Genomic DNA, 228,036 nt, shown 5'->3' with positions numbered 1-228,036 from the left:
TCTGCGCACCGACGCGGCCGGCCGGCTGCTCACCGACGAGACGCTGACCAGCATCGACGACGAGCGGATCGTCGCGGCCGGGGACGCGGCGGCGCCGTCGGGACAGCCGTACCGGATGAGCGCCTTCATCTCGTACTCGCTGGGCGCGCACGCCGCCGACACGGTGCTGCGCCGCATCGCGCGGGACCGGCCCGAACCGGCCGACCTGGCCTTCCTCGCCATGTGCGTCAGCATCGGCCGGCAGGCCGCCGTGTTCCAGATCGGCCGCAAGGACGACACCGCGACGCCGTTCCACGTGGGCGGCCGGGCGGGCGCCAGGCTGAAGGAGATCGCCTGCGAGGCGGGCCTCAAGCACCTGGCCACGGAGGCCAGGAAGCCGGGCTCGCACCACTGGCCCAAGGGCGGCGAGCAGCGCCGGATGCGGCTGGCGGCCGCGCGGCCGGAGGCGGCGGAGGCGGTACCGTCCGCCCGTACCTCATGATCGACTCGATCACGGGGGCGGGAGAGGACGACGGGGGAGCAGAGATGGACGCGGCACGGTCGACGAGACGGCAGGACGCGGCGGGCGGCCTTCCGGGCGCGGATCCGGCCACCCAGGTGTTCCTCGCCCACCGCAACCTCCTCTTCACCGTCGCCTACGAGATGCTCGGCTCGGCCGCCGACGCCGAGGACGTGCTCCAGGAGACGTGGCTGCGCTGGGTCAAGGTCGACCTGACCGGTGTCGAGGACCGGCGGGCGTACCTGGTCCGGATCACCACCCGGCAGGCCCTGAACCGGCTGCGCGCCCTCAAACGGCGCCGGGAGTCGTACGTCGGACCGTGGCTGCCCGAGCCGCTGCTCACCGCGCCCGACGTGGCCGAGGACGTCGAGCTGGCCGAGCGCACCTCGATGGCGATGATGCTGGTCCTGGAGACCCTCGCGCCCACCGAGCGGGCGGTGTTCGTGCTGCGCGAGGTCTTCGAGGTCCCGTACGAGGAGATCGCCACGGCCCTGGACAGGACCCCGGCGGCGGTCCGGCAGATCGCCATGCGGGCCCGGCGGCACGTCGACGCGCGCCGCCCCCGGGCCACCGTCCCGCCGGACCGGGCGCGGGCGGTGCTCGACTCGTTCCGGGCCGCCCTGGACGCGCGGGACCCGCAGCGCTTCCTGGACGTCCTCGCGCCGCACGTGGTGCTCCTGAGCGACGGCGGCGGTGTGAAGCAGGCGGCGCTGCGGCCGGTGCTCGGCGCCGACAAGTTCGTCCGGTTCACGCTCGGCGGCATCGCCAAGAAGCACGTCTCGATCGAGGCCGAGCCCACCGAGCTCAACGGCGGTCCGGCGCTCACCATGTACGTGGACGGCGAGCTGGACGGGGTGATGGCGTTCCGGATCGAGGACGAGCTGATCACCGGCGTCTACTACGTCCGCAATCCCGAGAAGCTGACCCGGCTGGCCGCCGAGACCCCGCTGACCCTGCGCTGACCCGGGCACGGTGCCCGGCCTCGCACCCGGACAGGTGCCCGCCGCGACCGAAGTCGCGCCGGGCACCGTCCCGTTGTCCGCCGGGACCGGCTCCCGGCGGTACGCCCTACGCGATCGTCCAGCGCTGGGTCGCTCCCCCGCCGTCCGGCTGCTGGGTGACCTGTGCGCCGTTCGCCGTGGACGCGGTGGTCAGGAGCAGGCCGCTGCCGACCGAGGCCACGGTGTACGTGCCGTCCGGCTGCCTGGTGGCGGTCCAGCGCTGGTTGGGGCCGCCGTGGCAGGTCCACTGGATGACCCGGGCGCCCGCGCTCGTCGAACCGCCCTCGATGTCGGCGCACTTGCCCGAGGAGCCGTTCCTGATCTCGTAACTGCCGTCGGCCTGCCGGGTGAACGTCCACTTCTGGTTGGCGCCGCCGTTGGGGGTCCAGGTGACCAGCTGGGTGCCGTTGGCGGAGCTGCTGTCGGGGTCGTCGAGGGCCTTGCCGCCGGTGGTGAGGGTGCGGACGCCGTCGAGCGAGCCGGTGGGGGCGTCGCCGGTGACGGTGAGGCCCAGGGTCTGTTCGGCCGCGGTGCGGCCCGCGCCGACCGGGCTGCCCGAGGTGTCGGTCCAGCTGCGCTGCGGGGTGGTCTCGGCGAGCCGCCCGGCGGCGGACGACAGGCCGAGCACGAGCCCGCTGTAGCGGTTGACCAGCTTGTACGTGCCGGTGGGGGTGTTGTCGGAAGCGGTGGCCCCGCGGATCACCCACCACTCCTGGCCGACGGTGGAGCCGCCGGGACCGGCCGCGGTGACGGTCGGCTTCGTGCCCCAGGCGCGGGTGGCGGGCGCGGTGGCGGCGACGCCGAGGAGCTGTCCGGTGGCGGCGTTGGCGATGCGGTAGGAGCCGTCGCCCTTCGCCGTGAAGATCCACGATTCGAGCGTCGAGCCGGTGGCGGCGGCGAGCGAGGTGGTGGCCGGTCCGCCCTGGACCTGGGCGAGGACGCGGCTGCCCGCGCCACCGCCCGCGCTGCCGATCCGATAGGTCTTGCCGGTGTCCACGGGTGCGGCGGCGGGCGTGCTGCTGTCGAGGGTCAGGTTGACGTACTCGCTGCTGGCTCCGCCCGAACAGCCGAAGGAGCAGTACGAGCGGAACGAGCGGCCGACGATGCCGGACGCGGTGCGGTTGGCCGGGTCGAGGAACCAGCGGTACCAGGAGGCGTTCTTGTAGGCGCTGCCGGTGTCGCCGAGCTTGAACCACTTCTGTGTCGTGAGGTCGGCGGTGGCGTACAGCTCCTGCGGCGCGTTGCCGCTCTGGTCGACGGCCTGCGGCTCGCCGATGTAGAGCCCGAGGTGGGCGTTGTAGGTGATGTCCATGACGAACAGCGGGGAGGTCGCCGGGGTCAGCCCGGCCGCGACCTGCTGGCTGACGGTGCCGGCGTTGGCGGGGTCGTACTCCTTGTTCGTCGGCACATAGCCGGTGGTGCTGCCCGCGCCGACCGGGACCATGGTGCTCTCCCGGCCGCCGACACCGGGCTGGGTCCAGGCGCCGCCGTACCACTTGCGCCATGAACTCGGCGCCATCTTCTCGGCGATCGGGGCGCGGGCCACGTGCCCGTAGAAGGCGGCCCAGCCGCCGCCCTTGTTCACGATGCGGGAGCCGTAGAAGGCGTAGAAGTAGCCGGACGCGGTGTCGACGAAGAGCCGGGGGTCGCCGGTGCCGTAGTGGTACGTCTGCTGCGGGAAGGCGGCGCTGTCGCCGCGCGCGGTGCTGTACGGCGAGGTGATGACGTGGTCCTTGACGGTCCAGGTACGGCCCTGGTCCCGGGACACCGCGTAGTCGACGCCGTCGTAGTGGATGCCGTCGCCGAAGGGCTGCGGGGTGAACTCGTTGTGCACCAGGCCGTACCAGTCGCCGGTGTCGGGATCGACCCACATGCCGGTCAGATCGCAGTAGTTGCGGTGCGCGTAGCCGCTGCCGGCCGGGGCCTGGGTGGACGTGACACCGGTCGGGCTGTTGTTGCAGCGCCATGTGGTGTCGTTGTTGCGGTCGTTGGAGTTCGCCGGGTTGACGGCGTCGCTGATCGCGCCGGACCGGGTGGCGGTGTCGAGGTCGGTCCCGGTGAAGAAGTTCCACTGCCGGGAGTCGCTCGCGCCGTAGAGGGCGTGCGCCTGCTGGAAGTAGAAGGTGCCGTCCTTGTCGACGTAGGGACTGGCCGGGGTGTCGTCGGGGTGGGTCCAGGAACCCTTGGCGCCGACGGTGACGGTGTACGTGGCGGCGGGGGCGGCGGCGGTGGCGGTGGCGGTGCCCTGGGTACGGGCGGCGGCCGGGGCGGGTGCCCCCGGCGGGGTCGCGGCGAGCGCGGTGCCGCCGGTGACGGCGAGGGCCGCGGCGGCGAGCACGCTCAGCAGTCTGCTGCGCGGAGGTGTCACGAGTACTCCCTGGGGTGAGGAGCGGTGCCGGGACGGGGCATGAGACATCAGACATGAGGCATGACTGATCCTGACGTGGCGTCAGAACAGTGCGGTGGGGCGGCTGGTGGCACGGACCCTAGGGGTTCTTTGACCGGTAAAACAAGGGCCGTGAACCGGCCGGATTCCGGTCCCCGAGGCCCGCTTGACCGGGGCGGGCGCCCCGGCTACGGTGCGACCCTCACGCGATCGGCGCGCCGGATCCGCCGGGCGCGCGGGCTTCGCGGGGTGCGCGGGGGCCGGGGACGAGGGCCGGGGACGAGCGTCGTCGGGGGACGAGGGGCGGGCACCATGGTGACCATGCGGGAGGTGGCGGAGCGCGCCGGAGTCACCAAGCAGACCGTCTCCAACGTCGTCACCGGACGGGTCGCCGTCCGCCCGGCCACCGAGGCGCGGGTGCGCGCCGCGATCGACGAACTCGGGTACGTGCCCAACCTGGTGGCCCGTTCCCTCGCCACGGGCAGCACCCGCACGGTCGGCCTGTTCGTGCCGACGGTGTCGGCGCCGTTCTACGCGGAGGTGGTCGAGGAGGTCGAGGACGCCCTCGACGAGCACGGCTACCACCTGCTGCTCTGCACCACCCGGCTCGACGGCGAGCGGGCCCGGCGCCATCTCGCCGGGCTCACCAGCCGCTCGGTCGACGCCCTGCTCATCGCGGGCGACCAGGGTCTCACCGGCCATCTGCCGCTGCTCGCGGACGCCCGCTTCCCGGTGGTCCTGTGCGCGTGGGAGGCGGCCCTGCCGGCCGGATTCCCGGTCGTCACGGTCGACTACGAGCACGGCGGGCGGCTCGCCGGACGCCATCTGCGCGCGCTCGGCCACACGCAGGTCGCGGTGCTCGCGAGTCCGGCCCACACGGTACGGGTCGAGGGCTTCCGCCGGGCCTTTCGCGAGGACGGCGTCCCGGTCCCGGACGCGGCGGTCCACCTGGCCGCCGAGCCGACGTTCCGCAGCGGCGTCGACACGGCCCTCGCCGCCCTGCGCGCGGACCCTACGGTCACCGCGCTCTTCGCCACCCACGACGTGCTCGCGGCGGCGGCCGTCGAGGCGGCCCGGGCCACCGGCCGTTCGGTCCCCGGCGACCTGTCCGTCGTCGCGCACGACGACACCCCCGAGGGCCTGCTGGCCCGCTCCCCGCTGACCAGCGTGGTGCTGCCGAAGCGGGCGATGGCCCGCCAGGCCGTCGAACTCGCCCTCCAGGCCCTCGCGTCGGGCCCGCACCCGGCGCCCGGCGCCGTACCGCGGCCCCGGCTGCTGCTCCCCGAGCTGGTGGTCGGCGCGAGCACGGCGGCCCCGGCCGCCGCGCCCGATCACGCCCCTGCCGATCACGCCCCTGACGGTCACTCCGCCGTCGATCACTCCGCCGTCGGTGTCGAGCCCGCCGGCCAGTAGCGGGCGAGGGCGCCCTCGCGGTACGGGGCGGGACTCACGCTGAGTTCGCCCGCGAAGGGCCGGTCGAGGACGACGACCAGGAGCAGGCTGAAGCCGATGAGGGCGGAGACCGAGGCGACGAAGAGCAACTGCACGCGCAGCTTGCGCATCCCGTACAGGAAAGTCAGCGGGATCAGGACGAGCGCACCGCCGAACGCCAGGACCTGGAGCAGCGGCGGGAGTTGCTGCTCGGCCATGGTGAGCCGGGCGCGGCGCTGTCCGGCGACGTCGTTGAGGTGGCCGACCGCCGCCTCGTAGAACACCTCCTCGCGCGACGACTTCGGCTCGTACGCCTGGAGCACGTCGTAGGCGTCCTGCAGTTTGACCGAGGTGGCGCCGTAACTGGGCCTGCCCGCCCGCATCCTGGGCCACTGGTCCTCGACGACGGCGTGGACATAGCCGCCGAGCGCGGTGTCGAGGTCGGCGCGGACGTGCGGCGGGAAGGCACCGCTGTCGCGGGCGATCAGGGCGACGTCGGTGGCCTCGCTGGCGACGATGGTCTGGGTGCTCTCCAACTGCGTCCAGAGGGTGACGATGACGAAGGCGAGGATGATCCCGTAGATCGCGCCGAACATCCCGAGCGTCACCCCGACCATGTCGTTGTGCTCGCCGCGCGCGAGCGACGGATACCTGCGGCGCAGCAGCAGACTTCCGGCCACGGCGGCGAGGACGGTGCCGCCGACGGTGACGAGGGCGAGGGTGACGGTGCTGAAGTGGTTGAGCAGCCAGAGCGACATGTGCGGGGAGTCTAAGGACGCGCCGGGGGACGCCCTGACGGACCGTTTCGCCGCGCGGGCGGGGGTGTTCCGCTCCCCCGCTGGTGGATCACGGCCCCGGCGTGGGCGGACCGCACGGGAGTCCACCCGTTCGAGTGAGGGGCGCATTCGGCCTGAATACGCCCCTCACCGGGCGGGCCCGCGTCAGCGCCCCCCGGGCGGCGGTCGCGGGCGTGCAGGGCCGCCAGATAGGCGTTGTACGCGGCCAGCGGGTCGTTCGCGTCGCCGCGGTCGATCCGGCGGTCGACGCGCCGCGCCTCCCGGGCGTCCGAGCGCACCCACTGCACGGCCAGGATGATCAGCAGGCCGGTCAGCAGGAAGTGCACCAGCATGGCCAGGTGCCCGAGGTGACTGCTCATCAGGGTCGGGAAGAGGGAGGTGAAGTAGACCGCGAAGGCGCTGCCGATGAAGAGGACGCTCGCCACCACCGGATGCGAGATCACCTTCACCCAGCGGCTGTGCAGGAGACCGAGGAGCAGTTCGCGGGGTCCTGAGCCGCCGCCCTCGGGCGCCTTGGGCAGGGCGCGCAGGGCGAGCGTCGCGGGCGCGCCGAGCACGAGCAGGATCGGCACGGTCATGGCGAGCAGCATGTGCTGGCCCATGTGCACGCTGAACAGCACTTTCCCGTAGACCGAGAGCCCGCTCATGGTGCCGACCACGGTCACCGCGAGGCCCAGGAACCAGGCGACCGTGCGGCCGGGCGGCCAGCGGTCGCCGCGCCGGGCGAGGGTGCGGACCCCGGCGGCGTACAGGAGTCCGGCGGCCGCCGTGCCGAACGCGAACAGCGGGTCGAAGCGCCACTCGGTGAACAGCGGCGTCCAGGGGAAGTCCCCGAGCGGGCGTGGCAGGGCGAAGCCGAGCGACTGCTCAGCCGGGGAGAGCCCGGTGCCGGTGCCCGTGCCGCTGCCGGTGGCGCTGGTGGTGTTGGTGGGTGGCGGGGTGCGGGAGAGGCCGACGGCGAGGCCGGTGGCGGCGGCCATCAGGAGCAGCTCGACGGCGGCGAGCCGTACGAACGCCCGCCGGGCCGTGCCGATCCCGCCTGCCCTGCCCCCGTTCCGGGCCGCTCCGCCGTCGGCATGGCCGCGCAGGGCGGGCAGCGTACGGCGCCGGTGCCACGCGCCGCACAGGCCGACGGCGCCGAGTGCGGCGGCCTTGCCGAGCAGCAGCCAGCCGTAGCGGCTGGTGAACAGCTCGCCGAAGCCATCGAGCCGGACGGTGGCGCCCGTGACCCCGCTGGCCGCGACGGCGAGCAGGGCCCAACCCGCGAGTGGGCTGAACCGGCCTACCACGACAGCCAGTTGGCCCCCGGTCACCGTGGCCCCGGCCGTCTTCCTCGGCGCGGCCACGAGCAGGACGAACAGCAGTCCCCCGGCCCAGACGGCGACGCCGGTCAGGTGCAGGGCGAGCGAGACCACCGCCGTGTCGTGCTGCGCGGCGGCGGCCGGGTGCCCGGTGAACGCGGGCGGCAGCAGTCCGGCCACCGCCAGCAGCAGCGCGCCGCGCGCCCACCGGATCGTCCCGGTGCCGAGGCACACGGTCGCGAGCACGGCGACGACGGCGACGACGGTCGCGTACGAGCGCCCCTGCGGGTCCGTGACGACGAAGTCGGCGACGACGGCCGGGGCGAGCATCCGGCCGACCGGCCGCGCGAACAGGTCGGAGAGGGTGAACAGGAGCGTGGCGGCGGCCCCCAGCGCCCAGCAGGCCGCCGCGACCGCCGCCCACCCGACGTACCGCGCCTGGACCCGGCTCAACCGGCCCCGGCCCTCGCCACCGCCGGGCAGCAGGACCACGACGAGGAGCAGCGCGCCGACGGTCGTCACGCCCGCCGCGTCCATCAGGGTGCGGGCGACGGGCAGTCCCCAACGGGTCACCGCCCCGGCGTCGACGATCCCGGGCACGGCGACGGCGCCGCCGCGCCCGGTGCGGAAGGCGACGACGAGCGTGGCCAGGGCGGTGGCGGCGGCCGTAGCGAGCAGGACGGAGGGGCGCCGCAGGGCCCGCCGTACGGCGTTCACGCGCGCCCCTTCCGGACCCGGCGGATCACGACGACGCAGCCTCCGGCGACGAGCAGGAGCCCGGCCGCGCCCGCGAGCGCGACCGGGGTCCCGTCGGACGTGGGCCTGGGACTGGGACTGGGGGCGGCACTGGGAGTCGGACGGGCAGTCGGACGGGGAGTCGGACTCGGACTGCTCGGGGCCGCGGCCCGGACGGTGAAGGTGTACGAGCCGGAGACCGGGTGCCCGTCGGCGGACACGACCCGGTATCCGACGGTGTACGTGCCCGGCCGCGCCGCTCCTTCCCTCAGGGGTACGGAGACCTTCGCACCGGCCACCTGGGGCGCGCCGCTCGTGAGCGCGGCCCCGTCGGCGGTGGTCACGGCGACCTGGGCGTACTTCGGGTCCATCGGGTCGCTGAAGGTGAGCGTCACGGACCGGGGCGGGCCGGACAGGACGGTGTTCGGGGTCGGGTCGGCGGAGGTGAGGCCGGTGTGGGCGGCGGCCGGCGGTGCGGCGGCGAGGAGCGCGGCGAGTGCGCCGAGCACGGTGGCGGGCAGCGCGGTGGCGGGCAGGGCGACGGCGCGGCGCGAACGGACGTTCATGCGGGGAATGCCTTCTGTCGGACGCCCCTGGCGCCGCGCGAGGACGGCCGGTCGGCCTGCCGCGCGGGCCGCCCGTCAGGGCGTGCGCGGGCGCGGTCCGCCGACCGGCGTCACCAGGGCGCGGAGCGGGGCGAGGAACTCGGTCACGGGGAAGGAGACGCGGGACCCGTCGACAGGAGGTGCCCGGCCGGGCTTCAGCCGGGTGAGGACGGCGCCGGTGAGCCGCCGGGTGCGGTCGGGGCCGCGCCGTACCGGCCCCGGGCCGTGGGGTGCGGGGGCGAGCGCGCACAGCCGGAGCCACAGCGCGCGCAGCAGCCGCCGCAGTCCCGCGTCGAGCACGGATCGGCCCTGCCACAGCAGGCGTTCGGTGACCCCGAGGACGCGGGCGGCGATGAGCAGCGTGACGAGGTGTCCGGCGAGCACGACGGTCGGCGGCGGCCCGGCGGCGGCGCCGTGTTCGAGCCAGAACGGCAGTCCGGCGCCCGTCGGCCGGCCGCTGCCGGGGAACGCGTACGCCAGATGGAAGGTGGTCTGGGAGGCGCCGAGCACCAGGGCGACCTGGGCGTCGGTGAGCCGCCGCCGGGTGAGTACGAGCGCCGACGGCACGGCGACGGCCGCGACCACGGCGACGATGACGGCGTCGGGCGCGTGACACCACGCAAGGAGGTGCCCGCCCCACGGCAGCAGCACACACAGCACCGCGAGCACCCCGGCCCGCAGCCCGCGCAGCACCCCGGCGTCGGGGTCCTGCCGGACGGTGCGGTGCGGGAGCATGGGCGGGGCGGGCCTTCGTCGGTACGGGTGCGGGTGCGGTGCACGTGAGCGTACCCAGGGTGGCCCCGCCCGCCGTAACCGGCCCGTACGTCCGTCGTTGGGCCGCCCATGAAGAAGATGATCACCGCCACCGCGCTCACGCTCGCCGCCCTCACCCTTGCGGCCCCGGCCCACGCCGACAACGACAGCGACTTCGGCGGCGGCGTCAACGCCGCCAACAACTGGAACTTCACCGCCGCCGCGGTCTGCATGCAGGAGGTCGCCGTGGTCCCGGTCCTCGGCGACTGGGTCGGCGACCACGCCAACAACTGCTCGAACGGCAACGTGATCGACCACAGCGGCCGCTGAGGCAGGATGGGCCTCCTCGACCACCGAGGAGGCCCACAGTGGGCTACAGCCTGCACGCACTGATCGCGGACGTCGCCTTGCTGCGCACCGTCGCGCGCGAACTCCCGGCCGCCCACGTGGCCCCGCTCCTCCAGGGCCCCGCACCGCGCCGGTGACCAGGCCCCGACCTCGGCTCAGCGCGGCGCGCTCGTCGACGCGTACGGCAGCAGCGCCATCTCCCGCGCGTTCTTGATCGCCGTGGCGACCGCGCGCTGCTGCTGGGCCGTCACGCGGGTGACCCGGCGGCTGCGGATCTTGCCGCGGTCGGAGAGGAACTTCCGCAGCAGGTCGGTGTCCTTGTAGTCGACGTACGTGATCCCGGCCGCGTCCAGCGGGTTGGGGCGGGACTTGGCGGGCTTGCGGGTGGCGGCTTCGGGGCGCCGGGGCATGGGTTCTCCTCGGGTGAGTGTTCGCGGGTGAGGGGACGGGGGGACGAGGGTGGCGGGGGCCGCCGCCTCAGGCGGCGTCGAGCAGCGGCCCGAACGCGGCCGGCAGCCGCCGCCAGGACTCGGGCCCCGCCCCGTACTCCGCGTCCGTCAGGAGGCAGGAGTCGAGCAGCTGCTCAAGCCCCTCCCGGTCGAGGCCGGGGGACGTGAAGACGAGGTGCTGGCAGCAGTCGCCGTGGTCCGGGTGCCAGTCGAGCGCCGCCGCGGCCCGCCGGACCGGCGGCACCAGCTCCCAGGCCGCGTCCGGCAGCGAGGCCAGCCAGGGGCCCGCGCTCTCGACGCACAGCGCGCCGCCGGCCGCCTCCCAGGCGAGCAGTGTGTCGGGCCGGTCGGCCAGCCAGAAGCGGCCTCGGCTGCGGGCCGCCGCACAGCACAGGTCCTCGAGGGCCGCGTACAGCCGCTCGGGGTGGAAGGGCCGCCTGCGGTGCCAGACCAGGGTGGCGACCCCGGACTCGTCCGGGTCGGTGTCCTGCGGCAGCAGCGCGCACGCGGGATGCTGCGCGGCGGCCGCCGCCTCGACGTCGAAGCCCGCGAACGCGGCCCGCGCGAGATCGCCCGATCCGGCGCCCACCCGCCGTGCCGTGGGGTGCAGTTGGGCGAGCAGCGCCCGCCCCTCGGCCTCGTCGTCCGCCGCGCCCTCGTCGCTGTCGACGAGGGCGAGCACGGGCGCGTACTCCAGTTGCCGGGCCCAGGTGTCGCCGACGGTCCGCTGGTCGGTGGGGGCGGCGGCGAGCCCGGCCTCGGCGAGGTCGTCGCCGTTGCCGAGGTAGGCGAGGACGAGCGCGGGGTCCACGGCGGTGATCACGGCGCTGACGGCGAGCGTGTCGCCGCCGCACGCGGCGATCACCTCGGCCATGGCCTTCGGCTCGACGGAGTCCCAGAGTTCGACGACGGCGAGCCGGGTCAGCCCGCCGTCGTCCGCGAGCCGGGTCAGCTCGGGGACCAGGTCCTCGCGCAGCGCGCAGCAGGCACAGTCGTTGACCAGCGGCGTCTCGCCACTGGAGACGGGTCCCGTGGCGTCGCGGACGGTACGGAGCACGGTGCCGTGCCGGGCCCCGGCGAGGTCGTGGTGGAGCGCCACGCTGCCGGGGACGGCGCGCAGCAGACGTTCGACGACCTCGCGGCGGGCGTCGGAGTGCAGCCCGGCGACGATCGCGACGGGGAGCTGGTTCCGCGGCCTGTCGCCCGTCATCGGCGGGCTCCGTAGCGGCGCTCGAAGCGTTCGACGCGTCCGGCGGTGTCGAGGACGCGCGCGGTGCCGGTGTAGAAGGGGTGGCTCGCGGCGGAGATCTCGACGTCGACGACGGGGTACGTCTGTCCGTCCGACCAGTCGATCGTCTTCTCGCTGGTCATGGTGGACCGGGTGAGGAACGCGGTGCCGGAGGCGAGGTCGCGGAACACGACGGGCCCGTACGGCGGGTGGATTCCGGGCTTCATGGCAGGGGCTGTCCTTCGTCGGGATACGGGTTGGTCAGGGGGCCTGGGCCTGGGCCTGGGCCTGGGCCGGGGCCGGGGCTCAGCGCTCCTCGCGGAAGTCGACGTGCCGGCCGACGACCGGGTCGTACTTGCGCAGCACCAGGCGGTCCGGGTCGTTGCGGCGGTTCTTCCGCGTCACATAGGTGAATCCGGTGCCCGCGGTGGAGCGGAGCTTGATGACAGGGCGGATCTCGTTGCGTGCCATGAGGCTAGTATATGGCAATGGTTTTCATTACCGATAACCGGTACTGATGTCCGTGACCGACGACCCTCGACCGAGGAAGGTGGCCCGTACCATGTCCGCCCACTGCCAACTGACCGGCGCCAAGCCGGGATTCGGCAACTCCATCTCCCACTCCCACCGGCGCACCTCGCGCCGCTTCGACCCGAACGTGCAGCGCAAGCGCTACTGGCTGCCCAGCGAGGGACGGCACGTCCGGCTGACCCTGAGCGCCCGCGCGATCAGGACCGTGGACACCCTCGGCATCGAGGCCGCGGTGGCGCGGATCCGCGCCCGGGGAGGGAAGGTCTGATGGCGAAGAAGAGCAAGATCGCGCGGAACGAGCGCCGCAAGCTGGTCGTCGAGCGGTACGCCGCCCGCCGGGCGGAGCTCAAGGAGCTCGTCCGCCGCCCGGCCACCCCGCCCGCCGACCGCGCCGCCGCCCTCGCCGAGCTGCGCCGCCAGCCGCGCGACGCCAGCGCCACCCGGGTCCGCAACCGCGACAGCGTCGACGGCCGCCCGCGCGGCTATCTGCGCCGCTTCGGCCTCTCCCGGGTCCGCACCCGGGAGCAGGCGCACGCCGGGTACCTGCCGGGGGTCACCAAGTCCTCCTGGTGAGCAGTGCGCCCGAGGGGTGCGCGAGCGAGGTACAAAAGAGGCCCGGCGTCATCGACGCCGGGCCTCTTCGTCAGCTTGTGCGGATCAGACCAGGTCTGAAAAGCGGCAAGGGGGTAAACCCTCTCCTCGCCACTATCAATGTATAGCGCAAGGGGGGCCTTGCGGCAAGGCCCCCCTCGTACCGCACAATCAACGGCCTACCCCCGGAACCTGCGTAAATGGGAGTTCTCACCTCGTGCGAACCAGTTCGTCCGCCTCGTCCTCCTCGTCGTCGTCCTCGTCCTCGTCGTCGTCCTCGTCCTCGTCGTCGTCCTCGTCCTCGTCGCCGTACTCGTCGGCGTCCGCACCCTCGTCGGCGTTCCACCTGTCCGACCGCCTCTCCGCCAAGGCCGACCCGACACTGATCGCCGCCGACGAGCAGCACTTCGCGGCGGTCGGCGCGAGCCTGGAGCAGACCGTCGCCGAGCTCTCCACCCGCCTCGACGCGGTGCGCAGGGAGCCCGGCGGCATGGGCCGGGAGGCCATGGAGCGCGATGCCGAGATCCACCGGCTGAGCTCCAGGATCCGTACGCTGCGCCGGTTCGGGCTCGACCTGTGCCTGGGCCGAATCGTTCCGGCGGGTGCGTCCGAGCCGGTCTACATCGGCCGCCTCGGCCTCACCGACAGCGAGGGGCGCCGACTGCTCGTCGACTGGCGCTCCCCCGTCGCCGAACCCTTCTTCGCCGCGACCCACGCCACCCCGATGGGCCTGGCCAGCCGCCGCCGCTACCAGTGGCACGACGGTCTGATCAGCGACTACTGGGACGAGGTCTTCACCGCCGAGGGCCTCGACGGGCACTCCGTCGCCCTCGACGACCAGTCCGCCTTCATCGCCAGCCTGGGCGGCAACCGCTCGGAGCGGATGCGGGACGTCCTCGCCACCATCCAGGCCGACCAGGACGCCATCATCCGGGCCGGCTCGCGCGGCGCGCTCGTCGTCGACGGCGGCCCCGGCACCGGAAAGACCGTGGTCGCGCTGCACCGCACCGCGCACCTGCTGTACTCCGACCCGCGGCTCGGCCACCGGCGCGGCGGCGTGCTGTTCGTCGGCCCGCACCAGCCGTACCTCGCGTACGTCTCCGACGTGCTGCCCAGCCTCGGCGAGGAGGGCGTGCAGACCTGCACCGTGCGCGACCTCCTCCCGGAGGGCGCGGCGGCGCGGCCCGAGGCCGACCCGGCCGTGGCGCGTCTGAAGGAGACCGCGGCGATGGTGCGGTCGGTCGAGCTGGCCGTACGGTTCTACGAGGAGCCGCCGACCCGTACCGTCACCGTCAGCACCCCCTGGGCGGACGTCCGGGTGACCGCCGAGGACTGGACGGAGTCGTTCGAGGCCGTCGAGGGCGTCCCGCACAACGAGGCGCGCGAGCGCATCTGGGAGGAGCTCGGCAACATCCTCCTGGAGCGGATCGTCGAGGCCGACCCCGACGCGGCGGTCCCCGAGGACCCGTTCCGCCGGATGCTGCGCAAGGACCGGGAGCTGGCCGACGCCCTGCACTCGGCGTGGCCCGTCCTGGAGCCGGGTGACGTGGTCGGTGACCTGTGGACCGTACCGGCGTATCTGCGGCTGTGCGCGCCGTGGCTCGGCGCGGACGAGGTGCGGCTGCTCCAGCGCGCCGAGCCGGACGCCTGGACGCTGTCCGACCTGCCGATCCTCGACGCGGCACGGCAGCGGCTCGGCGACCCCCGGTCGGCCGCGCGGCTGCGCCGCTACACCGAGGAACTGGCCTCGCAGCGCCAGGAGATGTCGCGAGTGGTCGACAACCTGATCTCGGCGGTGCGGGACTCCGGTTCCGACGGCGACGAGGGCCAGGGCCTGGTGCGGATGCTGAGCGGCGAGGACGCGAAGGTCAGCCTGGTCAACGAGTCGGTGCTGCCGGGCGCGGACCGTGATCTGCTGGCGGGCCCGTTCGCGCACGTCGTCGTCGACGAGGCGCAGGAACTCACCGACGCCGAGTGGCAGATGCTGCTGCTTCGCTGCCCGTCGCGCTCGTTCACGGTGGTCGGCGACCGGGCGCAGGCGCGGCACGGCTTCACCGAGTCGTGGCAGGAACGCCTGGAGCGGGTCGGCTTCGACCGGATCGAGCAGGCGTCGCTGAGCATCAACTACCGTACGCCGGAAGAGGTGATGAAGGAGGCCGAGCCCGCCATCCGCGCCGAGCTCCCGGACGCCAACGTCCCCACCTCCGTCCGCAGCAGCGGTGTCCCGGTCCGGCACGGCTCGGCCGACGAGCTGGAATCGGTCGTCGACGCCTGGCTGGCCGAGCACGCGGAGGGCGTCGCCTGCGTCATCGGCGCCCCGGACTTCCCGGCCCGCGAGCGGGTCAGCTCGCTCACGCCCGAACTGTCCAAGGGCCTGGAGTTCGACCTGGTGGTGCTGGTCGACCCGGAGAAGTTCGGCACGGGCATCGAGGGCGCGGTCGACCGCTATGTGGCGATGACGCGCGCGACCCGGCAGCTGGTGATCCTCAGCAGCTGACCACGGACGCCGTACGGGTGCCCCGCGCCCGGGGCGCCTCCGTCGCGGGCCCTACGACCGGTCGCCGACCGGTTCTAGGGCCCGCGGCCGTTACGGCGGACGGGGCGGCCCGCCTAGCGTCGGTCCATGGACAGGGACAGGGACAGCGACGCTGAGACGGACATGGGTACGGGGGCGGGTACGGGTACGGGGGTGGGGATCCCGCCGGGGGTGGCGGCCGCCGACCCCGACCCGACCGGTGTTCTCGACGAGGCGCTGGAGCAGCTGCACGCCGCCGGGCCCGAGCGCCTGGGGCGGCTCACCAATCACGCGCCGATGGCGGTGGAGGCGCTGGCCGCGCGGGGCCTGGCCGGGTCGGTGCACCGGTGGGTGGACCGGTACGCGCCGCGGCTCGAGGACTTCCCCGCCCCGGTCGCACCGGTCACCGCCGCCAACTGGCACGAGGCGCTCGGCGAGCCGCGGCGGGCCGCCGACTGGATCGGGTTCTTCGCACGGGAACTGGCCGCCCGCCCCTGGCGGGACGTGCTCGCCGAGTGGTGGCCACGGCTGCTGCCCGGGCTGTACGGGGGTTCCACGCATCCCGTCATCCGGGTCGGCCACGCCGTACGGACCCTGCTCGCGAGCGACCCGACCGCTCCCCGGCTCGCCGAACTCGGCCACGGGCTCGGCTACTGGGCCGCCCGGCACCGGCCGGTCGCCGAGCCGGCCCCGCTGCCGGGCGCGGCGGCGGCGGCCGACGCACTGGCGGCGGTGCCGCCGATCGACCGCCAGGACGGCGGCTTCCCCGACCGGCTCGCCCGGGTCGACCGGCTGCCGGTGTGGGCGGCGGCAGCGGGCGCGACCGCGCCGGAGGAGGCGTACGGGCACCTCACCGCGCTGGTCAAGGCGGCGACCCACCGCTACGCAAGCCACGGGCACGGCGACGAGACGATGCTGGTGCACGCGGCCACCGCGCCCAACGCCGTGCTGCGCGCGCTGCCCGCGCTCCCCCGCGCCCTGTGGGTGCCGAGCCTGCGGGCCGCGTGGACCGCGTCGGCCGCCGTGACGGCGATGTACTCCCCCACGACCGGGATCGAACCGGCGCCGGCCGCCGACGGCCTCACCGGCGAGGAGGTCTTCGCCCTGGCGCTCGCCCACGGCGACGAGCACGTCATCAAGTTCACCGACACCGCCCTGGACTTCCCTGACCCGCGCTCCCTGGCCGCCGCGCTGCGCGCGATCGAGCTGAGCACTCCGCTGACGTAGCCGGAGACGGGAGACCGGTGGCCGATGACCGGTAGCCGGTGGCCCGGAAGCCGTTCGAGTGGCGGATCGCGCGTCCGGCGCCTTCGTCCGATCATGGTGACACCGCAGGACGGCAGGACGGGCAGGACGAGGCGACGGGCGGAGGTCACGGCGGGATGAGTCGGGGACGCGCGGGTGTCACGGGATCGCCGGGAGCGAGCGGGCACGACGGTCACGGTGGTCGCGGTGAAGGAGTCGGGGGCGGCGGCCGAAACCGCGACTCCGGAGGGAACGGGGGCGGGCCGCAGGTCCGGCAGCTCGCCCTGAACAGTTCCGGCGGGGCGGTCACCCGCTGCCGCGACTTCACCGCCGCCGCCCTCACCGACTGGGGCTGGCTGCCCGCCGCGACCACCGAGGACCAGGAACGGGCGGACGACGTCCTCCTCATGGTCTCGGAGCTGGTCACGAACGCCTGTCTGCACACGGACGGCCCCGAGCGGCTGGTCCTCCGTCACACCCCGGCCACCGGCCTCTTCCGGGCCGAGGTCCACGACCCCAGCCCCACGCACCCCCGGGCCAAGACCTCCCGCTCCCCGGCGCTGCCGGGCGGCCACGGCCTCATGGTGCTCGGCCGGCTCGCCGGAGCGTGGGGTTCCGAGGCGAAGCCCGACGGCGCCCCGGGCAAGGTGGTGTGGCTGTAGGTGAAACACCCCTAAGGCGTTTCACGCCGACCTGGCCGGAACACGCTGCCGCAAACGGGAACCGCCGACGCGGTTTGGCACTCATGATCGGTGAACGAGTCGTCCGGAACGTCCGGGACGACCGCATCGAACGAGAAGTCGAGGCATTCCGTGCTCCGTTCGCCGCACCGGCAGCCGCACCACGAGTCGCACACCCACCACCTCCCCCACCGGCCCAGCCGCCTGGCCGTGGGCGCGACGCTGATCGCCGCCCTCGCCGGAGCCGTCCTCCCGGCCGCCGGTGCCTCCGCCGCGCCCGCGCACACCCCTGCGGGCGCGCCCGCCACTGCCCGTACGGCCCCCGCGCCCACCCCGGCACCCACCCCCGCGCCCGACATGGCCGGGGTCGAGGCCGCGCTCAACGCCGCCATGGCGAACGGCGCGCCCGGTGCCATGGCCCGGTTCACGGGCCCCGACGGCGTGCAGAGCCGTACGGTCGGTGTGATGGACCGGGTCGCGGGCACGCCGATGGACGTGAACGCGCGCTTCCGGATCGGCAGCGTCAGCAAGACCTTCTCCTCGGTGGTGCTGCTCCAGCTGGTGCAGGAGAAGCGGCTGGAACTCGACGCTCCCGTCAACCGCTACCTCCCCGGTCTCCTCCCGGACGACCGCATCACCGTGCGCCACCTGATGACCCACCGCAGCGGTCTCGCCGACTACACGGACGCGATGTTCAACCAGACCGTGCCCGGCTTCGAGGCCGTACGGAACAAGGTCTTCACGTACCAGGAGCTGGTCGCGCTCTCGCTCGCCGAGCCGCGCACCACCGAGCCCGGGGTCTCGTACAAGTACTCCAACACCAACTTCGTGGTCGGCGGCATGCTGATCGAGAAGCTGACCGGCCGTCCGGTGGCCGACGCGTACCAGCGCCGGATCTTCAAGCCGCTGAAGCTGAAGGGGACCTCGTACGTCCACCCCGACACCAAGATCAAGGGGCTGCACGCGCGCGGCTACCTGCACCCGGACGAGGAGGGCGCGCCGCTGGTCGACTCCACCGAGCAGACCGTGTCCTGGGCGCAGTCCGCGGGTGCGGTGATCTCGACCCCGGCGGACCTCAACACCTTCATGAGCGCGCTGATGAAGGGCCGTCTGCTGTCCCCGGCGATGCTCGACGCGATGCGGACGGTGACGCCGACGGACACCACCAACACCCGTTTCTACGGGCTCGGTCTGCGCCGTTACGACCTGTCGTGCGGCACGCAGGTGTACGGCCACACGGGCACGGTGCAGGGCTTCTACACGTACGCCTTCTCGACGAAGGACGGCCGTCGCAGCCTGTCCGCCCTCGCGAACACGTCGAACCACGGCGCGGCGAACACCGCTCTCGGCGGCACCCTTGAGGCGGCCTTCTGCGGTCCGAAGAAGCCGGCCGCGGCCGCCACCGGCAAGACGGCCTCGCCGTCGGCGCGTTCGGCGGAGTCGGCCCCGTCGGCATCCGCCTCCGTCTCCCCGTCGGCGCCGAGCGCGACCGACCACGCGGCGGAGCGCGACCTGCCCGAGCACCACTGACGCCACTGACGCCACCGACGTCACTGACGTCACTGACATCCCTGACGCACCCCGGCGCGCCTTAAGGGCCCGTAAGGCCCGTACGCCCGTAAGGCCCGTCCCTCGACGATTTCTTCCACTTTCGTTCGAGGGGCGGGCCTTTCCGCCACCTCCGGTTCATTCGGTCAACCACCGTGCGCCACCTGGATCTCATCGGGGCCGCCCAGCATCCCGGCCATGACCTCCGTCTCTCGCGCGCGTCGTGCCGCGTACACCGCCGCCGTGCTGCCGCTGTCCGCCGCGCTCGCCCTGACCGTGGCCGTCTGGCCCGCCGGGGCCGCGCCCGCCGCGCGCCACGACCACGGCCACGGACACGACCACTCGCACGACTCCGCGCCCGCCCGTGTGGTGTCCACGGCCACGCTGCCCGACATCCCGCTGGCCGCGTTCAGCAACAAGCTGCTGCCCGGCACCGTCGCCGACGACCGCGGGGTCGACCTCGGCGGCATCGGCAGCGACCTGTACCCGGCCGAGCGGCGCGGCGAGTACTGGACGGTCACCGACCGCGGCCCGAACGGCCAGATCTCCGTCGGCAAGGACAAGCGGCGCACCTTCCCGGTGCCCGGGTTCGACCCGGCCATCGTGAAGATCCGGACCGTCGGCGACCGGATCGAGGTGCTCAAGTCGATCCCGCTGACCACCACCTCGGGCAAGCCGGTGACCGGCCTGTCGAACCAGCCGGGCCGCGACGAGGCGCCGTACACCTACGACGCCGGGACCCCGCTCTCGTACGACCCGAACGGCCTGGACACCGAGGGCCTGGTGCGCGACCCGCGGGACGGCAGCTTCTGGCTGGTGGACGAGTACGGCCCGTCGCTCCTGCACGTCTCCGCGCGCGGCCGGGTGCTCGCCCGGCACGTGCCCAAGGGCCTGAACCTGACCGGCGCCGACTACCCGGTGATCGAGTCGCTGCCGTCGATCTACCTCACCCGCAAGATCAACCGGGGCTTCGAGGGCCTCGCGCTGCTGCCCGACGGCGACCTGGTGCTGGCGCTGCAGAGCCCGCTGCTCAACCCCGACAAGAACAGCGGCGAGGACTCGCGCACCACCCGGCTGCTGCGCTTCTCGCCGCGCAAGGCCAAGGTCACCGCCGAGTACGCGTACCGCTTCGACCCGGTGGGCGAGGTCGAGCCCGGCCAGACGAAGACCTCCGAGCTGAAGATCTCGGCGATCGTCGCGCTCGGCGGCGACCGTCTCCTCGTCCAGGAGCGCACCGACAAGGCCGCGCGCCTCTACGAGATCCGGCTGCGCCGCGGTTCGGACATCCTGGGCTCCGCCTGGGACTCGACGGCGACCAGCCCGTCCCTTGAGCAGCTCGCCGACCCGGCCGCGTCCGGCGTGCCGGTCCCGGCCAAGCGGCTGGTCGTGGACCTGGGCAAGGTGGAGGGCGTGCCCGGCAAGATCGAGGGCGTGGCGGTCGAGGGCTCGCGCACCCTGGTGCTGCTCAACGACAACGACTTCGGCATGACGGACGGCCCGGGCGCCTTCGACGCGAACGGCCGGCTCGTCGACAGCGGCATCGAGACCCGGCTGGTGCGGGTGCGGCTGGACCGCCCGCTGCGCTGACCCCGGCGGTTCCGGCAGGACGTGCGACGCGCGCGGCGGGTTTCCCGCCGCGCGCGTCGGCGTTCCCGCACATGCGACCCCAACATCCGCGCCAGACAGGGGCATTGACCGGGACGCGGGTTGCTTCTAACTTCTCGGTAACCCCCCTGATAGTCCAGAAAGGACTATGGGGGTGGGCGTGAGCCGTCCGGACGTTTCGGAGGGCTCGGAGAGGAGGAGGCGCGATGTCACGCACCGACACCCCGGGCCGCCGGGAGGTCCGCCCGGGGAGCGGGACGGAGGCCGCCCGCACAGGGGCCCGGACAGGGGGCCGGACAGGGGGCCTCGCGGGGGCCCGCCCGGGAATCCGCTCAGGGGTCCGCCCCGGGATCAGGCCCGGGGTCAGGCCGGGAGGGCGTCTGCCGGAATCCCGGCCGGGGGTCCCGTGGGGGCGGGTCGCCGCGATCGCGGTGACGGTCGTCTGCGTCGGCTACGCGCCGATCGCCTTCACCGAACTGTGGCCGTACGCCCGCCCCGGCGCGCCCGCACTCGGCGAGTGGCTGCTCGGCAGGTCGGTCTCGCCGGAGTACGTGGCGGCCGCGGTCCGGGACCGGATGGACCCGTACACCCGCAGTCTGCTGCCGTTGATCGTGCACTCGGTGCTCGGCGGGACGCTGATGCTGCTCGGCCCGCTGCAACTGCTCTCGGCGGTCCGGCGGCGGATCCGGCTGCACCGCGCGCTCGGCATCGGGTACGCGGTGGTCGTGTACGTGTCGATGGGCGGCGCGGCCGTCTATCTGGCCCGCACCGCGCCCGAACGGGCCTTCAGCGGCGCCGCGTTCTGGATCGTCCTTGCGACGGTCCTGGTCGGCACGGTCTTCGCGGTCACCTTCGGGGTGCTCACGGCCGTGACCGGGCTGCCCGAACTGCACCAGCGGTGGATGCTGCTCTGCTACGGCTATCTGATGACCGCGCCGCTGCTGCGCCTGGAGTGGGGCGCGCTGCCCGCGCTCTACCCGGGGCTCGGGCTCCAGGACGTCAACCGGGTCGCGATCATGCACCTCGGCCTCCTCGTGGTGTTCGGCGCGCTGCTCGCCTCCCGCGCGATGGACCGGCGCACCGACCACCCGCTGGTGACCGGCGGTTGGTTCCCGTGGCCGGTGACGGCCGCCGGGTACGCGGCCGCCGCGACGGGCCTCGCCCTGCTCACGTACGGCTTCCTCGGCCATGGCACCGAGGGCCGGCGGCTGCTGCTCGGCTACCTCGTGCCGTACGTGCTCGTCGTCGGCGTGCTCCAGCTGCGCGCCTCACGGGCAGCGCGGCGCGGGCACGTCTGGGCCCGCGAGGAGTGGCGGCTGCACCTGCTCGCGATGTGTCTGGCGCCCGGTCTTTCGGCGGGCGCGGCGCTGGTGTTCGAGCGGGTGATGCACCTCGACCCGCTGACCGCGCTCGTGGCGGGGGCGGGCATCGGCTGCGGCTTCCTGGCCTTCGCCGCGAACCTGCTGCTGAGCCTGCGGGTGCTGTACGGGCGCGAGGCGGCGCGCCGCGGGTCCCGTGTCGTCGGCGTCGACGCCGATGCCGACGCCGTGGCGAGGACAGGAGAGTCCGTATGAGCCGCGCCGAGCAAGAGCAAGAGCAAGAGACGAAGACGGAGATGGAGATGGAGACGGTGGGGATGCGGGACCGGGACGGGCAGTCCCGGCCCGCGTCGGACGGACCGGCGGGTCCCCCCGGTGCCGCCGGCCTGTCCCACCCGTCCCACCTGTCCGGCGGGCGGGAACTCGCGCCCGGGATCGTCGTGTTGAGCACGGCTGTGGCCCTGATCAGCCTCGGGGTCGGTGGTCTCCTGCTGGTCGCGAGTCTGACCGGGCGGGCGGCCGGGCCGTGGGTGTCGCCGGAGGCGTTGAGTCCGGGGCTGCTCGGGGCGGCGATGGCGGGGACCGCGCCCGCGCTGCTCACGGTCGGCCGGGCGGGGACCTGGGAGGAGGCGCGGACCCTGGTGTGGCCGCTCGCGGTGGTCCTGACCGGCCTGTTCGCCGTGTCGCTCCTGAACGCAGGGCAGCTGCGGATCGCCACCGGCGGCCCGCTGTTCCTGGCCCTGTTCAGCCTGGGCTGGGTGGCGACCCTGGCGCTGCTCGCGGTGGCCGCCGTGGTGTGCCTGACGCTGCAGTACCGCAGACCGCCCGGGGTGCGGCCCGCGCCGGTGGCGCCGCTGCCGGGCTGGTCGAAGCCGCTCCTCGCGGTGCTCGGCGCGGGCTGGTTCGGGGTGGGCACGGGGCTGTTGGTGGCGCCGGAGTTCTGGGGCGCGCTGGTGCCGTGGCAGGTGAGCCGGGCGGACGCACAGGGGCTCGGGGTCTGGGCGGTGGCGCTCGGGGTCGGCGTCCTCGGGTCGCTCGCCGAGGACGACCTGGCCCGGATCCGGCCCGCGCTGCTGGCCGTGCCGGTGGTCGCGGTCGCCTTCGGGGTGCTGCTCGCGGTGCGCGCGTCGGCGGTGGACTGGGGCTCGGGCGCGGCGTTGTGCCTGGTCGGTCTGGTGGCCGGGCTGCTCGTGACCGGGGTGTCGGGCCGCCTGTTGTGGAGCCGGCGGGGCTGACGGCCGGGCGGGGGAGGCTGGGCAGGCGCTGCTGGGCGGGGGCGGGCGGCCGGGGGCCGTGTACGGTCACCGCATGTCTGAAGTCCGGTTGACCACGCCCTCGTTCCTGGTGCTCGGCATCATCGACAAGCTCGGCGAGGCCAGCCCGTACGACGTGAAGGTGGAGGCGGCCCGGACGGTGGCCCCGTTCTGGCAGGTGCCGCACGCCCAGGTGTACGCGCAGTGCGACCGGCTCCTGGAGGCCGGGCTGCTCACGGTGGTCCGCCGCGAGGGCGGCCGCAACCGGCGCACCCTGCGGCTGACCGACGCGGGCACGGCGGCGCTGCGCGGCTGGCTGGACGACCCCGCGTTCGTCCCCGTGGAGGCGCGCGAACGCGGCATCCTCAAACTCTGGTTCGGCGCCAGCCCCCGCCTCCACGCCCCGGTCCAGGTCACCGCGCACACGGGGACCCTGGCGGAGTACGAGCGGCTCGCCGACGAGGTCGGTGAGCTGCTCACACGGGGCCAGCGGGAGGCCCTGGAGTTCGGCATCCGCTACGAACGGATGATGGTCGACTTCTGGCACTGGGTCGCGAACCGCGAACCGGAGCAGGGGCCGGGGGCGGAGCGGGAACCGGAGCCGGAGCCGGGGCCGGGGCCGGGTCCGGGGCTGGAGCCGGGGCCGGGGCTGGAGCCGGGGCCGGGGCTGGAGCCGGGGCCGGGAGCGTGACCGGGGTGCGGCACTAGCGCTGGGTGTCGGCCGCATCGGCGGCCTCGGCGGCATCGGCGAGGAGGCGGGCGAGCTCGCGGGGCCGGGTGGCCATCGGCCAGTGGCCCGAGTCGATGTCGACGTACGAGAGATGGGCGGCGCGGGAGAGTTCGGGGACCTCTCCCTCGGCGATCCACTTCTTCGCCTGGTCCGGGCTGAACTCGGGGCACACCAGGACGACGGGCACCTCGTACCGCCGCTCGTCCGTCAGCCGCACCACTCCCCTGGCGACCCCCTCGGGCACCGGATGGGCCGCGGCGGCGATCCGCTCGCGGGTGGGCCCGTCCAGGTCGGCGGCGTCGGGCCCTTCGAACGGTGCCCAGCCGGGGAACGCCATGACGCCGTCCTCGATCGGGAAGAGCTCCGCGTACGTCCCGCCGTCCTGGGTCGGGATGCCGCCGATCAGCACGACCCCGGCCACCTGCTCCGGCCGCCGGTCGGCCGCCAGCCAGGCGAGGCTCGCGGCGGCGGAGTGCCCCACGACCAGCGGCTTCCCCGCCGCCTTGTCGACGGCTTCGACGACGACCGCCACCTGCTCGTCGAGCGTCGCGGCCACCGCCCCGTCCCCCTGCCCCGGCAGCGTCGGCGCCACCGGCCGGTGCCCGAGCGCGACCAGCTCGGGCACCACGTCGTCCCAGGCGGACCCGTCCAACCACAGACCACCGATGAGCAGGATGTCCACGGCGCATCTCCTCGCATGTGTCGCATGTGTCGCATGCGTCTATCAGGGTTCGGCCGTCGGAACCGACCGTGCTCCGCACGCTATCGGGAGGGTCTGACAACGAGGACGCGAGCCCGACGGCCGCCGCGGACGGACGGGGCGCCGCGGGACGGTCAGGCCGTCCTGGCCGCCGTGACGAAGGCGCGGATGCGGGCGTGGTCCTTGACGCCCGGGGCGGATTCGACGCCGCTGGAGACGTCGACGCCCCAGGGGCGGGCCTGGGCGATCGCCTCGGCGACGTTGTCGGGGGCGAGACCACCGGCGAGGAGCCAGTGGCCTTCGGGGCGGGCATCGGTGAGCAGGGAGAGGTCCCAGCGGGCGCCGGAGCCCGCGCGGGGCGAGTCGAGGAGGAGGACGTCCTCGCCGTACGCGCCGACGCGGGTGTCCGGACGCTCCTTGAGGGAGGTGGCGCGCCACAGCCGGGGGAAGACGGCGGCGGCGGAGGCGAAGGCTTCCTCGGGGTAGGCGGGGCCGTGCAACTGGAGTGCGTCGACGTCGAGTTCGCGGGCGAGGCGGGCGGCCTCGGCGGCGGGGGTGTCGTTGACGACGAGGACGGAGAGCACCCGCTCGGGGGTGTGGGAGCGGGCGTGGGCGGCGAGGGTGGCGGCCCGGTCGCGGTCCAGGCCGCGGACGCTGGTGCCGCTGATGACGAGGCCGATCGCGTCGGCCCCGGCGTCGACGGCCACGTCGATGTCGGCGGTCGTGGCGAGCCCGCACACCTTGACGAACATGCTCCGCCCCTCCGGTCTTTCCGCTGTTCCCACGATCACGCCGCCGCTCCGGCGCTCGGCGCCCGATTCTATGGCCCCGCCCGGCCCCGGCCCTCGGCTCAGTCGAGGAGGCGGCGGGCGAGCAGATCGAGCGCGGCGGTGACCTCGCCGAGGCTGTCGGGGTCGTCGGTGCCGAGTGCCGCGGCGAGTTGGCGTTCGATGCTGGTGGCGCGCACCTCGGCGACGCGGGTCGAGACCTCGCCCGCCTGCCGGACCAGGGTGCGGCGACGGTCGGCGGGGTCGGGGGCCGTCTCGACCGAGCCCGCCTCCTTCAGCCGGGCGACGGCGGTGGAGACCTGGCTCTGCGGCAGGCCGGTGCGGGTGGCGATCTCGCCGACGGTGGTGTCCCGGTGGGCCGCGATGTCGCTGGCGACGACGAGGACGACGCGGTTGCTGCCGGGCTGGCGGGCGGCGCCGTCGCCCGGCGGCTCGGGGAGCGCCTCCTCGCCCAGCTTCATCAGGGCGCGGCCGAGGAGGAAGAGCTGGACTCCGTTCATGGGCGGGACCCTACCCCGACCCCATCGGCCTCGATACATCTCCCCCGATGCAGCCTCTTCGATATATCATCCTCAATACATCTAGACAGATGCATCGAGTTCGATGCATCATGGAGGCACAGGCCGCCGGGGACCCCCGTCGGCCGTGACAAAGGGGGAATCACCATGAACGCCGTCATGAGCGCCGCCAGGACCACCGGAACCGCCACGACCAGCCTCCGCACCACCCGCCACACCCTCGCCGTCCCCGGCGGCGCGCTGCACTACCAGCTCACCGGCTCCGGTCCGCTGCTGCTCATCGCGCAGAGCGGCGAGGGCGACGCCGACCGCACGGTGGACCTGGTGGCCGGGCTCGCCGACACCTACACCGTCGTCACCTACGACCGGCGCGGACTCTCCCGCAGCCGACCGGCGGGCGCGGAGCACGGGGCGAGCCTCACCGACCACGCCGACGACGTCGCCCGGCTGCTGCGCGCGCTCACCGACTCGCCCGTCCTGATGCTCGGTTGCAGCCTGGGCGCGCTGATCGGACTGCACACGGCGGTGCGCCACCCGGGGCTCATCGGCACCCTGATCGCCCATGAGCCGGTGGCGCCGCGGCTGCTCCCGGCGGCCGACCGGGCGCGGCACCAGGCCGAGCTGGTCCACCTGCGGGAGTTGTACGCGAGCGACGGCCTGGCTCCGGTGTTCCGCGAGATCGCCCGGACCCTGGGGATCGACACCTCGGGCAAGGACAGCGAGCCGGGCCTGACCCCGCAGCCGATGGACGCCCGGCGGATCGCCAACTTCGACCGATTCCTCCGCCACGACCTGACCGCGATCGTCCAGGACCCCCTCGACCCGACGCTGCTACGGGACTGCGGCACCCGGATCCTGCCGGCCGTCGGCGCCGGCACGCCGAGCGGGGTGTTCGACGTGGCCTGCGTCCGCGCCCTCGCCGAGCTGCTCGGCACCGAGGTCCATGTCTTCCCCGGCGGCCACAACGGCAACACGAGCCACCCGCGCGCCTACGCGGCCCGGATGCGCGAGCTGTTCGCCGAGGCGGCGTGACCGGTGTGACCGCCGTGACCACCGGGCGCCACACCCGTCACGCAGGCCACACCCGTCACGCAGGCCACGCAGGCCACAAGTGCCCTGCGTGCTGCCCGCGCTACGCGCCCTCGGGTTCCTCGGCGGGTTCGTCCTCGGGGGTGTCGGCGGCGTAGGGGTGGACGTAGCGGTCCGCGCCGTAGGGGGTGAACCAGGTGCCGAAGCCGAGCGGGTCCGGGGCCTCGTCGGCGGGGGTGCCGTCGGCGGCGTGGACGTGGGCGCGGAAGCGTTCGAGGGCGGTCTCGACGTCGTCGTCCAGGAGTCCGTAGAGGTCGAGGGCGACCCTGGCCTGGTCGAGGAGGAAGCGCAGGACGAGTTCCTCGGCGAGGCAGCCGAGGTGGTGGAAGCCGCCGTCGGTGAAGCGGGTGGTGAGGGCGACGGCGGTGACGAGGAAGCGGCGGGCGAAGGGTTCGTCGTAGTGGGCCGCGTGCCGGGCGGGCAGCCGGTCCAGGTGCCAGAGGTGGCTCTGGCAGGCGGCCACGTCGGTGTCCTCGTCGGCGAGCGTCTGCACGTCGTCGTACAGCTCGTCGATCAGCACCTCGGCGGCGTGCACCAGGGCTCCGGCGGCGAGTTCGGCGGTGTCGGGGCTGGCGCCGAAGGCCGCCGGGGGGAAGGAGCGGAGGCGGCCGGCCATGGCGCGGATCTCGGTCTCCGGGTCGGGGGCGTCCTCGCCGATCTCCGACCAGGTCCCGTCGTCGTGGTCGTCCGGGCCGCCGGGCCGGGCGGCGGTGTGCCGGGCGCGGCGGGCGGCCGGGTCGCTCGGTGGGGCGTCCGGGCCGTCGGCGGCGGCCAGGCTCTCCTGGACCCGCTCGGGCTGCAGCCGGACCTCGCTGGTCACCACCAGCCAGCCGGTCAGTTGCTCGGCCCGGTCGAGCACCTCCTGTGCGACCGCGCCGACCGCGTCCTCGGCCGCTTCGAGAGCGGGCGCGAGCACGGTCACGGTCACCTCGGCGCCGCGCGGGCGGGCGGCCACCACCACGTCGAGGACGTCCACCTCGACGCCGTCGGGCCCTTCGGCCCCGGCCACGGAGCCGAAGCCCCGCTCGATGAGCACGACGGCCCCGAACCGGCCCAGCGCGTCGAGGTCGGGGGCGTCGTCGGGTATGCAGGTCTCCACAGTCACGACGTACGTCACCCCGCAAGGGTGCCAGGCCGAGCGGGGCGGTTTCGAAGGGATTGCGGAAACCGGTCCTGCCTGGTGGTGCGGTTTCCTCCGTCCCGGGCCCGGGACGGAGCCCCGCCGAGGTCACGAGGAGGGGGGACGTGGTCAGGGAAACAGGTCGGAAAGGAGGAAGGAACCGAGGCATGGGTCGAGAGGGGATCGAGGTCGGAATCGAGGTCGGAATCGAGGTGAGGGACGAGAACGCGCCAAGGGGGCCGGGCGGGGCATCAGAAGTACGTCAGAGTGTGACCGGGGCGCTGCCCTCCGTGCACCCGGCGGGCATAGCTTCGGAGCAGGTCCCGGCGCGAACGACGCCGGGCGGGCTGCCTGCCAGGAGGAACCCCCATGACCCTCGCCCTGTACGGAGACGACGCCGAGCCCGCTGAACAGGTGCCGGACGGCCGGTCGCCGCTCTGCGTGCCCGTCCGGACGGTCGCGGGTGGCTGTGCGGCGCGGTTGTTCCGTACGCCGCACGGAGCCCGTACCGCCGTCGCGTTCACCAGCCCGGAGCGGCTGCGGGCGGCGCTCGGCGCGGAGCAGGCGTGGACGCCGTTGGCGGAGTCCGCGCTCTGGGCCCTCGTCAGGCCGCTCGGGGTCGGCACGCTGACCGTCGACCCGACGCTGACCCCCGCGCCACCTCGCCCGTGCGGAGGGCGGCCGCCCCGGCCCGTTGCGGTCCGCTGAAGGGGGGCGCGGCGATGACGCTCGCACCGTTGCCCCCGCTGGGCACCGGCACCGGGACCGGTATCGGGCCCGGGTCCGTGTGGCCCGCGTCGGCCGTGGAGGAGCCGCACGGGCGGCTGCTCGTCGGCGGGGTGGCGCTCGACGAGATCGCCGAGAGCCATGGCACCCCCGTGTACGTCCTGGACGAGGACGAGGTCCGGCGGCGCTGCCGGGCCTACCGGAAGGCGTTCCCGGAGGCCGAGGTGCACTACGCGGCCAAGGCGTTCCTGTGCCGGGCGCTGGCCCGCTGGGTCGAGGAGGAGGGGCTCGGGCTGGATGTGTGTTCCGCCGGGGAGCTGGAGCTGGCCGTCACCGCCGGGTTCCCGCCGGAGCGGATCCTGCTGCACGGCAACGCCAAGTCGCCGCAGGATCTGCGGGCCGCACTGCGGCTGGGAGTCGGGCGGATCGTCATCGACGGTCCGGCGGAGATCGCCCGGATCGCGGCGGCGGTCGGCCCGCACGAGCGGCAGCGGGTGATGCTGCGGGTGACGCCCGGGATCGGCGCGGGCGGTCATCCGAAGGTCAGGACCGGGGACGACGGCCAGAAGTTCGGGCTGTCGCTGCGGGACGGGCACGCGCAGCACGCCGTCGCCCGGGTGCTGGACCAGCCGCGGCTCGAACTGACCGGTCTGCACTGCCATCTGGGTTCACAGATCACCGAGGTGAAGCCGTATCTGGTGGCGGTGCGGCGGCTGGTCGGGCTGATGGCCCGCACCCGGGACGCGCACGGGGTGGTGCTCCGGGAGCTCGACCTCGGCGGTGGGCACGGCATCGCGTACCGGCCGGGCGATCCGGCGCTCGACGTCGCCGGGCTCGCCCGGCGGGTGCGGGCGGCGCTCGTCGACAGCTGTGCGAGCGCGGGCCTGCCGGTGCCCCGGCTGCTGGTCGAGCCGGGCCGCGCGGTCGTCGGCCCGGCCGGGGTCGCCGTCTACCGGGTGCTGGCGGTGAAGGCGACGGCGGAGCGGGTGTTCGTCGCCGTCGACGGCGGGATGAGCGACAACCCGCGCCCGGCGCTGTACGGGGTGCGGTACGCGCCCCGGCTGATCGGCCGCCGGTCGGGGGCCGATCAGCGCCGGACGACGGTGGTGGGCCGGCACTGCGAGGCCGGGGACGTGCTCGCCGAGGGCGTTCCGCTGCCCGCCGACGTGCGCCCCGGCGACCTGCTCGCGCTGCCGGTGGCGGGGGCGTACCAGTTGTCGATGGCGTCGACGTACAACCTGGTGGGCCGCCCGCCGGTGGTCGCGGTGGCGGCGGGCGGCAGCCGCCTGCTGGTCCGCCGGGAGACCCTGGCGGACCTGCGGGCGCGGGACGTCGGCCGGTAGGGGGCGGCCGACGGGCCGGGTCGGTTCAGGAGGCCAGGGCGGCGAGGACGCCCTGGCCGACGGCCTCGTCGCCGAGCAGCGCGTTGTGGTCGAGGCAGCCGGCCGGGCGGTTCGTGGCGCCGGTCAGCGGGACGCTGTCGTCCGGGTTGATCACCTCGTCGCAGTTGGACCAGAAGGTGGTGTAGGAGACGGCGCCGGGGGTCTCGTCGCCCTCGGCCAGGCGCTTCTGCACGTAGCTGCCGGGGGTCATGTCACGGCACGCCTGGTCCCACAGGGCGCAGGCCCAGGCGACGCTGGTGCCGTGGTTGGGTCCGGCGAGCGAGACCCAGTGGGCGACGGTGGCGGTGCCGCCGCCGAACTTCACGTACCAGCGGGTGGGCAGGCTGCCGAAGGAGTGGGCGACGATGTCGACCCGGTCGGCGCCGGTGGTGCGGCGCACCTCGTCGACGTACGCGGCGAAGCGTCCGCCCAGGGTCTCGTTGACGGAGACGTGGGTGTCGTAGCCCCAGCGGAAGATCTCGCCGTCGGTGTATCCGGCGGCTCTGAGGCGGCTGTCCAGGCTGCCCCAGACTCCGGGGTCGGCGTTGTAGCCGTGGACGAGGATCACCGGCCGGTGGGCGGCGGCCCGCGGGGTGGTCTGGGCCTGGGCAGCGGCGGTGGGCCCGGCGAGGACGGCGGCCAGGGCGGTGAGGACGGTGAGGAGCACGGGCAGGGGGCGGCGACGCATCGACGGACCTCCGGGGCGAGTGGCGCGACGGACGGTGAGGGAGAGTCAGATGGTGCGGCCGCGATGTTACCGCCGGGAACCCCCCACCACACCCCCCGTGTCGGGAACCACAGGAGGGCCCCCTGCCGCCCACCTGAAGGGTCGGGTTAGCATATGAGCACCGCCTAGCTCGAAAGATGCACTGTGACTGTCAACGAGGACTCGTTCACAAACTGGAAAAACCGCGAGGAGATCGCGGAATCCATGATTCCGATCATCGGGAAGCTGCACCGCGAGCAGGACGTCACGGTCCTCGTTCACAGCCGCTCCCTGGTGAACAAGTCGGTGGTCAGCATTCTCAAGACCCACCGATTCGCCCGCCAGATCGACGGCGAGGAGCTCTCGGTCACCGAGACCCTGCCGTTCCTTCAGGCACTGACGACGCTGGACCTGGGCCCGTCCCAGATCGACATCGGCATGCTGGCCGCGGAGTACAAGGCCGACGACCGGGGTCTCCCGGTGGCCGAGTTCACCGCCGAGGCCGTCGCCGGTGCCTGTGGCGCCAACAAGATCGAGCGCGGTGTCGGCCGCGATGTCGTCCTGTACGGCTTCGGCCGCATCGGCCGGCTCGTCGCCCGCCTGCTCATCGAGAAGGCCGGGTCCGGCAACGGCCTGCGGCTGCGCGCCATCGTGGTGCGCGGCGGCGGCGAGCGTGCCGCCGAGGACATCGTGAAGCGTGCCTCGCTGCTGCGCCGCGACTCCATCCACGGCCAGTTCCAGGGCACCATCACCGTCGACGAGGCGAACGGCACCATCGTCGCCAACGGCAACACGATCAAGATGATCTACGCCAACGACCCCTCCGAGGTCGACTACACGGCGTACGGCATCGACAACGCCATCCTCATCGACAACACCGGCAAGTGGCGTGACCGCGAGGGGCTCTCGAAGCACCTGCGTCCCGGCATCGACAAGGTGGTGCTGACCGCGCCCGGCAAGGGCGACGTGCCGAACATCGTGCACGGCGTCAACCACCACACGGTCAAGCCGGACGAGCGGGTGCTGTCCTGCGCGTCCTGCACCACCAACGCGATCGTCCCGCCGCTGAAGGCGATGGACGACGAGTACGGGGTGCTGCGCGGTCACGTGGAGACGGTCCACTCGTTCACGAACGACCAGAACCTGCTCGACAATTACCACAAGGCGGACCGCCGGGGCCGTTCCGCGCCGCTGAACATGGTCATCACGGAGACGGGCGCCGCCTCCGCCGTGGCCAAGGCGCTGCCCGACCTGAAGGCTCCGATCACCGGCAGCTCCATCCGGGTGCCGGTGCCGGACGTCTCGATCGCGATCCTGAGCCTGCGGCTCGGCCGTGAGACGACCCGCGAGGAGGTGCTCGAGTACCTCCGTGACGTCTCGCTGCACTCCCCGCTGAAGCGTCAGATCGACTTCACCACCGCCCCCGACGCCGTCTCGATGGACTTCGTCGGCTCCCGCCACGCGTCGATCGTGGACGCGGGCGCGACCAAGGTCGACGGCGACAATGCGATCCTGTACCTGTGGTACGACAACGAGTTCGGCTACTCCTGCCAGGTCATCCGGGTCGTCCAGCACGTCTCGGGCGTCGAGTACCCGACCTTCCCGGCACCGGCGGTCTGACCTCCGGTCCCGCGCGGGACACACACGCACACGCCGGACGGCGGTGGGGCAGCTGCCCCACCGCCGTCCGGCGTTTTCCGTGCCCGGGCGTGGTCCGGGCGCGCCCCGGGAACTCGGGGCGGGACTGCTACGTTCTACACAGTCGTAGAAGTTACCGACCTCTGGAGTGCTTGCACCATGGCCCTGTGGGACCGCATCAAGGAGTCCGCATCGACGATGCAGACCCAGCTGACCGCCAAGAAGAACGACCTCAAGAGCGGCGCCTTCCGGGACGCGAGCATGGCGATGTGCGCCCTTGTCGCCGCCGCGGACGGCACCGTCGACCCCGCCGAGCGCCGCCGGGTCGCCCAACTCATCGCGAGCAACGAGGTGTTGCAGAACTTCGACGCGACCGACCTGCAGCGCAGGTTCGACGCCAACCTGGACCGGCTGACCGCCGACTTCGACTTCGGCAAGGTGAGCGTCCTCCAGGAGATCGCCAAGGCCAAGAAGAAGCCGGCCGAGGCCCGCGCGGTCATCCAGATCGGCATCGTCATCGGCGGCGCCGACGGCGACTTCGACAAGACCGAGCAGGGTGTGGTGCGCGAGGCGTGCTACGCGCTCGACCTGCCGCCGCACGAGTTCGACCTGTAGGACGCACGGACCGGACCCGGCCCCGGTCTCACATCGGGGTCGCCGCCCTGAGCACCAGGAACAGGGTCACCGCCGAGTTGGCGGAGGACAGTGCCGACACCACGGCGCCGACCGCCGCCGACCAGACGGCGAGGCCCACCGCGGTGCTCAGCGGCGGCCAGGCGAGCCCCGCGGGCTCGGGCCGGAGCAGCGCCGCGACCCGGCGCGGCACCGGCCCCGGCTCCGCTCCCCCGCCGCCCGGACCCGCGACCGGGCCGGGGGCCGCCCCCGTACCCCCGCCGGACAGCTGACCCAGGGTGGCGAGGCCGGACACCGGGCGGGCCACCAGGGCGGCGCGCCCGATCGCGCGGGCCACCGCGCGGCGGCTGCCGACCGCGCGAGCTGCCTCCTCGTCGGCCCAGCGTTCGGCGGTGTAGCCGACGGCGGTGCGCAGCGGGCGCAGGAACGGGTTGGCCCGGGCGGCGAGTTGGACGCCGAGCAGATAGCGGTGGTGACGGCTGGTCAGATGGGCGCGTTCGTGGGCGAACAGCGCCCGGCGCTCGGCCGGGCCGAGCGCGTCGAGCATCCCGGTGCTGACCACCACCCGGTCGTGCCGCCGACGGCGGGGCCGGGCGAGCGCGGGTCCGCCGGGCAGCGCGTAGGCGTACGGCTCGGGGTCGGGCAGCACCGCGACCGTGCGCCGTCCGGGCAGCCCGGCCAGCGCGCGTTCGGCCCTGCGCCGCAGCCGCAGATGACCGGCGAGGCTGTGCAGACAGCCCGCGACGACGGCCACCAGGGCGGGGATCGCGGCGCGGCCGGCGATCTCGTCGTACGGCACCGCGGCCCGCACCTCCGGGTCGGACCAGCCGTCGGGCAGCGGATTGCCCGGGAGCTGGGCGGTGCCGACCACCATCAGCAGGGCCAGGCACAGCGTGCTGCACACGGCGAGGACCACGGCGAAGGCGGTGAGCAGCCGGGTCGCGGCGCGCGGGTGCAGCCGGTGCGCGGCGAGCCGGGCGACCGGCCAGGCGCTGAGCGGGAGCAGCAGCGGAAGGAAGACGAAGACTCCCATGCCCGCTAGTCTCCGCCCTCCTCGCTGTCCTCCGGTCTGTCTTCGCCCTCCTCGGCGAGGAGTTCACGCAGGAGTCGCTCGTCGTTCGGCGGCAGCGCGGTGACGAAGGAGGCGAGGACGGCCTTGCGGTCGGCGCCCGCGTCGAGGGCCTTGCGCATCCGCAGCGCGGCGAGTCCGGCCGCGTCCGCGACGGCGGTCCAGACGAAGGAGCGTCCGGCGCGTTCGCGGGCGACGGCACCCTTGCCATGGAGGCGGGTGAGGATGGTGATGACGGTGGTGTAGGCGAGGCTGCCGCCGAGGTGCTGGCGCACCCAGGCGACCGGGACCGGGCCCGGGGCGTCCTTGAGCACGGCGAGCACCTGGGCCTCCAGTTCGCCCTGTGCGCGCCTGGGCGCGGCGGGCTGTGCCGCCCCGTCGCCGCCGCTGTCCCTCACACCCGTGCCCTTCGCCGTTCCCGCGCCCGTACCCCGCGCTCTCCGGGCGGTCTTCCATCGTAACGAGCGGCGGCGCGGGCGGCGGTACGGGTGGGGAGGGTGGTGCCACGGCTCACCCACCGGCTCCTGAGCCCGGTCGGGGGTGTGGGTCCGGGGAGAGACGGGTGGGCCGTGACACCGGTTCGGGGCGGCGCGTCGCCGCGCCGCGGGGTGGAGCGGATCGCCGGGTGGAGCCCGCCGGTCGGCCCCGTCGGTCAGCTCCGTCGGGTCAGTTCGCGAGGCCCGGGTTGAGGCCGGGCGTGGTGCCGAGCGCGGGTAACGCGGCGGCGCCCTCGGGTTCGCCGGGGTCGGCGCAGGCCAGCGCGGTGGCCTGGCGCAGGGTCTCGGCGAGGTTCTCCCAGTCGAGGGCGGGCCGGTCGTCGCCGCGGGCGGAGACCAGCGAGGCGTTCCAGCGCATCCGGGGCACGCCCGGCAGCGGGCGCAGTCCGCCGGCCTCGCGCGGGGAGGTGGCCAGGGCCATCGGGAGCATGGCGCAGCCGAGTCCGGACTGGGCGGCGGCGCGGACCCCGGCCATGGAGCCGAGTTCATGGATCTCGGGCGGTCCGTCGGAGCGCAGCCGCAGGAACTCGGGCAGCCAGCGCTGGGAGGGGCAGTCGGGGTCGGCGATGACGACCTGGCGGCCGGGGGCGGCCGCCCCACGCATCCGGGACACTCCGGTGACGGGCACGAACTCGACCTCCTGGAGCCGGACTTCGGTGAGGTCGTCGGGCCGGTCGGCGCGCAGCGGGTCGGTCAGCGCGCCGGGCAGCGCGGCCGGGTCGTCGGCGTCGACGACGGTCAGCACGAGCGCGCCGTCGATGGTCCCGGCCCGGAAGGCGTCGTGGACCTCGCCGGTGCCCATCACCCGCAGCGCGAGCTGGACCCCGGAGAGGAGCCTGCGGCCGAGGTGGGTGAGCCGGGCGAGCTGCTGCCCGTACGCGAGCGCGGGCACCACGCCGACGGTCATCCGGGGCGGGTTGGCCGCCGGGCGGCGCAGCGCGACCTCCATCTCGCCGACGAGGTTGAGGATCTGGCGGGCGTAGTCGCACAGCACGGTTCCCGTGCGCGTGAGCCGTACGCCGCTGGGCAGTCGTTCGAAGACGGGCTCGCCCACCTGCCGCTCCAGGGCGCGCATCTGCGCCGTGACACTGCTCTGCGAGTACCCGAGGCGGCGTGCCGCCTGGGTGAAGGACCCGGTCAGGGTCACCTCGCGGAACGTCCTCAGGGTTCTTGCGTCGATGTCCACGTGTTCAACCCCCTCGCCGCCCCACCGGCGGCAGCTGGCACTCGGGTGGCCGGTCACGCCACCCGCTCGATCGCCCCAGTCGGTCGCACCACCGGGGTGCCGGACGCGCGTTCGATCCCGGCACCCCTGGACGGCCGCGAAGGACTTTACTCGGCGAGCTGCGCCGGGACCAACGGAAAGTCCAACTCCGGTTGCGCAACGTGATTGAAGAAGTTCGACAGCACGTTGAGCGCGACGTGGCCGACGATCTCGGCCAGTTCGCCGTCGGTGACGCCGGCGGTGCGGGCGTCGGCGAGGGCGGCGTCGCTGATCCGGCCGCCGCTCTCCATGATCGCGCCGGTGATCCGCAGCACCTGGTCCATGTGCGGGTCGCCGGAGTCGTGGCCCTGGCGGGTGGCGAGCAGTTCCTGCTCGCTGAGGCCGACCTTGCCGCCGCGCATGGTGTGCGCGGAGACGCAGTAGGTGCAGTCGTTGCGCTGGGCGATGTAGAGCGCCAGCTGCTCACGCTGCCGGGCACTGAAGCTGCCGCCGACCAGGGCCTCGCGCATGGCGAGGTAACCGCGCAGGGCGGCGGGGCCGTTGGCGAGGGCGGCGTACAGGTTGGGCAGCTTGCCGAGCTGCTTGAGGGTGCCTTCGAGCAGCTCGCGCTGCTCCTCGTTGGCGGTCTCGACGGTCAGTTGGGGCAGGCGGGACATGGAGCTCTCCTTGAGCCGGACCAAGACGGAACTGATCGGTACCATCACGACGGTACCGATCGGTTCCATCCCGCGCAACGGGAGGCGGGCACTCCGTTCCCCTGTTCGGAACCGAGTGGTACCGTTTGGCATGGCCACGAACGCGAAAGAACGGCTCCTCAGCGCCGCGGAGCGTCTTTTCTACGAAGAGGGCATCCGGGCGGTCGGGATCGAGCGGATCCTGTCCGAGTCCGGAGTCGGCCGCGCCTCCTTCTACCGGCACTTCCCCAGCAAGGACGACGTGGTCGTCGAGGTGCTGCGGCGCCGCGACGGCATGTGGCGGGCCTGGCTCGACGGCCGGATCGAGGCGAGCGCCCGCGACCCCGAGGAACTGCCGCTCGCGCTCTTCGACGGCCTCGCCGAACGGTTCGCGGCGGCGGACTTCCGCGGCTGCGCCTTCATCAACACCATGGTCGAGACCGCCGACCCGGAGAGCCCCGCGCACCATGTGGCCGCCGAGCACAAGGAGAAGGTCATCGCGCGGCTCGACGGACTGCTCACCCAGGCCGGGTACCGCGACCACGAGACCCTGGCCCGGCAGCTCGCCCTGCTCGGCGACGGCGCCATCGTGACCGCCCTGCGCGAGGGCACCACGGAGGCCGCGGTCCGCGCCCGCGCGGTCGCCACGGTCCTGCTGTCCGCGTCCGAGCGCGCCCCCGAGGACCCGCCCGAGCACGGCTCCGCTCCCGGTCCCGGCCGCCGGCCGGCCGCCGTACCCGCCGCCGGTACGGCCTGAGGCACCCGACACCCGGCGCCCGCGAGTCGCGGCAGCGCGTCGCGCCGGGAAGGACCGAAGTCCCGGAACGGCCGAAGTCCCGGAAACGGCCGGGGCCCCGCCCGAAGGCGGGGCCCCTGGCGCGCGACTCGGCTACAACACCCCGCCATCCGGGCGGAGTTCGCCGCGCCTGACCTTGCCCGAGCGGGTGCGCGGCAGCCGGTCCACCAGGCCGACGCCCTTCGGGACGAAGACCGGGGCCAGGCGGCGCGCCGCGAGCTCGATCAACTCCCGCTCAAGGACGGCGGGTTCGCAGGGCCCCACGGTCTCCACCACGGCGTACGGGGCGAGTCCGCCCCGCTCGTCCCGGCACGGGACGACGGCCGCGTCCGCGACCGCCGGGTGGCCGCGCAGCACCGCCTCGATCTCCATGGGCGAGATCCGGTGCCCGTACGACTTGAACACCTCGTCGATCCGGCCGAGCAGCCGGATCGAGCCGTCCGCGCGGCGCTCGCCCCGGTCGCCGGTCCGGTAGAGGCCGTCCGCGAACGCCTCGGCGGTCCGGTCCTGCCGGTCGGACACGTCGGCGTAGCCGCGCATCAGGCCAGGCGGACGGTCCGTCAGATCGACGCACACCTCGCCCTGTTCGCCGAGTTCGCCGGTCTCCGGGTCGCGCAGCACGATCCGCCAGCCCGGCAGCGGGTGGCCGAGCGGCGCGAGCGGCGCCGGGGTGTCCGGGGCGCGGCCGATCAGGGCGGTGGCCTCGGTCTGGCCGTAGCCGTCGCGGACCCGTACCCCCCAGGCCGCCTCGATGCGGTCGGTGACCTCGGCGGTCAGCGGCTCCCCCGCCGCCGTCGCCTCCCGCAGCCGGGGCGCGCCCCGGCCCGCCGTGACGTGCGGAAGCATCGCCCGCCAGGCACTGGGCGGGGCGCACAGGCTGCTGATCCGCTGGGTGGCGAGCACCCCGGGCAGCAGCTCGGGCGGCAGCCCGCCGTCCGGCGGGGCGACGACGGTGGCGCCGGCCGTCCACGGCACGAAGAAGCTGGACCAGGAGTGCTTGGCCCAGCCGGGCGCGGACAGGTTGAGGTGCCGGTCGCCGGGGCGCAGGCCGCTCCAGTACAGGCTGGAGAGGTGGCCGACGGCGTATCCGGCGTGCGAGTGCTCGACCAGCTTGGGCAGCGAGGTGGTGCCGGAGGTGAAGTAGCAGAAGGACGGGTCGGCGCTGGTGGTCGGCCCGTCCGGGGTGAACGGGCGGCGGGTGCGCGGATCGCGGGTGTCCGGGTACGGCAGCCAGCCGGGCACCCCCGCGGCGCCCGGTGCCATCCGGATCCCGGGCACGGCCGCGTCGCCGGTCAGGCCGCCGACGAGGCGGACGAGCCCGGGCGCGCAGATCACGTGCCGGATGCGGCCGCGGACGATCCGGTCGGCGGCCTCGTCGCGGGTGAGGTCCTGGTAGCCGGGGACCACCACCGCGCCGAGCTTGACGCAGCCGAGCAGGGTCTCCCACAGTTCGGCGCGGGTGCCGAGCAGGATCAGCACCCGGTCGCCCCGGCCGACCCCGGCAGCGGCCAGGGTCACCGCCAACTCGTCGGAACGGGCGGACAGTTCGGCGAAGCTCACCCGGTCGACGACCGGCACGGAGCCGTCCGGCGCGGGGGCGCCGAGGATCTCCAGGGCGGTGCGCCGATTGCCCTCGGCGACCACGTCGAACCATTCCAGCGCCCAGTTGAAGTGCTCGGCCCTGGGCCACCGGAACGCGGCCGTGGCCGCCTCCCGGTCGCCGCGCAGCCGCAGCAGCAGGTCCCGGGCCGCCCGGTACTCCTCGTGGGCGGCCGTCCTGCGGTGCGCGAAGCGCCCGGTGGGCCCGGCCTCCCCCGCGTAACCCTCGTGGCCCGCGCGGCCGCCGTGGTCGTCCTCCTCATGGCCGTCGCGCGGCCTGGGCACGGTCGCCGTCATCCCGCCGCCCCCACCAGGGCCTCGGCGATCGCGTCGGCGTCCTTGGTGAACGACCCCCAGGGGCCCGGCCTGCCGCTGCCCACCTGGGTGAACCAGCGGGTGTGCTCGCTCGGGATGCCGAGCACATGGACCGTGGGGTCCGGGGCGCCGTCCGTGCCGACCGGGTGGAACGGCGCGGCCGTGCAGTCCATCCCGCCGGTGCGGAACTCGCCGCCCCTGGCGGTGGACCCGTCGGCGTTCACGAACGGGCGGACCAGGCCGTCCGCGTACAGCCCGCGGATCAGCGGGTCGCGGTCGGCGGTGATGTCGGTGCTCGGCAGCCGGGCGTCCACCAGGACGTCCAGCTCCGCCCACGAGTTCTCCACCTGCGCCGACTCGACGGTGAACCGGCCCGCGACCGGGTCGGTGCCGAACCGGACGCCGGGGCCCACCGGGTCGAGCACCCCGGCGGCGAGCAGTGCGAGGAACTGCTCGGAGCGCAGCTGCGGCGGTCCGGTCGACACCATGGCGGCGACCGGGCCGAACTCGGCGAGGAACCAGCGGTGCGACTCGGGAGTGAGCCCGCCGAAGTCCACCACGTTGCGGATGGTCTGCCGGACGTCGCGGAGCACGTCCGCCGCCGCCTTCATCGGCCCGTCGGCGTTGCCGAGCCGGGCGTCGCCGAGGTCGGCGCGCAGCCATTCGCACAGCACCTTGTGGAACTCGGCCGGTGAGCCGAAGCGCCGGTCGTGGAACGGCCGGGCGAGCACGCCGAGCCGGGTGAGCGGCTGCGGGTCGACGCGGTAGCCCGCGGCGAGTCCGCGCAGCACGTCGAGGTCCGGCGCGAGGGCCAGTGCCTCCTCGGCCCGCTCGGTGAACTCCCGTGCCGCGTCCGGGCCGTGGACCTGCCGGATCCGGGTGGCGAGCAGCACCAGGTTGACCTCGGCGAGCACCCAGGGCAGCACCAGCCGTTCGAAGTCGAGCGGCGCGTGCTCGGCGCGGGTCCTGGCCATCCGCTCGGGGGTGAACAGGACGGGCCGGTAGCGGTGTTCGGGGCCCTTCTGGTTCACGCCGCGGGTGAGCAGCGGCACCCCGGCCCGGGAACCGGCAAGGATCCGCGGCTCCTTGCCGCTGGGCAGGTACAGCAGGCCGTCGCCGCCGTCGGTGAAGGTGCCGCCGCGGCCGAGGGTCAGTTCGGCGACGATGTCGTAGAAGGTGAGGCCCATGCCGATGACGCCGACCCGGGCCCCGGCCGGGATGTCGGCGAGCGGCATCTCCAGGGCCGAGCCGCCCGCCACGTACCGCAGCGGCCGGGCCGGGGTGGTGTGGTCGCGGGCGAAGGCCCGCCACTCCTCCTGCTGCCGGTCGAGTTCGTTGTCGGGGTGTCCGGTGGCGAGCAGCACCCGGTCGGCGGTGAGCACGTCGCCGCGGTCGAGCCGCAGCCGGTGGGCGTCGCCGCCCTCGGCGCGGTCGGCGCAGATCACCCGGGCCGGGACCCGGTGCACGGTGAGGCACGGCGGCAGGGTCTCCTCGATCCGCCGCATCACATGGGCCAGGTAGCGGCCGTAGACCGCGCGCGGCGCGTAGCCCTGCGGCTCGGCGCGATCGGGGTCGTCCGCGGCCCACCACTCGCCGAGGGTGGGGCCCGCGCCGGGTCGGTGCGGGCCGTCGTCGGCGGGCCCGGAGAACATCGTCACCTCCTGGGCGGGGGTGTTCATCAGGAACCAGGGCGACTGGTCCGTACGCCAGATGCGGCCCGCGCCCGGTTCGTGCGGGTCGATCGCGAACACCTCGATGCGGCGGGCCGGGGGGCGTTCGGCGCAGCGGGCGGCGAGCCGTTCCAGGACGGACAGGCCACGCGGGCCCATGCCGACCAGGGCGATCCGCAGCGGGTCGGCGGCCGGGTCGGCCAGGCACCGGGGGGTGGCGAGCGGCGCCGGGTCGGGCGGCGGCGCGGTCTCGGCCGCCGCGTCGTGCTCGCGGGAGACCCGGCCGAGCATGCCGGACAGCTGGCGCGAGGTCATCGGGGTGGTCCTCCGGCTGGTGGTGAGCAGCGGCAGCGACCCCAGATCGGTCCACTGCAGCCGGCCGTCCGGGGCGACCGTCGACCGCACGTCGCCCCGGTTGTCGGGGTGGAGGCAGAACGGCACGTCGAGCAGGCCGCGGTCGAACGCCTTCAGGAGCGCGAGCCCGAGGTCGTCGGCGAGCGCGAGGACCGCGGTCACCAGCGCCCTGGCCTCGGCCAGGATCTCCTCGGTGTCGCCGCCGGCCGGCCCGCCCGGGCCGGCGCCCGGCACCGGGCGCGGCCGGGCGCGGGCGCCGCGCGCCGCGTCGGCGGCGACGGACAGGGCGGTGAGGTTCTCGGCGACCGTCGGGATCCGGTGGGCCTCCACCTCGGTCTTCACGATGAGCCGCTGCGCGCCGCCGTGCACGGCGAGTTCGGCGCTGCGGCGCAGCAGCAGCCGGGCACCGGGCACGGTGCGCGGATAGACGCCCATGTACGTGTAGAGCACGATGTGCCGGTCGACGGTGGGCGGCAGCAGTTCGTCGGCGAGGATCCGCAGCGCGGCGAGCGCGCCCACGTCCTGGGCGGCGTGGGTCTGCTGCGCGTACGACAGGGACACGCTCCGGGCGCCGTTCTGGACGAAGAACAGGCACTCCAGGACGGAGACCGCGACCAGCATCGACGGCGGGCACAGCTGTCCGAGCAGGCAGCCGCCGAAGGACTCCAGATGGGCCCGGCGGCCGTGCGCGCGGCTCTCCTCGGTGAGGAACTGCACCGAGTCGCGCCAGGCGGCGACGGATTCGGCGAGCGGGGTGCGGCCGTAGGGCAGGCAGTACGAGACCGGGCCGCCCTCGCTGGCGGTGAGCCCGGCGGCGACCATGGTGCGGAAGATCGCCATCGGGTCGGCGGAGCCGTGCCGGACCTGCACCGGGGTGCGGCGGCCCGCGGCGGCCGCGGTGCGGGCGGCGATCCTGGGGCCGTGGCTGACGATCGGGAAGCCGTTGAGCGGCCGCCCGGTGCGCAGCGCGGCGGTGGCGGCGGCGTGGTCGCCGACGCGGGTGTAGCTGTCGATGGTGAGGGTCGCCACGGTGCGCTCGGGGAGCGCGGCGACGGCGGCGACACCGGCGGCCATCTCCTCCGGCGACACCATGCCCATCCGGGGCTGGACCACCAACTCGCCCGCTGCGGCGGCCTCCTGGACGAAGGTGCCGAGGTCCGCGGTGGTGACCGTGGACACCGCCGACACCGACGACACCGACGACGCCTTCGGGGACGTCGGGTGCGGTGCGGGCGGGCGGGACGACGGGCGCGGGTGCGGGGACGGCGACGGGTGCTGTCCGGAGAGCGTCACGCCGCGGCCCGCCCGGTACACGCGCCTCTCGCCTCGGCACGTTCCTCGACGACCGCTTCGAGCCGGCCGAGGTGGCGAAGGAGCGCGGTGGGTTCGGTGCCGTCGGAGTAGACGGCGTCGTAGCCCGCCGCGAGGAGTTCGGCGGTGCGCTCCTCGGCGCCCTCGGGCGAGATGCCGAGCAGGCCGCCGATCACCATGGGGATGCCCCGGGTGTCCTCGTCCTGGTGCAGCGCCCGCGCGGCCCGCAGTCCGTCCTGGTGTCCGTGGCCGTTGACGGAGGAGACCACGACGAGGTCGGGGCTGGTCATCCGGGCAGTGTCCACAAGCAGCCGCTCGGGCACGCAGGGCCCGAGGTTGAGCACGGAGTGCCCGTGCTCCTCCAGGAAGAGCTGGAGGAAGACCAGGTTCCAGGTGTGCGCGTCCGAGGAGCCGGTGGTGAGCAGCACCCGACGGGACGGCTCGGTACTGGGCAAGCTGTGCATGGCAGGCATGGCGGGTCTCCAGTGACGGTGCGGATGCGAAGGTGTGCGGGCCACGGGGCTGCGGCGCCGGCCCGTCGGGCGCGGGTCGGCGGGCCGTGACCGGTGGGCCGGGCGGGCCGTGGGACGAGCGGTGCGGGTGGGGCGCGGTGCGGTGGGCGCGCCCGTACGGCGGTACGGAGGCTTCGCATACGCCGGTACGGGGCGGCGCGGGGCACGTACGGACGCGACGCGGCGGCCCGTACGGTACGCGGGCCCCTCGGAAGGGTGCACGGGGTGTCGCGGAGGTGCGGGGTGCCGCGGCGGACCGGCCCTTCGGGCGGGGGCGGCCCGCTCACGCGGGGTGGTGGCGGTGGCGGCCCGGTGGCCGCGGTCGTACCCGGCGCCCGGCGCCTGGCCCGACGGCGGCAGGCCGCCGGGGCGCCGGTCCGGGAGGCCCTGACGCACTCCCGGACCGGGCCTCGGTTCCGGCGCCGTCAGGCCGCCGGGGCCGGGTCGGCGAGGCCCGCGCCGACGCCGGTGGTGATCTCACCGGCTTCGGGGGTACGGGCGGACGCCGGGCGGGCGCGCACGGCGAGCACCGTGCAGCCCGTCTCGCTGGACATCTGATGGCGGGTGCCGGGCTCCTCGATCACCAGGTCGCCCCGGTGGAAGCGGCGCCCGTCGCTGTGGTCGAGGGTGCCGTCGAGGACCAGCATCAGCTCGTGGCCCAGGTGTTCGTGGAAGTCGCCGTGCGCGCCGGGCGGGAAGCGGAGGAGCAGGCTCGCCGAGTCCTCCTCGCCCGCGTCGCCGGGGCCCCACAGGACGACGAACTCGACGCCCACGCGGCCGGGTTCGGTCCACGGCACCCACGGCAGGTCGGTCTGCTCGAAGCCGTTGCGCAGCACATCGCGGAAGACGGTGACGTCAGGCACGGGCGGTGACCTCCGATGACGTGCGCTGCGGCACGATGGACGGGATGGGATCGGGGCCCCACCGCTCGGGGCCCTTGACGATCGGGGCGCCGATCAGGGAGCCGAACTCCCGCCAGGCGCCGTCGTAGTTGCGGACGTCGGTGAGACCGAGCAGCTCGTGCAGCACGAACCAGCTGTGCGCGGAGCGCCAGCCGACCCGGCAGTACACGACGGTCGGCACCTCGGCGTCGAGCCCGCCGTACGCGGCCCGCAGCTCCGCCTCGGTGCGGAAGGTGCCGTCGGCGTCGATGGCGGTGTGCCAGGGGATGTGCTCGGCGGACAGGGCGTGGCCGCAGCGCACCCCGATGTCGTCGGGGACGCCCGGCGGGGTGTTGGTGTGCCCGAGGTACTCCTCGACGGACCGCACGTCGAGCAGGGTGCGGCGGCCGATGTGGTCGAGCATGTCCTCGCGGCGGGCCCGGATGGACTCGTCGGCACCGGCGGGCACCGGATAGTCGGTCGCGGTGCGGACCGGCGCGTCGGTGTCGAGCGCCCCGCCGATGGCCTCCCAGCGGGCGCGCCCGCCGTCGAGGAGGCGCAGCTCCCGGTGTCCGTACAGCCGGAACTGCCAGTATCCGGCCGCCGCCCACCAGTTGTTGTTGCCGCTGTAGAAGACGACGGTGTGGTCGGCGGTGATGCCGTGCCGGCCGAGCAGGGCGGCGAACGCCTCGGGGCCGATGACATCGCGCCGTACCGGGTCCTGGAGGTCGCCGGACCAGTCGAGGCGGACGGCGCCGGGGATGCGGCCGGGGCGGCCGCCGCCGTCGTTGCCGCCGTCGGTGATCTCGACGAGGACGAGCGTGGGGTCGGCGGCCGGGTCCTTCAGGTGCTCCTGGATCCGGTCGGCGCCGACGAGCAGCGTATCGCGGTCGGTCGGGTTCATCGGTCTCCTCACCACCAGTAGGTCGGGTACTTGGCGATCGCACCGGCCTTGGAGGCGATCAGGCCGATCAGGACGAGCAGGACGCTGCCGATGGCGAGGAGCACCAGGAAGCGGACCGGCTGGGGGTCGGTGAGGACCGCCAGGACGGCGGTGGCGGCGGCCGGGGCGTGCACGGCCCGCAGCAGCAGCATCAGGCCGACGCTGAGGCCCGCGGCGACCGCGGCGGTCCACAGCGAGTGCCCGAACAGGGCGACGGCGATCAGGCCGAGGGCGCCGGAGCCGAGCTGGCCGAGGACCACGCCGCGGGGCTGCGCGGGCGGCAGCGCCGGGGTGGAGCAGATGATCATCGCCGTGGCGGCCAGCGGGGCGATCATCAGGATGTGCCCGGTGGCCTTGCCGAGCGCCACGAGGACGAGCAGCGAGACGACGGTGGTGAGGGTGCCGAGCAGGGCGGGCCTGGGGCCGGGGAAGGGCGGCGCGCCGCTGCCGCCCTTCGGCGCGCTGGGCGCCGGGGTCTGGGTCGGGGTCTGGTTGCTCACGCTGTCGCTCCTCGGTCCTCAGTGCGCGCCGTTGAAGTAGCACATGGCCTGGCGGTGGACGACCTTGCCGATCTTGTGGCCCATCTCGATGCCGGGCTCGTTGTCGAAGCTCCAGTGCATGCCGCCGTACACCCGGGAGATGCCGGCCTGGTGGGCGGCCTCGCTGAAGGTGGACCAGGTCAGGACGACATCGGTGTGCGGGGTCAGGCCGGGCTCGACGGTGGAGGTGCCGGCCTTGAAGCGGTACGAGTCGCCGAAGGCGTCGGTGCCGGTGAAACGGCGCAGGAACTCGGAGGCGGCGCCGGAGAAGGTGCTGTGCCCGGAGACGGTCGCCGGGAACGGCGGGACCGCCACGTACGCCTGCCAGTCGACGCCGTCCATGGTGACGGTGCCGTGGCCGGGGCCGCCCCAGGAGCGGACCTGCTGGCCGCGCCGGTCGTACGGGATGAGGGTGGAGGGACGGGCGAAGTCGTAGTCCCGCTTGACGGCCCAGGAGCCGATGGCGGCGTCGCACTCGGCCATGTTGAGGCCGAAGAACAGCTTGGCGTCCTCGTCGATGTCGTAGCCGTCGCGGGCGGAGACGAAGCGGCCCCACATCTGCTGGGCGCCGGGCGGGGTGACGTCGTCGTTGAGCCAGAACTCGGCGATGCACTTCTGCTCGTCGGTCAGGGCGGCGGAGATCGCGAGGAGCTCCTCGACGGCGGCGGTCATCCGGACCGAGGGGTACGCGGGCGGCGCGGCGACCGTGAACTGGTCGGGGCGGCGCAGCGCGAACGGCTTCATCACGGCGAACTGCGGGGTGAGGTACTTCTGCAGCTTGCCGCCGACGACGAGCGGCGCCCAGTGCTCGGGCGCGACCACGATCGAGGGGTCGTAGGCCCCGGCGATCTGCGGCGGGTTCTTGGGCACGTAGCCGGTGGTGTCGGCGTACGGCGGGGTGCCGAGCTGGTTGGCGCCGTCGCCGTGCCGGTAGTCGAGGACGGCCTGCGCGGTGCGGCGGCCTATCCACGCGGGGGTGCCCCGGCGCGGGGCGGTGAGGTCGGGGTCGTAGCCGAGGCTGCGCAGCATCGAGTCGATGGCGACCTTGTACTCCGGGAAGAACTCCAGGAGGGCGAGGTGGGCGGCGTAGCTGACGGCCTCGTTCTTGTGGTCGAGGGTGCGCTCGGCGCGCGGGCGGCGCAGCGAGCCGCCGAACCGGGTGCCGGAGGCGACGCGGTCGTAGCAGGCCCAGGCGTCGTAGACGCAGTTGTGGACGATGGCGAGGATGCGGGCGTTGACGGTGGCGGGGCCGAAGCGGTTCCCGGCGGCCTGGTAGCGGCCGAGGATCGCGTCCATCGTCGCCTGGTTCCAGCGCACGACGACGCTGGGCTCGCCCGCGGCGCCGGGGGCGCGGCGGCCGGTGCGGGTCTCCGCCTCGAACTGGTGGGTGGGCGCGGCCCAGGCGGTGCCGCCGGCGGAGGCGAGCGCGAAGGCGCCGGCCGCGGCGGCGGAGGCGGTGAGCACCCGGCGCCGGGTGGGCGCGGCGGGGCTGGTGAGGGCGGGTGAGGCGGGTCGCAGAGACATCCCTGGTTTCCTTCGCGGGGTCGCGTGCCGTGCGCGGCTATGCCTGGCGTGGCCGGAGCGGATCAAACAGAAGCTCGAACTGCCCTCACACTGGCGAGAATTGATCGCGCGGGGCAACGCCCGATCGGCTTCTTCCATCGGAGTCATGCAAGGAAGCGATGGGCGTGGGCCGGGGCGGCGGCGCCCGGTTAACGTGGCCCCACCGACCACCTCCCCCGCCCACGCCCCGCAGGCCGACCTGCGGGACCCGGCCCGGCCGTGCCTGCCCGAGGCGCGGGGCGGCGCGGGGGCGGCGGGAGCCGCCGTACCGCCCGTGGACGGCCGGTCGGCCGGGGCCGTACGGCCGGGGGCCGCGGCCCGCACCCCGCGGGAGCCGCGGGCCCGCCCCCGCACACCACCACCACGGCCGCGGGACGGTCAGGGCACTCGGCCACGGCAGCACCGAGTACCCGAACCGGCCCCACGGCCGGCCGGGGCCGACGTCGGTCGGCCCCGGTGCCCCGGCCCGGGTTCCCGGCCCGCACCCGGGCCGGGGCACCCCAGCGAGCACGGGACCGGGTCCGGCCCCGCCGGGTCCGGTGTCCCGTACGTCAGCGCCAGCGCACCGCCGACCCGAGGACTCGGGTCCGCCCGGTCATCCCGGCCACCCTGTCGCGCCCGGTCCCCCGGGCGGGCGACACGGGCCGCCGGCCGCCGGACCGGTGATCGCACCCCTCGTCCGGCAAGACCTCACCGATCACGCACCGATCCGTTTGGAGTGGCCGCGCATGTCCGTTTCCTCGCACGTGAGACCGCCTCGTACGACCCCCTCGTCCCCCGCGCCCCGGTTCGACGGGCTCTTCGACCGACTGGCCCCCCGGCTGCACCGCTACGGCCTGCTGCTGCTGCGCGGCGGGCTCGGCGGCGTGTTCGTCTGGTTCGGGGTCCTGAAGGCGATCGGGCTGAGCCCGGCGGCGCGGCTCGTGGTGGACGTGATGCCGTTCGACACCGGCGGCTGGTTCGTCCCCGCGCTCGGCTGGGCGGAGATCGCGCTCGGCGCCTGGCTGCTCTCGGGCCGCGCCCAGGGCGCGCTGCTCCCGGTGCTCGGCGGCCATCTGCTCGGCACCTTCGCGGTGCTTGTGCTCACCCCGCACGCCGCCTTCGACCACGCGAACCCGCTGCTCCTGACGATGGTCGGGGAGTTCGTGGTGAAGAACGTGGTGCTGCTCGCGGCGGCCGTGGTGGTGACCACGCGGCCGCGTGGCGGAGCGCGCTAGCGGGGGTTCCCGGCCGAGCAGCCCGGACGTCCTCGTGGAGGGTCGTCCGGGCCGCTCGGCGTGACCACTAGCGCCTGTGGCACTGAGTGTGTTTTGCTGAGGGTACTCAGTGCCACATCATGCTAGGGGAGCTCCGAACCATGGCCCACGACGCCAAGGACTTCGATCTGTACCGCCCGTCCGAGGAGCACGACATGCTCCGCGAGTCGGTGCGCGCGCTCGCGGAGGCGAAGATCGCCCCGTTCGCGGCGGAGGTGGACGAGGAGGGCCGCTTCCCGCGCGAGGCGCTCGACGCGCTGGTCGCCAACGACCTGCACGCGGTGCACGTGCCGGAGACCTACGGCGGCGCCGGGGCCGACGCGCTCGCCACCGTGATCGTGATCGAGGAGGTCGCCCGGGTCTGCGGCTCCTCCTCCCTCATCCCCGCCGTGAACAAGCTCGGCTCGCTCCCGGTGATCCTGTCCGGCTCCGAGGAGCTCAAGCACAAGTACCTGGCGCCGCTCGCCGCGGGCGACGGGATGTTCTCGTACTGCCTGTCCGAGCCGGACGCCGGTTCCGACGCCGCCGGCATGAAGACCCGCGCGGTGCGCGACGGCGACTTCTGGATCCTCAACGGCGTGAAGCGCTGGATCACCAACGCCGGTGAGTCCGAGTACTACACCGTCATGGCGGTCACCGACCCGGAGAAGCGCTCGAAGGGCATCAGCGCCTTCGTCGTGGAGAAGTCCGACGAGGGCGTCTCCTTCGGCGCGCCGGAGAAGAAGCTCGGCATCAAGGGCTCGCCGACCCGCGAGGTCTACCTCGACAACGTGCGGATCCCCGCCGACCGCATGATCGGCGCCGAGGGCACCGGCTTCGCCACCGCGATGAAGACCCTCGACCACACCCGCGTCACCATCGCCGCCCAGGCCATCGGTATCGCGCAGGGCGCCCTCGACTACGCCAAGGGCTACGTCAAGGAGCGCAAGCAGTTCGGCAAGCCGATCGCCGACTTCCAGGGCGTCCAGTTCATGCTCGCCGACATGGCGATGAAGCTGGAGGCGGCCCGTCAGCTGACCTACGCCGCCGCCGCCAAGTCCGAGCGGGTCGACGGCGACCTCACCTTCTTCGGCGCCGCCGCCAAGTGCTTCGCGTCCGACGTCGCCATGGAGGTCACCATCGACGCCGTCCAGCTGCTCGGCGGCTACGGCTACACCCGTGACTACCCGGTCGAGCGCATGATGCGCGACGCCAAGATCACCCAGATCTACGAGGGCACGAACCAGGTCCAGCGCATCGTGATGGCCCGCAACCTGCCGTAACCCCCGCTCCACCCGAATCACCGGCTCCACCCGTCCCACCGCCCTACCAACCCGTCTCACCCGCGTCGCCGCACCCGTCGCAGCCGCTCCACTCACCCTTGCTCGCCATCCCTTGGAAGGAGACAGGCCGTGACCCTGAGGATCGCCGTCTGTGTGAAGCACGTTCCCGACGCGTCCGGCGACCGCGGATTCGCCGACGACCTCACCGTGGACCGCGAGGAGGTCGACGGCCTGCTCTCCGAGCTCGACGAGTACGCGGTCGAGCAGGCGCTGCTGATCGCCGGGACGACCGAGGGTGCCGAGGTCACCGTGGTGACGGTCGGCCCCGAGGACGCCGTGGCGGCGCTGCGCAAGGCGCTGGCGATGGGCGCCGACAAGGGCGTCCACGTCAGCGACGACGCCATCCACGGCACCGACGTGATGGGCACCTCGGCGATCCTCGCCAAGGCCCTTGAGCGCACCGGGTTCGACCTGGTGATCTGCGGCATGGCGTCCACCGACGGCACCATGGGCGTGCTCCCGGCGCTGCTCGCCGAGCGGCTGGCGCTGCCGCAGCTGACCCTGCTGTCCGAGGTCGCCGTGGCGGACGGCGAGGTCACCGGACGCCGCGACGGCGACGCGGCGAGCGAGCGGCTGCGGGCTCCGCTGCCCGCCGTGGTGTCGGTCACCGACCAGTCGGGCGAGGCCCGTTACCCCTCCTTCAAGGGGATCCTGGCCGCCAAGAAGAAGCCGGTCGAGAAGCTCGGCCTGGACGCCCTCGGCATCGACGCCGACACGGTCGGGCTCGACGGCTCGTGGACCCTGGTCGACTCCGCGACGGCGCGCCCGGCCCGTACCCAGGGCGAGGTCGTCACGGACGAGGGCGACGGCGGCAAGCGGCTCGCCGCGTTCCTGTCCGGCCAGAAGTTCATCTGACCCACCGTCAACCCACTTCAGGAGCGAGGAATCATGACGGAGATCCTGGTTCTCGTGGACCACGCCGACGGTGCGGTCCGCAAGCCTGCCCTCGAACTGCTCACCCTGGCCCGCCGGATCGGCGAGCCCACCGCGGTCGTGCTCGGCGCGGGCGGGGCGGCGGCCTCGATCGCGGCGAAGGCCGGCGAGTACGGCGCGGCGACCGTGTACGTCGCGGACGCGCCGGAGTTCACCGAGCGGTCGGTGGTGCCGAAGGTCGACGCGCTCACCCAGATCGCCCGGGACAAGGGGGTCGCCGCGGTCCTGGTGACGTCCTCCGGCGAGGGCAAGGAGGTCGCGGCGCGGGTGGCGCTGCGGCTCGGCTCCGGTCTGATCACGGACGCGGTGGAGCTGGAGGCCGGGGAGAGCGGCCCGATCGCCACCCAGTCGGTGTTCGCCGCCTCGTACCAGGTGCGCTCGACCGTCTCGCGCGGCGTGCCGGTCATCACCGTCAAGCCCAACTCGGCGGCCCCGGAGGCCGCTCCGGCCGCGGGCGCGGTCGAGGAGGTGACCGTGGCCTTCACCGGCAACGCGGCCACGGTCGTCGCCCGCACCCCGCGGGTCGCCACCGGGCGCCCGGAGCTGACCGAATCGGCGATCGTCGTCTCCGGCGGCCGCGGCGTCGGTGCCGCCGAGGGCTTCGCGGTCGTCGAGCGGCTGGCCGACTCGCTCGGCGCGGCCGTCGGCGCCTCGCGGGCCGCGGTGGACGCGGGCTGGTACCCGCACGCCAACCAGGTGGGCCAGACCGGCAAGCAGGTGTCGCCGCAGCTGTACATCGCGGCGGGCATCTCGGGCGCGATCCAGCACCGGGCGGGCATGCAGACCTCGAAGACGATCGTCGCGGTCAACAAGGACCCGGAGGCCCCGATCTTCGACCTGGTGGACTACGGCGTGGTCGGCGACCTGTTCCAGGTGCTGCCGCAGCTGACCGAGGAGATCGGCACCCGCTGACCGGTGGGCGTGCGGTGCCAGGGGTGCGGTGACAGGGGTGCGGTGACAGGGGTGCGCGGCACCATGGGGCCGCGGTGACAGGAGGGGCTTGTGGCACGGAGTGCCACAAGCCCCTCCTGTCACGCGCGCTCAGAACCAGCCGTCGAGCACGGCCTGCTCGCACAGCCGCACGGTCGGCCGGCCGTCCCGCCCCGCGCCGTCGTCGGCCAGCCTGACCTTGAGTCCGGGGCGCACCGCGTGCGGCGGCCCCTCGACCCGGCAGCGGACCACGAAGCCCTCGGCCATGTGCACCGGCCAGAGGTCGGCCTGGGCCGCCGTGAAGGCCCGGCGCACCGAGATCACGCCCTCGCCCGCGCTGAGTTCGGCGTGCAGATCGGTCGATCCGCAGGTGGGGCAGAGCAGGCGCTGGAAGGTGGTCGTCGCGCACCAGCGGCAGCTCTGGTAGTGGAGTACGGGCTCGACGGCCGGCTCGTCGGCCAGGGCGGTACCGGCCGCGTGACGCAGGCCGGTGGATCCGGTGGGGAACACGATGCTTCTCCTTGCACTCGGCGGCTCGACCGTGCGTCGACCGTGCGTCGACCCGTGCAGGGAGAACATATGGCACTGAGTGCCAGTAAATAAAGACCCGAGTTCCCTCATTTGACGATACTGAGATCCCTGGAGGTCTCTCAGCCGTCGCCGAGGCTCGCCTCCACCTCGCGCACCACCCGCCACATCGGGGTGGACCGCTTGGCGATGACCACCACGACGTCGTCCGGCTCGTCCGGCTCCCCCGCCGCCCCGGCCGGAGCCGCGTCCGGGTGCCAGGTCCCGCGGACGAACTCGAGCGCCCGGTCCACCTCGGCCAGCGGGTCGCCCTCGCCGCCGGAGCGCAGCCAGTGGCGCAGCGCGTGGTTGTGCGCGGCGACCACGGCCGCGGCCACCACGTTGGCCCGCAGGGTGCCGTCGCGGCGGTCGGCGAACCGGGTGCGGAGATAGTCGCCGAGGGTCTTCTCGTACCGCCAGACGACCGAGAGCTCGTACGTGCGCAGCCCGGTGACCTCGCGGGTGAGGCGGTAGCGCTGGACCGAGAAGGTGGGGTTCTCGGCGTACATCCGCATCACCAGCCGGGCCGCGTCGCAGACCCGGACCAGCGGGTCGTCGGTGTCGGCGCTCGCGGCCAGGAACTCGGTCATGTCGGCGAGGCACTGCTCGTGGTCGGGGAAGACCACGTCCTCCTTGGACGGGAAGTACCGGAAGAAGGACCGCCGGCCGACCCCCGCGGTGCGGACGATGTCGTCGATCGTCGTCTGCTCGTAGCCGCGCTCCAGGAAGAGCTGGAAGGCCGCCGCGACGAGGGAGTCGCGCATCGAGGGCTTGGCGGGGTGGGCGCTCATCCCCCGAACCTAGCACCCCTTTGCACTCCGGTCCCTCCCACGACGGCACTAGGTGCCATGCGGGCGGGGTACGGGCTGTCGCCCCCGCCCGCCCCGGCTCAGCGGGCGGCCATCCGCAGCGCGCCGTCCATCCGGATGGTCTCGCCGTTGAGGTAGTCGTGCTCCGCGATCATCGTGACCAGGCGGGCGTACTCCTCCGGGCGGGCGAGCCGCTGCGGGAAGGTGACGGTGGCGGCGAGCCCGGCGCGCACCTCCTCGCCGAATCCGGCCATCATCGGGGTGTCCACGATGCCCGGGGCGACGGTGACCACGCGGATGCCGAACTGGGCGAGGTCACGGGCGGCGGTCACGGTCATCCCGGCGACGCCCGCCTTGGAGGCGGCGTACGCGATCTGCCCGACCTGGCCCTCGAAGGCGGCGATGGAGGCGGTGTTGACGACGAGACCGCGCTGGCCGTGCTCGTCGGCCTCCTGCCGGGCGATCACCTCGGCGGCCAGCCGCATCACATTGAAGGTGCCGAGCAGATTGACGTTCAGGACGGTACGGAACAGCTCCAGGTCGTGCGGGCCCTTGCGGCCCAGGATCCGGGCGGAGGGCGCGATCCCGGCGCAGTTGACCGCGAGCCGCAGCGCGCCGCCGTCCGCCTCGATCCGGGCCAGCGCCGCCGCCACCTGCTCCTCGTCGGTGACGTCGGCGGCCAGCAGGGTGACCCCGGCCGGGGGTGCGCCGGCCCCGGCGACGGCCTTGTCCAGGTCGAGCCCGTAGACCGTGGCACCCCGGGCGGCGAGCGCGGCGGCGGTGGCGGCACCGAGCCCGGAAGCGGCCCCGGTGACGAGGGCGGCGGATCCGGCGATGTCCATGGAACTCCTCATTCGTGTGGGTACGGCCGTGCGGTGGCGCTCCGGGCGGTGGTCCTCCGGGCGGGGATCCCGCCCTACGCGTCCGCCTGGGTGAGCTGGCGGCTGATGACGAGCCGCTGGATCTGGTTGGTGCCCTCGAAGATCTGCATGATCTTGGCCTCGCGCATGTAGCGCTCGACCGGGAAGTCCCGGGTGTAGCCGTAGCCGCCGAGGACCTGGACGGCGTCCGTGGTGACCTTCATGGCGGCGTCGGTGGCGATCAGCTTGGCCGCGCTCGCCTGGCGGCTGAACGGGCGGCCGAGGTCGCGGCGGCGGGCCGCGTCCAGACAGGTGGCACGGGCCGCGTCCACGGCGGCGGCCATGTCGGCCAGCAGGAAGCCGAGGCCCTGGTGGTCGATGATCTTCCGGCCGAAGGTGGTGCGCTGGTTGGCGTAGTCGACGGCGGAGTTCAGGGCGGCCTGGGCGAGGCCGGTCGCGCAGGCGGCGATGCCGAGGCGGCCGGAGTCGAGGGCGCTGAAGGCGATCTGCAGGCCCTGCCCCTCCGCGCCGATCAGCCGGTCGGCTTCGAGCACGGCGCCGTCCCAGTGCGCGGAGGTGGTGGGCACGGCCTGCAGACCCATCTTCCGCTCGGGCTTGCCGAAGCTCAGGCCCTCGGTCTCGCCGGGTGCGAGGAAGCAGGAGATGCCGTGGCTGCCGGGGCCGGTGCGGGCGAAGAGGGAGTAGAAGCCGGCCTTGCCGCCGTGGGTGATCCACGCCTTGTTCCCGGTGACCCGGTAGTCGCCGTCCTCGGTGCGCTCGGCCTTGCAGGAGAGCGCGGCGGCGTCGGAGCCCGCCTGCGGCTCGGAGAGGCTGTAGCCGCCGATCACGCGGCCCTCCAGCATGTCGGGCAGCCAGCGCTCCTGCTGGGCGGCGGTGCCGAAGGAGTGCAGCGGGTGGCAGGCCAGGGTGTGCACGCTGGTGGCGACCGCGACGGCGGCCCAGCGGGTGGCCAGCTCCTCCAGGACCTGGAGGTAGACCTCGTACGGCTGACCGCCGCCGCCGTGCTCCTCGGGGTACGGCAGACCGAGCAGCCCGGCCTCGCCGAGCGTCGCGAAGAGCCCCTCGGGGTACGTCTCGGCGGCCTCGTGCCGGTCGACCCGGGGCGCCAGCTCCTTGTCGGCGATCTCCCGCACGAGGGCGATGAGGTCGGCTGCCTCGGGGGTGGGAAGCAGGCGGTCGACATCCATGGCGACTCCATCAGGACACAGGCGATGCTGTGGGCAGGTCCGTGAAACGGTACTGCGAGGGGTACCGCAGTACCGGTTAGCGTAGCGGAACGGGGTGTGAGCACAACCCCGCGCAGGAGTGCACCGGCATACTGTTCAGGTGATCGAAACCTCCACCGACGTCCCCCGCCACACGGGCCGCGGCGCCGCACGGCGCTCCGAGCTCTTCGAGGACCTGGTGGCGCTCCTGGTCGGCGAGGGCTTCGCCCAGCTGACCCTGGACGACCTCGCCGCCCGGCTGCGCTGCTCCAAGCGCACCCTGTACGGCCTCGCGGGCAGCAAGGAGCAGCTGGTCAGGGCGGCGGTGGTGCACTTCTTCCGGCGCGCCACCGGCCGGGTCGAGGCGGTCCTCGCCGCCGCCACCGGACCCGCCGAGCGGCTGGCCGCCTATCTGCGCGCGGTCGCCGCCGAACTGGCCCCGGTCTCCCCGCAGTTCTTCGACGACGTGGCGGCCTTCGAGCCCGCCGCCGAGGTGTACGAGCGCAACACCAGGGCCGCCGCGGGACGGGTCCAGCAGCTCATCGAGGAGGGTGTGGCGGCCGGGGTCTTCCGCGAGGTGCACGTGGCCTTCGCCGCCGATGTCATCGCCTCGGTGATGGTGCGGATCCAGCGCCGCCAGGTCGCCGGGGCGACCGGACTCGCCGACGCCGCCGCGTACGAACAGCTCGCGGAGCTGCTGCTGCACGGGCTGCGGAGGACCGAGCAGCCCGCCTGAGCCGCGACGGGGGCGCGGACCGGTGCCCCGGGGGGCGTCCGCGCGGGCCGATTGGCCGATTCACGCCGGGGTGCGGTCACCGTGAGCGAGCGATCCACTACCGTGTGCCGCGCATCGACCCACCCGTACCCCGCAAGGAGACCTCCGCGTGGAGCGCAGCCGTACCGCCCTCAGGATCCGGGCCGTCCTCGCCGGCCTCGGCGTCACCGCCGCCCTGACCGCCGCACCCGCCGTCGCCGCCCCGGCCACGGCCTCGGCCTCGGCCTCGGTCACGATCGAGGCCGGGCACGAACAGTGCACCGGCGAGTACCACGGCGACAAGCGGCTCGGCCCGAAGTTCCTGCCGAAGAAGTGGGAGCGGCCGGTCGGCCCGCTGGTCAACCACTACCACCGCACCGGCGGCCTCTCCCCCGCCGCCTTCCTGGCGAAGTACTGGGAGGGCCCGGCGGACACCGGCGGCTGGAAGTACCCGCCGAACGACGGCTTCGCCGAGGTCAACGGCGAGGTCGACAAGTCGCCCGAGCTGCTCGCCGAGGGCGAACTGCTCGACCGCTTCGGCTCCGAGTACGGCGGCTACCTGGCCCCGGCCGGCGACTCCTACGCGAAGCGGGCGCTGCCGCCGCAGAACCTCAACACCCGTGACGCGGCCTTCCCTTGCGACTACCACCTGTACGAGGTGACCCGGCGCTTCGTCGTCTGGGAGGGGTCCATCGCGCCCTGGTTCGAGCAGCCCGGCGGCGGCCGTCAGATCAAGCTCGACGCGGTCTTCCTGAACCCGGGCGAGGGGCAGCGGCTCAACGTCAAGTGGCTCCTCGACAACGGCTACTTGGCGCGCGTCCCCGCGTGACCGCCGGGGTGACACCGCCCGCCGGTGCCGTGCCGGAACGCGAACTGCTCGCCGCGGCACTCCGGGAGGCCGGAGTGCCGGACGAGCAGTACTGGATCGAGGGCGTCCATGAACCGGCGCCCACACCACCGGACTTCGTCTATCTGCGCCGGGCGCCGGACGGCACCGGCTGGGAGACCGGGGTGTACGAGCGGGGCGCGCACCACCCGGCCGGTACGGACCCGACGGAGGCGGCGGCCTGCGCCCGGCTGCGTGGTCTCGCGCTCTGAACAGAGGTGTCGGGCCCGGGGAGTTCAGGCCACGGAGCCGATCCGGCCGAGCGGTTCGCGGGGGCCGTCGTGGTGGATCGGGGTGTGGGCGCCGGTCAGCGAGGTGCCGGTGCCGCCGCGGCGGTTGGCGACGATCTCCGCGCCGATCGACAGGGCGGTCTCCTCCGGGGTGCGGGCGCCGAGGTCGAGACCGATCGGCGAGCGCAGCCGGGTGAGTTCGATCTCGGTGACGCCGACCTCGCGGAGCCGCTTGTTGCGGTCCTCGTGGGTGCGGCGGGAGCCCATCGCGCCGATGTAGGCGACGGGAAGCTTGAGGGCGGCCTGGATCAGCGGCACGTCGAACTTGGCGTCGTGGGTGAGCACGCACAGCACGGTCCGGCCGTCGAGGCGGTCCGCGTCGGCCTCGGCGGCGAGGTAGCGGTGCGGCCAGCCGACGACGATGTCGTCGGCCTCGGGGAAGCGGGCCTTGGTGGCGAACACCGGCCGGGCGTCGCAGACGGTGACGTGGTAGCCGAGGAACTTGCCGACCCGGACGAGGGCGGCGGCGAAGTCGATGGCGCCGAAGACGATCATGCGGGGGGCGGGGACCGAGGACTCGACGAGCAGGCTGATCGGCTGTCCGCAGCGGCTGCCGTCGGCGCCGATCTCCACGGTGCCGGTGCGTCCGGCGTCGAGCATGGCGCGGGCCTCGCCGGCCGCGGTGCGGTCCAGCTCGGGGTGGCCGCCGAGCCCGCCCTCGTACGAGCCGTCGGGGTGGACCAGGAGGGCCCGGCCCAGCAGGTCGTCGGGGCCTTCGACGATCCGGGCCAGGGCGGCCGCCTCGCCGGAGACGGCGGCGGCGAGCGCGGCGGGGAAGACCCCGCCGCGGACCGGGGTGACGAGGATGTCGATGATGCCGCCGCAGGTCAGACCGACCGCGAAGGCGTCCTCGTCGCTGTAGCCGAAGCGCTCGACGACCGTACGGCCGTCTTCGAGGGCCTGTTGGCACAGTTCGTACACCGCGCCCTCCACACATCCGCCGGAGACGGATCCGATCGCCGTGCCGTCGCTGTCGACGGCGAGCGCGGCGCCCGGCTGCCGGGGCGCGCTGCCGCCGACGGCCACCACGGTGGCCACGGCGAAGTCGCGTCCCTGCTCGACCCACCGGTGCAGCTCTTCGGCGATGTCCAGCATCTCGAACTCCCTGAGGATGTGTGGAGAGCGCGGTTCAGGGTCGGCCTCAGCCGACGCCGAGCCAGCTCTCGATCGGGTGGATGGCGAAGTAGACGACGAAGACCACGGTCAGGGCCCACATGAAGCCGCCGACCTCCCTCGCCTTGCCCTGCGCGGTCTTGATCACCGCGTAGGAGATCACACCCGCCGCGACACCGGTGGTGATGGTGTACGTGAAGGGCATCAGGACCACGGTGAGGAACACCGGGATCGCGACGGAGCGGTCGCTCCAGTCGACGTGCTTGGCGTTCTGCATCATCATCGAGCCGATGACGACCAGGGCCGCGGCGGCGACCTCCTGCGGCACGATCGCTGTCAGCGGCGTGAAGAAGAGGCAGAGGGCGAAGAAGCCGCCGGTGACGACCGAGGCGAGGCCGGTGCGGGCGCCTTCGCCGACGCCGGTGGCGGACTCGACGAAGACCGTCTGGCCGGAGGCGCCGCCGGCGCCGCCGAGGATGCCGCCCGCGCCGTCGATGAACAGCGCCTTGGACAGGCCGGGCATCCGGCCCTTGTCGTCGGCGAGCTTGGCCTCGGTGCCGACGCCCAGGATGGTGGCCATGGCGTCGAAGAAGCCGGCGAGCACCAGGGTGAAGACGATCATGGTGACGGTGATGTAGCCGACGTCGCCCCAGCCGCTGAAGGACACATGCCCGATGAGGCTGAAGTCCGGGGCGGAGACGGCGCTGCCGTGCAGCTCGGGGGCGCCGGAGAACCACGCCTTGGCCGGGATGTCGGCGACCGCGTTGAGGATGGCGGCGATGACGGTGCCGGTGACGATGCCGATGAGGATCGCGCCGGGGATGTTGCGCGACTGCAGGGCGAAGATCAGCAGCAGGGTGACCGCGAAGATCAGTACGGGCCAGCCTTCGAGCTCACCGGCCGGGCCGAGGGCCACGGGGCCGCCGCCGGGGGCGGGGTTCTCGTGGACGAAGCCGGCCTTCACGAAGCCGATGATGGCGATGAAGAGGCCGATGCCGATGGTGATGGCGTGCTTGAGCGCGAGGGGGATCGCGTTCATGATCATCTCTCGCAGGCCGGTGACGACCAGGAGACAGATCACGGCGCCGTAGGCGACCGACATGCCCATGGCCTGCGGCCAGGTCATGACGGGGACGACCTGGGAGGCCATCACGCCGGAGACGCTGAGCCCCGCGGCGAGGGCCAGCGGCACCTTGCCCCAGAAGCCCATCAGCAGGGTGGTGGCCGCCGCGCAGAGCGCGGTGGCGGTGATCAGCGCGGGCTGGCTGAGGACGTTGCCGTCCACATCCTTGCCGGAGAGGATCAGGGGGTTGAGCAGGAGAATGTACGCCATCGCCATGAAGGTGGTGACGCCGCCGCGGATCTCCGTCGCGACGGTGGATCCTCTCTCGGAGATGTGAAAGTACCGGTCGAGCCAAGATCTGCCGGCGGGGTTGCGCGAGCCGTTGCCCGCGTCCTCGGCCGTGGTCTTGGGCTCCACAGACGACTGGGTCATGGGGCCTACTCCCAAGGTTCAAAGGGGCACCCGCATGGATCACTGGGACTGCGGGATTTGGGAACTCTGTTTGGCTGCACGACCCGGGGGACGGCCCGAGACGAACGGGTGAATCGATACTGCGTGTGCGGTACTGCCATGTTTCTGGTGGTGCTTGTGTTTCTGGTGTTTCTGGTGGTGCTCCGTACTGCTGGTGGTGCCGATATTGCTGGTGGTGCATGGGGGGGGTTCCCGGACGGTGCGGGCAGCGGAACCCGCACCGTCCGGGGAGGTCCTACAGGGTGCCGGTGAGCGCCTCGGGGCGGACCGGCGTCTTGTTGAGCTCCAGGCCCGTCGCCGCCCGGATCGCCGCGAGGACGGCCGGGGTGGACGAGAGGGTCGGGGCCTCGCCGAGTCCCCGCAGGCCGTACGGCGCCTTGGGGTCGGCGAGTTCGAGCACGTCGACCGGGATGGTCGGGGTGTCGAGGATCGTGGGGATCAGGTAGTCCGTGAAGGAGGGGTTGCGCACCTTCGCGGTCTTCGGGTCGACGATGATCTCTTCCATCACCGCGACGCCGAGGCCCTGGGTGGTGCCGCCCTGGATCTGGCCGACCACCGAGAGCGGGTTCAGCGCCTTGCCGACGTCCTGGGCGGTGGCCAGCTCGACGACCTTGACGAGGCCGAGCTCGGTGTCCACCTCGACCACCGCGCGGTGCGCGGCGAACGTGTACTGGACGTGGCCGTCGCCCTGACCCGTACGCAGGTCGAACGGGACGGTCGGACGGTGGCGGAACTCGAGCTCGATGTCGACCGGCTCCTCGCCCTCCAGGATGTCGGCCAGCTCGGCCAGCACCTCGCCGCCGTCGGTCACGACCTTGCCGCCCTCCAGGAGCAGCTCGGCGGTGGCCCAGGCGGGGTGGTACGAGCCGTTCTTGCGGCGGCCGATCTCCAGGACCCGCTCGCGGACGGCCTCACAGGTGTTCTTCACCGCGCCACCGGTCATGTACGTCTGCCGGGAGGCGGACGTCGAACCGGCGGAGCCGACCTGGGTGTCGGCCGGGTGGATGGTCACCTGGGTGACGCCGAGCTCCGTGCGGGCGATCTGGGCGTGCACGGTGACACCGCCCTGGCCGACCTCGGCCATGGCCGTGTGGACCATGGCGACCGGCTCGCCGTTGATGACCTGGAGCACCACGCGGGCGGTGGAGTAGTCGTCGAAGCCCTCGGAGAAGCCGACGTTCTTGATGCCGACCGCGTAGCCGACGCCGCGGACGACGCCCTCGCCGTGGGTGGTGTTCGACAGACCGCCGGGCAGCGCGCGGACGTCCGCGCTCTCACCGGCGCTCTCCCACTGGCGCTCCGGCGGCATCGGACGGGCCTTGACCCGGCGCAGCAGCTCGGCGACCGGCGCGGGCGAGTCCACGACCTGGCCCGTGGGCATCAGGGTGCCCTGCTCCATGGCGTTGATCTGGCGGAACTCCACCGGGTCCATGCCCAGCTTGGCCGCCAGCTTGTCCATCTGCGCCTCGTACGCGAAGCACGCCTGGACCGCGCCGAAGCCGCGCATCGCGCCGCAGGGCGGGTTGTTGGTGTAGAGCGCGACCGCCTCGATCTCGACGTCGTCGACCACGTAGGGGCCGGCGCCGAGCGAGGAGGCGTTGCCGACGACGGCGGGCGAGGCGGAGGCGTAGGCGCCGCCGTCCAGCACGATCCGCGCCTTGAGGTGGGTGAGCTTGCCGTCCTTGGTGGCGCCGTGCTCGTAGTGCAGCTTCGCCGGGTGGCGGTGCACATGGCCGAAGAAGGACTCGAAGCGGTTGTAGACGATCTTGACCGGCTTGCCGGTGCGCAGCGCGAGCAGGCAGGCGTGGATCTGCATCGAGATGTCCTCGCGGCCGCCGAAGGCACCGCCGACGCCGGAGAGCGTCATCCGGACCTTCTCCTCGGGCAGGCCGAGGACCGGGGCGATCTGCTTGAGGTCCGAGTGCAGCCACTGGGTGGCGACGTAGAGGTCGACACCGCCGTCCTCGGCGGGCACCGCGAGTCCGGACTCCGGGCCGAGGAACGCCTGGTCCTGCATGCCGAAGACGTACTCGCCCTCGACGATGACGTCGGCGCGCTTGCGGGCCTCGTCCACGTTGCCGCGGAAGATCGGCTGGCGGTGCACGATGTTCGGGTGCGGTACGTGACCGGCGTGGTGGTCGTCGCGGCCCTCGTGGATCAGCGGCGCGTCCGGGGCGAGCGCGGACGCCTCGTCGGTGACGACGGGCAGCTCGCGGTACTCGATCTTGATCTTGGCGGCGGCGCGGCGGGCGGTCTCCGGGTGGTCGGCGGCGACCAGCGCCACCGGCTCGCCGTGGTGGCGGACCTTGCCGTTGGCCAGGACCGGGGTGTCCTGGATCTCCAGACCGTAGTTCTTCACCTCGGTCGGCAGGTCGTCGTAGGTCAGCACGGCGTAGACGCCGGACATCGCGACGGCCTCGGAGATGTCCATGGAGACGATCTCGGCGTGGGCGACGGTGGACCGCAGGGTCTGGCCCCACAGCATGTCCTCGTGCCACATGTCCGAGGAGTAGGCGAACTCGCCGGTCACCTTGAGGGTGCCGTCGGGGCGCAGCGTGGACGCGCCGATGCCGCCCTGGTTGTGGTTCTGGGTGACGTTGGTCGGGGTGCCCGCCGGAACGGTGCGCGTGTTCTGGGCCATCGTCAGACCGCCTCTTCCTGACGATCCTGGCGAGCGGCCGCGAGGCGGACCGCGTCGAGGATCTTCTCGTAGCCCGTGCAGCGGCAGAGGTTGCCGGAGAGGGCCTCGCGGATGTCCTGGTCGGACGGGTCGCCGTTGCGCTCCAGGAGCTCGTCGGCGGCGATCAGCAGTCCGGGGGTGCAGAAGCCGCACTGGACGGCGCCCGCGTCGATGAACGCCTGCTGGATGGAGGAGAGTTCGACACCCTCGCCGGTCTGCGAGTCCTGGCCGGGCTTGGCCTGCCAGCGCTTCGCGGCGTCGAGGGTGGTGCCGCCGCCGCAGGCGCCGGTGCCGCACGCGCCGCCGTGGCCGTGCTCCTCGCGCTGCTTGGCGAAGTCGGCGAGACCCTCGACGGTGACGACGTCGCGGCCCTCGACCTGACCGGCCGCGACCAGACAGGAACAGACCGGCACGCCGTCGAGACGGACCGTGCAGGAGCCGCACTCGCCCTGCTCGCAGGCGTTCTTGGAGCCGGGCAGGCCCATCCGCTCACGCAGCACGTAGAGGAGCGACTCGCCCTCCCAGACGTCGTCGGCTTCCTGCGGACGACCGTTGACCGTGAAATTGACGCGCATGGTTATGCAGCTCCCTCAAGCGTGCGGCCGGTGCCGCGGTACTGCTCCCAGGTCCAGCCGAGCTGGCGGCGAGCCATGATGCCGACCGCGTGGCGGCGGTACTTGGCGGTGCCCCGGACGTCGTCGATGGGGTTCGCGGCGCCCGAGCAGAGGTCGGCGAACTGCTTCGCGATCGACGGGGTGATGATCTTGCCGCTCTCCCAGAAACCGCCCTCTTCCAGGGCCGCGTTCAAGAACGCCTCGGCCTCCTTGGCGCGGATCGGGGTGGGGGCGGCGGAGCCGATGCCGGTCCGCACGGTGCGGGTCTCCGGGTGCAGCGCCAGACCGAACGCGCAGACCGCGATGACCATCGCGTTGCGGGTGCCGACCTTGGAGTACTGCTGCGGGCCGTCCGCCTTCTTCACGTGGACGGTCTTGATCAGCTCGTCGGGCTCCAGCGCGTTGCGCTTCACGCCCTTGTAGAACTCGTCGATCGGGATGAGCCGGCTGCCGCGCACGGACTCGACCTCGACCTCGGCGCCCGCCGCGAGCAGCGCGGGGTGGGCGTCACCGGCCGGGGACGCGGTGCCCAGGTTGCCGCCGACACCGCCGCGGTTGCGGATCTGCGGGGAGGCCACGGTGTGCGACGCGAGCGCCAGACCGGGCAGCTCGGCGCGCAGGTTCTCCATGATCTGGGTGTACGGGACGGAGGCGCCGAGCCGGACGCTCTCCTCACCGATCTCCCAGTCGCGCAGCAGCTCGACGCGGTTCAGGTCCAGCAGGTACTCGGGACGCCGGTGGTCGAAGTTGATCTCGACCATGATGTCCGTACCGCCGGCGATCGGCACGGCCGTGGGGTGCTCGGCCTTGGCGGCGAGCGCCTCCTCCCAGCTGGCGGGGCGAAGGAAGTCCATGGTGGCTCTCTTCTTGTGCTTCGGGTGATCAGGGGTGATCAGGGGTCGTTCGTACGGGCCAAAGGGGGCGGACGGCCCTCGACGATCTCTTCATGTGCTGTTAACGCGGTGTGTGTGGCCTAGTACACAAGCCCGGATGGTCCCGGTGCAGTCACCGAAAACATGAAGGAGTTGGCTGGCGGCCATCGTCGTCTTGTAGATTCGAACGAAAGACGGGGAACACGCACCTCTCCGTTTTCCCCTGGAAACGGTGGCACCACGCCACCGACCACAACGCGACACCTTTAGAGAAGGAACGGCGGCGAGATCATGCGGCTGCGCGCACTGCTGGAGAACGACGCGCTCGGGCTGCGCCTGCTCGGCGGCGACGACGAGCTGGACCGCACCGTCCGTGGCGTGATGACCACGGACCTGAAGGACCCGAGCCGCTATCTGTCGGGCGGCGAGCTGGTTCTCACCGGCCTGGCGTGGCTGCGCGAACCGGCCGACGCGGAGCCGTTCGTCCGCATCCTGGCGACGGCGGGAGTGGCCGCCCTGGCGGCCGGCGAGGCCGAGCTCGGCGACATCCCGGACGATCTCGTACAGGCGTGTTCTCGCCATCGGCTGCCCCTCTTCGCGGTCAACGAGTCCGTTGCATTCGCGACGATCACCGAACATGTTGTTCGACAGGTGTCCGGTGAGCGAGCGGGCGACCTGGCCGCCGTCGTCGACCGCCACCGGCGTCTGATGACCTCGGGCCCGGCGGGCGGCGGCCCCGAGGTCGTCCTCGACCTGCTCGGCTCCGACCTGGACCTTCGGGCCTGGGTGCTCTCCCCCACCGGTCGCCGGATCGCCGGGGCCGGCGACCCCCTGGAGCCCTCCCTCGCGGCCTCCCTGGCGGGTGAGCACCTCGCCGCCACCCGCACCGGCCGCCGCGGCCCGCACCGGGTCTCGCTCGGTGGAACCACCTACTCCCTGTTCCCGATCCGCAACACCGGCCGCGGCACCCCGCCCGCGACCCGCGACGTCCGCGAGACCGTGCTCTCCGACTGGCTGCTCGCCGTCGAGGCCGACGCCGGGGACTGGCCCGCCGCCCGGCTCGACCTGCTCCAGGGCGTCACCCAGCTGATCGCCGTCGAACGCGACCGGCGCGACGCCGCCCGTACGGTACGGCGCAGACTTGCCCAGGAGGTCCTGGAGCTGGTCCAGACGGGCGCCGCGCCCGCCGAGATCGCCGCCCGCCTGCGGGTCGCCGCACCGGTCCTGCTGCCCGGCCTCGGCACCGCCCCGCACTGGCAGGTCGTCGTCGCCCGGGTCGAGTGGGAGCAGGAGCCCGGCCAGCACGCCGTCGACAGCGGCCCCGTCGCCCAGGCCCTCCTGGAGGAGATCCTGGTCGACCCCGCCGCCTCCGGGGCCGAGTCCGCCGACCGGATCGCCGTCGCCCACAGCGGCGACGAGGCCATCGCGCTCGTCCCGCTCGCCGCCACCGCGCCGCTGCCCGACAGCGAGGACGAGACCCCGACCGTCGCGCTCGGCCTGCACGCCGACGCGCTGCTCGGCACCGTCCGCTCCCCGCTCTCCGCGGGCCTCGCCGAGGACGGCAGGCTCACCCTCGGCGTCAGCGCCGCCGTGCACTCCGCCGAGGGGCTGCGCGGCGCCCTGGAGGAGGCCCGGCACGCCCGCCGGGTCGCCGCCGCCCGGCCCGGCCGGGTCGCCGCCGCCGGACACCACGAGCTGGCCTCGCACGTCCTGCTGCTGCCCTTCGTGCCCGACGACGTCCGGCGCGCCTTCACCGCCCGGCTGCTCGACCCGCTGCGCGACTACGACCGGCGGCACCGGGCGGAGCTCATCCCGACCCTGGAGGCGTTCCTCGACTGCGACGGCTCCTGGACCCGCTGCGCGACCCGGCTGCACCTGCACGTGAACACGCTGCGGTACCGGGTGGGGCGGATCGAGCAGCTGACGGCGCGGGACCTGTCCCGGCTGGAGGACAAGCTCGACTTCTTCCTGGCGCTGCGGATGAGCTGAGCGCTCGGAAGCGGCGCGTCCGCGGATGAGCTGATCGGGTGACGCGGGAAGAACGCGCACGTCGTTCATCTCAACGGGTGATCACGTGAGCTGACGGGGCGGCAGGCGACTGCCGCCCCTTCGCCTTGCCACCGCCCGCCGCCGCGTGATTCCGGGCCCGTTCCCGGACCTCGTGCTTTGTGAAAACTTTCACCCGACCCCTTGGCCGCCCCGTGCGCTTCGTGCTGAGATGCCGTCCTACTCACAGCTCGATGGCGCGCTCGGGGAGGGCAATGTGGCGTACGGCCGGGGAACCCCACTGGAGACCGCGGTGTGGAGGCTTCGCTCCCGCGGCTGCTGGACGGACGCCGCCGAACTCCTCACCCCCACCGCGGCGGACCCGGCGGCGGCCCTGGAACGGGCGGCCCTGCTGATCGAACGCTGCCTGTACACCGAGCAGGGCTGGGCCGAGGCCGAGGAGTCGCTGCGGGCCGCGGAGGCGGCCGCCCGGACCGACGAGGAGCGCGGCGCGGCGGCCTGCGAGCGGGGCTATCTCGCTTACGCCTCCACCCTGTTGGGCGTCCGCGACCGCGCCGACGAGGCCCGCGCGGCGCTCGGCCGGGCGGCCGCGCTGCTCGGCCCCGACACACCGGCCCGGGCCCTGCTCGACTACCGGCGGGGTCTCATCGCGCAGAACCTGGGCGCCTCGCCGCAGGCCGCGCGGGCCGCGTACCGGCGGGCGCACGCGGGGGCGACGGCCCACGAGGACGCGCTGCTGCTTTCGTCGACGTGGCGACATCTGGCCGGACTGGCGCTGCGGGAGGGCGAGTTGGCGGAGGCCCGGCACGGGTTCGCCGAATCGCTGCGGATCCGGGAGGAGTTGGGCTACCTGGTGGGTACGGCTCCGGCGCTCGCGTCGCTCGCGGAGGCGGAGACGGAGCCGGAGGCGGGGCGGTTGCGGGCGGAGGCGGGGCGGTTGTTCCGGCTGCTCGGGGGTGTGCCGACGTGGCTGGGGCGGCAGTTGACGCCGCGGCCCGCGGTGTAGGCCGCCGCCCGCCGTGCAGGCGGAGGGCCGCCGCCGTCAGGACCGGAGGGTCAGCGCGAGCAGGGCCTCCTCCAGGCCCAGGAACAGCGTGCCGTCCGGGGACACCGTGACCGCGCGCACCGGGGGGCCCGGGCGGAAGGCGCGGGATGCGGACTGTTCGACGCGGTGGAGTTCGACCGTACCGTCGGCCCACGCCGCCGCCAGGACCGGGCCGTGCGGGGTCTCCGTCGCCGCCAGGGACACCACGGGGGAGCGGCGCTCGGTCAGCGGGGCCGGGTCGGCGTCCTGGCCGGGGGTCCAGAGCCGGACGGCTCCGTCGGCGCCGCCGCTGCACACGAACGGGGTCGCCGAGTCGACGGCGGCCACCGCCGTCACCCGGCCGCTGTGCAGGGCCGCCTGGTGCAGCCCGGTCAGGCCGAAGGCGTGGACCGAGCCCAGCCGGTCGCCGACCACGACCGAGCCCGCGATGGCCGCCAGGGCCGTGCCCGGGTGCCGGGAGAGCGTCGCCGAGACGGCCTCGGTGAGCCGCTGGAGGTAGGGCGGGCGCGGATCCCGGCCCCGTACGGTGTGCAGCCTGCCGCGCTCGTCGAGGAGCAGCACCGTGCCGTCGGGGGCGGGCGCCAGGGCGGTGACCCGGCCGGTGACCGGGTGGTCGAGAACGCCCAGCGGGCGGGCGTCGGACGCGGCGAGCAGCCGTACGGTGCCCCCGAGGTCGGCCACCAGCAGGGTGCCGCCCTGGGCGGCGAGGGCGGCCACCGGGCCGGGCCAGGGCGGGGCGACGTCCCCGGTGACCCGGCTCCAGCGGACCCGCCAGGGGGCCGGGGCGGCGAGGGCGTCGAGCGCGGGGCCCAGGCGGGGGTCGGCGGCGTCGCCGAGGACCGCGCGGAGCAGCAGGGCCCGTTCGGCGGGGCTTCCGGCGGCGCACAGGGCCTGGCCCGCGCGGAGCCAGGCGGTGCGCAGCCCGCCGTGGTCGTCCGGGTCGGTGACATAGCCCGTGGTGACGGCGACCGGGTCCGCCGCGCAGACCTCGGCGGGGTCGGCGAGCTGGAGGGCGGGCGGCCGCGGCGAGGCGGCGGGGGTCCCGGTCTCCTCGGCCTCCTCGGCTTCCTCGACGAGGGCGACCCGGCCCTCCGCGAGCAGTTCGTGCTCCGGGGTGTCCGGGATCGTCTCGACCACCACCCGGACCCGGCCGAGCGCGGCCAGGTCCTTCAGGAGGCGGGCGACCGCCGCGGGCTCGGCCGCCTCGTGGAGGGCCGGGAGCAGCAGCACGGTGCGGCCCGCGCGGCCCGTCTCGCTGGTGGCGAGGGCCCGGACCAGGTCGTCGGCGGACCCGGCGACCACGCCGAGGTGGTCCGCGACGGCCCAGGCGGTGCCGAGCGCGCTGCGGCCGGTGAGCGGGACCAGGGCGCGGGTGGAGCGGTGCCGGCCCGCGGCGCGGGGGCCGTGGGCGGCCAGCCAGCCGAGCAGGCCGGGGGCTCCGGTGACGAGGCAGAGCCGGGGGGCTTCGGGGTCGGTGAGCCAGCCGAGCAGGGCCGCGGCCCCGGGGCGCTCCGCGCGGACGGACGGCATGGACACCTCTCGGGCGGCGCGGACGGTTCGGTGGTGCGGGGGTGACGCCGGACCGACCCTATCGGTCAGTCCTGCGCCCCGGTGAAGTGCTCCCGTACGAGTGACGACACGACCGCGAGATCCTGGGCGGCCAGCGCGTCGAGCAGGGCCGTGTGTTCGGCGGCGTCGGCGACGAGGACGCCGTGCCGGGTGGCCGGGGCGCTCATCAGGGGCCACTGGGAACGGCGGTGGAGGTCGTCGGCGACGAGCAGGAGCTGTTCGTTGCCCGCGAGGGCGAGGACCGCGCGGTGGAAGGCGCGGTCGGCCTCGGCGTAGTGGGCGCGGTCGCCGCGGGCGGCGGCGGTCGCGGTGGCCTCGGCGAGCGGGCGGAGCGCGTCCCAGCGTTCGGCGGGGACCGTGCGGGCGAGCCGCAGCATCACGGGGACCTCGATGAGGGCCCGCACCTCGGCGAGTTCGGCGAGTTCGCGCGGGGTGCGTTCGGTGACGCGGAAGCCCCGGTTGGGGACGACCTCGACGGCGCCCTCGGTGGCGAGCTGCTGCATGGCCTCGCGGACCGGGGTGGCGGAGACCCCGAAGCGTTCGCCGAGGGCCGGGGCGGAGTAGACCTCGCCGGGCACCAGTTCGCCGCCGACCAGGGCGGTGCGCAGGGCTTCGAGGATCTGGCCGCGGACGGAGTGGCGGCGCACGGTGCGAGGGGCGAGGCCGGGGGCCGGGTCCTCGCCGTGGGTGTGCTCGCCGGGCGCGTCGTACGGGCGGGCCTGGCCCGGGACCCGGACGGCACCGTCGCCGTGCGTCGCGGGGGCGGACCGTTCGGTCGTCCGTCCTCGCGTGCTGCCCTGCTCCACCCGGGTCCTCCTGCGCCTTCGTGCTCGGGCCCGGCTCGCGGCGCCGGGGTCCCCCGTGCACGATAGGCGGACGGCGTCGCAGTTCAAACACCACATCGATCGGGTAAGGTAAGGCTAACCTGCTAACGATCGTGATTCGGTGGTCTCCCATGGCCGTGCCCGCTCCGCTGCTGTCGCCCTCGCCCGTCGCGGCGTCCTACGCCCGGCTCGCCGAGGTGTTCACGGGTCTCGGCGTGGACGAACGGGGTGCCGACGAAGCGTTGCCGACCGGGGCGGGCTGGGTGGGCGCCGCGCAGCTCGGGGCGGGCGGCGCGGCCCTGGACGACTTCCTCACCTGGGACGACGCCCAGGTGAAGCGGGACTACGGGCGGGCGGCCCGGCCCGACGTGGTGGCGAGCTTCGCGCTGCACCGTTATGCCTGGCCGGTGTGTCTGCTGGTGACGGTGCCCTGGTTCCTGCACCGCCGGGTGCCGCTGCTCGCCGCCCGTGACGTCTCCTTCCATCGCGCCCGGGGGCGGGTCGCGGTGCGGGTGACCGGGTTCGCCTGTCTGCCGGACGATCCGGCGGCCGGGCTGCCGGGGGCCCGGGTGGTGGCCGACGAGGAGGCGCTGCGGGCCGAGGTGCGGGCCTCGCTGGCGGAGCACTTCGAGGTGGTCCTCGCGGGGTTCGGGCCCCGGATGCGGCGGGGCCGCCGGGCACTGTGGGGCATGATCACGGACGAGATCGTCGAGGGCCTCTGGTACATCGCCGAGCTGTTCGGCGAGGAGCGCCGGGCGCTCGGCGAGCTGGAGCGGCTGATGCCGGGCACCGCGAAGCCGTACGCGGGGGCGGCGGGCTTCCGGGAGCTGCCGGGCACCACCACGGAATGCGGAACGACTCGCTCCACGCGGGACCGGGTGACCTGCTGCTTCTTCTACACACTGCGCCCCGAGGACACCTGTCTGACCTGTCCGCGGACCGCCGATCCGGAGCGGGTACGGCGACTGGCCGCCGCCGTCTGACCCTCCCGTGGTGTCACACCACCCGGAAGAGTGGCCCTGATGCGAACGCAACTCCTGCCGTTCGTGCGGTAGTTCGAGCAGATCGCACCTATTCGTATGCCGTACGGACCCGATGGCGTGCTCTTGTCCCGAAACCCCGTGCCCGCGCCACCGGGTCGGCCAGTATGGGCGGCCGTATCGCCCGCCTCTCGCGAGGCATCAATGCGACGGCAAGGGACACCCGCATGAGACTGACCGACATATCGCTGGACTGGCTGCTTCCGGGCGGCGTGATGGTGGCGGGGGTCGTGACGGCGGTGGCGGTCCTGGTCCGCGGCAGGCGCACCGGCGACCAGGCCGCGGCCGACGACTCCTGGGAGCGCAGCGAGGAACGCCGCCGCCGCAAGGAGGCCGTCTACGGCACCGCCTCCTACGTCCTGCTCTTCTGCTGCGCCGCGGTCGCGGCGGCGCTCTCGTTCCACGGTCTGGTCGGCTTCGGCCGGCAGAACCTGAATCTCTCCGACGGCTGGGAGTACCTGGTCCCGTTCGGCCTCGACGGCGCCGCGATGTTCTGTTCGGTGCTCGCCGTCCGGGAGGCCAGTCACGGCGACGCCGCGCTCGGCTCCCGGCTCCTGGTGTGGACCTTCGCGGGCGCCGCGGCCTGGTTCAACTGGGTGCACGCGCCGCGCGGCATGGGCCACGCGGGCGCCCCGCAGTTCTTCGCCGGGATGTCGCTGTCGGCCGCGGTCCTCTTCGACCGGGCGCTGAAGCAGACCAGGCGCGCGGCGCTGCGCGAACAGGGCCTGATCCCAAGGCCGTTGCCGCAGATCCGGATGGTCCGCTGGCTGCGGGCGCCCCGCGAGACCTTCGGCGCCTGGTCGCTGATGCTCCTGGAGGGCGTACGGACCCTGGACGAGGCCGTCGACGAGGTGCGCGAGGACCGGCGGGAGCGGGAGCAGAACAAGCTCCGCCGCCGGGAGCAGGCGAAGCTGGACCGGGCGCGGCTCAAGGCGCTCAACCGGCAGCACCGCGCGTTCGGGCGGAGCGGCCGGCAGGTCGACATGGCACTCGGAACCGCCGCCGGTGCGGGCTCCGCGACGGGGCCCGTGCAGGCCGCCGTCGCGGAGCCCGCCATAGCGGACCCCGGACAACTGCCGCTTCGCTCCCGGCCCTCCCTGCAAGCCGTGAGGGGCACTGAGCCCCGCACCGGCGAGTCCCGGACGGTGGACCTCACCGCCGAGGACGACACCCAGACACTGCCGCGCCTCGACTCACTGGAACGCAAACTCGCGGATCTTGAGCAGCAGTTCGGCTGAGACCGCCGCAGCGCTTGGGTCCCGCCCGGAGGGCGGGGCCTAAGCCGCTTCGCCGTTGAGTTCGAACCAGACGACCTTGCCCACGCCGTGGTTCTCCACTCCCCAGGAGTCGGCGAGGGCCTGCACCAGGACCAGGCCGCGGCCGTGCGTACCGTCGTCGGCGTGCGGTACGCGCGGGCGGGCCAGTCCGGTGACGAAGTCCCGTACCTCGACCCGGAGTTGCGCCGGGTCGACGGTGGCGGTGACGACCGCCCCGTGGTCGGTGTGGATCAGCGCGTTGGTCACCAGCTCACTGGTGAGCAGCTCGGCGACGTCGGTGGCGCCCGGTCGGCCCCAGCTCCCCAGCATCGCGCGCAAAGCATGTCTCACCTCCGGCACGGCGGCGAGATCCGCGCATCCCACCTTCCTCAGCAGCCCCGTAGGCTGTGTCGCCTCCCCGGCCATAACCCCCACCCCGTCGTCGGATCGAACAGGCTCACGGGGATGCATGCCCCACCTCGGGGCCCGCATTCATGAACGCCCACCGACGGGTGACGCCGGGGTTGACGGCTGGTCGGACGACTCGTCGGACCGGCGGTCAGGGCCGGGGCACGTTGCGCAGGTTGGACCGGGCCATCTGGAGCATCCGGCCCACTCCCCCGTCCAGCACGATCTTGCTGGCGGAGAGCGCGAAGCCGGTCACCATCTCGGTGCTGATCTTCGGCGGGATGGACAGCGCGTTCGGGTCGGTGACCACGTCGACGAGGGCCGGGCCCTTGTGCTTGAAGGCGTCCTTCAGGGCGCCCGCGAGCTGCTTGGGCTTCTCGACCCGGACCCCGTAGGCCCCGGCGGCCCGGGCGATCGCGCCGAAGTCGGGGTTCTTGTTGGTGGTGCCGTACGAGGGCAGTCCGGCGACCAGCATCTCCAGCTCGACCATGCCGAGCGAGGAGTTGTTGAAGACGATCACCTTCACCGGCAGGTCGTGCTGGACCAGGGTGAGGAAGTCGCCCATCAGCATGGTGAAGCCGCCGTCCCCGGACATCGACACCACCTGCCGGTTCCGGTCGGTGAACTGCGCGCCGATGGCCTGCGGCAGCGCGTTCGCCATGGAGCCGTGGCTGAAGGAACCGATGATGCGGCGGCGCCCGTTGGGGGTCAGATAGCGGGCGGCCCAGACGTTGCACATGCCGGTGTCGACGGTGAACACGGCGTCGTCGTCGGCGAGTTCGTCGAGCACCGAGGCCACGTACTCGGGGTGGATGGGGACGTGCTTCTCGACCTTGCGGGTGTACGCCTTGACCACCCCCTCCAGGGCGTCGGCGTGCTTCTTCAGCATCTTGTCCAGGAACCGCCGGTCGGTCTTGGCCCGCACCCTCGGAATCAGGCACCGCAGGGTCTCCCGGACGTCGCCCCAGACCGCGAGGTCGAGCCGGGAGCGGCGGCCGAGGTGCTCGGGCCGTACGTCGATCTGCACGATCTTCACGTCGTCGGGCAGGAAGGCGTTGTACGGGAAGTCGGTGCCGAGCAGGATCAGCAGGTCGCACTCGTGGGTGGCCTCGTAGGCGGCGCCGTAGCCGAGCAGTCCGCTCATGCCGACGTCGTACGGGTTGTCGTACTGGATCCATTCCTTGCCGCGCAGGGCGTGGCCGACCGGCGACTTCACCCGCTCCGCGAATTGCATCACCTCGGCGTGCGCCCCCGCCGTACCGCTGCCGCAGAACAGCGTCACCCGTTCGGCGGAGTCGATCAGCCGCACCAGGTCGTCGAGCTCGCCGTCACCGGGCCGCACGGTGGGCCGCGAGGTGACCAGGGCGGTCTCCGCGCTCTTCTCGGGTGCGGGCTCGGACGCGATGTCGCCGGGCAGCGTGACCACGCTGACGCCGCCCTGGCCGATGGCGTGCTGGATGGCGGTGTGCAGCAGCCGGGGCATCTGGCGCGGGTTGGAGATCATCTCGCTGTAGTGGCTGCACTCGCGGAACAGCTGGTCGGGGTGGGTCTCCTGGAAATAGGAGAGACCGATCTCGCTGGACGGGATGTGCGAGGCGAGCGCCAGCACCGGGGCCATCGAACGGTGGGCGTCGTACAGTCCGTTGATCAGATGGAGGTTGCCCGGTCCGCAGGATCCGGCGCAGGCGGCGAGCCGGCCGGTGATCTGGGCCTCGGCGCCCGCCGCGAAGGCGGCGACCTCCTCGTGCCGCACCTGGATCCAGTCGATGGCGGAATTGCGGCGGATCGCGTCGACGACGGGGTTCAGGCTGTCGCCGACCACTCCGTACAGGCGCTGGACGCCCGCGCGGACGAGGATGTCGACGAACTGTTCTGCGACATTCTGTTTGGCCATGGGTCCATCAACCCATGAGCCGGAAGGTTACGCCTCCCAGACGGCCACCCCCGTACGGTCGTCGGCGTACCCGGTCACCCGCAGCTGGGTGTCGGCGAGGAAGGCGGCGAGGCCGGGCGGTTCGGCGCCCGCCCAGCGGGCGGCCAGCTCGCGGGCGAGGGCCGGTTCGCCGCGCATCGGCTCGGCCAGACCGTGCGAGGCGAGCAGCAGGGTGTCGCCGGGGCGGGCGACGGAGGCCCGGAAGCGGAAGGGTTCGGCGGGCGGCGGCAGCGGGTCCTCGACGAACGGCCGGCCCGGCGCGTCGGCGACGCCGAGCCGCATGGTCGCCCGGTCCCCCTCGGCGTCGGCCTCGGGCAGGTCCGCGAGGGCGGCGAGCGCCTCGCGCGGGTCCACCGGGGCTCCCGCCGGGGGCGGCGGCGCGGGCGGGCGGTGCGAGCCGTAGCCGACGACCGGGGCGCCGGTGGTGGCGGCCGGTTCGGGGAGCAGCGGTTCGATGTCCTGCCAGGCGCCGTCGCGGAGCCGGAACAGGCCGCCGGGGCCGATGCCGAAGAACACCCGGGTGCGGCAGCCGGGGTCGGCGGACAGCAGCAGGCAGCGCAGTCCCGCGGTGTACTCGTCGGGGTCGTGGCCGCGTTCCGTGGCCCGGGCGCGCAGCTTGCCGTAGGTGCGGGCGGTGAGCCGGTGCAGTCCTGACTTGAGGTCGCCGCGGCGGCCGGCCCTGATGTCCTCGGAGAGCCGGGCGTGGCTGCGGCCGACGGACTCGGCGATCCAGCGGCAGACGTCGGCGGCGGCCAGGTGGCTGGGGGCGTCGGCGCGCCGTCCGGCGGCCACGGCGACCAGGACCATGGCGGCGTCGCCGTGACCGAAGCGGGCGGTGAGCAGGGCGTCGCGGCGGGGTTCGCCGCGGAACCGGGCGGAGTCGCCGCGGACGGAGGCGGCGCGCAGGGTGTAGGCGCCGTAGCGGGCGCCGTCGAGGACGGTGTCGGCGACGAGGTCGTCGAGTTCACCGGGCCGGGCGGCGGGCAGGGCGGTGGGTTCGGCCTCGTAGGTGGGCGGCCGGGGGCCGATGTGTCCGGTACGGGGCCGGGGCGCGGGCACCTGGACGGTGGGCGTCCGGTCCACCGCGACCGGGTCGGGAACGGGATCCGGGTCGGGGTCCGGTACGGGATCCGGGCCGAGGCCGAAGTCGAGGTCCGGGGCCGGGTCGGCGGCCGGGGCGGGCTCCGTGAAGGTGTCCGGGGCGGGCTCCGGGGCCGGGAGCTGGGTCGTGGTCGCCGCGGCGGAGTCGTAGCGCTCGTCGAGGCTGTCGTGGGTCGGCGCGGGCGCGGTGTCCTCGGCCGCGCCGTCGTACAGCTTGTCCCACCAGTTGGTGTCCCCCTGCTGAGTCATGCCCTTATTGTCCACCGGACAGGGCGTCGGGGAACGGGACATCGGCAAAAGGGGACGTACGTGTCTCGCCGGAGAATCGGCGGAGACCCGACGGAGAACCGACGGAGAAGTGATCCGCCGGGCGGCCCCACCCCCCACGGGAAGGACGCCCGGCGGACCGGCGTGATCAGCGCACGTCGTAGGCGCGGACCACGGTCTGGGTGACGGAGTTGCCGTTGGCGTCCGTCAGTTGGGTCTTCAGGGTGACCTGCTTGCCGGTGGCGCCCGCGTGGTTCACGGTCGCGGTCCAGGCGTCGCCCTTGCGGGAGACCCGCGCCTCGGTCCAGGTGTCACCCTCGTCGTACGAGTACGACAAGGTGACCGTGGTGAGCCGGGCGGGGGTGTAGCCCGCGTGACCCGTCACGCCGAGGCCGATGTGCTGGCCGTCGGTCGCCGCGAGGGTCTTGAGTCCGTCCTCCGGAAGGTCGTACCGGGGGAACAGAATCGGGATGCCCTGAGAATAGACGTTCTCGTCGAGCCGGGAGGTGAATTTCCAGGCGGAACTGACGGCTGTGGAGCGGGCCCACACCCGGCTGCCGATCTTCGTGGTGTTCTGCTCCAGGGTGTACGTGCCGGGCTCGGCCGGGACCTCGAACACCCCGGACGGCCATCCGGTTTCGCCGAGCGGCTCGCCGTCCTTGCTGAGCCGCAGGCTGCCGATGTCGCCGAAGGAGCCGGGCTCGGCGTGGTGGGTGCGGTCGCCCCACATGGCGTCGGCGAAGCCGATGAGGTTGCCCTGCCGTTCGGCGGCGAGCACCGGCTTGCCGGTGGTGTCGCGCGGGGCGGTGGGGGCGATGACGCCGTCGTACCAGTTCTCGGTGCGGCGCTCCCCGGTGCGGTAGGCGTGCGGGGTGCCGATCATGAGCTCGCCGAACGGGAAGCTGCTGCCGACGAGTTGCTGCCAGGCGGTGTCACCGGCCGAGTAGTACTCGGTGCGGTTGCCGGGGGCGGCGACGGACTCCAGGGAGCCGAAGGCGACGCTGGTGCCGTCGGGGCGCTGGGCGACCGGGAACTCCATGAAGTCGGTGGCGATGCCGGCGGATCCGTAGCGGGAGTCGGTACGGCCCAGGCGGCGGTCCTCCGGCCGGTAGGTACGGTCGGAGCGGAGCTGGCCGGTCTCGGGGAAGGCCAGGGTGTAGACGTACGGCGGCTTGGCGGTGGCCCGCCAGCGCAGCGAGACCTCACCGGCGGCGAGCTTGCCGAGCAGTCGCCCGGCCTCGTCGGCGGGGACGGCGACGACCGGCAGCGCGGTGGCGCCGAAGCCGCCGCTGGGGTACCAGCGGGCGGCCGACCGGTGGTGGGTGACCACGGCGACGGCTCCGGCGGCCTTGGCGTCACGGGCGACGGTGCCGACGAACTCGTCGTCGTCGCCGAGGAGTACGAGTGCGATACGGCCCTTGACCTGGGCGGCGGCGAGTTCGGCGGGGGTGCCGGTGCCCGCGTCGACGAGCCGGGCGGAGCCGGTGCCGTCGAGGTTGTCGGAGCCGAGGGACGCGGTCACCGGGTGCAGCCGCAGTCCGTCCGTGGTGGCGAACTCGCTGATCTGCGGAGTGGTGGCCCGCCAGTAGCTGCCGAACTCGAAGTCGCCGTCGTCGGCGCGGCCTTCGACCGAGGCGTAGTAGCCGCGGACGGTGCGCGGGGCGGCGGCGGTTCCGGCGTGCAGCCAGGTGTCGTCCCAGGAGCGGGTGAACGCGAGGGTGGCGCCGCGGAGTTCGGACGGCTGCTGGGTGCGCAGGTCGAGGCGGTGGGCCTTGCGGGCGTCGAGCACGACGGTGGTGTCGCGGGTGAGGTCGAGCTGCGGCCTGGCCAGGTAGCTGACCGAGTCGTTGAGGGTGGCGTCCGCGCCCTGGTCGGGGGTGGTGACGAAGGAGGAGAGGAAGTAGCTTCCGGCGCGCAGCCGGTAGACCTGGTCGGCGGCGCCCTCGTTGAAGCGGCGCGAGCCGCGGGCGTCGTCGGTGCCGATGACGTCGAGCGAGGAGGCGCCGTCGGCGGGCTTGCCCTGACGGTCGATCAGCTTGACCCGCAGGGTGACCGTCTCGGGCTCCACATGGAGCCCGAACGGGGTGGAGACGTGCACGCCGCCGGGGGCGGTGGCGAGGATCCGGCCGGTGACGTCGCCGTACTGGGCGCGGTCGAGGCGGGCGGCCGGGTCGACGGCGAGCGGCACCTGGACGGTGGCTCCGGCCGGGACGGTGACGGTGCGGGCGCCGAGCCGGGCGACGGCGGAGCGGACGGCGGAGCCGTCGTTGCCGGTGACCTTCGCGAGGGCGAGGGTCAGCGTGACGGGCTTGGTGCCGGTGTTGGTGTAGGGGACGGCGACGGTGGTGCGGTCGCTGCGGTCCTGCGGCCAGTTGAAGGTGCCGGCCTGGACGGCGGGGGCGCCGAGCACGGTCTGGTCGATGGCGGCCTTGACGTCGAGCCTGCCGCCGCCGGTCTCGCGGGCGTCGCCGGGTATGCCGCTCGCGGCGGAGGACACCAGGGCGGCCTTGATCTGCCGGGCGGTCCAGTCGGGGTGGCGCTGCTTGACGATGGCGGCGGCGCCCGCGACGTGCGGGGTGGCCATCGAGGTGCCGGACATCGACTGGTAGGCGTAGACGCCCCGGCCACCGGCCGCGGCGGCGGAGATGCCGACACCGGGCGCGGCGATCTCCGGCTTGAGGGTGTGGGCGGCGTCGGAGGCCGGGCCGCGGCTGGAGAACGGCGCGGTGCTGTCGTCGCGGTCGGTGGCGCCGACGGTGAGGACGCTCGGCGCGCAGCCGGGCGAGGAGACGGTGTCGCTCGCGGGGCCGGAGTTCCCGGCCGCGATCACGAACAAGGTGCCCTGGTTCTGGGCGAGTTGTTCGGTGGCGACGCTCATCGGGTCGGTGCAGTCGGTCTCGTCGGGGTTGCCGAGGCTCATCGAGACGACGTCGGCGCCCTGCGCGACGGCCCACTCCATGCCCGCGATGATCCAGGAAGTGGCGCCGGAACCCGAGTCGTTGAGGACCTTGCCGTTGAGCAGGGCCGCGCCGGGCGCGACACCCTTCTTCTTGCCGCCGCTGGCGGCGCCGCTGCCGCCGACGGTGGAGATGGTGTGGGTGCCGTGGCCCTGCCGGTCGCCGGTGGTGTCGGAGTCGGTGAAGTTCTCCTGGGCGACGATCCGGCCCTTGAGGTCGGGGTGTTCGGCGTCGGCGCCGGTGTCGAGGACGGCGACCTTGGTGCCGGTGCCGTCGTAGCCCGCGGCCCACGCCTCGGGGGCGTGCACCTGGGCGGTGGAGCGGTCGAGGGTGGCGCTGACCTTGCGGTCGAGCCACAGCTTCTTCAGGCCGCCGCCCGCCGCGCGCGCGGTGCTCGCGCCGGGCGCGGTGACGTCGGCCCAGAAGGTGGCGGCCTGCTTCTTGTCGGCCTTGAGCGCGACGGCGTCGACGGTCCGCAGCAGGGCGCCGCGGGTGGCGCCGCGCGGGGCGGCGGGCAGCGAGCGGGCGGTCGCCAGGTCGGCGCCGTAGACGGCGATCAGCGGCAGGGTGCCGGTGGCCCGGTCGTCGTAGCCCTGCCGGACCAGGCCGGTGACGTTGAAGAGTTCCTCGTCGACCCGGTCGGCGGCGAGCGCGGCGGTGGCGCCCTCCGGGTACACGTACAGGTCCTGGCCGGAGCGGCGGGTCTGGACGAAGGGCACGGTCCCGTCCGGGCGCGGCAGCGCGACGGCGGCCGGGTTCCCTGCGGCGTCCCGGGTCAGCTGGACCCGGTCGCCGGTGACCAGGGTGACGGTGGCGGTGGTGGCTCCGGTACGGGCGGCTGCCTCGCCGCCGACCAGCGGGCGCTTGCCGGTCGCCTGGGCGTCCTGCGGCGCTGCGGCCGCGGACGCCGCGACCGCGGTGACGGCAAGGACGGCGGCGGTCGCCGCCCCCAGGGCCGTACGCGAAATCGGGCGCATCGCTCTCCCCATCTGAATCCGGAAAAAGGGACAGAAGTCCCCCGTGTCCGGAGGCTGTTGGTGCTGCGGTGGCGCCACATTGGCAGAGGTGAGGGCGGTGCAGGCAGGATGGGCGAGGCGGGAAAGCGCCGTGGCCGATTCCCGCCAGCGCACCAACGGAACCATGACGTCCGGTGACCGCCAGGGAAATGTCCCTGGTCGTCCGGGACGTCCGCACGAGGGGTGGGAGCGGCGACGATGCTGACAGCGATAGGACTCGACGAACGACAGGAGTCCGCCTACCGCGCCCTGGTGTCGCTGGGCGCGGCGGAGGTCACCGACCTGGCCCACCGGCTCGCCCTGCCGGAGGCGGACACCGAACGCGCGCTGCGCCGCCTGGAGTCCCAGGGTCTCGCCGCCCAGTCGTCGGCGCGCACCGGCCGCTGGGTCGCCGCCCCGCCCGGGGTGGCGCTCGGCGCGCTGCTCACCCAGCAGCGGCACGAGCTGGAGCAGGCGGAGCGGGCGGCGGCGCTGCTCGCCCAGGAGTACCGCGCGGAGGCCACCGAGCAGGCGGTGCACGACCTGGTGGAGGTGGTGACCGGCGCGAGCGCCGTCACCCACCGCTTCCTCCAGCTCCAGCTCGGCGCCACCGAGGAGGTGTGCGCCCTGGTGACGGGCAAGCCGATCGCGGTCTCCGGGATGGAGAACGACGCCGAGGCGCTGGCCGCCGAACGCGGGGTGCGCTACCGGGTGGTGGTGGAGCGCGAGGTGCTCGGCCTGCCGACCGGACTGATGGAGCTGTCGGCGGCGCTGGGCCGCCATGAGCGGATCCGGGTGGCGGACCGGGTGCCGACCAAGCTGGTGGTGGCCGACCGTTCGCTCGCGATGGTGCCGCTGACCGGCCGGGGCGCCGAACCGGCCGCGCTCGTCGTGCACGCCAGCGGGCTCCTGGAGTCCCTGATGGGCCTGTTCGAGTCGGTGTGGCGGGAGGCGCTGCCGCTGCGGCTCGGCGCGGGCGCCCGGCTGACGGAGGACGAGGTCGCGGGCCCGGACCCGACGGATCTGGAGATCCTCAGCCTGCTGCTCGCCGGGATGACCGACGCGAGCGTGGCGAAGCAGCTGGACCTGGGCCTGCGGACCGTACAGCGCCGGGTGAAGGGCCTGATGGAGCTGACCGGGGTGACCACCCGGCTGCAGCTGGGCTGGCACGCGTACGAAAGGGGGTGGGTGGCCCGTCGGTGAGCGGAGCCCGTATGGCAAGGTGAGCGACCGTTCCGCCGCCCCCACGTCGCGGAACTCCTGCCACCGTTTTCCCCCTTTTCACCCTTGTGGAGCACTGCCATGAACGGACGGCGCCGCCGTGCCCTGCTGGCCACCGTCACCCCGATGCTGGAGCCCGGTGAGCGGGTCGAGGTGACCTCGCTGATCAATCTGAGCACCCCGACGGTGGGCCGGACCGCCGCGTTCGGGGTCGCCTCGGCGATCCTGAGCGCCGGGACGGTGAGCGTGATCCCCGTACCGGTCCCGATGTACCTGGCGATGACCGACCGGCGGCTGCTGATCTTCCGGGCGGACCCGACGTTCGCGAAGCCGCGGGAGCACGCGATGACGATCCGCCGCGAGGGCCTGTTCCGCTCCGAGGTGCGGGGCCGGCTGCTCAACGCCTCGTTCACGCTGTCCTCGCCGTACAGCGAGACCACCCTGAAGCTGGTTTTCCCGGGGCTCGAACGCAAGGCGCGCGAGGTGGTGGCGGCGGCGCTGCCGCTGGCCGTGCACCAGCCCGCACCCCCTTCGGCCCCGCGGGCCTGACCTGCGAGGACGCCCGGTCTCCGGCACCCTGGGCAAATGGGTGTGTGGCAGCTCCTGCTGATCGCGATGGTGATGCTGCTCGGCCTGTTCGGGGTCCTGACGCCCGGCGTGCCGGGCACGTGGCTGGTGTGGGCGGCGATGCTGTGGTGGGCGCTGCACGAACAGACCGGCCTCGCCTGGATCCTGCTGGTCTCCGCGACCGGGCTGCTGCTGCTCACCCAGGTGGTCGTGTGGCAGCTGCCACCGCGCAGGTTCCGGGGCGTCGCGATCACCCGGCGGATGGTGGCGTACGCGGGCGGCGGCGCGTTCCTGGGGTTCGTGCTGGTCCCGGTGGTCGGCGCGATCCCCGGCTTCGTCGGCGGGATCTACCTGTCGGAGCGGCTGCGCCTCGGCGGCCACGGCCAGGCCCGCGCGGCCACCCGGCAGGTGATGCGGGCGGCGGGCACGAGCGTGCTGGTGGAGCTGTTCGCGTGCCTGCTGATCGTGGGGGCGTGGGCGGGGGCGGTGATCTGGGGCTGAGGCCCCGGGGGCGGGCGCCGAAGCGGTGGGCCGAGGCGTTGGGCCGAGGCGTTGGGGCCGAAGCGGTGGGTCCGGTTCAGGGCCCGGGACTTGCGGACCAGGACCTGCGGCCGATCCGCCGGAGGTACGGTTCCGGCCATCCTGGGGCCATGAGGGATTTCGACGGTTTCACCGAGGCCGAGCGCGCCTATCTGGCGACGCAGCGGCTCGGCCGGCTGGCCACGGTCGACCCGGACGGCCAGCCGCAGGCCAACCCGGTGGGGTTCTTCCCCCGGGACGACGGCACGGTCCTGGTCGGCGGCGCCGCCCTCGGCCGTACGAAGAAATGGCGCAACCTGCGCACCAACCCGCTGCTCGCGCTCGTCGTGGACGACCTGGCGAGCACGCACCCCTGGCGGGTGCGGGGCGTGGAGATCCGCGGCGAGGCGGAGCTGCTGACGGGCCCGCACGACCTGGGCGCGTACTTCAGCGAGGAGGTGATCCGGATCCGGCCGCGCCGGATCCACAGCTGGGGGCTCGACTAGAGGGTGCCCCGCAGATAACGGGTGGCGTAGGAGCGCCAGGGGCGGCGGCCGGGGTGGGCGGTGCCTTCCGGGTGGGCCGGGTCGACGTCCGGGTCCGCGAGGGCGCGCATCCGGATGACGGCGACGGCCTCGGGGGTCACGCCGGGCACGGCGGCCAGGGCGGCGGCCGAGGCGTCGCGGTCGGCGCCCGGGTCGAGCCGGACGGTGCCGTCGGCGAGCGCGGTGGCCAGTGGCCCGGCGACCGGGTGGCCGGTCAGCGCGGCCGGGGCGGGGAAGACCTGGGTGAGGGTGCCGCAGGGGGCGTCCAGCGGGGTGCCGTACCGCTCGACGAGCCGTACCGCCTCGTCCCGCCCGACCAGCGTCCGTACCGCGAACTCCTCCGGTTCGGCGGCGCCCGGGGACCGCACCCCGGGGCGGGCCGCGACCTCGGCGGCGAGCACCGGGTCGGTGCCGAGCCGTTCGGCGACCGCGTACGGGTCGGCGTCCAGGTCGAACAGGCGGCGCAGCCGCTGGACGGCGGTGGTGAGGTCGCGCAGCTCGGTGAGGTGGATCCGGGCGTTCAGCCAGTGGCCGCCGCCGGGGGTGCGCTCGTCGACGGAGACGATGCCGGTGCCGTACGGGAGGCGCAGGGTGCGCCGGTAGGTGCGGGCGCCGGGGGTGCCGACGACCTCCTCGATGCCCGGCAGCGCCTCGGCGGCGAGCAGGTCGAAGACCTCGCCGGTCGCGTACGGGCCGCGGTGCGCGAGGCGCAGCGGGACCCCGGCGGCGAGCGCGGTGCCGGAGGTGCCAGAGGGGCCGGAGGGGCCGGGGGGCCGCTTGCCTGTCTCCTCGCGGAGACCGGTGGGGGTGCGGGCGTAGACGGCCCGGATGGTCTCGTTGAACTGCCGGACGCTGGCGAAGCCGGACGCGAAGGCGATCTCGGTGACCGGCAGCGCGGTGGTCTGGAGCAGCAGCCGCGCGGTGTGGGCGCGCTGGGCGCGGGCGAGCGCGACCGGTCCCGCGCCGAGCTCGGCGGTGAGCTGGCGCTGTACCTGGCGGGCGCTGTAGCCGAGGCGTCCGGCGAGTCCCGGCACGCCCTCGCGGTCCACGACGCCGTCGCCGATCATGCGCATGGCGCGGCCGACGACGTCGGCCCGGACGTTCCACTCGGCGGAGCCGGGCACGGCGTCGGGGCGGCAGCGGCGGCAGGCCCGGTAGCCGTGGCCCTGGGCGGCCGCGGCGGTGGGGTAGAAGCTGACGTTGCCGCGCTTGGGGGTGACGGCGGGGCAGCTGGGGCGGCAGTAGATGCCGGTGGTGGACACCGCGAAGAAGAACACGCCGTCGAACCGGGCGTCGCGGCTGCTGACCGCCCGGTAGCGGGTGTCCTCGTCGAGTGGCGCGCCGAGGGTCGGCGTGCCGGTCCTCGGCTCCGTGAACCCCGTGGTCCCCGTGGTCTCCGTGTCCGTCATGCCTCCAGTGTGCGGGAGCGGGCGGCTCCCGACTGGCGGTATTCGGACACGGAGATCCGGGGCTCGGTGGTGGACCGGTGGTGGACCGATGGCGGTGCGGCGGAGGGGTGCGGATTACCGGACCCGGCCGCCCCGCTTGGCCTCATAGGCCGCGCGGCCCTCGGCGCCCTTGCGCTTCCAGTCCTTGAGGATCTCGGACCGGAGGCGGGCGTCGGTCTTGGCGACGAGCCGCTGGTTCTCGCGGAGCAGCTTGCGGTAGCTGTCGAGGCGGCGCTCCGGCAGCGAACCGTCCTCGATGGCGGCGGTGACGGCGCAGCCCGGCTCGGTCTCGTGGGCGCAGTCCTGGAAGCGGCAGTCCGCGGCCAGTTCCTCGATCTCGGCGAAGACCTGGCCGACGCCCGCCTCGGCGTCCCACAGTCCGACACCGCGCAGCCCCGGGGTGTCGATGAGGACGCCGCCGCCGGGGAGCGCGAGCAGGTTGCGGGTGGTGGTGGTGTGGCGGCCCTTGCCGTCGGCGTCCCTGGTGGCCTGGACGTCCATGACGTCCGCGCCGGTCAGGGCGTTGGCGAGGGTGGACTTGCCCGCGCCGGAGACGCCGAGGAGCACGGTGGTGCCCCCGGCGGTGATGGCCTTGAACACGTCGAGGCCCTCTCCGGTGTGGGAGCTGACGGGCAGCACCTGGACACCGGGGGCGACGGTCTCGACGTCCTCGACGAGGTAGGACAGACCGGTCGCGTCGGGCACCAGGTCCGCCTTGCTGAGCACGACGATCGGCTGCGCGCCGGATTCCCAGGAGTCCGCCGACGTACGCAGCAGTGCCTCGCCGCTCGAACTGGACATCGCGAGCGCGAGGAACCGTTCGATCCGCCCGAGGTCGAGTTCGACCGCGAGCGACACACAGATGACGATGTGATCGATGTTAGTGGCCAGCACCTGACCCTCGGACCGCTTGGACGACGTCGACCGAACGAACGCGGTCCGCCGAGGCAGGATCGTCCGCGCGTATCGCGGATCGCCGCCCTCGGGGTCGACGGCGACCCAGTCCCCCGTGCACACGACCTTCATCGGGTCACGGGGAACAACGAACGCGGTGTCGGCACGGACGACGCCGTCAGGGGTCGCCACATCACACTGACCGCGATCGACCCGGACGACCCGGCCCGGGACCAGGCCCTGGGCGGCGTACGGGGCGAACTCGGCCTCCCAGCCCTCGTCCCAGCCATAGACGGCGAGCGGGTGCTGGACAGCGGCAGAGGAAAACGGGTGGAGCGGAGCGTTGAACAAGGGGAGACCCTTCGAAGGGTGGCCCCGGCGGCGCGCTCCGAGCGCGCGGAAGTCGAGTGGGTGTCAGCCGGAGACCACAGGGGTGGGAACGATGAACTCCTGAATGCGGGCAGAGCCCGTCACCGTGACAGTCATCAATGTCCTCACCTCCTGCTTCTTCTCAACGAACCAACACCGTGCCCTGGGCAGCGACACAGCCGCGCCCTGGAACGAGCAGAACCATAGCCCCACCCCAGGACGCGACACCACCGATTAGATTCGGGGCCTCCCCTGCGCAACGCCGGCAACCAGCCGACCGGCGTCACGCCGCAAGTCGTACAGCGTCTTGGGCGAGGACCTGGGGCCTGCCGACCTCAACGATCGGCCGCCTGTAGCTCACGGCGATCCCGGAGCGTGTGGTGAATTCCACCAGTTCGTACCGCAGTACGCCCCCGACCGGAACAGCAGCCGCGTCCAATGCGGCAGCCAACGCGGGCAGCTCGGCAGCGAGCTCCCATGAAGTCGATACGAGGGAGAACACACCCAGCTCGGGAAGGTCCGCCAGCCGGAAGCCGATCCGGACCTCCGGCGTCGGCCCGCGACCCGCCTGGGCTGCCGCCTTCCGGTCAGACAGGCTCGCCGGACAACCACACAGCGATCCCCGTGCGCCCGCTGGCTCCAGGAACCGAGTTCCATCGCAGACATGGAAGGTCTCGCCAGCTCCGCGCATCACCATGCGAAGCGAGACGGCCCCGCGGCCACTCAGCAAGACACGGATGTGATCACGGCGAGTCAGGACCTCGAGGACATGCTCATCGCCGGTGTCCAACAGCTGCGGCACACCTCCATAGAGCCCACCCACAGCGTCAGCAACGGCATGGTCCTCCGTCGTAACGCGCCACGCCGACACCGCAATGGGCGTTCCGTCTCGCTGTCGTGCCACATGGAATCGGCCCACGGGATCCGACGGGGATACGCACGACCGATCCGCCCTCGCGTCGTCGAGCTTCTGATCCCGACTCGGGCTGTAATGGGGGTAAGGAGCCATGGTCTTCCTCCGGCAACGCGGTGTTCAGAGGCTCCAAGGTTCCAATGCCCTCGCCGGTTGGCGTAGCCGGAATTCACCTGTAGAGAGATGCTGGCTCGCACGTCACGAGGTCCGAGCCAGGTCTGATCAGGTCCACCAGCACCAGAACCTCAGCGGCGCCCCGACCTCGCACCAACGCATTACGAGACCACGAGTGATGGTGCTGACTGGTGCCTCGCCGCCCCAAGCACCCCTTCGCTGGCATTCCGGCACCCCTCACCGGCACGAAGACCTGCCAACGCAGACGGGGGTCCCACACCAGCATCGTCGTCGTGCGAGGACAACGATGGTCGCGAGGAAAACATCCCGCCTCAGGCGGGGTGCCGGTGGCATCCTGTGCCGGTGGACGTAACCCTTCCCGACCAACTGGGCACAGTTGAACGAGACTCCCGTGCTGCTGCGCGAGCAGTGATCCAAAGGCTGAATCTCTCCGCGCCTCCTGGGCAGACCACGGGACAGCACGAAGTCGCCTTCGTGCCAGTGACCCGCGCGCAATGGAAATCAGTGTTGAGGGACGCCGGCCTGCCCGGGCTTCAGCGGGAGACCGACGAGAAGGTTGCGGAGATCCTGCGCCTGCGGACCGCTTCTGGCCGAACCATCGGGAAGCAGCTTCCGGAGTTGTTGCGGCATCTCCATGCATCGGTTGTCGCCTTGGGTGTTGTCGCAGAAGAGGTGTCCCGGTTCAGTCCGTCCCGCACCAGCGCGGCAGAACAGCGGTCGGCGGCTGACCTGGCGCGGGCGAATCGGAGCGAGGCTCAAGCGCTGTTCGCCTGTCTGGAACAGGGATGGGCGGAGTCCGCTTGGTCTGCAGTACGGAGGAATGCCCTCGCGGCCCAAGCAGCCGGGCGAAATCTGGAGGCTGCCGCCAGAACTGATCACGACGGCCTTCCTGACGAGGACGTCTACCAGCGAACGCTCGGGATGTCGGCCGAGCGACTGCGCCCCGGGGCGGGTGTGGCGTCACGGGCCCGCCTGCTGGCAGCTTGGACGGAAGCCCCGAAGACACTGGACCGTCGGCTGCGCAGGAGCATGAGACATCTGATCGATGACTCGCTACCACTAACAGTGATACTTCTCCACCACCTTGCCGTCCTCGCGCTGTCCGATCGGCCTTTGATGACACACCGCGCTGCCCTCCTGGGACGTGGTCTGGTGACGTCCCAGCTGAAGGCCAAACCGGAGCTGACATGTTCAGTGATGGCACGCCACGTCGCTCGAGAACCGGAGATGGTGTCCTCCCATCGCGGGCAGATCGCCTATCTTGACGCCTACTACCAGGCGGAATACAAGGAAGAAAAGGCGCGAGCGGTCACGGACCTACACCGGGCCGTGCTGGAAGCAGACGTCAGGCGCACGGCTGTTGTGGTGTTGGAACTATTAGGAAGGACGGTCCCGCAGGGGGCCTCGCTCGCCACCGTCCGGGATCTGCTGGCAGCTGAAGACAATCAGCCGCTGTGCAAGCTCCTTGCTTCGACGATCCGCTCTGAGTGGCGCAACGCGAACGCACACGAGGACTTTCACTGGGACCCCGAAAACAACACACTCCTCTTGAGCGGACGGCCAGCCGATCTCGAAGAGGTGCTGGATGCAGCAATCCGCGCTCGCGCCATTTGCCGCGGATTCGAGCACGGTGTCGCCGTGGCCTACGCACAGAACGCATCGCTGGTCATCCGGGGCACGGAGGACTCGACCTACGTCGGCCGAGACCTCTCGATACTCCAAGCAGCCGGAGAAGCCAGACTCCCGGTACTGGACATCCGACGCCATGGCAGTCTCGTGCGGCTGGACGTGCCCGACATCTCCATTGAGAGCCTGAGAGAGGCGCTTCGCGCCATCCTCAGGGCCGCCATCACGGACCCCAGCGTCGAGCGCTGGGAACTACGTCAGACCTCTCCTGACCGACCGCTACTGCACGTGGACCGTGCTGGAACCCATGCCGGCCTGCAGGTCGCGGAGCCCCTCTGGGACATTGCCGACCCCCTCCCTTTCGCCGCTCTCCCCCTGCTGGCGAATGCCATGACCAATGCGGGAGAACCCGCCGCGACAGCAGCTTCAACAGTTCTCTGCTTGGCGGCTGTCCATGTCGTCGGAGAACGAGACCGCTTGTCGCCGGTCCTTGCACACGGTGATCCGGCTGCCAAGGACGAGTTGATCAACACCGCGAAGCTGATCAGCGACGGCACCAAGGCAGCAGCGCATCTTCTGGAGGGCCCAGCCCAACGCAAGTTGTCGGCCTTCGCTGAAGTTCTTGCCGGAGAATGCCACCGGCTGAGGAGCGCTCCCCCCTTCAAACTAGTTCGCGAGTTCTTGCCGGCGGATCGGGCCCTGCGGAGACATGCGCCACCTCGCCTTCCATGGATAACAGGACTCCACGACTCTGCCGTCTGAGCTCCCCGACATGGTCAGGCTCAGATCACGCTTCACAACCCAGTGCGTGTGCGAGATGGCCTACACGCCAATCATCCGGGCCGGGAATCACGACTGTTGGGAGTCCTTCGTAGCGCGAGGGTTCGGAACAGAACCCTGGTCCGCGGCCTTCCCCTTTCCGTCCAGCCCCAGGGACTGCTTGATGTTCTCGAAGTCGACGACCGGGGTGCCGATCCTGCCCACCGTGTGCCCGTGCGAGGTCAACATGGCCTCGGCGAACGGGCTGTCCAGCGTGGCGACACGGGTCCACGAGCGGACCTCTGCCAACGGAGCAGACTGAACGATCTCGAAGTCGACCAGCAGGTCGGGGATGTCAAGGTACTTGGGCAGAATCCGGTAACGGGCGTTGTTGTCGCGGAACATCTCCAGAGCCGCGTTCCGTTCCCGGCTCCCCTTGACGGGGGATCCGGCCTCGATCCAACGAGCGATCAGCGGTGCTTCGTTCAACGGAACCGCCTTGGCGAGACGCACGTACTCGGCCTTGGCCGTACGATTTCCACCGCTGGGCAAATCCTCGTAGAGGTCGCAGGCAGGCGTGAGGACGACCCACCAGCCGTCCTGGGGGTCCCGCAGAAGGTCGGCCGCAGTCACGTGCTTGGTGACCGGCGGCATCAGGTACATCCGGGCGGTCGACGCGTGCCCCATCACGCGGTCCTCGGAGGAACCGAGCACGGCTCCGAGGGCCTCGGCTGCGTTCTCCTTCAGCCAGGCCGCCAAGCGGTGCACGAGGACAGGGGCGATCTGGCTACGGTCGACAGTCTCAAGCCGGTCCCAATTCGGGGCGATCTCGTCCCGGAGGAATCCGCGCACGTGCTCATCCACGAGGGCGGTGATGTGCCGGGTGAGAACCGGGACACCGGACTCAAGGCCCTCCCGTATCGCGGCGACGGCGTCGTCCAGCCGGTTCTTCGGGACCACCTGGATGAGCGGTGGCTGCGCCAGGTCGCTCACCTGCTCCGCGAGGCCGGTGCAGAAGACGACCGGCACCCAGCGGGTCTTGGCGATCCGGTCGTACAGTTCCCGGCCCTGCAGGTTGGGGTGCGCGGTGGAGCCACGTCGTGTCCCGTCCCTGACGTCCAGAACAACCAGATCGAACGCCTGGGTCTCCAGCAGGCGTTCGGCTTCGTCGAAATCGTTCTCGACGTAGATGTCGAGCGTTCCGAGGTCCGAGAGTTCCTCCACGAGCATCTCGGACAGTTCCTCCGCGATGTCCACCTCGTCCTCGACAATCAAGACCCGGTACACCGCGCCCCCGTCCGTCACCCAACTCTCCTTCGCAGTCTTGCTCTGAACGTGGCTCCGGCAAGGGGCCCTGGCGTCACCAGGGATAGGGAGCCGTCATAGAAGTCCTTCACGACGCTGCCGGCGATGCTGAGGCCCAGCCCGATGCCGTCCTCCTTGTCGCTGAAGTACGTATCGAAGATCATCTCTTGGATCTCCTCACGTACTCCGGGGCCGCTGTCGCTCACATCGATGTCGACCTCGTCCTCGGGCGTCCGCCTCGTCTCGATGAGGATGGTGCGCTCCTTCCCCTCGGGCAGGGTGGAGAGCCAGTAGATCGAGTTCCCTACGAGGTTGTGGACCACCTGGGAGATGTCACCGGGGTCAGCCGTCACTGTCACGTCCTCGCCGCTGACGGTGACGGTGATGCCGTGCTTCTTCAGCGTGCCCTCGTGGACCGAGACAGCCTCGTCGATCGCGGCTTGGAGGGACAGAGCACGGGGCCGGCCTCGCCGCCGGCCGCTCAGCGGCTCGACGCGGGTGAAGAGCCGGTCCAGAGCCTGTTCCTGCGCAGTGAGGTCGACATGCATCTTCGTGAGAGCAGAGGCGAGCTGTTCGTCCTCGTCACGCTTACGGCCCGCCAGCTTGTTCAACCGACGGAGGACATAGGCGATCCGGGTCAGTGCCGTTCGACCGTCGTGCAGTACGACGTCGACCAGCGCTCCCAGAGTCGCGAGGCGGGAGAACTGCGAGAGGACCTCCTGGACCTTCTCGACACTCTCGTCAATCGTTTCCTGAGCCTGCTCCAGTGCACGGCTCAGCTCGGTATCGTCCGGGTACTTCGCGTTGACGACGTCCCGGACGGGAGAAAGATTGAAGTTCTGGAACAGGCCGTGACGGTCGCTTCCGGCACCGGAGGGGGTGTCCACCGTGATCGGACCCCGCCTGCGGCTCTCTCCCGTCGGACGGCGCAGCCCGTAGCGCCAGGTCTCGAGTCGACTCGCGGCCTCTCTCAGGACACCCTTCAGGTCCTCGTACTCGGGGGAGTCGATAAGCCCTTCCCGGTGCGACCGGTCCCGGAGCCCGGGGTTACCGTCCGCCGATATGTACACGAAGCCCGCGACCTGGTTGTTGGAGAACCGCATGGTGGGGTTGTTCACGCGGCGGAGGTCGAAGCCAAGCCAGTCGAAGTCGACCTCACCGAAGGGCTGCACCCGGAAGCCGTCCCGGTAGAGGGCGACACCACTGTTGCCCTTGATCAGCTTACGGACCTCGGTGATGTTGCGGGCCCCGAGGTCGATGTCGAGCATCTCCTTGAGGGAGGCCGAGTCGAGGTCCCAGGTACGGAGGTCGAGTTTCAGGGGTCCGCACCTGGGCGCCTTCCCGTGCGACGGGAAGAGGTACTGGTTCAGGGTCTCCGACTGCCCGGACGTCAGGTGGGTCATGGTCAGGTCGGCGAGACCGTTTGTGTCGATGGTCCCGATGAGGCGGTAGTGCGGATGCGCCAGAGCCTCGCTGGCCCCGACGAAGCCGGTGTGGTGGTGCAACGGCCCAGCCGGAAGCGAGAGGTAGATCGCGAACTCCGGCTGGTCGGGTACGTCCAGCTCCGCAGGAGGAAGAGGAGGCAGGAGTCGGGACAGGGACCGCTTCAGGCTCTCCACCGACTCGGCGCCCCAGTCCTGCCGAAGCCCTTCGAGCCGGACGAGGGTGCCGTGAGAGCCCGTCCAGGCGGGCTGTTTCTCCCTTGCACGGAAAGCACTTGTCACCTCATCGAAGAGGCGTCGCGCTTGGCCGTTGTCGGCGAACACCTCGGGAGCGCCCACGTTCCACTGGACCGGCACTTCGTCGAGGTAGGCGTTCTCCGCGGCGAAGTCACTCCAGTCGAGCCGGATGTTCACCTCCGGGGCGCCGGCCTTGCGACTCGTGATCGCGGTCACGGCGCCGAGTCGGGCTGCGGAGAAGCGCCCGATCCCCTTTGCACCAAGAACCCGTCGCCCGGACTGTTCGCTACGCGGAGCACGGTGTCGGAACGGTGTGGCAATCTCCATCCAGGTGTCCCGGACGGTCTCAGGGGACATTCCGTGCCCGTCGTCCCACACCTCGATGGAACCGTAGCCCTCTTCCAACGGCCCGTTGAACCTGATCACAACCAGGCTGGCATCGGCGTCGTAGGCGTTCTTGACCAGCTCGGTGAGCGCCACCCGCTCGTTGCTGATCAGTTCCTCACCGAGTGTGCTCATCAGGCGTGCGCGGGGACGTAGGAACGTCTGTGTGTTCTCGGAGTCCACGCTCGCCCCTCTAACCGCTCAGTACCGCTCCCCCCACCCGAGGAGCACCGGTTGCGATCTTAACGGCGGGGAGGGCTCCGGAAGCGCCGCTCAGAAGATTTGGGCAGCATGTGTGGCAGCGGCGACTCACGGTGACGGCAGCACCCGACGGAGGGGCCCGGTCCCGTGATCGAACGTGTCTTCCAGTCCGGGGGTTCGTTGGGACAGGTGACGTTCGTAGACGTATCGCATCACAGAACGGGGTGGACGCGAGGAGTAGCCCAGAGATGTCCACTAACATGGGGTGGCTCAGGAGTAGAACACTGCTTCAAGTCACCAATAGGACACGGTGAGTGAACAGCGGTGTTCGCCAGGCAGGTCACCCGCGTGACAGTCGAGGCTTTGCGGCGGTGTGGACCGGCCGGGAACCTTGCCTTCGTAGCGCCGTACGTGATCTCCTGGAGGTCATTCAGGTCGGCAGGTACGGAGGAGTGGGTCGTGGCGAAGGAGAAGGGGGCAAAAAACACGTACGGCGTGCCCCTGGAGCGAAGCGACTACCTCAAACCGGATAAGCACAGGCACCACTGCGAGCCGGATGATTTCACGAAATGGGTCCAGTCCGGTTACGGAAAAGGCAAGCGCCTGGCCGTAGACCTTTTCTCGGGTGCTGGCGGGCTGAGCCTGGGCCTTGAGCGGGCCGGATGGACCACCGCAGCAGCCGTGGACTTCGACGAGCGGGCCCGCGAGACGCATGCAGCAAACTTCCCTGGAATGAGTCTTTGCGTAGACCTCGGGGACGACCTCCAGCGAGGCGAATTCATCCAGCGAATCGTGGACTCCGGCGCCGATATCGACCTTGTGGCGGGAGGCCCCCCCTGCCAGCCGTTCAGTCGCGCCGGCCGTAGCAAGATCCGGCATTTGGTCGAGTACCACAACCGCGACCCGCACGATCTCCGCAAGGAACTCTGGCGCGCTTATGTCGATGTGGTGGAGCGGCTCCTGCCACGCGCTGTCCTCATGGAGAACGTTCCTGACATGGGGCTCGGCGATGACTTCAGCGTGATACGCGTCATCGAGGCAAAGCTGGAGAGCCTTGGGTACGTAACCCAGGTACGGCTCGTGGATGCGTGGAACTATCGCGTGCCGCAGCACAGGAAGCGCCTGATCCTGCTCGCACGGAGAGACGGTGGCGGCTTCGTGTGGGGTAGGCCGAAGAAACAGACCACCCTTCGGGATGCCATCGGCGACCTTCCTGCGCTCAATCCTCAGCCCTTGGAACCGGTAGGTTCCCGAGTCTGCGACTACGACGAGCAGCAGGAGTCACTTTCTTCCTTCGCCAAGGAGATGCGCAAAAGGGCGGATAAGGGCGTAATTCACGACCACATGACACGGCGAGTCCGTAAAGACGACTTCAGAATCTTCACGGTCATGGATTCCAAAACCCTCTACTCCGAGCTAGACGAGAAGCTGGAAGAGGACGAGAAGGACTTCCAGAGGTACGACGCGGAGCAGTTCACCGACAAGTACAAGAAGCTGGACTGGGAGGAATTGAGCCGGACCATCACTGCCCACATTGCCAAGGACGGTTACTGGTACATCCATCCTGAAGAGCCGCGAACGCTGACCGTGCGTGAAGCTGCGAGGATCCAGACCTTCCCGGACCGCTTTCGGTTCGCAGGCACGCGGAGTGACGCCTTCCGACAGATTGGCAACGCGGTTCCCCCACTGTTGGGCGAGGCCGCAGCCCGGGTCCTCCTGCCGCAGGACGTTCCCGCCGGGGACGAGGACGCGGACAAGTGGCCGAAGGTACGTGAGGAGTTGACCCGCTGGGCCAAGGAGCAGCGCGCGGGTAGGCAGTGGTACCAGTTCCCCAGTGGCCGGAAGATGAAGCCGCTCGGGGCTCTCGTCATGGCGGTGCTCTCGGGAAGCAAGCTGCACCCGAAGCACCTCTCTCACGTGATGGACGATGTCGCTGGGCACAAGGAACTGACACAGGACGTCTACCTCGCCCTCGTGAACGCGGCACCGACAGCAGCAGTCCGCAAGCGCCTGGAAGACCGGCTCGGTCCGGTCGTCGACAAGCCCGAGGTCTGGGTGGACGCGGATTCGGTTCTTGATCACAGCAAGGTGATGGGGCTAAAGCCGGCTGAGCTCGCATTGTTCAGGCTGCTGGCCGGCGGCGACATCATGCTGGTCAGCCAGAGCGCGTTGCGGGTAGCTGCGAGGGTGCAACAGAACGAATCGCACCTGACCAACCGACTGACCGAGGGGCGGCTCAACCTCATCAAGCTGCTCGGCGCCGGCCGTGATGCACCGGTGCGCATGGCCGCCATCAGGTTCATCGGCGACAACCTGTGCCGGGACAAGCAGCCGGTTTGTGGAAGCTGCCCGCTGAGCGACTACTGTCCGACGCGTCCGCAGGAGGACGAGGGCGCCGAAACCACCTTGGATGCTGCGCTGACCGCAGGCTGACAGGGCGCTCCCGAGAGAACAGGGACGCCGTGGTGTGCGGCGTCGGCGACGCGCTGGGCGGCCCGCCCGACGTCAGTCCTGACCTCACACTCCCAGATGCGCACCACGGTCCATCCGGCGTCTCTCGCCGCTGCGGTGTTCCTGGCGTCCCTCTCCATGTTGGCCGTGATCTTGGCCTCCCAGCGGGAGGCGTTCGGCCCGCGGAACTGCCGTGTGCTGTGGGAGGGGCAGCCGTGCCAGAAGCAGCCGTCGACGAAGACCGCGACGGAGTACCGGGGCAGTACGAAGTCCGCCGTGCAGCGAGGAGCGACCTTACGGTGCAGCCGAAAACGGAGCCCGAGGGCGTGGACGGCGCTCCTGAGGGTCTTCTCCGGTTCGGTGTCCCGTACGCGGCGGCCTCGGAGCTGTGCACTCCAAGGCGTGCTCACCCATCCTTCGTGTGTGCTCACGAGGCCATGCTCCCACCTTGGGCGGCCTCGCCGTGGGCGTGCTCCGGGTGGCAGACTGACCTAGATGATCCGAGAACCCGCAGAACTCAACGTCGACGAGGCAGGCCGTGTGGAGCTCCCGCTCGGGATCCTCGCCGAAGCAGGCATCAGCCTGGGGACCAAGCTGCTCGTGTTCAGTGACGGGGACGGGCGCATCGTGCTGAGGCGTGCAGAAGACGCGATCAACGACCTGCTGCACGAGGGAACCCTCTAGCGGCAGCCCCGACTGTCCAGGGCTGCCTCTCTCACGCGGTCTCGAGGTCGACGGGCACGGGGTGGAATCCATGCCGCAGGGCCTCTTCGTAAACCTCCATCGCCTGCCTGGCCTGGGTCCCGGTAACCCGTCGCCCCTGGGACAGACGCTGCGCCACACGGTCGGCGAGCTGCCTGTCCACGGCGCGCAGGACCCGGCCTTCGCGGGCCCAGTCCGCGAGAGCCTGCCACTCCTCGCTGGGGATGTCCTCGACGGCGGCTTCGGCCTCGTCCGACTCGGTGCTCTCGGGGGAGGCGATCTCGAAGGGCTCGGCCGTGAGCTCGGCGGCCAGTGTGTCGGGGAGCGTCCACGGGATGCGGGATACCTCGTCCCAGCAGTCGGGCTTCTTCGCCCACTCCGACACGTGCCGGTCGCCGGAGATCACCGTCTCCATGATCAAGGGACAGAGTTCGTCGAGGGCGTCCCTCAGGGCGTCCGTGGTGCCCTGCTCGTTCCAGATCCTGTCGAGGTCGATCCGCTTCTTGGCGGCGAACGAAAGCCGGGCGACCGTGTAGGTCGTGATCAGCCGTTTGTGGCTGCCGGCCGAGTGCGTACGGGCGATCCGGTCGGCAGCCTGGAAGAGGAGGGCCGTGGCTATGGCGCGCTTGCAGTACTGCACGTCCACTACGGGATCGGACTTCTCGATCCGCTCCATGAAGTGGGCGAAGTTCTTCTGGGCGCCGCGGCTCACCCAGTACGGGAGCTGTTCCCAAGAGTGCACGAAGGTGGCCAGGTCGGACTTGCTGAATCTCTGCCGGCTCGGCGTGATCAGCTTGAACTTGCGCTGGGCGGCGCGGGTCTCGTGCTCGGCGGCCTTGTCGGTGTACTGGCCCCGTGCCCGCTCGTAGAACCATCGCGTCTCCTGACCGCTGCCGTCGGTCGCTGGAGCCCACAGGCTGCGGGAGACACGCTCGAAGGCGACGTGGAACTCGTGGTTCGAGCTGAAGTCGACCAACGTCACCTTGTTCTGGGTGTTGGAGTACTGGGAGATCCTCGGAACGATCTCGGACAGGTACGCGGGATCGACGATCGTGAGTTTCATCTGCACATGGACCCCCTCCAAGTCCCGCTTGTCATGAGTCAGGACGTAGTGCAGCGAGGCGGTGGTCTGGCCGCCGTTGACGATCTGGAGGCCGGTCATACTCCTGATGGCGACGGGACTGCCGTCCTCGTCGGTCTCGAAGTCCACGTCCGAGGCGGTGGCGGTCACGCCGTTGTTGTAGGCGAGGAAGCGGCTCGGATCCTTCAGCAAGGTGTCGCGGATGCCCTTGTTCACGCCACCACGGGTCTGGAGGAAGGACCGGACGTTGAGTTCGAGCAGCCGGGTCCGGTGCTCCTTGTACAGCTCGGCCAACTGTCGGCCGGGAATCACGGCCAGGACGACCGAGTAGTTCGGTTCGTCGCTGTGAGCCGCCAGACAGGGAAGGGGACGCTCGAAGGTGACCTTGATGGGCTCGCCGATACTCCCGGAGGTCTCGTGCCTGTGGAGCCGCGCGAGGTCCCAGAGCTCGTAGGCGACCGGGATTCCCTCGAACTCCGTGGGCTCCGGGGCGCTCGTCGTGCTGACCCGGTTGCTGAGCAGGAAGAGGCGGATCTTCGGAACGTTCGACAACGCCTTCTCCACACCGACGCACATGTCATGCACGTCGGTGTTGTCCTCCTGGTTGGGGCGGATGGCCCCGTGCTTGCCCAGGAACGCGAACAGCCTCCGGAAGAGTCTGTCGGACTCGGCCTTGGTCAGCTTGCTGCTCGACGGGGTCAGGTTGAAGTCCGTTGTGTACAGGTCGAGGCTGGACCCGTCCTCGGGCAGGCCGTAGCCGTAAATCTCCAGTCCGCGGGAGGAGTGGTACGCGAGTGCCGCGTCGGTGACGACACCAGCTTCCTCAAGGATCTCGAGCACGTGCTGGGTGAACGTGTTCGGGATTGAGCCGCCCTCGGCGTCCGCCAGCGCCTGGATGTCGGTGACCAGCGCGCGGGAGTACTCGTGCAGGTCATGCTCAGCCATGGATTCCTCGGATCAGGTCGACCAGTGTTTCGGCGGTCACGCTGTGGGTGGCCAGGGCCGACACGTCGATGGTGTAGGTGCAGTTACCGACCCCGGGCGGCAGTTCGGCTTCGACGATCCGGGGAAAACCCTCCCCGACCATCCAGAACTCGCTGCGACGTAGGGTGTAGCGATCATGATCGTAGAGGTCCCGTTGGTTCGGCAGATAGCCGGCCTGGACCAGCAGGCTCTCGAAACGCTGCGAGGCGGACGGCGAGGTCAGACGGGCCCGTATCTCGTCCACCAAGGTGTTCAGGCTTTTGCCGAGCCCCCGCTGCCGGTCGTCGAGGACGACATGGGCCAGTACAAGAGGCGTCGAGTCGGCTGTGTCCAGCTGTCGCTCGCTCGCTATCTGGACCTGCCGGGGAGCGCGGGCTGTGGTCGCCTTCACCTCGACTGCGGCGCCGGGCAGCTGGAAGTCCTGGTTCGTCTGCTGTGGACCGGTCCAGGAGCTGACGGCCGTGTGCTGGTCCACAGCCGGAAGCACGTACTCCAGGAGGAAGTGGAGTTCGCCGAAGAGGCCGCACCGAGCCTGTCGGGACAGACCGTCGCGCGACACGGAGCGCAGCAGCTGCTGCCAACGGACGTAGCGGCGAACCGCGGCCTCCGCCGCCGTCTCGGTGGTCGGTGCGTCCCGCACAACCTCTGCGATGTCGGATACGAGCGGGGTGAACACCTCCGTGAGTTCGTCGTCGGTGAGCATGACCTGGAGCTCGTAGTGGTTGCCGGACACCGACGACAGGTTCAGCTGCAGTCCACGGGTGGCCGGCAGTTCATGGATCTCCTGACGTACGGTGTCGGCGGTCCTGGCGTCGGTGCCGAGCAGCAGCATGCGCCGGAGGGCGGGGTGCGTCACCGACACCTGGATGTCGTGCGGGGAGTCGGGGTGGAGCCGCCGGGTGGACCTGCCCGGGGTCTGCTGGTGGGCCTCCAGCTCCTGCCACACACTCTCGTCGATCACTCTTCGTCCTCGAAGTCGTCGAACTCCATGTCCTGCTTGAACCAGATGTCGTTCACCACGTACTCGGTCTTCAACTGGTGACGGGAGAACGGGAAGCTGATGGCGAACCCGACCAGCGGAGCGACCGGCTCAGGGTTTCCCGACGACTTGGCCACCTCGGCAGGGCTGAGGGGATACAGCAGAAGCAACGGCTGGTCAGAGCGACGTTGGTGACGCAGAGGCCGGCCGCGGGGGGTGTCCGGATCGAGCGGTTCACCCTTCCGGTTGAGCTTCCCCTTCGCAGCCTCCTTCGTGTCCTTCAGCGCACGGTCCTTCTGCTCACGGGTCAGGTCACAGAGTTCGTCGGCAGGGCTGAGGACGCGCTTGATCGTGTAGCGGCCGGGAACCACCTCCGAGGACTTGGAGTGGCTGCGCGTGATGAGGCCGATGGAATGGCCCGCGAGCTCGACCGGCGCACCCTCGGGCAGTCGGCTGGCGAGGCGGATCGTCCAGTTACCCAGCTCACCCTGCCTGGCACACTGGCGCACGTACTCCGCGATGAAGGCTGGCCGCACCCGCTGAGCCTGCCGGTCAGTGAGGTAGGAGTCGAGGAAACCCTCGGTGACGTCCGAGGCCGCGACGCCACTCCAGGTGATGCTCCCGCTCCGCTCGTCCACCTTCCCTGCGGAGAGCGCATCGAGGCGCGCGACGAACGACTCGAGGAGCTCGTGGTTGTTACGAACCACCTTCTCGGAGAGGTCGAAGATGGTCGTCTCGGGAAGCTCACCGGAGTAGCTGAGGCGGACACGCGTGCCCTGCCTCATCTTGTTGGAGGCCGTGATGCCCAGGCCGAGCGACGAGGTCCTGACCTTGAGACCGTATTCGCGGGGGGTCAGCCCCACCGCGGACATCTCCTCAACGTCGCGACGGAGTTCGTCGGTGGCCGCGGTGATCTCCGCGTACTGGCGCTGCAGCGTACGTGTCGTGTACAGCCTGCACAGGTCCTCGTAGCGGGGACGGTAGCCGAACCAACGGCCCATCTGCAGCAGGGTGTCGTATGTCTTGGAGGCACGCAGGTAGTAGCTGACCGACAACCCCTCGAGGGTCAGACCACGGGAGAGCTTCTCGCCACCTACGGCGATGACAGACAGGCCAGTCTCCCGGCGCTCGTAGTACTGGAGGGCGTCCTTCGCCGCACCGTTTACGGCCATGACGGTGATCTTCGCGAGGGCGGCGTGGAGATGGGGTTCGACGTCCTCCCAGTCAAGCCTGTCCCCGGCCATGTCCTCGGTACAGGGGACGAAGTCCTCCTCCCAGAGCTGCCGCAGGTCTTCCTCGAGTTCTTCACGGGCACTGCTGAACCGGTCCTGGAGGACGTCGAGGAGCAGACGCGTGTGCGCGTCGATCTGGTCGCAGACCTGCTGCTGCACGGCCGTGAAGCGGGTCACGTGCACCAGCATGGAGTTGTGCACGGCGACCTGCCCCCGCGCTCGACGTGCCGCACAGGTCAGGACGAAGGACCGAATGGCCCGCTGCAGCGACTCGGGCAGGAAGTCTGGAACCTGATGGTAGGACTTGTGCTTGTCCGGCACCCAGAGGTCTGTGTCCTTGATGTGCCTTATCAGTGGCAGCGGCTCGATGTCCTCCTCGTCGCCGTCAGTCTGTAGACCGAATAGACGCTCGGGACCGAGATAGTTGGACGGTGCCCGCAAGGTGCGGATGAAACTCTCCGGGAAGAGGTCGGGGCCCAGCTCGTCGTGGTCCGTGTCGGGGCTGATGTAGATGTTCGCGAAGGGGGTCGCGGTGTAGCCGACGTAGGACGCCTTCGTGAAGCTGTTGACCAACCGTCTGATGGCCTTGTTGATCGCCGACGGGTTGGTGTCGGGGTCCTTGGAGGTGTTCACCCCGGCGTTGTCGGCTTCGTCGTCGATCACGAACAAGGGGAGGTCGGGAACAACCATCCTGCCGGTCTCCGGGTCCTCCACGCCGTGGTTGTCGATCACCCAGTCCCGCAGGTTGTCGATGATCCGCCGGTTCTTCTTGACCACCAGGACCACCGGGACACTGCCCACCGGCACGTTCGCGGAGACCGCCGTCTTGCGGGCGAAGTCCCCCTTCTCGTGGCTGGTGGTCAGTGACGCGGCCTTCAGCCGCTTGCCGTGATGCGACATCGCGCCAACACCGATATGACGATGCGCGTCGTCGTCCGAGCGGAACTGGTACTGGGTGTCGAACCCGAGGAGCCCTTCGTCGATACGCAGCTGTGTCTGGCTGCGCAGGTCGTTGTGGATCCCTGCGAACACCACGATGAGCCGGTAGCCGGCGTCGGCTGCCTTCGCGGCAAGCCCGATGAACTGCCCCGTCTTGCCGGACTGGACCTGTCCGATCACGAGCCCGGTCCGGCGCCAGGCGCCTGCCCGCTGAGGATCTTCCAGCTCACCAAGAACGTCGTCGGTGCTCTGGTCGAGGCGACGCACGACCTGAGTCGGGAGCTTGGACACGCTCAGCAGGTAGCGCCGGTAGCGGTCCCAGAACTCCCACTTCCGGTCTGCCTTCGCGTCGGCGAGCCATGGCACGTGGCCCTCGTCGTTCGTCATCGCGGAGGAATCAGCCTGGAACACGGAAGCACGCGCCTCGAGCACCTTCCGCACCTGGTCCCGCTCCACGCTGATCCCCTGGGCAGCGAGGATGCTGACCGCGGTGTTCACGGCGAAGTCCACCTCGGCCGGCGTTGCCTGGCGGTCACCTGGCAGGAGCAGCAACGCGGTCTGCTCGGCCTTCTCGAGACTGTCTTCGAGGGCGGTGCTCACAGCGACCTCCAGCGGCCGTGTCGGTTGGGAGTGGGGACTACCAGGTGGGTCAGGAGTTCCAGAAACCCTGTTGCTCGTCGAACGGAGGCATGGAACTGAGTACTCCCCGGGCATCCTCAGGAGAGCGGCCCTGTCCAAGGAGTGCTTCATACACCCGGCGGGCGATGTCGACGGTCTCCGGGGTGGCCGGCCCCGGACCACCGAAGGGTTCGGGGTCGTCGACCGTGTCGGTCTCGTGGAGCATGCGGAGTGCCGTGACCGGGACCGTCTCCTCAAGGAGGCGGATCAACGAGCGGACAACGTCAGGATTGCCGCCCTGGCCGTCCATCGCTGCCTTCACCAAGGGGTGCTTTCTGTTGATGCGCAGAACGATCCGGCCGTCGTGGCGCTTCACGTTCCAGGCGAACTTCAGCGGGTCACCGTGCACCCGAGACACCACCTGGCCACGCTGTCGTGCGGAACGCGAGGCCGCCTCGCGGGTGTATCTGGCGATCCTCTCCAGGTGACGACGCAAGGAGACGGGGGGAACCACACTCGCCTTGCGCACGTCCACGCCCCAGTCGGTGTCGGCCTCCGCAGGGATGTCCACGGCGATCCGCGCGAGGTTGTACTTCTCCTCGCGCCGCAGGCCGCGGATCCCCAGCCAGTCACCGGCCAGGATCAGGCGGTCACGGCGGTAGACGTAGAACCCCTGCTGCCCCAGCCAGCCCCTCTGCCCGGCAGCCGACTCGTACTCGGCATCCGAGAGACGCTGTGCCGTCGGGAGGACGAAAGGCTCCACGCGCACCGACTCCGACCCCAGCGGCAGAGGCTCCCAGGGGATCCGCTGTACCGACGGGTGCATGGACAGGAACGGGTCCCACGGGGAGAGGTCAGAGCCGCGCACCCGGATGCGGCACCGGGCCGGACGCTTCAGAAAGCGGGCGAAGACCATCGAGAGGTGAGCTTCGGTACGTTCCGCCTCTGCGTAGAACTGGGCCTGCGTCTTCTCGTCGTCGTGGGTCACGGCGGTGTTGTGGTAGCCGGAGAGCTGCTCCCAAAGGACGACGGTCCCGTGCTGCATGCTTCCCGCGATCCGGTGCAGGAGGGACATTGTCATGTCGCCGGGGTCGCGGAGGAGCCGCCACTGCTTGTAGAGCTCCACGACACCGAGGTCCCACGTCCGCACGTGCCAGAATCCGTCCTTGACGGTGGCTACGGTGAGCTTGCGGCACTGGGAGAAGGAGGCAGACTTCAGCCCCACACCGAAACGGCCGAGATCCGTGGCAGTCCGCTCGGCGGACGGGCCGCGGGCGGCTACCGTCATGGCGGTCACCAGCTCGGGCTCTGTCATCCCCTTGCCGTCGTCCATCACTGCGATCCAGGAACTCTGCCCGTCCCACGTGAAGTCGACGTCGATGTTCTTGGCCTCTGCAGAGACGCTGTTGTCCACGAGATCTGCGACCGCGGCGGGAAGCGAGTAACCGAGCGAACTGAGCGACGCCACCATGCCGGCAGGGTCGGGAGCGGCGACGTCGAAGTCCATCTTCACGCTCCGTACCCGGCGTACCCGGTCAGTCCTGTGCGGTCGATTCGCCTGTGTGCTCCGCAGAGCGGTGTGGGCAGGACTTCTCGGGTCTCGTGCGATGAGTGCGCCGCTACTCGTCCCACGACAGCCGAAAACCCCCGTTCGGAGCATGTTACCGAAAGGGACTCGTATGGCGTAGGTGATCTCTGTGGAGGGCTGACCGCCCGCTGCGCGAGGCACAACACGTACGCCGGCTTGGCCACCTGGCCGCAGCACGCGAAGATCCCCCTCTCGCCCACCATCAAGCAAGACGTATGGACCTTGAACCTGGTAGCGCCAGAGCACACCGACCGTGCTGTCCACAAACTCCTCGGCGTCCGCAGCGACTCAGCGGACCTGGGGCGCGTGCAGGGCTCTCGATCCTCGGGTTCGCCTTCCCCTTCGTGGGCGGTGAAGATGGCGGTCAGGAAGCCGGATCCGACCTTCAACTCACCCATGTGCTGTGGACAACGTGGGCTGGCTTCAGGAGCTCCGTCCCCGTGGTCAGGCCCGCCTCCCCGTACAGCTCACGTGCGACGTCTCGTGACGGCTCCGCCGGGTTGGCTCCTGCCCCCAGGAAGGCCGCGACGTACCAACGAGGTGTCACGCACAGACGTCCACTGGAATACCCGCACGCTGGATTCGCTTGCTCCTCCTGTAGTGATCACGGAGGGGGCGCTGGTGGCCGAGCTGATGCTGTTCCGGCAGGACGCGGACGGACGGGATGTCGAGCTGTCCGGTTCGACGGTGGCGCTGGAGCTGGAGCTGCAGCGGCGGGTCGAGGCTGGGCTGGAGCAGATGCTCGGGATCCGGTTCCTGGCGTCGGAGTATGCGACCGGGCCGTGGCATCGGGGGCGGATCGATACGCTCGGGCTGGATGAGAACGGCAGTCCGGTGGTGATCGAGTTCAAGAAGGGCTCCGACAGCGGGGTGCTGTCGCAGGCGGTCTCGTACATGGCGTGGCTGGAGTCGGCGCAGCTCGAGTTCGAGGCGCTCGTCCGGAAGGTGCTGGGCGCGGAGGCGGCCGAGTCCGTCGACTGGCGGCGTCCGCGGATGGTCTGCATCGCGGCCGGTTTCTCGCACCACGACCGGGTGGCCGTCCAGAGGGTGCCCGAGCGGATCGACCTGGTGCGTTACCGGGTCTTCGAGGGCGGGCTGCTGAGCCTGCTGCTGGTGGACTCCTCGCCCGGCGTGCCGAGCGCGGCGCCCCGGCGGAGCCGCGCGCGGGACGCGGGGGCCGAGGACGCTGCGGTGGCCCCGGCGGTTCCGGCGCCGGCGGGCGCCGGTCTTGTTCCGGATTGCCTTCGGGATCTGTTCGCGGAGGTGGACGAGGCGCTGACGGCGTGGGGCGAGGTCGAGGTGGTGCCCCTCAAGCACTACGTCGCCTACCGGCGGCTGGTGAACGTGGCCTCGGTCCTGTTCCGTCCGAAGCACGAGGTGATCCTGGTCTATCTCAGACTCGACCCGGACTCGGTCGTGCTGGAGGAGGGCTTTACCCGGGACATGCGCGGTATCGGGCATCTCGGGACGGGGGACCTGGAGGTGCGGATCGGCTCGGCGGCGGACCTGGAGAAGGCGGCGCCGTTGATCCGGCGGGCGTTCGAGGCTGCCTGAGACGAGCGGAAGGGCGGCTGGAGCATCGGTTCTCGATGTTCCAGCCGCCCTTCGGCGTCTGTGGTCCGCCGGCCCCGGCTTCTCGTTTCTCATGATCAGTTCTCCGGTCCGGCGAGGGTGAAGTCGTCCTGTTCCAGCTCGGCGCGCAGGCGCTGTTCGGCGACGTCGGCGTAGTGCGGGGAGAGTTCGACGCCGACGAAGTTCCGGCCTTCCCGGAGGGCGGCGACGCCGGTGGAGCCGCTGCCGGTGAAGGGGTCGAGGACGGTGCCGCCCTCGGGGCAGACCTGTACGAGCTGCCGCATGATCTCGACGGGCTTCTGGGTGATGTGGACCCGGCCCTTGCGGGGCTGGGAGGCGATGTAGTGCCCGGGGAGGTAGAGGTCGCGGGTGTGGTCGAGGGATCCCTTGACGCCCCAGACGATGAACTCGGAGTCCTGCTTCGGCCCGCCCTTGCGGGGCCGGCTGGCAGGCTTGATCCACGGAAGGGTGCCGCTCCAGGTCCAGCCCGCCATCTGCAGGGCGTCGGTCGTGGTCGGCTCCTGGCGCCAGTCGGTGAAGACCATCGCGACCGCGTGCTCGGTGGAGGCCCGGTACGCCTCGGTGAGCAGTTCGGTCAGCCAGGAGCGGTAGGAGCGCTGGTCACGGTTCTCGCCGGGGAAGTTGGCGAGGTCGTGCGCCGAATTACTGGTGACGTACTTGGCCCGCGCGGTGCGTCCGGTGCGTTCCGAACTCGTCCGGCCGCCGGAGTTGTACGGGGGGTCGGTGATTACGGCGTTGACGCTCTCGTCCGGGAGGGACTTCAGGACGGTCAGGGCGTCGCCTCGGTGCAGCGTGTAGCTCATGGGAGGGCCTCTCTTCGGGGGCGCGGAGGGTCGTGGAACCCATGCCGGACGGCGCTCAACGTCGCTCGCTTCTGGCGGGGTTGTGCCGGAGGTTAGCCGTGGATTCCGGCCGGACCTAACGAGGCGGCGGCGGCTCGGGGCCGGTGCCGGGGGTCGTTTGGCGCGGCCGGAATCGCGGTCTACTGTCTCGCCGTGTCGCCGGGAAGGAGCCCCACTCCACCCCCGCTGACCTGTGCTTATCCGTGCTGTCTCGTCCAATCGAGCCAGTAGGAACGCACGTTGCCCACGCGTTTCCCGATGCCGTCCGGAGGCCCTTGTGTACCGCCTGAGATTACGAGCGCGGCTGGCTGCCGCGCGTGACCTGAGACCGGCGTCCGGGAGCTGCTAACTCCTCTGACCCCGGGCCCGCCCGAGCGGCGGATGCACATCGGCGCGGTGCCGGCGGCTTTGCACGAGAAGCCGGCACCGCGTCGCCTACGAAGACCGAGGAGCCGCTGCGATGCAGCATGTCCTGATACCCCCGCGCCCCGACCCGACGCCGTCACCCGGCCGGCCCCGCCGCCCCGGCGAACGGCGGCGGCGATGAAGAGGACCACCAAGGGCGTCGTCGACCTGTTCGCGGCGGGCTCGATGCTGCTGGTCGTGCCGGTCCTTGCCTTCGGCGCCGGGACCGCTTCGGCCGCCTGCCCGACCGACGGCGCGCAGTCCGTGGACACCGCGGCGGTCGCCGATCAGGTGAAGGCCATCCTGGCAGGGGGCGGCACGGCGTCGGTCTCCATGCCCGGTCTGGACAACCCGGCCGAGCAGATCCCCTTCGCCAAGACGATCCAGGCCACCGGCGTCGCGATGAACATCCCGGCCCGCGGGCAGGTCGTGGCCCTGGCCACCGCCCTGCAGGAGAGCGGCCTGCGGAACCTGACCTGGGGCGACCGCGACTCGCTGGGACTGTTCCAGCAGCGGCCGTCGATGGGCTGGGGCACGGCGAACGAGATCCTCGACCCGGTACACGCCTCGACGAAGTTCTACGAGGGACTCCGGCAGGTCTCGGGCTGGCAGTCCCTGTCCGTCACGCAGGCCGCCCAGGCGGTGCAGCGGTCGGGCTTCCCCGAGGCGTACGCCAAGTGGGAGCCGCTGGCCACGGCCTTGCAGAAGGCCATCGAGCCCCTGCTGCCGAAAACCGGTGGTGGCGGCGGTGGTGCGTCACCGCCGCCGGTTCCAGACGGTCCTGCGCCCGGCGCCACGGGTGGCTGTGCCGCCGCCGACGGGGACGGAACCGACTTCGGCACCATCCCGGCCGGCGCGCTCCCCAAGGAGTACAGCATCCCCGCCACCGCTCCGCGGGAGGTCCAGACGGCGATCCGGTGGGCGCTCGGCCAGCTCGGCACGCCGTACCAGTGGGGCGGGACCTGCACCGACTCCCACGGTGACACGGCGATGCGCCGGTGCGACTGCTCCTCCCTGATGCAGCAGGCGTACAAGGCCGCCGGGGTCACCCTGACGCGGACGACGTACACGCAGGTCAAGGAGGGCAAGCCGGTCTCGGCCGATGCCCTTCGGCCGGGTGACCTGATCTTCACCGAGGGCACGGCCGCCGTCCCCGAGCACGTCGGCATGGCCATCGGTCAGGGCCTGGTCGTGCACGCACCGCGCACCGGCGACGTCGTCCGCATCACGACCGTCGCCGCCTGGAAGTCCGGGATTCTCGCGGTCCGCCGAGTCGTCTGACCGGCGCCTCTCCCCCTCTCCCCTTTCTCGCACCGCCGCTCCACCCCTCATGGGCTTCGGCGTGCCTTCATTCGAACTGGAGTTCCCATGTACCTCGCCGAACAGGTCATACAGCTCGCCTACGACCCCGGAATCAAGCCGAACGAGGGCGGGCTGCCGGGCCTGAACGTCCTCAAGCAGGTGATGGGCTCCATCAACCTCTTCGGTCTCATCGCCGTGGTCGGCGCCCTCGCCGTCAGCGCGGGCGTGTGGGCCTGGGGCCACCACTCCGGCGGCCACCAGGCCGAAGCCAACGGCAAAAAGGGCGTCCTGGTGTCCGCCGGCGCGGCCCTCCTGCTCGGCGCCGCGAACGGCGTGGTCGCGTTCTTCAGCACGCTGGGGACGCAGGTCCACTGATGCCTTCCCACTCCTCCAACCCCGGCGGCGCATCTCGCGTGCGCCGCCGGGCGCTGCTCGGCACCGTCGTCCTGGCGGTGCTCGTCGCTCTCGCCGGCCTGGCCGCCTACCTCACCCGCGACGGCAGGACACCCACCAAGGCCCCGGCCCCGCCTCCGAGTTCGCCCCCGCCTTCCTCCTCGGCCGCCTTGCCGTCCGGGCCGCCCACGGTGATCACCCGTCCCCGCTCCCTGCCGGTTCCGCCGAGGACCACCGACCCGATCGCCTTCGGGAAGGCAGCCGCAGCGGCGCTGTGGTCGTACGACACCCGCGCGTACCCGCAGGCCGAGCTGAGGCGCGCTCTGCACGCGTGGCTGACTGCGGAGGCCAAGTACGCCGACGCGGCCTCCGTCGACCGGGGTATCCCCTCGGCGGTGCTGTGGAAGGAGATGGCCACCAACGGCCAGTTCGCCACGGCCACCGTGAACGAGGGGCACTTCCCGAACGCCTTCACCCAGGCCCTTCAGGAGAACCCCGGCGCGATCACCCAGGCGTACATCTACGCCGTCACGGTCTCGGGGAAGCAGACGATCGCCTGGAAGGGCTCGCCCGCCGGCGGCGCGGAGAGCCGCTCCACCACCCTCGCGGTCCAGTGCCGCCCCGGCCAGCCCTGCGCCCTGGCCGGCGTCATGCCGTCCGTCGCACCCTGACCCCCGCTCACGAAAGGAGGTACTCCCGTGGACGTCTGCGGCCTTCCGATGATGGACAAGGTATGCACCGCCGTCGACTTCGCCACCAACCCGGCCGGGGCCGTCACCGACGGCATCGGCGCGTGGATCGCGAAGTCGGCCGGCGAACTGGCGGCCAGCGCGGCGGACCTCGCCGCCAAGGCCGTCAACGAGACGACCGCCATCGACCTCAACGCCGGCTGGTTCCGGGACAACTACCAGCTTCTGCTGCCCATCGGTCTCGCCCTGACCGTCGGCATCTTCTGCATTCAGCTCATGTTCGCGGCCTGGCGGCGTGACGAGCGGGCCCTGGCCCAGGCCGCGTTCGGCACCATGACCGGCGTCCTGTTCAGCTTCTCCGCCATCGCCTTCACCACCGTCGCCATCACCGTGGTCGACGCCCTGTCCGACGGCCTGTTCCAAGCCGCCAACACCTCGGTCGACGACGCGATCCGCCGCGTCGTGAAGATCAACCAACTCGGTGCGATGTACGGCCTGGGCTGGGGAGTTCCCGCCCTGGTCGCCTTCGGGTGCGCGATCGGCGCCTTCCTGTACTGGGGTGTCATGGTCGCCCGGAAGGTCGGCGTCCTGATCATGGTCGCCCTCGCCGTGTTCGCCGGGGCCGGCGGCGGCTGGGAGGTCGCCAAGCGCTGGCGCCGGGGCTGGATCGAGGCCACCGCCACCCTGATCGTCTCGAAACTCCTGATGACCATCGTCTTCTTGATCGGCGTCTCCGCCATGGGCAAGAGCGACGCCAACGACGGGCTGTCGGCCCTGTCGGACGCGATGGCCGGCATCGTCGTTATGGTCCTGGTGCTGCTCTGCCCGTATGCGACGTACAAGTTCGTGCACTGGGCGAGTGACGGCGGCGGCCACGACGACCTGCACCGCACCGGCGCCGCGGGCATGGCCATCGCCACCGGCGCGGCGAAGACCGCCGGCAGCCTGGCGATGCGCGTCGGGACCGGAACCCCCGCCCCCCAGGGACCGAGCCAGGTTCCCGGCGCGGGCGCCGACGGTGTCGCCTCCGGCATCAACCCCGCCGGCGGCAACGTCAGCAAGGAGGGCATCGACGCCGGCCCGCCCAAGCCGCAGACCCGCTTCCGGTACGGCGAGGACCCGAACGCGACCGGCGACAAGGGCCGGGCCCTGATCCAGCGCCCCGGCATCCCGCCGCTCATCACCCGGCCCGGCGAAGAGGAAACGGAAGGTTCCCAGCCGGGTGTCCAGGCCGTCAGCGGCAGCTCCGGGCACCCCATCAGCACGTCGGCTCCGGGCAGCGGCGTGAGCCACATCGGCACCACGCCGCCCGCCGGGCCCTCGGCGGCAGCCACCGGCTCGCCGACGCCGACGACCTGGGTGTTCCCCACCCAGCCGCCCGAGGGTTCCTGACCCTTCCCCACCGGGGGCGGGCTGCCCCTCCGCAGCCCGCCCCCTCCCGATTCGACCGTCGAAGGAGCCCCGCCGTGTCCTCCAGAAGAGCGCCGCCCGCTCCGTCCCTCGTTCGCCTCCACCGTCTGGAATCCTCATGTCCGGTAAGCACCAGGCCGAAGTCCCCTCGGCCACCGTGAAGTTCCCCCACCGCAGCAGGCGCGGCGTCCTGCTCGGCCTGACCGCCCCGCAGCTCCTCGCCGCCGGACTCACCGGCCTTCTCCTGCTCGCCGTGATCCTCGCCCGCGGCGTGGTCGGGGCCCTCGTGCTCATCCCCCTGTGGGCCGTCATCGCCCTGTTCGTCTTCGTCCGCCACCGGGGCCGTGCCCTGGCCGACTGGACCCCGGTCGTCGTCCGGTACGCCCTGCGCCGGATGCGCGGCCAGCTTGTCTGGCTCACCCGGCCCTCCCGGCGGCCGACCCGCGAGGGACTGCTCCACCTGCCCGGCACCGCCGCCAGCCTGCGCGTGGCCACCGCCCCCGACGGCCGATACGGCGCGGTCCACGACCCCCACAGCGGCACGCTGACGGCCGTGGTGAAGGTCTCCTCCCGCGCCTACGCCCTGCTCGACCCAGGCACCCAGCACGCCAACGTCTCGGGCTGGGGACGGGCCCTGGCCGCGCTCGCCCGAACCGGGCAGATCGCCCGCATCCAGGTGATCGAGCGCACCGTTCCGGACTCCGGTGACAGCCTGCGCCGCTACTGGGAGGAGCACGGCCGCCCCGACGTCCCGGTGGCCGGCGCGATCTACAACGAGTTGATCCAGAGCGCCGGCCCGGCCGCCGCCCCGCACGAGGCGTACGTCGCGCTGTCGCTGGACACCAAGGCCGCACGCCGGCTGATCAACCAGGCCGGCGGCGGCCTGACCGGGGCCTTCAGCGTCCTGGCCCAGCTGACCTCGACCTTCGAGCAGGCCGCGCGGACCGCCGGCCTCAACCCGGCCGGCTGGCTCACCGCCCGCGAGATCGCGGCCGTCGTCCGCACCGCCTACGACCCCAAGGCGCTCACGGCGCTGGACCGGTGGTCGGCCACCGGCCGTCCCGAGACCGACGCTGCCGCCGCCGGTCCGGTGGTGGTCGTGGAGAAGGCGGACCACATCGCGACCGACTCCGCCGTCCACGCCACGTACTGGGTGGAGAACTGGCCGAGGACCGAAACCAGCGCCGGCTTCCTGCACCAGCTCCTGTTCACGGGCGGCGTCCGGCGCACGCTCTCACTCTCCTACGAACCGAAGGGACTGGACGCCGCCCTGCGCGACGTCCAGCGCAAGAAGGCGTCGGTCATCGCCGATGCCGCCGAGCGCGCCCGGCGCGGGCAGGTCGACTCCGAGGCGGACTCGATCGAGTACCAGGACATCAAGGCACGCGAGCGCCAGCTCATCGCCGGCCACGCAGACGTCGCCCTGACCGGTCTGCTGACCGTCTCGGCCGACTCCGAGGACGAGCTGCGGTCCGCGTGCGCGGTCGTGGAGACCGCCGCCGTCGGCGCCCAGCTCGACCTCCGGCCCCTGACCTGGCAGCAGGCCGAGGCGTTCACCGCCGCCGCCCTGCCACTCGCCCTCGCCGCGTAGCCCCGGCACTCCCCCTCGCTGAAAGAGCACTCCCGTGTCCCGCACCCCCAGCACCACCGCGCAGGACTTCGTGCCCTTCGCCACCGCCGCGCTCGACTTCCACCGCGCGCTCAACCTCCCCGGCGGCCCGCTCGTCACCACCCGCGCCGAGCTGGACGCCCTTCACTCCCATCTCCTCTCGCTGTACGGGCTGCTCGATGCCCACGCCGTCCGCGTCGGCCGGCTCCTGCCGGCGGAGGGCGACCACCTGCGGGCCGCCCGCACCCGGATCTGGCAGGCCGCCGACCACCTCCACGCCGCCTACCACGCAGCGCCCCGCCCGGACTCCGGCGAGGTGCCCGAGCGCGAGGCGTGCCGGACCGGCCTGCCCGAAGGGGCGCCGGAGCTGACCGTCTGCCAGCGCCATCAGCGCACCGCACGACTGGTACGCCGCCGGACGACCCCGGCCGACCTGCACTCCCCGTTCACCGGCCTCACCCGCCGCTGACCCGCTATACCCCCGTTCGGAGAAACGTTCATGCCCCGTACCCGCGCCAGCGCCTCCCACCTGTTCGTGCCCCACAAGGCATCGCGTACCCAGCGACGGGCCGCCCGAGCCGGCTTCGCCGACGCCCACCGCCAGGCCCGCCGCGCCGAAGCGCCCCCGAGGCACCGTGCCCAGGAGACCGCCGATCCGGAACTGCGGCCGGTCTACCCGCCGGCCGGGCGGCCCGGACCGGCCTCGGCCCGCGGCGGCAAGCTCCGCCTGCCCGCTCATCGGATGACCACCGCCACCGCCTCCGGCGCCTATCCGTTCGTCGCCGAGGGCGGCCTGGGGGCGGAGGGCGTCTTCATCGGCCGCGACGTCCACGCCGAGGCCGCCTTCTGCTTCGACCCGTTCTCGCTGTACGGCAGCGGCCGGATCGAGGGCTTCACGAACCCCAACGCCGTCCTGGCGGGGATCATCGGCATGGGCAAGTCCGCGCTGGCGAAGTCCATCGCCACCCGGTCGATCGCCCACGGCTACCGGATCTACATCCCCTGTGATCCGAAGGGCGAGTGGACCGGCGTCGCGCAGGCCCTCGGCGGCTACAGCATCGCGCTGGGCCCCGGCCTGCCGGGCAGGCTGAACCCGCTGGACGCCCCGGCCCGGCCAGCCTCGGTCAGCGAGGACGACTGGGCGAGCGAGGTCCGAAAGCGGCGCCTGCTGCTCCTGGCCGGCCTGGCGCGCACCGTCCTGAAGCGCGATCTGCTGCCGATGGAGCACACCGCCCTGGACCTCGCCCTCGACCTGGTCGTCGCCGAGGCCGCCGCTCGTGGCACGGTGCCGCTGCTCGGCGAGATTGCCTACGTCCTCGGCTCGCCCCAGCTCCTCGACCAGGCCCTCGGTAACTCCTCCGGGCACCTGGGGACGGCCGCCCAGGACGTCGCGCACGCCCTGCGCCGTCTCGTCCACGGCGACCTGAGCGGCATGTTCGACGCTCCTTCGACGGTCGCGTTCGACCCGACCGCGCCGATGCTGTCCATCGACCTCTCCCGCCTCGGCGGCGCCGGCGACGACACCGCTCTGGTCCTCGCCATGACGTGCGCGAGCGCGTGGATGGAGTCCGCCCTCGCCGACCCCGCCGGCGGCCGGCGCTGGGTGATCTACGACGAGGCGTGGCGGGTGATGCGACACGTCGGCCTGCTGGAGCGGATGCAGTCCCAGTGGAAGCTGAGCCGTGGTCTCGGCATCGCGAACCTGATGGTCATCCACCGGCTCAGCGACCTACTCTCGGCGGGCGACGCGGGCTCGCGCGGCCGGGTCCTGGCCGAGGGCCTCCTGGCCGACTGCTCCACGCGCATCATCTACCGGCAGGAGCCCGACCAGCTCGACGCCGCCGCGTCCCTGCTCGGCCTGACCGGAGTCGAGACCCAGGCAGTATCCGCGCTGACCAAGGGCCGGGGCCTGTGGAAGGTCGCGGGCCGGTCCTTCATCACGCAGCACATCCTGCATCCGGCCGAACGCGAACTGTTCGACACCGACGCCCGGATGGCGGCCTAGACCATGGCCGGAGGAACGATCATGTCCGTTTCCCCCAGTTCTCCCGCCCCTACCGAGAACCCGCCGGCGGCCACCGAGGACCTGGCGTGGCGGAAGCACATCCCGGCGCTGACTGCTGCCGTCGCCGGGATCCGGGAGGCGTCCCACGCCTGGGACGCGGTCTCGGACTCCTTCTGCGACACCGACGGCTGGCCCGTCGACGAGCAGGGGTACGAGGACGGCAAGGTGAAGCGCGACGCCGAGGCGTGGCGGCACGTCGAGATCTTCCTCGACCACGGCCCCGAGGTCCTGGCCGGCGTCCGCGCGACCGCCCGGAGCGCCGACTACGCCGAGGGACCCCTCAGCGAAGACCTCCGCTGGCTGCGCGGCATCGACGCCACCCTGGAACACGCGGGCCAGCTCCAGCACGAGTGGGACCAGATCCTGGCCCTCATGGACGCCTCCATGCCCGGTTCACGGAAGCTCTACGAGGACCAGGCGAAGGAAGAACGGAACGCCGACGGCTGGCACTACGCCGACGAGCTGGCCATCCGCGGACCCGCCCTCGTCCGGGCCGCCGACCACCTGGCCCGCCGGGCGGACGCCGAGCACTCCGCGTACACGACGCGGGCGCGGGCGGCTCTCGCCCGCTCCGCCTCCGGCCTTCGCGGAACCCTGCCCGCCTCGCCCCCAGCGCCGCCGACACCCGGCGCACCGGTCCCGGGCCGCTCCCGCTGACACCCGTAGCACCGAGTCACGGCCGGACCAAACCGCCCGATCACCAGATCCTCGTGCACCACCGCCCGCCCCACACGGTCCGGTCTGCGCTCACCGCAGCACCAGCCGCCGGGACGTCTCACCACGGAGAAGACCCATGAACCCAGACCACCCCCTGGTCACCGCACGGACCAGCTCCTTCTCGCCCCTCGTCGACGCGGATCCGAAGCGGGATCGCGGGTACGGCTACCTCACCGGTCCCCTCCGCCAGAGGGGTCTTGAGGTCACCGTCGAGTACGGCCTGAGCGACTACGTCGTCGACATCGCCCTCCCCGACGACAGTTCGATGATCATCTCTCCGCCGCAGGAACCGCCTTCCGAGAACCCCGACTTCCCCGAGAGCTGGACAGTGGTCCGCCACCGGGAGGTCGGACCCCCGGTGTACGAGGTGATCTACGACTCCGAGCCCGACGGTCCGGACGCCCGGCACGGCGGCAGCGTCTCAAGCCTGCTCGCCGCCGTCGACGCACGCCTGGACCAGCTCGGCGTACCGCCGCGCCCCGAGCAGTACCGCTCCTCACAGGAGCACGCCGCCGAGACCGTTCCACCCCGGGTGAGCGCTGCTCTCTCACCGTCCCCGTCGGCCGGATCGCGCACGGTCCGCACACCTCTGGCGCCGGAATCACCCGCTCGCGCCGCGCTGCCACCCGCGCGCTCGTCCACCACCCCTGGTCGCTGACCTCTTCCCGTCTCGGAGCACGCCGTATGCCTCACACCAGCAGAACCGTTCCGGCCCTCGCTCTCTCCCGCCATCGAGCCCGCACCGGATGGATCAGCCGTGTTGCCCAACTCCGCCGAAGAACTGCTCGCCGACGTCACCGTCGGCCGCCACCCCGATCACGGCATCGTCGCCGCGAACCCCAAGAACCTCCCCGCCGGCACCTGGATGCTGGAACGGCTCGACTTCCGCCCCGTCCCGGGCGAGCCAACCCTGTACGCCCTGACCGACCAGCACCGTAACGGGCAGGGCCGCGCCACCCGGGCCGTCGCCCTGCTGCGCAACGCCGACTTCCGGGTCGACGCGGACGCCGTGTTCGAGCCCTCCCTCTCACGCGGGCCTCGCCCCGTCCCGAGCCGAGTCCCGCTCGGCGAGCCCGAGGTCGCCTTCGCCGAGCATCCGCAGCTCGGCATCGTCGCGGCCCTCGACGATCACGCCTCCGGACTCACCGGACTCGCCCTGCTCGACCACGGCTGGCGGCACGACCCCAGCCTGGACATCTACACACTGCCCGCCTCCACCAGCCGAGACGAGGCCCTGGGGAAGGTCGCCGGCGCCACGCTGGACCTGTACCGATCGGATGTCCGGGTCGCGGTGCACCCCCGCCTCGCCCAAGAGCTCGCGAACCGCCGCGCCGCACCCGCCCCGGCCTCGGACCGCGACCAAAGTGCCGGCGCCCGCCGTTCTCCGATCAGCGCCGCCGCGCTCGCCTCCAGTCCAGCCGTCGCCGGCCTCCCGGGCAAGCGACCGGTGGCCGCGCCCGCCACCCCCGTCACGGCGGCCCAGCCTGTCGATCCGCGCATCGCCTTCTCCCGCAACCGATGACCCAACTCCCCTAAGGAATAAGCCCCATGGCTGTGAAGACCATCTGGCCGATCGATCACTCCTGCGGCCATCACTCCGACCGTGACCTGTCCGGTCGGCCGGCCGACCGTCGCGCGGGCTTCGCCGAGTGGCTCGCCACACAGGAGTGCACCGCCTGCTGGCGTGCCTCCAAGGAAGCCAACGAGCAGGACAAGGCAGCCTGGTTGGAGACCAAGCGGGCTGACGAGCAGGCCGAGTCCGAAGCCTGGTCGCAGCAGTACCGGATGCCTCCGCTGGAGGGAACCGAACGGGCCGTCTCCTGGGGCGTGCGCTGCCGCCACCAGATCCTGGCCGCCGCCTACACCGCCCTGGTCGTCGAAGGCGACACCAGCGAGGTCGACTGGGAGGCCATCGAGGAGTCCGCACGCACGATCACCCGCGCCGGCTGGTGGATCGACCAGCGCCCCTCCGAGCCCGACGACCTCCCCGAGCTGCTCCAGGCCGCCACCGACGCCGACCGCCCCACCGAGAACCCTTACTTCTAGCCGTCCGGTGCCCCGCTGCGACGGGGCACCGGTCTCTCGCTTCCCATCGCCCGAGGGAGGCCCCGGTGCGGCTCTCGGTCTCTATCAGCGATCCCCGGCCGGGCCAAATCACGGATTCTGCGGATCCTCTCCCCTGTCGATCCGATTCCCCACGCCCAGGAGCCCGTGTGCCCACCCCTTCGATCACCATCTCCTCCGAGTTCAGCGGCAGCGTCGTGGCCAGGGGTGCCGCCGACGACCTGTCCGCGATGCTCCTCAAGCACGCCGGCTTCCAGCAGATCCAGGACTGGCACGGCCGGCGCCACCGGCTTCCCACCACCATGCCGGTCGCCGACCAGGTCGCCATCGCCGGCCACGCCGCCGACATGCTCCGCGCCGCCCGCTACGACGTCGACCTCGCACCCTCTCTGGACGAGGCCCGGATGAGTACCCTGACGAACCTCCTTGAGTCCTACGCCGCCGGCGCCGCGCTTCTCCAGATCACCGACGAGATCAGGACGGCCGAGAACGGCGAGGGCCTTCTGCGAGCGGTCGATCAGCTTCTCCACCCCGAGCACGGGGCCCTGGAGCGCGTCCGGGAAGCACTGGAGGCCGCCGGCGAGCACATCAACGACCTCGACGACGAGGCGTACCGGCTGGCCGACCGGTTCGGCTTCGCGGCGGACTTCGTCGTCTCGGCACAGTCGGAGCTCGTCGACTCGGAGGACGATCTGCGTCGTGTCGGTGGACCGTCCCGGTCCGAGGCCGCGTCGGCGACGCGCTCCTCGACCCCGTCCGCCTCCCGGAGCGCGGCGCTGGCTGTCTCACCCGCGGCGGCCAAGGCCGACGTCGCCACCGTGGCCTTCGGTAGCGATGTCGCGGAACCCCGTTCGCCCGCCCGTCCGTCGCACCTCTCCGGCCCCCGGCGGTAATCGGGATGTTCTCTTCCGCCGCGTCTTCCGCCGGCCGCATTCCTCCGCCACGAGACCGGACTCGTCTCCTCGGGTGGGAGCGCGTGCTCCCACCCGGCCCGGCCCGTCAGCACCACCCTTCAGGAGGACCCGTGCCCGAGTACTACTCCAGCATCGGCGAGGCGATCGGCGCCGCGATGCAGCACAACATCCGGCTCGCTCACAGCGGCCGGAGGCCCATCGACGATCCACCCCTTCAGGTCCGTCGCCTTCCGTCGGCCGCCGCCGACCCGTACTCCGTGCCGGGGATGATCGCCCGGCTCACCGAGGGCGCCTCGCCCGACGAGGTGGCCGGGATCATCGAAGAGGTCAACGGCGCGCTCGTCGGCGCGCTGCCCCAGCTGACGGAACTCGTCGCCGCTGCCGCCGACTGGGTCCGCGTCCGCCTGGCCTTCGACGACCCGCACCACAACCCCGCCATGGAGACCTGGACCCGGCTGGCCGCCGCCCACGGCCTGCTCGAAGACGTGCGGGAACAGCTGGAGGCGGCGGAAGACGGCGTCGCCGCGTGCCCGGCTGAGCGCACAGATCCCCGGCACCACAAGATGATCAGCGTCCTTCGGACGCGGGAACTGCTCGACGACGCTCTCGGTGCCGGCCCGGACGCCCCATCTCCCCCTGCCCATATCCCGGAACCGGAGCCGGACCGCAGGATCTCCGCGAGCACTTCTTCGACACCAGCGCCCTCCGCTGCTCCCCTTACCCCGCCCCGTTCTGCGGAAGGATCCCCGATGGGCAACTTGGCCGACACCTACGGCACCGACGTCGAGATCTACACCTGGGCCGACGGCCTGGTCTGGGCCGACGGACGCACCGACCTGCCCGAATCGGCCCACCGCGTCCTGCGCTCCTGCGGGTTCACCGCCCCGGCCGACCCGGGCAACCCCGCCTCCTACAGCCTCGCATCGCACATCACCGGCCCGGACCGGCAGCTGGCAGCTTCCGCTGCCGCGAGCCAGCTGACCGACCTGGGGCACCGGGTCGCGATCGACCCGGGCCTGGCCGTCGGCTACGTCGGCTAGACCGTCGACACCGACGCCCGGCGCCAGGCCGCCGCCCGCCAGACCTCGCCCGTCGCGGCCAAGACCCGCCCCGGCACCAGTACCCCGCCGCCCGCTGCATCGCCTCCGTCCGCGGGCCGCACCTCCCCTCGTACCCGCTGAAACGTTCCCGCCCAATCCGGAAGGAGTAGTCCCGTGACCTGCACGAGAGCCGAGCGCGCCCCGCCCCCGCCCGCTCGCACCCCAAGGAACCACCCGTGCCTTCCCCGCGCACCAGCGCGCCGTCGACGACCACCGGCTCCGACGTGCTCCTCTACGTCCTGTTCGGCGTCCTCGGCGCCGCCATGGCCTTCGGCTCGCTGGCCTGGCTGACCGGCAACCTCACCAACGCCCTGGTCGGAAGCGGCCCGTGGGCCCCGTTCCGTGCCACCGACGCCCTGCTCCACCCGGACATGCTGTGGCCAGCCTTGAGCACCACCGCGCTGCTGGCCGGCGCCCGCGTCGTTCCCGCCCTGCTCACCCTGGCCCTGCTCACCACCGGCCTGGTGCTGTGGCTCCGCCGACGTGCCGGCGCCAAGACCGGTCTCGCCCTCAAAGGCGACCTGGCGCCACTGCTGGACAAGGAGATCACCACCAAGGCCAAGAGCCTGCGGCCGTCCCTCGGCGACCGGGACGACAAGGAGGTCGCTCCCGCCGACCGCGGCATCCTGCTCGGCACCCTCGACCCGGGCCGGGCCGAGGTCCGGGCCTCGTGGGAGGACGTGATCGTCGCGATCATGGCCCCGCGTTCCGGCAAGACGTCCGGCCTGGCAATCCCCGCGATCCTCGCGGCCCCCGGCCCGGTCCTGCTCACCTCCAACAAGGCGGCGAACGACGCGTTCACCGCGACGGTGGACGCCCGCGCCGAGGTCGGCACGGTCTGGACGCTCGACCCGCAGCAGATCGCCCACCATCCGCGGGAGATGTGGTGGGACATCCTGGCCGACGCCCGCGATCTGGCCGGGGCGAAGCGGCTGGCGGGGCACTTCGTCGCGGCGAGCGTGGACGAGTCGAGCGGCTCGGACTTCTGGTCCACCGCCGCGTCCAACACGCTCGGTGCCCTGTTCCTGGCCGCCGCGAGCCACCGGCGGCCGATCACCGACGTGCTGGCCTGGCTCGCCTCCCCCGCCGACCGGACCCCGGTCGACCTGCTCACCGACGCCGGCCACGACGCGGTCGCCGCCCAGCTCCAGGGCACCGTCTCCGGTGCGACCGAGACCCGCGACGGTATCTACGAGACGGCGCGGCAGTACGCGAGCTGCCTGCTCGACCCGGATGTCGCCGCCTGGGTCACCCCGAGCGAGGACCTCCCCGAGTTCAAGCCACTCGCCTTCGCCACCTCCCGCGACACGCTGTACCTGCTGAGCAAGGACGGCGGCGGCAGCGCGTCGGCGATCATCGCGGCGGCGGCCGACGCGGTGATGCGCGCGGCCGTGATCGTCGCCGAGCGTTCCGGCGGTCGGCTCGACCCGCCCGCCCTGTGCGTTCTCGACGAGGCCGCCAACGTGTGCCGCATCAGCGACCTCCCGGACTTGTACAGCCACCTGGGTAGCCGGGGTGTCATCCCGATGACGATCCTGCAGTCCTACCGGCAGGGCCAGCGGTGCTGGGGCGAGGCCGGGATGGACGCCCTCTGGTCCGCCGCCACCGTCAAGATCGTCGGCTCGGGCATCGACGACGCCGACTTCGCCGACCGCCTCAGCAGGCAGGTCGGCGACCACGACGTCCAGACCGTCTCGGTGTCGATGAGCGAGGGGGGTAAGTCCACCTCGATCAGCATGCGCACCGAGCGGATCCTGCCCCCGGACGCGATCCGCGCCCTGCCCAAGGGCAAGGTGCTGCTGCTGGCCACCGGCCTGCGGATCGCCATGCTCAACATCCGGCCCTGGTACAAGGAGCCCTCCGCCAAGGTCGTCGGGCCAGCCTCCGCCCGCGCCACGAAGGCGATCACCGAGCGGGCCCTAGCGAAGACCGTCGGCCACGACGACTTCGGGGTGTCGGCATGAGCGCGCCCACGCCGCCCTCCGTCGGGCTGGCCCAGTCGCCGGCCGTCTTGCGCGCAGGCCGGTGGTGGCTGGTCGGCGAGGCCGGGTCGGTTCCGCTCTCCGACCCCGCGTTCATCACCGTGCTGAACGGCTTCGCCGAGGCGCTGTCCGCCGCCGACCGGACGGTCGCCGCTCTGCGTGCCCGACCGGATGAGCCGTCCGCCGCGTCCGTTCCCCGTACGGGAAGCCGCCGGCGATGAACCCGCTGATGGACGCCGAGCAGGCGGTTCTTGGCGCGGTGCTGCTCGATCCGGGCCAGCTCGCGCACCTGGAGTGGCTCGCACCCGATCACTTCTACCGGCCGGTCCACCAGGCCCTGTTCGGCGCGCTGCGCAAGCTCCGGGGCGACGGCCACCCCGCGGCCGAGGGCGAGCGGCCGGTGCCGCTGTCGTGGGTGACCGACGCGGTCGCCGAGGCCGGTCTTCACGTACGGGGGCTGACCGCCTCGTACGCCCATGTACTGATCTCGGCCTGTCCGCGTCCCGGGCATGCTCCGGTGTACGGCCGCATGGTGCTGGAGGGGGCGATCCATCGCACCGTCACCGAGCATGCGGTCCGGCTTCACCAGGAGGCGCGCACGGGTACGCTGCGCGGCGAGGTCGAGGGGATGCTGCACTACGCGGACGTCCTGGCGGGAGTGCTCACGGATCTCGCCCGGCGGTGGGGCACCGAACCGCGACCGGTCGCACCCGCCGTCCCGCCGGCCGTCCCCCCGTCCGCCGTTCCGCCGGCGCAGGCCGATGAGCAGGCCGAGGACGAGGCGTTCCTCCTGGCCCTCCTCGTCGAGCGACCGGGTGCGATGGGCAAGGTGGTCGACTGGCTGCGGCCGGGGGACTTCGCCGACCCGGTCCACGGACAGCTCTACCGGTGCCTCGGGGCGCTGCACCACCGCGGCGAACCCCTCGACCGGATCACCCTGTTGTGGGAGGCCCAGCGGCGCGGCCTGCTGGCCGACGGCACGCTGTCGAAGGACCGGTTCGCCGTCATCTGCGACGGCGTGGGGGCCGGCGACGCCGAATGGCTCGGCCAGCAGGTGATGCGCTCCTCGCTCACCCGGACCGCCGCCGCCTCCGCGCGCGCCGTCCGGGCGCTGGCCGAGGACGAGGCCCTGGCTCCGGGGCGGCTGATCAACCACGCCCTGCACGCACTCGGCCCGCTCGACGAGGTCCGCACCCGCTGGCAGACCGCGCACGGCCGGACGGCCTCTCCGGCACCGGCCCCTACGTCTTCTCCGGACGGGCCACCACCGGCGCGGGTGCACGCGGCTCTCAACCGCAGCACCCCGCGTGCCGCTCCGTCTTCACCAGACCGGCTCTCCGTCAGGCCCGCCCCAACCGCCGCGCGCCCGCCCTCGCGCACCCACAGCTAACTCCCCCTTTCCACCACTCCGCTCCTCAAAGACGGGATCCACTGTGACCACGAACTCCCTTTCCGACGCCCTGGCCATACGCGCCATGGCCTCGTCCTTCGACGCCCAGCGCGGCAAGCTCCCGGTCCCCGGCGACCCCCACCGCCTCCCCGGAAGCATCGTTGTCGCCCAGCAGATCTCCGAACTCGGCAAGCTGATCACCAAGCTGGGCGACGAGGTCCTCTTCCGCACCGTCAACAAGGAGGCCGGCTCCCGCACCACCCCGGCCGTCTCCGGTTTCTCCGCCGCCGTCCGGTACGCCGGTGAGGCTGCAACCGCTCTCGGAGAGGTGGGCCAGCAGCTCGCCTTCCTGGAGCAGACCGAGCACCTGCACGAGGAGCCCGACGCCCGGGACGCCCGTGAGGCTGCGGGGTTGGTGATCGACGACCGGCTCGAAACGGCGGACACGGCCCTGCGGGAGGCGGCCGACTCCCTGCACGCCGCCTCGACCACGGTCTCGCCACCGTCCTCCCGGCTCCGGGCCGCTCTCACCCGGACCACCACCCCCGTGTACGGGGCCGCACCAGCTTCCCTCGCTCCGTCGGCGCCGGCTCCCGCAGCCCGGACCGTACGGGGCCGGTGACATGCCCTCCGCCCTCTCCCACCACCCGCTGATCGGGTCGCTGTGCTCCGGGTACGGCGGCCTCGACCTGGGGGTGCAGTCCGCTCTCGGAGGCACCCTGGCCTGGCACGCGGAGGTTGATCCGAACGCCTCGCGCATCCTGGCCCGTCACTGGCCCGGCGTCCCCAACCTGGGCGACATCACGACCGTCGACTGGTCCGCCGTCCCCCGGGTGTGCGTCCTGACGGCCGGCTTCCCCTGTCAAAGACGTCTCGGTCGCCGGCCGCCGGGCCGGACTCAACTCCCACACCCGCTCGGGGCTGTGGCTGCACGTCGCCCGTGCGGTCGAGGCCCTCCGACCCTGCTTGGTAGTGATCGAGAATGTGCGCGGCCTCCTCACCTCCCCCGCCGGTTCCCCTGGCGACGTGGAACCCTGCCCGTGGTGTCTGGGAGACACCGCAGGTCAGCCTCCTCTGCGGGCACTCGGTGCCGTACTCGGATCCCTGGCCGACCTCCGGTACGACGCGCGGTGGCTCGTGCTTCGCGCCTCCGACGTCGGAGCCCCGCACCGTCGCGAGCGGACCTTCCTGGCGGCCTGGCCCGCCGGAGACCCTGCTCAAGACGCCGACCAGCAACATCGGGAAGAACGGCGGCTCCCAGCACCCGGCCAAGAGGAAGAGCGGGGGGCACGGTCCGAACCTGGCGGACGAGGTCGAGTGGCTCCTGCCGACCCCGAAGGCGTCGGACGGGATCAAGGGCTCGCCCAACCAGCGGCACGGGAACGGGGACATGACCCTGCCCAGTGCGGCGGCCTCGCTCTCCCCCGCCCGGCGGACCGGAAACGCGAGCACCCGCTCGGGCAGGAATCGGCGCCCTCCCCTGCCGGCGACGGTCCTGCCGCTGTGGGCGGAGACGGGCCCCGAAGCCCGGGAGGAGACGGGCAGTGGGGACCCTACGCCGCCGCCATCACCCGATGGGAGAGGCTCACCCGTCCCGCGCCGGCGCCCACCGATGCGGCCGGTCGGCTGCGGGCCGACTTCGTCGAGTGGATGCAGGGCCTCGACGCCGGCTGGGTCACCGCCACCCCGGGTCTCGGACGGCCTGCGCAGCTCACCGCGCTCGGCAACGGCGTCGTCCCCCAACAAGCTGCTCGTGCTCTGCAGTTGCTGGCGCCGCCGTTCCCGCGCTGTCCACGCTGCGCGGCCGGGTAGCACTCCACTACCGGGTTTTTCCGGCCGGGCCAAACCACGGTTTCTCCGGATCCTGTCGGGCATGTCGCCGTCTCACAGAGAGAGCACGCCCCGATGCCCGACACCAGCCCGACCACCCCCGGCCCCGTGCCGTTCCGGGTCTCCGACGAGGACCTCGACGACCTCGCCAGCGCCCTCGCCCAGACCATCGCGGAGGTCAAGCGCCACGGCGTCATCCTCGACCGCCTCGGCTCCGAGCAGTCCGATCCCGTACCAGCTGCCGACGGGCAGACGTACGGCGCTACGGAAGCCGGGGCGGACAACCCGCAACGCCCTGCCTCCGTGTTCATCGTCGCCCTGGGCGGCGAGGCCTACGCCGTCGAACTCGCCGCCCTCAGCAACTGGGTGAACCACCTCCTCCTGCCGGTGTACGGCCGGGAGATCAGCACAACGCGGCCGTGGTGCGCGCAGTGGCACGAGCACCCGGAGGCCGTCGCCCGCCTCCACGCGCTCTGGCTCGCGTGGCAGCAGCTCACCGACACGGAGGCCGGTCTGGCAGGTCCGTCGACCTGGCACCGCGACCACCTGGACCAGGCCCTGGTGCACCTGCGCGCCCCGGACGGTCCGTTCGCCGCGTGCACGACGAGCCCGACCCGGCCCAACCACCGGGTCCTGTCCACTCCCGCCCCCGAGTACGCGGAGGTGGCGGCGTGAACGACGACTTCGACTTCGACTTCGATCTCGACGAACTCGCGGGGGCCGATGACGCCTCCGCGGAAGCGGTGGAGCGATTCTGGTCCGGCGACCTGAGGGCGCTGTCCCAGCACCACACCACGCCGAACGGCTCCCACAGCTTCGTCGTCGCCCACGATCAGTCCGTCACATGGGGGGTGCCCGGCGAGCCACAGGTCATGGCGATCGCGGTCGCGCGAGACCTGAGCCGGTTCACGTTCACCCTGGAGACGAGCTACCACGCCACGGTGTCCTTCGCCCAGGCGTGGCTGGTCGAGCGCGGCTGCCCGCCCGAGAAGATCGCCAAGATCCACGGCGACGCCGTGAAGCCCGCCGACGACCTCACGATCCAGGTCGAGCGGCAGATCCGGGAATCGGGCACGCGGTACGAGATCCTCGACACCCACACCTCGGACTTCTACCCGAGCGAGACGTGGACACTGACCCGGGACACCCAGCCTTCCGAGGCGCCGATCCGGGTCTTCCACGAAGTGTGGGACCACGCCGCCGGCACGTACACGATGCGCGAGGGGGCGTTCGCAGACGAGGACGCCGCCCACGCCTGGCTGGACGACCGAGACGGCCCGCTGCCCGAGCCACCCGAGTACCGCTACGCCGACGGCGCCGTACTCCGGGCCCGCGCCGCTCTCTCCCGGTCGGCCGGCACCCCCGCGATACCGAAGGCCGGCGTCGACGCCCCCCGCACACCGCCGGCCGCACCAGACCGCCGCCCGGTCCAAGGGCGGCTGCTGTGAGCCGTGCCCGCTTCGCCTTCGCCGCGCACCCCGACGCCATCGCGGACCTGCGGGAACTCCCGGACAACATCCGCGACCTGGCGCTGCTGGAGCTGCAGAACCTTGTCCACGGAAGTGACGACTGCCTGCCGTTGAAGGGCCGCCTCGCCGGGTACCACAAGGTCTACGTCGACCCGTCCGTGTCCTACCGGCTGGTCATCCAGTTCCGCCCGGCCCCTCCGACCTCGAACCACAATCGCGAGATCTACCTGGTCGCCGCCGGGAGCCGGAAGGACTACGCGGTCTACCGCACGGCCCACCTGCGCACCGCCCCGACGCAGAACGCCGAGGCGGCCTCCGCCGCCGAGGCCCGCGTCCAGGCCGCCCGGTACCGCTCCTCCCTCACCGCCGGCCGCCCGCCGGCCACCCCGGCAACTCCCGCCCCGGCGGTCCCCACCACGACCGCCGCCTCCCGAAAGGCCCCCTCGCGATGACCGCCGCCCAGGCTTCCCTGTCCCGTACCGAACTCGCGGGCCTTCTCACCGAGGCCGCGCAGAGCGTCTCGGGCATCGTGACCGCCGAGTACCCGACGGCCGCCGGCCGCTCCTACCTGCACCCCGTGCTGGGCCCGCTGTCCGCCGGACCCCGGGTGGTCGGTGAGCTGAACGACCGGCTCGAAGGGCTTGTGGCCGCCGTGCCCCGCCCGGCCACGCCGGCGGGACTGTTCACCCTTGCCTCCTACGCCGCCGCGCTGGGCTGGCTCACCGAGTCCTTCACCGAGCTGACCGCCTCGGTCGACCAGATCTGCACCCGCGTGGGCATCCCCTCCGAGCCCCGGGACCCGGCCTTCGCCGCTTCCGGCGATGCCGGCCAGGACGGCGAGTTCGATCTCGCGTTCAACGCGCTGGAGCTGGCGGCGATTCGGACCGCCGCCGAGGCCGCCGGCCTTTCACCGAGCGACTACGTCGAGGTCCTCTCCCAGTCGCTGCTCGCCGCCTCCCGGATCACCGACGCCTGTATGGAGATCTCCAGCGGGCTGCTCGAAGACGCCGCGTACGTCCTGGACGAGGCGAGCGACCACGTCCGGACCGACGACGGACCGAACAACCTGCCCACCCTGGTCCGTTCCCTGCTCGCCCGGATGGAGACGGCCCGGTGAACCCCTACGACCCGAACGAGGAGCCCGGTCTCCACCTCGTCGCCGAGCCGATCGCCGAGCCCGTCGCCAGGACGGCCAACACGGCCTCCCGCTCCCGCTGGCTCCCTCCCGACAGGACGCTTCCATGCCCACCCCCGCTCAGCCCCCCCGCTTTCTCCTTCGGATCGGTCGACGCACAGCGCGTCGAGGACGCACTCGCTCTGATGGGGCCGAAGTGGACCACCTGGACCGTGATGACCATGCTCCAGGAAGGCCGTCCTCTGCGGGTGCGGGCCGTCGCCGCCAGGCTTCCCTTCGTCAGCGAGCAGCTGGTCGGCAAGCGCCTGGCCACCATGCGCACGGACGGACTGGTCATCCGAGCCGACACCGGCCGCGGGGCTCCGTACCGGCTCAGCGCTCTCGGCGAGTCCCTGACGCCCGTGCACCGCACCTTGGCCGACTGGTCCCAAACCTACTTGTCGGCCGGCGCGACAGCCGAAGCCGAGCGAGTCGAGGACGCCGTGCAGCGCCTGCGGCTGCGGCACACCACCGCCATGGTCCAGGTCCTCGACAAGGGCGGTCCGATGCGGTTCGTCCACATCGCCGAACAGGCCGGTCTGGACTACGCCTTCACCCAGCACCGTCTTCTCCGGCTCCAGGCCGATGGCCTGGTCACCCGCACGGGCCCGCGCCACGGCGCCCCCTACGTCCTGACTGACGCAGGCCGGGCACTGGGCCCCGTCTACGCGGTCGTCGACCACTGGAGCGCTGCCCTGCCCACGCGATGGACTCCGCCATCTCCCGCCTCCGTCGCAGCAGCTCAGCGGACCCACCCCGGCGTCCCGTTGGGGGCGGACGGTGCCCGGACCGCAGCGGCCCTGCGCCGGAGCACCGCTGTGCCGGCCTCACTGTTCAGCCACGCCCCCCAGCCGCAACCGCGGGTGCCGTCCTACGTGACCGCCCAGTCCACTCCGGGGCGGTCACGGTGAGCCGGGCGGTGCCGAGAACCGCGGCGCTTCTCCACCCCGCCATGGTGCTCGCGCGCGCTCCGGCCACCCACTCGCTGCGCGCGCGGGCCCCACCCCTTCTCCCTTCGCGTCTGGAGCTTCGACCATGCCCCCCTTTTCCGACCCGTCCCGCTTTGAAGAGGTACTGGTCAGCCCCCTGTATCTCGCCGGCTCCAACGGGGCCGGTGACGCCGGCTTCGCCCCCGTGGCCCACTGGCCGCACCACCACCTCGACGACGGCCCCTGCCAGCTCCTCGTCACCTCACCCGACCAGCGCATCAGGATCGGCTGGTTCGGCGACGACTTCGACCTGTGGAAGATCACCGCCGCCGAGGAGGCCGTCGCCCCGCCCCGCTGGACGGCGACCTTCAACCACGTCACCCCGGGCGAGATCGTCGCCGGCCTCACCACCGCCCTGGCCCAGGACTACGCCGCGTCCGACCCGTACGAGAACAACGGGCGCTTCCTGGCGGCCCCGTCGCTCGACCGGGCCGACGCCGTCCGGCCGCTGCTCGACGCCGGCTGGCGCCTTGAGCCGGCCATGCGCGGAACCGTCAGCGTCAGGGCTCCCGACGGCCAAGCAGGCGCCCTGATCCGGAACGACCGCCCTCCCTGGGACGACGAGGCCGTCACGCTGTGGGCCGGACCTCGGGGCTGGGGTACACGGGCGGAGGCGGTGTTCACCGCCCGCACCCCGACCCACCTGATCGCCTCGACGGCCGCCGCCATGGCGAGTTCGGCCCTGGTGGTCCACGAACGGCACATGATCCACCGAGAGGTGGAACACCTGGTCACGCTGACCCCGGTCGCCCCGGCTGCCACTCCTCAGGGCTCTCGCGCTCCGACCCCGCTCGACGTGCGGCGTACCGCCGTCACCGAGGCCGTCCGCCGGGCCGCGCGCGCTCCGCGGACAGCCACCGACCTCCGCGTGATGGCGGCCCAGAGCCGCACCACGTCCTCGGCCCGCATGCGGTCCTCCCCCCTTGCGCCCGCCGCCGCAGCCCGGCCGCCAGTCGCTTCGTCGCCGCGCCGGCACAGCCGCTGAATCCCGCCCGGCCCCACCCAGACGCTCCCCCTTCGCCCCTCTGCACACCGGGAGTCCCTCATGCCCGACACCACCGCGCTCGACCAGGCCACCTCCATGATCGAGAAAGCCTGGGCCCAGCCCATCGAAGCCCTGGAGGCCCTCGCGGTCCGCCGCCCCTGCGAGGACCCGCTCCTGCGCTCGGCCATGCACATCCGTACGGCACTGGCGATCACCGACAACGCGGCGGCCGTCCACCAGACACGGCTGCACGCCCTGACCCGGCCCGGGTACCTGCCGGCGTACTACGAGCTGGACCGGATCGTCAGCTCGGCGGCCGACTTTCGCGTCGCGCTCGCGGAGAGCGGTGCGCACGTGCAGGCGATCCGGCGGGTGGTCGAGGCACGTGAAGCCTCCTCGACGGCGGACCGTGGCCCGGCGCCGAGCCTGTCCCGGGCCGCCATCGCCCGATCGGGGCTCGCCCCGCACGCCCCGGACCGGCTGCCCGACCAGCCCGTTCCTGCGGCTGCCGTCGGGCTGTCGGCGCCCGCCTCGGGGCCGCGTCGCTGACCGGTCAGGCGAGATCCTCGTCGCGGTCGGCGTCCTCGGTACGGACGCCCACCGCGCGGGCCAACTCCTCCACTGTCAGCTCGACGCTCCGGCCGTCCGCGACCCGGTGCTCCACCACCGTCTCCTCGTCCGGCCACCGGTCGGACTGCGCTCCGACGCCCCACTGACCGTCGGCGACCATCGCGATGTCGCCGACGGTCCACGGCCGGCCGGCGGCACGGATCTTGCGCTCCAGCCCGGCCCCGTCCCAGTGTCTGCTCGGCTCCGTCATCCCTGCTCCCCCTCCACTCCTGTACGGCTCGCTGCCGTAACCCGGTTACGACAACTCCGGCCGCCGTTCCATTCCCGCGCTGCCGACGTCCTGGACTGCTGCCCGTGGCCAGTTCGCCCACGGCAGACGGGTCACTCCCGGAAACGACTACGGACTTCGGCACACCCCATGTCAACGTACGGGTGTCGGGAAAAACCGCAGGTCAACGAAGGGATCGTCCAACCGTGAACGCCTCCGCCACCCTCCTGCCCTCTGTCGTCCGCCCCTCCGTGGAAGACCGCCACTGGCTCTCCTCGGACCACTGCGCCACCCCGGTCCTCGAACTCCTCCACGGCCTCGGCTGGGTGGTCGTCGAGACCCCGGAGGCCAACGTCCACGCGACGAGCCCGGACGGCCGCGTCTACGTCGGCTGGCTCCCCGAGGACCCCGCCGCCTGGACGCGCGACATCGTCTGGCGCGTCCAGGTGCCACCCGCCGAAGGCGACGCGTGGACCCAGGAGTTCGGCACCCATGCCCCCGCCGAAGCGGTGGCCGGATTCATCGCCGCCCTCGTCGCCCACTCCACCCGCTGAACCGGTGGCCGGGGCGGGCCCTCGCCAGCCACACCCAGGGGCCGAAGGTCCCCCGGGACCTGCTCTGTCTCGGCGCCTCCTGATGCTCCCGACCCGTACGCCCTCACCTCTCCCGGAGGCTTCCCGTGCCCCAGTACATGACCGTCGGCCACCTGCTCCGCCAGCTCCAGGACCTCGACCCCACCCTTCCGATCCGCCTCGCCGTCAACCCAGACTGGCCCTTCACCCACTACCTGGCGGCCGAGGTCGTCGTCCGGGACGGCAAGGCGTTCATCGCCGACGATGGCCAAGAGGGCTACCTCCCCCCATCGGTCGGCGACGCCCTCACCTGGTCCTAGCCCCTCTTCCCTGCACCCCGGAGGCTTCCATCCCGCCGCACATACACCCGCTGCACGGCCTCGCCGTACGCCCCATGCCGGGCGGTGTCGGCGGCGCGCTCGTTCAGCGCGTCTCTCCACGGTACGACGGCCCTCTCGACGTCAGCTGGCTCTCCGTTGATGCCCAGAAGCTCCCCCTCGGCCGCATCCGCCTCCACTGGGAGCCCGCTCCCCGCGCCGGCTGGAACGTCAACGCCCGCCTGGGCCTAGCCACCACCGGTACACCTCGCTTCCTGGCCGTCCGCCCCGGACGACTGGCCGCGCCTGGTCCGCCCGACCCTCCACGAGGTGACCGGCCTCTGCGCCGCTCTCGCGTTCGCGACCGAAGCCCTCGACCTCTCGAACCGCCATGCCGAGGTCTGACCGAGCACCGCAGAAGGCCGCCTCTCGCCGACCTGGCTGGGGTGTCAACGTCCTGGCGCCCAGTTCGGCGCCCCCAGGTCTGGTGCGGCTGTGGTGGTGAGAAGGCTGGTGCGGCGGCCCCGGGGGTACCGCGGGTGTCAGTGGGCTTCGGGCATCTTCAGCTCGACGGCCATCCAGGTCCAGGTGACCCGGTCGATAATGCTGTTGTCCTCGACCAGGACGTTCCAGGGATCCATCCAGCTTCCCCCAGCGTGGTTGCGAGCCTGACAGGAGCAGGTGCACCGCCAGCCCTGGGCACGCTGACACTGCCAGTAGCACTTTTCGTGCTCGTTGTACTCGCGGCCGATCGACAGGTTCGGGTAGCGCCGAAGAAGCTCGTCTGCGAGGTCGATGAAGTGGACGTCGGCCATGGTCCAGCAGGCATGCTTTGATTCCCATCTGGGGCGGACCCGCTTGCCGAGTAGATCCTGGATCTTCTCTTCGTGGAACGCCTTGTTAGTCTCGGGGAGCCAGTAGGCCATGCGGCGGCGAGCAAAGAGGGCGATGGTGGGGTAGGTTTCGCCATCCCAGCGCGGAAACCAGACGGGCATGGCCATGGGTGTGAGAGATCCACTCAGCTCGCGGGCGAGCCTCACCTGCTCGGCCTCGCGGGCGCGGAGGATTTCGCTGACTGTCAGGCCCGATGCCCAGCAGTTCTCCGTCTGGCCGGACGGGGTATGGATGTACATCTTCTTCCAGTTGGGCGAGATGAGCGTTCTCTCGCTGCAGATGGGGCACGTGGTGCCCTGTGCGCCGGACTGGCCCATGGGATACCTCCTTCAGGTCCCGGGTACGACGGTGACGCCGGCCTCCTCCTTCAGCCCCCGCGCTGCTCCCGCCCGCAGCGGCTCCTCTTGCTCTGCGGTCACCCGCTCCGCTCGACTCGGTCCTTGGCCCACCACAGGAACGCGGCCGAGTGCTGCTGGTTGGCGAAGCCTTCTCCGACGAGGGTACGAAGGAGATCATTGCTCCAGAGAATGAGGCGTCCACGGGTCCAGCTCACCGACTCGGGTACAGGAAGCTCCAAGCCGTAGACCAGGCGTGCGATCTCGCGCTTGCCACCCGCATCCGTCATGTACTTGAGGATCGTGAGGAATCGCTCGGGGTACACCACGCACAGGACTCTTGTCAGGAGCGCTTCCTTGAAGCCGGTCATGGCGAAGGGCTTCGAGCCGTCGAGCAGTTGCTGGAGCCTGTCCTCCAAGGGCACCTCGCCAGGTCCGTGCAGGAGGTACCCGATCGTTGAGCGGGTTGCCTCGGCTGCCGCCACATCGCCCATGTCGTTCCATGCGGAATTGAACGTGGCCTGGTTCCCGGGCCGCGCGCCGATCTCGGAGTTGGCGAAGTCCTTGAGCACCTGCGGGTTGCACGTTCGCAGCCCGTCGGGGGCGAATATCTCCTGGTATTTGGACCAGTAGGCGGCTACTCGCGAGTCGAGGTCCGGCTTGACCGCGAGGTACTGCGCCTTCAACCGGGCCACGCGTTCCAACCGCTCGGGATCGACGTCCTCAGGTTTCGGGAACCGCGCCTTGAGCGCTTCGAAGGAGCGGTGCGTCTGCTTCTGCGGGGACGGGAGTCCGCCGTGCTCCCACTCGAAGCCGCACCGGTGTCGGACCACCCGGCGTCCGCCGTCGAGCGTCGCGCGCACCTCGATGTCCTCGTCGTCACTGCAGAGCGGACACATGGCCATGGACATGGCTACCCCCGGTTCTCCTCGCGCCGCCGCCCGCCCCCGAGCCGGCTCGCTCCCCATCGGTTTGAAGGGTGCGGCAACAGGGCCGCATCGACGGTGAGCGTACCCGTCGCCCCCGCATGGTGCTGCCAGGCCGCGTGCGCGGAACGGCGGGGGCGGGCGTTCGCTGCCAGCCCTGATGGAAATGGTTCCGCGCCGCAAAGTGCGCCGGTGCCCGGCACGTGTCGGTCCGGAATCAACTGGGTGGATTCGGGCCGGACCGCGGGGCGTCGGGCCGTAGGATTCGGCAGTGAGTGCCGACGGTGTCTACCCGTCGCGTGCCCTCGCTGGGGAGGAAACCACATGCAGGACCCTTCGGACTCGATGGAGATAGCCGTTCCGGGGGAGAACGGTCGGAGCGATTCCGCCGACTCGCTCATTGCAGACGGCCCGGTGTCCGACTCGGACGTCGACTCGACGGCGGTGTCGACGGTCCTGGTGGAGGTGCTCCCGGGGGTGGCCGTCGTCGCCGGTGAGGTCCCGCCGGAGCTGAAGCCCGATCTGATCGACTTCGGGATCGTTCCGGCTGCCGACAGCAAGCAGATCTCGGCGGTCCTCGCCTCGATCGGTAACGCGGCGACCTTGGCAGGCAATCTCGGAAACGCGTTCGCCAGCGTGCAGGGGCTCTACAGGATCGGCGACACGGCGCAAGCCCTGCTCAAGAGCGGCGCGACCCTCGCCGCCAAGGACGGCGGGAACCTCGGCGCGGTGATGATTCCTGGCCGCTTCTTGCATCAGGCTCGCTTCTACTCCGTGAACGCGGTGAGCAAGGCGCAGACCGCGGCCTCGGTCGGGCCGGCGCTGGCCATGGTCGCCCTTCAGATGATGCTGAGTGAGGTCTCGGGCCTCGTCAGGGCCAACCTCGCAGTGACGAGTCAGGTCCTCGCAGACATCCGCAAGGATCAGTGAGCTGAACTGACCGGGCTCGTCGCCGCCATCGATCGCGCGGTCGCCCAGGCGCGGGAGATCGAATCGGTCCCGACGTCCTTGTGGGATGACGTCGCGGGCAGCGGAGCGCTGCTGCAGAAGCAGCTTGAGCTCTACCAGGGGAACGTCCGCGACCACGTCCGGCAGATCGGTCGGGCTGACGCACGCAGCCACCGTGAGTATTTGCAGACGAACGCCGAGGCGATCGCTTTCGACGCCTACGCCCTCCTGTCCTCCCTCAAGGCATGGACCGGGTACCACGCGCTCCGCGCCGCGAGGGCGAGAGCCGCTGGGCGCGAAGACGCCGCCGAGGCGCAGTATGCCGAGGTCATCGCACGCGACACCCGCGCGGAGTTCGACTCCGTCCTCGCCGAGTCGACGAGCCTCGTCGACTCGCTGACGCGGGAGTTGCGGATCACCGTTGAGCTCCCCGGGCCCGACTCATGGCCGCTGCCGGGGAAACGGAAGGACGTGAAGGCTGCCCGTGAAACCTCCGCCCGGCTTCTGGAAGCAATCGCGCCGCTTGCCGACGCTCTCCACCCGCCGACTCCTCCGCTCGAGGCCCCGAGCATCGTCTGCGCCCCCGAATCGCTGACTCTCGAACCGTACCTTCCCATCCTGCGCTGGTTCCTCAAGGACGGTGAGGCCCTGCGCGTCCTCGGCTTCCCCGACCAGCTCGATGCCTTCGGCCCCATCTCTGCGATCTTCAGCGGAGCAAAGGAGAAGTTGGCTGCGGCAAGGGACAAGGCATCGGCGAAGACCCTGGTCGCCGTCACGGATCGCCGCATCATCACAGCCAGGGCGAACGCATTCCTTGAGCAGGGCGAGATCGTTCGGGACATCCCGATCGATCTCGTGCGATACGTACGGGCAGCAACCGCGCAGGACGGAAACGCGCGTCCGGCGATCGATCTCATCACGCGCGACGAGAACATCCGGTGGCTCTTTCAGACCGACGTAGCCGACACCGAAGTGGACGCGCTCGCCGCCGTGCTTGCCGAATCGATGACGATCCCGGACGTGGAACGCCATGAGTTTCAGCGGCGCCGCTACGCCCTCCCCCAGGCGGGCGGAAAGAACGAGAACGCCAGCACCAGATCTACGGAACCGGCTGGTTCCGACGCCACAGCCTGTGACAGCGAGTAGAACCGGAGCGGTCGATCGTTTTCGGGGAGCCGGTCACCGCAGCAGAGCGTGGACGGGCTCGCCAGCGTACGAGATTCGACCGAGCAGCCTGGGCCCATACCGAACCGCTCCATGATCCGGGCGATCACGCAGCGAGTTTCGCGTGATCGCCCGTCAGGTCCTACGCCAGGTAGGTGCCTGCAAAAGCGCCGTCGAAGCCGAGCGCGGTGAGGGCTTGCTCGACGCTGGGGTAGTTCGTGACGTCCGGGGTGCCGATCAGAGCGTCGAAGTCGGCGCGGCTGATCTCGGGTTCGAGCCACTGGTCGCCGCAACGGCAGCAGACCCAGACGTTGCGGCCGTGGTTGATGAGCAGCCAGTCGCGTCGGGCCCGGCAGCCCGAGCACATCACGGGAATGCCGCCGAGGGCCAGCTCCTGCGGGTGGCTGAGGCAGCAGGTCGCGCCGGGGCCGTCGGTCGGCTGCGTCTCATTCTGGAGGTGCAGCAGGAGGTCGGTGCCGGCAAGGAGGGCGGGCAGCCCGGGTGCCGGCTCCGTGGTGTGGTCGGTGGTTCTGAGCACGAGCGTCATCTCCCGGTCGAGGGCTTGCTGTTTTCAGCCGTAACAGCCGGTGGAACCGCCTGTCCAGGCATTTCGAGGCATCCGGCGGCCAGTGACCGGCCTTCCGGGCGCACTGGTCAGCGGCGCGGCGGGCGACTGCGCGGGGCAGGGACGGCAGGGCGCGGCGCCGCTGCAGATACGTTCCGCCCGCTGGTGGGGCTGGCCGAGAGCCTGTTCGGCCGGGTGCCGGCCTGCTGGCGATGAGTAGCTTCCCCTGGGTGGGCGGGGAGCTGCGCGATCCGGCGCAGGCGCCAGACCAGGACGTCGTTCACGTCCGCGGCGGTGTCGAGCTCGCGCATGTCGATGGCCCGCTGGAGGAGGACCTCGGGGTCATGTCCTGCTGCTTCGGCCTGGGCGAGGGTGGCGGCCAAAGCGTCCGTCTTCGTCGGGGTGCCTTCTGTGCGGACGTCCCGTTCCTTCAGGACTGTTCGAATGGTGCTTTCGTACTTCCGCCGGTCGGCCTCGGGCAGGGCACGGCCTTGGTCGTGGAGTGCTCGCATGGGGGTGTTGGCGGCGAGGCGGTAGGCGGTGCGGAGGTGTTGGGCGGTCTGCCGGGCGGCGTGGGCCTGCTGGGCGTGGCCGTGGGCGGAGTGCCAGCGGGCGGCGGCGAGGGCGACCAGGACGAGGGTGGAGACGAGCATGGCGGTGGTGCCGCCGTCTTCGCCGCGTCCGAGGGCGCCGCCGGCCTGGATGATGCCTCGGGCTGCGGAGCGGATGGCCCTGGTGTCGGCGCGTTCTGCTCGCACGTGGCTGCGGGTCGCGCGTTCGAAGGATCGGGCGGCGGCGGCCAGCTCGGCGCGGGTGGCTGCGGGAGAGGTCTGGGCGAGGGCGTCGAGGAGTTCTCCGACGCCGACGAGGTGGGCGGCGGCTTCGTCGTCGTCGCGGTCGAGGAGGCTGGCGGCGTGCTCGGCGGTACCAGTGGCGCTGCGGCGTGCTCGGGCGGGTGGGGGCCAGTCCGGTCGGCCTTCGGCAGCGGGGAGCGCGGCCTGGTCGATGAGGCCGTCGGCCAGGTGGTGGCGGATCTTCGGGAGGGACAGGTCGGGGGCGAGTTTGGAGCCGGGGTACCAGATCGGGTCGCCGTGGCGGTTGCGGTCGCCGGGGAGGGCGACGTTGTAGCCGAGGGCGTCACCGGACGGTGTGTGGCGCACCTTCACGCGCAGGCCCGCCTCGTGAAGGCGGGTGAAGAACTCCTCTTCGGTGGCGGCTCCGGCGAGGGCCTGGCGGACGGCTTCGCGGAGCGTCTCGCGGGAGGTCTCGGGGCGGCCGGTGCGTTCGGCCTTAAACTTCTCGGCGCTGGTGGGGTTCTTCGCTGCGGTGCCGTCGCCGGCGTTGAGGCGGCGCAGGCCCATCTCCTTCTCGATGCGCCGGCACTCGGCCTGGGCCTTGTTGAAGTCGTAGTTCAACCGCGGGTTGCGCAGGTCTCCGCGGACCAGGGTGGCGACGATGTGGATGTGGTCTTCCGCGTGGCGGACGGCGATCCAGCGGCAGCCGTCGGGGTCACCGTCCGGGGCGATGCCGGTGGCGTGGACGATGCGCTGGGCGACGGCGTTCCACTCCTCGTCGGAGAGCCGTCGGTCGCCGGGGGCGGTGCGGACCGAGCAGTGCCACACGTGTTGGGCGGGCGCGCGGTCGCCGGCCTGCTTGACCCGGAGGTCGAGGGCGGCGGTGAGACGGGCGAGGGTGACCTGTGGGTCGGGGTCGCGGCCGGGGTCGGGGGCGAAGCCGTCCCAGGAGCCGACGAGGTGTGCGTCGGTGTGCTCCTCGCGTCGGCCGGGGCCGTAGAGGTAGACGAGGAGTCCGTGGGTGCGCGAGCCGCGTCCGATGTCGGGAACCATCACAACCTCCTGGTCACCAGGTCGTTCGCCGCGTCGTCGAGGCGTGCGAGAAGCCGGGTGAGGGCCATGAGGACGTGGTCGAGTTCGCCGACTCGCGGGCGGCTGCCGCTGTTGAGGATGTAGGCGATCTGGTTGATGTTGTTGCCGATCCGGGCCAGGGCGGTGCGCAGGGCGGCGAGTTCGTCGATGGCCGCGTCGAGTTGTTCGTTGGTGTGCAGGGGGGTCGAACCGCGGGCGACGGCGAGACCGGCGGCTGCGAGGAAGCGGGCGACGGTGACGCCGCGCTGCGCGGCGGCGGCGTCGATCTCGGCTTTCTCGTCGTCGGAGAGGCGGGTGGTCGTCTTGCGGGTGCGTTCGCTCGGGTTACGGGGGCGGCGGCGCGGTGTGCGGTCGGGGAAGGCGGGCGGGCGCGGTTGCTCGCGGTGGTCGTCGTGGTCGGCTTTTCCCTCGGTGACCGGCGCCCCCTGGTGCCGGTTGCCCGGCTGGTCCCCGTGCGCCCTCGCTCGGGGACCAGCCGGGCTTCCCTCGCCCTCTGGGGCGGGGGCAAGTGCGTGCGACGGGCCGTAGGACCGTCGTACGCGATAGCTTGCTCCGCCAGGAGCCGTCGTGGGGTCACGCTGCTCTCCGGCCGTGGTCGCTGCCGGGTCGTCGGTGGTCACCGGCTCGTCTCGGGGTTCTGCTGCTGGATTTCGCGGACGAGTTCCTCGATCCAGTCCATGGCGAGGACCGGGTGGTGGAGGGTCCAAGGGCGGTCGTGCTGCCCGCGCTGCACGATCCAGGTGGTATCGGGGCCGGATTGGGCGCGGTGGAGGTGGCCGCGCTGGTGCAGGACGGTCAGCCAGGAGTCGACTTCGGCGGGCGTGGCCGGGTGAGTGCGCATCAGGTGTGTTCCACCTTCTGTTCGGGAGGGGTGTCCGGAGCGGGTGACCGGCCGGGGTGACCGGCTCGGTCACCCGCTCCGTGGAGGTTCCGTCAGGGGCGGGTGGAGGTGGACGGCTGTCCGTGCTGGGCGCGGAGCTGGGCCATCAGGGTGGTCAGGGTGTCGCTGGAGAGCGGGATCTGCTGACCGCGGATCGCCTGGGCGACTACCTTGCGGGTCAACTTGTCCTGGGTCCTGACCGCCGACCGGGCGATCTTCAGCAGCTCCTCGGTGTCCGGGTCGGGCCGCCGGTCACCGGGTGTCCGGGTACCCCGGTCAGTGACCGGCGGCTGGGCGACCGGCTGACCGGAATCCGCCGCGAGGCTGTTCTGGTCACCGATGACCGGGTCAGTGTCTTCGGCGCGGTCAGTGACCGGCCGCGCCATGTTCGGCTGACCGGGGTGACCGGTGACCGGCGTCGGGCTGTCCGCCGGGGTCGTGTCCCCGGTCAGTGACCGGGGGGCGGGGGCCTTCTTGTCCAGGGGCAGCGGGGGTCGGTCGGTCAGCGCGGTGACCGGCTGTCCGGGGGTGACCTGACCGGCTGCCGGCTGCTGCTGACCGACCCGGTCGGTCCCGGTGACCTCGACGGCCTCACCCCGGTTGACCTGACCCGGCTGACCGGCCTGACCGAGGTCCCCGCGGTCACTGCCCTTGACCGGCCTCCGGGCGATGAGGATGTAGAGGTGGACCGCTCCGGCCAGGGCGAGCGGGGCGATGGTGGACAGCACCGCGACCACCGTGTCGCCGAGCCGGAGCCCGGTGCCGGCGACCGTGTCCTCGTTGAGCCGGACGGCGTGGAGGGCGTTGGCCCAGATGCTGGCGGCGGTGGCCGTGCCGAAGAGCGTCCAGACGTAGAGCCGGGCGCGCAGCGTCGCGTCGCGCAGGACCAGGAGCGCCCGGACGCCGTAGGCGATGAACCCGTCGATCACCAGGGGGAAGAGGTAGGTGAGGAAGCCTCGGATATGGATGGCGACGGCCATCTGCTGGAGGGCGTCGTACGACAGGGCGCAGCCCGCGCCGCCGAGGGCGATGACGACCGCGCGGTCCCAGCCGGATATGTGCGCCGTCTTCGGCGCGGTCGTGGCGCTCACGCCGCCGTCCCGAAGTCGTCGCGGCCCAGGCGCTCGCCGCCGGCCTCGGACGGGACGGTGGCCGTCTCGGTCTGCTTCAGATCTCGGTTGCGCAGGGCGCGGCGGAGTTCGCGGTACCGCTTCTGGGCATGCTCCTCGCTGATCTTCAGGAGTCGGGCCAGGCGCTGCTCGGGCACTCCGTGGCGGAAGGCGGCGCGGATGACCGCGCGGCGCTCGGCCTTGGTGAGGTGGATGTCGCGACCGGCGATGGTGTCGTTGACCCGGCTGTAGTCGAGGCGGTCGGCGATCTTCTCGTGGAGCGGCTGGCGCTCCTCCTCGGTCAGTCCGCCTCGGATGCCGTCGGCATCGCCGCCTTCCAGCGCCGCGTCCAGGCAGGTTCGGCGGACCGGGCACTGATTGCACAGCGCCTTCGCTGCGGTGATCTTGTCGGTCTCGTCCGGCTCGGGGAAGAAGATCTCGGGGTCCACCGGGTTGTACTCGGTGCTCTGGCAGACGGCGTCGGTCCGCCAGGTCTGGTCACCGAGGAGGCGGTGGCGAGTGGGGCTGTCCGTCGTGGGGGTCATGCGGGGTGCTCCGATCGCTCTCCGCGCGCAGGGGCGTCGGCGGAGAGGTGCGCTGGGTCGGGGAAGGGCTCGGGGCGGCGCGCAGCGGGCGCGGCCCGGCGTGGTGACTTGGGATTGGTCAGGCCGCGAGGCGGTGCCGTCTGCGGTCGACCTGCTCGAACTCGACCCGGGTGGTCATCTGGGCGAGCCGGGAGGCGACGCGGTCGCCGAGCTGGGCCCGGAGATCGCTGATGCGCAGGTTGGTGGTGACCAGGGTCGGGAGCTCGTAGTTGTACCGGCGGTTGATCAGCCGGTACGTCACTTCCTCGGTCCAGTCGCTGGCCTTGGCGGCACCGAGGTCGTCGATGATCAGCAGCGGGCAGCGGCTGACGGCAGCCAGCTCCCGCTCGCTGTCGGCTCCGGGCCGGGGGCGGAGGTCGGCGTACAGGTCGGCGGCGGTGGTCGCGCGCCAGCGCACGCCGACTCCGCTCTGCACCAGAGCCCGGACCGCGCCGTACGCCTGGTGCGTTTTGCCCGCGCCGACGACGCCGGCCATCAGCAGGCTGGGGCCGGTGGTGACCTGTCGTCGGGCTCCCTGATTGGGGGCGACGGCGGCGTCGGCGACGGTGCGGACCCAGGCCAGGACCTGGGGGTGGTCGGCGACGGCGGCCCGGTAGCGCGGGGGCACACCGGCCGACAGGGCCTCCAGCGGGGAGACGGTCTCGGGCTCGACCGGTGCGGCGGCCGTGGCGGGGTCGATGTTGCGGGCGGCCAGGATCCGGGCCATCCGGTCCAGGGTTCCCTCGCCGAGGGTCTGCGGTTCGCAGTGACGGGTGCGCATCACAGCTCCTCGGCGTAGGCGGCAGCGGCGTCGGTCGGGTTGGTCCACGCCTGGTGGGCGGGCACGTTAGGCCGGATTCCCGGCCGGGCCAAACCGCCGGAGCGTGCGTTCATGGCCTCGTTGACCATGCTGGTCAGCACGCTGGGGTGCTTGGGGTTGGCCGCGAAGTTCGCCAGTCCGGCGCGGATGTGCTCCGGGGCGATGCCCTCGCCCAGGAGCTTCTTGGCGATCCGGCCGAGGTGGCCGATCACGTCGCTGGGCGGACGCTCGTCGCAGGCGGCGACGTACTCGCCGACGAGCTGGTTGGCCGAGACGCCGGCTGCGGGCGCCGTGCGCCCCGTAGGGACAAGAGATCCAGGATCCAGGATCCTAGATCCAGGCGCCGAGCCCTCTCCGAGGCTTCGAGGAAGGTTCGGGGAGCCCTCGGTGAATGCGCTCTGACCTGCACTTTTCGCTCCCTCGGGCGGGGAGACTCCAGTCATGCCGTTGAAGGCGTCCTGTCGTCCGGCAGGAGCCTCGCCCGTGTGGTCGCGAGGGGTCGCGGTAGCGTGGGCGACCGGATCGAGGGTTCGAGGAGCGTTCGGTGAAGCTTCGGCGAACGCTCGGGGGGTGACGGGCGAGTCCTCGGGCCGCTTGCTGCAGGTGCCCTTGCAGGGGGCGCACCGGGCGGCGGTCTGGTGCTGCGGGCAGGTGGGGATGCGCGACTGGCTCGGCTTGTCGATCTTCTGGTGCTCGGACCAGGTCACGATGTGGAGATAGCGGCGACCGTCACAGCCGGTGTACCGGCAGATCAGGCCGGCTGTGGCGAGCTGGTGCAGGTCGTCCTCGACGTGGACCGAGGTGTGCTCGGCCCGGAGGGGCCAGAGGAGCCCGGCGATGATCGCGGCGTTGTCGCGGTGGCGGCCGTGGTCGTCGGCCTGGGTGAGGAGCCCGAAGAAGGTCCGCTCGGCCTCGACGCTCACTTCGGCGAGCGACTCGGAGACGAACGCCTCCGGCTTGATGGTCCTGATCCGCGCCATGTCAGCGGCCCCTGCCGGTGGCAACCGAGTCGCTGCGGGTGAGGGTGGCGTCGGCGAGGTCGAAGACGTGCGGCCTGGTCCAGTCCGCCTCGGGCCAGACCCGCAGGATCCAGCGGGCGGCGACCCTGGCGGTCGTACGGTTCGTCGTCAAGATCCTCCCGGACTCATTCCTGACGACGGCGTGCAGATGGGGCCACCTCTGCTTCGGGTCGTCGAGACCGACCCGGACCGTGGCCGCGCCCGGGATCATGTCGGCGAGCTGGGTGGCGAGGCGGTGCTGGCGGCCGATTTCCGGGCAGGCCAGAGTTCCGCTCGGCATGGCGAGCATGCGATACTCCGTTGTTCGTAGGAGCGCGGTGCGGTGGTTCTCGTGCAAAAGCCCCGCCGCCCGCGTGATGTGTTGGACACCTCTTGAGGTGTCGGCCCGGCGCTTGGGAGTTAGCAGCTCCCGGGCGCCGGTTCTTTATTGCTGGCGTTCATCACGGGCCGTTCGCCTGCATCGTCCACCTCCCCTGCGCTCTGCCTCTGCGCACGCCTGCCCTCGAGGGCAGGGGTGCGCATCCCTGCGTTTTTCGGTAGCCTGAAGCTATCTTGACCAGCCCGAAAGGTCAACGTCTCGAAATTTCTTCGGCTCTCCCGAAAACGAGGTCTGATGCCAGCTCGCCGCTTCGACAGAACTCGCATGCGCTCGGTGCGCCGGGCTGCCGAGATCTCTCAGTCCGACGTGGCGTCCGCCCTGGGTGTCGCGGATTCGACGGTGGCAGGGTGGGAGCTCGGCTCGTCCACGCCGGATCAGGAGAAGCTGTCCGCCCTGGCCCAGGTGCTCAAGCAACCGGTGGACTCTCTGTTCCCCCGGGACGGCCTGCCCGACCTCACCGACCTGCGGTGCGACGCCGGCCTGCACCGGTACGAGATGGCGGCGGTCATCGGCACCAAGAGCGACGGCCCAGTGGCCGGCGCGGAACAAGGAGTGCGGCGCCTCAAGGACAAGTACCTCCCCTCTTTGGCCGAGGCGTACGGCGTCACCGTGGACGAGGTGAGACGGGCGCAGGAACGTTCCATGGCCAAGGCTCGCGGCGAGGAAGTACAGCGGGAGGCCGCTTTCGTTCCCGAGGCCGAGGAGCCCCCTCGTACTCTGGCCGGGAAGATCACCTTGCTGCTCGAACGCTCGTATCCCGAGGGAACGGCGCCAGGGGACGCGGAGATCGCCAAGGCCGTGAACGCGTACGCCGGGGCGGAGGTCTCCAGCCCCGAGATGATGGCAGCCCTCCGGACGGGCTCTGCCGGAACCCCTGCTCCCGTTGTTCTGGAGGGGCTCGCCGACTTCTTCGGTGTCGCGCGTTTGTACTTCGAGCCTGACGATGCCGTCGTGCGCCAGGTCTATGAAGGGCTGCGCCTGATGTCAGCCGCCAAGCGCGGGAAGGTGGGTCGCGTCCGCGCCCGCGGCCTCGGCTCCGAGGGTCTACCCGCAGAGGTCCTTTCCATCCTGAACGAATTCGCGACCGAGTTCGAGAAGAAGGCCGGCCCCACCGACAACGAGTAGTGCCCTGACTCCGGCTTCTCAGCTTGGGAGGCAGGGCACTTGGGCAGGCGTCCCCTACTCGGCCGCCGACGTCGGCTCGTAGTGCTCTCCGCCGACGAACACGGCACGGACGTTCTTCAGCGCGCCCAGGTCCGAAAGCGGATCGCCGTCGACGAGGAGCAGGTCGGCACGGTGTCCGGGAGTGATCCGCCCGGTCGTGGTGTCCAGCCCCAGCGCTGTGGCCGCTTCGGACGTCGCCATGTCGATGATCGCGGCGGGCGTCAGGCCCAGGTGGGCGTAGAACGAGAGAGCGGGGACCAGTCCGTCGAATCCGGCACGCTGCACGCCGGCGTCCGTGCCGGCCACCAGGCGTACGCCCGCGTCGGCCATCCGGCCCACCATGTCGAACATCGCGGCGGCTCGCTCCTCTCCGAAAATTCGGGGAAGCATCTGCCAGTGAGGGCTGACCGCCGGGCAGACGGCGATCCCCCGGTCGATGATCTGCTGCACCACGTCCTGCCGGAAGTCGAGGCCGCCGCCGGTCATCCAGGTGCAGTGCTCGATGGTGTCCACCCCCGCCTCTACGGCGGCGGCAATGCCATCGGCTCCGTGCGCGTGGGCAGCGACGGGAACGCCTGCCCGATGGGCCTCGTCGACGAGGGCGCCCAGTTCTTCCTTAGTGAACTGGGACTCGTGGCTCTTGGGACCGTCCTTCGTCAGGCCGCCGCCGGTGACCATGGCCTTGATGACTCCGGCGCCGGCCGCGAGATTGCGACGGACAAGGTCGCGGGCCTCGGCTTCACCGGTGATCTCGCCTCCGAGGAAGTGGCAGTGCCCGCCCACTGTGGTCGCCGGCGTGCCTGCGGACACGATCCACGGCCCCGGAGTCCGGCCCTCGCTGATCTCGGCGGCCAGCCTGAGGGCCAGCCCGCCCCGGTCGCCGAGGTCGCGGGCCGTGGTGACGCCGCTGCGCAGCAGCTGCTCCGCACGATGGCGCATGTCTTCGAGCAGGACTTCGTCCGTCGAGGTCTGGAGGCCGGCCACCGGGTCGGGGCTGCCGTCAAAGACCAAGTGGACGTGAGCGTCGATCAGGCCCGGCATGATCGTCCCGTCGAACGCGAACCGAGGCGTGTCGGCGCCGGCCTGCTCCTCGACCTCCCTGCGCGGTCCGACAGCAGCGATCAAGCCGTCCTTGACGAGGACGGCCCCGTCTTCGAGGTACGTCCCCGATCCGACGAGGACGCGTCCGCCGGTGATCAGCATGCTGGCTCCTTGGGCGTGGGGGGTCATACGGCGTTCCTCAGAGCGTCGGACACCTCTATCAGTTGTTTCACATCCGACTCGCGGTCGCTTCCCAGCGCCATCGCGAGAGGGACGGCACGGCGCGGCACCGGAACCCCTTCCTCGATTCGTCCGGCGGCCCTCCGGAGTCGGGCCGCGAGCTCGTCGGTGTCGAGGTCGAGCATCGCGCTGTCGTCGCCGTCGTCCAGAAGGTACGGGCTGATGTCCACCAGGCCGTCGCGACATTCGACGATGCGACGGTGGTAGCGGCGGTGCACACCGCGGGCACGCCAGCGGTCGAGCGCCGCCGGGGAGGCCGGCCGCAGCACGGTGTCGGGATACGCCTCCGTCAGCAGTTCCCACAGGGGGGCGAGGCGGCGGTGGTCGCGTCGATGCCGGAGCCAGAGCCGCAGGGAGGAGAGCCGTGCTCGCGCGCCGGAGTAGGTGATACCGGCCGCGAACAGCAGGATGGACGCGACCAGGAGGAAGGCGACGGCCGCCATCACGGGATGAGGCACCTCGCCGCCGCCCCATCGAACGGCGACGATGACGGCGCGGATCGCGCAGGCGACGGCCATCGCGCCCAGGCCGACGGCCGTCATCCACAGCCCGGTGGAATGCGGCCGGCGAGACATGCGCGCGTACTGGGTCGTCCAGCGGTACGCCATGCCCAGGACGTACATGAGGTAGAGGCCGGCGCCGGCGTAGAAGAAGGCGATCTGCGGGACCGTCATGTCGGCCGTGCTGAAACTGCCGGCGAAGACCTCGTGCGGGACCGTCAGCGCCGCCGCGCTGATCGCGATCACGACGAGGCCGACGGCGACCGCTTCCTTGCGCGCCCGCCGACGCCCCGCCTCTTCGTCGGCAGCCGAGAAGAGGTAGAAGCACATCAGGAAGTAGACCGTCAGGAGCAGCAGGACGTTCTGGATCAGCTTGGCCGCTCCGTGGCCGGCGACCGTGTCGACGCCGGAGGCGCCTCCCGGCATGGCGACAGGGTACGAGAGCGTGGCGCAAAGGAGGCAGAGCGTGACGGAGCGCAGGGGTGCGTCGTGGGGGGATCGTTTCAGCTGGTAGACCTTCCAGCCGAGGGCGGCGACAAGCACCAGAAGGAGCAGTTCCACGGCTACAGCCACCCTCGCCGGTCACCGAGCGCCGCCTCGACACGACGCAGGGAGGGGTCCTCCGGCAGCGGCGTTGCATCGGCCAGCAGGGACGACCACTCCAGGATGATCGTGGCCACCAGCTCGACGGAACACTCCTCGCTGTCGTCGTACGAGCAGCGGCGTGCCACGCGCTTGATGGTCTCGGGCGTGAAGACGGGCAGCATGGCGGCCCAGCCTTCGACGAAGACGGCTGTCTCCTCCTCTGCGGCAACGGCAGGGTCCGTCTCCGGCCGAGCCTCGACGGCTTCTTCGTTCTCCGCGACGAGGATGTGGCCGACTTCGTGGAGGATGATGTGCTCTTGGTGCATGCGGGTCGTTTCCTGCTGGTACAGGATCACGTCGTAGTCGTCGTACTCGACCCACATCCCCGAAGGACCCGGCTTCGACAGAGGGGCTTCCCGCAGGTACAGAGGTCGGCCCCGGCGTCGGCTGAGCGCCTGGCACAGGTCCTCGATATCGAGTGGCGGTGCGATTCCAAGGTCCTGCAGCTCACGCCGAACCAGCCGATGCAGGTCACCTTCCACGGTGCGGTTCACGGCCGGCCGCCAACGACTGAGTCGCCCGGCTCGACCTCCTCCGCCTTGCGAAGGAACCGATCGCCCTACCGCGCCCCGGGCACGATTCTCTGACCACACTGGGTAATCCTCCAACCGTCTGGTGATCGCTCCCCCGAGCAGGGGTAAATCCCCCATTGATGACGTTTGATCTCTGAGTCCAACCGACCTTGGTCGTATACGGCTGCAAGCACCAAGAGGCCCCACCGGACCTCGGCCGCCCCGGCCGCCAGACCACTCCACCTCATGCCGATATCGCATACGCGAACACCACGAACCTACGGATGAGGCACCTTCGGCCAGGTCTCGGGAACCTGATGGACGGTACGTGATCGCGGGGACGAACCACGAACCCCAACTCGCGATCCACCCAGTCGGCGCAAATCGCTCAAAACAGCCATCGATATGCCATTAGGCACTCCCGACCTGGCGTTTCACGATCTCGTCGCGTGCACCTCAGACGCCGAGCAGCAATAGCGAGCTGTTATGAATCCGAGATGTTTACGCCTGGATGGAATCAGACAAATGGCCCACACCACCATGAAATACTCCCCCGATAACCACATGTGGCGCCGGTCACTCTGGGGCGTATCGGGCAGTCATGGTCATTGCTCTTTCCGGCACGCTGAAGGCCCTCCCTGGGCAAACCGATGACTACAAGAAGTTCTGGAGCGAATACCAGTCGTGCACACTCACTACACTGCGGCCTGCCGGCGGGCCGCACATGGCCCCGGTCGGAGTGACCATCGCCCCAGCCACTGGCATCGTCTGACTTACCGCTCGCAAATCAAGCCGGAAAGTCGCCAACATCCTGGTCGGCGGCGACCAAGTGCGCGTTGCGGTATGCCAGGTGGACGGAGGTCGGTGGGCCGCACTTGAAGTCGCAGCACCAACGCTGCCGAAGTCGCAGACGCCGTTGCCGGTTACGCAGAGCGATACGGGCGCACACCAGCTCCAGACCCCGAGCGCGTTGTCATCCAGATCGCCGTGGAGAGAGCTGTGGGGCAAGGTTTCCGCCCGGCGCCATGGGGCCGCCTCAAGGGCTGCGGCGGTACTGCTCGACGGGGGATGGAGACGACGCCGTCCTCGCCCGCCGGCACCGACCCCACGTCCGCCTCCGCACCGTGCCCGGTCCGGTCGCCGACCATGTCCTGCGGCTCGTCTACGGCGCCGCCGGCGCGGCTCTCGTCGCCCGCCGGCCGAGCGTGGGCAAGGAGTCGGGGATCGTCATGGACGCCGCCCGTCTCGGCGTCCCACTCCTCGCCCCAGCGGCCACAACAACAACTGCGTCGAATTCCTCACCCTCCCTCGCCGGATCAGGCCGTCTTCCGTGACTCGAAGGATCCGGATCGTCAGGCAATCGCATTCCGTGCCTCGTCCTGGATCTCGTTCATGCACGCCTGCCGACACGGATGGCCTGACGGCCGCGACCCCGAGGTAGGGCGGAACCGACCGCACCGCCCGAAGCCCTCGCCCAGATCTACGATCGCACCTGGACCAACGCGTGGGTACCGCTCGTACGCCAGGCGTCCCCGGCCAGTTCGAGAGCATCCACGGTTTCCTGCTCCAGTCCGACGATGACGTCGGACTTCAGGGTCCGGAGCGCCGCGACGGCCCCGGGGAAGTACGCGGTGCGTTCGGCGAAGGGGGACGTGGGGTGCCACAGCCGGTCGCCCACCAGGCGGCGGTAGTTGAGATCGCCCTTCAGGATGGTGAGCGTGGCGCTCGCGAACTCGACGCGTAGGTCCTCGGGCATCTCCTCGTACGGCAATGGAGCGCAGAAGAACGGGTGGGTGCGGACCTCGAGGCTTCCTGCCGCCATGAACTTCCAGAGTCGGCCGCCGATCCGGCCGGCTTCTCCGGGTGCCTTGGTGAGGCGCCGGAGGCAGTCGACCACGTCCGCGGTCATCGCGTCGGAGACGTAGTACGGGTAGGGCTTGACGTGCAGCACGACCCGCTCGGCACGCCCATGCTCGAGGAGGTGGTCGATGAGGACGAGGTCGGGAATTAGCTCACGACCCGCATTGTCGGCCACCACTGCCACGGTGGCCGAGGTGCCGACGGGCAGGAGCTGCCACAGCGTGGCGCTCTCGTCGGCGACCAGCGCAGAGGTCGTGACGTCACTCGGTCCCGACTGCCCCGCCGAGATGCTGAAGCCGAGGTCCGCGCGGTTGCCCCAGAGCGAGGCGTGCAGCAGGGCCGTGGCCCGCTCCTCGACCGAAGCATCGGCGAGGGGGTCCAAGACCCGCAGCTCCTCCTCCACCGCCTCGCCCCGCAGTTCGGCCCGCTTGAACGGCGCGAACGGATCGACTCCCTGCCATGGGCCGGTGCCGAAGTACCCGACCGCGCCGAGGAGCCTGCGGTAGAAGTAGCCCTCCGCCCACAGGAATGGGGCGTCGTACCAGGAATGCCCGAAGTACTCCTTCCCCCAGTCCGCCCAGCGCTCACGATCGTGATCCGCGGGGGCGAGAGGTTCGATGACGCCATTGATGATCTCGTCCAGCAGCGCGTCGAGGGCCTCGTGCTGCCCGGGGCCGTACGGGAAGGCGTCTCGCACCTGTTGGATGAGGGCAGGGTGGCGCTTGGCCAGCACACCCCAGGCGAACGAGCCGGGCTCGTTACTCAGGATGATCGACGCACCGGTCGCATCGCCCGAGACACGGGATGTCTTCTCTGTCATGGTGTCCAAGCCCTTCGCATGTCGATCACGTGGCCGTGGTCCCCAGGGACGTGCTCGCTGTCAGTCCAGCCCGCCGGTGGCTTCGAGATGAGCAAGGAAGGCGGCCACGAGGCGGGGACGGGGCACGTGGGGGACGAGCGCGTCGGGCAGGTCGGCTTCCAGACCCCACTCCGTGTTGAAGGTGATGCTGCCGCTGTCCGGGACGACGCTGGCCCACAGCCACTTGACGAACTCCGCTGCGGCAAGGGCAGTGCAGTCCTCGATGGCGATGCCTTCCGGGGACAGCTTGGCCATGCCCTCCAGCTCCTCCTCGCCGACCGTGATGCCGAAGTGCATGACGGACCCACGAACGGGGCCTTCGTCCCCCTCATCGATACGGATGAAAGCGTCCGTCTTCCTTTCACGCAGTTTGGCCTCGATCCCCTCGTAGGTCAGGCCCCACGTGGAACCCTCGCCCGGTCCGAAGACGTACATGGTCCGGAGTTCGGCCAGTTCGGACGCGTCCATGCGCTCGCTCCCTCATCGTGTGCTGCCGCTGGTCAGGGTACGTATCGGGCGTAGCCCTTGACGCCGTAGGCCGCCATCATCACGCGCCAGTAGGCCACGGAATCCGCGTTGTTCGTGACCGTCTCCACGCCCCGCATCTCCTTGTTGCGCGGGTCGTTGAGAGCGGCGTTGTACTTCGTGAGCTCCTTGCGGTCCTTGTCGTACAGGAAGTCCTTCTTGCCGGACTGGTGGTTCGCGCGGAGTTCGTCGAGCGAGCGGTAGCACGGCTTGTTCGGGTTGTTGACGTACTTGGCCTCGATCGCCATGCCGTCGCGGTCACGGAAGCCGTCGACCATAAGGGTGCTGTTGGCGCTGATGCCGAGCGGGATGGGGACCTCGTACTCGGGGTATCCGGCGACCCGCCTCTGGTAGGCGACCTCGGCGGGCTTCCCGCCGGACACGTCTCCGGCACGCAGCGAGTTCAACCACGTCTGGAAGTTCTGCTGCTCGGGGGCGGTGAGGGGCGGGAAGCGCGGGTCCGGCGGCGTCGGCGGAGGCATCGGCTGTACGCGGGGGCCGTTCGGCGGGCGGTAGCCCACGGGGACCACGAGGGGCACCCGGATCAGCGGCGCGAGGAAGGGCGGCAGGGACGGAAGGGGCAGGAAGCCGCCCCCGTCCGGCTGGGGCATGGGGACCTTGGCCTGTGAGCTGTCGAGCGCCGGCGGGATGTTACCCAGGCGCGCGATGCGCATGTCGCCGGTGACGAGCTCGTGCAGGCCGCCGTCGTGTCCCTCGCCGCCGAACAGCGGCCGCTCCCAGATGGCGAGCGGCTCGCCGAAGAGGGGGCTTTCCTCGTCCGGGATCCGCTTCAGCGCCGTTTCGATGTGATCCGCGTACGCGTCGCAGGCATGGGCGATCATGCGGCAGGCGGACGGCAGGTTCGCCATCAGGGTCTCGTCCTCGCCGACCGCGGAGGGAGGCGGGGTCTTACCGACGAACACGGTGAAGAAGGTCTGGACGGCTGCGGCGGTCTCGCCGAGCTGCTGGGCGGTCGCAATGCGCCAGGCGCTTTCGGAGTCCCAGTAGGCCTCGTCCAGGATGCCCGCCGCCGAACGCCAGGCGTTGGCCGTCTTGCGGAGCTTGTCCCGCTGACCGTGGAAGCGCGAGCTGAGCAGGTACTGGTCGGTCCAGCTGGTCTCACCCACGACCTCGGGCAGCTCCTCGGCGTTGTGGCTGGCGCGCGGATTGCAGTCCGGCCTCGCAGGCTGCGACCCGATGTCAGGCCCCACGCTCTGGCCGAGCAGGGACGCGGCGACCGCGCTCTCCTGCTTGAGGAAGTCCTCGGTGGCCTTGAGCATGGCGCCCGCACCGTTCGCCATCACCTGATGGGCGAGGCCAGCTGCCTCGAAGACAGTCTTCACCGCCGGCTTGTACACGGCGGCGAAGGCCCGGCCGGCGTTGTCGTCACCCGCCATCCCGCCATGAGCGCTGAGCTCCGTGAACAGCAGACCCAGCATGTCGTAGATCAGGTCCCGCAACCGCACCATGGACCACGAGGCGTTCACGTAGTTCCCCGCCTTGTGCTGAAGATTCAAGACTCCCCCGCGCCCTCGGCCACCAGGCTGTTCGACGGACCGTACACGTTGGCGACGGGAGGAGCTCCGCCACACCGGGCACGTGGAGCATCTGTGGCCGATTCCTGCCGGAAGCGGGCTTGACCGCTGCCATCGTGGGATTCCGATGTGCTGTCAAGCTGTCGGAGCTTCGACTCGTTCCCGGACCGGGGTGCCCGAGTGCCGACAGCATCACTCCCGTCGGCCGGGGCCGGCAACGCCGGGGCCAGCACGATCCAGGCGGCCTTGGCACCACGTTCCGTGACGTGGAACCCCCACTGCCCGTGGGCCAGCTCGTTCACGATGCGCAGGCCCCGGCCACGCTCCACGAGCAACCCGCCCGGCTCGGCTGGTTCGGCGTCCGACGGCGACGTGGCACCGCTGTAGAGGCCCGCGGGGAGCAGAGGGTTCCCATCATGGATCTCGCAGATGTACCTCCCGGCAGCCGAGCGGACGTGCACCTCGTACGGGCCGTACGCGTGCTCGTGCGCGTTCGCCACGAGCTCCGAGACTGCCAGGACGCCGTCACTGACGACGTCCCCGGACAGCCCCAGGTCCCTGAGGACACGTCGCAGGACCGCGCGGGCTTCGCCCGTCGGGTTGGGAGTGCGGTCGGTCCAGCGGTACACGAGGCCGAGAGCGGCGGATGGCACGCTGATCATCGGGCGACGGACCTCCTGTGGGTGACAGCGATGGCCTTCTCCCGGGGGCACGCGGTCGCGGAAGTACGGCCAGTACGCCGCCGAGAGGCATACGGCCGCAGGAAGCACATGGCTTCGGGCACGCGGCCCCGGAAGGATCGTGGCTCAAGCACCGGCCACGAGGCCGGTCGCGAGTCACGCGCTCAACGATGGATGCCGGTGTCCCTGATGCTCATGGGCGTTTATGAGCGCAGGGGGTGCGGGCGGGGGCGACAGGGCCCTGCAGCGAGACCGTCGACCCGCCGCCGGCCTTCGCATCCGCCCCTCTGATCACTGGGAGTATGGGCGGGTGAGTGCTGACGTGTTGGGACGCTGGGTGCCGGATCGTCCCGAGGATGTGGCCGCGGTCTTCGCAAAGGCGGACTTCCCGTGGTGGATCGCCGGTGGCTACGCGATCGAACTCGCGGTTGGCCGCGAGCTGCGCGCACACGGCGATCTCGATGTCCTCGTCCTCCGGCGCGACCAGTCCCTCGTACGTGGCCTACTGGCCGCCTGGAACCTGTACGTGGCGGACCCGCCCGGCCAGGGGGAGCTTCAACCGTGGCGTCCTGGCGAGGTCCTTCGGCCGCCGCTCCACGACATCTGGTGCCGCCGTACGCCCAAGGCGCCCTGGTCGGTGCAGCTCATGCTGGACGAGGCCGAGGGCACCCAGTGGGTCTCGCGGCGTGACCCTGCGATCCGCCTCCCGATCGACCGGCTCGGACGCACGACCGAGACGGGCGTCCCGTATCTCGCGCCCGAGGTCCAGCTCTTCTACAAGGCGAAGGCGACCCGGGACAAGGACGAGACCGACTTCGAAGCGGTGCTGCCGCTGCTCGACGCTCCAGCACGCGCCTGGCTGGCGGACGCGATCAAGGTGATCGCGCCTGGCCACCACTGGCTCCGGCGGCTCCTGCCGGTCAGCCGAACGTGAGCAGCGGCACGTCGTAAAGGTCGGGGTTCCGGGGCCGGGTCATCGTGGGCGACGTGACCTCCACGATCAGCAGTTCGCTGAGGAACTGGACCTTGGCGCTGAGGAGGTGGCTCGTCCTGCCGTCGGCCGACTGGGCCTTCAGGCCGGCGGAGACGTGGATGTGCGGGAGTATCCCGCCGGTGGCCGGGTCGTGAGCGAGGGTGCCGGCGCCGAACGCCTCGACGTTGGTGACGTACGTCTTCGCCCAGACCGGTGCGTCCGGGTCGGCGAGCTTTTCGCAGGCACCCACGATCTCGGCCTCCGCGAAGGCCCCGATGAACGAGGGTATGTAGCCCTGCCGTACGCCGTTGTCCCGGCAGAAGGTGGACAGCGCATCGAAGAAGTCCTCCCCGTGGTCGAAGGTGACGCCGAAGGTACGGCCAACGGTCAGCTCGTGAGCACGCATGTGCGGGTGTCTCCTGAAGAGGTGGGGTCAGCGGGCGAAGGCGGCGGTGAAGGTCTCTCGGACCGCAGCCCCGTCGGCGCCCTGGGCGAGCAGGGCCTGCAGCAGGAGCCGGGCCTGGTACGGGCCGAGGTCGCCGGCGCCGATGAGTCCTCGTCCGAGGAGGTCCTTCTCGGAGCCGGGGAAGCCGTACGTGTCGGACAGGACGGGGCCGTTGCCGATGCGGGAGGTGAGGACCACGGGGATGCGGGACGCGAGCTTGGTGAGCCCTTCGACGAGACGCTCCGGGACGTGGCCGACGCCGAAGGCCGCGACCACGAGCCCGTCGCAGTTGCCGTCCCACAGGTCGAGCAGTGCACCGTCGTCGCCAAGGGTGACGACGTAGAGCCCGACACGTGCCTCACGGTCGGGGGCTCCGACGAGCGGTCCGCGGGGCGGTAGGCCGCCCGCGATCCGCACCCGGTTCTCCACGACCCGCGCGATCGGTCCGCACGACGGGGAGGTGAAGGCGGCTGGGCTGGTGGTGTGGGACTTGCGGACGGTCCGGGCCGAGTGGATCTCGTCGCCGAGGACGACGAGGCAGCCGGCGCCCCGGAGTCCAGGGTCGGCGGCGGCCAGGACAGCGGCGTAGAGGTTGGCCGGACCGTCGGCGCCGGGGAGGGTGGGGTTGCGCATCGCGCCGGTGACGACGACCGGCTGCTCGTGGCCGTGGTAGAGGTCGAGGAGGAAGGCGGTCTCCTCGATGGTGTCGGTGCCCTGGGTGATGACGACGCCGTCGACGTCCCCGGTCTCCAGCTGCGCCGCGATCGCGGCCGACAGCGCGGTGAGGTCCTCGAAGGTCAGGGAGGCGCCGGGCAGACGTCGGAAGTCCCGCACCTTGAGGCCGATGCCGCTCGTGGCCAGGGCGGGTACGGCGGCGAGGAGTTCGTGGGCGGAGAGCGCTGGTACGACGCCTCCGGTGGCGGGATCGGTGGTCATGGCGATCGTGCCGCCGAGGGAGAAGACCGCCACGTTCCTGACCGACTCCGTCATGTCCCCTGCTCCCCTGTCCGGACGCCGCCGAGCGCGGCCTCGCGAGTGGTTCACGCAGGCTATCGGGTCGGCGCCGTACGGGTACGCGGAATGATCACCAGCTGTTCGGCCACGAACCGGCAGGCGGCCTCCAGCCCTTCGAGGCCCAGCAGCCGGCTGCGCGGCCGGGCCAGCCGCTCGGTGCCGGCGGCCGATAACTGCGCGCACCGGCGTCCGAGCCAGGTGGCGTCGAGACCGAGGTACTCCGCCGTTGCCGCGAGGCGCTGTCCGGCCTGCTCGGCCGCCGTGGCCGAGTGGTGGCTGACGTGGTCCGTCACATCGGCGAACGTCCGCAGGGCTCCCGGCCGCGCGGTGACCGCGAGGTGGGACGCCCCCGCGGTCCGTACCCATGAGGCGATCACAGCTCGGCGCCTGTGGGCGAGGGCGAAACCGTCGGTGTGCGCGAAACCTCCGTCGTCCGTCACCCAGGTATGGATGCCGAAGGACTCCATGAGCGCGATGGCGAGGAACAGCAGAACGCGCTCGTACGCCGGTGAGGAGGCGACCGCCGTCTCGGGGACGCAGAACCCCCGGCCGCTGGTACCGCCTGGACGCCGGGGCGCCATTCGTTCGAGGTAGCGGTACTTGTGCCGGAAGAACAGCCAGGTGGCGGCCTCCTCACCGCGCTGTTCCCTGGTCCAGAAGACGGGCGCGTCGCCCAGGTGGTCACGGTGGCCCAGGATGTACCGGGCCGCGGTCTCCGAGCCGATCAGCATCGTGGACACTTCGGTCAGGCCGTGGTCGAAGGCGAGCGGCGAGCCTGGGGAAGCGGTGAGCGAAGCCAGCGAGGTGTGTAGGGCCTGGTCGTCGCCGAGCAGCGCCGCCTCGAATCCCGACATGGCCCACAGGATGCCGTAAGTCAGGTCGTCCAGTTCGTACGCGGCCGGGACGTCGACCGGGTCGGAGGCGGTGCCGCGTACGCCGCTCGTCCTGGCGTCGGTGACGAACTGCCGGACCGCCCCGTCCACAGTGCGGTTCGCGACGACGAGCGCGCGCATCGGCATGGTACGCCAGGCGTCCAGCTCCGGGCGGGAGTCGAGTCGCAGGCTGTCCCCGATGAAGGAGGCTGCGGGAAGGGTCAGCACAGGCAGCGCCGTCGTCGAGACGGACCGGCCGGCGGGTAACAGAAGCTGGCCCGGGCCTTCGGGCAGCGCCACGTACCCACGGGCTCCAGTGTCCGCCGTTCCTGGTCGGCTCGTGGCGTCCGGGGTGTGCGGATCGGCCGTGGGCAGGAGCCCGAGCAGTTCCTCCGGAACTCCCAATGCATCGGTCCACTGGACGAACTGCCGTCGGTCGCGGATCTGTTTGAGCCCACGCTCGAGTCTGCTGACCTCGGCTTGGTCGATGCTGACCATCCGCGCCACGCCGGCCTGGGAGAGGCCCGTGTGCTTCCTGAACAGCTTGACGACGGTGCCGAGTTCCCATGCGGCCACGGCTCGCCGGACCGTCGGATCACGCCAGAAGGCCGGGTCGGCCCGCCGGGCCGTCGGCCCGTCCTGGCACGAGGCGCATCGTGTACCGGCGTTGAAGCGACTGAGAAGGGCACCGCAGCGCGTGCACCGCCGCTGTCCGCTGTCGACCATGGTCGGCATTCTCCCTCGCTCTGCGACCACCCGGACACGTTCCGCTGGTGGCGCTCATAAACGCTCATGAGCGTGGGCCTTCGTGGCGGCCATCGTGGTGGAGCACCACCGACCGGAGCCGCGTGCCGCGACTCCCCGGACGTGAGGATCCGACCTGTGACCTCCTTGACCCTGCCGCCCCGGCCACCCGATTCGCCACCACTGGCCCATGCCTGGCAGACGCTGGCGGACGGGCTGCTGACCCAGCGGCTCCATCTCCATCTCGACGAATGGCGGGCTGCCGTCACCGAGGGGAAGACGCTGCCGGACGTGCCGGGCGCCGATGTCTCCGTGCTGGCCCAGCGCCCGTCTCCGCTGCCGGCAGGCGACGAGTCCGCGATGGCGCTGCTGGAGGACGCCGGGCTCGGCTTCTGGTGGGAGCTGCTCCAACGACACGGAGCGGAGTCGCGGAACCAGCGCGGGGCGCTTCACCGCGCCGCCGACATCGCTGCCCAGAGCATCCTCGCGGAGCAGTCCGGGGCGGCCTGGTCCGACGCCGTGACGGCCGTCAGCGCCGCCGCCGCGTGGTGGGTGGGCTTCTTCACGGTCATCCGCCACCGCGGGGTGCACCACATCACGCTGGAGCCGCACCCGAGCCCGCTCCATGAGCAGGCCCTGGGCACCGCGGTGAGCGTCGTGGCCCACGGCATGGCCACGCGGGTGCTGGAGGCGGCGCTGCGTAACTCCGACGATGACCCGGCCCTCCGCGCCGCGTACTGCCGGGCCATCGAGGCCGGCGTCTGCGCCGAGCCCGAGCTGCCTCGCCTCATCGACGAGTTGGCGGAGCTCCGCCTGGTGGACCTGGTGTCCACCACGGCCCGCTGGCGGGGCCGCTTCACCAAGTACGCAGGCGGCACGGGGGCGGGGCAGGTCGAATGAACCACCGCTATCCGTTCATCGTCATCGAGGGGCTCGACGGCACCGGCAAGACGACGCTGCGCAAGGGCCTGTTCCGGCTCTGGGAAGGGCTCTACGGCGTCACCCCGCTGTGCATGCTCACGACCAACTTCCTCGCCGCCGACCGGGCCGCCGCCATCGTCACGGGCAAGTACCAGCCGAACACCGGGAACCGTGACGCCTACCTGTCCGCGATCGCGGCGGACAAGCGGGCCACGCTGGAACGCCTCGTGCTCCCCCAGCGGCCGGCCCGGCCCGTGATCGCGGATCGCTGGCTCCTCAGCGAGCTGGCCTTCTTCGCGGTGAAGCACGGCATGAGGGCGTCGGAGACGTACGAGACGCTGGCCGCGCACCTCACCGTGGCCCCGGATCTCACTCTCGTCCTGGACCTGGAGACCGACGCCTCGATGAGCCGGGCGCAGGCCCGACAGGGAGACGCCGTCCGGGCCGACTGGGACGTGCACGACGTCCAGAGCCGGGTTCGCGAGACCTACGAGGCCGTGGTCACGAAGCCCGACGAGTTCCCGCTCCTCGGCGACGTGGTCCGCATGGACGCCCGCCGACCCCGGTCCGAGGTGCTGCTCGCCGCCTGGGACGTACTGCGTGAACGGCAGCTGGTGCCGCCGGTCGCCGCCCGCACGGAAGGAGGAGAGACCCATGCCTGACGCCACGAAGGCGATGCATCTGCGCAGGGCCCTCGCCGACAGCGAGCGAAAGCACCCGCTCCTGGCGATCGGTGCGGTGAACGCACTCGCCGCACACGTCGCAGCGGAGGCGGGCTTCGACGCCCTGTGGGTAAGCGGCCTGGAGGTGTCCGCGGCCTCCGGGCTGCCGGACGCCAACGTCCTGGGCCCCCGGGACCTGTCCGACGTGGTCGCCTCGCTCGGCCGTGTCACCGAACTGCCCGTCATCGTGGACATCGACAACGCGGGCGGCTCGGGGCGCACGGCGGAGCGGTTCGCCTCCGACCTGATGCGCGCCGGAGCCGCGGCGGTGTGTGTCGAGGACAGCGCGTACCCGAAGTGCAACAGCTTCGCGGCCCACCGGGCCCAGAACCTCGCCGACCGGGACCTGCTGTGCGAGCAGGTGGGGCGCATACGGAAGATCGCCGGTGACGGCCTCGTGGTCGTGGCCCGCACCGAGGCCCTGATCGCCGGCGAGGACATGGCCACGGCGATCGCCCGTGCCGAGGCGTACGCCGAGGCCGGAGCGGATGCGGTACTCATCCACTCCAAGGACGCGACCGGTAAGCAGGCGCGGGCCATCGGGCGAGCGTGGAGTCACGGCGTGCCGCTGGTCAGCGTGCCCACGGCGTTCCCCGACCTGAGCGCCGCCGAACTCGGCGAGGCCGGCTTCCGCCTCTGCATCTACGCGAACCAGCTCAGCCGTGCCGCCCTCGCAGGTATGCGCACCGCCGCCCGTCAGTTCCGGCGTGGAGGGAGTTTCCGCTCCACCGTCGCGGGGTCTCTGGCGGAGGTCGGCGACCTGATGCGCGTCGGCGAGCCGGAGGCGCTGTCGTGCCTCTGACGCCCGAGCTGCCACGAATCAGCGTGTCCGTGAAGGCAGCAATCGTGCGCGACGGCGCCGTCCTGCTGCTGTCGTACGACGACGAGGCCGGGTTCCACTACAACCTTCCCGGCGGCAAGGCCCAGGTCGGCGAGGACCTGCGCCAAGCCGTGAACCGCAAGGTCGCGCAGGAGACCGGCCTGCAGGTCGTGGCCCGGCGTCTGTTGTGCGTCGTCGAGTACGTCCCCGAGTCGTGGCAGGGCGAGTTCGGGGACGTACAGAAGGTCCAGTTCAACTTCCTCGCGGAGCAGGTGGACGACGCGGAGCCGCGCATGCCGGAACCGCCGGACCCCATCCAGGTGGGCTTCGAGTGGGTTCCGCTGGATCGTCTGGGCGACGTGTACCTGTTGCCCCGGATCAACCGCCCGCTGTCGGCGGCGTTGAACGGGGAGCTCGCCGACCCCTTCGTGGACAGGTGGTGACCTTCATGGATCCGATGCTGAAGGATCTGCGGGAGTGGCTGCTCCGGGAGCACGCCGGTACGGTCTGTGCCGACCGGCTCCGCGTGATCGCCGACGAGCTCACAGACCTGACGGCTCGCGGTCTGCCGGGAGCCGTGGTGGAACTCGGCTGCTACAAGGGCGCGATGGCCCTCTGGATCCGTAGCGTGCTCGATTCGCTGGGCGACCGCGACCGCGAGATCCACGTCTACGACTCCTTCCAGGGCATGCCCGCGCCCGGTGCCGGGGACTCGCACCATCTGGCGGCGGGCGAGCTCCGGTCGTCGCCGGACGACGTGCGCGCCACGCACACGACCTGGGGCAGGCCGGCACCGGTCATCCATCCGGGGTGGTTCGACGAGACCCTTCCCAAGGAGCTGCCCGATGACATCGCGTTCGCCTACCTGGACGGCGACTTCTACGACTCGACCCTCACGGGCCTCACGCACTGCGTCACCCGCCTGGTGCCGACCGGCGTGCTGCTCGTCGACGACTACGCGGACACGACGGTCAACCCGCGGGCCTGGGACGGGCTCCCTGGGGTGAAGCGCGCCTGCGACGTGTACTTCGGCGCGCCTTCGCCCGTGACCGTCGTCGTCGGCGAGGGCGATCTCGCCTTCGGCCGGTACGAGAAGCCGGAGTTCCCCGGATGAGCGCTGTCCTGGTGCTACGCGGTGCGGCGGACGCGAGCGCGATCCGCCGCGCCCTGCCCGATGTCCTCGTACACGAGTTGCCGAACCTGGACTCGCCTCCGCCCGCCGACACGGCCGTGCTCGTCCTGCGCTCCGGCATCCGTGTCGGCGAGAGGGAGCTCGACGCGCTCCCCCGCCTGCGGCACGTCGTACGGGCCGGCTCCGGCATCGACCACATCGACGTGAACGCCCTCCGGCACCGTGGCATCACTTTGCACCGCAACGCCGAAGCGGGCGCGGGCGCCGTGGGCGAGTGGGTCCTCGCCGCTGCCCTCGCCCTGGCCCGGCGTATCCCCTTGGGGCAGCACGCGCTGCTGCTCGGCCAGCACGAGAAGCAGGCGTGTATGGGGGCGTCACTCGGCACCCTGGCCGCGGGCATCTGGGGCGCGGGCCCGGTGGGGCTGGCCGCCGACTGGGCCCTCGCCCCCTTCGTGGGCCGCACGGCCTTCGCCGCGTGGCCGTCGAACCCTCCCGGTCTGCGAGAGCTGTCGGCGACAGCCCTCATGGAGCAGTCGCAGGTACACGTGATCGCTCTGCCGCTGCGTCCCACGACCGAACAGCTCATCGGCGAGGACTTCCTCGCACGCGTCGCTCCGCAGCGGCCTCTGCTGATCTGCGCCGGGCGGCTGGAGACCCTCGACGTCGCCGCCTGCCTGCGGGCACTGGCGGACGGGAGGCTCTCGGGCCTCGCCCTCGACCCGGTCGAGCGGGAGCACCTGCCGCTCCTCGCCGGCTCCCCGACGCCGCTCAACCTCCTGGCCACGCCCCACATCGGCGCCCAGCGCTCCGACGTGCGCAGCGCGCTCGACCGATGGGCCGTCGATCTCCTCAAGGAGATCACCGCAGACAACAGGATCCTGATCGAAGGAGGCCACCGGTGAACCCATCGGCACGACTGCGCCGGGAGATCGCCGACAGAGTCGCCCAAGCGCTGGTCGCGTCCGGCGAGGCCCGCGAGGTCTGGCTGGAGGGAGCCCTCGCCTGCGGCTTCGCCCACGCAGCGAGCGACATCGACCTGCGTGGCATCGTGGACGGCGACCTTCCGGCCTGGGAGTCGCGCATCGTGGACGGCGTCCGTGTCGACCTCCAGGCGACGGCGCCGCAGCGGGCCGAGGAACTCCGTGACCTGCTCCGCTCCTTCGACGTGCGCCGCGATGACCTCGGATCGTTCCGTCGGGTACGCGCCTCGATGCACGACCTCATGTGTCTGCGTACCGCCCTCTCATACGGCTCCGGGGGCTGGGATCCGGTGCTCGACCCCGGGGAGCGCCAGGGCTACCGACGCTGGGCGGTCGCCGACCAGGCCGAGGTCGCTGCGAGTCTCGCGGAGGACTTGACCGGCCTCGTCGAGGACGGCCTGGCCGAATCGGCCGGCGTCGTGTGCCGGAAGCTGGAGACCTGCCTCACCGCGCTCCGCTGCGCGACGGCTGGCCACCCTGTCCTCGGCGACAAGTGGCTGCCGCTGCTTGCCGACGCGCAGCCTCGCCCGTCGATCGACCCGGCTCGCGCAGAGACGTGGGAGTGGTTCCGCCCCGTTCAGCGAGGCGTGACGAGAGCGCTTCTGGACTGCTGGCCCGTCGACGACCCGCTGCAGAAGCCTCCCCATCTGGATGCCCCTGACGCCGGCTGGCTGCCCCAGCGGTACGCCGACGGGTGGTTCCTTCGCCGTGGCGACGTCCACATCCCCATCACCGGCGGGCAGCTTCTCGGGTGGCTGTCCACGGTCTCCACCGATGACGCGTAGACCGCGTCTCTCCTCCTCCGGAGTCCTCTGATGCCCGTCACCCGCACCGCCTCCATCGACCTGGAGAGTCTCTACGCCCCGCTGTTGAGCACCGGGCCGGACACGGCCGTCTCCGTCATCCTCAAGCTCCGCGGGGAGACCTGCGACATCGACTGCCTGTACTGCTTCGAGAAGCGCAAGGAGTCACCGGGTGGCGCCCGGATCAGCGCAGAACAGGTCCACCGCCTCGGTTCGATCTTCTCCGGGCGTCCGCTCAGCGTCGAACTCCACGGCGGGGAGCCCCTGACCGCCGGCCGGGAACGGATCGCGGAGATCCTGGACGCGCTCGCCGCACAGCCGAACGTCATCCGCGTGAGCCTCCAGACCAACGGCCTCCAGCTCGACGACGCCTGGCTGGACCTGTTCGAGCGGCACTGCCCCCAGCTGGAGATCGGCCTCTCCCTCGACGGGGACGCGCTCGGGAACTCGTGGCGCGTCGGTTACGACGGCCGCCCCACGTACCCCCGAGTGGTCGAAGCCCTGGAACTCCTCGGCCGTCGGGAACGCCGCGTCGGCGTCATCTGCGCCGTCACCCCATACGTCATCGGCCGGGCCTCCGAGGTCATAGAGCACCTCGCCTCCTTTCCCGCCGTGACGACGGTCAGCCTGGTGCCGTGCTTCGACGCGGCGGTCACCCGGTCGACCACGGTGGCCGGATTCCGCACGCCGACCAGCCGGGCACTCCAGCGACGGGCAATCGGCCCCACCGGCCCGGCCTGGGCCGTCACGCCGGGTCAGTACGCCGACTTCGTGCTGGAGGCCGCCCACCACTGGGTCGCCGACGGCCTGTTCCGCCGCGTCAAGCTGGAGCCCGTCGTCTCCGTCATCCGCCGCCTGAGGGGTCTACAAACCCGTTCCTGTCACTTCTCCGACCTGAAGTGCGACCACGTCCTCACCCTCTATCCCGATGACCGACTGGGAAGCTGTGATGAGCTGCCCTGGCCGCAGGCCGGCCTGGCCGCGCTCGGTGACGTACACGCTGAGGCGGACCTGGCCGGCGCCCAGGGCAGCTCTCCCCTGCTTCAGCAGGCTCGCTCCCTGGTCACGAAGTGCACGACATGCGACTACCGCGACACCTGCGGCGCGGGCTGCCCAGCGGTCCGCCTGCGCTTCGCCGCCGCGGGCGACGAAGACGCGTACTGCGACCACCGCATGCGCCTGATCGACGGCGTCGCCGCCCTGCTCGCCCAGCCGGGTCTCCCGCCCGGTGCCTCCTGTTCCCGGCTGCAATGGCGTCCCGTCCGCCCCAACGACATGCACCACGTCGTAGCCTTCCTGGCCCGGTGGGATGACCCCGCCGTACCGCGCCCGCCAGCACGCCTCCAGGTCAGCGCCCACGGCAACATCAACACGGTCGGCCTCCCCGGCGTTCACGAGGCGGACGATCTCGACCCGCGACACCCCCAGTGGTACGAGGGCATCGAGCCCGGCGTCCGCCCGGTCGTCGACGCGCTCACCGCGGGCTGGAACACCGTCACCTATGACAGCTGCCAGGGCCACGCATACGCCGACCTCCCCGGAGCCGAGCCCCGATTCCTCTCGGTCGGCATCCTGCCGCGCGACCGCGCCGAGTACGCGCGAACAGCGGCGCGCCTGTGCCGTGCCGCCAGCCGAGCCGAGTCCTCCCTGCCCGGAGCGTGTTCGCTGGTCCTCGGCCGCAACGAGCTCACGTGCCGCACCACCGGCCGGGTCTATTCGACGCTCGACCTCCATCTCGTACCCTCTGCCGACACCACGCCTGCCGAGTACTTCGAGGACCTCACCAAGGCCATGCACGTACTCACGGAGGCCTTGGCCGAAGCCGCCTCTGCCCCGCCGTCCACCCTCTGCGCCTGCGCGACCGCAGCCCACTCCAGCGATGGAGGCGAGCAGTGATCCACATCGCCGAGACGCTGTCCATCCGCACCGTGGAGAGCTTCCTCAGACCGAACGAGATCGAGCGCCTCAACGACGTCATGGACGACGCGCTCGGCCCCCTCGGGCGCGACCGGTACGGCGCGGGCCGCCATACGACCATCCACGAGATCCCCGGTCGCTCCCCCGCCGAGGCGCAGGACGTCTACGAGCCGGCCGGTCGGATCGAGATGACCGACATCCCGTACGAGGCGACCGTCCTCCTCGACCAGGCTGTCAAGCTCCACATGGCCGCCATCACGCGCACCCTGCCGTCGGTCACCGGCCACCGGCCGTGGATCTACCTCGAGTACGGCGCGGGCCAGCACATCACCCCGCATGCGGACGGCATCGCCCCCGATCCCCTCACCCGTCCTCGGCAGATCGCCGCCGCGACGGTCACGCTCACGGACATGCAGGACACAGGCGGGGCGTTCTACGTGGAGACCACGGGCAGCGACGCCGCCTGGATCACCGACGAGGCACCGACCGGGTCGGGTTACGCCCCGGGTATGCGCTTCGCACACGACGGAACGGACATGTCCTCCCCCTGGTTTCGCGCCATGCCTCGCACCCGATGGAGCGTCGCACCCGCTCCTGGGACTCTCGTGGTCTTCGGCAGCCAGCTCGTCCACGGCACCGAACCGGTCCGCGCCGGCCGCGTTCGCAAGTTCCTGACGCTCTTCGTCTCCGAGTAAGGAGCCATGCATCCGTGACCGGCCCCCGCGGCCCGCCCGCACCAGCCCTTCGCCCCAACCCACCGCCCCGACCTGAGGAGAGAGCGAGCAGTGGCAGACGACAAGACGTTCGACGAGTTCCTGGAGGCGGTCGCATCCCTGCGTGACAGCGACCCGGTGCGCACCACCGCGCACACCTCCAACGCGGCCACCGAGACCTGGCTGGCCACCACGGTGCAGCCTGACGCCGCTGAGCCCACCACCGAGTCCTGACCCGCCACGGGGCCGGGCCCGTCCCGGTCCGGCCCCGTCCCACTCCCGGAGCCCCAGATGAGCGCTCTCTCCCCGGAAGCCCTGGTCGCCCTCGGCGGTATCGCCGACCACCAGCGCCAACGGACCAGCCGTATCGCTGCCGTACTCGGTAACCGCCTCGGCTCGTCCGCCCTCGACTACGCCGTCGCCCACCACCTGCTCGAAGGCGCCGAACACGCGGCGCGCGCCCGGGACGCGGACCGCCTCGCCTGGTACCGCCGTACGACGGTGCAAGACCTGACCCACCTGTCGGCCGGCCCGCACATCGTGCTCAGCCCACCCCCAGAGGACCTGCTCCACTCGGAGATCTCCGAAACCGCGTACTACCTCGTGGGCCCCAACACCAGCCCTGCCCCACCCGAGGCCCTTGGCCTCGTTCGTGCCGCCCTCCTCTCCGCGACCGAGCACGGCTTCGGCACCCTGCTCACCCAGCACGCCCCCGTCGTCTGCCTGCTCAACCGTCGCCGACTCGAAGAGACCCTCCGTAGCTGGGCCCTCACCCGCCTCCCGGGCACCGTCTTCACCGACTACACCACCCACCCCGAGGTCCTGGCCCGCGACCTGATCCACGAGGCCGCCCACAACTGGCTCAACGACGCCCTGGCCGCGCACGACGTCAGCCTCCCCGCCGACGTCACCTTCCTCTCTCCCTGGCGAGGAACCCCTCGTCCCGTCTACGGCTTCCTGCATGCCTGCTGGGCCTTCTCCCTCACAGTGCTGTACGTGCGGCGGACCCGGCACAGCGTCACCGGTTCCGTGGTTCCCTTCTTCGACGCCCACCTGCGCCAGCAGGAGGACCAGTTCGCCTGCGCACTCGAATCGCTGGCTGAGGCACTCTCATACGTCTCCGCTGACGCGCTCCGTGATCGCGTCAGCCGTGCCGTAAGCAAGGCCGTCGATTCGGCGTAACCCGGGACTATCCGAGCACTCCCACCCCTGACGGCGCGGTAACAAGGCACCTACTGCAACCACGAGCACAGGCATTCGGCGATCGGCCAGCGCGCACCACCGGCACCGCCGACCTCGTCCGCCAGCAGCGAGCGGTCACCCTCGCCCAGGCGTACACGGCGCATCCCGAACGCTTCGGCAGCCGCCCGCAGCCCCCGAATCTGCCCACGGCCGTGTGGATCAACGGACCTCGACCCGAGGCTGAACCCCTAGGAAAAGAACCTATAGCAACAAACCACCTCATTTGACTCAACAGCTTCCGCCGTGATCACCAAAGCCATGCCCGCATCGGCATCTGGGCCCATACGAACGTGACATGACAGCCCATCACGGGTCGATATCACTCAACCCTCGACCTCGCAAAGTCCCTGCGCTCCGACTAGCCTTCCGAAGGCGTAGGGGACGCGGATCAGGAAGCGACAGGAGGGGTTCGTGGGGTTCTGGCACACCGGCTACATGGAGTTCCATGAGCCGATCGGATTTGAATCGGTTGGACTGCCAGCCCCGCCAAAGCCCCCTCAGTTTCCCTGCACTGAGTGTGGACTCGTCTTCTCGTCCAAGCGCGCCCGCCGAGCACACCGCTTCGACGGTCATGCGACCAAGCGGCCGACCCTCCTCTTCAGAGGACGAGAGTGCGGGCGCACACGCTTGATGGTCACGAGCTCCAGCGACCCAGCCGATTGGGTAACCGCGGATGTCGAATCCATCACCGTCAACGGCCGCGAAACCTCAACATCCGAGGCCGCCGGCTTCCTCGCGTCGGTGAAGGTAGGCGTCCAGACAGTGACTGTTTCCAATGGCCCGCTGAAGCGGACGTTCGAGTTCGCCTTCTGCCTCGCAGAGGAAGAGGATCTCTGCCTCGTCGACCAGGCCTTGGAGAAGCTCATCTCCAATCGCGAGTTGAGTCGCAATGCAATCGACACGTTCATCATGCGTGCCGGCCGCGGGGAGACGGCCCGCCGTTACCGCGAAGGTCTGGCGACATACCTGTACGGCGTGCTTGCGCGTGAGGCGGTCGAGGACCCCGGCCGGGCGGATGCGTCGGGTGCGCCGCTCTACGAGCAGCGGTACAACAGCGCTGTCCATGTGCTGTCGACCTTCGACCGGTCCGCAGCGGAGGCGATCTGCGGTTTGGTCGCGTTGCACTACAATCAGTTCGAACTTGCGGTGCGCAAGACCAACAGCCACCGCGTCTCCGATGTCGCGGCGCGGTTCCGGTCCCTCCTCACAGGCGGCGCAGTCGTCACGACAAGCCTGGCCGACCGGTCGCATGGAAGCTTCGATCAGGCTTTGAGCGACTCCGTTACCGAGGACCTCTTGGACGTCGGTGCAACGGCTTTGGACGGGGCGCAGTCATCCGCGGTTACCCAGCTGCTGCCCTCGCTGGGCGAGCTCCGGCCCCAGGACCAATTCAAGGTCCGGCTCATCGCAGCCGAGGTGCTGCTCGCTGCGGGTGACCTTGACGGTGCATCACGACACGGCGAGGCGCTCAGGCACTCCAAGGACACCGGCGCCTGGTACGCAGGATTTCGGACCCGATTGCAAGAGGTAGGACGTTGAGTAACGAGACCATTCCAGAGACCGGCGCGGAGTCGGGGCAGAGCGACCCCGCGCCGGCTGCCGCTACCGGCGATGGGACCGCCTCGGCCGCGCCTCCTGACAATGCGCCGGCGCCATCCGTTGCGCAGGAGGGGCCGCATCGGGCCAAGTCTAAGACGAAGCCAAAGCCGACCATCACCTCGATCGAGGAGTTGTTGAGGTTCGCGTACGAGTCGAACGCTCGACTGCTGGACCTCCCGAAGGAGACCCTCAAGAGGCTGGCGATCACCGATGAGGGCATCGAGTCACAGAGCGCACTGGTCGGCTCTCTCGCGCCGACGGACCCAACGTTGTCGACCCCGTTCAAGCTGCTTCAGTATGCGGCGCGCCAAGGGGTCCCGCTCAAGCATGCCGAGGATGCTGACCTCGCGCGGGCGTTGAACCGGCTCGTTGAACTCGCGCTGGTCGCCCTGGGCCACAGCCCGGTGTTCCGGGTCTGGGTGGACCAGCTGGTCGACCCCCGCAAGGATCCGCAGCTCCCGACCGAACACGTGCGCAACGAGGCCCTGCGGGTCCGCGCCGACGATCTCGGACTGGCCCCGGAGCAGTTCAAGGACGCAGATCGTGAGCGCCTCATCAAGAATGCGGTCGCGTGCTATGGACTCCTCCGCGTGCTCCAACGTGAGTGGACCCTAGATCAGTTCATCGATGCGTCGTATGGCTCTATCTGGGAGAACGAGGCCCCCAGGGCAGCAGGGCTGGAGCGAGCCGCCGGCGAGGTCGGGGCAAGCAGCGATCTCAGCGTGCTCGGGATCGTCGGGGCGAACTACCTGGCCCGGAGCGCCCGCTTGGATCGGCAAATCGCACAACTCCGGGATGAGGCCGACGCCGCTCGGAATCGCGAGACTCGGCTGCGCCGTGAACTTTCGGCCGCCGAGGAGCGTGAGCAATCTGCGCTGGCTCGCGCCGACGCGTTTTCTGCCGACGTGGTGCGACTGCAGAAGGAGCTCGCGGCTGAGCGCGACAACAGAGTGGTCGACAAGAGCCATATGACGGACGACTATGAAACGCTGCGAACGCGCATCATCCGGCGTCTCGGAGATGAGATCAGTCTGCTTACCGACGGTCTGCACGCACTTCGGAACGGTGCGCCCAACGTCGCGGAGGAGTTCCTCGACCGTTCCCTGCTTGCCCTCACGCGTGAGGTCCAGCAGCTGAAAGACGCGTCTGGAGGCTTCGCGTGATCGTCGGCTTCGACTTCGGAACGACCAACAGCCTGATCTCGGTGGTAGTCGGTGACCGCGTGATCGACGTGATGGACGTCGAGACCGGCCGGCCACACCCCTCGATCGTCCGGTACGAAGGCGAGCAGGTAGTCGTCGGCCGCGAGGCCAAGGACGCTTTGGGTGCCGCGGGCATTGGGGTGCACGGCAACACGGTGAAATCGCCGAAGTTCCTCCTCGGCGAGGAGGCAATCGGCGTCGGAGGCGTCGACCGGAGCCCGGTGGACATCGTCGCGGACGTCGTGCGGCACGTCCGATCGGAGTCCCTGCGCAGTCCGCAGCGGAACGTACTCGGCGACCTCGACAACGCTGTGGTCACGATCCCCGTGACCATGAACGGGCACCGACGCGCCGCGCTGCGAGAGGCGTTCGCCGGCGCCGGGATGGGAGTGGCCCAGTTCGTCCACGAGCCGCTCGCCGCCCTGTACGGGTTCATCCGGGGGGCCAAGGACCCAGAAGAGATGGCGCGGCGGCTTACACGACGAAACGTCCTGGTTGTCGACTGGGGCGGTGGGACGCTGGACCTGACTCTCTGCCGGGTCGACGAAGCACAGGTTCGGCAAATTCGTAACGGTGGCTCGGCCCAGGTCGGCGGCGACGAGTTCGACAAGGTAATCCGCGACGAGGTCGTGAAGCGCGCTCGGGCTCGCGGAAGTGCCACTGACGACGATCTTGCGATCCCTGAGGCTGAACTCCGTCTCCTCCAGGACGCGGAGCGCAACAAGATCGAGCTTTCGGCCGACCGAGTCGACGTGACGTTCTACCGGCCAAGCTACTTCCAATCAGGTGCCACGTTGCAGTACCAGCTCACGCGTCAGGAGCTGGAGGAGATCACGCGGCCGCTCGTGGCGGCAGGTATTGATGAGATCGAGTCGCTGCTCGGCAGCTTGTCGATGGCGCCCGGGCAGGTCTCGCTGGTCGTAGTGGTCGGTGGCATGGCGGCCATGCCCGCGATTCGGAGCCGGCTGCACGAGTTGTTCGGTCCGGACCGAGTTGAGGTGCCGGCGAACAGTGCCACGTTGATCTCACAAGGAGCTGCGTGGATTGCGCATGACAGGCAGAGGCTCCGGCTGGCGAAGCCCATCGAACTCGAACTCGCCCGCGGGTCGTTGATGCCGCTCCTCGCTGCGGGCACTGAGATGCCTCTCGGTGGAGAGGTCAAGCACGAAACCCTCCACCTGTACTGCGCGGATCCCACGGACGGGAAGGCGAAATTTCCGATCGCTACTCCGACCGCATTGTCATCCCATCCGCAGGCGAGCGAGCGGCGAACGTCGCTTGGAATGATCACACTCAGCGTCGACGAGACCGCGCCGCCACTGCACGAGCGCCTCGAGCTGGAGGTCGTTCTCGACGATGACTTGGTGTTGTCAGTCGAGGCGTCATCAAGCCAGAGGCACGATCGAGTCACGGCGTCGTACTACGACCTGGAGTTCGGTCTTGGCCTCCCGGCTTCGGCCATGCCCGGAGGTGCTGCCGCGGACCCAAAAGCACCTGAGGAACCCATAGTCGTGCCGCAAACGGGGCTGGTCGTCCGTGCGAATGCGGCAAGGGACAAAGACCAGGCGACCGTTCCCGGCGACGTGCTCTATCTGCACAATTCAAGGGCATTCGCCCGGCACGTGCGCGACGGAGCGACAGAAGCCCAGGTGCTGGAACAGCTGTACTACCAGCCGTGTGCCGTCTGCAAGCGCCAGTGGGGGCACTCAGAGTGTCGATGCGGATCGGCGTGACATGGCGAGCGCCAAGGCACTCGTGCGAGTGCTTGACCACGGAACGGAAGTCGAGTCCGGAGTCCGCCGTCCGATTCGCCTGACTCCCGATGGATATGCGGGCGTCGCGTATGCGGGCTCCGTCTACCCGCTCCGGCAGGGCGATCTCATCGACTTGGACGGATCGAGCTGGGAACTGGCGGACTGCGATCGTTTCCTGTTCGCCGGAGCAGAGGTTCCCTACGCTCCCATTGCCGGTGAACCGCTGGAGAAGGCCAGCGGTTTCGACGTCGAGTGGCACCTCGAAACCAACCAGTACGGGCATTACGTCGTCTTCAACGCGTCGGAGCGCGTTGCCAGCAGTTTGGTGTCAGCGCTTGAGGACGCAGACCTCAGCGTCCAGCGCTGGGACGTCAGCCATCGTCCAGCAGATAACGGAAACTTCTACGACTGGTTCGCGCGCCTTCGCTTCAAGGGCAGCCAGGCCGAAGCACTTGCGCTCGTCGGCGCTGTCATCGCACCCCCTTCGTCTCTCGCGCCGACGGTGCCAGACACGGATCCGACAACCGCTCGACTCGCTGATGCCGAGGCTCGGATCGAGGAACTGCTCAACCAGCTGTACGTCGCGACACGCAAGGGCGAGGCGGCTGAGCGGGAGCTCGCGCAGCTCCGTCACAATCTTGCAAACGCCCAAGCGAGCGAGCATCGACACCGAGAATCCGTTGCCCTCGCAGAACGTCATCACTCAGATCTGCAAGAGCAACTCGCCCTGCTCCGGCAAGGCCTGGGAGGCATGGCAGACACGGCGGAACTGGTGAAGAGCCTCGCTGACGCCGAGGAACTTCGAGAACTCGCTCTTGCCGAGAACTCCTTGCTGCTGGAGCGTGTGCGAGCGGCCGACTCGGAGGCCGCAGAAAGCGGAGCACGCGCCGACGACTTGGCGGCGCAGGTAGACGCACTCCTTGGGAGAGTGACGGAACTCGAGGCGCTGGAGACTGAGCGACTTCGCGTCGCGACCGCGCAACGGCCTCGGCGCGGAGGTGTCATTGAGTTCCTGCCTCAGGCGTTCAGCCGCCTCGACTTTGTTCTCGATGCAGTCGACGTGATCGCCAACCTCGACTCGCCAGCATCCACGATGAAAGCACTCACTGAGATCGACTCTGGGCGCCTTGTCGGGAAGGACCTTGAGGGAATGCGTGGCTGGTATGAGGTGACGAAATTAGCGACGGGCATCGCGGGAAGCGAGCGACTTGGCCGCATCTACTACAAGCCGGACGGCCATAGAGTGCTTGTCAGTGTGCACATCAAGCAGGACGACAAACAGCAGAGACGCCACATCGAGAGGCTGCGAGCCTTCTGACCCCGGTTACCGGCGCCTGTGCCTCGATCCACCGCGTAAATTCTGATCACGGGCGACGCGTGGGTCCCGGGTGTTTCTTCGGGATGCGGGCAGCGGTGATCGCCGGGTGGCCGTCCGGGGCTGACAGATGCACCACGGCGCGCAGATTCCCCGGAACAGGGTTTTCCTGTTCCGGGATCACAGCATCGCGAAATATGTCAGGCGACCCACTGGGGAACGACCCGGCCGAGAATCGGGGTGCGGTCCCCCGGGAACCGTGCGGGAACGATCGTCAACGACTTCAGGACGCAGCCCAGGAGCATGCGCCGGTCTGCCAGCGTCGACTCCGCCCACGCGTCCGCCAGCGCCTCACCGTCCGCGAAGAAGACGGAGAGGTCGGCTTCCCGTGCGAGTTCGGCCGCTTCGAGGTCGAGTGACTCGATCACCGCCGACTGCTCGGCTGCCAACGTCTTGAACCGGTCTTCGGACAGCATGCCTTGCACGTAAAAGTCGTGTTCCAGTTTGTCGCGGCGTGCCCTCGCCGCGTCGAGGCCGGCCATGACCTCCTTGCGGCGCTGTTCCTTCTCCACGTCGTGGAAGACCGCCCAACGTCGGACGATGGCGTCGAGGCCCGGGGATCCGTGTTCGAGAGCCGAGACGTGGCTCAGCCACATCGCCTCGACCGCCGCGTCCATACGCGGCGCGCGGACCACCACGCCGGGGCAGGCGTCCTTGCCGTACACCGATCGGGTGCGGCACCGGTACATGAGGCTGCGGGCGCTGCCGCTGCCACTGCCGGTCATGCCCTTCCCGCAGTGCGGGCAGGAGAAGATGCCGCCGAGGAAGGTGGCGTGCGGGCGCTTCCCACGTGATCCCCCACCCATCTTCGTGATCCTCGCCTCGATCAGCGCGAGGATCCGGAGCCGCTCCCCCGGGCTGACGACACCGGTCCCGATCACCACCGGGTTCCCTTCGGCGTCCCGCACGGGCTCGGCCGAGGGCACCCAGACGTCGAGCGGCTGGCCGTGCTCGTCGAACCGCCTCTCCTTGGTCGGAAGCAGGCCGGCCCATGCCGTCGAGCGCACCATGCGCGTGATCGCGCGGGCGTCCCAGCGGGCACCGTCGCGCGTCCGGATGCCGTCCCGTTCCAGGTCGTGGGCCACGCGCATCGCGGACTTCCCGGCCAGCAGCTCGTCCGCGATGCGACGGGCGTGCGGGTACTCGGCGGGGTCCTGTTCGATGTGTCCCGATCCCCTGGGGGAACGGACGCCGTACGGGGTGCGACCGCCCGGCCACCGGCCGGCGGTGCGTGCCGCGTTCTTTCCGGTCGTCACCCGGAGGGTGAGGTCCTTGATCTCCTCGCGAGCACGTTCGGCCAGGATCGCGAAGACGATGCGGGTGCCCGGCTGGCTGGAGTCCAGGCGTTCCTGGAGTACGAAGAGCCGAGCCTGCCGGCGGTCGAACTCGTCCAGGGCCGTGCCTATGGCAGCCATGCCCCGTCGGTCGAAGCGGTCCGTCTTCCAGACGGCGAGCGTCTTGATCTCGCCGTCCATGACGGCGGCCATCGCGCCTTCGAGCTTCTCTCGTCGCACGTGCTGCTTGGAAGCGCTCCGCTGCTCCAGCCAGACCTTGCGGACGGTGAGCCCCTGCCTGTGCATCTCATGGCGCAGGTCGCGCGCGTGCTGCTTGAGGGTCTCGACCGTCTCCCTCTTCTTGCTGCGGCGCAGGTAGAGGTCGACCAGGTCCTCCGGGGGCTTGCCCGCCAGCTCCTCGGGAGAACCGTCCCGGAACTCCTCTGCCGTCTTCTTCGCCATAGTGCCCTCCTACCTCACAGATCCGGCCGCTCCAAACGGCATCTGTGCAGGTGAGGGCTGGTGTGTACTAGTCGGCGCTCTCCCAGGCGAGCGCGAGGAAGCGCTCGATCCGCCCGAGGTCCAGCTCGACGGCGAGCGACACCGTGATGACGGCATGGTCGACGTTGGCGGCGAGGACCTGGCCCTCGGAACGCTGCGAGGAGGTGGAGCGGGCGAAGGTGGTACGGCGCGGCAGATAGGCCCGTACGTAGCGGGGGTCGCTGACACCGGCCGGGTCGACGGCCGCCCAGTCGCCGGTGCAGATCACCCGGAGCGGGTCGTGCGGGGTGACGAAGGCGGTGTCGGCGCGGACGACGCCCTCGGGCGTGACCACGTCGCACTGCCCGCGGTCGACCCGGACGACACGGCCGGGCAGCAGGCCCTGCGCGGCGTACGGGGCGAACTCGGCCTCCCAGCCCTCGTCCCAGCCGTAGGCGGTGAGGGCGTGCCGAGCGGCGTCGGCGGAGGCGGTGGACGAGTCGGTGGAGGTGGAGCCGAAGGTGGAGCGGGAAGACGAGAGGGACGAGAGAGACAAGGGGAACCCTTCAAAGGGTGGCCCCGGCGGCGCGCTCCGAGCGCGCGGTCCGTGTGGGTGTCAGCCGGAGACCACAGGGGTGGGAACGATGAACTCCTGAATGCGGGCAGTGCCCGTCACCGTGACAGTCATCAATGTCCTCACCTCCTGCTTCTTCTCGACGAACCAACACCGCGCGCTCTGCTCGGCACCGGATGAGAAGAACCATAGCCCGCCCCTCGACGCGGCACCACCGATTAAATTCCGGGCCCGTCACGCACTGGATCGCGGTCGCCCACCGGAGGAAGGGAACCGGCCTCGGTGGGGAAAAACCGACGTCTTCTCTTCGCGTGGGCGGGCCCGGTAGCGTGACCGGCCGTTGATCACGGGACGGAAACGGGGGCTGTCGTGACAGCGTTGGACAGACGTATCGCCGTCGTGGGTCTGGACTGCAGATTTCCCGGCGCGGACGGTCCCGACGCGTTCTGGCGGAATCTGCTCGACGGCAAGGACTCGATCACCCGGATCACCGGCCCCGACGGTGTCGCCGCGCGAGGGCTGCTGGACTCCCCCGAGTCGTTCGACGCCGGGTACTTCGGTGTCTCACCGCGCGAGGCCCGGCTGATCAATCCGCAGCACCGGGTGTTCCTGGAGTGCGCGGTCGCCGCGCTCGAGGACGCCGGGATCGATCCGCGGCGCGAGGCCCGGGCCGTCGGTGTCTACGCGGGCAGCGGCGAGAACGCGTACGCCCAGCTCCTCAAGGCGCACCGGGCCGCGCTGCCGGCGGTGTCCGACTGGGAGATACGGGTCGCGAACGGGTCCGACTTCCTGTGCAGCCGGGTCGCGCACCGGGTCGGGCTGCGCGGGCCGACCGTCACGGTGCAGGCCGCCTGTGCCACCTCGCTGGTCGCCGTGCATCTGGCGGTCCAGGGGCTGCTGTCCGGCGACTGCGACCTCGCCCTGGCCGGGGGTGTCACCGTGCGGGTCCCGGTCGGGGTGGGCGGGCCCGACGAGGTGGGGATCCAGGCTCCGGACGGGGTGCTGCGGGCGTTCGACGCCGCCGCCGGTGGTCTGGTCGGCGGTGACGGCGTCGGCATCGTGGTGCTGAAACGCTTCGCCGACGCGATGGCGGACGGCGACCGGATCGACGCCGTCGTCCTCGGCTCCGCCGTCAACAACGACGGCCCTGACCGGATGGGCTTCACCGCCCCCGGCATCGCCGGGCAGGCCGCCGTCATCGAGCGGGCGCAGCGGGTGGCGGGCGTCGCGGCGACGTCCTGCACGTACGTCGAGACCCACGGCACCGGAACCCGGCTCGGCGATCCGGTCGAGGTCGCCGCGCTGACCCTGGCGTTCCGCCGGGACGACCCCGAGCACGGACCCGACCACGGCCCCGGGAGCGACCGCGAGCGCGGGGACCGGTGGTGCGGGATCGGCTCGGTGAAGACCAACATCGGGCACACCGACGCGGCGGCGGGCGTGGCCGGTCTGATCAAGACCGTGCTCGCGCTGAAGCACGGGATCATCCCGCCCAGCCTGCACTTCACCCGGCCCAATCCGGAGATCGACTTCGAGCGCGGCCCGTTCCGGGTGGTCGACCGCGCGGAGGAGTGGGCGCCCGTCGGCATGCCCCGGCGCGCCGGGGTGAGCTCCTTCAGCGTCGGCGGCGCCAACGCGCACCTCGTGCTCGAACAGCCGCCGCAGGAACGGCGGGAGGAGGGGAACGAGCAGCGAGAGGACGGGCCGGATGCCGCTCGGGACGACGCGGGCGGCCCGTACGTGCTGCCGCTCTCGGCGGCGACCCCGGCGGCCCTGGCGGCCGTCACCGCACGGCTCGCGGAGCGCCTGGGCCAAGAGCCGGGGCTGCCGCTCGCCGATGTGGCCTGGACGCTCCAGACCGGGCGGCGGGAACACCTCCACCGGCGGTTCGCGGTCGTCACGGACACCGCGGACGCCGTCCGCGTGCTGGCCGGGGAGGAGCGGGACCGCCTGGTCACCGCGCCCGGCCCGGTGCTGCCGTCGGCCGGGCGGCCCGAGGCGCCGCCGGACGATCCCGCGGCCGTGGGGCGGCTCTGGCTGACCGGCGCCGCCGTCGACTGGGCAGCCCTGCACCGGGCCCGCCGTCCGCGCCGGGTGGCCCTGCCCACGTACCCCTTCGAGCGGCAGTCGTTCGGCGTTGAGCCGGTGCGCGCCGAGCGGCCCGTGCGGCACGCGGAGTCCGTGGAGCCCGTCGGGCCGACCGTGGAGCCCGTGGGGCTGCCCGTCGGCCCGCCGTCGCCCGGCATCTCCACGTACGACCGGATCGCGCGGCTCTTCGCCGAGATCCTCGATCTGCCCGAGGTCGAGCCGGACGAGAGCTTCTTCGACCTCGGCGGCGACTCCCTCATCGCGACCCGGCTCGTGGCCAAGGTGCGCGAGGCGTATCCGGTGCCGCTCGCGCCCAAGGAGCTGATCGCCGCGCCCACCGCCGAGGAGTTCGCCGCGCTGGTCGACGCGCGGCTCGCGCAGGAGCGGACGCAGTGACGGGGTGGATCGTGCGGCGGCACCGCCGGCCGGACGCCGTCGCCTCCCTCTACTGCTTCCCGCACGCGGGGGGCCTGCCGGGCGAGTACGTCCGCTGGTCGGACGAGCTGCCCGGGATCCAGGTCTGGGGCGTGCACCTGCCCGGCCGGACCACGCGCCGGGCGGAGCCCCCGTACACCCGCATGGACGAGCTGGTGGACGCCCTGGTGTCGGCCGTCGACTTCGGCCGGGACCGGCCCTTCGTGTTCTTCGGGCACAGTCTCGGCGCCCTGGTGGCCTTCGAGACGGCGCGGGAACTGCGGGCCAGGGGACGGGAGATGCCGGAGCGGCTCTTCGTGTCCTCGTGCCCGGCGCCCCCGTCGGCCGCCGCCGCGCGGCCGGTGCACGGCCTGTCGGACGACGAACTGCTCGACGCGATCGAGCGGGGCACCGGCGAGTCCCTCGCCCTGCTGCGCCAGGACGCCGACCTGCGGGAACACGCGCTGGCGAGCTTCCGGGCCGACTACGCCCTGCTCGACGGCTACCGCCCCCGGGAGTCCGAGCCGCTGGACCGCCCGGTCACCGTCCTCGCCGGGAGCGAGGAGCCGTGGCGGGCCTGGCGGGACGGCTGGGCCGCGCACACCCGCGCGGCGACGGACCTGCGGGTGCTGCCCGGGGGCCACTTCCACTTCCGCGAGGGACGGGACGAACTCCTGGGCCTGCTGCGGGATTCCGTACCGACGACGAGGGGAGACCGCGGGTGGACCGCATAGGCGTGGTGGGCGCCGGGACCATGGGGCGCGGGGTGGCACAGCTCTTCGCGGAGCACGGGCACGAGGTCGTCCTCGTGGACGTGGCGGAGCGCGCCCTGTCGTCCGCGCGGGACGAGATCGCCACGAACGTACGGCTCGCTCCGCTGGTCCGCCCGCAGGCACCCGTGCGGGACCCGGCGGAGGTGACCGGCCGGATCGCGTTCACCATGGACCTCGGGCGACTCGACGCGGTGGACTTCCTGGTCGAGAACGTCACCGAGGACTGGGACGTCAAACGGCCGCTGTACGCCGAGCTGGACGCCGTCTGCCGTCCCGGCGTCCCCTTCGGCGTGAACACGTCCGCGATCCCGGTCACCCGGGTCGCGGCGCTCACCGGCCGGGCCGGACACGTCATCGGCACCCATTTCATGAACCCGGCGCACCTCAAGCCCACCGTCGAGCTGATCCGCGGCCACCACACCTCGGACGAGACCATCGCCCGCACCCGCGCCCTCCTCGACGGCGTCGGCAAGGGACACGTCCTGGTCCAGGACTCCTCGGGCTTCGTCACCAACCGGGTCGCGATGCTCACCATCAACGAGGCCGTCTTCCTCCTCCACGAGGGGGTGTCCACCGCGGCGGACGTGGACCGGCTGTTCAAGGAGTGCTTCGGGCACCCGATGGGGCCGCTGGAGACCGCGGACCTCATCGGTCTCGACACCGTCCTGCTGTCCCTGAAAGTGCTGCACGACCACTTCGGCGACCCGAAGTACCGGCCCTGCCCCCTCCTGACCCGGCTGGTCGACGCCGGTCTGCACGGACGCAAGACCGGACAGGGCTTCCACTCCTACGAATCGCACCGGTCAAGCGAGTCCAGTGATTCCCACCAGTCCCACCAGTCCCAGTCCCACCAGTCCTACGAGTTCCAGAAGTCGGGAGAGTGACGCGATGGCTGACGAGTCGGCCGAGATCAAGGTCCTGGTCCGGGAGTTCCTCGAAGGGCACCTGCACGGCGTGGCGGTGGAGGACGACGAGGACCTGTTCGCCGCCGGTCTGGTGAACTCCCTGTTCGCCGTCCAGCTGGTGATGTGGGTCGAACGGACCTACGGCCTCCAGGTCGCGGGCGAGGACCTCGCCTTCACCAACTTCCGCTCGGTCGACGCCGTCACCGAGTTCGTGGAGCGCAAGAAGGCCCTCGTCGGAGGCGGCGCGTGAGCGTCGAACCGACGCCCGAGCAGCACGCGCTGCGCCGGGAGATCATCGCGTTCGCCCGGGCGGAGCTCGGCCGTGACGCGGCCGAGGCCGACCGCGGCGCCCGCTTCCCCCGGGAGGACTGGCAGCGCTGCGCGGACTTCGGTGTGCTGGGCTGGCCGGTGCCCGAGGAGTACGGCGGGCGCGGCCTCGACCCGCTCACCACCATGATCGCCCTGGAGGCGCTGGGCTACGCCTGCCCCGACAACGGGCTCGTCTTCGCGGTCACCAACCACCTCTGGGGCTGTGTGATCCATCTGCTGCTGCACGGCACGGAGGAGCAGAAGCGGCGCTTCCTGCCGGGGCTGTGCGACGGCTCGCTGATCGGCGCGCACGCGCTCTCGGAGCCGGAGGCCGGTTCGGACATCCTGAGCATGACCAGCACCGCCGAGCGCGACGGCGACGGCTACCGGCTGCACGGCACCAAGTGCTTCATCAGCAACGGCCCGGTGGCGGACGTCTTCGTCACCATCGTCCGCACCGGTACGGAGGACCCGGGCCGCCAGGACCAGTTGTCGGCGTTCGTCGTGCCCGCCGACACACCGGGCGTGGTGAAGAAGCGCGAACTGCCGAAGATGGGGCTGCGGTCCACGCCGATGGGCGTGGTCGAGTTCGACGGCGCCCGGGTTTCCGCGGCGAATCTGCTGGGCGGCGAGGGCGCCGGATACCCGGTCTTCACCTCGGCGATCGAGTGGGAGCGGTCCTTCATGTTCGCCCCGCACGTCGGCGCGATGGAGCGGATCCTGGAGACGTGCGTACGGCAGGCCAACACGCGCCGCCAGTTCGGCCGGTCCCTCGGGTCCTTCCAGGCGGTGTCGCACCCCATCGCGGACATGAAGATCCGCCTCGACATGGCCCGGCTGCTGCTCCATCGGATCGGCTGGCTGAAGCGCGAGGGGCGGCTCGCCCTCCAGGAGGCCACCATGGCCAAGATCTTCATCAGCGAGGGTCTGATCGAGACGGCCAAGGCAGCGGTCGAACTGCACGGCGCCCGGGGCTACCTGGAGGAGTACGGCATCGAGCGCGAGCTGCGCGACGCGCTCGGCGGGCCGATCTACGCCGGGTCCAACGCGGTGCAGCGCGGCATCCTCGCCGAACTCATCGGTGTGCGCGGGGCGTTGTCGGGAGGCCCGGTGCCGGGAGGTGTGGTGCCGGGTGGCCCGGTGTCGGGCGGCTCGGTGTCGGGTGGCTCGGCGCCCGGTGGCGCCTCCTCGGGAGGCGAGGCGCGGTGAGCGAGCGGACCCGCACGGCCCGACTGCCGCTGGAACCGGCGCTGCCCGCCGAACTCGCCCAGGAACTGGCCCAGCGCGTCTACTTCGTCTCGGAGACGATCACCGGCTTCTCACTGGTCCGCTCGGCGGCGGGCGACCAGATCACGGCGGTGGACGTGGAGTTCGGCGCGGGCCACGACGGTCACTCCGACGGGGACCCGCACGCGGACGCAGCGGCCCAAGCCGCCGAACTCACCCGCAAGATCAACCTGGTGACCGCGAACGACCTGCTCGGGCAGCGGTTCGTCGAGCCCAAGGTGGTCTGGCGCGCCGCCGACACCTCGCCGGTCGCGGACGTGTACGACGAGCTGGTGGCGCGCGGCGCGGCCGTGGAGGCGGGCGCGGGTCAGATCGGCGTCGGCGAGCCGGTCCTGTCGCTGATGGACCATCTGGACGCGTTGCTGCGCGGGCTGGTGACGGCCGAGTTCGGCGCCGGGGAAGGCGCCCGGGAGTTCCGCTACCCGACGCTGATCACCACCGACGCGCTGCGCCGTACCGGCTACTTCGAGTCGTTCCCGCAGATGGTGATGTCCGTGTCGCGGCTGCACGGCGACGTCGACAGCTACCGCCGTTTCCTCGACGACCTCGCGGACGGCGGCGATCCGCGCGCCGCGCTCGCGGCGCACAGCGGCGGCTTCGACCTCTGCGTGCCACCCACCATGTGCTTCCACACGTACCACCAGTTCGCGGACGCCCCGCTGCCGGAGACCTCCCTGGTGGTGACCGCGAAGGGCAAGTCCTTCCGCAACGAGTCCCGTTACCGGCGTTCCCTGGAGCGGCTGTGGGACTTCACGATCCGCGAGATCGTCTTCCTCGGCACACCGGAGTTCGTGCTCGACGCGCGACGGCGGCTGATGGAGCGGGCGTACGAGCTGGTGGACGCCCTTGAGCTGGGCGGGCGGTGCGAAGTGGCGGGCGATCCGTTCTTCCTCAACGACACGACCGCGGCGCGCGCCTGGTCGCAGAAGCTGCTTGAGCTGAAGTACGAGCTGCGGCTGCCCCTGGACGGTGAACGTGACGTCTCCGTGGGCTCGTTCAACTACCACGAGCAGTTCTTCGGCCGGTCCTTCGGGATCGGCGACGAGGCGGGCGAGCCGGTCTTCACCGGGTGCGCCGGGTTCGGGCTCGAACGCTTCGCCTACGCGTTCCTGTGCCGGCACGGCCTGGACCCGCGGAGCTGGCCGGACGCGGTACGGGCGGCGGTGGCGCCATGACCGTACGCGAAGCCTCGCCCGCCCCCGTACCGCCGCGTCTCCTCACGCTGTCCGCACCGACCGTGGAGCTGCTCGAACGGGCCACGGACGACCTCGCCGACCGGCTCGACGCGCGCGGCGAGGCGGGCTTCGCGGCGCTGCCCGCCGTGCCCGACCTGCCCGCCGCACCGCCGGAGCCGGGCGCGGTGCGCCGGGCGGTGCTGGCCGGCTCGGCGCGCGACGCGGCGCGTTGGCTGCGCAAGCGGGACGTACGGCGGGTGTTCACGGGCGGGCCGGGCGGGCCGGGCGGGCCGGGCGGGCCGGGCGCTTCGGGTGCCCCCGGCGACGCGGCCTCCCGGGTGTTCCTGTGCTCGGGGGTCGGCGACCAGTACCCGGGGCTCGGTGCCGGTCTGTACCGGTGCCTGCCGGTGTTCCGGGCGGAGCTCGACCACTGCTTCCGGATCCTTGCCGAGCAGCACGGCCTCGATCTGCGTGCCGTCCTCTTCCCGGCGACTTCCGCGACGACGGCCGGGGGCCCGGAGGGCTCCGGACCCGCCGACGGCTTCGACCGGCACACGGCGCCGCGGGAGATCCACCGCACGGTCGTGGCTCAGCCCCTGCTCTTCTCGCTCCAGTACGCGCTGGCCCGGGCCCTGACGGCGCTCGGCGCGGGACCGGCCGCGCTCGCCGGGTACAGCGTCGGCGAGTACACGGCCGCCTGCCTGGCCGGGGTGTTCCCGGTCGAGCACGCGCTGCGGCTGGTCACCGGGCGGGCGCGGCTGGTGGACGAGCTGCCGCCGGGCGCGATGCTCGCGGTCGCGGCAGGACCGGAGGTCTTCGGCGCGGCGGGCGGGCACGGGCCGCAGGCCGGACCACTGTCCGGACCGCTGGCCGGACCGCTCGGCGGGGAGTTGTCGCTCGCCGCGCTCAACGGCCCGCAGCAGACCGTGCTCTCCGGCCCGGTCGAGGCGGTCGAGGAGGCCGCGCGGCGGCTGACCGGGGCGGGCCTGCCGTGCCAGCGGCTGGCCACCGCGCACGCCTACCACTCGACGATGACGGAGCCGCTGACCGGTCCGCTGGAGGAGCTGCTGCGTACCGTGCCGCTCGCCCCGCCGAGGGTCCCGATGCTGTCGAACGTGACCGGGACCTGGCTGCGCGACGCGGAGGTGACGAGCCCGGCCTTCTGGGCCCGCCAGCTGTCCCGGACGCTCCGCTTCTCCGACGAGCTGGCCGAGATCTGGCGGCTGCCCGGCCCCGTGCTCGTCGAACTCGGCCCCGGTCAGGCGCTCACCCGGCTCGCCCTCGGCCATCCGGACCGCCCGGCGAACGCCCTGGCGTCGGTCGTGCAGACCCTGCCGGGCCGCCTGGAGACCCGTACGGAGTGGGAGCTGCTGCTCGCCGCGACCGGACGGCTGTGGGCGGCGGGTGCGGCCGTCGACTGGACGGCCCTCGTCCCGGTCGGCGACGCGGCCGGCGACGCGGTCGGCGACGCGGAGCCTTCGGCGCCCACCGGGGAGGGCCGGTGAACGACGCCGCCGGAATCCGTCCGGTGCCGCGCGACGGCACCGTGCCGCTGCCGCTGTCGAGCGCGCAGGAACGGCTCTGGTTCATGACGCGGCTGCACCCCGGCATGCTCGCCTACCAGTTCCAGGCGAGGATCGAGTTCACCGGGGCGCTCGACGCCGGGGTGCTCGCCGCCGCCCTCACCGAGGTGGTGCGGCGGCACGAGGTCTATCGCACGACCTTCGTCGAACGGCCGGACGGCCCGGTGCAGGTGGTGCATCCGCCGTACCGGGTCGAGCTGCCGGTGACGGATCTGCGCGGGCCGGGCGAGGACGCGGAGGGCGCGCAGAGCACTGAGCGCACGGAGAACGCTGAGCGCGCGGCGGTGCGCGCCGAGGTGGCGGCGGAGATCCCGGTGGACCGGCTGCCGCTGGTGCGCTGGCGGCTGCTGCGGACCGCCGACGACCGGCATGTGCTGCTGCATCTGGAGCACCATCTGGTGCACGACGGCTGGGGGTTCAACCTGTTCGTCGACGAACTGTGCGCGCTGTACCGGGCGTTCGCGGCGGGCGAGCCTTCGCCGCTGCCAGAGCCGGCCGTCCAGTTCGCCGACTTCGCGGTCTGGCAGCGGTCCTGGCTGGACGGCCCGGAGGCCGAGGAGCAGCTCGCGTACTGGCGCGAGCAGCTCGACGGTGTGCCGTACTTCCTCGACCTGGCCACCGACCGGCCGCGCACCCCACGCCGCCGGTTCACCGGTGACGCGCCGCGCTTCACGGTGCCGGGCGAGCTGGCCGACGCGGTGCGCGCGCTCGCCGCGCGCGAGCGGGTGCCGCTGTTCTCGGTGATGCTCGCCGCGTTCGAGGTGCTGCTCGGCGGCTGGTCGGGGCAGGACGACTTCTGCGTGGCGACCGGAATGGCGGCCCGCACCCGGCCCGAGGTGGACGGCATGTTCGGCATGCTGGTCAACACGGTGGCGCTGCGGGCCGATCTGCGCGGCGATCCGACGTTCCGCGAGCTGCTCGGCCGGGTGCGCGGGACGACCTTCGGCGCCTTGGCGCACCAGGAGCTGCCGTTCGACCGGGTCGTGGCGGCGCTGCGGCCGCCCCGGGTGCGGGGTCGGCAACCGCTGTGCGAGGTGTTGTTCGCCTTCCATGACTCCCCGTCAGCCACCGTGCGCATCCCGGGGCTTGAGGTCGAGGTGACGCCGGGCATCGCCAACGGCAGCGCCAAGTTCGATCTCAATGTCATCGCGATCCCCCGGGCCGAGCAGACCATCGGGCGGCGCGACGGGGCGGGGCCGCGGGCGATCGAGTTCATCTGGGAGTACGACCGGGAGCTCTTCGACGCCGCGACGGTCGGCCGGGCCGCCGAACGGTACGAGCGGCTGCTCACCGCGGTGACCGCGGCTCCGGGGACCAGGATTTCAGCGCTGACCGGCGACGGCCGGCATCGGGAGGACGAGAAGTGAGCGACGCGGACGAGCTGATCGGCCCGGTGCGGGCGGCCTGGGCCGAGACCCTGGGCCACGACGTGGCGGAGATTCCGCTGGACGTCGGCTTCTTCGACGCGGGCGGCAACTCGCTGCTGCTGTTGCTGCTGTGGGAGCAGCTGAACGAGCTGACCCCGGGGGAGCTGCGCGCCACCGACCTGTTCCAGCACCCGACCGTGCGGGGGCAGGCGGCGTTCCTGCGGGGCGGCGCATGATCCGGAGCCTGTACGAGGTGGTCGCGGCCACCGCCGCGCGCCTGCCGGACGCCGTCGCCGTGGAGTTCCCGTACGACGGCACCGCCGGGGACAATGGCGCCGCCAAGGACGGCGGGAGCGGCGCGGGCGCCGGAGCGGGCGCCGGAGCGGGCCGCACGGTGACCTATCGGGAGCTGCTGCGGGCCGCCGACGCGGTCGCGGAGCGGATCACCGCCGGGGGCGGCGCGGCCGACCGGATCGGCCGGGTCCAGCGGGTCGGGCTGCTCGCGGCCCGTGGGCTGGTCGCGTACGCGGGCTATCTCGCGGCGCTGCGGCTCGGCGCCGCGGTCGTTCCGCTGGGCCCCGACCACCCGGCGGCGCGGAACGCGGGCGTCTGCGCGGCGGCCGGGGTCGACCTGGTGGTGGCCGACGTGGGCGCCGCAGGGCGGGCCGGGGACGGGTGGGCCGACGGCCGTCCCGTACTGGCCCTGACGGACGACGAGGTCGCCGCGGCCGGGCCGACCGGGCTGCTCGCGCCGCACGCGGCGGATCCGGACGGGCTCGCGTATCTGCTCTTCACCTCGGGCACGACCGGCAGGCCCAAGGGCATCCCGATCCGGCACCGTCAGGTGCTGCCGTTCCTGGCGCACAACATCGCGCGCTTCGGGGTCGGCCCGGGCTGCCGGATGTCGCACACCTTCGAGCTGACCTTCGACCTGTCGGTGTACGACCTGTTCGTCACCTGGGGCGGTGGGGCGACCCTCGTGGTGCCGTCCCGCTCCGAGCTGTTCGCCCCGGTCGACTATCTGACCGGGCGCGGGCTGACCCACTGGTTCTCGGTGCCGTCGGCCGTCTCGGTCGGCGCGGGCTTCGGGCAACTCCCCACCGGGCGCCCGTCGATGCTGCGGCACAGCGTGTTCTGCGGCGAGCAGCTCACCCTGGACCAGGCCCGGTTGTGGCATGCCGTGGCGCCGGGTGCCACCGTCGACAACCTCTACGGACCCACCGAACTGACCGTCGCCTGCGCCGAGTTCCGGCTGCCCACGGACCCGGGGCGCTGGCCGGTGACCTCCAACGGCACCGTCCCCATCGGGCGGGTGTACGAGGGCCTTGAGCACCGGGTCGTCGAGAGGACGGGCGAGCTGTGGGTGCGCGGGGTGCAGCGCTTCGACGGCTATCTGGACCCGGGCGACGACGAGGGCCGCTTCGTGGACGGCTGGTTCCGCACCGGGGACCGGGTCCGGGTCGAGGACGGTCTGCTCGTCCACCGGGGCAGGCTCGACGACCAGTTGAAGGTGCGCGGCCACCGGGTCGAGCCGAGCGAGGTGGAGGCCGCGCTGCGGCGGCTCGACCCGGTCACCGAGGCCGTGGTGCTCGGCGTCGCCCAGGACGGCGTCACCGATCTGGTGGCCTGCTACACCGGGCGCAGCACCGGCCGGATGGAGCTGATCCGCGCGCTGCGCGGGACGCTGCCGATCCATCTGGTGCCGCGCCGCTTCACGCACCTCGACGCCCTGCCCCGCAACGCCAACGGCAAGGTGGACCGGGGCGCGCTCCGCCGCATCGTCAGTGAGGTCAACGATGACGCACTCACCTGATCACGCCCCCGGCTCCGGGCCCGCCCCCGGTCCCAGGCCCGCGGCCGGTCCTGGGGCCGGTTCCGCGCCGCCGCGCGGCATGGACTTCAGCCTGTTCTACTTCGCCGCCGACAGCGAGGAGTTCACCGGTCCGCGCTACCGACTGCTGCTCGACGGGGCCCGGTTCGCCGACACCCACGGCCTGGCCGCCGTGTGGACCCCGGAACGGCACTTCCACCCCTTCGGCGGCCTCTACCCGAACCCGGCCGTCACCGGCGCGGCGGTCGCCGCCGTCACCGAGCGCGTGGCGATCCGCGCGGGCAGCGTCGTGGCGCCGCTGCACCATCCGCTGCGCATCGCCGAGGAGTGGTCCGTCGTCGACAACCTGTCCGGCGGCCGCGTCGGCGTCTCCTTCGCGTCCGGCTGGCACGCCGCCGACTTCGCGCTGCGCCCGGAGGCGTACGCCGACCGGCGCGCGGTGCTGGCGGAGCGGGTGCGCCAGGTGCGGGAGCTCTGGCGGGGCGAGGCGCTCGCCTTCCCGGACGGCACGGGCACCGAGGTGAAGGTGTCGGTCCATCCCCGGCCGGTGCAGCCGGAGTTGCCGACCTGGATCACCAGCGCGGGCGGGGTGGAGACCTTCCGGGCGGCCGGGGCGATGGGCGCGGGCGTCCTGACCCATCTGCTCGGCCAGGACCTGGCCGACCTCGCGTACAAGATCGGGGAGTACCGGGCGGCCGGTGGCCGGCACGTGGTCCTGATGGTGCACACGTTCCTGGACGACGACGCGGACCGGGTACGGGAGTTGGTGCGCGAGCCACTGCTGCGCTATCTGCGCGGCTCGCTCGGGCTGCTGCTCGGTTCGGGGCTCGACGGCCGACGCCGGGTCGATCCCGCGAAACTGCACCCGGACGACCTGGAGTTCCTCGTCCGGCGCTCCTTCGACCGCTATGTCGACGACTGTGGGCTGCTCGGCTCGCCCGCGACGGCGGCACGGGCGGTGAAGCGGCTGCGGGGCATCGGGGTGGACGAGATCGCCTGTCTGATCGACTTCGGGCTGCCCGCCGACACCGTCCTGACCGGCCTTGAACGGATCGCCGCACTGAATGCCCGGGAGAACGCCGATGGTTGAGCACAGCTGGCGGAGCGGCATGTCGACGGACAGCCCGGCGTTCGCGCGGGCGGTCGCCCCGCTGCGGGTGCCCGGCATGGGCACCGAGGCCGTCGCCCCGTTCCTGGCCGGGCTGATCCGGATGACGCGGCCGCGCAGGGTCCTCGAGGTCGGCATGGGCTACACCACCCCGTTCCTCGCGGCCGCTCTGGCCGAGGCCGAGGCCCTGGCCGACGAGGAGTCGCGGCTGCTCGCCGCCAAGACCCGGCCCTACCTCCGCTCCGGGGCCGCCCTCGACGACGACTGGTTGCGCGCCGAGCCCGCGCTCGCCGCCCCGGCCGCCCATCTGGAGCCGTACCGGCCGCGGTTCGTCGCCGTGGACGACCGGTCGGTCCCCGAGTCATCGGCCGGGCGGGTCGAGGACGTCCTCGCCGGGCTCGGGCTCGCCGGGCGGGTCACCGTCGTGGACGCGCCGCTGCGCGAGGCCGCCGGCGCGCTGCCCACCGGCTTCGAGCCGATCGACTTCGCCTGGGTCGACGCGTGGGACTGCCTGTACTTCCTGGACCACTTCCTCGACCGGATCGACCCGGCCGGTGGCGTGGTGGTCCTGCACTATCTGATGACGTATCCGGAGGGCGAGGCGATCCTCCGCTATCTGTCCGGGCTGCAGCGGGCGCGGCCGGGCGAGCTGGAGGTCCTGAACCTCCTGGAGTCGCACAAGCTCCGGCAGAACAGCGTCACGATGATCCGCAGGACCGCCGTCGCCGCGCCCCGCCTCGCCGGTCCCGGCGGCCGCGTCCGGTACGACGGCGCGCTGCGGGAACGCGCCGCGGCGCACGCCGCGTCCCTCGACGGCAATCCCGACAGCAATCTCGACAGCGATCTCGACAGCGAAGTGGAGAGCGAGAAGTGAGCATCCTGCGCGGGGCCAGCACCCCCTACCCGGCCGACGCCTCCATCCCCTCGGTGTTCGCCGCGCAGGTGCGGGCCCGGCCGGACGCGCCCGCCGTCGTGGACGGCGGCCACACCCTCACGTACGCGGAGCTCGACGCCCGCTCCGACCGGCTCGCCGGGCTGCTGCGCGGCCGGGGCGTGACCGAAGGATCCCGGGTGGGCGTGCTCCTGGAGCGCGGTCATCAGCTGGTCACGGCGCTGCTCGCGATCCTCAAGGCAGGGGGCGCCTATGTGCCCGTCGACCCGGCCCACCCGACGGAGCGGCGGGAACACATGCTGGCCGCCGCCGAGGCGGCCGTGACGGTGACGGCCGAGGAGCTGCGGCTGGCGGAGCGGGCCCACCGGGCCGAGCAGACCGAAGGGGCCGAGCGGGCCGAGGACCTGATCGCGCCGCCGCTCCCCGGGGCCGGGTCCCGGGTCCCCGCGTACATCCTGTTCACCTCGGGATCCACCGGCCGCCCCAAGGGTGTCGTCGTCGAGCACCGCTCGGTGCTGCGGCTGGTCCGCGACACCGACTACGTGGACCTCGGGGCCGACGAGCGGATCGCGCAGGTCGCCGACTCCTCCTTCGACGCCTTCACCTTCGAGGTGTGGGGCGCGCTCCTCAACGGCGGCGCGGTCGTGGTGATCCCCACCCGGACGGTGCTGACGCCGGGTGCGCTGGCCCGGGCGCTCGCGGAGCACCGGATCACCACCATGTTCCTGACCTCCGCGCTGTTCACCGCGGTGATGGCCGACCGGCCCGACAGCTTCGCCGGGCTGCGTACCCTGCTGGTCGGCGGCGACGCGCTGAACGTCGCGGCCGTACGGAGGCTCCTCGGCCTCGATCCGGCGGCCAGGCCCGGCCGCCTGCTGAACGGGTACGGCCCGACGGAGGCCACCACCTTCGCCGTCTGCGGCAAGGTGACGGCGCTCGCGGCGGACGCCCGCTCGGTGCCGATCGGCCGTCCCATCGCGAACACCGACTGCTATGTGCTGGGCGAGGACCTGGCGCCGGTCGCGGCCGGGGAGCCGGGCGAGCTGTTCATCGGCGGTCCCGGCGTGGCCCGGGGCTACGCGGGGCAGCCGGAGCTGACCGGGGAGCGGTTCCCGGCGGATCCGTACGCGACGGAGCCCGGCGCCCGGATGTACCGCACCGGGGATCTGGTGCGGGTCCTGCCGGACGGGCGGCTCGACTTCCTCGGGCGGGCCGACGACCAGGTGAAGATCCGCGGCTACCGGGTCGAGCCGGGCGAGGTGGAGGCGGCCCTGCGCCTGCACCCGGAGGTGCGCGAGGTGGCGGTGGTCGCCGACGACTCGACGGGCGAGCGACGGCTCGTGGCCCATCTGTCCCCGGTCGTGCCCGGCGAACGGCCCGCCGGGCTACGGGAGTTCCTGTCCGGGCGACTGCCGGAGTGGCTGGTGCCGGCCGCCTTCGTGGTGGTGCCCGCGCTGCCGCTGACGACCAGCGGCAAGGTGGACCGGGCGGCGCTGCCGCCGGTTCCGGCGGACGGCGAGGACGTGGCCGCGGTACCGCCGCGTACCGGCCTCGAACGGGAGCTCGCGGCGATCGCGGCCGAGCTGCTCGGTCTCGCCTCGGTCGGCGTCACCGACGACTTCTTCGCGCTCGGCGGCCATTCGCTGCTCGCGATGCGGCTGCTTTCCCGGGTCGACGCCGCCTTCGACGTACGGGTGGACCTGGGCGAGTACCTGTACGACCCGACGATCGAGCGGCTCGCGGCGGAGGTGTCCGCGGCCCGGGCGAACGCGGGAACGGGAACGGGGGCGGGAACGGGGGCGGAAGCGGGCGCGGTCGGGGAGCCGGGCGAGGGGGCCGCCGAGGGAACCTCGGCGGCGGACGGGGTGTCCCCATGACCGGTGACCATCCGGTCTCCTGCGCGCAGAAGCGGCTGTGGATCCTCGACCGGCTCCACCCGGACACCCCGGCCTACACCGTCCCGGTCGTCTACCGGATCGACGGCGAGCCGGACGTCCGGGCGATCGCGGAGGCGCTGACCGAGCTGGTCCGGCGGCACGAGGTGCTGCGGACCGGCATCCGGACGGCCCGGGGCGGGCCGCGCCAGGTCGTCGGGCCCCCGGGGCCCGTACCGCTCCCCCAGGTCGATCTGACCGGACACCCGGACCCGGCGGCCGAGGCGGAACGGCTCGCCGCCGCCGAGGCGCGGCGGCCGCTCGACCTGAGCGGCGGCGTGGTGCTTCGGCCGCTGCTGCTCACGACGGCGCCGAACCGGCACCTACTCTGCCTGACGCTCCATCACATCGCGTGCGACGGCTGGTCGCTCGCCGTCCTGGAGAGCGAGCTCTCGGCGTGCTACGCGGCGCTCGCGGCCGGTCGCCCGCCCGAACTGCCGCCGCTGACCGAGCAGTACGCCGACTTCGCCCGGTGGCAGGCGGAACGGATCGCGGGCACCGCCCTGGACCGGGCGCGCGACCACTGGAGCAAGCACCTCGCCGGACTGCCCGCGCTGGCGGGCGTCCCGGCCGACCGGCCACGCCCGGCGGTGTGGAGCTTCGCCGGGGCCCATGTGCCGTTCACCGTCGGGCCCGAGGTCGTCGGACAGGTCGACCTGCTGGCCCGGGCCTGCGGCACCACCCCGTACGTGGTGACGCTCGCCGCGTTCGCCGCGCTGGTACGGGAGGAGAGCGGCGCCCGGGAGGTCGTGATCGGCGCGCCGGTGGCCCTGCGGGAGCGCGAGAGCCACTTCGCGCTGATCGGCATGTTCGGCAACACCGTCGTGCAGCGGCTCGACGTGCCGGACGGGGCGAGCTTCCGCGACCTGGTGCTGCGGGCGCGCGAGGAGAGCCGACGCGCGCTGGCCCATCAGGCGCTGCCGTTCGAGCTCCTGGTGGAGGAGCTGAACCCGCCCCGGGACCCGGGCGCCAATCCGCTGTTCCAGCTGATGTTCAGCCACCAGTCGGCGACCGCGCCCGGACTGCGCCTCGAAGGCTGCCGGGTGACCCGGGAGTTCGGCGACACCCGTACCGCGAAGGTCGATCTGGCGCTCTCGCTCACCCGGGACGGCGCGGGCTGCGCCGGACGCCTCGAGTACAGCAAGGACCTCTTCGAGGAGACCACCGCGCGGCGGCTCGCCGCCCGGTACCCGACCCTGCTCGCCGGAGCCGCCGCCGAGCCCCTACGACCCATCGGACCGATGCCGTGACCAACACCCGATCCGCCGCCGACGCCGGACCCCCCTCCCTGCTGCGCCACCGCGACTTCATGCTGCTGTGGAACGGCCAGACCATCAGCGAACTCGGCTCGATGATCACCCCGTTCGCGCTGCCGTTCCTCGCCGTCACCGCGCTGAACGCCTCCAACTTCCAGGTCGGCCTGCTGACCGCGCTCGGCTCGCTGGCCTTCCTGCTCGTCGCGCTGCCGGCCGGTGTGGTGGTGGACCGGGTCGCCCGGCACCGCCTGATGATGTGGTGCGACCTGCTGCGCGCGGCGGTCGTGATCACCGTGCCGGTGGCCTGGTACCTGGACACGCTGACCCTGACGCACCTGTGCGTGGTGGCGCTCGTCACCGGCTCCCTGACGGTGTTCTTCGACGTGGCGTACCAGAGCTATGTGCCGGTCCTGGTCGACAAGGAATCGCTGATCGACGCCAACGGCAAGCTGGGCACGACCAGTTCGGCCGCCGCGACCGTCGGTCCCACGGTGGCGGGCATCCTCGTCGCGGCGATCGGCGGCGCCCGGGCGCTGGTCGCCGACGCCGCGTCGTTCCTCGTCAGCGCCGCCTCGCTGTTCCTCATCCGGACCCCGGAGCCCAAGCCCGCCCGCCCGGACGGACCGCGGCCGCCGTTCCGGCAGCAGATGGGCGAAGGGCTCGGGTTCGTGGTCCGGCATCCGGTGCTGCGCCGGATCGTGGCCTGCACCGCCACCGTGAACCTGTTCTCGCACATGGCCTCGGCGATGGAGATGCCGTTCCTCGTACGGGAGTTGGGGCTCTCCGCCGGACAGGCCGGGCTGCTGCTCGCCCTCGGGCCGGTCGGCGGCGTCGCCGGCGGCCTGCTCGCGAGCCGGCTCGCCCGGAAGATCGGCTCGGCGCGGGTCATCTGGCTGGCACCGCTCGCCCTCGGGCTGCCGTCCTGCCTCGCCCCGCTGGCGTACCCGGGGTGGCGGGTGCTGCTGTACGGCCTCGGCTGGTTCGCCTTCACCTTCGGCGCCCTCGTCTACAACACCGCGCAGGTCACCTACCGGCAGCAGATCTGCCCGCCGGAGCTGCTCGGCCGGATGAACGCGGCGGTGCGCTGGATCGTCTGGGGGACCATCCCGCTGGGCGCGCTCCTGGGCGGCGCGTTCGCGACGTGGGTGGGGCTGCGGGCCGCCCTGCGGATCGGCCTGGTCGGGGCGAGCCTCGGCGGGCTCTGGGTGCTCTTCTCGCCGCTGCGCCACCTGCGCGACGTGGAGACCGCCCCGGCGGAGACCGCGACCGGGACCGGAACCGCGACCGGCTGACCCTGCCGGATGAGGGTTCCGGTTCCGGCGGCGCGCCGTGTCCGATCCGTACAAGACGGGCCGGAGGCGGCGCTCCTACGGTGGGCGGATGAACACGAACCAGCCCTCCCCCGCCGACGCCGCCGCCCCCTCCCCCCGGCTCGACGTGATCGGTCTCGTCACCGGCGACATGGCCGCCTCGCTCGCCTTCTACCGGCTGCTGGGGCTCGACGTCCCGCCCGCCGCCGACGGCGCCCCGCACGTCGAGGTCACCCTGCCGGGCGGGCTGCGGGTGCTGTGGGACACCGAGGAGACGATCCGGTCGTTCGATCCGGAGTGGACCCGGCCGAGCGGCGGCGAGCGGGTCGCCCTGGCGTTCCGCTGCGCGGATCCGGCCCAGGTCGACACGGTCCACGACCGGCTGGTCGCCGCCGGTCACCGCAGCCACCTGAAGCCGTGGGACGCCGTGTGGGGCCAGCGGTACGCGGTGGTGCTCGACCCGGACGGCACCGGCGTCTCGCTCTACGCGGACGCGTCCTGAGCGACGCGGGCGGCACGGGCCGGGTGGGCCGGGCGGTCAGGTCCCGGTCAGGTACTCGGTGAGGCTGAGGCCGGTCAGGGCGCGCATCTCGCGGGCCAGGTGGGCCTGGTCGGCGCAGCCCGCGCGGTACGCCGCCGTCGCGTACGGCACGCCGCCCGCGACGAGGGCGAGGGCGCGCTGCAGGCGCAGGATCCGGGCCAGGGTCTTGGGGCCGTAGCCGAAGGCGGCGAGCGAGCGCCGGTGCAGCTGCCGGACGCCGAACCCGGCCTCGTCGGCCGCGGCCCCGACCGGTGCGCCCGCCCGCAGCCGGGCGACGACGGCGCGCAGCCGGGGATCGGGCGGGGCCGCGTCGGCGGCCCGGCGCAGCACCAGGTCCTCCAGGGCGGTGGCGCGATCGGCGGCGTCGGTGATCCGGTCGGCGAGGGTACGGGCGGTACGGTCGCCCCAGAGCGCGGCGACGTCGGTACGGGTGTCCCGCAGCGCGGCGGCGTCGGTGCCGAGCACGCCGGGCGCCTCGCCGGGCGCGAACCGGACGCCCGCGTAGTGGGTGGCGGGCGCTCGGGGACGTACGCCGTGGTGTCGGGTCCGGCGACCAGGAGCCGCCCGTCGGCCCAGATCAGGTCCATGCAGCCGTCCGGCAGCACCGGGCGGACGCCGGCGTCCGCCGGGTCGGCGGCGCCGGTGGCGCGGGTCCAGACGACCGCTCCGGCGAGCCGGGCGGGGCGTTCCTCGTACACCTCATCAGCCTATGCCGATCCGCTGACACGGGCCCGGCGGCGGGACTTCGGCTCCGTGACGGCGACGGCGCGCGGCTGGTGCCACACCGTGGTGGTGACCTGAGCGGCCCGTGGCCCCCGGCCCCGGCCGGGACGTTTCGCCGCGGCCCCGCACCTCCCGCCGCGCCCCGCCCCTAGGCCGTGTCTTTTGGATCAGGCCGGATCAGGGAGCGGGGTCCGGTGCGTGCGATCGCAAGGCGGAGGAGGGAGTCAACGCGGAGCGTTGGCGACCGACGACAACGCGGCGAACGTGCGTGCCGGGCCCCGCGAGCCCGGCATGATCCGAAAGACACGGCCTAGTCCTTCTCCCACCCCGCGTGCAACCGCGACTTCACATCGTCCGGCGGCAGGAACCGCGACCACCGTTCCGGGAACTCCGACGGCATGTCCGGGTCGTCCTCGTCGACGTCGTCCGCCTCCGCGCGCAGCCGGGCGACCAGGTCCGCCGCCTGGACGGCGCGGGCGCGTTCGTTGGCCTCGCGGGCCGCGGCGGTGGCGACCGACGGCCAGACGCGGTCGATCGCCGCGTTCACCGCCGCGCCGACCAGGACCGCGAAGGCCGAGATGCCGATCCACAGCAGGACCGCGATGGGCGCCGCGAGCGAGCCGTAGATGGTGGGGCCCTCGACCTGGCTGGTGAGATAGATGCGGAGCAGGAAGCTGCCGAGCACCCACATGCCGAGGGCGACGAGCGCGCCGGGGATGTCCTCGATCCAGGGCGAGCGGACCGGTACGGACACGTGGTACAGGGTCGTCAGGAAGGCGATGGACAGCAGGATGACGGTCGGCCAGTAGGCGACGGAGACGAGTTCGGTGCCCCAGGGCAGCCACGCGACGAGCCGGTCGGGGCCGACCACGGCGAGCGGCAGGACGACCGCGCCGATGATGAGGGCGACGATGTAGAGCAGGAAGGCGAGCAGCCGGGTCTTGACGATGCCGCGGTGGCCGTCGAGGCCGTACATGACGGTGATGGTGTCGATGAAGACGTTCACCGCGCGGGAGCCCGACCACAGGGCGATGGCGAAGCCGAGGGAGATGAGTTCGGGCCGTTTGGCCTGGGTGACGTCCTCCAGGAGCGGGCGGGCCATCTCGTTCACGCCCCGGTCGGAGAGCACGGTGCGGGCGGCGTGGAGGATGTTCTCCTCGATGCTGGCGACGGTGTTGGTGTTGGTCCACTCGTCGGCGTAGCCGAGCAGCGCGATCAGGCCGAGCAGCAGCGGCGGCAGGGACAGCAGGGTGAAGAAGGCGGCTTCGGCGGCGAGGCCGAGGATGCGGTACTCGATGCACGAGTTGACCGTGTCCTTGAGCAGCAGCCAGACCAGCTTGCGCTTGGAGACGTTGCGGTAGAGCACGCGGGCGCGGTGGAGCCTGCTCCACGGCCGGCGCTCGGCGCGTTCGCCGCTCGCCGCGTGGTCGTCCGGCGCGCCGTGGTCGCCGGGCCCGCCGCGCTCCGGGCGGTCGCGTCGTTCGGGTGTTTCGTCTGCTGCCTGCACCTCCTTACCGTATCGGCATGGCAGCCGGCACCCACACCGTGACCAACCAGGCTCCGCCCCTGGTGGGATACGACATGTTCGCGACCGATCAGGCCCTGGCGGAGGCCGTACGGCGACACCTTCCGCCCGAGGTGTACGAGGAGGCCCGCGCCGAGCTGTCGGCGTTCGGGCTCGCGGCGGGATCGGCGCAGGTGGCGGAGTGGGGGCGGCTGGCGAACGAGTGTCCGCCGCGGCTGCGGACGCATGACCGGTACGGCAACCGGATCGACGAGGTCGAGTTCCATCCGGCCTGGCACCGGCTGCTCGGCCGGGGCGTGGCGGCGGGTCTGACCGACGCGTGGGGGCGGCCGGGTGGTCATGTCCGGCGGGCGGCGGGGTTCCTGCTGGCGTCTCAGGGCGAGGCCGGGCACGGCTGTCCGCTGTCGATGACGCACGCGGCGGTGCCCGCGCTGGCCGCCGACCCCGCGCTCGCGGCGGTGTGGCAGCCGTTGCTGACCTCGCGGGTGTACGAGCAGGGGCTGCGGCCGCCGCCGGCGAAGGCCGGTGTGCTGCTCGGGATGGGCATGACGGAGAAGCAGGGCGGCAGCGACGTCCGGGCGAACACCACCGAGGCGGTGCCGCTGGCCGAGGACGGCGCGTACGCGCTGCGCGGCCACAAGTGGTTCTGTTCGGCGCCGATGTCGGACGGTTTCCTGGTGCTCGCGCAGGCCCCGGCGGGGCTCACCTGCTTCCTGCTGCCCCGGGTGCTGCCCGACGGCTCGCGGAACGCGTTCGCGATCCAGCGGCTCAAGGACAAGCTGGGCAACCGGTCGAACGCCTCCGCCGAGGTGGAGTTCGACGGGTCGACGTGGGCGCGCCGGGTCGGCGAGGAGGGGCGCGGGGTCCGGGTCATCATCGAGATGGTGGCGGCGACCCGGCTCGACTGTGTGCTGGGGTCGGCGGCGCTGATGCGGCAGGCGGTGGCGCAGGCCGTGCACCACGCCTCGTACCGGAGCGCGTTCGGGGGTCCGCTGGCCGACAAGCCGCTGATGCGGAACGTGCTCGCCGATCTGGCGGTGGAGTCGGAGGCGGCGACGGTCCTCGGGCTTCGGCTCGCGGCGGCGTACGACGCGGGTACGGAGCAGGAGCGGGCGCTGCTGCGGATCGCGGTGCCGGTGGCGAAGTACTGGGTGACCAAGCGCTGTACGCCGCTGGTGGCGGAGGCGCTGGAGTGTCTGGGCGGGAACGGCTATGTGGAGGAGTCGGGGCTGCCCCGGCTGCTGCGCGAGTCACCGCTGAACTCGCTGTGGGAGGGCGCGGGCAATGTGCAGGCGCTCGATGTGCTGCGGGCGGTGCGGCGGGAGCCCGCCGCGCTGAACGCGTTCCTGCTGGAGCTGGGCCTGGCGCGGGGCGCGGACCACCGGCTGGACCGGGCGATCCGGGACATGCTGACCGAGCTGGCCGATCTGGAGGGCATCGAGGCGCGGGCCCGGCGGCTCGCGGAGCGGATGGCGCGGGTGCTCCAGGGGGCGCTCCTTGTGCGGTGGGCGCCGCCGGAGGTGGCGGACGCGTTCTGCGCGTCGCGGCTGGGCGGCGACTGGGGGGCGGCGTTCGGGACGCTGCCGCACACCCTGGACCTGGCGGCGGTGGTGGACCGGGCGCGTCCCGTGGCGCGGTGACCGGGCGGCGCCGAGGCGAGGGGGCGACGGGTCCACGGGTCCACGGGTCCACGACATCGTGACGTACGGGAGTTCGGGACGCCCTTCGCACGGGTGAGCCGCCGTGGGGTCGGCGAGCGTGCGGGGCGCGGGGCGGCGCACGGTGGGGAGCGCGGGCGGGCGCCGGTACGCACGAGAAAGCCGAGGGTGGTGCTGCGCCGACACGGCACCACCCTCCGCTTCGGTTCCACCCTCACGCACCGGGGCGGGGGTTGCCAGAGTTGCAAGAGGTTGCAGGATTACCGGAAGCAGCCCGCGCGTGTCGCTGTGGAGCGGCACGATGGGCGCCGGGACACCGCGAGTGCAGAACCGATACGGCAACGACGACGGAACCGACGGAACCGATGGAGCAGTGGGCGTGGGCGTGGCTGGGAGGGACCCGATGAACCGAGCGCAGGTCGACCTGAACCGGCTGTCCGTGATGGACGCCGCCCATGCCGGCCGGCTGCTGCACCGGGTCCGGGAGGAGACGCTGGCCGGGCGGACCCCGCCGGTGGCGCCCCGCGCGGTGATCGACGCGTCCTGGCAGCGGATGTTCCGGCTCGGCCTGGACCCCGACCAGACCACCAGCAGTGTGCTGCTCCAGCGCGACGAACTGGAGGAGCGGCGCCGCCACACGGTGCTCGGCGAGGTGATGCGGACGCTGAGCGCCGGGCTCGCGGGGATCGCGGACGCCTCGATGCAGATCATGGTGGTGACCGACGAGCAGGGCCGGGTGCTCTGGCGGGAGGGCAACCTGGCGGTGCTGCGGCAGGCGAACGGGATCTGTCTGGAGGAGGGCGCGGCCTGGAGCGAGCACGCCACCGGCACCAACGCGGTGGGCACGGCGCTCGCCATGAACCGGGCGGTGCAGGTGCACTCGGCCGAGCACTTCGTGCAGACCCTGCACAACTGGACCTGCGCCGCCGCGCCCGTGCACGATCCGCGCGATCAGCGGCTGCTCGGGATCGTGGACGTGTCGGGTCCGGCGTCCAGCTTCCATCCGGCGACGCTGGCCCTGGTCGGTTCGGTGGCGCAGCTGGCCGAGGCCGAGATGCGGGACCGGCATCTGCGGTCGATCGAGCGGCTGCGTTCGGTGGCGGCGCCGATCCTGTGCCGGGTGGGCGGCCGGGCGATCGCGGTCGACACCCATGGCTGGACGGCGGCGGTGACCGGGATGGCGCCGGTGGACCGGCTCGCGCTGCCGAAGTCGTTCCGGGCCGGTCCGGTGTGGCTGCCGTCGCTCGGGATGTGCGCGGTGGAGCCGCTGCCGGGCGGCTGGCTGCTGCGGGTCGAGGAGCGGGCCGGGGCGGTGGACCGGACGGCGGCGGGCGAGGCGGCGAGCCGGGTGGTGCTCGACGTCAGCGCGCCGCGCCGCTGGACGGTGTCGGTGTCCGGGGCGGCCGGGAGCTGGACCCTGGAGCTCAGCCCGCGCCATGCCGAGCTGCTCTATCTGCTCGCGCTGCGCCCGGAGGGGCGGACGGCGGCGGAGCTGGCGGAGGACGTGTTCGGCGACCGGACCAGGACGGTGACGGTACGGGCCGAGATGTCGCGGGTGCGGCGGAATCTGGCGGGGGTCCTGGCCCATCGCCCGTACCGCTTCAGCGAGGAGGTCGAGGTGGAGCTGCGGCGCCCGGCGCACCCGGCCGATCTGCTGCCGCAGTCGACGGCTCCTGCGGTGCTCGCGGCGCGGACGGCGATGCGGGCGTGAGGGGTACGGGGCCCGGGCGGCGCCCCGGGGCCGGGGGCGGGCCCGGGCGCGGCGTCCACGGGTCGGTCAGCAGTCCACATACCGGACAGTGCAGGTCGTCACGGTCGTCCACACTGGGAATCCTGGCTTCCGCGTGATCCGATGAGCACATGAGCATCACTCTCACCACCTGGTCCCTGGAACAGACCTCGCCGTCCGACCTCCGTCCGGTCCCCGCCCCCGAGGGCCGGGACCTCCGGATCGTCCGGGCCGGGGTGCCCTCGGCGGAGTTCAGCCGCTTCCTCTATACGGCGGTCGGCGGCGACATCCGCTGGACCGACCGGCTCTCCCTCAGCTACCCGCGGTGGCAGGAGATCGTCGAGAAGCCGGGCGCCGAGATCTGGGTGGCGTACGAGCAGGGCACGCCGGCCGGGTACGTGGAGCTGGACCCGCAGGACGACGGCGTGGTGGAGATCGTCTACTTCGGCCTGATCCCGGCGTTCCGGGGCCGCGGCATCGGCGGCCATCTGCTCGCCGAGGGGGTGGCGCGCGCCTGGGACCTGGCCGAGCGCTGGCCGGACCGGGCGCCGACCAAGCGGGTGTGGCTGCACACCTGCTCGCTGGACGGCGAGCACGCGATGGCGAACTACGAGCGGCGCGGGTTCCGGCTGTTCGACACGAAGACCGAGGAGATCGAGGAGCCCGCGAATCCGGGCCCGTGGCCGGGCGCCCACGCCTAGGGCGTGTTGCGAAAGTCCCGCCTGCCCCGCGACACGACGCCGCACCGCACCCTCCGAAGGGGCCCTGAGCTGGGCCCCTTTTGCGTGACCCGCGCCACACCATCTCGTACAGCGAGACAGCAATGTCCATATCCCGGACATTGCTGGACTGGGTCCAAAGTCCCGTGACACGCTTCCGTCATGTCTGGAACCGGAATTGCCTTGGTGAGTCGGCGGCACGTCGACCTCGGCCGCATGGCCAGCGCCATCTGTCCGGCGCGCTGATCCTCAGCACCGCCGAGCTCTTCCCCTCCTGATCTCCGATCGTCTGATCTTTCGATCCTCCTGACGTCCCGCTCTCTGCGCACCGCCGCGCCACCCTCTTACCCGAGCGCGAGTGTGCAGGTCAGAGCCGCCCTCTCGCAGTCCCGAAGGACACATCGCCATGGCCGCCACCCCGGAAAACCCCACACCCGCCGCCGCACGCCGCAAGACCGGGCGCCACCGTGGCGAGGGTCAGTGGGCCGCGGGGCACTTCACCCCGCTGAACGGCAATGAGCAGTTCAAGAAGGACGACGACGGTCTCAATGTGCGGACACGTATTGAGACGATCTACTCGAAGCGCGGATTCGACTCGATCGACCCCAATGACCTGCGGGGCCGGATGCGCTGGTGGGGCCTCTACACGCAGCGGCGGGAGGGCCTGGACGGCACCAAGACCGGCGTTCTGGAGCCGGAGGAGCTGGACGCCGAGTTCTTCATGCTGCGCGTCCGGATCGACGGCGGCCGGCTGACCACCGAGCAGCTGCGGGTGATCGGCGAGATCTCCCAGGAGTTCGCGCGGGGCACCGCCGACCTCACGGACCGGCAGAACGTCCAGTACCACTGGATCCGCATCGAGGACGTCCCGGAGATCTGGAACCGCCTGGAGGCGGTCGGCCTGTCGACCACCGAGGCGTGCGGTGACACCCCGCGCGTCATCCTCGGCTCGCCGCTCGCGGGCATCGCCGCCGACGAGATCATCGACGGCACCCCCGCGATCGACGAGATCTACCGCCGCATCGTCGGCAACCCGGACTTCTCCAACCTGCCCCGCAAGTTCAAGTCCGCGATCTCCGGCTCGCCGCTGCTCGACGTGGCGCACGAGATCAACGACATGGCCTTCGTCGGGGTGAACCACCCCGAGCACGGTCCCGGCTTCGACGTCTGGGTCGGCGGCGGTCTGTCCACCAACCCCAAGCTCGGCGTCCGGCTCGGCACCTGGGTCCCGCTCGACGAGGTCCCGGACATCTACGAGGGCGTCATCTCGATCTTCCGCGACTACGGCTACCGCCGACTGCGCAACCGCGCCCGGCTGAAGTTCCTGGTCGCCGACTGGGGCCCGGAGAAGTTCCGCCAGGTCCTGGAGGACGACTACCTGGGGCGCAAGCTGATCGACGGCCCCGCGCCCGAGCAGCCGGCCGGCCAGTGGCGCGACCACGTGGGCGTCCACCGGCAGCGGGACGGCCGCTTCTACGTGGGCTTCGCCCCGCGCGTCGGCCGGGTCGACGGCGCGACCCTGACGAAGATCGCCGAGATCGCCGAGGCGCACGGCTCCGGCCGGGTGCGCACCACCGCCGAGCAGAAGATGGTGGTCCTCGACATCGAGGAGGCGCAGGTCGAGTCGATCGTCGCCGCCCTGGAGTCGCTGGACCTGCGGGTCACCCCCTCGCCGTTCCGGCGCGGCACGATGGCCTGCACCGGCATCGAGTTCTGCAAGCTGGCGATCGTCGAGACCAAGGCGCGCGGCGCCTCGCTGATCGACGAACTGGAGCGCCGGATCCCGGACTTCGACGAGCCGATCACCATCAACATCAACGGCTGCCCGAACGCCTGCGCCCGCATCCAGGTCGCCGACATCGGCCTCAAGGGCCAGCTGGTCCTGGACGACGAAGGCAACCGGGTCGAGGGCTACCAGGTGCACCTCGGCGGCGCGCTCGGTCTGGAGGCCGGGTTCGGCCGCAAGGTGCGCGGTCTCAAGGTGACCTCGGCCGAGCTGCCGGACTACGTCGAGCGGCTGCTCACCCGCTTCCAGGCGGAGCGCGCCGACGGCGAGCGCTTCGCGGTCTGGGCGGCGCGTGCTTCGGAGGAGGCGCTGTCATGAGCGAGCGGGCCGCCCCCTTCCACTGCCCCTACTGCGGGGACGAGGACCTGCGTCCGGGCGAGCAGGGTCATGGCGCCTGGGAATGCGCCGCGTGCAGCCGAGCCTTCCAGTTGAAGTTCCTGGGGCTGCTCGCCCCCGGAACTTTCGGCAACTCCACTGGAGGGAACGAGATATGACGATCAGTCAGATCGATCAGGACGCGACCGCGGCCGACCTGAAGGCACTCGCCGAGCAGGCCGGCCGTGACCTGGAGGACGCCTCCGCGCTCGACATCCTGCGCTGGGCCACCGGCACCTTCGGCAAGGAGTTCTGCGTCACCTCCTCCATGGAGGACGCGGTCGTCGCCCATCTCGCCTCGCGGGCCATGCCCGGCGTGGACGTGGTCTTCCTCGACACCGGCTACCACTTCGAGGAGACCATCGGCACCCGGGACGCCGTCGACGCCGTCATGGACGTCCGTGTGATCACCCTGACCCCGCGCCGGACGGTCGCGGAGCAGGACGCCGAGTACGGCCCGAAGCTGCACGACCGCGACCCCGACCTGTGCTGCGCGCTGCGCAAGGTCACCCCGCTCCAGGAGGGCCTGACCGGCTACCGCGCCTGGGCCACCGGGCTGCGCCGCGACGAGTCCCCGACCCGGGCCGACACCCCGGTGGTCGGCTGGGACGAGAAGCGGCGGAAGGTGAAGGTCTCGCCGATCGCGCGCTGGACGCAGGACGACGTCGAGGCGTACGTCGCCGAGCACGGCGTGCTCACCAACCCGCTGCTCATGGACGGGTACGCCTCCGTCGGCTGCGCGCCCTGCACCCGCCGGGTCCTCGACGGCGAGGACGCGCGGGCCGGCCGCTGGGCCGGCCGCACCAAGACCGAGTGCGGGCTGCACGCATGACGGACCTTCAGGAAACGACCGTGAGCAACACCACCGGCAGGACCGCAGGCAAGGCAGTCCAGGACGTTCAGGAGACGACGCTCGTGACGGGTGCCACCATCTGGCTGACCGGTCTGCCCAGCGCGGGCAAGACCACCATCGCCCACGAACTGGCCGGGCGGCTCCGCGCGGAGGGCCACCGGGTCGAGATCCTCGACGGCGACGAGATCCGCGAGTTCCTCTCGGCGGGCCTCGGCTTCACCCGCGAGGACCGGCACACCAATGTGCAGCGGATCGGCTTCGTCGCCGAACTGCTCGCCTCGCACGGCGTGAAGGTCCTCGTCCCGGTCATCGCCCCGTACGCCGACAGCCGCGAGGCGGTCCGCAAGCGGCACGCCGCCGAGGGCACCCGCTACGTCGAGGTGCACATCGCGACCCCGCTCGACGTGTGCGCGGTCCGTGACGTCAAGGGCCTGTACGCCAAGCAGGCGGCGGGCGAGATCAGCGGCCTGACCGGGGTCGACGACCCGTACGAGGTCCCCGAGTCGCCCGATCTGCGCATCGAGTCCCACACCCAGACCGTCCAGGAGTCGGCGGCGGCCCTCCACGCGCTGCTCACCGAGAGGGGTCTCTCATGACCACCGTGGCTCATGTTCACGACAGCACGGACAGCCCGTTCGCGCTGACGCACCTCGACTCCCTGGAGTCCGAGGCCGTCCACATCTTCCGTGAGGTGGCGGGCGAGTTCGAGCGGCCGGTGATCCTGTTCTCCGGCGGCAAGGACTCCATCGTCATGCTGCACCTGGCGCTGAAGGCGTTCGCCCCCGCGGCGATCCCGTTCACGCTGCTGCACGTCGACACCGGGCACAACTTCCCCGAGGTCATCGAGTACCGCGACCGGGTGGTCGCCGAGCACGGGCTGCGGCTGCACGTCGCCTCCGTGCAGGACTACATCGACGCGGGCACGCTGCGCGAGCGCCCCGACGGCACCCGCAACCCGCTGCAGACCGTGCCGCTGACCGAGGCGATCCAGCGGCACCGGTTCGACGCCGTGTTCGGCGGCGGGCGGCGCGACGAGGAGAAGGCCCGCGCCAAGGAGCGGGTGTTCAGCCTGCGCGACGAGTTCTCCCAGTGGGACCCGCGCCGCCAGCGCCCCGAGCTGTGGCAGCTCTACAACGGCCGGCACGCCGCCGGTGAGCACGTCCGGGTCTTCCCGCTGTCCAACTGGACCGAGCTGGACGTCTGGCAGTACATCCAGCGCGAGAAGATCGCGCTGCCGGAGATCTACTTCGCGCACGAGCGCGAGGTGTTCCAGCGGAACGGGATGTGGCTGACCGCGGGCGAGTGGGGCGGCCCGAAGGAGACCGAGTCCGTCGAGACCCGGCTGATCCGCTACCGCACCGTCGGCGACATGTCCTGCACCGGCGCGGTGGACTCCGAGGCCACCACCCTGGAGGCGGTGATCCTGGAGATCGCCGCGTCCCGGCTGACCGAACGGGGCGCCACCCGCGCGGACGACAAGATGTCCGAGGCCGCGATGGAAGACCGCAAGCGCGAGGGGTACTTCTAACCATGAGCACGTCCACCGAACAGCCCACCTCCGGGCACGCCGAGCTCGCGGCCACCACCCTGCTGCGGTTCGCCACCGCCGGTTCCGTCGACGACGGCAAGTCCACCCTGGTGGGCCGGCTGCTGCACGACTCCAAGTCGGTCCTCGCCGACCAGCTGGAGGCGGTCGAGCACGCGTCCCGGTCGCGCGGCCAGGAGGCCCCCGACCTGGCGCTGCTCACCGACGGCCTGCGGGCCGAGCGCGAGCAGGGCATCACCATCGACGTGGCCTACCGCTACTTCGCCACCCCGCGCCGCCGCTTCATCCTGGCCGACACCCCCGGGCACGTGCAGTACACCCGGAACATGGTGACCGGCGCCTCCACCGCCGAGCTGGCCGTGGTCCTGGTCGACGCCCGCAACGGCGTCGTCGAGCAGACCCGCAGGCACGCCGCCGTCGCGGCGCTGCTCCGTGTCCCGCACGTGGTCCTCGCGGTCAACAAGATGGACCTGGTGGAGTACCGGGAGGCCGTCTTCGCCGCGATCGCCGAGGAGTTCACGACGTACGCCTCCGAGCTCGGCGTCCCGGAGATCACCGCGATCCCGATCTCGGCGCTCGCCGGGGACAACGTGGTGGAGCCGTCCGCCAACATGGACTGGTACGGCGGCCCGACGGTCCTGGAGCACCTGGAGACGGTGCCGGTCAGCCACGATCTGACGGCCTGTCACGCCCGGTTCCCGGTGCAGTACGTGATCCGTCCGCAGACCGCCGAACACCCCGACTACCGGGGCTACGCGGGGCAGATCGCGGCCGGCGCGTTCCGGGTCGGCGAGGAGATCACCGTACTGCCGTCGGGCAAGCGGTCGACGATCAGCGCGATCGACGCGCTCGGCGAGTCGGTGGACATCGCGTGGGCGCCGCAGTCGGTGACGATCCGGCTCGCCGACGACATCGACATCTCCCGCGGCGACCTGCTGGCACCGGTCTCGGACGCCCCGGCGACCAGCCAGGACGTCGAGGCGACCGTCTGCCACGTGGCGGACCGGCCGCTGGCCGTCGGGCAGCGGGTGCTGCTCAAGCACACCACCCGCACGGTCAAGGCGATCGTCAAGGAGATCCCGTCCCGGCTCACCCTGGACGACCTCTCCCAGCACCCGGAGCCCGGGCAGCTGGTCACCAACGACATCGGCCGGGTGAAGGTGCGCACCGCCGAGCCGCTGGCGCTCGACGCGTACGCCGACTCGCGGCGCACCGGCTCGTTCCTGCTGATCGACCCGGCGGACGGCACCACGCTCGCGGCCGGGATGGCGGGCGAGTCGTTCGCCGCCGGCAAGGCCGGCCAGGACGTCGCCGCTCCCGCGGCGGCCGACGAGGAAGGCTGGGACTTCTGACATGACGAAGGACGTCTACGCCACCTTCGCGAAGGAGGGCGGCCGGGTGGGCTCCGGCGCCCTCGGCGCGGGCATGGGAGGTGTCGCGCGATGTGTGCGCTGACCTCGCCGAACCACCCGCTCCACCCGTGCGCGGCGCTCGACCTCGGGCGCCGACATCGACACAGACTTCGCAGACGCTGAAATCGAGGGGACCAACTCCCGTGCCTGCCACCACCCGCACCACCCTGCGCCGCGGCATCGCCGCCGCCGCCGCACTGCCCCTGCTGATCGGGGCGCTCGCCTCGTGCGGTTACGGCTCCGACGCCAAGAACGACGAGAAGAAGGTGGCCGCGGAGGGCAAGAAGCTCTCCGCCGACACCGTACGGCTCGGGTACTTCCCCAATCTGACGCACGCCACCGCCCTGGTCGGCGACCAGGAGGGTCTGTTCCAGAAGGAGCTCGGCGGTACGGCGCTCAAGACGTCGACCTTCAACGCCGGCCCCTCCGAGATCGAGGCGCTCAACGCGGGCTCGATCGACATCGGCTTCATCGGCCCCTCGCCGTCGATCAACGGCTACACCAAGTCCAAGGGCAGCAACCTGCGGATCGTCGGCGGCTCGGCCTCCGGCGGTGTGAAGCTGGTGGTGAACCCGGACAAGATCAAGTCCGTGGACGACGTCAAGGGCAAGCGGATCGCCACCCCGCAGCTCGGCAACACCCAGGACGTGGCCTTCCTCAACTGGGTCGCCGAGAAGGGCTGGAAGGTCGACTCGCAGAGCGGCAAGGGTGATGTGTCGGTGCTCCGCACCGACAACAAGGTGACCCCGGACGCCTACAAGTCCGGTTCCATCGACGGCGCCTGGGTGCCGGAGCCGACCGCGTCGAAGCTGGTCTCCGAGGGCGCCAAGGTGCTGCTCGACGAGTCCGACCTGTGGCCGGACAAGAAGTTCGTCATCACCAACATCATCGTGTCGCAGAAGTTCCTCAAGGAGCACCCCGACGTGGTGGAGGCGGTGCTGCGCGGCTCGGTGAAGACCAACGCGTGGATCAACGCCAACCCGGACAAGGCGAAGGCGTCCGCCAACGCCAAGCTGAAGGAGCTGTCCGGCAAGGCCCTCGGTGACAAGGTCATCGACGGCGCCTGGCCGTCGATCACGTTCACCGACGACCCGCTGGCCGCCACCCTCCAGGCGCAGGCCGACCACGCCGTCAAGGCGGGCCTCCTGAAGGCTCCCGACCTGGCCGGCATCTACGACCTGAAGCCGCTCAACAAGGTGCTGAAGGCCGAGGGCAAGACCGAGGTGTCCGACGCCGGTCTCGGCGTGAAGTAACCAGTCCCCAGCCCGAGTTCAGCTATCCAGGAGGTGACGACCATGGCCACGACCACCACGCTCGCCAAGGCCGACGACCGCGTCCGCGCGGCCGGTCACGCCGCGCGCCTCGCGCACGTCTCGAAGTCCTTCGGCGGCCCCGGCGGCGGGCAGCTCGTCCTCGACGACATCTCGCTCGATGTCGCGCCGGGCGAGTTCGTCACCCTCCTGGGGGCCTCGGGCTGCGGCAAGTCCACTCTGCTCAACCTGGTCGCCGGGCTCGACCGGCCGTCCGCGGGGTCCATCGACACCCCGGGCGGCCGGCCGGCCCTGATGTTCCAGGAGCACGCCCTCTTCCCGTGGCTCACCGCGGGCAAGAACATCGAACTCGCCCTGAAGCTGCGCGGGTTGCCGAAGGCCGAGCGCCGTCCGGAGGCCGAGCGGCTGCTCGAACTCGTGCGGCTCGGCGGCAGCTTCGACAAGCGGGTGCACGAACTCTCCGGCGGCATGCGCCAGCGCGTCGCCCTCGCCCGGGCGCTCGCCCAGGCCAGCGACCTGCTCCTGATGGACGAGCCGTTCGCCGCGCTCGACGCGATCACCCGGGACGTGCTGCACGACGAGCTGACCCGGATCTGGCGCGAGACCAAGGTGTCGGTGCTGTTCGTCACCCACAACGTGCGCGAGGCGGTACGGCTCGCCGAGCGGGTCGTGCTGCTCTCCTCGCGCCCCGGCCGGATCGCCCGGGAGTGGACCATCGACATCCCGCAGCCGCGCCGCATCGAGGACGCCGCCGTGGCGGAGCTGTCCATCGAGATCACCGAACAACTGCGTGGGGAGATCCGCCGCCATGGCTAGGACTGAGACGACGACCGCGGACGCGGCCGTCAAGGCCGACGACCTGGCGGGTCTCGAAGCCGGGCTCGACGCGCTCGACAGCGTGCAGATCCACCGGACCCCGGTCCGCGAGGTGCTGCTCAAGAAGGTGCTGCCGCCGGTCCTGGCGATCGTCCTGGTCCTGGTGGCGTGGCAGCTCCTGGTCACCCTGAAGGTCACCGACGAGGGCAAGCTGCCGTCGCCGGGCGCGGTGTGGGCCAGCCTCACCGACATGTGGCTCCAGGGCACCCTGCTCGACGTGCTGTGGACCAGTGTGTCCCGGGCGCTGCTCGGCTTCCTGCTGGCCCTCGCCATCGGCACGCCGCTCGGTCTGGTGGTCGCCCGGGTGGGCGTGATCAGGACCGCGATCGGCCCGATCCTGTCCGGGCTCCAGTCGCTGCCCTCGGTCGCCTGGGTGGCGCCCGCGGTGCTGTGGCTGGGCCTCAACGACTCGATGATGTTCGCGGTGATCCTGCTCGGCGCGGTGCCGTCGATCGCCAACGGCCTGGTGGCGGGCGTCGACCAGGTGCCGCCGCTGTTCCTGCGGGCCGGGCGTACGCTCGGCGCGACCGGGCTCAAGGGCGCCTGGCACATCGTGATGCCGGCCGCGCTGCCGGGCTACCTCGCCGGTCTGAAGCAGGGCTGGGCGTTCTCCTGGCGGTCGCTGATGGCGGCGGAGATCATCGCCTCCTCGCCCGATCTGGGCCTGGGCCTCGGCCAGTTGCTGGAGAACGGCCGGAACAACTTCGACATGCCGGGCATCTTCCTGGCGATCATCCTGATCCTGCTGGTCGGTGTCGCCATCGACCTGCTCATCTTCAGCCCGCTGGAGCGCACGGTGCTGCGCCGCCGCGGCCTGCTGGTGAAGGGCTGATCCCGATGAGCGCCCCCGCCCTTCTCGTCATCGCGCACGGCAGCCGCGACCCGCGGCACGCGGCGACCGTCCAGGCCCTGGTGGCCCGGGCCGCCGCGCTGCGGCCGGGTCCGCGGGTGGAGACCGCGTTCCTGGACTTCAACCTGCCGTCGGTGTCGGGGGTGCTCGACCGGCTGGCCGCCGAGGGGGTGCGGGAGGTGGTGGCGCTGCCGCTGCTGCTGACCCGCGCCTTCCACGCGAAGGCGGACATCCCCGCCGTGCTCCGCCAGGCGCCGCCCGCGCTGCGGATCCGGCAGGCGGACGTCCTCGGCCCGTCGCCGCTGCTGCTCGCGGCGGTCGAACGGCGGCTGTACGAGGCCGGGCTCACGCCCGGCGACAAGAGCACGACCGGGGTCGTCCTGGCCTCGGCGGGCTCCACGGACCCGGAGGCGATCGCAGTGATCGCAGAAACGGCGCGGGAGCTGCGGAACACCGGTTGGTGCTCCGTGCGGCCTGCGTTCGCCTCCGCATCTCTTCCGCGCACCGAGGACGCGGTACGGGCGCTGCGCGCCGATCGCGGCGTCCGCCGGGTGGCGGTGGCCCCGTACGTGATCGCGCCGGGCCGCCTCCCGGACCGGATCGCGGCGGGCGCGGCCGGGGCGGACGTCCTCGCCGACGTCCTCGGCCCGGCCCCGGAACTGGCCCGGCTGCTGGTGCGGCGGTACGAGCAGGCGGCGACGGCGGCGACGGTCCGGGAACGGGTGGCGGTCGCGGCGGGCTGACGCCCCCCCACCGGATACCTCAGGAGAAGTCGAGGCCGCCGGTGCGGGTGCGCTTCAGCTCGAACAGGTCGGGGTGGGAGGCCAGCACCCGGAAACTGTCGAAGAGTTCGGCGGCCCGCTCGCCACGCGGAACGGCGCGCAGCACCGGGCCGAACCAGGCGGTGCCGTCCAGGTGCAGCGTCGGGGTGCCGACATAGCCCTCGGCCGCCGGGTCCTTGCCGGCCTCGTGGCTGGCGCGGACGGCGTCGTCGTACGCGGGGTCGTGGGCGGCCGCCGCCAGTTCGGGCGCGAGCCCGAGCTCCGCGAGGGACTCCGCGATCACCGCGTCGAAGTCCTCGTTCTTCCCCTCGTGGATGCGGGTGCCGTACGCGGTGTAGAGCGGGCGCAGGATCTCCTCGCCGTACTGCTGCGCGGCGGCGGCCGCCACCCGGACCGGGCCGATGGAGGCGTCGACCAGGGTGCGGTACCAGTCGGGGAGTTCGTTGCCCTCGTTGTGGAAGTACAGGCTCATCACGTGGAAGCGCACGTCGATGTCGCGGAGGGCCTCGACCTCCAGGATCCACCGGGAGGTGATCCAGGCGAAGGGGCAGGCGGGGTCGAACCAGAAGTCCACGGTGGCCGCGGTCGTCGGCTCGGCGAGTGTCGTCGTCTCGGTCGTCATGGGAACGACAGTAGTCCCGGAATGGCCCCTCCCCTTGGTCCATTCAGGCTTCCGCGGGCTGGGCCACTTCGGGCACGGCGGGGGCCGTCCCGTACGGCGTCCCCTGGTGGAACCAGAGCAGCCAGCGCTCCCCCGACCTGCGCCAGAGCGAGCTGCGGTGGGCCCGCCGCCCGTGGGACTCGGTCTCGAAGGTGAGGTGGACGATGTCGGGGGCGAGCTCGACGCCCCGGATGCCGGTGGTGGTGAGCGGCCGGGGCGGGCCGTCGGCTGCGGCGGCGAGCACGGTGGCCCGGTCCCAGTGCCGCCCGCAGGTGCCGACCTCCCGGTACTCGGGGTGCAGCAGGGTGCCGAGCAGGTCGGCGTCGGCCCGTACCTCGGGGGCGAGCAGCCGGAGTTCGGCTTCGAGCGCGGCGGCGACCGCGGGGGTGAGCGCGCTCACGCACCGCCCTCCGTTCCGCCGGTGAGGTCGACGAGTTTGCGTACGGTGTTCCAGTTCCGCGCGGTGACGGTGAGGCCCTTGAAGAGCGCGGGCCGGTTCAGTGCCTCGCCGAGCTTGGAGCGGCCGAGGCCGTCCGGGGTGTGGAGGTAGACGACCCGGTCGCCGAAGGCGAACTCCTCGGGCAGATAGCCGTCCCGGTCGCGCAGCAGGGCGGTGAAGCGGTCCTCGTCGACGGGGCCGGAGAGGTAGAAGGCGTGCAGTTGTCTGCCTTCCAGGTCACCGGCCGGGAAGGGGCAGTCGGCGGCGACGGCGGCGAGGTAGTCGTGGTCGCGGACGAGGCAGTCGACGGCGAACCCGAAGTGCCCTTCGATCGCGGCTTCGACGGCGGTCCTGACCTTCTCCTCCGAGCTGTCGGCCGCTGTCGTGAAGACGGCGTTGCCGCTCTGCAGATAGGTCACCACGTCCTGGTGGCCCAGACCTTCGAGCACCGAACGGAGCTCGGCCATGGGTACTTTGCGGTGGCCGCCGACGTTGATGCCGCGGAGCAGCAGGGCGTAGGTCGTCGTCATGGTCACACGATAAGACGAGCGCCGTGCCCCGTGGGGGAGGGCACGGCGGCCGTCGGGCGGGGTTTCCTCAGGAGGTGGTCCGGCTACTCGACGATCTTCAGGAGCCGGTTGGCGGTGCCGGGGGTGGCGTTGGTGATCTTGTCGGGGGTGGCGGCGTCGACGAGGGCCTTGCCGACCTGGGCGGGGGTCGCGTCGGGGTGGCCCGCGAGGTAGACGGCGGCGGCGCCGACCACGTGCGGGGTGGCCATCGACGTACCGGAGATGGTCTTCGTACCGGTGTCGCTGTCGTTCCAGTCGGAGGTGATGTCCGAGCCGGGGGCGTAGAGGTCCACGACCGCGCCGTGGTTGGAGAAGCTGGACTGCTGGTCGTCCTCGGTGGAGGAGGCGACGGTGATCGCCTCGGTGACCCGGGACGGTGAGCCCTGGCCCGCGTCGGAGGACTCGTTGCCGGCGGCGACGCCGAAGGTGACGCCCGCGGCGATGGCCTTGCGGACGGCGTCGTCGAGTGCCGGGTCGGCGCCGCCGCCGAGGCTCATGTTGGCGACGGACGGGCCCTGGTGGTTCTTGGTGACCCAGTCGATGCCCGCGACGACCTGCTCGGTGGTGCCGGAGCCCTGGTCGTCGAGCACCCGGACGGCGACGATCTTCGCCTTCTTGGCGACGCCGTGGGCGGTTCCGGCGATGGTGCCCGCGACATGGGTGCCGTGGCCGTTGCCGTCCTGGGCGGTGTCGTCGTTGTCGACGGCGTCGAAGCCGTTCGTGGCCCGGCCGCCGAAGTCCTGGTGGCCGATCCGGACGCCGGTGTCGATGACGTACGCGGTGACGCCGTCGCCCGCGCCGTCGGGGTAGGTGTACTTCCGGTCGCCCGCCGGGTCGGTCTGGTCGATCCGGTCCAGGCCCCAGGACGGCGGGTCCTGCTGGGTGGCGTCGATGGTGAAGCGGCGGTTCTGGACGACCTTGGCGACGGACGGGTCGGCGGCGAGCCGCTTGGCCTCGGTCTCGCTGAGGCCGTTCACGGAGAAGCCGTTGACGGCGGAGTCGTAGCTGCGGCGCAGGGTGCCGCCGTACTCCTGGGCGAGGGCGGACTTGCCGCCGGGCGCGGTCTGCTCGTCGAGCAGGACGACGTAGCTTCCGGCGACGGCGTCCTGGACGCCGAGTCCGTAGACCGTTCCTTCGGCGGGCGTGGGGGCCGCGTCGGCGAACGGTCCGGTGAGGACGGTGACTCCGGCGACCGCGGCGATCGCGGTCGTGACGGCGATCGGGCGAATCCGGCGGACACGCTTGTGTATGGCCATGAAGAGGGGTCTCCTCGTCAGGATTTGTGGGGGGTTGGGCCGTCGGCGGGAAACTCTCCGGCGGCTGCTTCGAAACCCTGTCCCATTGACGAGTGCAAATCAAGGCTCTCTGAAGCCTTCACGGACCTGTGACGTCTTCACCATGCTTTCTGGCGGGGATGCCGGGCGATTCTCCGCAACTCACGCCTGTACGGCGATGGTTGCGCCCTTCCGGGCGGCCGGGGCGCGGCGTCGTTCGCCGGCGCGCAGCAGGGCGACCATGTCCCGGGTGGTGAGGTTGCGCGGCCGGGCCCGCCATTCGTCGGCGAGGAGGCCGTAGACGGCCACGTCCACCCATTCGCCGTCCTTGCGGTAGAAATGCCGGGCGATTCCCTCCTGATGACAGCCGAGGGCGAGCATCATCCGTTGCACGGCGGTGTTCCGGAGATCCACCGTGCACCAGCAGCGGTGAATTCCCCATTCCTCGAACGCGAGTCCCACGAGCAGATCGAGGGCTTCGGCGCTGAATGCCTCACCACCCGTTCCGGGGACGAAGGCGAGGCTGTGGGCCTGCGCCCGGTCGGGGGTCTCCTTGCGCAGCGACACGGTGCCGAGCACCGTCTCGTCCGCGCAGCGCACCACCGTGAGCCGGTAGCTGGTCCGGGGTCCCGCCAGCGCGTCCACCCGGGCCCTGCACAGCTCGTCGACCAGTTCGTCGCGGCTGAGCGGCGGTGTCGCCGTGTACCGGACGACGTCCGGGTCGCACCAGACCCGCCCCAGCGGCTCGGCGTCGGCGACCGGGTCGATCTCGCGGAGCGCGATCCGCCCGTTTGTTCGGCACCAATTCATATTCGACACGGCACGGCACAGTACTTGCGCGTGCCACCGATGGGAAATCACCGCCATTCTTTCTTTCATCGGACAATATCGGCGGGTGAATGGGCCGTACGCGCATGTCACCGGCACGGGCGCCGCTCGTTGGGCACATGCGCCCGGCTTTCCCGGGCGGCCGGCCACGCCCAGGAGGATTCCGATGACCGTCCAGACCGAGGCGCCCGATCGGATCGCGGGCCCGCGGCCCGTCCCCGGCACGCGAGCGACCGGGCAGCCCGGACCGGGCCGGGTTCCCGAACGGCCGTCGGGGCCGGGCCTGTTCAGGTTCCTGGCGTGGACGAACGTCCTCATCGGCGCCAGCGCGGCGGCCTTCACCTGGGTGACCGCGCTCGCGGTGGACCTGCCGGGCGATCCGCTGGTCGCGGCCTTCGTGTTCCTGTTCGTGGTGGCCACGCACACCCGCGACCGGCTCCAGCCCACCCACGACGGCAGCCGCCGCGCCGCCTGGATGGCCCGGCGCCGGCGCCCGCTGATCTGGTGGACGGCCGGCTGCACGGCGGCCCTGCTGCCGCTTGCGGTGCTGCGGCCGTGGTGCGCGGCGGCGCTCGCGACCGTCGGGGTGATGGGCTGGTTCTACGCCGTTCCGCTGGTCCGCTGGCGCGGGCTGCGCCGGGCCCCGCGCCAACTGCCGTGCGTCAAGCTCCCGTACACGATGATCGGCTGGGCGCTGATCGCGGTGGTCCTGCCCGCCGCGCAGCTGGGGGCGCTCGACGATCCCCGGGTGTGGTGGCTGGCGCTCGCGGGGGTGCTCATCGGTGGGGTGACGACGCTCGTCAACGACCTGCGGGACGTGGCGGCGGACCGCCGGGACGGTTCGCTGACCCTGCCGGTCGTCATCGGCGAGGGGCGCACCCGGGCGCTGGCGCACACGATGGCGCTGTGCGGCGCACTGGTCGGCCAACTGGTGTTTCCCGGGCCGGTGTTGCTGTGGGCGCTCTTCAACAGCACGATCCTCTCGCGTTACCGGCCCCGGCCCGGCGAGCACCCGGCCCCGTGGGGTGACGCGCAGGGCCTGGTGCTGCTCGGGGCGGTGCTGCTGACCCGCTGAGCCGGTCCGGCACCGGTCAGCGGGCCGGGAGTTCACCCTCGGCCAGGCCCGGGAATCCGCCCTCGGTCAGCGGCCCGGGAGTTCGGCCTCGATCAGGTCGGCGGCGCGCACGGTGCCGCCCTCCCGCGCCATCCGCTCCTGGATCTCCTTGGCCCTGCGGGCGACTTCGGGGTCGGCGAGCAGTCCGAGCACGGCGTCCCGCAGCCGCTCGGGGGTGACCTCGGGCATCGGCAGATGGCGGGCGACGCCGAGCGACTGGAGCATGTCGGCGTTGCCGAACTGGTCGACGGCCTGCGGCACGGCGACCATCGGGGTGCCGGTGGCGAGTCCTTCCTGACTGCCGCCCGCGCCCGCGTGGGTGACGAAGGCGTCGGCCTCGCGCAGGATCGCCTGCTGCGGCACCCAGGAATGCACCTCGATGTTGCCGGGCAGCGGCCCGAGTTCGGCGGGGTCGACGAACGCGCCGATCTGCAGCACCACATGCCAGTCGTCGAGCCCGCCGAAGGCGGCGACGCAGTCGCGGTAGAAGTCCGGCTGCTTGGTGAACGAGGAGCCGAGCGAGACCAGGAGCAGCTTGCGGCCGGGTGCCGGGTGCCGCCACTCCCCCGCCTCCCCCGCCTCGGCCGCGGCCGGGCGGCAGGAGCCGACGAAGCTGAAGACGCGCTCGTCGACCCGGTCGGCGTACGGCTGGAGGGCGCGCGGGATGAGGACGAGGCCGCGGCGCGGGCGGGCCACGAAGGCGTCGGGGTCGAGGCCGCCGAGGCCGTGCGCGGCCAGCCAGTCGGCGAAGCGGGCGTAGTGGGCCCTGCCGCGCTCGGTGGCCAGGATGCCGTCCCGTACCGCCGCGCCGACCTCCTGCTCGTACCCCTCCCAGGGCACCAGGTTGGGCCAGAGGGCGACGGCGGGGGCGCCCCACCGGTGGGCGAGGACGCGGGCCGGGTACGAGGTGATGTCGTGCAGGACCAGGTCGGGGCGGTCGGTGCCGAAGGCGGCGGTGAGCTGCGGCAGGGCCTGGATCGCGTCGGCGAGGAACGGCTCGACGTGGTCGATGGGTTCGGTGCCCCAGGCGTCGGGGTCGTCGTCGAGCGGCAGCGTGGAGGTGTACGGGACGGGGGTGGCGCCGGTGGCGGCGACCCGGTCGGCGAAGGCACCCGGGATCGCGTAGCTCACCCGGTGGCCCCGGTCCACGAGCTCGCGGATGACGTCCAGGCTGGGGTTCACATGGCCGTGGGCGGCGATGGAGAACATGGCGATATGGGCGGGGCGGGCCGGGCCCGTGGCGGTGGTCATGAACACGAGCATAGGTGAGACGAGACGTCTCGTCTACTTCATTGCCGTCACCTACCCCCTCCCCTCCCGCGCCCGTTTTGCGATTCGAATACCCCCCTGGGTATGGTCGAGAGCGAACCGGGGATACCCCCGGGGGTTTCTTGTCCCGAGTGCGAGGAAGGGTGCGTCATGAAGGTCGTCGTCATCGGAGGAGTCGCCGCGGGCATGTCGGCGGCGGCGCGGCTGCGCCGGCTGGACGAGCGGGCCGAGATCGTCGTCCTGGAGCGGGGCGCGCACGTGAGCTTCGCCAACTGCGGCCTCCCCTACCACCTCGGCGGCGTCATCGAGGAGCGCTCGGACCTGCTGCTCCACACCCCCGACAGCCTCGGGCGCCGCTTCGCCCTCGACGTCCGGGTGCGCAGCGAGGCCGTCGCCATCGACCGCGAGGCCCAGGTGGTGCGGGTCCGCGACCTCGTCGACGGCCGCGAGTACGACGAGAGCTGGGACCGGATCGTGCTCGCCCCCGGCGCCCGGCCCGTGGTGCCCCCGCTGCCGGGCGTCGAGCGCGCCCACACCCTGCGCGACATCGCCGACCTCGACGGCGTCCTGGCCGCCCTGGCCGACGGGGCCCGCAGCGCCGTGGTGATCGGCGGCGGCTTCATCGGCACCGAGGCCGCCGAGAACCTGCGCCACCGCGGGCTCACCACCACCCTGGTCGAGTCCGCCCCGCAGGTCCTCGCGCCGCTGGACCCCGAGATGGCCCAGGCGGCCGCCACCGAGCTGCGCGCCCACGGCGTGGACCTGCGGCTCGGCGCGCAGGCCGCCCGGGTGCTGCCCCGGGAGGTCGAACTGGCCGACGGCACGCGGCTGCCCGCCGATCTGGTGCTGCTCGCCGTCGGCGTCCGGCCCGAGACCTCGCTCGCCGTCGCCGCCGGGCTCGCGCTCGGACCGCGCGGCGGGATCCGGGTGGACGCCGCACTGCGCACCAGCGACCCGCGGATCCTCGCGGTGGGCGACGCCGCCGAGAAGGCCGACGCCCTCGGCGAGGGCGCCCGGCTGATCCCGCTCGCCAACCTAGCCAACCGGCACGGCCGGATCGCCGCCGACACCCTCGCGGGCCGCCCCGCCACCGCCGCACCGGCCCAGGGCACCGCGATCGTCCAGGTCTTCGGCCTCACCGCCGCCGCGACCGGCCGCAACGAGAAGGACCTGCGCCGCGAGGGCCGCCCGTACCAGGCCCTGCATCTGCACGGCGGCTCGCACGCAGGCTACTACCCCGGCGCCGGGCAGCTGTCCCTGAAGCTCCTGTTCGACCCGGAGAGCCTGCGGATCCTGGGCGCCCAGGCGGTCGGCACCGACGGCGTGGACAAGCGGATCGACGTGCTGGCGACAGCCCTCGCCGCCGGGCTGCCGGTCACCGCGCTCGCCGACCTCGAACTCGCCTACGCGCCCCCGTACGGCTCCGCCAAGGACCCCGTCAACCTGCTCGGCTACCTCGCCGACAACCTGCTGACCGGCACCACGCCGACCGTGCCGTGGGACGCCGTCGGCGACGGCCACCCCGGTCTGCCGCTCGACGTGCGCACCAAGGCCGAGCACGAGCACGGCCATCTGCCGGGCTCGCTGCACATCCCGCTGGACGAACTGCGCGAGCGGGTCGCCGAGTTGCCGTCCGGCCGGCCGCTCACCGTCTACTGCCAGGGCGGCCAGCGCGCGCACACCGCGGTCCGGCTGCTGCGCAACCTCGGCCTGGACGCGGCCAACCTGGACGGCGGCTGGCTCACCTGGTCCGCCGGAACCGCCGCCGCCGGAGCCGTGGCCACCGGAGCCGTGGCCACCACCTGAGCAGCCTGACCTCTCTCCTCCTCGCCTCCTTCGTCGAAAGGCTCCTCCCGCATGTCCTCCGCCCCATCCCCCTCCGCCCCGACCTCCACCGCCGTCACGATCGAACCCGCCGAAGCCCGCGCCCGGTTCGCCGAGTTCACCGTCGTCGACGTGCGCACCCCCGGCGAGTTCGCGGGCGGCCATCTGCCCGGCGCCCGCAACGTCCCGCTCGACCTGCTGCCCGCCGCCCTCGACGAACTGCGGGCGGCCGGGACCCCGTTGCTCGTGGTGTGCGCCTCGGGCGCCCGCTCGGCGACCGCCTGCCGGACGCTCACCGGGCACGGTCTGACCGCCCGCTCGCTGTCCGGCGGGACGTCCGGCTGGCGCCGCGCGGGCGGCGAGCTCGACCGGCCCGCCGGGACCGAGGGGATACGGCCGCCTTGGGCGATGGACCGTCAGGTCCGGCTGACCGCAGGCACCTTGGTCCTGGTAGGACTCGCCGGTGGACTGCTCCACCCGGCCGCGCTGCTGCTGTCCGCCGGAGTTGCGGGCGGGCTGGTGTTGTCCGCGCTCTCGGACACCTGCGCCATGGGGTCCCTGCTGTCCCGGCTGCCGTACAACCGCCGTTGAGGCAACGGCGCAGGTGGCGCCAGGGATGACAGGCCCGAGACGGAATACGGAATTCCGCACTAAATACGTACAGAAGATCGAACAGGCGGGCTAGTCTGACGCGGCCGACGCGGCGCCCCGGGTCGGCATGTCCCGCCGTCTCCCTCCTGCAAAGGGCACGTCACCTGATGAAGCGCACCACCGCTCTCGCCGTCGGCCTCTCGGCCGCGCTCGGCTCCCTGTTCCTGAGCACCGTCCCCGCGGCCGCCGCACCGCAGCCCACCCCGCCGCTGGTGCGGATCATGCCGCTCGGCGACTCCATCACCTCGGGCGAGAACGCCGGCGACCACGCCGGGTACCGGGCCCGGCTGTGGGACCTGATGGCCGGTCAGTCCCGCTACACGCCCGACTACGTGGGCACGGGCTCCTCCGGGAACCTCCAGGACGCGGACCACGAGGGGCACAGCGGCTGGACCATCGAGGGGACGCTGCCCCGGATCACCGAGTGGCAGAAGGCCGCCGACCCCGATGTGATCCTGCTCCACCTCGGGATCAACGACCTGAGGAACGACGGCACCACGCCCGAGCGGGCGGCGGAGCGGATGACCGAGCTGCTCGACACGATCTACGCGAACCAGCCGCGGGTGACCGTCATCGTCCAGGGCCTGATCATCGACACCCCGAGCTACCGCGAGGAGACCAGCCTGTTCAACGGTCTCATCCGCGACCAGCAGCGCAACCGCCGCGACCACGAGCAGCGGTTCACCTTCGTCGACGCGCCGCGCTACGACGTCGCCACCGAACTCCCGGACGGCGTCCACCCCAACGACGCCGGGTACCAGAAGATGGCCCAGACGTACGACGACGCCCTGGAGCAGGCGGTCACCATCGGCTGGGCCTCCCGGGAGCGGGCCCCGCGCGCCGGGACCGAGGCGGGCGGCACCGGACCCGTGCGGTGGGCGGACTTCGACGGCGACGGCCGCAACGACCGGTTCACCATCGCGGACGGCGGCGCGGTGAACACGTGGCTGAACCGGGGCGGCTCGCAGGGCGGCGGCTGGCAGGCGCTCGGCCAGGTCGCCTGGGGCACCACGAACGACCGCACCCGGGCCCGGCTCGCCGACTTCGACGGCGACGGCCGCGCGGACTACTGGGCGATCCAGGCCGACGGTTCGGTGCGGGTGTGGCTGAACGAGGGCGGCGACGTCGCGGGTCCGAACGGCTGGAAGGGCATCGGCCAGGTCGCCTTCGGCACCACCAACCGCCAGGACCAGGTCAGGCTCGCCGACTTCGACGGCGACGGCCGGGCCGACTACACGGTCATCTCCGACAACGGCGCCGTGAACGTGTGGCTGAACCGCGGCGGCGACGGGGCCGGGGCGAACGGCTGGCGCCACATCGGCCAGGTGGCCTCCGGTGTCACCAACGACCGCAGCCGGGTCCGGTTCGCCGACATCGACGGCGACGGCCGCGCGGACTACTCGGTCATCGCCGCCGACGGCAAGGTCGCCACGTACCTCAACCGCGGCGGCGACGGCCACGGCGGCTGGCACGTCCTGGGCCAGCTCGCGACCGGCGTGACCACCGACCACACCCGGGTCGAGCTGTCCGACTTCGACGGCGACGGCCACGCCGACTACCTGGTCAACGGCCCCGGCGGCGCCGCGGGCCGGGTCGAGGCGTGGATCTTCGACGGCGGCGACCCGGCGGGCGCGCACGGCTGGATCGGTCAGGGCACGGTCTTCCCGGGCAACTGACCCCGGCGGTACGCGGGCCTGTCCGGCCCACTCGCCGGACGGGCCCTGGCCACCTGCCCCTCAGTCGCGCTGGTAGCGGGCGAGCACCCGGTTCCCGTCCGTCACCAGGCGGCGGCGCAGCTCCGTCTCGTCGATCGCGCCGCTGTAGTACTCCTGGAAGGCCGGGGTGGCGACCTTGTCCTTCCACTCCGGGTAGCCGCGCACCGACTGGGCGGGCGCCGGGCGCAGCTCCCGGGCCACGGCCGCGCCGGTGGCCCAGCCGTACTCCGGGGTGTGCAGGGCGGGGTCGGCGAGCGCGGTTTCCGAGGTAGGCAGCATCCAGTCGCCGCGGGCCAGCCGGACCAGGTTGGGCGGCCGGAGGAAGAAGTCGAGGAAGGCGGCGGCCTCCTTCTTGTGCGGGCTGTCCTCGGCGATGGACAGGGTCTGCGGGCTGACGCCCTGGGCGAGCCCGCCCGCCCCGGCGGGCGCGGGCAGCACGATCCAGTCGAAGCCCTCGGGGGCCTGCTGGACGATCTGCTGCCGGTACGAGAAGCCCAGCGGGACCATCGCGTACTTGCCGCCGAAGAAGCCGGGCAGGGTGTCGGAGCCGCCGCTGCCGAGGGTGGCGGGCGAGGCACTGTGGTCGGTGTCGATCTGGGCCCGCACGGTGCCGGGGACGATGCCGTCGCCGGGCTCGAGGCGGAGGACGGTCCTGCCGTCCGGGCCCTGGTGGAACAGCCGTCCGCCGGCCGAGAGGCCCAGGTTGAGGGTGACCGAGACCGGTTCCTTGAGCGGCCAGGCCACCGCGTACCGGCCCATGCCCATGCTCTTCGTCACCTGGCGGGCGATCTCGCGGAACTCCGGCCAGGTCCACGGGTCCTCGGGGCTCGGCAGCTGGATCCCGGCCCGGTCGAGGACGGTCCGGTTGGCCATGATCACGCGGGGTTCCTGGAGGAACGGCACCCCGTAGACGCCGTCGCCGACGGTGGTGCTCGCCCAGCTGTGCGCGGGGATGTCGGCGCGCAGCCGTTCGGTGAGCAGCGGGCGCAGGTCGGCCAGGTAGCCGCCGTGGGCGAAGTCGGCGAGGTCGTCGGAGGCGTCGTGGATGAGGTCGGGGGCCTCGCCGCCCTCGAAGGAGGTGAGCAGCTGGTCGTGGACGGAGTCCCAGCTGCCCTGGACGTAGTCGACCTGGATTTTGGGGTGGGTGGCGTTCCATTCGGCGACGAGCTGTTTGTTGGCGTTGACGGACTCCTTCTGCCAGGCGAGGGACTGGAAGCGGAGCCGTACCACGCCGTCGGCGTCCGGGTCCCGGTCGTCGGGGCCGCCGCAGCCGGTGAGCAGCAGCGCGAGGACGGCGGCCAGGGCGAGGGCCCGGGCGGCGAGGGCGCGGGTGATGAGGGCGCGGGCGGGCATCACTTCACCGCCCCGGCCAGCATCCCGCCGGTGATCCGCCGCTGGATGACGGCGAACACGACGAGCGAGGGGAGGGTGGCGAGGAACGCGGCGGCGGCCAGCGGGCCGAGGTCGGCGACGCCCTCGGCGCCGAGGAAGTGGGTGAGGACCACGGGCAGGGTCTGTTTCTCCGGGGTCTTGAGCAGCACGAGCGCGAAGAAGAACTCGTTCCACGCGGTGATGAAGGCGAACAGGGCGGTGGCGACGAGGCCGGGCGCGAGCAGCGGCGCGGTGACCGAGACCAGGGTCCGCAGCCGTCCGGCGCCGTCGACGGCGGCCGCCTCCTCCAGTTCGGCGGGGACGGCCCGCACATATCCGGTGAGCATCCACAGCGCGAACGGCAGCGACCACACCACATAGACCAGGACGAGGCCGGGGATGCTGTTGATCAGGTGGAGGTTCTTGAGGATCAGGAACAGCGGGATGATCAGGAGCACGAAGGGGAACGCCTGGCTGACCACCACCCAGCCGGTGGCCGCGGCGGTGAGCCGGGAGCGGTGCCGGGCGAGGACGTAGGCGAGCGGGGTCGCGATCACGACGGCGATCAGGGCGGCGGCGAGCGCGGCGAGCAGGCTGTTCCCGGCGGCGCGCAGCAGCGGTTGTTCGTCGAACGCCTGCCGGAAGTTGTCGAGGGTGGGGTGCCGCGGGATCCAGGTGGGGTGCAGCGAGCCGAGTTCGGTGGCGGGTTTGAAGGCGGTGGAGACCAGCCACAGGAACGGGAAGGCGAGGAAGACGAGGTACGCGAGGAGTGCGGCGTACTGGGCGGCGCGGGCGGGCCCCCGGGTGCGGAAGGCGCTCATCGGTCCTGGTCCCCCTTCAGCCGTCCGACGAGGTGGAGGGCGAGCAGTACGGAGATCACCGCGACCAGGACACAGCCCATGGCGGCGGCGTAGCCGAACTGGCCGTACCGGAATGCCTCCTCGTACGCGAAGAGCATCGGCAGCCGGGTGCGGCCGCCCGGTCCGCCGTTGGTGAGCACGTACACCAGGGCGAACGAGTTGAAGTTCCAGATGAAGTTGAGCGCGGTGATGGCGAGGGCGACGGGCCGCAGCGCGGGCCAGGTCACCGTGCGGAACCGGCGCCAGGCTCCGGCGCCGTCGAGGGCGGCGGCCTCGTGGAGTTCGCGCGGCACGTTCTGCACCCCGGCGAGCAGGGCGACGGTGGTCTGCGGCATCCCGGCCCAGATGCCGACCACGACGACGGCGGGCAGCGCGGTGCCGAGGCCGCTGAGCCAGGCCCGGCCGTCGCCGAGGCCGAGGTCGCGCAGGGTCTCGTTGAGGATGCCCGCGTCGGGGTTGTAGACGAGCCGCCACATGATGCCGACGACGACCTCGGGCATCGCCCAGGGCACGATGGCGAGTGTCCGGGCCAGCCAGCGCAGCCGGAGGTCCTGGTCGAGCAGCAGCGCGAGGCCGAGCGCGAGCAGGAACTGCGGGACGGTGACGCCGACGGCCCAGAGCAGGCCGATCCGGAACGACTCCCAGAACAGGGTGTCGTGCAGCAGGTCCTGGAAGTTGAGGGTGCCGATCCAGCGGGTGGCCTGGGTGCGGCCGGACTGGGCGTCGGTGAAGGCGAGCGCGATGCCGTAGAGCAGCGGGCCGACGCTGAGCAGCAGGATCGGGAGCAGCGCGGGCAGCACCAGGAACCAGGCGCCGGGGCCGGTTCGCTGCCCGGGGTGGGCCGTGGGGCGCTGCGCGGGGCGGTTGCGCGCGGGCACCGGACTCGCCACTGCTCTCCCTCCGGGGTGGCACCGTGCGGGGCCGTGTCCGGACACGGCCCCGAGACCCGGTCATCGTCCTGACGGGCCGTCGGTTCGTCAAGGCGACCTGCGCGAATGGGAGACTTTGGCGCGATCGCACGCTCCTGGCACGGGCCAGGAGGAGCAGCGGGGAGAGTCGGGAGACAACGATGGACGAGGCGCGGGCACGGGAGATCCTGGCCGCCGCGAAGCTGCCGGGCACGGGCGGTGCGGGCGGTGCGGGCGCGGCGGGCGGGGGCGGGTGGGCGGCCGACGCGGAGCTGCTGTCGCTCGGCGAGAACGCGGTCTTCGGGCTCGGCGGCCTGGTGGCCAAGGTGGGCCGGGCGCCCGAACTCCTGGAGCGCGCCGAGCGCGAGGTGGCGCTCGCCGGGTGGCTGGCCGCCGCCGGGGTGCCCGCGGTGCGGGCCGCCGAGGAGAAGCCGCTGGTCGCCGAGGGGCATCCGGTGACGCTCTGGCACCGGCTCGCCCCGGCGGTGCGGCCGGCCGAGCCGCGCGATCTGGCGCCCCTCCTTCGGGTGATCCACGCGCTGCCGGAACCGGCCGGGTTCACCCTGCCGCCGCGTGAGCTGCTCGGCGGGGTCGAGCGCTGGCTGCGGCTCGCGGGGGACGCGATCGACCCGGCCGACGCCGCTTTCCTGCGGGAGCGCCGGGACGCCTTCGCCCCGGCCGCCGCCGCGCTGGTGCCGCGGCTCGCGCCGGGCCCGATCCACGGCGACGCGCTGCCCCGCAATGTGCACGTCGGCCCGGACGGCCCGGTCCTGGTGGACCTGGAGACCTTCTCCTCGGACCTGCGCGAGCACGACCTGGTGGTGCTCGCGCTGTCCCGGGACCGCTACGGCCTCGACCCGGCGGCCTACGACGCCTTCACCGCCGACTACGGCTTCGACGTCCGGGAGTGGGACGGGTGCGCGGTGCTGCGCGGGGCGCGGGAGACCGCGAGCTGTGCCTGGGTGGCGCAGCACGCCCCGGTCAACCCGAAGGCGCTGGCCGAGTTCGAGCGCCGGGTGGCCTCGCTGCGGGACGGCGATCCCGAGGTGCGCTGGTACCCGTTCTGACATGATCGTCCCCGGCCGATGGACCTCTTTCGAACGGGGTGTTGTGATGCGGATCGAACTTTCGGACGTGGCGCTGGACGTCGAGGTGAGCGGGGCGGGCCCGGTCGTGCTGCTGCTGCACGGCTTCCCCGATTCGCACCGGCTGTGGCGGCACCAGATCCCGGCGCTGAACGCGGCGGGGTTCCGTACGGTGGCGCCGACCCTGCGGGGCTTCGGCGGCTCCGACAAGCCGGTGGGCGAGGTCGGGGCGTACCACGTGGCGGCGCACCTCGGGGACATGCTGCAGCTGCTCGACCGGCTGGAGGTGGAGCGCTGTCATGTGGTGGGCCACGACTGGGGTTCCGGGGTGGCGCAGACCCTCGGCCGGTTCGCGGCGGACCGGGTGGCGAGCCTGACGGTGATGTCGGCGGGCGACATGTCGGTGACGCTCGGCCCGGGCGGCTGGCGGGAGCGTCAGCGGATGTGGCACATGACGATGTTCCAGTTCGCGGGTCTCGCCGAGGAGTGGCTGTCCCGGGACGACTACGCGAACCTGCGGGAGATGCTGGGCGAGCACGCCGATCTGGCGGAGGTCCTGGAGCCGCTGCGGGCGCCGGGCGCGCTGACGGCCGCGCTCAGCATCTACCGGGCCACGCTGCCGATGGAGGTGCAGCTGGGCGTGCCCGAGCCGACGCCCCCGTTCACCATGCCGGTGATGGGGGTCTGGTCGACCGGTGACCGCTATCTCACCGAGCGGCAGATGACGGCGATGGCGGCGCTCGCGCCGGAGCGCTGGCGCTACGAGCGGGTCGAGGACGCCGGGCACTGGTTCCCGCTGGACCGCCCGGAGCGGGTCAACGAGCTGCTGCTGTCGTTCCTGAAGGAGAACGGCTGACGGAGAACGGCTGACCGAGAACGGCTGACCGGGGCCTTCCCCGGGGTGCGTGCGGGCTAGCCGGTCACCCGGGCGGGCTCGCGCAGCGGCCAGTACGGGTCGATGGACGCGTCGGTCTCGCCCTTGCGGCGCAGGAACGCCTGGAAGTCCTCGGCCCACTCGCGGTACCAGGTGATCTGCCGCTGGTGCAGCGCGGCCGGGTCGAGGGCGGCGACAGCGGCGTGCCGCCCGGCTATCGCGACCGCGACCCGGACCGCGGCGAGGGCGTCGGCGGCGGCCTGGTGGGCGCTGGTCAGCTCCACCCCGTACTCGGCGCAGACGGCCTCCAGGGTGCGCTTGCCGCGCCGGTAGCGGTCGACGGCGCGGTCGATGGTGTACGGGTCGACGACCGGCCCGGTGGCCGGGCCGTCCGGGCCCTCGCCCATCCGCTCGGCGAGTGACGGGAGTCCGTGCCGGCGCAGCTCGGCGGCGAGCAGGGTGAGGTCGAAGGAGGCGTTGTACGCCACGACCGGGACGCCCCGGCGCCAGTAGCCGGTCAGGGTGTCGGCGATCTCGTCGGCGACCTCGCGGACCGGGCGGCCCTCGGCGGCGGCGCGCTCGTTGCTGATGCCGTGGATCGCGGCGGCCTGGGCCGGGATGCGGATGCCGGGGTCGGCGAGCCAGTCGTGCTGGCGCAGCACCCGGCCGTCCTGGACGGCGACGACCGAGGCGGTGACGATACGGGCCTCCAGCGGGTCCGTACCGGTCGTCTCCAGGTCGAAGCCGGCCAGCTCTTCCCCGTACCAAGCCATCGGGTCCTCCTTACGTGATCTCCCCCGTGGTGATGCACACCCTCGCACGCGGCACTGACAACGGGTGGCGACGGGTGGGGCCGGGCGTCAGGAGACGGGGCGTGAGTCGAGCCAGACGGACTCGAACTCCTCTCGATATGTGGCGAAAAGTCCGGTTTCGCCGCTGGGGTCGGCGCCCTGCCCCGCGCGCAGCACGTTCCGTCCGCCGCCGCGCAGCACCAGGACCGGCGCCTCCATGCCCCGGGCCCTGCGCAGATACGACTGCACCACGGCGACCCCGTCAGGGCCGTCGCCGTCGACCAGATAGGCGGTGAAGCGGGGGGTCTCGTCGAAGACGTGGATCTGGAAGGCGCCCGGGTCGCGCAGCTGGGCCCGGACCCGCCGCATGTGCAGGATGTTCATCTCGACCGAGCGGCTGAGCTCGCCCTTCTTCAGGCCCAGCTCGCGCTCCCGGCGCTTGACCGCGCTGCTCGCCGGGTTCAGGAACAGCAGCCGGGTGCGGCAGCCCGACTCGGCGAGCCGGACCATCCGGCGCCCGGAGAAGTTCTGCACCAGCAGATTCAGGCCTATGCCCGTGGCGTCGAGCCGCCGGGCGCCGCCGAACAGGTCCTCGGCCGGCAGCTGCCGCTGCAGCCGGACCCGGTCGGGGTGCACGGACACCACATCGGCGTAGCGGTCACCGACCAGGTCCTCGACGGCGTCCACCGGCAGCCGGTCCGCCGAGGGCACCCCCGCCCCGCTCCCGAGGATCTCCAGGAGCCGGGCGGAGGCCCGTTCGGACTGGGCGAGCACCGTCAGGGACAGCGCCCGGTTGCGGGAGACGACGTTGCGCGCCACCTCCAGCTCGTCCAGGGCGAGTTCGACCTCGCGCCGGTCGTCGAAGTACGGCTCGAAGCACGGCCAGTGCTGCACCAGCAGCTCCCGCAGCTGCGGGAGGGTCAGAAAGCTCAGCACGTTGTCGTCGGCCGGGTCGAGCAGATAGCCCTTGCGGCGCGAGACCTCGCGGACGGCGACGGCCCGCTGCACCCACTCCTGCCCGGCGGGCCCGGCCGCGGCCACCACCCACTCCTCGCCGTGCACCGGCTCGTACACCGGGGTCAGCACGGCCGCGACGACCGCCCGCAGCCGCTGCTCGACGAGATTCAGCCAGATGTAGGCGCGGCCGGCCCGCTGGGCCCGGGTGCGCACCTCGCTCCACGCCTCCGGGCCCCACTCCAGCTCGGCGCCGATCTCCACCGGGCGGGCCACCGACACCGCGCCGGGCGGCGCCGCACCGGGGTCGGCCGGGCCGCCGTCGTGACCCGCCTCGCCTGGGGGCAGCTCCAGACCTCCCGAGCTCACCCGCGCACCGCCTTCTGCTCCCGGACACCCGATCCGGCCGGTTGGAAGACCCCATCCGGCGACGGACGCCAACGATCAAGGAAGGGTACTCCGGGAGCGGGAGGCGACGCAGCAGGATCGCCCGGACGGTTGCTCAACTCCCCAGATTCGGCGCGCCGTTCTGGTTGGCGAGATCGGCCGGAGTGAGCGGATTCATAGCGGTTACGTCCCGGGGCGCGAGCTGGAAGCCCTGCCAGTGGACCGGCATCGGCTGCTGGTCCTCGTCCCGGGCGATGTGGTGGAACCCGATGTTGACCCACACGGCGGGATTGGTCAGAGTCTCCCCATTGACCCATTTGTCCACGCTGTTGGGCGCGCCCTGTCCGCAGTCCAGGATGTTGTTGCTGGCGAACTGCTCGCAGGCGCGGGCCTGGGTGAAGTAGATGTCGTGCTGGGTGTACGGGCGGCCGGCGTAGGTGTTGGTGTGTCCCGGCACGAACTCGTACGAACGGGCGTGCCCGTCCTTGTTCTTGCCGGTCGCGCTCACCACCCGCCACCAGCGCATGTTCTTGGCGTCCCCGGCGAGTTCCTTGGTGACCGGGGTGCGGGTGGTCTTCACGGTCGGGCTGCCGTCCCGGCCGGGCGGGGTGACCTTGGAGTCGTACTGTTCGATGCGGCCCTTGTCGCTGCCGTCGAGCCCGAAGTCCAGCTTCCAGAAGACGTTGTGGGCGTGGCTGGTGGCGTAGTCGCGGGCGCCCTTGCCGATCGGCCAGCCGCGGCCGTCGGAGCCGTTGTAGTCGACCGGCGAAAGGCTGCCGGTGGCACCGACGTTGGCGCCGATCATGCCGTCGGAGGAGAACCGCCACTCGGTGATGTACTCGTACCAGCCGACCTTGTTGACCGAGTAGACGAGCAGGTCCTTGCCCTGCGCCTGCCAGACCTTGCCGCCCTCGTCGGCGGCCATCCGGTAGGCGTGGCCGCGGGCCCTGGTGGTGGTGCACAGGCCGTTGACCTTGCCGACCTCGGGGACCTTCACCGAGGTGATGGTGCCGCCGGGACACTCGCCGGGCTTGAGGTTCTGCAGGCCCCAGCCGAACCCGGCGCCGGTGAGGTCGTCGTACTCGGCGTTGCCGTCGTCGTAGGGGACGTGGATCTGCGCCAGCTTGGCGCTGTTGAGGACCCGGATCGGGGCGGCCTCGCCGGGCGGCTGGTAGCTGACCTTGTCGAGGATCAGCCCCGAGTCGGTCGAGTAGCGCCAGCACATGCGCCAGACGGTGCCGCCGTCGAGCTTCTGCTCGATGCGGTACGCGGCCGAGCAGTCGGGTGCGGCGGGCGCGGCCGGGGCGGCGGGCGCGGCGCCCGCCGGGGTGGCGGCGGTGGTGACGGCGGCGGTGCCGAGCAGGGCACCGGCGGCGAGGACGGCGCCGGTCGTGCGGGCATGCCGGAGTCGCGTTGCGGACATACGGACGTACTCCCTCGGTACGGACGTGCGTGACGTGCGATGCGATGCGGTACGGGCCGGGCGGGTGGCCCGGCCGGGGCGGGCGGTCAGCCGACCCGGGTGACGGTCCTGGCGGACAGGTCGACGATCAGGCCGCGGGTGTCGATCCAGGGGCCGTTGAGGACCTTGGTGACGAGCCGGACGCAGCGGTGCTCGCCGCACTTGGCGAGCGCCGCGGGCACGCGCTGCTCGCGGTAGGTGCGGTAGAGGTCGCCGTTGAACCAGAGCTGCTCGGGCCCGGTCAGGTCCCGTCCGGTGGCGTCCTTGTAGTCGGCCTTGACGTCCTTGCCGAGCGGATCGGCCAGGATCAGCTTCAGGGCGGCCTTCAGCTCCTCGGGGTGGGCCGAGGGCTGCACGCCGCGCTGCGCGCCGGACTGCTCGACCTTGCCGGTGTCGAGGTTGACGGTGCGGGTGAGCAGTTCGTCGCGGCGGTAGTCGTAGAAGCGGACGACCGCGCGGCGCGGGCCGCCGGTCTCCTCCCCCGGGCGCGGGTCGGCCAGCTCGGTGCCCAGGTGCTGCGGGCCCCGGCCGCCTTCGGCGTCGCGCTGGGCGTCCCGCTGGGCCGCGGCGGCCGGCGGGGTGAACGCCAGCGTCTCGGCCCGGCGCAGTTCGTCGTCGGTGAGCGGGTCGGTCCCGATGCCCTTGGCCCCCTCGGGCGGCGCCGAGGCGAGGGCGGCCGGTCCCGGCGCCTGCCCTTCGGCGCCCGGTCCGCCCTGGCCACCGGTGGCGGCGGTCCCGGTGCCGGCCGAGCCCGCGCCGGAGGCGGCGGTGCGCGGGGCCTCGTCGGCCCCCGCGCTCCCGGGCAGGGTGACGGCGACGGCGACCGCGGTCCCGGTCACGGCCATGGCCGCGCCGGCCACCACCTTGCCCAGGTGGCGGCGCACTATTTCGTACACACTTCCCCCCATTTGCACATGTTTTCTGGTCGATCCCCCGTTTTCCCCCGCTTAGGGGGTGGTCACCCGGTAGGACGGGCCGAAGTCCTAGGAGGTTGCGCCGGTTTCGGGCAGGATCTGGCCGAGTTGGGGCCGTTCGTTTTGGGCCAGGCCGGAGCCCGGTATGACTCAAGAGGCATGGCCCATGACCCTTGACCCCGGATCAGAAGTGGAAGAGTTCGCCTATGCAGGTCTGGCCGGGACAGGCGTACCCCCTGGGCGCCACCTACGACGGCGCCGGTACCAATTTCGCGGTGTACTCCGAGGCCGCGCACCGCATCGAGCTGTGTCTGCTCGACGACGACGGCACGGAGACGTCGGTGGAGCTGCGCGAGACGGACGCGTTCGTGCGGCACGCCTATCTGCCGGGGGTGATGCCCGGCCGCCGGTACGGCTTCCGGGTGCACGGTCCCTACGCGCCGGAGCACGGGCAGCGCTGCAACCCGGCGAAGCTGCTGCTCGACCCGTACGCGCGGGCCATCTCGGGCGAGGTCCGGTGGGGCGAGGCGGTGTACGGCTATCCGTTCGGGAAGCCGGACGCCCGCAACGATCTGGACTCCGCCGGGCACACGATGACCTCGGTGGTGGTGAACCCGTACTTCGACTGGGGCGACGACCGCCGTCCGCGCACCGAGTACCACCACACGGTGATCTACGAGGCCCATGTGAAGGGCCTGACCATGCTCCACCCGGACCTGCCGGAGGAGCTGCGCGGCACCTACGCGGGCCTGGCGCACCCGTCGGTCATCGGCCATCTGAAGGAACTGGGCGTCACGGCACTTGAGTTGATGCCGGTGCACCAGTTCGTCAACGACCACCGGCTGGCGGACGCGGGCCTGTCCAACTACTGGGGCTACAACACCATCGGCTTCTTCGCCCCGCACAACGCCTACGCGTCCTGGGGCGACCGCGGCCAGCAGGTCCTGGAGTTCAAGTCGGCGGTACGGGCGCTGCACCAGGCCGGGATCGAGGTGATCCTGGACGTGGTCTACAACCACACGGCGGAGGGCAACCACCTGGGCCCGACGCTGTCGTTCCGGGGCCTGGACAACCCGTCGTACTACCGGCTCGCGGGCGATCCGCGCTACTACACGGACACCACGGGCACCGGGAACTCGCTGCTCATGCGGTCCCCGCACGTCCTTCAGATGATCATGGACAGTCTGCGGTACTGGGTGACCGAGATGCACGTGGACGGCTTCCGGTTCGATCTGGCGGCCACCCTGGCCCGGCAGTTCCACGAGGTGGACCGGCTGTCCTCGTTCTTCGACCTGGTGCAGCAGGACCCGGTGGTCAGCCAGGTGAAGCTGATCGCCGAGCCCTGGGACCTCGGCGAGGGCGGCTACCAGGTGGGCAACTTCCCGCCGCAGTGGGCCGAGTGGAACGGCAAGTACCGCGACTGCGTGCGCGATCTGTGGCGCGGCGAGCCGCGCACGCTCGCCGAGTTCGCCTCCCGGCTGACCGGCTCGTCCGACCTCTACCAGGACGACGGCCGCCGCCCGCTCGCCTCGGTCAACTTCGTGACCTGCCACGACGGTTTCACGCTGCGCGACCTCGTCTCGTACAACGAGAAGCACAACGAGGCCAACGGCGAGGGCAACCGGGACGGCGAGAGCCACAACCGGTCCTGGAACTGCGGGACCGAGGGCGACACCGAGGACATCGGCATCCGGGAGCTGAGGGCACGTCAGACCCGCAACTTCCTGGCCACCCTGATGCTCTCGCAGGGCGTGCCGATGCTCAGCCACGGCGACGAGTTCGGCCGCACCCAGGGCGGCAACAACAACGCCTATTGCCAGGACAGCGAGGTGTCCTGGGTGCGCTGGCCGAAGCCGGGCGGCGAACCGGAGGCCACGCTCCTGGAGTTCACCCGGGCGATGGTCCGGCTGCGCCGGGACCACCCGGTGTTCCGGCGCCGCCGGTTCTT

The 228,036-nt window shown here is 72.0% G+C and carries 209 protein-coding genes and 5 pseudogenes (2 of these 214 running past the window's edge); 124 read left to right on the top strand and 90 right to left on the bottom strand.

Annotation, left to right across the window (positions count from 1 at the left end; genetic code table 11):
• Positions 1-481, top strand: partial view of an NAD(P)/FAD-dependent oxidoreductase gene (locus tag ACIPXM_RS08695; protein WP_401653407.1) — the 3' portion only. It extends 758 nt beyond the left edge of the window; 481 of the gene's 1,239 nt are visible here — the last part of the coding sequence; its start codon lies beyond the left edge, outside the window; it ends in the stop codon at positions 479-481.
• A gap of 44 nt (positions 482-525) precedes the next feature.
• Complete coding sequence (locus tag ACIPXM_RS08690) at positions 526-1,461, top strand: RNA polymerase sigma-70 factor (protein WP_401653690.1); 936 nt, start codon at positions 526-528, stop codon at positions 1,459-1,461.
• A 106-nt stretch (positions 1,462-1,567) separates the two neighbouring features.
• On the opposite strand, the gene ACIPXM_RS08685 is transcribed toward ACIPXM_RS08690, so the two are convergent.
• Positions 1,568-3,868, bottom strand: coding sequence for an RICIN domain-containing protein (locus ACIPXM_RS08685; protein ID WP_401653405.1), 2,301 nt, complete (start codon positions 3,866-3,868; stop codon positions 1,568-1,570).
• 330 nt (positions 3,869-4,198) lie between these two features.
• On the opposite strand from ACIPXM_RS08685, the gene ACIPXM_RS08680 reads away from it, so the two are divergent.
• Positions 4,199-5,299 (top strand): LacI family DNA-binding transcriptional regulator, encoded by a 1,101-nt coding sequence (locus tag ACIPXM_RS08680; protein ID WP_401653403.1) that lies wholly within the window; start codon positions 4,199-4,201, stop codon positions 5,297-5,299.
• On the opposite strand, the gene ACIPXM_RS08675 is transcribed toward ACIPXM_RS08680, so the two are convergent.
• The 4 genes from ACIPXM_RS08675 to ACIPXM_RS08660 form a co-directional block, all read right to left on the bottom strand.
• The gene (locus ACIPXM_RS08675) at positions 5,263-6,075 is read right to left on the bottom strand and encodes a DUF4239 domain-containing protein (protein ID WP_401653401.1); all 813 of its coding nucleotides are present in this window, start codon (positions 6,073-6,075) and stop codon (positions 5,263-5,265) included. The two genes, ACIPXM_RS08680 and ACIPXM_RS08675, sit on opposite strands and share 37 nt — an antisense overlap.
• An 11-nt stretch (positions 6,076-6,086) precedes the next feature.
• Positions 6,087-8,132, bottom strand: coding sequence for a cytochrome c oxidase assembly protein (locus ACIPXM_RS08670; RefSeq protein ID WP_401653399.1), 2,046 nt, complete (start codon positions 8,130-8,132; stop codon positions 6,087-6,089).
• A complete protein-coding gene (locus tag ACIPXM_RS08665; RefSeq protein WP_401653397.1) occupies positions 8,129-8,716 on the bottom strand; it encodes a copper resistance CopC family protein in 588 nt (195 codons plus the stop codon). Before ACIPXM_RS08665 ends, ACIPXM_RS08670 begins: the two co-directional genes overlap by 4 nt.
• Before the next feature lie 75 nt (positions 8,717-8,791).
• Positions 8,792-9,490, bottom strand: coding sequence for a hypothetical protein (locus ACIPXM_RS08660; protein ID WP_401653395.1), 699 nt, complete (start codon positions 9,488-9,490; stop codon positions 8,792-8,794).
• Between the two features lie 108 nt (positions 9,491-9,598).
• Between ACIPXM_RS08660 and ACIPXM_RS08655 the strand changes: the two genes are divergently transcribed.
• Complete coding sequence (locus tag ACIPXM_RS08655; protein ID WP_401653393.1) at positions 9,599-9,838, top strand: hypothetical protein; 240 nt, start codon at positions 9,599-9,601, stop codon at positions 9,836-9,838.
• A gap of 173 nt (positions 9,839-10,011) precedes the next feature.
• On the opposite strand, the gene rpsR is transcribed toward ACIPXM_RS08655, so the two are convergent.
• The 4 genes from rpsR to rpmG form a co-directional block, all read right to left on the bottom strand.
• Positions 10,012-10,266 carry a 30S ribosomal protein S18 gene (gene rpsR / locus ACIPXM_RS08650; protein ID WP_401653391.1) on the bottom strand — a complete coding sequence of 85 codons (255 nt, stop codon included), beginning with the start codon at positions 10,264-10,266 and terminating at the stop codon, positions 10,012-10,014.
• Between the two features lie 67 nt (positions 10,267-10,333).
• On the bottom strand, positions 10,334-11,515 hold the full coding sequence (locus tag ACIPXM_RS08645) for a CobW family GTP-binding protein (RefSeq protein WP_401653389.1): 1,182 nt from the start codon (positions 11,513-11,515) through the stop codon (positions 10,334-10,336).
• A complete protein-coding gene (locus ACIPXM_RS08640; protein ID WP_401653387.1) occupies positions 11,512-11,760 on the bottom strand; it encodes a type B 50S ribosomal protein L31 in 249 nt (82 codons plus the stop codon). Before ACIPXM_RS08640 ends, ACIPXM_RS08645 begins: the two co-directional genes overlap by 4 nt.
• A gap of 79 nt (positions 11,761-11,839) precedes the next feature.
• On the bottom strand, positions 11,840-12,004 hold the full coding sequence (rpmG, locus tag ACIPXM_RS08635; protein WP_099198435.1) for a 50S ribosomal protein L33: 165 nt from the start codon (positions 12,002-12,004) through the stop codon (positions 11,840-11,842).
• 91 nt (positions 12,005-12,095) lie between these two features.
• On the opposite strand from rpmG, the gene rpmB reads away from it, so the two are divergent.
• From rpmB to ACIPXM_RS08585, 10 genes are all read left to right on the top strand, one after another.
• Positions 12,096-12,332 carry a 50S ribosomal protein L28 gene (rpmB, locus tag ACIPXM_RS08630; RefSeq protein WP_401653385.1) on the top strand — a complete coding sequence of 79 codons (237 nt, stop codon included), beginning with the start codon at positions 12,096-12,098 and terminating at the stop codon, positions 12,330-12,332.
• The gene (gene rpsN / locus ACIPXM_RS08625; RefSeq protein WP_401653383.1) at positions 12,332-12,637 is read left to right on the top strand and encodes a 30S ribosomal protein S14; all 306 of its coding nucleotides are present in this window, start codon (positions 12,332-12,334) and stop codon (positions 12,635-12,637) included. The genes rpmB and rpsN overlap by 1 nt, the downstream gene beginning before the upstream one ends.
• A gap of 364 nt (positions 12,638-13,001) precedes the next feature.
• On the top strand, positions 13,002-15,152 hold the full coding sequence (helR, locus tag ACIPXM_RS08620; protein WP_401653688.1) for an RNA polymerase recycling motor ATPase HelR: 2,151 nt from the start codon (positions 13,002-13,004) through the stop codon (positions 15,150-15,152).
• Between the two features lie 126 nt (positions 15,153-15,278).
• Positions 15,279-16,397 carry a questin oxidase family protein gene (locus ACIPXM_RS08615; protein WP_401653381.1) on the top strand — a complete coding sequence of 373 codons (1,119 nt, stop codon included), beginning with the start codon at positions 15,279-15,281 and terminating at the stop codon, positions 16,395-16,397.
• Positions 16,398-16,552: 155 nt separating this feature from the next.
• Positions 16,553-17,077, top strand: coding sequence for an ATP-binding protein (locus tag ACIPXM_RS08610; protein ID WP_401653379.1), 525 nt, complete (start codon positions 16,553-16,555; stop codon positions 17,075-17,077).
• 150 nt (positions 17,078-17,227) lie between these two features.
• On the top strand, positions 17,228-18,625 hold the full coding sequence (locus ACIPXM_RS08605; protein ID WP_401653377.1) for a serine hydrolase domain-containing protein: 1,398 nt from the start codon (positions 17,228-17,230) through the stop codon (positions 18,623-18,625).
• Between the two features lie 216 nt (positions 18,626-18,841).
• Entirely contained in the window at positions 18,842-20,230 is a 1,389-nt protein-coding gene (locus tag ACIPXM_RS08600; RefSeq protein ID WP_401653375.1) for an esterase-like activity of phytase family protein, read from the top strand.
• Between the two features lie 449 nt (positions 20,231-20,679).
• Positions 20,680-21,822, top strand: coding sequence for a DUF2306 domain-containing protein (locus ACIPXM_RS08595; RefSeq protein WP_401653373.1), 1,143 nt, complete (start codon positions 20,680-20,682; stop codon positions 21,820-21,822).
• 41 nt (positions 21,823-21,863) lie between these two features.
• A complete protein-coding gene (locus tag ACIPXM_RS08590) occupies positions 21,864-22,802 on the top strand; it encodes a hypothetical protein (protein WP_401653371.1) in 939 nt (312 codons plus the stop codon).
• 73 nt (positions 22,803-22,875) lie between these two features.
• Entirely contained in the window at positions 22,876-23,511 is a 636-nt protein-coding gene (locus tag ACIPXM_RS08585; protein ID WP_401653370.1) for a PadR family transcriptional regulator, read from the top strand.
• Between the two features lie 13 nt (positions 23,512-23,524).
• Here ACIPXM_RS08585 and ACIPXM_RS08580 read toward each other — a convergent pair whose 3' ends face one another.
• The 3 genes from ACIPXM_RS08580 to ACIPXM_RS08570 form a co-directional block, all read right to left on the bottom strand.
• Positions 23,525-24,232, bottom strand: a complete 708-nt coding sequence (locus ACIPXM_RS08580; RefSeq protein ID WP_401653367.1) for an alpha/beta fold hydrolase — start codon at positions 24,230-24,232, stop codon at positions 23,525-23,527.
• A 152-nt stretch (positions 24,233-24,384) separates the two neighbouring features.
• The gene (locus tag ACIPXM_RS08575; protein WP_401653365.1) at positions 24,385-25,002 is read right to left on the bottom strand and encodes a phosphoribosylanthranilate isomerase; all 618 of its coding nucleotides are present in this window, start codon (positions 25,000-25,002) and stop codon (positions 24,385-24,387) included.
• Positions 25,003-25,100: 98 nt separating this feature from the next.
• A complete protein-coding gene (locus tag ACIPXM_RS08570; protein ID WP_401653363.1) occupies positions 25,101-25,538 on the bottom strand; it encodes a MarR family winged helix-turn-helix transcriptional regulator in 438 nt (145 codons plus the stop codon).
• 165 nt (positions 25,539-25,703) lie between these two features.
• On the opposite strand from ACIPXM_RS08570, the gene ACIPXM_RS08565 reads away from it, so the two are divergent.
• On the top strand, positions 25,704-26,588 hold the full coding sequence (locus ACIPXM_RS08565) for an alpha/beta fold hydrolase (RefSeq protein ID WP_401653361.1): 885 nt from the start codon (positions 25,704-25,706) through the stop codon (positions 26,586-26,588).
• 100 nt (positions 26,589-26,688) lie between these two features.
• On the opposite strand, the gene ACIPXM_RS08560 is transcribed toward ACIPXM_RS08565, so the two are convergent.
• On the bottom strand, positions 26,689-27,762 hold the full coding sequence (locus ACIPXM_RS08560; protein WP_401653359.1) for a hypothetical protein: 1,074 nt from the start codon (positions 27,760-27,762) through the stop codon (positions 26,689-26,691).
• 372 nt (positions 27,763-28,134) lie between these two features.
• On the opposite strand from ACIPXM_RS08560, the gene ACIPXM_RS08555 reads away from it, so the two are divergent.
• Together ACIPXM_RS08555 and lysA are read left to right on the top strand one after the other, a co-directional pair.
• Positions 28,135-28,473 (top strand): SAV_915 family protein, encoded by a 339-nt coding sequence (locus ACIPXM_RS08555; RefSeq protein ID WP_401653357.1) that lies wholly within the window; start codon positions 28,135-28,137, stop codon positions 28,471-28,473.
• 14 nt (positions 28,474-28,487) lie between these two features.
• Positions 28,488-29,834 carry a diaminopimelate decarboxylase gene (gene lysA / locus ACIPXM_RS08550; protein ID WP_401653355.1) on the top strand — a complete coding sequence of 449 codons (1,347 nt, stop codon included), beginning with the start codon at positions 28,488-28,490 and terminating at the stop codon, positions 29,832-29,834.
• 25 nt (positions 29,835-29,859) lie between these two features.
• On the opposite strand, the gene ACIPXM_RS08545 is transcribed toward lysA, so the two are convergent.
• On the bottom strand, positions 29,860-30,561 hold the full coding sequence (locus ACIPXM_RS08545) for an esterase/lipase family protein (protein WP_401653353.1): 702 nt from the start codon (positions 30,559-30,561) through the stop codon (positions 29,860-29,862).
• A gap of 183 nt (positions 30,562-30,744) precedes the next feature.
• On the opposite strand from ACIPXM_RS08545, the gene ACIPXM_RS08540 reads away from it, so the two are divergent.
• Positions 30,745-32,199, top strand: a complete 1,455-nt coding sequence (locus ACIPXM_RS08540; protein WP_401653351.1) for a glyceraldehyde-3-phosphate dehydrogenase — start codon at positions 30,745-30,747, stop codon at positions 32,197-32,199.
• 177 nt (positions 32,200-32,376) lie between these two features.
• Positions 32,377-32,832, top strand: coding sequence for a tellurite resistance TerB family protein (locus ACIPXM_RS08535; protein ID WP_401653349.1), 456 nt, complete (start codon positions 32,377-32,379; stop codon positions 32,830-32,832).
• A 28-nt stretch (positions 32,833-32,860) separates the two neighbouring features.
• Here the strand turns inward: ACIPXM_RS08535 and ACIPXM_RS08530 are convergent, their stop codons facing one another.
• The 4 genes from ACIPXM_RS08530 to ACIPXM_RS08515 all read right to left on the bottom strand — a co-directional run bounded on the left by ACIPXM_RS08530 (position 32,861) and on the right by ACIPXM_RS08515 (position 36,297).
• Positions 32,861-33,883 carry a M56 family metallopeptidase gene (locus ACIPXM_RS08530; RefSeq protein ID WP_401653347.1) on the bottom strand — a complete coding sequence of 341 codons (1,023 nt, stop codon included), beginning with the start codon at positions 33,881-33,883 and terminating at the stop codon, positions 32,861-32,863.
• 5 nt (positions 33,884-33,888) lie between these two features.
• On the bottom strand, positions 33,889-34,317 hold the full coding sequence (locus ACIPXM_RS08525; RefSeq protein ID WP_401653345.1) for a BlaI/MecI/CopY family transcriptional regulator: 429 nt from the start codon (positions 34,315-34,317) through the stop codon (positions 33,889-33,891).
• Between the two features lie 268 nt (positions 34,318-34,585).
• Positions 34,586-35,602 carry a LysR family transcriptional regulator gene (locus tag ACIPXM_RS08520; protein WP_401653343.1) on the bottom strand — a complete coding sequence of 339 codons (1,017 nt, stop codon included), beginning with the start codon at positions 35,600-35,602 and terminating at the stop codon, positions 34,586-34,588.
• A gap of 146 nt (positions 35,603-35,748) precedes the next feature.
• Positions 35,749-36,297: a carboxymuconolactone decarboxylase family protein gene (locus ACIPXM_RS08515; protein ID WP_401653341.1), complete on the bottom strand. Its 549-nt coding sequence runs from the start codon at positions 36,295-36,297 to the stop codon at positions 35,749-35,751.
• 130 nt (positions 36,298-36,427) lie between these two features.
• Here ACIPXM_RS08515 and ACIPXM_RS08510 point away from each other — a divergent pair, with 130 nt between their 5' ends.
• Positions 36,428-37,072, top strand: a complete 645-nt coding sequence (locus ACIPXM_RS08510; protein WP_401653339.1) for a TetR/AcrR family transcriptional regulator — start codon at positions 36,428-36,430, stop codon at positions 37,070-37,072.
• Positions 37,073-37,204: 132 nt separating this feature from the next.
• On the opposite strand, the gene ACIPXM_RS08505 is transcribed toward ACIPXM_RS08510, so the two are convergent.
• The 7 genes from ACIPXM_RS08505 to ACIPXM_RS08475 form a co-directional block, all read right to left on the bottom strand.
• Complete coding sequence (locus ACIPXM_RS08505; protein WP_401653337.1) at positions 37,205-39,007, bottom strand: acyl-CoA synthetase; 1,803 nt, start codon at positions 39,005-39,007, stop codon at positions 37,205-37,207.
• The gene (locus ACIPXM_RS08500) at positions 39,004-42,246 is read right to left on the bottom strand and encodes an FAD/NAD(P)-binding protein (RefSeq protein ID WP_401653335.1); all 3,243 of its coding nucleotides are present in this window, start codon (positions 42,244-42,246) and stop codon (positions 39,004-39,006) included. The genes ACIPXM_RS08505 and ACIPXM_RS08500 overlap by 4 nt, the downstream gene beginning before the upstream one ends.
• A gap of 92 nt (positions 42,247-42,338) precedes the next feature.
• The gene (locus tag ACIPXM_RS08495; RefSeq protein WP_401653333.1) at positions 42,339-42,824 is read right to left on the bottom strand and encodes a cobalamin B12-binding domain-containing protein; all 486 of its coding nucleotides are present in this window, start codon (positions 42,822-42,824) and stop codon (positions 42,339-42,341) included.
• A gap of 473 nt (positions 42,825-43,297) precedes the next feature.
• Positions 43,298-43,735 (bottom strand): cupin domain-containing protein, encoded by a 438-nt coding sequence (locus ACIPXM_RS08490; protein ID WP_401653331.1) that lies wholly within the window; start codon positions 43,733-43,735, stop codon positions 43,298-43,300.
• Positions 43,728-44,657, bottom strand: coding sequence for a sulfurtransferase (locus ACIPXM_RS08485; RefSeq protein ID WP_401653329.1), 930 nt, complete (start codon positions 44,655-44,657; stop codon positions 43,728-43,730). Before ACIPXM_RS08485 ends, ACIPXM_RS08490 begins: the two co-directional genes overlap by 8 nt.
• 8 nt (positions 44,658-44,665) lie before the next feature.
• The gene (locus tag ACIPXM_RS08480) at positions 44,666-45,196 is read right to left on the bottom strand and encodes an HPP family protein (protein ID WP_401653328.1); all 531 of its coding nucleotides are present in this window, start codon (positions 45,194-45,196) and stop codon (positions 44,666-44,668) included.
• 18 nt (positions 45,197-45,214) lie between these two features.
• On the bottom strand, positions 45,215-46,759 hold the full coding sequence (locus ACIPXM_RS08475) for a vanadium-dependent haloperoxidase (protein WP_401653326.1): 1,545 nt from the start codon (positions 46,757-46,759) through the stop codon (positions 45,215-45,217).
• Between the two features lie 767 nt (positions 46,760-47,526).
• Here ACIPXM_RS08475 and ACIPXM_RS08470 point away from each other — a divergent pair.
• From ACIPXM_RS08470 to ACIPXM_RS08455, 4 genes are all read left to right on the top strand, one after another.
• Positions 47,527-48,015 carry a hypothetical protein gene (locus ACIPXM_RS08470; protein ID WP_401653325.1) on the top strand — a complete coding sequence of 163 codons (489 nt, stop codon included), beginning with the start codon at positions 47,527-47,529 and terminating at the stop codon, positions 48,013-48,015.
• 140 nt (positions 48,016-48,155) lie between these two features.
• Positions 48,156-49,316, top strand: a complete 1,161-nt coding sequence (locus ACIPXM_RS08465) for an acyl-CoA dehydrogenase family protein (RefSeq protein ID WP_401653323.1) — start codon at positions 48,156-48,158, stop codon at positions 49,314-49,316.
• Positions 49,317-49,445: 129 nt separating this feature from the next.
• Positions 49,446-50,231 (top strand): electron transfer flavoprotein subunit beta/FixA family protein, encoded by a 786-nt coding sequence (locus tag ACIPXM_RS08460; RefSeq protein WP_401653322.1) that lies wholly within the window; start codon positions 49,446-49,448, stop codon positions 50,229-50,231.
• 33 nt (positions 50,232-50,264) lie between these two features.
• On the top strand, positions 50,265-51,221 hold the full coding sequence (locus ACIPXM_RS08455) for an electron transfer flavoprotein subunit alpha/FixB family protein (protein WP_401653320.1): 957 nt from the start codon (positions 50,265-50,267) through the stop codon (positions 51,219-51,221).
• 129 nt (positions 51,222-51,350) lie between these two features.
• Here the strand turns inward: ACIPXM_RS08455 and ACIPXM_RS08450 are convergent, their stop codons facing one another.
• The 4 genes from ACIPXM_RS08450 to ACIPXM_RS08435 all read right to left on the bottom strand — a co-directional run bounded on the left by ACIPXM_RS08450 (position 51,351) and on the right by ACIPXM_RS08435 (position 54,683).
• Positions 51,351-51,749 carry a zinc ribbon domain-containing protein gene (locus tag ACIPXM_RS08450; protein WP_401653318.1) on the bottom strand — a complete coding sequence of 133 codons (399 nt, stop codon included), beginning with the start codon at positions 51,747-51,749 and terminating at the stop codon, positions 51,351-51,353.
• A gap of 140 nt (positions 51,750-51,889) precedes the next feature.
• Positions 51,890-52,597, bottom strand: a complete 708-nt coding sequence (locus ACIPXM_RS08445; protein ID WP_401653315.1) for a TetR/AcrR family transcriptional regulator — start codon at positions 52,595-52,597, stop codon at positions 51,890-51,892.
• Between the two features lie 98 nt (positions 52,598-52,695).
• Complete coding sequence (locus ACIPXM_RS08440; protein ID WP_401653313.1) at positions 52,696-53,457, bottom strand: SDR family NAD(P)-dependent oxidoreductase; 762 nt, start codon at positions 53,455-53,457, stop codon at positions 52,696-52,698.
• Between the two features lie 74 nt (positions 53,458-53,531).
• Positions 53,532-54,683 carry an acyl-CoA dehydrogenase family protein gene (locus ACIPXM_RS08435; protein WP_401653311.1) on the bottom strand — a complete coding sequence of 384 codons (1,152 nt, stop codon included), beginning with the start codon at positions 54,681-54,683 and terminating at the stop codon, positions 53,532-53,534.
• A gap of 139 nt (positions 54,684-54,822) precedes the next feature.
• On the opposite strand from ACIPXM_RS08435, the gene ACIPXM_RS08430 reads away from it, so the two are divergent.
• The 3 genes from ACIPXM_RS08430 (at position 54,823) to ACIPXM_RS08420 (ending at position 56,553) form a co-directional block, all read left to right on the top strand.
• Entirely contained in the window at positions 54,823-55,437 is a 615-nt protein-coding gene (locus ACIPXM_RS08430; protein WP_401653308.1) for a TetR/AcrR family transcriptional regulator, read from the top strand.
• 148 nt (positions 55,438-55,585) lie between these two features.
• Positions 55,586-56,284 carry a TNT domain-containing protein gene (locus ACIPXM_RS08425; protein ID WP_401653306.1) on the top strand — a complete coding sequence of 233 codons (699 nt, stop codon included), beginning with the start codon at positions 55,586-55,588 and terminating at the stop codon, positions 56,282-56,284.
• A complete protein-coding gene (locus ACIPXM_RS08420; protein ID WP_401653304.1) occupies positions 56,281-56,553 on the top strand; it encodes a hypothetical protein in 273 nt (90 codons plus the stop codon). The genes ACIPXM_RS08425 and ACIPXM_RS08420 overlap by 4 nt, the downstream gene beginning before the upstream one ends.
• Before the next feature lie 24 nt (positions 56,554-56,577).
• Here the strand turns inward: ACIPXM_RS08420 and ACIPXM_RS08415 are convergent, their stop codons facing one another.
• The 5 genes from ACIPXM_RS08415 to ACIPXM_RS08395 form a co-directional block, all read right to left on the bottom strand.
• The gene (locus ACIPXM_RS08415) at positions 56,578-57,726 is read right to left on the bottom strand and encodes an XdhC family protein (protein WP_401653303.1); all 1,149 of its coding nucleotides are present in this window, start codon (positions 57,724-57,726) and stop codon (positions 56,578-56,580) included.
• A gap of 46 nt (positions 57,727-57,772) precedes the next feature.
• On the bottom strand, positions 57,773-59,239 hold the full coding sequence (locus ACIPXM_RS08410; protein ID WP_401653301.1) for an NCS2 family permease: 1,467 nt from the start codon (positions 59,237-59,239) through the stop codon (positions 57,773-57,775).
• A 274-nt stretch (positions 59,240-59,513) separates the two neighbouring features.
• Positions 59,514-61,919, bottom strand: a complete 2,406-nt coding sequence (gene pucD, locus ACIPXM_RS08405) for a xanthine dehydrogenase subunit D (RefSeq protein WP_401653298.1) — start codon at positions 61,917-61,919, stop codon at positions 59,514-59,516.
• 2 nt (positions 61,920-61,921) lie between these two features.
• Complete coding sequence (locus ACIPXM_RS08400) at positions 61,922-62,533, bottom strand: (2Fe-2S)-binding protein (RefSeq protein WP_401653296.1); 612 nt, start codon at positions 62,531-62,533, stop codon at positions 61,922-61,924.
• 2 nt (positions 62,534-62,535) lie between these two features.
• A complete protein-coding gene (locus ACIPXM_RS08395; protein WP_401653295.1) occupies positions 62,536-63,426 on the bottom strand; it encodes an FAD binding domain-containing protein in 891 nt (296 codons plus the stop codon).
• Positions 63,427-63,735: 309 nt separating this feature from the next.
• Here ACIPXM_RS08395 and ACIPXM_RS08390 point away from each other — a divergent pair, with 309 nt between their 5' ends.
• Both ACIPXM_RS08390 and ACIPXM_RS08385 read left to right on the top strand, forming a co-directional pair.
• A complete protein-coding gene (locus ACIPXM_RS08390) occupies positions 63,736-65,433 on the top strand; it encodes a PucR family transcriptional regulator (protein ID WP_401653291.1) in 1,698 nt (565 codons plus the stop codon).
• 229 nt (positions 65,434-65,662) lie between these two features.
• Positions 65,663-66,457: a hypothetical protein gene (locus ACIPXM_RS08385; RefSeq protein ID WP_401653290.1), complete on the top strand. Its 795-nt coding sequence runs from the start codon at positions 65,663-65,665 to the stop codon at positions 66,455-66,457.
• 36 nt (positions 66,458-66,493) lie between these two features.
• Here ACIPXM_RS08385 and ACIPXM_RS08380 read toward each other — a convergent pair whose 3' ends face one another.
• Positions 66,494-68,026: a hypothetical protein gene (locus tag ACIPXM_RS08380; protein ID WP_401653288.1), complete on the bottom strand. Its 1,533-nt coding sequence runs from the start codon at positions 68,024-68,026 to the stop codon at positions 66,494-66,496.
• Between the two features lie 65 nt (positions 68,027-68,091).
• A complete protein-coding gene (locus ACIPXM_RS08375; RefSeq protein WP_401653286.1) occupies positions 68,092-68,871 on the bottom strand; it encodes a GntR family transcriptional regulator in 780 nt (259 codons plus the stop codon).
• Positions 68,872-69,020: 149 nt separating this feature from the next.
• Here ACIPXM_RS08375 and ACIPXM_RS08370 point away from each other — a divergent pair, with 149 nt between their 5' ends.
• Together ACIPXM_RS08370 and ACIPXM_RS08365 are read left to right on the top strand one after the other, a co-directional pair.
• A complete protein-coding gene (locus tag ACIPXM_RS08370; RefSeq protein WP_401653284.1) occupies positions 69,021-69,872 on the top strand; it encodes a (2Fe-2S)-binding protein in 852 nt (283 codons plus the stop codon).
• Between the two features lie 224 nt (positions 69,873-70,096).
• Positions 70,097-71,167: a DUF2637 domain-containing protein gene (locus tag ACIPXM_RS08365; protein WP_401653282.1), complete on the top strand. Its 1,071-nt coding sequence runs from the start codon at positions 70,097-70,099 to the stop codon at positions 71,165-71,167.
• Positions 71,168-71,206: 39 nt separating this feature from the next.
• On the opposite strand, the gene ACIPXM_RS08360 is transcribed toward ACIPXM_RS08365, so the two are convergent.
• From ACIPXM_RS08360 to ACIPXM_RS08345, 4 genes are all read right to left on the bottom strand, one after another.
• Positions 71,207-71,611, bottom strand: coding sequence for an ATP-binding protein (locus ACIPXM_RS08360; RefSeq protein ID WP_401653280.1), 405 nt, complete (start codon positions 71,609-71,611; stop codon positions 71,207-71,209).
• Positions 71,612-71,744: 133 nt separating this feature from the next.
• Positions 71,745-73,487 carry a pyruvate dehydrogenase gene (locus ACIPXM_RS08355; RefSeq protein WP_401653278.1) on the bottom strand — a complete coding sequence of 581 codons (1,743 nt, stop codon included), beginning with the start codon at positions 73,485-73,487 and terminating at the stop codon, positions 71,745-71,747.
• Between the two features lie 27 nt (positions 73,488-73,514).
• On the bottom strand, positions 73,515-74,876 hold the full coding sequence (locus ACIPXM_RS08350; RefSeq protein ID WP_401653277.1) for a protein phosphatase 2C domain-containing protein: 1,362 nt from the start codon (positions 74,874-74,876) through the stop codon (positions 73,515-73,517).
• Positions 74,877-75,042: 166 nt separating this feature from the next.
• A complete protein-coding gene (locus ACIPXM_RS08345) occupies positions 75,043-78,828 on the bottom strand; it encodes a S8 family peptidase (RefSeq protein WP_401653275.1) in 3,786 nt (1,261 codons plus the stop codon).
• 237 nt (positions 78,829-79,065) lie between these two features.
• Here ACIPXM_RS08345 and ACIPXM_RS08340 point away from each other — a divergent pair, with 237 nt between their 5' ends.
• From ACIPXM_RS08340 to ACIPXM_RS08325, 4 genes are all read left to right on the top strand, one after another.
• Complete coding sequence (locus tag ACIPXM_RS08340; protein WP_401653273.1) at positions 79,066-80,049, top strand: helix-turn-helix domain-containing protein; 984 nt, start codon at positions 79,066-79,068, stop codon at positions 80,047-80,049.
• 99 nt (positions 80,050-80,148) lie between these two features.
• On the top strand, positions 80,149-80,616 hold the full coding sequence (locus tag ACIPXM_RS08335) for a hypothetical protein (RefSeq protein ID WP_401653271.1): 468 nt from the start codon (positions 80,149-80,151) through the stop codon (positions 80,614-80,616).
• A gap of 36 nt (positions 80,617-80,652) precedes the next feature.
• The gene (locus ACIPXM_RS08330; protein ID WP_401653269.1) at positions 80,653-81,135 is read left to right on the top strand and encodes a DUF456 domain-containing protein; all 483 of its coding nucleotides are present in this window, start codon (positions 80,653-80,655) and stop codon (positions 81,133-81,135) included.
• Positions 81,136-81,284: 149 nt separating this feature from the next.
• Positions 81,285-81,659, top strand: a complete 375-nt coding sequence (locus ACIPXM_RS08325; RefSeq protein ID WP_401653268.1) for a PPOX class F420-dependent oxidoreductase — start codon at positions 81,285-81,287, stop codon at positions 81,657-81,659.
• Here the strand turns inward: ACIPXM_RS08325 and ACIPXM_RS08320 are convergent.
• The 3 genes from ACIPXM_RS08320 to ACIPXM_RS08310 form a co-directional block, all read right to left on the bottom strand.
• Positions 81,656-83,107, bottom strand: coding sequence for an AlkA N-terminal domain-containing protein (locus ACIPXM_RS08320; RefSeq protein WP_401653266.1), 1,452 nt, complete (start codon positions 83,105-83,107; stop codon positions 81,656-81,658). The genes ACIPXM_RS08325 and ACIPXM_RS08320 overlap by 4 nt on opposite strands.
• Positions 83,108-83,221: 114 nt before the next feature.
• Positions 83,222-84,391 (bottom strand): ribosome small subunit-dependent GTPase A, encoded by a 1,170-nt coding sequence (rsgA, locus tag ACIPXM_RS08315; protein ID WP_401653264.1) that lies wholly within the window; start codon positions 84,389-84,391, stop codon positions 83,222-83,224.
• A gap of 301 nt (positions 84,392-84,692) precedes the next feature.
• Positions 84,693-85,418, bottom strand: coding sequence for a hypothetical protein (locus ACIPXM_RS08310; RefSeq protein ID WP_401653263.1), 726 nt, complete (start codon positions 85,416-85,418; stop codon positions 84,693-84,695).
• 381 nt (positions 85,419-85,799) lie between these two features.
• On the opposite strand from ACIPXM_RS08310, the gene ACIPXM_RS08305 reads away from it, so the two are divergent.
• The gene (locus ACIPXM_RS08305; protein ID WP_401653261.1) at positions 85,800-87,845 is read left to right on the top strand and encodes a hypothetical protein; all 2,046 of its coding nucleotides are present in this window, start codon (positions 85,800-85,802) and stop codon (positions 87,843-87,845) included.
• An 87-nt stretch (positions 87,846-87,932) separates the two neighbouring features.
• On the opposite strand, the gene ACIPXM_RS08300 is transcribed toward ACIPXM_RS08305, so the two are convergent.
• Together ACIPXM_RS08300 and ACIPXM_RS08295 are read right to left on the bottom strand one after the other, a co-directional pair.
• Positions 87,933-89,147, bottom strand: a complete 1,215-nt coding sequence (locus tag ACIPXM_RS08300; RefSeq protein WP_401653259.1) for a hypothetical protein — start codon at positions 89,145-89,147, stop codon at positions 87,933-87,935.
• The gene (locus ACIPXM_RS08295; RefSeq protein WP_401653257.1) at positions 89,144-91,393 is read right to left on the bottom strand and encodes an ATP-binding protein; all 2,250 of its coding nucleotides are present in this window, start codon (positions 91,391-91,393) and stop codon (positions 89,144-89,146) included. Before ACIPXM_RS08295 ends, ACIPXM_RS08300 begins: the two co-directional genes overlap by 4 nt.
• A 477-nt stretch (positions 91,394-91,870) precedes the next feature.
• Between ACIPXM_RS08295 and ACIPXM_RS08290 the strand changes: the two genes are divergently transcribed.
• A complete protein-coding gene (locus tag ACIPXM_RS08290; RefSeq protein WP_401653255.1) occupies positions 91,871-93,844 on the top strand; it encodes a DNA cytosine methyltransferase in 1,974 nt (657 codons plus the stop codon).
• Here ACIPXM_RS08290 and ACIPXM_RS08285 read toward each other — a convergent pair.
• Positions 93,772-94,272 (bottom strand): very short patch repair endonuclease, encoded by a 501-nt coding sequence (locus ACIPXM_RS08285; RefSeq protein WP_401653686.1) that lies wholly within the window; start codon positions 94,270-94,272, stop codon positions 93,772-93,774. The two genes, ACIPXM_RS08290 and ACIPXM_RS08285, sit on opposite strands and share 73 nt — an antisense overlap.
• A gap of 85 nt (positions 94,273-94,357) precedes the next feature.
• On the opposite strand from ACIPXM_RS08285, the gene ACIPXM_RS08280 reads away from it, so the two are divergent.
• On the top strand, positions 94,358-94,546 hold the full coding sequence (locus tag ACIPXM_RS08280; protein WP_391467831.1) for a hypothetical protein: 189 nt from the start codon (positions 94,358-94,360) through the stop codon (positions 94,544-94,546).
• 31 nt (positions 94,547-94,577) lie between these two features.
• Here the strand turns inward: ACIPXM_RS08280 and ACIPXM_RS08275 are convergent, their stop codons facing one another.
• The 4 genes from ACIPXM_RS08275 to ACIPXM_RS08260 are packed head-to-tail and all read right to left on the bottom strand — an operon-like array spanning position 94,578 to position 101,904.
• Positions 94,578-96,590 carry an AIPR family protein gene (locus ACIPXM_RS08275; RefSeq protein ID WP_391467833.1) on the bottom strand — a complete coding sequence of 671 codons (2,013 nt, stop codon included), beginning with the start codon at positions 96,588-96,590 and terminating at the stop codon, positions 94,578-94,580.
• On the bottom strand, positions 96,583-97,590 hold the full coding sequence (locus ACIPXM_RS08270) for a PD-(D/E)XK motif protein (RefSeq protein ID WP_391467835.1): 1,008 nt from the start codon (positions 97,588-97,590) through the stop codon (positions 96,583-96,585). The genes ACIPXM_RS08275 and ACIPXM_RS08270 overlap by 8 nt, the downstream gene beginning before the upstream one ends.
• The gene (locus ACIPXM_RS08265) at positions 97,587-100,379 is read right to left on the bottom strand and encodes a Z1 domain-containing protein (RefSeq protein ID WP_401653253.1); all 2,793 of its coding nucleotides are present in this window, start codon (positions 100,377-100,379) and stop codon (positions 97,587-97,589) included. Before ACIPXM_RS08265 ends, ACIPXM_RS08270 begins: the two co-directional genes overlap by 4 nt.
• Positions 100,380-100,428: 49 nt before the next feature.
• Positions 100,429-101,904 carry an ATP-binding protein gene (locus ACIPXM_RS08260; protein WP_401653252.1) on the bottom strand — a complete coding sequence of 492 codons (1,476 nt, stop codon included), beginning with the start codon at positions 101,902-101,904 and terminating at the stop codon, positions 100,429-100,431.
• A gap of 702 nt (positions 101,905-102,606) precedes the next feature.
• Between ACIPXM_RS08260 and ACIPXM_RS08255 the strand changes: the two genes are divergently transcribed.
• Complete coding sequence (locus ACIPXM_RS08255) at positions 102,607-103,539, top strand: hypothetical protein (protein ID WP_401653250.1); 933 nt, start codon at positions 102,607-102,609, stop codon at positions 103,537-103,539.
• Positions 103,540-103,634: 95 nt separating this feature from the next.
• On the opposite strand, the gene ACIPXM_RS08250 is transcribed toward ACIPXM_RS08255, so the two are convergent.
• Positions 103,635-104,381 (bottom strand): DNA-methyltransferase, encoded by a 747-nt coding sequence (locus ACIPXM_RS08250; protein ID WP_401653248.1) that lies wholly within the window; start codon positions 104,379-104,381, stop codon positions 103,635-103,637.
• Positions 104,382-104,963: 582 nt separating this feature from the next.
• Between ACIPXM_RS08250 and ACIPXM_RS08245 the strand changes: the two genes are divergently transcribed.
• From ACIPXM_RS08245 to ACIPXM_RS08120, 26 genes and pseudogenes are all read left to right on the top strand, one after another.
• A complete protein-coding gene (locus tag ACIPXM_RS08245) occupies positions 104,964-106,106 on the top strand; it encodes a C40 family peptidase (protein ID WP_401653246.1) in 1,143 nt (380 codons plus the stop codon).
• Between the two features lie 87 nt (positions 106,107-106,193).
• Positions 106,194-106,502, top strand: a complete 309-nt coding sequence (locus tag ACIPXM_RS08240; protein WP_011029048.1) for a DUF6112 family protein — start codon at positions 106,194-106,196, stop codon at positions 106,500-106,502.
• Entirely contained in the window at positions 106,502-107,191 is a 690-nt protein-coding gene (locus ACIPXM_RS08235) for a hypothetical protein (RefSeq protein ID WP_401653243.1), read from the top strand. Before ACIPXM_RS08240 ends, ACIPXM_RS08235 begins: the two co-directional genes overlap by 1 nt.
• 27 nt (positions 107,192-107,218) lie before the next feature.
• Complete coding sequence (locus ACIPXM_RS08230; protein WP_401653241.1) at positions 107,219-108,601, top strand: ATP-binding protein; 1,383 nt, start codon at positions 107,219-107,221, stop codon at positions 108,599-108,601.
• Positions 108,602-108,737: 136 nt separating this feature from the next.
• Positions 108,738-110,210 (top strand): SCO6880 family protein, encoded by a 1,473-nt coding sequence (locus ACIPXM_RS08225; RefSeq protein WP_401653239.1) that lies wholly within the window; start codon positions 108,738-108,740, stop codon positions 110,208-110,210.
• Positions 110,211-110,244: 34 nt separating this feature from the next.
• Positions 110,245-110,697 (top strand): DUF6238 family protein, encoded by a 453-nt coding sequence (locus ACIPXM_RS08220; protein ID WP_401653237.1) that lies wholly within the window; start codon positions 110,245-110,247, stop codon positions 110,695-110,697.
• Between the two features lie 30 nt (positions 110,698-110,727).
• Complete coding sequence (locus tag ACIPXM_RS08215) at positions 110,728-112,233, top strand: ATP-binding protein (protein WP_401653236.1); 1,506 nt, start codon at positions 110,728-110,730, stop codon at positions 112,231-112,233.
• 21 nt (positions 112,234-112,254) lie between these two features.
• A complete protein-coding gene (locus tag ACIPXM_RS08210; RefSeq protein WP_401653234.1) occupies positions 112,255-112,950 on the top strand; it encodes a hypothetical protein in 696 nt (231 codons plus the stop codon).
• A 136-nt stretch (positions 112,951-113,086) separates the two neighbouring features.
• Positions 113,087-113,668 (top strand): hypothetical protein, encoded by a 582-nt coding sequence (locus ACIPXM_RS08205; protein WP_401653232.1) that lies wholly within the window; start codon positions 113,087-113,089, stop codon positions 113,666-113,668.
• A 99-nt stretch (positions 113,669-113,767) separates the two neighbouring features.
• A complete protein-coding gene (locus tag ACIPXM_RS08200) occupies positions 113,768-114,532 on the top strand; it encodes a hypothetical protein (RefSeq protein ID WP_401653230.1) in 765 nt (254 codons plus the stop codon).
• A 26-nt stretch (positions 114,533-114,558) separates the two neighbouring features.
• Positions 114,559-115,056, top strand: coding sequence for a hypothetical protein (locus ACIPXM_RS08195; RefSeq protein WP_401653228.1), 498 nt, complete (start codon positions 114,559-114,561; stop codon positions 115,054-115,056).
• A gap of 167 nt (positions 115,057-115,223) precedes the next feature.
• The gene (locus ACIPXM_RS08190; protein ID WP_401653226.1) at positions 115,224-115,967 is read left to right on the top strand and encodes a hypothetical protein; all 744 of its coding nucleotides are present in this window, start codon (positions 115,224-115,226) and stop codon (positions 115,965-115,967) included.
• A 131-nt stretch (positions 115,968-116,098) separates the two neighbouring features.
• On the top strand, positions 116,099-117,028 hold the full coding sequence (locus tag ACIPXM_RS08185; protein WP_401653224.1) for a hypothetical protein: 930 nt from the start codon (positions 116,099-116,101) through the stop codon (positions 117,026-117,028).
• Positions 117,029-117,264: 236 nt separating this feature from the next.
• Positions 117,265-119,052: a type IV secretory system conjugative DNA transfer family protein gene (locus tag ACIPXM_RS08180; RefSeq protein WP_401653222.1), complete on the top strand. Its 1,788-nt coding sequence runs from the start codon at positions 117,265-117,267 to the stop codon at positions 119,050-119,052.
• Positions 119,049-119,291, top strand: a complete 243-nt coding sequence (locus ACIPXM_RS08175; protein WP_367201831.1) for a hypothetical protein — start codon at positions 119,049-119,051, stop codon at positions 119,289-119,291. Before ACIPXM_RS08180 ends, ACIPXM_RS08175 begins: the two co-directional genes overlap by 4 nt.
• On the top strand, positions 119,288-120,460 hold the full coding sequence (locus ACIPXM_RS08170; RefSeq protein WP_401653220.1) for a DnaB-like helicase N-terminal domain-containing protein: 1,173 nt from the start codon (positions 119,288-119,290) through the stop codon (positions 120,458-120,460). Before ACIPXM_RS08175 ends, ACIPXM_RS08170 begins: the two co-directional genes overlap by 4 nt.
• 43 nt (positions 120,461-120,503) lie before the next feature.
• The gene (locus tag ACIPXM_RS08165) at positions 120,504-121,082 is read left to right on the top strand and encodes a hypothetical protein (RefSeq protein ID WP_401653218.1); all 579 of its coding nucleotides are present in this window, start codon (positions 120,504-120,506) and stop codon (positions 121,080-121,082) included.
• Between the two features lies 1 nt (position 121,083).
• Positions 121,084-121,266: pseudogene (locus tag ACIPXM_RS08160) on the top strand (hypothetical protein); the annotation flags it as partial.
• Positions 121,267-121,381: 115 nt separating this feature from the next.
• Positions 121,382-122,272, top strand: coding sequence for a DNA cytosine methyltransferase (locus ACIPXM_RS08155; protein WP_401653684.1), 891 nt, complete (start codon positions 121,382-121,384; stop codon positions 122,270-122,272).
• A 93-nt stretch (positions 122,273-122,365) separates the two neighbouring features.
• A complete protein-coding gene (locus ACIPXM_RS08150; RefSeq protein WP_401653217.1) occupies positions 122,366-122,965 on the top strand; it encodes a DUF4913 domain-containing protein in 600 nt (199 codons plus the stop codon).
• Positions 122,962-123,738 (top strand): glycosyl hydrolase, encoded by a 777-nt coding sequence (locus ACIPXM_RS08145; RefSeq protein WP_401653215.1) that lies wholly within the window; start codon positions 122,962-122,964, stop codon positions 123,736-123,738. The genes ACIPXM_RS08150 and ACIPXM_RS08145 overlap by 4 nt, the downstream gene beginning before the upstream one ends.
• Positions 123,735-124,211, top strand: coding sequence for a hypothetical protein (locus ACIPXM_RS08140; RefSeq protein WP_401653213.1), 477 nt, complete (start codon positions 123,735-123,737; stop codon positions 124,209-124,211). Before ACIPXM_RS08145 ends, ACIPXM_RS08140 begins: the two co-directional genes overlap by 4 nt.
• Positions 124,208-124,876, top strand: coding sequence for a hypothetical protein (locus ACIPXM_RS08135; RefSeq protein WP_401653212.1), 669 nt, complete (start codon positions 124,208-124,210; stop codon positions 124,874-124,876). The genes ACIPXM_RS08140 and ACIPXM_RS08135 overlap by 4 nt, the downstream gene beginning before the upstream one ends.
• Positions 124,873-125,844, top strand: coding sequence for a winged helix-turn-helix transcriptional regulator (locus tag ACIPXM_RS08130; RefSeq protein WP_401653210.1), 972 nt, complete (start codon positions 124,873-124,875; stop codon positions 125,842-125,844). The genes ACIPXM_RS08135 and ACIPXM_RS08130 overlap by 4 nt, the downstream gene beginning before the upstream one ends.
• Before the next feature lie 124 nt (positions 125,845-125,968).
• On the top strand, positions 125,969-126,907 hold the full coding sequence (locus ACIPXM_RS08125; protein ID WP_401653208.1) for a DUF317 domain-containing protein: 939 nt from the start codon (positions 125,969-125,971) through the stop codon (positions 126,905-126,907).
• 60 nt (positions 126,908-126,967) lie between these two features.
• Positions 126,968-127,456: a hypothetical protein gene (locus ACIPXM_RS08120; protein WP_401653207.1), complete on the top strand. Its 489-nt coding sequence runs from the start codon at positions 126,968-126,970 to the stop codon at positions 127,454-127,456.
• Positions 127,457-127,460: 4 nt separating this feature from the next.
• Here the strand turns inward: ACIPXM_RS08120 and ACIPXM_RS08115 are convergent, their stop codons facing one another.
• A complete protein-coding gene (locus ACIPXM_RS08115) occupies positions 127,461-127,727 on the bottom strand; it encodes a hypothetical protein (RefSeq protein ID WP_401653205.1) in 267 nt (88 codons plus the stop codon).
• A gap of 224 nt (positions 127,728-127,951) precedes the next feature.
• Here ACIPXM_RS08115 and ACIPXM_RS08110 point away from each other — a divergent pair, with 224 nt between their 5' ends.
• Positions 127,952-128,299, top strand: coding sequence for a DUF317 domain-containing protein (locus ACIPXM_RS08110; protein ID WP_401653204.1), 348 nt, complete (start codon positions 127,952-127,954; stop codon positions 128,297-128,299).
• A 125-nt stretch (positions 128,300-128,424) separates the two neighbouring features.
• On the top strand, positions 128,425-128,637 hold the full coding sequence (locus tag ACIPXM_RS08105; protein ID WP_401653202.1) for a hypothetical protein: 213 nt from the start codon (positions 128,425-128,427) through the stop codon (positions 128,635-128,637).
• A gap of 539 nt (positions 128,638-129,176) precedes the next feature.
• Here ACIPXM_RS08105 and ACIPXM_RS08100 read toward each other — a convergent pair.
• Together ACIPXM_RS08100 and ACIPXM_RS08095 are read right to left on the bottom strand one after the other, a co-directional pair.
• Positions 129,177-129,845, bottom strand: a complete 669-nt coding sequence (locus ACIPXM_RS08100; RefSeq protein WP_401653200.1) for a hypothetical protein — start codon at positions 129,843-129,845, stop codon at positions 129,177-129,179.
• A gap of 98 nt (positions 129,846-129,943) precedes the next feature.
• The gene (locus ACIPXM_RS08095) at positions 129,944-130,774 is read right to left on the bottom strand and encodes a hypothetical protein (RefSeq protein ID WP_401653198.1); all 831 of its coding nucleotides are present in this window, start codon (positions 130,772-130,774) and stop codon (positions 129,944-129,946) included.
• Between the two features lie 339 nt (positions 130,775-131,113).
• Between ACIPXM_RS08095 and ACIPXM_RS08090 the strand changes: the two genes are divergently transcribed.
• Positions 131,114-131,719: a hypothetical protein gene (locus ACIPXM_RS08090; RefSeq protein ID WP_401653196.1), complete on the top strand. Its 606-nt coding sequence runs from the start codon at positions 131,114-131,116 to the stop codon at positions 131,717-131,719.
• Positions 131,720-131,920: 201 nt separating this feature from the next.
• On the top strand, positions 131,921-132,883 hold the full coding sequence (locus ACIPXM_RS08085; protein WP_401653194.1) for a hypothetical protein: 963 nt from the start codon (positions 131,921-131,923) through the stop codon (positions 132,881-132,883).
• Positions 132,884-133,043: 160 nt separating this feature from the next.
• Here ACIPXM_RS08085 and ACIPXM_RS08080 read toward each other — a convergent pair whose 3' ends face one another.
• From ACIPXM_RS08080 to ACIPXM_RS08040, 9 genes are all read right to left on the bottom strand, one after another.
• A complete protein-coding gene (locus ACIPXM_RS08080; RefSeq protein ID WP_093549405.1) occupies positions 133,044-133,448 on the bottom strand; it encodes a hypothetical protein in 405 nt (134 codons plus the stop codon).
• Positions 133,449-133,555: 107 nt separating this feature from the next.
• A complete protein-coding gene (locus ACIPXM_RS08075) occupies positions 133,556-135,313 on the bottom strand; it encodes a relaxase/mobilization nuclease domain-containing protein (protein ID WP_401653191.1) in 1,758 nt (585 codons plus the stop codon).
• Entirely contained in the window at positions 135,313-135,972 is a 660-nt protein-coding gene (locus ACIPXM_RS08070; RefSeq protein ID WP_401653189.1) for a MobC family plasmid mobilization relaxosome protein, read from the bottom strand. The genes ACIPXM_RS08075 and ACIPXM_RS08070 overlap by 1 nt, the downstream gene beginning before the upstream one ends.
• Positions 135,969-136,193, bottom strand: coding sequence for a hypothetical protein (locus ACIPXM_RS08065; RefSeq protein ID WP_401653187.1), 225 nt, complete (start codon positions 136,191-136,193; stop codon positions 135,969-135,971). The genes ACIPXM_RS08070 and ACIPXM_RS08065 overlap by 4 nt, the downstream gene beginning before the upstream one ends.
• A gap of 92 nt (positions 136,194-136,285) precedes the next feature.
• Positions 136,286-137,323: a DUF2637 domain-containing protein gene (locus ACIPXM_RS08060; protein ID WP_401653185.1), complete on the bottom strand. Its 1,038-nt coding sequence runs from the start codon at positions 137,321-137,323 to the stop codon at positions 136,286-136,288.
• Complete coding sequence (locus ACIPXM_RS08055; protein ID WP_401653183.1) at positions 137,320-137,886, bottom strand: WhiB family transcriptional regulator; 567 nt, start codon at positions 137,884-137,886, stop codon at positions 137,320-137,322. The genes ACIPXM_RS08060 and ACIPXM_RS08055 overlap by 4 nt, the downstream gene beginning before the upstream one ends.
• Before the next feature lie 118 nt (positions 137,887-138,004).
• Positions 138,005-138,706: an ATP-binding protein gene (locus ACIPXM_RS08050; RefSeq protein ID WP_401653181.1), complete on the bottom strand. Its 702-nt coding sequence runs from the start codon at positions 138,704-138,706 to the stop codon at positions 138,005-138,007.
• Entirely contained in the window at positions 138,706-139,725 is a 1,020-nt protein-coding gene (locus tag ACIPXM_RS08045; RefSeq protein WP_401653179.1) for a hypothetical protein, read from the bottom strand. The genes ACIPXM_RS08050 and ACIPXM_RS08045 overlap by 1 nt, the downstream gene beginning before the upstream one ends.
• A 1-nt stretch (position 139,726) precedes the next feature.
• Positions 139,727-140,053, bottom strand: coding sequence for a transcriptional regulator (locus ACIPXM_RS08040; protein ID WP_401653177.1), 327 nt, complete (start codon positions 140,051-140,053; stop codon positions 139,727-139,729).
• 354 nt (positions 140,054-140,407) lie between these two features.
• Between ACIPXM_RS08040 and ACIPXM_RS08035 the strand changes: the two genes are divergently transcribed.
• Positions 140,408-141,268, top strand: coding sequence for a helix-turn-helix transcriptional regulator (locus ACIPXM_RS08035; RefSeq protein ID WP_229870975.1), 861 nt, complete (start codon positions 140,408-140,410; stop codon positions 141,266-141,268).
• A 54-nt stretch (positions 141,269-141,322) separates the two neighbouring features.
• On the opposite strand, the gene ACIPXM_RS08030 is transcribed toward ACIPXM_RS08035, so the two are convergent.
• The 3 genes from ACIPXM_RS08030 to ACIPXM_RS08020 are packed head-to-tail and all read right to left on the bottom strand — an operon-like array spanning position 141,323 to position 144,227.
• Positions 141,323-142,510 (bottom strand): amidohydrolase family protein, encoded by a 1,188-nt coding sequence (locus ACIPXM_RS08030; protein WP_401653175.1) that lies wholly within the window; start codon positions 142,508-142,510, stop codon positions 141,323-141,325.
• Between the two features lie 23 nt (positions 142,511-142,533).
• Positions 142,534-143,631 carry an MAB_1171c family putative transporter gene (locus tag ACIPXM_RS08025; RefSeq protein ID WP_401653173.1) on the bottom strand — a complete coding sequence of 366 codons (1,098 nt, stop codon included), beginning with the start codon at positions 143,629-143,631 and terminating at the stop codon, positions 142,534-142,536.
• Positions 143,632-143,651: 20 nt separating this feature from the next.
• Positions 143,652-144,227 carry a hypothetical protein gene (locus ACIPXM_RS08020; RefSeq protein WP_401653171.1) on the bottom strand — a complete coding sequence of 192 codons (576 nt, stop codon included), beginning with the start codon at positions 144,225-144,227 and terminating at the stop codon, positions 143,652-143,654.
• A 619-nt stretch (positions 144,228-144,846) separates the two neighbouring features.
• On the opposite strand from ACIPXM_RS08020, the pseudogene ACIPXM_RS08015 reads away from it, so the two are divergent.
• Positions 144,847-145,253: pseudogene (locus tag ACIPXM_RS08015) on the top strand (pyridoxamine 5'-phosphate oxidase family protein); the annotation flags it as partial.
• 472 nt (positions 145,254-145,725) lie between these two features.
• On the opposite strand, the gene ACIPXM_RS08010 reads toward ACIPXM_RS08015, so the two are convergent.
• The 4 genes from ACIPXM_RS08010 to ACIPXM_RS07995 are packed head-to-tail and all read right to left on the bottom strand — an operon-like array spanning position 145,726 to position 149,686.
• Complete coding sequence (locus ACIPXM_RS08010) at positions 145,726-146,925, bottom strand: damage-control phosphatase ARMT1 family protein (RefSeq protein WP_401653682.1); 1,200 nt, start codon at positions 146,923-146,925, stop codon at positions 145,726-145,728.
• Positions 146,926-146,985: 60 nt separating this feature from the next.
• Positions 146,986-147,432, bottom strand: coding sequence for a hypothetical protein (locus tag ACIPXM_RS08005; protein ID WP_401653169.1), 447 nt, complete (start codon positions 147,430-147,432; stop codon positions 146,986-146,988).
• A gap of 32 nt (positions 147,433-147,464) precedes the next feature.
• Positions 147,465-149,006, bottom strand: a complete 1,542-nt coding sequence (locus ACIPXM_RS08000) for a restriction endonuclease fold toxin-2 domain-containing protein (RefSeq protein ID WP_401653167.1) — start codon at positions 149,004-149,006, stop codon at positions 147,465-147,467.
• Positions 149,003-149,686 carry an ATP-binding protein gene (locus ACIPXM_RS07995; RefSeq protein WP_401653165.1) on the bottom strand — a complete coding sequence of 228 codons (684 nt, stop codon included), beginning with the start codon at positions 149,684-149,686 and terminating at the stop codon, positions 149,003-149,005. The genes ACIPXM_RS08000 and ACIPXM_RS07995 overlap by 4 nt, the downstream gene beginning before the upstream one ends.
• 328 nt (positions 149,687-150,014) lie before the next feature.
• On the opposite strand from ACIPXM_RS07995, the gene ACIPXM_RS07990 reads away from it, so the two are divergent.
• The gene (locus tag ACIPXM_RS07990) at positions 150,015-150,638 is read left to right on the top strand and encodes a nucleotidyltransferase domain-containing protein (RefSeq protein WP_401653163.1); all 624 of its coding nucleotides are present in this window, start codon (positions 150,015-150,017) and stop codon (positions 150,636-150,638) included.
• Here ACIPXM_RS07990 and ACIPXM_RS07985 read toward each other — a convergent pair.
• Genes ACIPXM_RS07985 through ACIPXM_RS07975 form a run of 3 tightly spaced genes read right to left on the bottom strand, consistent with a single transcriptional unit; the run spans position 150,625 to position 153,584 of the window.
• A complete protein-coding gene (locus tag ACIPXM_RS07985) occupies positions 150,625-151,083 on the bottom strand; it encodes a PPC domain-containing DNA-binding protein (protein WP_401253884.1) in 459 nt (152 codons plus the stop codon). The two genes, ACIPXM_RS07990 and ACIPXM_RS07985, sit on opposite strands and share 14 nt — an antisense overlap.
• Before the next feature lie 27 nt (positions 151,084-151,110).
• On the bottom strand, positions 151,111-152,112 hold the full coding sequence (locus ACIPXM_RS07980) for an asparaginase (protein WP_401653161.1): 1,002 nt from the start codon (positions 152,110-152,112) through the stop codon (positions 151,111-151,113).
• 59 nt (positions 152,113-152,171) lie between these two features.
• Positions 152,172-153,584, bottom strand: a complete 1,413-nt coding sequence (locus ACIPXM_RS07975; protein ID WP_401653159.1) for a helix-turn-helix domain-containing protein — start codon at positions 153,582-153,584, stop codon at positions 152,172-152,174.
• 306 nt (positions 153,585-153,890) lie between these two features.
• Between ACIPXM_RS07975 and ACIPXM_RS07970 the strand changes: the two genes are divergently transcribed.
• The 15 genes from ACIPXM_RS07970 to ACIPXM_RS07900 all read left to right on the top strand — a co-directional run bounded on the left by ACIPXM_RS07970 (position 153,891) and on the right by ACIPXM_RS07900 (position 168,875).
• Positions 153,891-154,652, top strand: coding sequence for a hypothetical protein (locus ACIPXM_RS07970; protein WP_401653157.1), 762 nt, complete (start codon positions 153,891-153,893; stop codon positions 154,650-154,652).
• The gene (locus ACIPXM_RS07965; protein WP_401653155.1) at positions 154,649-155,335 is read left to right on the top strand and encodes a dTMP kinase; all 687 of its coding nucleotides are present in this window, start codon (positions 154,649-154,651) and stop codon (positions 155,333-155,335) included. Before ACIPXM_RS07970 ends, ACIPXM_RS07965 begins: the two co-directional genes overlap by 4 nt.
• Positions 155,328-156,197, top strand: a complete 870-nt coding sequence (locus ACIPXM_RS07960) for an isocitrate lyase/phosphoenolpyruvate mutase family protein (RefSeq protein ID WP_401653153.1) — start codon at positions 155,328-155,330, stop codon at positions 156,195-156,197. Before ACIPXM_RS07965 ends, ACIPXM_RS07960 begins: the two co-directional genes overlap by 8 nt.
• Positions 156,198-156,226: 29 nt before the next feature.
• Entirely contained in the window at positions 156,227-156,658 is a 432-nt protein-coding gene (locus ACIPXM_RS07955; protein WP_401653151.1) for an NUDIX domain-containing protein, read from the top strand.
• Positions 156,659-156,663: 5 nt separating this feature from the next.
• The gene (locus tag ACIPXM_RS07950) at positions 156,664-157,329 is read left to right on the top strand and encodes a TylF/MycF/NovP-related O-methyltransferase (RefSeq protein ID WP_401653148.1); all 666 of its coding nucleotides are present in this window, start codon (positions 156,664-156,666) and stop codon (positions 157,327-157,329) included.
• Complete coding sequence (locus tag ACIPXM_RS07945) at positions 157,326-158,249, top strand: NAD(P)-dependent oxidoreductase (RefSeq protein ID WP_401653146.1); 924 nt, start codon at positions 157,326-157,328, stop codon at positions 158,247-158,249. Before ACIPXM_RS07950 ends, ACIPXM_RS07945 begins: the two co-directional genes overlap by 4 nt.
• Positions 158,246-159,112, top strand: a complete 867-nt coding sequence (locus ACIPXM_RS07940; RefSeq protein ID WP_401653144.1) for a hypothetical protein — start codon at positions 158,246-158,248, stop codon at positions 159,110-159,112. The genes ACIPXM_RS07945 and ACIPXM_RS07940 overlap by 4 nt, the downstream gene beginning before the upstream one ends.
• Before the next feature lie 30 nt (positions 159,113-159,142).
• On the top strand, positions 159,143-161,026 hold the full coding sequence (locus tag ACIPXM_RS07935) for a radical SAM protein (protein WP_401653142.1): 1,884 nt from the start codon (positions 159,143-159,145) through the stop codon (positions 161,024-161,026).
• A complete protein-coding gene (locus ACIPXM_RS07930; protein ID WP_401653140.1) occupies positions 161,023-161,742 on the top strand; it encodes a 2OG-Fe(II) oxygenase in 720 nt (239 codons plus the stop codon). The genes ACIPXM_RS07935 and ACIPXM_RS07930 overlap by 4 nt, the downstream gene beginning before the upstream one ends.
• A gap of 90 nt (positions 161,743-161,832) precedes the next feature.
• The gene (locus ACIPXM_RS07925) at positions 161,833-161,994 is read left to right on the top strand and encodes a hypothetical protein (RefSeq protein WP_158718651.1); all 162 of its coding nucleotides are present in this window, start codon (positions 161,833-161,835) and stop codon (positions 161,992-161,994) included.
• Between the two features lie 57 nt (positions 161,995-162,051).
• Positions 162,052-162,942, top strand: coding sequence for an aKG-HExxH-type peptide beta-hydroxylase (locus ACIPXM_RS07920; RefSeq protein ID WP_401653137.1), 891 nt, complete (start codon positions 162,052-162,054; stop codon positions 162,940-162,942).
• 690 nt (positions 162,943-163,632) lie between these two features.
• Entirely contained in the window at positions 163,633-164,541 is a 909-nt protein-coding gene (locus tag ACIPXM_RS07915; RefSeq protein WP_401653135.1) for a hypothetical protein, read from the top strand.
• Positions 164,538-165,764: a hypothetical protein gene (locus tag ACIPXM_RS07910; protein WP_401653133.1), complete on the top strand. Its 1,227-nt coding sequence runs from the start codon at positions 164,538-164,540 to the stop codon at positions 165,762-165,764. The genes ACIPXM_RS07915 and ACIPXM_RS07910 overlap by 4 nt, the downstream gene beginning before the upstream one ends.
• Positions 165,761-167,536, top strand: a complete 1,776-nt coding sequence (locus ACIPXM_RS07905; RefSeq protein ID WP_401653132.1) for an Hsp70 family protein — start codon at positions 165,761-165,763, stop codon at positions 167,534-167,536. The genes ACIPXM_RS07910 and ACIPXM_RS07905 overlap by 4 nt, the downstream gene beginning before the upstream one ends.
• A 1-nt stretch (position 167,537) precedes the next feature.
• Positions 167,538-168,875: a hypothetical protein gene (locus ACIPXM_RS07900; protein WP_401653129.1), complete on the top strand. Its 1,338-nt coding sequence runs from the start codon at positions 167,538-167,540 to the stop codon at positions 168,873-168,875.
• 197 nt (positions 168,876-169,072) lie between these two features.
• Here ACIPXM_RS07900 and ACIPXM_RS07895 read toward each other — a convergent pair whose 3' ends face one another.
• Together ACIPXM_RS07895 and rsgA (ACIPXM_RS07890) are read right to left on the bottom strand one after the other, a co-directional pair.
• Positions 169,073-170,668, bottom strand: a complete 1,596-nt coding sequence (locus ACIPXM_RS07895; protein ID WP_401653127.1) for a recombinase family protein — start codon at positions 170,666-170,668, stop codon at positions 169,073-169,075.
• A gap of 76 nt (positions 170,669-170,744) precedes the next feature.
• Positions 170,745-171,242: pseudogene (rsgA, locus tag ACIPXM_RS07890) on the bottom strand (GTPase RsgA); the annotation flags it as partial.
• A gap of 396 nt (positions 171,243-171,638) precedes the next feature.
• Between rsgA (ACIPXM_RS07890) and ACIPXM_RS07885 the strand changes: the two are divergent.
• The 16 genes from ACIPXM_RS07885 (at position 171,639) to ACIPXM_RS07810 (ending at position 189,994) form a co-directional block, all read left to right on the top strand.
• The gene (locus tag ACIPXM_RS07885) at positions 171,639-173,744 is read left to right on the top strand and encodes a beta-ketoacyl synthase N-terminal-like domain-containing protein (RefSeq protein ID WP_401653125.1); all 2,106 of its coding nucleotides are present in this window, start codon (positions 171,639-171,641) and stop codon (positions 173,742-173,744) included.
• Positions 173,741-174,496, top strand: a complete 756-nt coding sequence (locus tag ACIPXM_RS07880) for a thioesterase II family protein (RefSeq protein ID WP_401653123.1) — start codon at positions 173,741-173,743, stop codon at positions 174,494-174,496. The genes ACIPXM_RS07885 and ACIPXM_RS07880 overlap by 4 nt, the downstream gene beginning before the upstream one ends.
• A complete protein-coding gene (locus ACIPXM_RS07875; RefSeq protein WP_401653121.1) occupies positions 174,484-175,419 on the top strand; it encodes a 3-hydroxyacyl-CoA dehydrogenase family protein in 936 nt (311 codons plus the stop codon). The genes ACIPXM_RS07880 and ACIPXM_RS07875 overlap by 13 nt, the downstream gene beginning before the upstream one ends.
• Before the next feature lie 4 nt (positions 175,420-175,423).
• Positions 175,424-175,690: a phosphopantetheine-binding protein gene (locus ACIPXM_RS07870; RefSeq protein ID WP_401653119.1), complete on the top strand. Its 267-nt coding sequence runs from the start codon at positions 175,424-175,426 to the stop codon at positions 175,688-175,690.
• Entirely contained in the window at positions 175,687-176,958 is a 1,272-nt protein-coding gene (locus ACIPXM_RS07865; RefSeq protein WP_401653117.1) for an acyl-CoA dehydrogenase family protein, read from the top strand. The genes ACIPXM_RS07870 and ACIPXM_RS07865 overlap by 4 nt, the downstream gene beginning before the upstream one ends.
• Complete coding sequence (locus ACIPXM_RS07860; RefSeq protein ID WP_401653115.1) at positions 176,955-178,211, top strand: hypothetical protein; 1,257 nt, start codon at positions 176,955-176,957, stop codon at positions 178,209-178,211. The genes ACIPXM_RS07865 and ACIPXM_RS07860 overlap by 4 nt, the downstream gene beginning before the upstream one ends.
• Complete coding sequence (locus ACIPXM_RS07855; protein WP_401653113.1) at positions 178,208-179,716, top strand: acyltransferase domain-containing protein; 1,509 nt, start codon at positions 178,208-178,210, stop codon at positions 179,714-179,716. Before ACIPXM_RS07860 ends, ACIPXM_RS07855 begins: the two co-directional genes overlap by 4 nt.
• Positions 179,713-181,161 carry a condensation domain-containing protein gene (locus ACIPXM_RS07850; RefSeq protein WP_401653111.1) on the top strand — a complete coding sequence of 483 codons (1,449 nt, stop codon included), beginning with the start codon at positions 179,713-179,715 and terminating at the stop codon, positions 181,159-181,161. The genes ACIPXM_RS07855 and ACIPXM_RS07850 overlap by 4 nt, the downstream gene beginning before the upstream one ends.
• Positions 181,158-181,397: an acyl carrier protein gene (locus ACIPXM_RS07845; RefSeq protein ID WP_401653109.1), complete on the top strand. Its 240-nt coding sequence runs from the start codon at positions 181,158-181,160 to the stop codon at positions 181,395-181,397. The genes ACIPXM_RS07850 and ACIPXM_RS07845 overlap by 4 nt, the downstream gene beginning before the upstream one ends.
• Positions 181,394-182,974, top strand: coding sequence for an AMP-binding protein (locus tag ACIPXM_RS07840; protein WP_401653107.1), 1,581 nt, complete (start codon positions 181,394-181,396; stop codon positions 182,972-182,974). Before ACIPXM_RS07845 ends, ACIPXM_RS07840 begins: the two co-directional genes overlap by 4 nt.
• On the top strand, positions 182,958-184,082 hold the full coding sequence (locus ACIPXM_RS07835; RefSeq protein ID WP_401653105.1) for a MupA/Atu3671 family FMN-dependent luciferase-like monooxygenase: 1,125 nt from the start codon (positions 182,958-182,960) through the stop codon (positions 184,080-184,082). The genes ACIPXM_RS07840 and ACIPXM_RS07835 overlap by 17 nt, the downstream gene beginning before the upstream one ends.
• Complete coding sequence (locus ACIPXM_RS07830) at positions 184,075-184,974, top strand: hypothetical protein (protein ID WP_401653103.1); 900 nt, start codon at positions 184,075-184,077, stop codon at positions 184,972-184,974. Before ACIPXM_RS07835 ends, ACIPXM_RS07830 begins: the two co-directional genes overlap by 8 nt.
• Positions 184,971-186,869 (top strand): amino acid adenylation domain-containing protein, encoded by a 1,899-nt coding sequence (locus ACIPXM_RS07825; protein WP_401653101.1) that lies wholly within the window; start codon positions 184,971-184,973, stop codon positions 186,867-186,869. Before ACIPXM_RS07830 ends, ACIPXM_RS07825 begins: the two co-directional genes overlap by 4 nt.
• On the top strand, positions 186,866-188,176 hold the full coding sequence (locus ACIPXM_RS07820; RefSeq protein WP_401653099.1) for a condensation domain-containing protein: 1,311 nt from the start codon (positions 186,866-186,868) through the stop codon (positions 188,174-188,176). The genes ACIPXM_RS07825 and ACIPXM_RS07820 overlap by 4 nt, the downstream gene beginning before the upstream one ends.
• Positions 188,173-189,474, top strand: coding sequence for an MFS transporter (locus ACIPXM_RS07815; RefSeq protein WP_401653097.1), 1,302 nt, complete (start codon positions 188,173-188,175; stop codon positions 189,472-189,474). The genes ACIPXM_RS07820 and ACIPXM_RS07815 overlap by 4 nt, the downstream gene beginning before the upstream one ends.
• A gap of 88 nt (positions 189,475-189,562) precedes the next feature.
• Positions 189,563-189,994: a VOC family protein gene (locus ACIPXM_RS07810; protein ID WP_401653096.1), complete on the top strand. Its 432-nt coding sequence runs from the start codon at positions 189,563-189,565 to the stop codon at positions 189,992-189,994.
• Positions 189,995-190,030: 36 nt separating this feature from the next.
• Here ACIPXM_RS07810 and ACIPXM_RS07805 read toward each other — a convergent pair.
• Positions 190,031-190,731 (bottom strand): annotated as a pseudogene (locus ACIPXM_RS07805) (helix-turn-helix domain-containing protein).
• Positions 190,732-191,066: 335 nt separating this feature from the next.
• The gene (locus tag ACIPXM_RS07800; RefSeq protein ID WP_401653680.1) at positions 191,067-192,122 is read right to left on the bottom strand and encodes a YihY/virulence factor BrkB family protein; all 1,056 of its coding nucleotides are present in this window, start codon (positions 192,120-192,122) and stop codon (positions 191,067-191,069) included.
• A 158-nt stretch (positions 192,123-192,280) separates the two neighbouring features.
• Here ACIPXM_RS07800 and ACIPXM_RS07795 point away from each other — a divergent pair, with 158 nt between their 5' ends.
• The 14 genes from ACIPXM_RS07795 to ACIPXM_RS07730 all read left to right on the top strand — a co-directional run bounded on the left by ACIPXM_RS07795 (position 192,281) and on the right by ACIPXM_RS07730 (position 206,099).
• Positions 192,281-193,921 carry an acyl-CoA dehydrogenase family protein gene (locus ACIPXM_RS07795; RefSeq protein WP_401653094.1) on the top strand — a complete coding sequence of 547 codons (1,641 nt, stop codon included), beginning with the start codon at positions 192,281-192,283 and terminating at the stop codon, positions 193,919-193,921.
• A 421-nt stretch (positions 193,922-194,342) separates the two neighbouring features.
• Entirely contained in the window at positions 194,343-195,650 is a 1,308-nt protein-coding gene (locus ACIPXM_RS07790) for a GAF domain-containing protein (RefSeq protein ID WP_401653092.1), read from the top strand.
• A gap of 149 nt (positions 195,651-195,799) precedes the next feature.
• On the top strand, positions 195,800-196,369 hold the full coding sequence (locus tag ACIPXM_RS07785) for a GNAT family N-acetyltransferase (RefSeq protein WP_401653090.1): 570 nt from the start codon (positions 195,800-195,802) through the stop codon (positions 196,367-196,369).
• A gap of 180 nt (positions 196,370-196,549) precedes the next feature.
• Positions 196,550-196,633 carry a putative leader peptide gene (locus ACIPXM_RS07780; RefSeq protein ID WP_401653678.1) on the top strand — a complete coding sequence of 28 codons (84 nt, stop codon included), beginning with the start codon at positions 196,550-196,552 and terminating at the stop codon, positions 196,631-196,633.
• Between the two features lie 160 nt (positions 196,634-196,793).
• Entirely contained in the window at positions 196,794-198,491 is a 1,698-nt protein-coding gene (locus tag ACIPXM_RS07775) for a nitrite/sulfite reductase (RefSeq protein ID WP_401653088.1), read from the top strand.
• Positions 198,488-198,667: a hypothetical protein gene (locus ACIPXM_RS07770; protein WP_401653086.1), complete on the top strand. Its 180-nt coding sequence runs from the start codon at positions 198,488-198,490 to the stop codon at positions 198,665-198,667. The genes ACIPXM_RS07775 and ACIPXM_RS07770 overlap by 4 nt, the downstream gene beginning before the upstream one ends.
• Entirely contained in the window at positions 198,664-199,380 is a 717-nt protein-coding gene (locus ACIPXM_RS07765; protein WP_401653083.1) for a phosphoadenylyl-sulfate reductase, read from the top strand. Before ACIPXM_RS07770 ends, ACIPXM_RS07765 begins: the two co-directional genes overlap by 4 nt.
• Entirely contained in the window at positions 199,377-199,997 is a 621-nt protein-coding gene (cysC, locus tag ACIPXM_RS07760) for an adenylyl-sulfate kinase (protein WP_401653081.1), read from the top strand. The genes ACIPXM_RS07765 and cysC overlap by 4 nt, the downstream gene beginning before the upstream one ends.
• On the top strand, positions 199,994-200,929 hold the full coding sequence (gene cysD / locus ACIPXM_RS07755) for a sulfate adenylyltransferase subunit CysD (protein WP_401653079.1): 936 nt from the start codon (positions 199,994-199,996) through the stop codon (positions 200,927-200,929). Before cysC ends, cysD begins: the two co-directional genes overlap by 4 nt.
• Before the next feature lie 2 nt (positions 200,930-200,931).
• Entirely contained in the window at positions 200,932-202,299 is a 1,368-nt protein-coding gene (locus ACIPXM_RS07750; RefSeq protein WP_401653078.1) for a sulfate adenylyltransferase subunit 1, read from the top strand.
• A 203-nt stretch (positions 202,300-202,502) separates the two neighbouring features.
• On the top strand, positions 202,503-203,612 hold the full coding sequence (locus ACIPXM_RS07745) for an aliphatic sulfonate ABC transporter substrate-binding protein (protein WP_401653076.1): 1,110 nt from the start codon (positions 202,503-202,505) through the stop codon (positions 203,610-203,612).
• Positions 203,613-203,654: 42 nt separating this feature from the next.
• A complete protein-coding gene (locus ACIPXM_RS07740) occupies positions 203,655-204,446 on the top strand; it encodes an ABC transporter ATP-binding protein (RefSeq protein ID WP_401653074.1) in 792 nt (263 codons plus the stop codon).
• Positions 204,439-205,338: an ABC transporter permease gene (locus ACIPXM_RS07735; protein ID WP_401653072.1), complete on the top strand. Its 900-nt coding sequence runs from the start codon at positions 204,439-204,441 to the stop codon at positions 205,336-205,338. Before ACIPXM_RS07740 ends, ACIPXM_RS07735 begins: the two co-directional genes overlap by 8 nt.
• 5 nt (positions 205,339-205,343) lie before the next feature.
• The gene (locus tag ACIPXM_RS07730; RefSeq protein ID WP_401653070.1) at positions 205,344-206,099 is read left to right on the top strand and encodes a sirohydrochlorin chelatase; all 756 of its coding nucleotides are present in this window, start codon (positions 205,344-205,346) and stop codon (positions 206,097-206,099) included.
• Positions 206,100-206,118: 19 nt separating this feature from the next.
• On the opposite strand, the gene ACIPXM_RS07725 is transcribed toward ACIPXM_RS07730, so the two are convergent.
• The 5 genes from ACIPXM_RS07725 to ACIPXM_RS07705 all read right to left on the bottom strand — a co-directional run bounded on the left by ACIPXM_RS07725 (position 206,119) and on the right by ACIPXM_RS07705 (position 209,891).
• On the bottom strand, positions 206,119-206,760 hold the full coding sequence (locus tag ACIPXM_RS07725) for a DsbA family protein (RefSeq protein ID WP_401653068.1): 642 nt from the start codon (positions 206,758-206,760) through the stop codon (positions 206,119-206,121).
• Positions 206,761-206,803: 43 nt separating this feature from the next.
• Positions 206,804-207,199, bottom strand: a complete 396-nt coding sequence (locus ACIPXM_RS07720) for a DUF4440 domain-containing protein (protein ID WP_401653066.1) — start codon at positions 207,197-207,199, stop codon at positions 206,804-206,806.
• Positions 207,196-207,768, bottom strand: coding sequence for a DUF1697 domain-containing protein (locus tag ACIPXM_RS07715; RefSeq protein WP_401653064.1), 573 nt, complete (start codon positions 207,766-207,768; stop codon positions 207,196-207,198). Before ACIPXM_RS07715 ends, ACIPXM_RS07720 begins: the two co-directional genes overlap by 4 nt.
• A gap of 83 nt (positions 207,769-207,851) precedes the next feature.
• Positions 207,852-209,063, bottom strand: coding sequence for a S8 family peptidase (locus tag ACIPXM_RS07710; RefSeq protein WP_401653062.1), 1,212 nt, complete (start codon positions 209,061-209,063; stop codon positions 207,852-207,854).
• Positions 209,064-209,243: 180 nt separating this feature from the next.
• Complete coding sequence (locus tag ACIPXM_RS07705; RefSeq protein ID WP_401653676.1) at positions 209,244-209,891, bottom strand: GNAT family N-acetyltransferase; 648 nt, start codon at positions 209,889-209,891, stop codon at positions 209,244-209,246.
• A 184-nt stretch (positions 209,892-210,075) separates the two neighbouring features.
• On the opposite strand from ACIPXM_RS07705, the gene ACIPXM_RS07700 reads away from it, so the two are divergent.
• Positions 210,076-210,984, top strand: coding sequence for a UbiA family prenyltransferase (locus tag ACIPXM_RS07700; protein ID WP_401653060.1), 909 nt, complete (start codon positions 210,076-210,078; stop codon positions 210,982-210,984).
• A 66-nt stretch (positions 210,985-211,050) separates the two neighbouring features.
• On the opposite strand, the pseudogene ACIPXM_RS07695 reads toward ACIPXM_RS07700, so the two are convergent.
• Positions 211,051-212,314, bottom strand: a pseudogene (locus ACIPXM_RS07695) (macrolide family glycosyltransferase); the annotation flags it as partial.
• Positions 212,315-212,442: 128 nt separating this feature from the next.
• Between ACIPXM_RS07695 and ACIPXM_RS07690 the strand changes: the two are divergent.
• The 3 genes from ACIPXM_RS07690 to ACIPXM_RS07680 all read left to right on the top strand — a co-directional run bounded on the left by ACIPXM_RS07690 (position 212,443) and on the right by ACIPXM_RS07680 (position 216,443).
• A complete protein-coding gene (locus ACIPXM_RS07690; protein WP_401653058.1) occupies positions 212,443-214,098 on the top strand; it encodes an FAD-dependent oxidoreductase in 1,656 nt (551 codons plus the stop codon).
• 51 nt (positions 214,099-214,149) lie between these two features.
• Positions 214,150-214,707 carry a rhodanese-like domain-containing protein gene (locus ACIPXM_RS07685; protein WP_401653056.1) on the top strand — a complete coding sequence of 186 codons (558 nt, stop codon included), beginning with the start codon at positions 214,150-214,152 and terminating at the stop codon, positions 214,705-214,707.
• Between the two features lie 167 nt (positions 214,708-214,874).
• A complete protein-coding gene (locus ACIPXM_RS07680; RefSeq protein WP_401653054.1) occupies positions 214,875-216,443 on the top strand; it encodes an FG-GAP-like repeat-containing protein in 1,569 nt (522 codons plus the stop codon).
• Positions 216,444-216,503: 60 nt separating this feature from the next.
• Here ACIPXM_RS07680 and ACIPXM_RS07675 read toward each other — a convergent pair whose 3' ends face one another.
• From ACIPXM_RS07675 to ACIPXM_RS07665, 3 genes are read right to left on the bottom strand one after another with little or no spacing between them, the layout of a single operon-like run.
• Positions 216,504-217,835, bottom strand: coding sequence for an ABC transporter substrate-binding protein (locus ACIPXM_RS07675; RefSeq protein WP_401653052.1), 1,332 nt, complete (start codon positions 217,833-217,835; stop codon positions 216,504-216,506).
• The gene (locus tag ACIPXM_RS07670; protein WP_401653050.1) at positions 217,835-218,674 is read right to left on the bottom strand and encodes a carbohydrate ABC transporter permease; all 840 of its coding nucleotides are present in this window, start codon (positions 218,672-218,674) and stop codon (positions 217,835-217,837) included. The genes ACIPXM_RS07675 and ACIPXM_RS07670 overlap by 1 nt, the downstream gene beginning before the upstream one ends.
• Positions 218,671-219,591, bottom strand: coding sequence for a carbohydrate ABC transporter permease (locus ACIPXM_RS07665; RefSeq protein ID WP_401653674.1), 921 nt, complete (start codon positions 219,589-219,591; stop codon positions 218,671-218,673). The genes ACIPXM_RS07670 and ACIPXM_RS07665 overlap by 4 nt, the downstream gene beginning before the upstream one ends.
• 191 nt (positions 219,592-219,782) lie before the next feature.
• Between ACIPXM_RS07665 and ACIPXM_RS07660 the strand changes: the two genes are divergently transcribed.
• On the top strand, positions 219,783-220,688 hold the full coding sequence (locus ACIPXM_RS07660) for a phosphotransferase (RefSeq protein ID WP_401653048.1): 906 nt from the start codon (positions 219,783-219,785) through the stop codon (positions 220,686-220,688).
• A 46-nt stretch (positions 220,689-220,734) separates the two neighbouring features.
• Complete coding sequence (locus ACIPXM_RS07655; protein ID WP_401653046.1) at positions 220,735-221,562, top strand: alpha/beta fold hydrolase; 828 nt, start codon at positions 220,735-220,737, stop codon at positions 221,560-221,562.
• A gap of 56 nt (positions 221,563-221,618) precedes the next feature.
• On the opposite strand, the gene ACIPXM_RS07650 is transcribed toward ACIPXM_RS07655, so the two are convergent.
• The 4 genes from ACIPXM_RS07650 to ACIPXM_RS07635 all read right to left on the bottom strand — a co-directional run bounded on the left by ACIPXM_RS07650 (position 221,619) and on the right by ACIPXM_RS07635 (position 226,070).
• Positions 221,619-222,353: an exonuclease domain-containing protein gene (locus ACIPXM_RS07650; RefSeq protein WP_401653044.1), complete on the bottom strand. Its 735-nt coding sequence runs from the start codon at positions 222,351-222,353 to the stop codon at positions 221,619-221,621.
• 87 nt (positions 222,354-222,440) lie between these two features.
• Entirely contained in the window at positions 222,441-223,694 is a 1,254-nt protein-coding gene (locus ACIPXM_RS07645) for an SAV2148 family HEPN domain-containing protein (RefSeq protein WP_401653042.1), read from the bottom strand.
• Between the two features lie 133 nt (positions 223,695-223,827).
• Positions 223,828-225,135 (bottom strand): copper amine oxidase, encoded by a 1,308-nt coding sequence (locus tag ACIPXM_RS07640; protein ID WP_401653040.1) that lies wholly within the window; start codon positions 225,133-225,135, stop codon positions 223,828-223,830.
• A gap of 86 nt (positions 225,136-225,221) precedes the next feature.
• Positions 225,222-226,070 (bottom strand): Tat pathway signal sequence domain protein, encoded by an 849-nt coding sequence (locus ACIPXM_RS07635; RefSeq protein WP_401653038.1) that lies wholly within the window; start codon positions 226,068-226,070, stop codon positions 225,222-225,224.
• A 224-nt stretch (positions 226,071-226,294) separates the two neighbouring features.
• Here ACIPXM_RS07635 and glgX point away from each other — a divergent pair, with 224 nt between their 5' ends.
• On the top strand, positions 226,295-228,036 hold the 5' portion of the coding sequence (glgX, locus tag ACIPXM_RS07630) for a glycogen debranching protein GlgX (protein ID WP_401653036.1). 379 nt of this gene lie beyond the right edge of the window; the window shows 1,742 of its 2,121 coding nt (coding positions 1-1,742); it begins with the start codon at positions 226,295-226,297; its stop codon lies off the right edge, out of view.

Origin of the sequence: Streptomyces sp. NPDC090025, assembly GCF_044748125.1 — a bacterium.
GTDB lineage: Bacteria > Actinomycetota > Actinomycetes > Streptomycetales > Streptomycetaceae > Streptomyces.
The sequence above is the reverse complement of the archived record's forward strand: the minus strand, read 5'-3'. Positions and strand labels throughout refer to the sequence as shown.

Coding starts and splice junctions, on each gene's coding strand:
- ACIPXM_RS08570 (WP_401653363.1), bottom strand. CDS start 25,538: ATGAACGGAGTCCAGCTCTTCCTCCTCGGCCGCGCCCTGATGAAGCTG.
- ACIPXM_RS08680 (WP_401653403.1), top strand. CDS start 4,199: ATGGTGACCATGCGGGAGGTGGCGGAGCGCGCCGGAGTCACCAAGCAG.
- ACIPXM_RS07640 (WP_401653040.1), bottom strand. CDS start 225,135: ATGTCCGCAACGCGACTCCGGCATGCCCGCACGACCGGCGCCGTCCTC.
- ACIPXM_RS08610 (WP_401653379.1), top strand. CDS start 16,553: ATGAGTCGGGGACGCGCGGGTGTCACGGGATCGCCGGGAGCGAGCGGG.
- ACIPXM_RS08530 (WP_401653347.1), bottom strand. CDS start 33,883: ATGGGAGTCTTCGTCTTCCTTCCGCTGCTGCTCCCGCTCAGCGCCTGG.
- ACIPXM_RS07920 (WP_401653137.1), top strand. CDS start 162,052: ATGAGCGCTCTCTCCCCGGAAGCCCTGGTCGCCCTCGGCGGTATCGCC.
- ACIPXM_RS08090 (WP_401653196.1), top strand. CDS start 131,114: ATGCAGGACCCTTCGGACTCGATGGAGATAGCCGTTCCGGGGGAGAAC.
- ACIPXM_RS08690 (WP_401653690.1), top strand. CDS start 526: ATGGACGCGGCACGGTCGACGAGACGGCAGGACGCGGCGGGCGGCCTT.
- ACIPXM_RS08340 (WP_401653273.1), top strand. CDS start 79,066: ATGCTGACAGCGATAGGACTCGACGAACGACAGGAGTCCGCCTACCGC.
- ACIPXM_RS08065 (WP_401653187.1), bottom strand. CDS start 136,193: ATGCGCACTCACCCGGCCACGCCCGCCGAAGTCGACTCCTGGCTGACC.
- ACIPXM_RS08245 (WP_401653246.1), top strand. CDS start 104,964: ATGAAGAGGACCACCAAGGGCGTCGTCGACCTGTTCGCGGCGGGCTCG.
- ACIPXM_RS07670 (WP_401653050.1), bottom strand. CDS start 218,674: ATGAGCGCCTTCCGCACCCGGGGGCCCGCCCGCGCCGCCCAGTACGCC.
- ACIPXM_RS07835 (WP_401653105.1), top strand. CDS start 182,958: ATGACGCACTCACCTGATCACGCCCCCGGCTCCGGGCCCGCCCCCGGT.
- ACIPXM_RS07725 (WP_401653068.1), bottom strand. CDS start 206,760: ATGACGACCGAGACGACGACACTCGCCGAGCCGACGACCGCGGCCACC.
- ACIPXM_RS07710 (WP_401653062.1), bottom strand. CDS start 209,063: ATGGCCATACACAAGCGTGTCCGCCGGATTCGCCCGATCGCCGTCACG.
- ACIPXM_RS07770 (WP_401653086.1), top strand. CDS start 198,488: ATGAGCGAGCGGGCCGCCCCCTTCCACTGCCCCTACTGCGGGGACGAG.
- ACIPXM_RS08555 (WP_401653357.1), top strand. CDS start 28,135: ATGACCCTCGCCCTGTACGGAGACGACGCCGAGCCCGCTGAACAGGTG.
- ACIPXM_RS07900 (WP_401653129.1), top strand. CDS start 167,538: ATGGCGAGCGCCAAGGCACTCGTGCGAGTGCTTGACCACGGAACGGAA.
- ACIPXM_RS08400 (WP_401653296.1), bottom strand. CDS start 62,533: ATGCGCGTCAATTTCACGGTCAACGGTCGTCCGCAGGAAGCCGACGAC.
- ACIPXM_RS08575 (WP_401653365.1), bottom strand. CDS start 25,002: ATGTTCGTCAAGGTGTGCGGGCTCGCCACGACCGCCGACATCGACGTG.
- ACIPXM_RS08495 (WP_401653333.1), bottom strand. CDS start 42,824: ATGCACAGCTTGCCCAGTACCGAGCCGTCCCGTCGGGTGCTGCTCACC.
- ACIPXM_RS08665 (WP_401653397.1), bottom strand. CDS start 8,716: ATGAACGTCCGTTCGCGCCGCGCCGTCGCCCTGCCCGCCACCGCGCTG.
- ACIPXM_RS08645 (WP_401653389.1), bottom strand. CDS start 11,515: ATGACGGGCGACAGGCCGCGGAACCAGCTCCCCGTCGCGATCGTCGCC.
- ACIPXM_RS07735 (WP_401653072.1), top strand. CDS start 204,439: ATGGCTAGGACTGAGACGACGACCGCGGACGCGGCCGTCAAGGCCGAC.
- ACIPXM_RS08080 (WP_093549405.1), bottom strand. CDS start 133,448: ATGACGCTCGTGCTCAGAACCACCGACCACACCACGGAGCCGGCACCC.
- ACIPXM_RS08030 (WP_401653175.1), bottom strand. CDS start 142,510: ATGCTGATCACCGGCGGACGCGTCCTCGTCGGATCGGGGACGTACCTC.
- ACIPXM_RS07660 (WP_401653048.1), top strand. CDS start 219,783: ATGGACGAGGCGCGGGCACGGGAGATCCTGGCCGCCGCGAAGCTGCCG.
- ACIPXM_RS07965 (WP_401653155.1), top strand. CDS start 154,649: ATGAACCACCGCTATCCGTTCATCGTCATCGAGGGGCTCGACGGCACC.
- ACIPXM_RS08325 (WP_401653268.1), top strand. CDS start 81,285: ATGAGGGATTTCGACGGTTTCACCGAGGCCGAGCGCGCCTATCTGGCG.
- rpmG (WP_099198435.1), bottom strand. CDS start 12,004: ATGGCACGCAACGAGATCCGCCCTGTCATCAAGCTCCGCTCCACCGCG.
- ACIPXM_RS08335 (WP_401653271.1), top strand. CDS start 80,149: ATGAACGGACGGCGCCGCCGTGCCCTGCTGGCCACCGTCACCCCGATG.
- ACIPXM_RS08370 (WP_401653284.1), top strand. CDS start 69,021: ATGGCCGTGCCCGCTCCGCTGCTGTCGCCCTCGCCCGTCGCGGCGTCC.
- ACIPXM_RS07785 (WP_401653090.1), top strand. CDS start 195,800: ATGAGCATCACTCTCACCACCTGGTCCCTGGAACAGACCTCGCCGTCC.
- ACIPXM_RS07820 (WP_401653099.1), top strand. CDS start 186,866: ATGACCGGTGACCATCCGGTCTCCTGCGCGCAGAAGCGGCTGTGGATC.
- ACIPXM_RS08040 (WP_401653177.1), bottom strand. CDS start 140,053: ATGCTCGCCATGCCGAGCGGAACTCTGGCCTGCCCGGAAATCGGCCGC.
- ACIPXM_RS07830 (WP_401653103.1), top strand. CDS start 184,075: ATGGTTGAGCACAGCTGGCGGAGCGGCATGTCGACGGACAGCCCGGCG.
- ACIPXM_RS08365 (WP_401653282.1), top strand. CDS start 70,097: ATGAGACTGACCGACATATCGCTGGACTGGCTGCTTCCGGGCGGCGTG.
- ACIPXM_RS07655 (WP_401653046.1), top strand. CDS start 220,735: ATGCGGATCGAACTTTCGGACGTGGCGCTGGACGTCGAGGTGAGCGGG.
- ACIPXM_RS08205 (WP_401653232.1), top strand. CDS start 113,087: ATGAACCCAGACCACCCCCTGGTCACCGCACGGACCAGCTCCTTCTCG.
- ACIPXM_RS07700 (WP_401653060.1), top strand. CDS start 210,076: ATGACCGTCCAGACCGAGGCGCCCGATCGGATCGCGGGCCCGCGGCCC.
- rpsN (WP_401653383.1), top strand. CDS start 12,332: ATGGCGAAGAAGAGCAAGATCGCGCGGAACGAGCGCCGCAAGCTGGTC.
- ACIPXM_RS08050 (WP_401653181.1), bottom strand. CDS start 138,706: ATGCGCACCCGTCACTGCGAACCGCAGACCCTCGGCGAGGGAACCCTG.
- ACIPXM_RS08445 (WP_401653315.1), bottom strand. CDS start 52,597: ATGAGCGCCCACCCCGCCAAGCCCTCGATGCGCGACTCCCTCGTCGCG.
- ACIPXM_RS07985 (WP_401253884.1), bottom strand. CDS start 151,083: ATGCGTGCTCACGAGCTGACCGTTGGCCGTACCTTCGGCGTCACCTTC.
- ACIPXM_RS08120 (WP_401653207.1), top strand. CDS start 126,968: ATGCCCGACACCACCGCGCTCGACCAGGCCACCTCCATGATCGAGAAA.
- ACIPXM_RS07765 (WP_401653083.1), top strand. CDS start 198,664: ATGACGATCAGTCAGATCGATCAGGACGCGACCGCGGCCGACCTGAAG.
- ACIPXM_RS07995 (WP_401653165.1), bottom strand. CDS start 149,686: ATGATCAGCGTGCCATCCGCCGCTCTCGGCCTCGTGTACCGCTGGACC.
- ACIPXM_RS08655 (WP_401653393.1), top strand. CDS start 9,599: ATGAAGAAGATGATCACCGCCACCGCGCTCACGCTCGCCGCCCTCACC.
- ACIPXM_RS07795 (WP_401653094.1), top strand. CDS start 192,281: ATGGCAGCCGGCACCCACACCGTGACCAACCAGGCTCCGCCCCTGGTG.
- ACIPXM_RS07980 (WP_401653161.1), bottom strand. CDS start 152,112: ATGACGGAGTCGGTCAGGAACGTGGCGGTCTTCTCCCTCGGCGGCACG.
- ACIPXM_RS08440 (WP_401653313.1), bottom strand. CDS start 53,457: ATGGACATCGCCGGATCCGCCGCCCTCGTCACCGGGGCCGCTTCCGGG.
- ACIPXM_RS08545 (WP_401653353.1), bottom strand. CDS start 30,561: ATGCGTCGCCGCCCCCTGCCCGTGCTCCTCACCGTCCTCACCGCCCTG.
- ACIPXM_RS07790 (WP_401653092.1), top strand. CDS start 194,343: ATGAACCGAGCGCAGGTCGACCTGAACCGGCTGTCCGTGATGGACGCC.
- ACIPXM_RS08535 (WP_401653349.1), top strand. CDS start 32,377: ATGGCCCTGTGGGACCGCATCAAGGAGTCCGCATCGACGATGCAGACC.
- ACIPXM_RS08345 (WP_401653275.1), bottom strand. CDS start 78,828: ATGCGCCCGATTTCGCGTACGGCCCTGGGGGCGGCGACCGCCGCCGTC.
- ACIPXM_RS08125 (WP_401653208.1), top strand. CDS start 125,969: ATGCCCCCCTTTTCCGACCCGTCCCGCTTTGAAGAGGTACTGGTCAGC.
- ACIPXM_RS08055 (WP_401653183.1), bottom strand. CDS start 137,886: ATGACCCCCACGACGGACAGCCCCACTCGCCACCGCCTCCTCGGTGAC.
- ACIPXM_RS07730 (WP_401653070.1), top strand. CDS start 205,344: ATGAGCGCCCCCGCCCTTCTCGTCATCGCGCACGGCAGCCGCGACCCG.
- ACIPXM_RS08395 (WP_401653295.1), bottom strand. CDS start 63,426: ATGGACTTCCTTCGCCCCGCCAGCTGGGAGGAGGCGCTCGCCGCCAAG.
- ACIPXM_RS08035 (WP_229870975.1), top strand. CDS start 140,408: ATGCGCTCGGTGCGCCGGGCTGCCGAGATCTCTCAGTCCGACGTGGCG.
- ACIPXM_RS07915 (WP_401653135.1), top strand. CDS start 163,633: ATGGTCACGAGCTCCAGCGACCCAGCCGATTGGGTAACCGCGGATGTC.
- ACIPXM_RS08390 (WP_401653291.1), top strand. CDS start 63,736: ATGCGGCTGCGCGCACTGCTGGAGAACGACGCGCTCGGGCTGCGCCTG.
- ACIPXM_RS08010 (WP_401653682.1), bottom strand. CDS start 146,925: ATGACAGAGAAGACATCCCGTGTCTCGGGCGATGCGACCGGTGCGTCG.
- ACIPXM_RS07960 (WP_401653153.1), top strand. CDS start 155,328: ATGCCTGACGCCACGAAGGCGATGCATCTGCGCAGGGCCCTCGCCGAC.
- ACIPXM_RS07750 (WP_401653078.1), top strand. CDS start 200,932: ATGAGCACGTCCACCGAACAGCCCACCTCCGGGCACGCCGAGCTCGCG.
- ACIPXM_RS08675 (WP_401653401.1), bottom strand. CDS start 6,075: ATGTCGCTCTGGCTGCTCAACCACTTCAGCACCGTCACCCTCGCCCTC.
- lysA (WP_401653355.1), top strand. CDS start 28,488: ATGACGCTCGCACCGTTGCCCCCGCTGGGCACCGGCACCGGGACCGGT.
- ACIPXM_RS07945 (WP_401653146.1), top strand. CDS start 157,326: ATGAGCGCTGTCCTGGTGCTACGCGGTGCGGCGGACGCGAGCGCGATC.
- ACIPXM_RS07680 (WP_401653054.1), top strand. CDS start 214,875: ATGAAGCGCACCACCGCTCTCGCCGTCGGCCTCTCGGCCGCGCTCGGC.
- ACIPXM_RS08515 (WP_401653341.1), bottom strand. CDS start 36,297: ATGTCCCGCCTGCCCCAACTGACCGTCGAGACCGCCAACGAGGAGCAG.
- ACIPXM_RS08475 (WP_401653326.1), bottom strand. CDS start 46,759: ATGTCTCTGCGACCCGCCTCACCCGCCCTCACCAGCCCCGCCGCGCCC.
- ACIPXM_RS08355 (WP_401653278.1), bottom strand. CDS start 73,487: ATGGCCAAACAGAATGTCGCAGAACAGTTCGTCGACATCCTCGTCCGC.
- ACIPXM_RS08100 (WP_401653200.1), bottom strand. CDS start 129,845: ATGGGCCAGTCCGGCGCACAGGGCACCACGTGCCCCATCTGCAGCGAG.
- ACIPXM_RS08075 (WP_401653191.1), bottom strand. CDS start 135,313: ATGGTTCCCGACATCGGACGCGGCTCGCGCACCCACGGACTCCTCGTC.
- ACIPXM_RS08600 (WP_401653375.1), top strand. CDS start 18,842: ATGACCTCCGTCTCTCGCGCGCGTCGTGCCGCGTACACCGCCGCCGTG.
- ACIPXM_RS08215 (WP_401653236.1), top strand. CDS start 110,728: ATGCCCCGTACCCGCGCCAGCGCCTCCCACCTGTTCGTGCCCCACAAG.
- ACIPXM_RS08045 (WP_401653179.1), bottom strand. CDS start 139,725: ATGGCGCGGATCAGGACCATCAAGCCGGAGGCGTTCGTCTCCGAGTCG.
- ACIPXM_RS08565 (WP_401653361.1), top strand. CDS start 25,704: ATGAACGCCGTCATGAGCGCCGCCAGGACCACCGGAACCGCCACGACC.
- ACIPXM_RS08465 (WP_401653323.1), top strand. CDS start 48,156: ATGGCCCACGACGCCAAGGACTTCGATCTGTACCGCCCGTCCGAGGAG.
- ACIPXM_RS07780 (WP_401653678.1), top strand. CDS start 196,550: ATGTCTGGAACCGGAATTGCCTTGGTGAGTCGGCGGCACGTCGACCTC.
- ACIPXM_RS08250 (WP_401653248.1), bottom strand. CDS start 104,381: ATGAGCTACACGCTGCACCGAGGCGACGCCCTGACCGTCCTGAAGTCC.
- ACIPXM_RS08310 (WP_401653263.1), bottom strand. CDS start 85,418: ATGGCTCCTTACCCCCATTACAGCCCGAGTCGGGATCAGAAGCTCGAC.
- ACIPXM_RS07715 (WP_401653064.1), bottom strand. CDS start 207,768: ATGACGACGACCTACGCCCTGCTGCTCCGCGGCATCAACGTCGGCGGC.
- ACIPXM_RS08360 (WP_401653280.1), bottom strand. CDS start 71,611: ATGGCCGGGGAGGCGACACAGCCTACGGGGCTGCTGAGGAAGGTGGGA.
- ACIPXM_RS08380 (WP_401653288.1), bottom strand. CDS start 68,026: ATGCCGTCCGTCCGCGCGGAGCGCCCCGGGGCCGCGGCCCTGCTCGGC.
- ACIPXM_RS07895 (WP_401653127.1), bottom strand. CDS start 170,668: ATGGCGAAGAAGACGGCAGAGGAGTTCCGGGACGGTTCTCCCGAGGAG.
- ACIPXM_RS08330 (WP_401653269.1), top strand. CDS start 80,653: ATGGGTGTGTGGCAGCTCCTGCTGATCGCGATGGTGATGCTGCTCGGC.
- ACIPXM_RS07775 (WP_401653088.1), top strand. CDS start 196,794: ATGGCCGCCACCCCGGAAAACCCCACACCCGCCGCCGCACGCCGCAAG.
- pucD (WP_401653298.1), bottom strand. CDS start 61,919: ATGGCCCAGAACACGCGCACCGTTCCGGCGGGCACCCCGACCAACGTC.
- rpmB (WP_401653385.1), top strand. CDS start 12,096: ATGTCCGCCCACTGCCAACTGACCGGCGCCAAGCCGGGATTCGGCAAC.
- ACIPXM_RS08170 (WP_401653220.1), top strand. CDS start 119,288: ATGAACCCGCTGATGGACGCCGAGCAGGCGGTTCTTGGCGCGGTGCTG.
- ACIPXM_RS07690 (WP_401653058.1), top strand. CDS start 212,443: ATGAAGGTCGTCGTCATCGGAGGAGTCGCCGCGGGCATGTCGGCGGCG.
- ACIPXM_RS07840 (WP_401653107.1), top strand. CDS start 181,394: ATGATCCGGAGCCTGTACGAGGTGGTCGCGGCCACCGCCGCGCGCCTG.
- ACIPXM_RS07870 (WP_401653119.1), top strand. CDS start 175,424: ATGGCTGACGAGTCGGCCGAGATCAAGGTCCTGGTCCGGGAGTTCCTC.
- cysC (WP_401653081.1), top strand. CDS start 199,377: ATGACGGACCTTCAGGAAACGACCGTGAGCAACACCACCGGCAGGACC.
- ACIPXM_RS08195 (WP_401653228.1), top strand. CDS start 114,559: ATGGCTGTGAAGACCATCTGGCCGATCGATCACTCCTGCGGCCATCAC.
- ACIPXM_RS07650 (WP_401653044.1), bottom strand. CDS start 222,353: ATGGCTTGGTACGGGGAAGAGCTGGCCGGCTTCGACCTGGAGACGACC.
- ACIPXM_RS08455 (WP_401653320.1), top strand. CDS start 50,265: ATGACGGAGATCCTGGTTCTCGTGGACCACGCCGACGGTGCGGTCCGC.
- ACIPXM_RS08135 (WP_401653212.1), top strand. CDS start 124,208: ATGACCGCCGCCCAGGCTTCCCTGTCCCGTACCGAACTCGCGGGCCTT.
- ACIPXM_RS08320 (WP_401653266.1), bottom strand. CDS start 83,107: ATGACGGACACGGAGACCACGGGGACCACGGGGTTCACGGAGCCGAGG.
- ACIPXM_RS08660 (WP_401653395.1), bottom strand. CDS start 9,490: ATGCTCCCGCACCGCACCGTCCGGCAGGACCCCGACGCCGGGGTGCTG.
- ACIPXM_RS08275 (WP_391467833.1), bottom strand. CDS start 96,590: ATGGCTGAGCATGACCTGCACGAGTACTCCCGCGCGCTGGTCACCGAC.
- ACIPXM_RS08225 (WP_401653239.1), top strand. CDS start 108,738: ATGTCCGGTAAGCACCAGGCCGAAGTCCCCTCGGCCACCGTGAAGTTC.
- ACIPXM_RS07935 (WP_401653142.1), top strand. CDS start 159,143: ATGCCCGTCACCCGCACCGCCTCCATCGACCTGGAGAGTCTCTACGCC.
- ACIPXM_RS08240 (WP_011029048.1), top strand. CDS start 106,194: ATGTACCTCGCCGAACAGGTCATACAGCTCGCCTACGACCCCGGAATC.
- ACIPXM_RS08260 (WP_401653252.1), bottom strand. CDS start 101,904: ATGGACTTCGACGTCGCCGCTCCCGACCCTGCCGGCATGGTGGCGTCG.
- ACIPXM_RS08235 (WP_401653243.1), top strand. CDS start 106,502: ATGCCTTCCCACTCCTCCAACCCCGGCGGCGCATCTCGCGTGCGCCGC.
- ACIPXM_RS08470 (WP_401653325.1), top strand. CDS start 47,527: ATGTCCGTTTCCTCGCACGTGAGACCGCCTCGTACGACCCCCTCGTCC.
- ACIPXM_RS08385 (WP_401653290.1), top strand. CDS start 65,663: ATGCCGTCCTACTCACAGCTCGATGGCGCGCTCGGGGAGGGCAATGTG.
- ACIPXM_RS08415 (WP_401653303.1), bottom strand. CDS start 57,726: ATGCTGGACATCGCCGAAGAGCTGCACCGGTGGGTCGAGCAGGGACGC.
- ACIPXM_RS08175 (WP_367201831.1), top strand. CDS start 119,049: ATGAGCGCGCCCACGCCGCCCTCCGTCGGGCTGGCCCAGTCGCCGGCC.
- ACIPXM_RS07675 (WP_401653052.1), bottom strand. CDS start 217,835: ATGCCCGCCCGCGCCCTCATCACCCGCGCCCTCGCCGCCCGGGCCCTC.
- ACIPXM_RS08150 (WP_401653217.1), top strand. CDS start 122,366: ATGCCCGACACCAGCCCGACCACCCCCGGCCCCGTGCCGTTCCGGGTC.
- ACIPXM_RS08485 (WP_401653329.1), bottom strand. CDS start 44,657: ATGAACCCGACCGACCGCGATACGCTGCTCGTCGGCGCCGACCGGATC.
- ACIPXM_RS07705 (WP_401653676.1), bottom strand. CDS start 209,891: ATGAATTGGTGCCGAACAAACGGGCGGATCGCGCTCCGCGAGATCGAC.
- ACIPXM_RS08115 (WP_401653205.1), bottom strand. CDS start 127,727: ATGACGGAGCCGAGCAGACACTGGGACGGGGCCGGGCTGGAGCGCAAG.
- ACIPXM_RS08585 (WP_401653370.1), top strand. CDS start 22,876: ATGTCTGAAGTCCGGTTGACCACGCCCTCGTTCCTGGTGCTCGGCATC.
- ACIPXM_RS08590 (WP_401653371.1), top strand. CDS start 21,864: ATGGAGATGGAGACGGTGGGGATGCGGGACCGGGACGGGCAGTCCCGG.
- ACIPXM_RS08005 (WP_401653169.1), bottom strand. CDS start 147,432: ATGGACGCGTCCGAACTGGCCGAACTCCGGACCATGTACGTCTTCGGA.
- ACIPXM_RS08505 (WP_401653337.1), bottom strand. CDS start 39,007: ATGACGGCGACCGTGCCCAGGCCGCGCGACGGCCATGAGGAGGACGAC.
- ACIPXM_RS08410 (WP_401653301.1), bottom strand. CDS start 59,239: ATGACCCAGTCGTCTGTGGAGCCCAAGACCACGGCCGAGGACGCGGGC.
- ACIPXM_RS08210 (WP_401653234.1), top strand. CDS start 112,255: ATGTCCGTTTCCCCCAGTTCTCCCGCCCCTACCGAGAACCCGCCGGCG.
- ACIPXM_RS07950 (WP_401653148.1), top strand. CDS start 156,664: ATGGATCCGATGCTGAAGGATCTGCGGGAGTGGCTGCTCCGGGAGCAC.
- ACIPXM_RS07685 (WP_401653056.1), top strand. CDS start 214,150: ATGTCCTCCGCCCCATCCCCCTCCGCCCCGACCTCCACCGCCGTCACG.
- ACIPXM_RS08435 (WP_401653311.1), bottom strand. CDS start 54,683: ATGGATGTCGACCGCCTGCTTCCCACCCCCGAGGCAGCCGACCTCATC.
- ACIPXM_RS07810 (WP_401653096.1), top strand. CDS start 189,563: ATGAACACGAACCAGCCCTCCCCCGCCGACGCCGCCGCCCCCTCCCCC.
- ACIPXM_RS08615 (WP_401653381.1), top strand. CDS start 15,279: ATGGACAGGGACAGGGACAGCGACGCTGAGACGGACATGGGTACGGGG.
- cysD (WP_401653079.1), top strand. CDS start 199,994: ATGACCACCGTGGCTCATGTTCACGACAGCACGGACAGCCCGTTCGCG.
- ACIPXM_RS08640 (WP_401653387.1), bottom strand. CDS start 11,760: ATGAAGCCCGGAATCCACCCGCCGTACGGGCCCGTCGTGTTCCGCGAC.
- ACIPXM_RS08510 (WP_401653339.1), top strand. CDS start 36,428: ATGGCCACGAACGCGAAAGAACGGCTCCTCAGCGCCGCGGAGCGTCTT.
- ACIPXM_RS08280 (WP_391467831.1), top strand. CDS start 94,358: ATGATCCGAGAACCCGCAGAACTCAACGTCGACGAGGCAGGCCGTGTG.
- rpsR (WP_401653391.1), bottom strand. CDS start 10,266: ATGCCCCGGCGCCCCGAAGCCGCCACCCGCAAGCCCGCCAAGTCCCGC.
- ACIPXM_RS07740 (WP_401653074.1), top strand. CDS start 203,655: ATGGCCACGACCACCACGCTCGCCAAGGCCGACGACCGCGTCCGCGCG.
- ACIPXM_RS08350 (WP_401653277.1), bottom strand. CDS start 74,876: ATGACTCAGCAGGGGGACACCAACTGGTGGGACAAGCTGTACGACGGC.
- ACIPXM_RS08095 (WP_401653198.1), bottom strand. CDS start 130,774: ATGTCCATGGCCATGTGTCCGCTCTGCAGTGACGACGAGGACATCGAG.
- ACIPXM_RS07855 (WP_401653113.1), top strand. CDS start 178,208: ATGACCGTACGCGAAGCCTCGCCCGCCCCCGTACCGCCGCGTCTCCTC.